Source organism: Streptomyces sp. Mut1 (assembly GCF_030719295.1).
GTDB classification, from domain to species: Bacteria; Actinomycetota; Actinomycetes; order Streptomycetales; family Streptomycetaceae; genus Streptomyces; species Streptomyces castrisilvae.
The window spans coordinates 3,981,257-4,211,942 of sequence record NZ_CP120997.1 but is presented as its reverse complement, the minus strand read 5'-3'; the positions used below and the strand labels follow the sequence as shown (position 1 = coordinate 4,211,942).

Sequence of the window (230,686 nt, the reverse complement as noted above, 5' to 3'; positions counted from 1 at the left end):
GCACGGCGCCGTTCGAGGGAGCGACCCCCGTGCCCTGCACGGCGCCGCCCCGCCCCTCCCCCGTCGCGCGGCGCAGGTCGGCCTCGATGCGGCGTTCCAGGGCGGCCAGGCGCTGGGCCTCGGGGCGGAGGGCGTGGCCGTGGTCCCCGTCGGGCAGATCGGCCAGGGCGGGGCCGCGCCACAGGGCGAGGGCGGTCCGCAGTGTGCGGGCGGCCGTGTCCGGGGCGCCGGCCTCCAGTTCGGCCCCGCCCCGCCCGGCCAGGTGCTCGAACACGTACAGGTCGACGTCGTCCGGGCCCGCGGTGAGGCGGTAGCCGCCCGGGGTGCTGGCCAGCGCCTCCTTGCCGAGCACCCGGCGCAGCCGCCCGACGAGGGCCTGGAGCGCGGCGGGCGCGTCGGCGGGGGGATCGTCCGCCCAGACGTCGTCGACCAGCTCGGCGACGGTGACGGGTCGCCCCGGCCGCAGCGCGAGGGCGGCGAGAAGGGCGCGCAGCCTGCTGCCGCCGAGGGGCAGCAGGCCGCCGTTCTCGTCTCGCGCCTCGGTGGCGCCCAGGATCAGATACCGCACCCCACCATTGTGTCCTGCCCGCTGCCGGGTCAGCAGTGCCCGAACGGGCGCACCGCCCGCGGGTCAGCCCTGCAACGAGCGGCGCGCCGGGACGACGCCCCCGGCGACCGCGCGCTGGCGGGGGGCCGCCGTGCCCGTCCAGCAGGTTCCGCGCCGCGAGACGAGGCGGCGCAGCCACAGTTCGGTGGAGGCGAGGTCGGCGAGCCCGTCCAGGGGGAGCGGCTCGCCCTCGGAGGCCGCGCGCAGGGCCTTGCGTACGACGCGGGCCTCGACCAGGCCCGCGTCGGCCAGCAGGGGGGCGTCGAAGAGGGCGATCAGCTCGGGCAGGGCGGTGCGCAGGCCGGTCCGGGTGACTTCGGTCGAGCCGGCCTGGGAGGGGGCGCCCCAGCCGGGCGGCAGCTCGTGGATGCCCGCACCGGCCAGGACCCGGCGCAGGATCGCCGCGCGGGCGCCCGGCTGGACCCGCAGGGACTCGGGAAGCGCGCGGGCGGCGCGTACGACCTGGTTGTCGAGGAAGGGGGCGTGCAGCCGCTGGCTGCGGATCTCGGCGGCCTGCTCCAGGACGCGGTGGTCGGCGGCGCTGCGGGCGAGGGCGGCTCGGGCACGGGCCTCGCCGGGGCGCTGGACGGACGACGGGCGGATCGCCGCCTCCTGGAGGCGAACCGATACTTCAGCGAGTGCCTCCCCGGTCAGCCACCGGGCGGCGGGCCCCGGCCTGGACCAGGCGAGCGCGGCGAGCGAGGCGTCGGCCGGGGTGTCGAGTCCGGGCGCGAGACGGTTGGCGTCGGGCAGCCGGCCGGCCGCCGCTTCGAGGCCGGTGCGGTAGGACGTACGGGCGAGCCGGCGGGCCGCCCGGTAGACCGTCAGCGGGACGAACAAGGAGTGCGCGGAGGGCCCTTCGGCCTTGGCGAGGGCGGCGACCGGGCGCAGCAGGTGGCGTCGGCGCCGGTCCATCAGCAGGTCGGCGAGGCGGGCCGGGTGGGCGTCGAGCACCTGCCGGGCGCCGGCCCCCACGAAGTGGTCGGCGCTGCCCGCGGAGAGCCGGCGCCGGTGGCGTTCGGCGAGGACGAGGGAGGGGGCCGGTTCGTCGGTGAGCGCGCCGGCGCCCAGTTCGGCGTAGGGCAGGGCCTCTTCACCCGCGGCGACGACGACGTGGTGCAGGCGGGGGTTGGCCGCGATGGCGCGGGCCCGTTCGAGTTCGGCCTCGTGGGCGCGGGTGGTCAGGTCGTTGAAGGTGACGGCGAGGAGCCGTTCGCCCGCCCCGGTGCCGTGGCCGAGGATCGTGCCGGGAAGTCCGGGGAGGCCGGCGGCCAGCAGGGCGAGGGTCGCCGACGCGCTGCCCCCGGAGAGGTCGGCGCCGATGCCGGGCACGGGCGCGCCCCGGGCGGCGCGGCGTTCGGCCGGGCCCATGCCGGGGACCGGGCCCGGGTCGGGCGGCAGGGTCTCCGGGGCGTGGCGCGGGGCCAGCAGCCGGGCACGTACCGCTTCGACCAGGGCGTCGCGCACCCCTTCGACGGCGCTCACCGGGTCGAGTTCGGGGGCGGCCACGGCGAGGGAGGCCACGGCCTCGTACCCGGTGATCTCCCGCGAGCCCTCGCGGAGGATCAGGGCGTGGCCGGGCGGGATGCGCTTCACGCCCGCGTAGGGGGTGCCGTCGCGCAGCGCCTCCGGGGTCTCGGGGCAGGCGAGCAGCGCGGCCAGGTGGCCGATGTCCAGCTGTGCCTCGATGAGGTCGGCGAGGGGGAGCGCGGCGGTGGCGTACGCCGTGCCGCCGGCCCAGGGTGTGTAGAAGACGGGCCGGGCTCCGGCGAGGTCGCCGACGACGGTGATCCGGCGGCCGATCTGGACGACGGCCGTGTAGCTGCCGGTCCAGGCGGTGAGGTGGCGCAGGGCGCCGCCCCGGGCGGCGAGCAGGCCGACGCGGAGTTGCTCGTCGGTGGCGCCGCAGCAGCCGAGCACGGCGAGCCGGACGGTGGGGGCGCCCTCGGTGGTGTCCACCCGGACGGTGCGGATCTCGTCGGGCCGCCAGTCGCCGACCGCCCAGAGCGGATCGGGGTCCCCCCACAGGAGCTGGGAGCCCACGGGATGCATCGTGCGCCCGTCGTCACCGCCGCCCACCGCACCGGCCGTGCCGAAGCTCGCGGCGATACTGCTCCAACCCACCAACCAACGCATCGCCGCCTCCACAGGCTGTGGACAAAAAACGGCGCGGCAAGGAAGCACCCGGAGAACTCCGGTGGCGGTCGGCGCCGTTGCGGACATGCTGCCACGACAACGGCGCGCAGGAGTGGCTACGGACGGCGCACGTCGTGAGCGCATGCGCCCCTGGCAAAGGCCGCAGGGCGGCCGCCGGTTCGACCGGCCCCCGAACGGCCCGCGCGCGTCGCGCGTGCCGTCAACGGAGTTGCGTATTCCGGGCGTTGCGTTCCCCGCACCCGCTCCGCGTGAACGGCCCGGTTCCGGCCACCCCCATCGGGCGGCGCGAGCAGCCGCGGGAATGTCCGCGCGTCCCTCGGCCCAACCTCATCCGACCATCGACATCCGGCCAATTTTCGAACGGAAGGGAACCGACGGGGAGACGGCGGATTGCCTCGCTCATCCGCATTCCTCCATGTTCGTGCGACGCTTTGCCGGGCGGCGCCCCCGATCCCCCGCACGCCCGGCAAACGCCTGTGGAACGCCCCCGCGAGACCCGGAACTCACGGCCCGGGAGGCGGGCTTCGCCTCCCGGACCGGTCCACCGCCCGCGGGGAATGGGGCGGCGATATCCCCCAGCCCCTGTGTCCAGCACAGCGGGCCGATCCACGCAGCACCCATGCAAGCGCCGGCCCGGTGGCCGGGCCAGAGCGCACGTACGGGCGCACGGCCACACACCGGGGTGCACGCGCGAGCACCCCGGAACCGGCCTCGGGAAAGCCGCCGGGGCCACCGGGAACACAGCCCGCCCGTACGCCCCCCGGCGCCCGTCCGCGCTGGTCGGCGGGCGGTTCCGCGCCGGACTCCACGCACGGGGCGGCCGCCGCGGACCCCGCGCACTCCGTCGACGGCCGCGGGGGCCGGGCCGGCGCCCCGCCCCGGAAGCCTCCACGCACCCTCCGCCGCTCCCCCGCACTTCCCCCGCCCTCCCTCCTCGCTTCCTCCGTCTTGCGTTCGCCCCTGCCGTCCCGTAGACCTCTATCGTTCTCATCCGCCACACGACTCCCCGCGAGCGGCCGGGACGGACAACAATCCCGCCATACGGACGTCCGGCCCTTAACGGTAGGGATGCGACGAACTACGCTGGGTTGACTGATGTTCTCAGCAGGGCGGCATATTCCCCGGGGCACGGCCAAATGCGTGTGCGGGCGGAGTGACGGGGTTCGTCCCTGGGGAGAACACGGTACGAATGCCGCGCGCCGTGACGGTGACGCGGCTGCCGTCTGTGTGTCGAGGGGTGGCCCATGTCCAGGGAGCAACGCGGACCGAACGAGAAGCTCGGCACCGTTCTCGCCCTCGCGGGAATCAGTAACGCCGGGCTCGCCCGGCGGGTCAACGACCTCGGGGCGCAGCGCGGTCTGACCCTCCGGTACGACAAGACGTCGGTCGCCCGGTGGGTCTCCAAGGGCATGGTGCCGCAGGGCGCCGCGCCCCATCTCATCGCCGCGGCGATCGGTGCCAAGCTCGGCCGGCCCGTTCCGCTGCACGAGATCGGGCTCGCCGACGCCGATCCGGCGCCGGAGGTCGGGCTGGCCTTCCCGCGCAACGTGGGCGAGGCGGTGCGCTCGGCCACGGAGTTGTACCGGCTGGATCTGGCCGGGCGGCGGGCCGGCAGCGGCGGGATCTGGCAGTCGCTCGCGGGCTCCTTCTCCGTGAGCGCGTACGCCACCCCCGCGTCCCGCTGGCTGATATCCCCCGCCGACGCGTCGGTGGCCCGTACCTCGGCAGCCGTCACGGCCCCGCCGCCCGGCACCCAGGGCGCACAGGGCGCATCGGGGGCGCACAGTGCATCGGCGGCGGCCGGGACCCAGGGGCTTCCCGGCACGGCCCTCGCCCCGCCCGCCCAGGGCGGCGGCGCGCTCCCGGCCCCCGGGCACAGTCTGGTGATCCCGGCCCAGCCCGGTCCCGAGTCGGGGCCCGACGCCTCCTCGCTGCGCGTGGGCCACAGCGATGTGTCCAAGCTGCGCGAGGCGGCCCAGGACGCGCGCCGCTGGGACTCCAAGTACGGCGGCGGGGACTGGCGTTCCTCGATGGTTCCGGAGTGCTTACGCGTCGACGCGGCGCCGCTGCTGCTCGGTTCGTACAGCGACGAGGTCGGCCGGGCGCTGTTCGGCGCGGCGGCCGAGCTGACCCGGCTGGCCGGCTGGATGGCCTTCGACACCGGCCAGCAGGAGGCGGCACAGCGCTACTACATCCAGGCGCTGCGCCTGGCGCGGGCGGCGGCCGATGTGCCGCTCGGCGGTTACGTACTGGCGTCGATGTCGCTCCAGGCGACCTACCGCGGCTTCGCCGACGAGGGCGTCGACCTCGCGCAGGCCGCCGTCGAGCGCAACCGAGGTCTCGCGACGGCCCGCACGATGAGCTTCTTCCGTCTGGTCGAGGCCCGCGCCCACGCGAAGGCGAATGACGCGCCGGCCGCGGGGGCCGCGCTCAAGGCGTCCGAGAGCTGGCTGGAGCGTTCCCGGGACGGCGACGCCGACCCCGCCTGGCTGGGCTTCTACTCGTACGACAGATTCGCGGCCGACGCCGCGGAGTGCCACCTCGACCTGAAGGCGCCCCGCCAGGTGCGGCGCTTCACCGAGCAGGCGCTGTCCCGGCCCACCGAGGAATTCGTCCGCTCGCACGGGCTGCGGCTCGTGGTGTCGGCGGTCGCCGAGCTGGAGTCGGGCAATCTGGACGCGGCCTGCGCGGCGGGCACCCGGGCCGTGGAGGTGGCCGGCCGCATCTCCTCGGCGCGGACCACCGAGTACGTGCGCGACCTGCTGCACCGGCTGGAACCGTACGGTGACGAGCCGCGCGTCGCCGAGCTGCGCGAGCGCGCCCGTCCCCTGCTGGTCGCCCCGGCGTAGGGCCCCTCCGGCGGGTCGGGGGCGGACGGGCCCCGGGCCGCCCGCCCCCGGGAAGAAGCGCCACGCTCGCCCGTACTGGTTTGAGTGCGTTGTCAGTGGGTCAGTGCACTATCGGGGTGGGAGGTGGCGTGATGATGACGCACGCGGCGTACGACTGCGATGTGCTGGTGATCGGCGGCGGGATCGTCGGCCTGTCGGCCGCGTACGCGCTCACGCGGACCGCGCCGGGCACGCGGGTGACCGTGCTGGAGAAGGAGCGTGCTCCGGCGCTCCACCAGACCGGGCGCAACAGCGGAGTGATCCACAGCGGGATCTACTACCCGCCGGGCTCCCTCAAGGCCCGGTACGCGCTCCGCGGCGCCGCGGAGATGGTCGACTTCTGCCGGGACCACGGCATCGCGCACGCCGTGACCGGAAAGCTGATCGTCGCGACGGACCGCGCCGAGCTGCCCCGGCTGCACGCCCTGGTCCAGCGCGGCCGCGAGCACGGGCTGCCGGTGCGCGAGCTGGGGCCCGCGCAGATCGCCGAGTACGAGCCGAGGGTGCGGGGCCTGGCCGCGATCCGGGTGGGCACGACCGGGGTGTGCGACTTCCGGGCGGTCGCCGGGCGCCTCGCCGACGAGGTGCGCGGCGCGGGCGGCCTGATCAGGCTCGGCGCAGAGGTCACCGCGATAGACCGGCGCCCCTGGGGCGTGGCCGTGCGCACGGCCGACGGTCTGGTGGTGCGGGCCCGGGTGCTGGTCAACTGCGCGGGACTGCACTGCGACCGCGTCGCGCGGCTGGCCGGCGACGACCCGGGCATGCGGATCGTGCCGTTCCGGGGGGAGTACTACGAGCTGGCCCGGCCCGAGCTGGTGCGCGGTCTGGTCTATCCGGTGCCCGACCCGGCGTTCCCCTTCCTCGGCGTGCACCTGACCCGCGGCCACGACGGCTCCGTCCACGTCGGACCCAACGCGGTCCCGGCGGCGGCCCGCGAGGGGTACGGCTGGCCGGTCGTCCGCCCCCGGGAGCTGCTGGACACGCTGGCCTGGCCGGGCTCCTGGCGGATCGCCCGAAGACACTGGCGGTACGGGGCGGGCGAGGTGCACCGCTCGCTGTCGAAGGGAGCGTTCACCCAGGCCGTGCGGCGGCTCCTGCCCGGCGTCACGGAGGACGACCTGCGCCCCTCGCCGGCCGGTGTCCGGGCCCAGGCCGTGCTGCGGGACGGCACCCTGGTGGACGACTTCCTGATCCGCGAGGCCCCGCACACCGTGCACGTGCTGAACGCCCCGTCCCCCGCCGCCACCGCGTCCCTGCCCATCGGCCGGGAGGTGGCCCGCCGGGCGCTGCTCCGGGCTCGGGCGGCCGGGTGGAAGCCGCCCACCCTGGAGTCCGTCGAGTGACCCTCCGCCGGAGCCCGCCGGGCGCCTGTGCGTGCGGACGCCGGGCGGCCCGTGCGCGCCGTCGCCGAGTGACCCGTGCGCGGGCGGCCCCGTAGAATCAGGGCATTGTGTCTGAGCCCTTGAACCCCTCCCGCCCGACGCCCGGCGAGGCCGCCGCGCCGGACGGCGCCGTGTCCTCCACCGCCGGGATCCCGGACGATCTGCGTGCCGCGTCGCTGGACCGCGCGCGCCGGCTGCGCCAGGAGCCCCGCTTCCCCGGCGGCCCCGCCGCCGACCCGGCCGGCTCGCACCACGAGCGCCGCATCCGCAGCTTCCAGCCGCGCCGCAGCCGGGTCACGCCCGGCCAGCAGGACGCCCTGGAGCGGCTCTGGCCCAAGTGGGGCCTGGACATCGACGGGCTGCGCGTCCTCGACCTGCCCGCGATGTTCGACGGGCTCCCGGTGGTCCTGGAGATCGGCTTCGGCATGGGTGAGGCCACCGCGCGGATGGCGGCCGACGACCCGGCCACCGGCATCCTCGCCGTCGACGTCCACACGCCCGGCCAGGGCAACCTGCTCGGTCTCGCCGACCGGAACGGGTCGTCCAACATCCGGGTCGCCAACGGGGACGCGATCATCCTGCTCCGCGAAATGCTGGAGCCGGACTCGCTGGACGGGCTGCGGGTGTACTTCCCCGACCCGTGGCCCAAGACCCGCCACCACAAGCGGCGGCTGATCCAGCCGGAGTTCCTGGACCTGGTGGCGGGGCGGCTGAAGCCCGGGGCGATCGTGCACTGCGCGACCGACTGGGAGCCGTATGCCGAGCAGATGCTCGATGTGCTGACCGCGCACCCCCGCTTCGAGAACACCGCGGCCGACGGCGGTTACGCCCCGCGCCCCGCGTTCCGGCCGCTGACCCGGTTCGAGGGGCAGGGCCTGGACAAGGGCCATGTGGTGCACGACCTGCTCTTCGCCCGCCGCTGACCGGCCCGGCTCGCCCCTGGGGGCCGCGCCCCGCGCCATGGCCGTTGTCAGTGCCGCTCGTTAGGGTCATGGGGTGTCCGACGGGTCTGTTCAGCGACAACGGCAGGAGCAGCCGGCCGTCCCGGTGCTCGGGGAGCGGCGGGTCGGCGAGGTCCTGGCCGCCGTTCCGGAGCGGAGCCAGTGGCGATACCGGCCGCGCCGCGTCGGCGTGGTGTGGCGGAGCCGTACGTTCCGCGTGGTCGCCGTCTTCACGCTGCTGGCGCTCTGCGGGGTGGTGATCCTGGCCCTGGTGCGCGACGAGACGGGGACCGAGGGGTTCCTCGTCGGTCTGGGCCTGGCCGTGCTGCCGGTCCCGGTGCTGATGACGGCCTTCCGCTGGCTGGACCGGGTCGACCCGGGGCCGTGGCGCAACCTGCTGTTCGCCTTCGCGTGGGGCGCGTGCGCGGCGGCGCTCGTCGCGATCATCGCCAACTCCTTCGCGACCCGGTGGATCGCCACCGCCGACCCGGGCAATGCGGACACCCTGGGCGCCACGGTCATAGCCCCCGTGGTCGAGGAGAGCGCCAAGGCGGCGGCCGTCCTGCTGCTCTTCCTCTTCCGCGGGCGGCAGTTCACCGGGATCGTCAGCGGCGTCGTCGCCGCCGGTTTCACCGCGACGGGGTTCGCCTTCACCGAGAACATCCTCTATCTGGGCAACGCCTTCGGCGAGGACCAGCAGCTGGGCTCCGGCTTCGCGGCGGTGACCGTGATGACCTTCCTCGTCCGGGCGGTGATGACGCCGTTCGCGCATCCGCTCTTCACCGTGCTGACCGGCATAGGGCTCGGGATCGCCGCGAGCAGCCCGCCGCACCGGCGGTTCAGGCGCGTCGCGGCGCCGCTGCTCGGCCTGCTCCTCGCGATGGGCATGCACTCCCTGTGGAACGGCTCGCCGACCTTCGGCCGGTACGGCTTCTACGTCGTGTACGGGGCCTTCATGGTCCCGGTCTTCGGCCTGGTGACCTGGCTGGCCGTCCGGTCGCGCCGCAACGAGCTGCGCACGCTCGCCGTCGAGCTCCCGGTGTACGCGGAGGCCGGCTGGCTGGCGCCCGCCGAACCTCTCACCCTCGCCTCGATGCGGGCCCGCGCCCTGGCGAGGAACGCGGCGCGGCGACGGTACGAGGTAGCGGTCCGCCCGTACGGCGGCCACCACCCGGCGCACGCCGCCTCGTCCGCACCGGCCGCGGCCAGGGAGCGCGGCAGGGCGGCGGCGCGGACGGTCGCCGAGTACGAGGCGTTCGCGACGTCCCTGGCCTTCCTGCGCCGGCAGGTCCGCCGGGGCACGGCGGACCCGGACTTCGCCGCGCGCGAGCTGGAGCTGCTGCACCACCTGTGGCAGCGCCGGGATGTCGCGGGCCCCGCCCTGGCCTACGCCGCCCAGGTCACGCAGCGCGTGCGCGCCCGCCGCGCCGCCCCGCCGCCGGGCCCTTACCCGTGGTACGGAGCGCGCGGGCCCACCGGCCCGTACGGCCCCGGCCCCTACGCGTACCCGGCGCAGCCGTACGGCCCCGGCGCCCACGGCCAACAGCCGTACGCCTACCAGCCGTACGCGCAGCCGCCGTACACCGCACCACAGCAGACCGGCAGCCCTGACGTCGGGGGGTGAGCGCCAGGACTGCCGGGGTTCGGTGGCCGCGGAGCGGCCGTGCGGGGGCGCGCCGCGGCGCGTGTGAACGCGAGGGGGCGCGCCGGAGCGGAAGGGGTGTCAGACGGTCAGGCCACGGGCGCGGAGCCAGGCCATCGGGTCGATGCCGGTGCCGTCCGGGGTGTGGACCTCCAGGTGGAGGTGCGGGCCGGTGACATTGCCGGTCGCGCCGACGCGTCCGATGGTGTCGCCGGTGGTGACCTTCTGGCCGACGGTGACGCCGATCGAGGACTGGTGGCAGAACCACAGCTCCGTACCGTCGTCCAGCTCCAGCACCGTGCGGTAGCCGTAGGCGCCGGACCAGCCGGCCGACTTGATGGTGCCGGTGTGGATGGCCTTGATCGGGGTACCGGTCGGCGCCGCGAAGTCGAGGCCCGTGTGGTAACCGGAGGACCACATCGAACCGGCTTCGCCGAACGTCGAGGTGATCGTGTACGAGGAGGTCGGGATGGCGTAGCTGGCGGCGAGCTTGGCCAGGCGCAGGGCCTCGGCCTTCTTCTTCGCCTCCTCCTCCGCCTTCTTCTTCTCGGCGGCTGCCTTGGCCTCGGCCTCGTCCTGCTGCTTCTTCGCCTCGGCGGCGGCCTTCTCCGCCGCGGCCTTCTCCTCGGCCGCCTTGGCCTCGGCGTCGGCGGCGCCCTGCTGCTGCTCGGCCTGCTGGAGGATGCGGGCGCGCAGCGCCTCACCGGCGTCCGTGGTGCCCTGCTCGGCCTCGGCGGTGGTGATGCCGGCGGTCGTCAGCGGGGCGGCGGCGGTCGCGGTGGCCGGGGTGTCGGCCTCGGCCTCACCGGAGAACAACGCGCCCACGCCGGGGAGGGACTTGGCGTCGGGGAGATTGTCCGCGATGGAATCGGGAAGAGAGATGGAGACCGGCGGTTTGCTCTGCGCAGTGGCCATGCCACCCGCGCCGACGGCCGCGATGACACCGACGCCGAGGACGGTGGAGCTACGGGCCAGACCATTGCGCTGCTTGGCGACGCGGTGCTTGCCTCGGACGGGGCGGACGGACTCCTCGGTGGGGTTCCATTCCTCCCAGGTCCGGTCGGAACCGGCGTCACCCGCGTCCGCGCGGAAGCCGGTGCCGAAGTCGGGCCCGGTGCCGAAGTCGGGGCCAGTGCCGAAGTCCGGGCCGGTGCCGTCGGCAAAGACGGTGCCGCCGGCAAAGCCGTTGCCCGGATCGGTCGCGTAGCCGCTTCCCTGCTCCGGGACGTACGCGGTGCCGGGGACCGGGGCGAAGCCGGGGCCGTACTCGGGCACGAACCTGGAAGGGGATTCGGGGGCAGGCTTGTTGGACGCCACGCGGGCGCACTCCTTTCCTTCCTTCTCGCCTACCGGGTTAGCTGACGGGTTCGGAGCAGGAAGGTCTCCTACGGGCTCCTCCGCCTCTTACGAAGACAGAGATGCCCGATTCACCCCATGTAGGTGGTTCCCCGGTTCCCTTGCGGAATTCGGCGCTCGCGCACGGTGCCGCCACTGACGGCGGCTGGGACAACCGCGCTGCGTTATCGAACGTTAATAGACAGGCGGGCCCGATTCCAAGCTGTTCCCGCTGATCGTTCACGTCCTTGGCCTGGACTTTACGGGACACAACCGGGTGGAAGCGGGCGAGTTGCTTGCCATCCGGGCATCGTCCAATTTCTGACGGTGTGTCAAATGTTATGCGGAGCGACGCCCTTCAGTCACGGAGGGTGGCATCCCGTTTGATGATCTTGACCGTCCTGCGCCGGTCGGGCTGCCCCTTCGCCGGCCGCAGGACCGCGAGCAGCGCCATGTCGTCGGTCGCCTTGCCCCCCGTATGCAGCCTCACGTCGTCGCTGAGCGCGGAGAGCAGCTCCTCGGGCTCGGGGAAGAGCCGTCCGCGCAGCCGCTCCACCGGGTCGTAGAAGACACCCTCGGCGTCACGGGCCTCGGACAGCCCGTCCGTGTAGAACAGGAGCGTCCCCCCGTCCGGCAGCTCCCACTCGTCCGCCCGGTCCGGCCGCACCACCAGACCCATGCCCAGCGGCAGCGCGGGCTCCGAAGGCGTCAGCGTCTCCACCGCCCCGTCCTGACTCAGCAGCAGCGGTTCGGGGTGGCCTCGGTTCACGATCCGCACCCGTTGCGCACCCGGCGGAATCTCCGCGACCACGGCGGTGACGAACTCCTCGAACGTGTCGAAGCCGCTGTCCCGGGTCGACTCCCGCTCCAGCGCGCGCTCCAGCCGCTGCGCCACCCCCTCCAGCGACTTCTCCTGCTCGGCCGCTTCCCGGAACGCCCCGATGACCACCGCCACCGCGGCCACCGCGTCCAGCCCCTTCCCGCGTACGTCCCCGAGCACCAGCCGCACGCCGTACGGGGTGTCGGTCGCCGAGAACAGGTCACCCCCGACGAACTCGTCCGCCTGCGCCGCCTCGTACCGCGCGGCCACGTGCAGCCCGCCGATCCGCTCGGCCGGCGTCGGCAGCACCGCCCGCATGGCGGTCTCCGCGATGACCCGGGCGGAGGCCAGCCGCTCGTTGCTCCGCTGGACGACCCGGTTGATCACGCACGCCTGGACGAAGACCGTGAAGACGGTGAGCAGTTCGATGAACGGGACCACACCCGGCAGCGCCCCCCTGTACAGCCGCATGGCCACCATGGCGACCATCGCGGCGGCCCCGATCCGGATGGTCGCGCCCAGGCCGAAGAAGGGTGCGGCGAGCAGCGGGGCGGCCGCGAACATCGGGACGGCGGTGAAGGCGGGCGGGGTGAAGAAGTCGAACACCACCCCCACGAGGATCATCGCGGCGGGCAGGGTCCGGACGAGCCGGCGGTTCGGCACGCCGCCGCGCCTCCGCCACCGTCGCTGCCACTTCCCCACCTGCGGTCTCCTGCCCGGCGCCACCACGGCCGCGGACGGTACCGCGCACCACTCCCCAGACTCACCGCATCCCGGCCGCACGGCGACTCCTCGTCGGCCGATGGGGCTAGCGATGGGGCTGAGGGCCCCCGGGAAACGCATCAGGCCCGGCACGCTTCATGCGTGCCGGGCCTGATCCTTCAGTAGCGGGGACAGGATTTGAACCTGCGACCTCTGGGTTATGAGCCCAGCGAGCTACCGAGCTGCTCCACCCCGCGTCGTTGAATGCAACTCTACGGCATGTTCACGGCCTTGATGACCACCGAGCGGCCCCACCCCGGCGGATGCGCGGACCTCCTCGCTCCACATCAACGAGCAATGGGGTGAATGTGGTGATATGACTGGTTTCAGATTCAGCCATTCGGCACGGCTCCGGGAGTGGACGATGGACGACTATCCGCTGCTCAACCTGTTCTGGACGATGCTCTGGTTCTTCCTCTGGATCATGTGGCTCTTCCTGCTCTTCCGGGTCATCATGGACGTCTTCCGCAGCCACGACCTCGGTGGCCTGGCCAAGGCCGGCTGGCTGATCCTGGTGCTGGTCCTGCCCTACCTGGGCGTTCTCATCTACGTGGTCGCCCGCGGCAGGTCCATGAGCAAGCGCGACGCCCGGGAGGCCAAGGAGCGCGAGGCCGCCTTCAAGGCGTACGTGAGAGAGGCGGCCGGCACGGACGGCCGGGACGGTCGGGACGGCACCCGCGGGGGCAGCCACGTCGAGGACCTGTCGAGGCTCTCCGACCTCAAGGACAAGGGCGCGCTCACCGAGGAGGAGTACCAGCGGGCGAAGTCGAGGATCCTGGTCTGACGCCGGGCCGCCGCACGGTGCGCACGGCCGACTCCCACTCGTCACGCCCGGGGCCGTCGGTCCCGGGCGTGAAGTCCGGGTGGTCCGCCAGCCAGACCGCCAGCCGGGCCCGCACCTCCTCGGTGCCGTAGGCCCGGTCGGCGGTCTCGACGAGATGGCGGACACGGGCGCGGGCCCGCATCACGACCGGGTCCTCCCAGGAACACGCGGACAGGGCGGCCTTCTCCCGGACACTTTCCCGGCCTCCCTCCCCGTCCGCCGCTCCCCGGACCCCGCCCGTCGGTGTGCGGTCCGGTTCCCGCCCGAGGTTCTTCAGCCGGGCCTCGTTGGCCCGGTCCGTCGCGACCTGGACGTCGAACCACGGGCGCAGCCGGCGCCCGGCCCAGCGGTGGTAGGCGTCCGCGAACGACGCCGGGTCGTCCGCCGCGGCGCCGGCGTTGCCGGCCACCCACTGGGCCGCCCACAGGGCCAGGGACACCCCCTGTCCCAGCGTCGGATTGGTGTGCGTCGTCGCGTCCCCGACGCCGACCAGGCCGGTGACCACCGGCCCTTCCGCGTCGGCCAACGCGGTCCAGCGGTTGTCGAGGCCGCCCATCGCGAGGACCCCGGACACCGGCTCCGGGCGCAGCGCCAGCCAGGCCGCGACGGCGGGGAACGTCCGGGCCGCCCGGTCGAACACCTCGGGGTCCATGAGCGCGCCGCGTGTGGGGTCGGCGGTGGACACGGTCAGGAGCACGGCGAATATCCCGTTGTCGGAGGGGAAGACCCCGCCGACCGCGAACGCCGCCACCGAACCCGCCTTGACCCGCCCCGGATCCCTCGGCCCGTCCGGCGGCAGCCGGTACCAGCGGCTGAAGTACGCGATGCCGATGCGGTGGTTCTCCACGGCCACGTCCCGGCACCCCGCACCAGCCAGCCAGCCGGGCACCGGGGAGCGCCGCCCGCCGGCGTCCAGCACCAGATCGGCGTCGTACCGCCCGGCCGCCGTCCGGACCCCCGTCACCCGGGGAACGGCACCGCCCCGCTCGACGAGGAGCCCTTCGGCGGGCTCCCCGAGCCGCACGTCGACGCCGGGCTCGCGGTGCGCGGCGTCGTGCAGCGCGGCCTCCAGCACGATGCGCCGCGCCTGCACGGTGACCAGGTCCTCGTCGCCCGGCCGGACGGGCACGGTCTCGGTGAACCACTCCATCTCGTTGCGCTCACGGGCGCCCCGGCGCAGCATCGCCTCGTACACGTCCGGGGCCTGCGCGCGCAGCACGGTGCGCACCGGCGCCAGGAGCCCGTGCGGCTGGACGGCCTGGGGCACGCCCGGCCGCCGCCAGGCGCGGAAGTCCGCGTCGAGATCGGCCCCGGGCCGGTACGCATCACGCTCCAGCACCGTGACCGTGTGCCCCCTGCGCGCCAGGAACAGCGCGGCGGCCAGGCCCGCGATCCCCCCGCCGACCGTCGTGACCCGAGTCAATGCGGCCCCCTCAACGCCGTGTTGACCGTCAACGGTAGCGGAGGGCACCGACAGCGGTCCGGGCCCGCACGGGAACGCACGGCGGCCCCGGACCGGCGATGTGCCGGTCCGGGGCCACGAGGTAGGCCGTGTGGGACTCGAACCCACAACCAACGGATTAAAAGTCCGCTGCTCTGACCAATTGAGCTAACGGCCCTCGGCGAATCACCCACGAGCATAGCCCGCCCCGGCCGCGCAGCCGATCGGGTATCAGCTGCGCGGCCCCGTCATCGGGGTGGGGGCGGGCTCGGTGGGCTCAGAAGAGGTGCTGGTACATCTGCCAGCTGCCGCCGACCTTCACCCGCGCGGCCAGGGCGCCCTTGCCGTCGCCCCGGTAGCTCCACAGCACCCCGGACGCGTCCCGCGCGAGCAGGTCCGCCCTGCCGTCGCCGTTCAGGTCGCCGGAGCCGACCATCGTGTCGTACATGGTCCAGCCGTAACCGACCTGAACGCGGGTGCCGAGCGTGCCGTTGCCGGTGGACGGGTAGCGCCAGACCAGGCCCGAGCGGTCCCGGGCCAGCAGGTCGCCGTTGCCGTCGCCGTCGAGGTCGCCCATGCCGGCCAGGAGATAGCCGTGCCAGCTGTAGCCGATCTTCACCCGGGGCTCGAAGAGGCCGTTGCCCCTGCCGCGGTAGAAGTACAGGTCGCCCTCGGGCGTCCGGCCGAGCAGGTCCGCGTGGCCGTCGCCCGTCATGTCGCCGGGCGAGGTCAGGGCGTCGAACATGTTCCAGCCGGCGCCGATCCTCGTGTACGGCGTGGAGGGCTTGAACGCGGCGCCGCAGGCCGGCTTGTACGCGCGCAGCTCGCCGGCCTTCGTACGGACCAGCACGTCGTTGCAGCGGTCGCCGTCGATGTCCTCGAACGGCACGGCGGCGGTCACGGTGTTGTCGCCCGTCCAGCCGGTGGCCGACACCTTGTCCTCGACCCGCCCGGTCCCGGTGCCCGTGCCCGCACGCCAGTCGGCGGTGCCGGCCGAGGTGAAGGCCAGGAGGTCGCCGAAGCCGTCGTTCCCGACGAAGTCCCGGGCCACGGCCGCCCCACCGGTCAGCTCGACGGTCCCGGAGGTGGTCAGGGCGGCGCCCACGCCGTCGGCGGGCGCGGCGGTGAGGGTCCAGGTGTAGGCGCCGTTGGGGGCGTACGCGCCGGCGGCGGTCCTGCCGTCCCACGAGGCCGTCACCAGACCACGCGCCTCACCGCCGGAGAGGGTGCGCACCGCGGCGCCCGACGCCGTGTTCCTCAGCGTCAGCTGCCAGGAGGCGGCGGGCTTGGACAGCCACCAGGAGCCCTGCCAGTGCGGGGCGGACGCCCGCAGGTCGAGCGAGCCGCCCGGTGCCTCGGCGTCGATGACGGTCAGGGCCGAGGCGGGGATGCCCGTGGGAACGATGCGCACCCGCCGGTCGTCCCCGGTGTACGCGACGTGGCCGCCGAAGCGGTCCACGGTCCAGCCTGAGCGGCGCACGGTGCTCCGGCCCAGGTCCGCCGCGTCCACCAGTGTCCGCTGCGGCAGATCGGCGTACGTCCCGCCGGCCGGCAGGCCGTTGTGCAGGTCGAAGAGGGTGAGTCCGCCGCCCTCCTCGTGAGTGACGAAGTAGCCGTCGGCGAGGAGGGTGTCGTCGTCGGGTGCGGTCACGAAGCGGCCGGTCTGCCGGTCGTAGACGCCCGCGCCCTTGACCCAGCCCCCGTCCCGGCACAGCCAGTGCACCCAGCGGCCCACGGCCTGCAACTCGGTGGGAACGCACTGGTTGGGTGTGGTGAACGAGGCGCCGGCCGCGCCGGTCGTCAGGGTCTTCGACGCGACGGTGGGCGAGCCGGGGAGATTGCTCCACAGCGTGTTGCCCCACAGCGCCGCGACCGTTTGCGACCGGGTCTCCAGCACCTTGCCCGAGTCGGTGCTCCCCTGGAACTCGACGACCTTCTGACCGGCGCCCGACGCCTCGTTCACCACGCCGAACCGGCCGGAGAGGTCGATCAGCTGGGGAGTCATCAGGCCCGTGGTGAGCTGCGGGCCCCATTCCTCGGCGCCGTTGCGGAAGAGCATCGTCTGACCGCGTTCGGTGCCCTCCTCGCGGCCGTGGAGCCCGTCGCCGCTCGCGAACATGGTCACGCAGTACGGATCGTCGCCGCCCCAGCCACAGTCCGCGTCCCGCCCGCTGGTGAGGCCGTCCACGGTCGTACGGACCTCGTCGGGGCGGCCGGTCGTCTTGAGCCACGTGCTCCGGTACGCGCCGATGTACGTGCCCGGCTGGAACAGGCGGGAGTCGTCCGCCGTGGTGAGGATGCCGCTGCCCAGGGCGATGCCCGCGGGCCGGGCGGGCATGTCCTCGATGTCCGCGACGCGCGTGCGCTTCACGGTCCCGTCGGCGGCTTCCGTGAACCGGTAGTAGCCCCAGTCGAGAGGGCCCTCGGCGGTCCGGGTCTCGGCGCCCGCGACCAGGAGGGAGCCGTCCGGTGTCCGGGCCAGGTCGGGGTGGGCGACGGCCAGCAGGTTCCCGGTGGTCCTGCCGTCGTCGGAGATGCGCACCAGGTTGTCGCCGCGGTACTCGTTGTTGCCGGTGTTGACGGGCGCGACCCCGACGAGGGAGTTCCCGAGCATCCTGAAGGTCGAGTCGTGCGCGTAGTTCCGCAGGTCGAACGACCGGGGTTCGGCCGACAGATCCTCGCGGTCGAACAGCTGGGCGGCGTAGGAGCCCACTTGCAGCACGGTGTCCGTGCCCAGAGTGACGTCCGAGGCATGCTTGTCCAGGGCCTGGAGCGTCCCGCTCGCCAGGTCGAGGAGCCACCAGCCCTGGGCCATGGTGGTGCCCTCCCAGGAGATTCCCCGGACCACGACCGAGCGGGCGTCCCCGTCGGAGACCGACAGGTTCCACCCCTCGGGAAGCCCCTCCAGCCGCTGGTCCTCGACCTCGCCGTTCGCGGTCCGCAGCAGGTGGAGGCCGGTCACCGCGCTCTCGGTGCCGGTGCGGGTGACGACGGTCGTGCCGTACGTCCCCACATACGTCTGGCCCTCCGGGATCGCGATGCTCGTGACCGGTCCGCCGCCCGCGCCCTGTCGCAGCGTCACATGCGGGCTCGGGCTCTCCGCGTAGACCGCCACGGTGTCGGAGCCGTGCCCGAATCCGGTGGGCCAGTCGCCACGGGGGCGGACCGCCTCGGGGTCGTACTCCGGCGCCTTCGGAAGCCGGTCGGGCAGCACGGTCTGCTTACCGGACGCGTAGTCGATCCAGCGCAGGCCGTCGTCGCCCTCACTGGCCGTCAGGAAGCCCGTGTCACCGGCGTTCAGCACGCGTGTCTCGCGGGGTACGAAGCGGGCGCCCGGCTTCACGATCACGGTCTCGGCGGCCGTATCGGCGACGGCTGTGCCTGTGGCCATCGCGCTCGCCCCGGCGGTCATCGCCAAGGTGGTCAGAAGAGCGATGCGCGCGGAGGCGCGCCGGTGTCTCCACCCGTTGGAAGAGCGGGTCACGTTGAAGGTCCCTCCCCAGGAACAAGGCGCGGGGAGAGGCCGGCGGAGATCACATCCGGCCTTCGCGGTGCGGCAGTTGCCGCGCGCACCCACCCCCGCGCAGATGCGGTGACCATAACAGCAGTCGCGGACACGCCAACGCCCATTTCGAACTCGTTCAAAAGGGCCGGGCCGTGCAGGTCGGCAGGCCTCTTCCGGCCCATGCGAAAGCGGGCCCGTCCATGGAGGACGGGCCCGCTCTCAACAGACCTTCAGCAGGTCTTCAGCACACGCTCAGCCGTTGCGCTTCCAGCGCGGCTTGTCGTCGCGGCGGCCGAAGGAGCCGGTGCTGGTGCCGGTCGAACGGTGGTCGTCACGGCGGCCGGTCGGGCGGTCGCCGCCGCCGGAGCGGAAGCCGCCCGAGGGGCGGTCGTCACGACGGTCGCGGTTGAACGGACGGTCGCCGCCACCGGAGCGGAAGCCGCCGGAGGGACGGTCGTCACGACGGTCACGGTTGAACGAGGGGCGCTCGTCGCGGCGCTCGAAGGAACGGCCACCACGGTCGTCGCGACGGTCGCCGCCACCCGAGCGGAAGCCGCCCGAGGGACGGTCGTCACGACGGTCACGGTTGAACGAGGGGCGCTCGTCGCGGCGCTCGAAGGAACGGCCACCACGGTCGTCGCGACGGTCGCCGCCACCCGAGCGGAAGCCGCCCGAGGGACGGTCGTCACGACGGTCGTTGCTGCTGCGGAACGAGGGGCGGTCGCTGCTGCCCCGGTAGCCGCTCTGGCCGGCGGGACGGCCGGAGCGCTCGCCGACACGGTCGTCGCGGCGGTCGTTGCCCCGGTAGCCACCGCGGTTGTCGCGGCGCTCGTAGTTGCCCCGCTCGTCGCGGCGTTCCTCGCGCGCGGCCGGCTGCTCCGGAACGGCGGCGGCCGCGAGGGCGGCCTCGGCCTCGGCGGTGACCTCGGCCACGGCGGCCTCGGGGTCGTCGCCCCGCTCGCGCGCCGCGCGGGCGACCAGACGCCCGGCCTCCTCGCGGAGCTCCACGGCACGGCGCTGGACGCGCTCCAGCTGCTTGCTCAGCTCGGCGGCCTCGCGCTCGGCCTGCTTGGCGGCGTTGTTCGCGGAGTCGGCCTGGACCTCGGTGAGCGAGCGGGCGCCGGTGATCTCGGCGACCTCCGGCTCGAAGACGCCCGCGCCCTGGACGATGTGACGCGAGGCGTCGACGCCCGCGTCCTCCATCAGGCGGAAGATCTGGCGGCGCTGGTGCGGCAGGGCCAGCGAGACGACGACCCCGGACTTGCCGGCACGGGCGGTACGGCCCGAGCGGTGCAGGTAGTCCTTGTGGTCACCGGCCGGGTCCACGTTCAGGACCAGGTCGATGCCGTCGACGTGGATACCGCGCGCGGCGACGTCGGTCGCGACGAGCGCGTTGACGTAGCCCTTCTTGAAGTCCTCCAGGACGCGGGTGCGCGCGCCCTGGGTCATGCCGCCGTGCAGCGCGTCCGCTTTGACGCCCGCGTCGACGAGCTGCTCGGCGATGCGGTCGGCGCCCAGCTGGGTGCGGACGAAGATGATGGTGCGGCCCTTGCGGGCGGCGATGGCGGAGGTGACCGGCGCCTTGTCCTTCGGCTTCACGACGAGGACGTGGTGGGACATGGTCGAGACGTTGCCCTGGGCGGAGTCGACCTCGTGGGTGACCGGGTTGCTCAGGTAGCGCTTGACCAGGGTGCCGATCTCGTTCTCCATGGTGGCGGAGAAGAGCATGCGCTGGCCGCCGCCGGGGATCTGGTCGAGCAGCTCGGTGACCTCGGGCAGGAAGCCCAGGTCGGACATCTGGTCGGCCTCGTCGAGGACGGCGACCTGGACGTTCTCCAGGGAGCAGGCGCCCCGGTTGATGATGTCGCGCAGCCGGCCCGGGGTGGCGACGAGGACGTCGACACCGCGCTCCAGCGCGTAGATCTGGTTGCCCATCGACGTACCGCCGCAGACGACCTTCATCTTCAGGCCGAGCACGTCGCCGTACGGCTGGAGCGCGTCCGCGACCTGCATCGCGAGCTCGCGGGTCGGGGTGAGGATGATCGCGCGGGGCTTCTTCTTCTCGGTGTGCCCGCCGGCCAGGGCGGACAGGGTCGGCAGACCGAAGGAGAGGGTCTTGCCGGAGCCGGTACGGCCACGGCCGAGGATGTCCTTGCCGGCCAGGGCGTCCGGGATGGTCGCCGCCTGGATCGGGAAGGGCGCGGTCACACCATTCTGCGCGAGCTTGCGGACGATGCCCTCGGGCAGGCCCAGGTCGGCGAAGGAGATGGTCGGCTCGGCGTCCGCGGCCTCGGACGCGGCGGACTCGACGACGGCCTCCGCGACTGCGGTGACCTCGGTGAGCTCGTCGTTCTCGACGTGCTCGGGCATGACGGTGTGGTCAGAACTGGAAATTGACATGCGAAATGCGAAACCTTCCGGAGTCTCGGCACGCGCCCGTAACTCCGTGATTCGCAATTTCGACCGCCTCAATGCGGTCCAGCCACGGCAAGGGAGAGTACGCGCCACACGGCGCTCTTCTGTGTCGGCGCCGGGCAATGGGATCAAACGATCTACCACCATACGCACTCTCCCCCACATCGCGCAAACCGCCTCCCTGCGGCCGGCCCCTCAAGCGGGTCCCGCCTGCGGTGATGCCTCCGGTGTCCGCAGCATGTCCACCTCGTCCGGCCACCCCATCGCGTCGGTCCGGAACTGCGCGGCCGGGGACGCCGAGGGTGCCGGCTGCTCGGGCTCCGAGGGCTCATCGGGCTTCGAGGGCTCCGGCTCGGGCTCCGGCGGGTCCGGCGGCCCCGGGGTGTCCTCCGGGTCCGGCCCCGGGTCCGGGTCGGAGGGGCCCGGGGGCTCCGGCTGCCCGCCCGTCCCCGGGGCGGCCGACGCCTCCGGCCCGGACGGGCGGCCGGCCCGGTCGCGGTCCCCGTCCGGCCGGGACTCCTCGGACGCGGGGCTCCCGGTCGGTGACGCGGAGGCGCTCGGGGCGCCCGGACCGGCGCTCCGCCGCTGCGACTGCGCCCCGGCGCCGCCCGCGCCGGAGCTGCCGGTGCCCGTCACCGTGGTGCCGTTCGGCTCGACCGCGGCGCCCTTCTCGTCGGCGGACCGCGAGGACACGGGCTCCGCACCGTCGGAGCCGACGCTCATACAGCCGGTGGAGGTGGCGAGCGTCACAGCGGTGACGGCCGCCCAGCGGACGGGGACGGGCAACTGGCGCACGGGGGCACCTCCGGGGGCACGAGGGAGGACGGGCCGGCCGGTCTGGCATTCCTGACATGAACGAGCCGGGTGTGCCGTGCCCAACTCCCGCCGACCCGCCGGGGACACGCCCGCCCGGCCGGTCCGCACACCTCGTTCACAGGTGACGGCCCCCGGAGGCTCACCCGTAGCCCAGCGCGTGCAGCCTCTCGTCGTCGATGCCGAAGTGATGGGCGATCTCGTGGACGACCGTGATCTCGGTCTCGGCCACGACGTCCTCGCGCGTCTCGCACATCCGCAGCGTCGGCCCCCGGTAGATGGTGATCCGGTCCGGGAGCACGCCCGCGTACCACTCACCGCGCTCGGTCAGCGGCGTGCCCTCGTACAGACCGAGCAGTTCCGGATCATCGGATTCCGGTTCGTCCTCGACGAACACCGCGACGTTGTCCATCAGCCGGGTCAGCTCCGGCGGAATCCGGTCCAGCGCCTCGGCGACCAGTTCCTCGAACGCTTCCCTCGTCATCTCCAGCACCCGGCCATTGTCCCGTACGGGCACCGCACACGCCTCGGCCCCGGAAAGCCCCCGGAAAGCCTCCGGAAAGGGCATATCCGCCCCGGGCCCGGGGCACAGGCACCCAATGGCCCGCGCCCGTCACCTCCTCCGCCCGCCGACCCGCCCCACCACCGGCGGGCCCCTCACCTCGCCCCGGCCCTTCGTCCGGGCGCTGGGCCTGGTCGTCGTCGTGCTGTTCGGCGCCTGGCTGGGGCTGCTGGCCGTCGGCAGCGTCCGTACGCCCGTGGGGCCGATGGACACGACGATGACCCTGCGGCCCTCGCTCAGCGGCGGCACCAAGATCAACGTCTCGCCGCTCGGCGCCCTGGAGCTGGACTCGCACCACGCACCGGTCCGGCTCGACGTCGACGTGGACCGGCTCGACCCGGTCCGCTCCGAGGCCCTGGTCCAGCATCCGGAACGACTGTCGGGCCTGGAGGACGAGGTCACCGCGGATGTCGCGTCCGGCACCCGCGAGCTCGCCCTGCGCTCCTGCGTGGCGGTCGTCACCGGGGCCACCGCGCTCGGTCTGGCCGTCTACCGCAGGCCGCGCCGGGCCCTGGCGGCCGGCGGACTCGCCCTCGCGCTGCTGGCCGCGTCCGGCGTCGGCGCGTACGCCACCTGGAACCCCAAATCGGTCCTGGAGCCCAAGTTCTCCGGGCTGCTCTCCAGCGCCCCCTCCGTCGTCGGCGACGCCCGCTCGATCGTCACGGACTTCGACGTCTACCAGCAGGAGCTGGCCCGGCTGGTCACCAACGTCACCAAGCTGTACGACGCCACATCGACGCTCCCCGTCTACAGCCCGAACCCGGCGACCCTGCGCGTCCTGCACGTCTCCGACATCCACCTCAACCCGGCCGCGTGGCACATCATCGGCTCGCTCGTCGAGCAGTACGACATCGACGTGATCATCGACTCGGGCGACACCATGGACCACGGCACCGCCGTCGAGAACGGCTTCCTGGACCCCATCGCCGACCTCGGCGCCCCGTACGTCTGGGTGCGCGGGAACCACGACTCGTCGGTGACGCAGAAGTACCTGGAGAACAAGAAGCGCTTCAAGAACGTGCACGTCCTGGACCAGGGCCGGACCGTCACCGTCGGCGGGCTGCGGGTCGCCGGCGTCGGGGACCCGCAGTTCACCCCGGACCGGGCGGGACCCGAGCAGTCCGAGGACGTCCAGCGCGTGGCGGGCCGCACGCTCGCCGCCGCCCTGCGCGAGCAGCAGCGGTCCGGCACGCCCGCAGACATCGCCGTCGCCCACGAACCGGAGGCGGCGGAGGAGACGGACGGCGAGGTCCCGCTGGCCCTGGCCGGCCATGTGCACCACCGGCAGAACGAGGTCCTGAAGGGCGGCACCCGGCTGATGGTGGAGGGCTCCACGGGTGGCGGCGGGCTGCGGGCCGTACAGAACAAGAAGCCGGAACAGGTGCTCGCGTCGGTGCTCTATCTGGACCGCTCCACGCGCCGGCTCCGGGCCTGGGACGAGATCACCCTGGGCGGTCTCGGGCTGACGACTGCTGAGGTCAGCCGCCATCTGCCGGCGGACGACCACCCCGACGCGTCGCCCTCCCCTATTCGGTTTGGCTGACGCGGAAACGCCGTAGTACAGTCTCCCACGTGCCCAAGGGCGCCGGTCGGGACTTGACCGTTCTGAAACCTCCAGGGGTGAAGGAAGAAGCGGAACCTCCAGGGGGAAGCGGAGTCACATGCTTCTCACGTTCCCTCGGGCCTCGTGGTAACAGACGCGGAAGCAAGCTGTAACAGCAGTTCTGCCCTCATCGTCTAGTGGCCCAGGACGCCGCCCTTTCAAGGCGGTAGCACGGGTTCGAATCCCGTTGGGGGCACGCATCACCCTATGCAGTAGGCACTTTGCATAGTTCTTGGTCCTGTGGAGCAGTTAGGAGTGCTCGCCACCCTGTCAAGGTGGAGGCCGCGGGTTCAAATCCCGTCAGGACCGCTTGCAGCTCACTTCGGTGAACTGCGTGGCTGGGTAGCTCAGTTGGTACGAGCGATCGCCTGAAAAGCGATAGGTCGCCGGTTCGATCCCGGCCCCAGCCACCACCCTGAGAACGTCCCGGACGGCATCCCGTCCGGGACGTTCTCGTTTGTATGCCCCGGAGTCCGTATGCCCCGGAGCCTGTACGCCCGGAGAAGGCCCACCGGAGCCGGCGAGCCCGAGGCGCAGCGGCGCGTACCCGTGGCGCGAACCGGAAGCGAAGGGTCCATTCGTGAGCCTTGCGCGGGGAACCCATCGCGTGCCATGACGGCCCCGGAACATGGGACTACCGTGCCGCCGTGGATCAGCTGACTCCCCAAGACCCTGCCCGGATAGGCCCGTACCGTCCGATCGCCCGGCTGGGTGAGGGAGGGATGGGACTGGTGTACCTGGGCCGCTCGGACGACGGGCGCACGGTCGCCGTCAAGGTCGTCCGGGCGGAGCACGCCCAGCATCCGGAATTCCGCCGGCGGTTCGCCCGCGAGGTGGCCGCCGCCCGGCGGGTGGGCGGCGAGTGGACCGCTGCCGTGCTCGACGCCGACACCGACGCCGCCGTCCCCTGGGTGGCGACGCGGTACGTTCCCGGGCCCGACCTGACCCGTGTGGTGGGACGTGACTTCGGGCCGTTGCCCGAGGACTCCGTGCGGGTCCTGGCCCATCGCCTCGCGCTCGCCCTGGCCGCGGTGCACGGCGCGGGCCTGATCCACCGGGACCTCAAGCCGTCCAATGTCCTGGTGACCGTGGACGGGCCGCGCGTGATCGACTTCGGGATCGCGCGGGCCATGGACACGCTCGCGCCACAGAGCCTACTCACGCGCACCGGCATGCTGATCGGGTCCCCGGGCTTCATGTCGCCCGAGCAAGTGCGCGGACTCGAACTCACCGCTGCCAGCGATGTGTTCTGCCTGGGCGCGGTTCTCGTGTACGCCGCCACGGGGCGGCTGCTGTTCGGTGCCGCGGACACCGGCCTCAACGCCCACCTGTTCCGGGTCGCCGAGGAAGCGGCGGACCTGACCGGGGTCCCCGAGTCGCTGCGGGATCTCGTCGGCGCGTGCCTCGCCAAGGACCCGGCCGAGCGCCCCACCCTCCAGGAGGTCGCCGACCGGACCGCCTCGGGCGCCGACGAGGTCTGGCTGCCGAGCGCGATCCTGGCCCAGCTGGGCCGCCACGCCGCCCAGTTGCTGGACTTCGCGCCCCAGGCCCCCGCCGGTCCCGCTCCGGACGGGCCGCCGTCGAACCCGCCCGTACGGCTCGGCCGGCTCCAGCCGTCCGTCTCCCCGCGGGACCTGTACACACCCACCCCCGCCGCGCACCCCGGCGCCCCGCCCGCCCTCGGTCCGCCCCCGGGCACGGCCGGGCACCCCGCACGCCCGGCGCCCGCCCCGGGCCGGGCGCCGGATCCGCGCCGATGGCGGGGCCTGGCCGCCGCGGTGTTCGCACAGTTCGTCGTGGTCCTCGACGCCGCGAGTCTGCACGCGGCCGCCCCCTCCCTCGCCGGCGACCTCGCTATGCGCACCACGTACTCGCTGTTCACCGCCTACGGCGTGGCCCTGGGCGCGCTGTTGCTGCTCGGGGGACACCTCGTGGACCGGGTGGGCGGCCGGCGGACGCTCATGACGGGGCTGTCCGCGGTGGCGGTGGCCGCCGTTGTCGGCGCGTTCGCCCCGACTGCCGGCGTACTCATCGCGGCCCTTGCCCTTCAGGGCGCCGGTGCCGCGCTGGTGACACCCGCCGTGCTCGCGCTGGTCTCGGCCCGCTTCGTCGAGCCCGGGGAGCGCGGCCGGGCCCTCGGTGTCTACGCCGCGGTCGCGGTCGGCGGCTGGCCCGCGGGGCTGGCCTGGGGCGCGGTGATGACCGAGTCCGTGAGCTGGCGCACCTGCCTGTTCGCCGACGTGCTCCTCGTACTGATCGCCCTCGTCGCCGCCGCCACCCGGGTGCGGGACCATGCGGAGCCCGGCCGGGGCGGGCTCACGACGCCGGGCCTGCTGCTTGGCTCCGTGGGCGCCCTGCTCACGAGCTACGGACTGTACGAGGCGCGCCCGCACGGCTGGACAGCCGCTTCGCTCCTGGGCCCGCTCGGCATCGGCGTCCTCCTGCTCGCGGCCGCGGGCGTTCCGCACGCCGCCCGCGCGTCCGCCCGCGATCGGGACCGGATCGTCGGCCTGGTGGTGCTGTGTCTGGGCGCGGCGGGCCTGTTCGCGCTCTTTCCCGCGCTCGCGCTCGTCCTGGGACCCGTCTCGGGCCTCTCGCAGGCAGCGGCCGGTGTGGCGGTGCTGCCGGCGGGCATCGCCTTCGTCATCGGTGCCACCCGGATCGCCCCGGGCCTGCGACGCGTCGCGCCACGAAAGCTGATCGCGGCGGGCCTGCTGCCGGCCGCCGTCGGGCTGCTGCCCCTGGGCGCCATCGGAAACGGCGGGACGTTCGCCCTGGTGCTGGCCGGCTCGGTGTTGGCGGGACTCGGCCTGGGTACGGCCATGGCGCCGCTGTTCTCCATCGCCGTGGGGGACGCGACGGACCGGGGCCGGGGCGGTGCCGCGGCGGTGGCCACCACCGCTCTCCAGCTGGGCACGGCCCTCGGCGCCGCCTTGTTCGGCGCCGGGGCCCCCGTCTGGGGAGGCACCGGCACCAGTGCCCTGTTCGGCGCCGCCGGGCTCACCTTCGTCGCGGGCCTCTGCGCGGCGGCGCTGATCACGGCCGCTGCCGCGGCGGGCCCGCCGGCCGGCGCACGGACCGGATCCCGCCTCCCCGAGTAACGGGGCACCGGACGACGCCGACTCGTCACGCGGGTGCGCCGCCGGGTCCCCGCTCCGCGCCGGGCCCTGGTACGGAGCGGGGCCTCACCCGGTCATGGCCGCCACGACGCGCGGCAGCAGCACGGCGTTGGGACTGTCGAGCGACACCCTCAATGGCTGCGACCGGCCCTGCTCGTGGACGGATACCAGGCCGTGCGCGACCTCGATATCGGTGAGCGCGCGCCAGTCGGCGTCCATGACCCCGCGCAGCGTGAGCCCGTCACGGTGCACGCGCACCTCGCCGATGGTGAACGACCCGCCCCGCCGGATGAGGGCGAGGTGCTGCGCCAGGAGCCGGGGTTCGACCACGCGCTGGACGAAGTCGACGAGGGCCAGCCACTCCTCGGGCGGCCTGGACTTCTTCCCGCCGTTGTTCCAGCTGATATGTCCCAGGTTCTTCGGGGAGTCTCCGTACGTGCCCACGCCGAAGGCGTAGGTGTTGGTGTAGAGGGACGGAAACAGGAAGCCCTGGTGCTTCATCCGGGAGACCGGATACCGGATCCAGTCGGCCTCGTCCCAGTCGAGCGTGTCCTGCCCGTAGCTGACGCGGTGCCGGTCGGCGACCAGGGAGGACCTGCCGACCCTGCTCTCCACGAAGGGCCGCTCGGCCGGTGCGGGACGCGGAGGCTCCGCCCGCGCGGGCCGCGCAGGCGAAGGTTCCGCCCCCGCGCGCTCCGCACGCGGTCCACGTCCTGCGGCATAGCGCGTCAGCCATGCCGGCACCTCGGCCCGCGGGTAGGCGGCGAGGTCGTTGCGGTAGTGCGCCGGAGCCAGCAGGTGGGCGTCGGCCAGCCGCTCGTCCCCGTAGTCGTACTCGGTGGCGACCTGCGCGCGCCCGTCCGCGCCCTTGGTGACGGTGAGCAGCATGCGCAGCCACGGTCCGGCCGGCATGGCGGCGGCGAGGTGCCGCTGGCGGCGTACGAGGAGCGCGACCTGTTCCGGGACCCGCGCGTCCAGGGGCTGCTCATGGTCCCAGAAGGACGCTCCGGCCCTCTCGGCGGACACCGCGCACGAGAAGACCGCGGTCATGCGTTGCCACTGCGCCGGTCCGAGCAGGGCCAGCTGCTGCGCGGTCTCCTGGGCGAGTGCGGCTACGCGGCCCGCGATCAGCTCCTCGGGCGGGGTGGAGACGACGGTGAAGTCCGCGATGGCGCTCGGCCGCCCCGACAGGGCGTCGAGGCGCTCGAACTCCTCCTTGAAGCTGTTCATGAAGGACTCCTCGACGGGTGCGCGCCGTACGAAGGCCTCCTCGGCGGTGAACAGGGTCCGTGCCTGTTCGGGTGGGATCGCCGTGGTGACCTCCTTGATCCGCCCCGCGTCGCTGATCAGGAACACCGATCGGTCGAGCGGCAGGTCGAGGAAGGCCATGGGGTCGCTGTCATCGATGTCGACGGGCGCGTACACGCTCCACCCGGCGGCGAACCGGTCCGCCTCCAGCCCCTGGGACGGATAGTCCGGACCGCGGGCTTCGATGTGTTCCCGGACCAGGGCGACGGCGCCCGCCGCGTCGATGCTCCCGCCGGCTCCCGTGGCGGGAGCCCGGCCGAGCGGATGGCTTTCGGCTGTCCTGCCGGGGCCCGGGAAGTGGTGGGTGAGGTCGAACCAGAGGCGCATCTCGTCGGCGGTCACGGCGTCGGTGCCGGCGCACACGACGCACCAGATCCCGTCGGGGTCGCGGGCGTAGAGGCTCACTGCCGCGTCCTGGGTCACGGTCACGTAGTCGCACGCGTGCAGGTCGCCGTACGAGGCGACCAGCGCCAGCGGGGGCGTCGTGTCGCGGGCCTCCCGCCCGATCGGTTCGCCCCCGACGCCGACCGCGGTCAACACATGGCGGGGCATCGGCACACTCCCTTCGCCGCCTGCGTGGCGACCGTAGCCCAAGGCGACTTTCACCGTGAGGGGAACGGTGAGATCGCCCGCTCGGTGCCGGGGTCCGTATCTCGTTGGGGGCACACGAAACCTGTGCGACACTTGGTCGAGCGATGCTTGGTCCTGTGGAGCAGTTAGGAGTGCTCGCCACCCTGTCAAGGTGGAGGCCGCGGGTTCAAATCCCGTCAGGACCGCTTGCAGCCCGTACGAGCTGCGTGGCTGGGTAGCTCAGTTGGTACGAGCGATCGCCTGAAAAGCGATAGGTCGCCGGTTCGATCCCGGCCCCAGCCACCATCGTGAGAACGTCCCGGACGGCATGCCGTCCGGGACGTTCTCCTTTTGCCGGTCAGGGTGCAGCTGTCGGGCACGGGTAACTGGCCGTCACCCCTCGGTCGCGCCGCATCCCGCCCGCTCGTATCCGTGGGCCGCGGCTGCCTCCACCGCGCTGAGGAGCGAGCCGCGCAGATTGCGTTCGAGGGCGGCCTCGTGCCAGACAAGTCCGTCGACGCACTTCTCCGCGAACGAGTCCGCCGCGTCCCGCAGATCGCGCAGCGCCGTCACCAGGGCGTCCAGGATGACCGGCTCCATGATGTTGAGCTCGAGTTCCCCCGCCGCCACACCGAGATCCACCGTGGCCGCAGCGCCCCGGATCCGGTAGCTCAGCTGCATGACCAGCTCCGGGATGACCGGATTCACCTTGCCCGGCATGATCGACGACCCGGCCTGGCGTACCGGCAGACCGACCTCGCCCAGGCCTCCGGCCGGACCGGAGGAGAGCAGCCGCAGGTCGGCCGCGATCTTGGCCAGCAGGGTGGCGGCCCGGGCGCAGGCGGCGGCCAGCGCGGAGTACGGGTCCAGATGGGCCATCGAGTCGAAGAAATCTTCGGAGGCTGTGACGCTCATCCCGCAGAAGCGGGCGAGATGGCGTACGGCGGCGTCGGTGAATCCGTCCGGTGCACCCGCTCCGGAGCCGACGGCCGTCGCGCCCAGCGGCACCGCGGCCAGGGCGTCGGCGGTCCGCCGCAGCCCCTCCGCGCTGCGGCGGACCGCGACCGCCTGGGCCCGGTGGGTCTGGCCGACCGTCAGCGGCACCGCGTCCTGGAGACAGGTGCGGCCCAGGCGCTCCAGCCGGTCGTAGGTCTCGGCCTTGGACCGAAGGCTTTGGTCCAGCCGGTCCAGGGCGCGCAGCGTCGGCTCGGCCAGTTCGCGCAGGGCCAGCGCCATCGCCGTCGGATAGGTGTCGTTGGTGGACTGGGAGCGGTTGACGTGGTCGTTGGGGTGCACGGTCAGTTCACTACCGCGCTCCCGCAGCAGCTGGGTGGCACGGGCCGCCAGCACCTCGTTGAGGTTCATGTTGGTCGAGGTGCCGCCGCCGCCCTGGACGAGCGCGGTCGGCAGGTCCTCGTCGTGGCGGCCGTCCGCCACCTCCCGTGCGGCCTCGACGATCGCCGTGCCGCGCTCCGCGTCGAGCACCCCCAGATCCATGTTCGCGCGGGCGGCGGCCGCCTTGGTCCAGCCGTAGGCGCGTACCAGCTCCGGAACATCCCGGAGCCGGCGCCCGGAGCCGGGGAAGTTGGCCAGCGCCAGCTCGGTCTGCGCGCCGTAGAGGCGCGGGCGGGCCGGGTCGGCGGCGGGGGTGCGAGTGGGGCCGGTCATGGCAGTCTCTCTCCGGATCGCTTCTGGGCGGGTACGAGGTTGTGCGGGGCCGGTGCGGGGCACGGCCGTGCGGTGGGTGGGTTCGTCGAAGGCGCGGAAGGCCTCCGCGATCCGCTGGCGCCCGGCTCCGGCCGCGAGCAGCAGCCGGAGCAGCACACGCGTCTTCAGCCCGTCCAGCAGGCCGGCGGACCGCAGCCCCATGGCGATCAGGTCACGTTCGGATCCCGAACCGCCGTAGGTGGTCTGGAACGTGGGACCGTCACCGGTACGGCTGGCGTAGACGACGGGCATCCGCCGCGTTGCCCGGGCAAGCCCCTCGCACCACGCCGGCGGGACGGAGCCACCGCCCGCGGCCTCGATCACCGCCCCGGCGAAGCCCCGCCCGAGCGGCCCGGCCGCGGTGCCCGGGGGTGAGCCTGCCGCGACCGCTCCGTCCAGTGCGTCCAGCAGCGCGCCGTCGTCGCCCAGCGCGGCCCGTAGCAGCGCGACCCGCGGGAACCGGGCGTCCTCCGGCAGGCTCAGCCGCGGGCGGTCCATGGGCCGAGCCGTGATGCGCACCCGGCCCTCGGTGACGGTACCGAGCGGGCCCGAGTGTGCCGACCGGAAGGCCGCCGGACTGCTGCTGTGGGTCTTGCGTACCTGCCAGGCCGCGTGCACTTCGTCATTGAGGACCACCAGGCAGCCCGTGTGGCGGGCAGCCGGGTGTGCGGCGACCAGCAAGGCGGCGCGCAGGTTGGCCGGGCCGTCCGCGCCGGGTTTCTCCGGAGCACGCATCGCGGCGGTCACGACCAGCGGCTCGGCGCGCCGCCACAGCAGGTCGGCCGCGAAGGCAGCCTCCTCAAGCATGTCCGTGCCCATGGTGAGCACCGCCCCGGCCGCCCCCGCGTCGACCAGACGCTCCACCGCACGCAGCGCGCCGACGATGTCCGGCAGGTCGAGCGCGGCGGACGGTACGGCGGCGAGGGGGAGTTCGCACACCCGCACGCCCTCCGGCACCGTGCCGGGGGCGACGAGCAGCAGTCCCGCGTCGCGGTCGGGCACCGCCGCGCCGTCGGGCGCGGCGGTGCACTGGACGGTGCCGCCCAGGCTGCACAGGATGATCTCCGGTGGCCGGGCGGCCTGGGCTCCGGTCAATGCCAGGGCTCCTCTCGGATGGGCGGGCTACGGCACGGGCACGGCTCCCGCGCCCGGAGGGCGGGACACCGGCCCGTGGACGCGGGACGCGGGCTGCGGGGCCGCGGATCAGCCGGCGACGGGCTCGTCGCCGCGCGCCTTGGCGACCTGAGCCATGACGGCGACCTCGTCGAAGACCCGCCACTCGCGGATGATCTTGCCCTTGCGCAGCAGGAACTGGGACGAGCCCAGAATCTCGATCGGTGAGTGGGTGACCGGGCCGTACAGCGGCGCTCCGTCGTAGGTGCCGTTCAGCCGCCAGAGCACACCGATCCGGGTGCCCTGCTCGTCCGCGGTGTTCACCGCGATGTCCCGGACCTCGATCGTGGCGTCGGGGAACGGCGCCAGCATCTGGTTGAGGTCGATCTGGTAGTTCTTCGCGCGGGTGTGCACCCGGGCACGGGTGGTCTCCAGGAACAGGTCCCGCTGGGTGAACTCCGGGACCCGCTCCAGGTGGCGCTTCCCCCAGACCTCGTCCAGGAACTCGCGGATGAAGGACGCCTCCGCCTCGTGGGTCTCCGGTCGCGGCCCGGACTCGCCCAGCCGCACCACGTCAGCGGGGGCGGTGGTGCCGAACAGGCCCTCCGGCTCGTCCGTGAAGGCCAGGGTGCGGGCCACCTCCTCGGGGTCGTAACCGAGCGTGGTCACCACCCGGTACTCGTCCCGTACCACCCACTCCTCGACGACCAGGCCGTCCTTCACCAGGCAGATCGCGATGTTGCGCGACTCGGAGTTCCTGACCGAGGGAGGGCCGTAGGACCAGATGCCCTGCTGTGGCCCGGAGTGGAAGACCCGGTGGTGGCTGATGAAGGCGTTCTCGCCGCGAGACTCGCAGATGACGTCCTCGGCCGTGCCGATTCGGTTCGGGAAGGCGCCCTTCTTCACCAGAGAGCCCCGCAACACCGTCTCCATGCCCCGGATCGGCCCGTAGGCGCCGTGCACGACCATGTCCGGCGCATAGTGCTCGTGCAGCCGGCCCAGCCCGTACTCCTCCCAGATCTGGTCCGTCCAGCGAAGGATGTACTCCTCGGGACTTTCGAAGGGTGCATAGGCGGTGGGGGTGATCTCCATACGCGCTCACGCCTTTCTGTCGCGTTTCATTCGCGGTTGCTGTCGTTACCGCCAGCCTCTTGACTTCGGCGACGACCGACGTCTTGTATACGTATACACGAGTGGCTGGAAGTTACGCCAGCCCTCTCGGGCCAGTCACTTCCGGGCCCGTCAGACGGCCGCCCGTACAGTTGTCAGGAGTCTCGCTGTGGCTGAATTTCCCCACCCCCGCACTCGTTCGCGCGCCTCCAGGAGTCGTCGCTGGACAGCGTCTGCCGCCACCGTCGTGGCGCTGTCCCTCGCGGCGACGGCCTGCGGGGCGGGCGCCAAGGTAGGCGAGTCGAAGGCGTCCGTGCCCTGCGACATCGACCGCCCGAAACAGCAGGTCACCGTCAACATCCTGGCGTACAACAGCAGCGCCACGGACCCCTTCACCAACGCGGTGACGGGGAACTGCAGGGCCGACACACTCAAGATCAACCATCCCGCCACCGATCTGACCGGGCAGAAGCAGCGCGCGGTGCAGTCCATGTCGGGGAAGAGCGCCAGTTACGACCTGGTCGAGCAGTTCGGCACCGTCTTCCCGCTCTACGCCGACCGCGGCTGGACCGTGCCGCTGGACGACCTCATAGCCGCGAACTCCGACCGGTACGACCTGCGGGACATCGACCCCAAGCTGATGGCCACCCACCAGTACAAGGGAAAGCAGTACGGCCTGCCCACGTACTGGAGCGTCAACCACCTCGTGTACCGCAAGGACATCTTCGACAAACTGGGCCTCAAGCCGCCCACGACCTTCGCCGAACTGCGCGCGACGGGCAAGAAGATCGAAGAGTCCGGTCTGGTCAAGTACCCGCTGGCTGTGCCGATGGCTCCGGAGAATGACATCCAGGGACTTTTCGGGCAGGCGATCCGGTCGCTCGGTGGCGAGTACTTCGAGAAGGACAAGCCGGTCCCGACGCTGAACACTCCCGCCGGTGTGAAGGCCGTCAACGAGATCCGCAGCCTGATGCCGCTGATGTCGCCGCAGGCGCTGAGCTTCTCCTCACCCGAGGTCACCACGCAGCTCCAGACCGGGCAGGCCGCCATGGGCATGCTGGTCACGGGCCGTCTCGAACCGCTCACCGACACGTCGAAGTCACCGCACGCCGCGGACTTCGGCTTCGCCACACCGCCGTCGATCGAGAAGGGCGGCAAACCGTTGTCGTTCCTGTCCACCGACGGATTCGCGGTCACGAAGAACTCCAAGGCCGACCCCGAGCTGCTGTTCCAGCTGGCGGCGGTGGCGACCAGCAGGCAGACCGCCGAGTCCGCGCTGCCCCAGGCGCTGCCTTCCCGGTTGGACCTGCTCAAGAACACCGACATCCCGTACGCGGCGAACGCACTGGAGACGCTGCGGAAGGTCGACCCGCAGCCTCTGACCCCGGTGCCGTACATGGCGGACGTCTACAGCGTGATCGGCGCGCCGGTCGGCGACGCCATCTCCGGCAAGAAGCCGGTCAAGGCCGCGCTGGACGAGGCCCAGAGCGCGGCGGTCGAGGCCATCGACGCGGCGGGCTACGCGAAGTAGACCCCCGTCCGCCTCGCCGGCCGCTCCGTCGGCCGGCGAGGCGGCGACCGAGAGAGGAGCCCTCCCTTGCGCCCCCGCACCTTCTTCGCCCTGTCGGCACCCGCCATCCTGCTGATGGCGGCACTGCTGATCGCCCCGCTGACCGCCACGTTGGTCTGGAGTTTCCAGAATGTCCCGGTCGGCAAGCCCGGCACCTTCAACGGGCTGCACAACTACACGCAATTGCTCACCAACCCACGCTTCGGGCGAGCTGCCGCCTTCACCGTCGTCTTCGCCCTCGTGGTGACGACGCTGAAGCTGGTGTTCGGCTATCTGCTCGCGATGCTGCTCAACAAGGTGCGCCGCGGCCGCGCCGTCTTCCTCGGGCTGCTGCTCTCCACCTACGTCGTGCCCACCGTCGTCGGCGCCCTGGACTTCTCCTGGCTCTTCAACGACGTCTTCGGCGGCCCTGCCAACCGGCTGCTGGAGGTGTTCGGCATCCACATCGACTGGCTGGTCAGCGAGTGGCCGGCCCGGACGCTCGTGGCCATGCACATGCTCTGGCACGAGATCCCGTTCGCCGTGCTCATCCTCTTCGCCGGGCTCCAGTCGCTGCCCAAGGAGCCCCTGGAGGCTGCCGAACTGGACGGCGCCAGTTGGTGGCAGAAGCAGCGCTATGTCGTCATTCCCGGGCTCAGCAGGATGATCTCGTTCGTCTGCATGATCGGCATCATGGACGCGCTGAAGATCTTCGACTCCATCCGCATCATCACGCCGGCCGCCTCCCAGCTGGGCACCGAGTCGCTGATGACGTACGTCTACCAGATCGCGCTCAACGACAGCTACCGGCTGGGGATCGGCAGCGCGGTGAACGTGCTGACCATCCTCGTCACCATCGTCCTGCTCTTCCCGTTCCTGCGCTCCTCGTGGCGCGAAGCAAGGGGGATCTCATGACCGTCACCGACACCCCCGCCACACCCGCGGACAGCGGGCCCGAACCGCCCACGGCGGCACCGCCCCGGCCGCGCCGCCGGTCCGGCCACGACGACCCACGCGGCACCAAGATCGGCTTCGCCGCCATGTGTCTCGTCTCGCTGGCGATGATGACCCCCTTCCTGTGGGCCGGACTCACCGCGCTCAAGCCCTTCGTGGACGCCTTTCGCAATCCGCCGGTGTGGACCTTCACACCGCAGCTCGACACCTTCAGGGAACTGTGGCAGTCCACCGTCTTCGCCGAGACGCTGCTCAACACCACGCTGGTGGCGGCATGTTCGGTGGTGGTGAGCCTGCTGGTCGGGGCGCCCGCGGCCTACGCGTTCGCCCGCTACCGCGGCCGCATCGGCCCCGCCCTGCTGGTACTGGCCCTGGTCTTCCGCGCGCTGCCCCGTTTCGCGGTCGTGCTGCCCTTCTACGAGGCGTCCCGCGCCATCGGCGTCTACGACACCAACCTGGCCCTGGTCGTCGCCTTCACCGCGGTGAACATGCCGTTCACCGTGCTGCTGCTCACCGGCTTCTTCCGCGAGCTGCCCGAGGAACTGGACGAGGCGGCCATGGTGGACGGCTGCACCCCGTTGCAGACCTTCCGCCGGGTGATCCTGCCGCTCACCGGACCGGGCCTGGTCACGGCCGGACTGTTCGCCTTCCTGCTGGCCTTCCAGGAGTACCTGGTCGCGCTGACGCTCACGCAGAACGACGCGGTGACCATCCCGGTGTTCGTCGCGGCACAGTCCGGTGCGGACGACATCATGGCCTTCCAGGTGCTGGCGGCGTGCAGCCTCGCCCTGGCCGTGCCGATCATCCTGATCACCATCTTCGCCCGCCGCTACTTCGTGGCGGGTCTGACCGGAGGAGCCCTCAAGGGATGACGCCGAACCCGCCGACAACGACACCCGCCCCCTCCATCCGGGCGAACCGCGTACAGGAACTGATCCACGCCGGCCGGACGGTGGTCAACGCCTGGGTCTCCAGCGGCAGTCCGTACGCCGCCGAAGCACTCTCGCACTGTGCCTACGACGCGGTCACCATCGACCTCCAGCACGGCATGTTCGGCATCGACACCGCGATCGCCCTGCTCCAGGGCGTGAGCGCCGGGCCCGCGGTCCCGATGGTCCGCTGCACCCAGCTGGATCCCGCGGAGATCGGCAAACTGCTCGACGCGGGCGCGTACGGCATCATCTGCCCGAGCATCGACACCCCGCAGCAGTGCGCCGAGCTCGTCGCCGCCTGCCGCTACCCGCCGCTGGGCAGGCGCAGTTACGGTCCCGCCCGCGGGCTGCTCTACGGCGGGCCGGACTACCCGGCCGCCGCCGACCGCACCGTACAGGTCTGGGCGATGGTGGAGTCCGCCACGGCTCTGGAGAACCTGGACGCCATCCTGGCGGTGCCCGGCCTGGACGGGGTCTACGTCGGCCCCAACGACCTGGCCCTGTCCCTGGGGGTCCGGCCCGCGACCGTGCCCATGGCGCCGGTGGTCGAGCAGGCGCTCGCCCGGGTCGCGACCGGCGCCCACGCCGCCGGCGTCGCGGCCGGTGTGTACTGCGGCGACGCCGCGACCGCGCGGCGGATGGCGGACATCGGCTACGACCTCGTCACCCCGGGCAACGACATCGTGCTGCTGCGCGAGGCGGCCGGACGGCGGATCTCGGAGTTCCACGGTTCGGCCTCGCCGGACGGCGGTGGAGGATACTGATGCCGCCCGCGCCCAAACACCGCGCCAGAGCGCAGCGGTCCGACCTAAGAGGAACCATTCCAGTCACCAGCCACGACGTGGCCAGAGAGGCCGGTGTCTCCCAAGCCACCGTCTCGCGTGCGCTGCGTTCCAACTCCAGTATCTCCGCGAGGACCAGGGAAAAGGTCATCGAGGCCGCCCGCAAGCTGGGCTACATCCCCAATGAACTGGGCCGCAGCCTGTCCACCCGGGCCACCGGCCGCATCGCGCTGGTGGCCGACCTGGACAACCCGCTGTGGCCGATGCTCGTCGGTCAGATACACGACGAACTCGCGTCCCGGGGCTTCTCGTTGACGCTCCTGGCCGAACGCGGCGATCCGGTGGGCATGGAGACCAAGCTGCTCAGCGGCTGGGCGGACGGGGTCATCATCACCTCGGCCCACCTGCACGCCCGGCTGCCCAAGGAGCTCGCCCAGCGGAAGGTGCCGGTGGTCCTGGTCAACCGCGCGCTGGAGGACCTCTCCGCCGACGCCGCCGTCGCCGACAACCTCGCGGGCGGACGCGCCTCCGCCCAGCTGCTGCTGGACTCCGGCCACACCCGGCTGGGCGCGCTGTTCGGGCCCACGGACACCAGCACCGGCCAGATGCGTGAGCAGGGCTTCCGGGACGTACTCGCGGAGGCGGGCGTGAGCCTGCCCAAGTCACGCGTGCGCTACGGCCCCTTCGCGTTCACGCACGGCCGTGAGTCGCTGCCCGCCCTGCTCAAGGGCCGCTACCCGCCCACCGCGATCTTCTGCGCGAACGACATCATCGCCATCGGCGCGATGAACTCCGCGCACGAGATGGGGGTACGGGTTCCGGAGGACATCGCGCTGGTCGGCTTCGACGACCTGGACCAGGCGTCCTGGCCCCTGTTCAACCTGACCACTGTCCGGGTCCCGTTCGAGGCGATGCTGCGAAGCGCCGTGTCCATGCTGGTGGAACGGCTGTCCGGCTACGAAGGTCCGGGCCGCGTCCAAGTGCACCCGATCATGACCGTCCGGCGGGGGACGCACCAGGCAGCCGCACGGCCCGGAGAGGACGGCGGCGCGGCATGAGCGGTACGGATGTACCCCGTCCGTCTGCCGTACCGGTGGTGCTGCTGCCCGGCATGCTCTGCTCCGGGCTGCTGTGGCGCGCCCAGACCGAGCGTCTGGAGCGGCTCACCGAGGTACGGACCGTCACGCTGACGGGGGACAGCATCGAGGCCATGGCCGATGACGTGCTCAGCCTTCCCTGCCCGCGCTTCGCGCTGGCCGGCCTCTCGCTCGGCGGCATCGTGGCGATGGCGGTGGCCCGGCGGGCACCGGAGCGGATCACCCGGCTGGCGCTGCTGTCCACCAGCGCGCGTCCGCCCCGCCCCGAACAGCGCGCGGGCTGGGACGCGATGGCGCAGCGTACGAAGGCGGGCGAGTTCGACCGGATCACCCCCGAATCGCTGCTCCCCCACCTGCTGCACCCGGCGCACGCGGGCGACCCGGTGCTGAGGGGGACCGTGCTGGAGATGGCGGACCGGACCGGACCCGATGTCTTCCTCCGGCAGCTGGCCGCCCAGCACTCCCGTACCGACCTGCGGCCCGGACTGCGGGAGGTGCGCTGCCCGACTCTGGTGGTCGCGGGCGAGGACGACCCGCTGGCACCCCTGGCGGCGCACCGGGAGATCGCCGACGCGGTGGCCGGTGCCCGATTGGAGACGCTGCCGGCCACCGGTCACCTCACCCCGCTGGAGCGTCCGGCCGAGGTGACCGAACTGCTGGTGCGCTGGCTGACCGACGAGGCCATGGGCATTCGCGACGCGGGCTGTTGAACGCCGCGGACCCGGCCGGGGCCCGTCACCGGTTCACGCGGTGACGGGCCCCGCGGGCGTCCGTTACGGCTGCGCGTTCCCGACCAGCGCGGCGGGGGCGAGGTAGCCGTTCGTGTCGTACGCCGTACCCCGGGCCGACGCCGCACGGCGAATCTCCGGATCCCATTCCGCGCGCACCCGGCCGTCGCCCTCGGTCATGACGACGAGGAGGCCGGTGCTCTCGCCGATGCTCTCCAGCTTCCGCCACGCGCCCCTGGGTACGGAGAAGGTGTCGAACGGGCCCAGCTCGGAGGTCACCGGGTCCTCCTGGTTCAGCGTGACGCGCCAGCGGCCGTCCTTGACCATGAAGACCTGCGAGGCGTCGTGGCGGTGCGCGCCGACCCCCGCACCCGGCTCGGCGCGCAGCCAGGCGAGGCTGAAACCGTGCGGATTGTGCACCCGCGGGCTCTGGTCACGGTCCTCGGTGATGCCGTAGCCGACCACCAGGGCGAGTTCGGCGCCGCCGCCGGGCAGTTCCGAGTCCAGGAACGGCGTCGCCGACCATTCCAGGTCCTCCGGGGTGGCCAGCCGCTGCCGCATCTGCTCGGGGGAGACCGGACGCAGCTTGCGCACCTCCTCGTCGGGCATCGGCTCGGTGAGCTCGACGCCCGCCGGGCGTTCCCCCGGTACGCCCCGGATCAGGCGGTTGTCTGCCGAGAGGTAGTTGCCGTGCTCCGCCGCCGCCCGCAGGACGGAGGGCGCCCAGATGATGCCGCCGGTCTCGTCCATGCCGAGCGAGGAGAACATCCAGCCGTCGTCCGCGCCGACGTTGGTGAAGCCGCGGAACATCCAGGTGGGCATGGAGATGACGTCACCCGGCCGGATCACGTGCTCGCCCTCGTCGCCGCCGACGCCCCAACGGAACAGCCACTCGCCGCTGAAGCAGCTGAAGACCTCGGCTGTGTAGTGCAGATGGAGTGAGTTGGTGATGCCGTGGGGCATGGCCGCGACACCCAGGTTGAATCCGTGTGCATCGGTCACCGGCACCACCTGCTCAGCGTTCTCGGAGACCCCCGGGCCGATGAGCGCGTAGTTCTCCTTGCCCACGCATTCTGGCAGGCAGGTATCGATGAACGCCGATTTGTCCGCCTTCAGTTCGGCTCGGCGTATGGTGCGGCGCTCGATCTCCTCGGGAGTGACATGAACGTCGTTCGGCATGATGGATCTCCCCTTCCCTGAATCGTATACGTATGCATAACCTAGCTGCCGTTGCCGCACACAAGCAAGGCTGGAGCTTGCGAAAGATGTGCCCTTGACATGGGTACTTCTCTGGATCTCTAATCGCATACGCATGCAGAACGGTGCTTCCAAGGCCGCTGTCAGGCCCGGACACCCATCCAAAACGAATCCGTATGCATAAATGGTGGGAAGGAACGCCACGTTGCCTGTCCTGGGCTGTATCGCCGACGACATCACCGGTGCCACCGACCTCGCCGGCGCCCTGGTGCGCCGGGGCATCGCCACCACTCAGATCTTCGGGGTGCCCGAGGGGCCACCCGACACCGACGCCGACGCCGTGGTCATCGCCCTGAAGACCCGGACGGCCACCAGCGCGGAGGCCCGCGAGCAGTCGCTCCGCAGTTGCCGGTGGCTGCGGAGCCATGGTGTTCAGGGGCTGTACCTCAAGTACTGCAGCACCTTCGACTCCACCTCCGAGGGCAATATCGGCCCGGTGACCGACGCGCTCCTGGCCGAGCTGGCGTCCTCGCTGACCGTGCACTGCCCCGCGTACCCCGCCAACGCGCGGACCGTCTATCTCGGGCACCTGTTCGTCGGGCGGTCACTGCTCTCCGAGTCGGGGATGGCGAACCATCCACTGACGCCCATGCGTGATCCGGACCTGCTCCGGGTGCTGGGCTCACAGACGCCCGCGGCGGTCGGCGCGCTTCCGCTGGACGTCACGACGCACGGGCCCGGGCCGACCGCCGCGCACCTGGCGGACCTGGGACGTGCCGGGACGGCTCATGTCATCGCGGACGCCGTCCGGGACGAGGACATCGAGCACCTGGCCGCGGCCGTGGCCGCCTGCGAACTGCCGCTGGCGGCGGGCGGTGCGCCGTTCGGTGCCGCCTGGGGCGCCGCGCTGATCCGTGCCACGGGTGCCGGCGGCGCCGCCCCTCCGGTACCGCCGGACGGGCCCTCGGCGGTACTGGTGGGCAGCGCCTCGCAGGCGACGCTCCGGCAGGTCGAGTCGTTCGCCCGCCGGTGGCCCCTGCTGCGGCTGCCCGCCGAGGACGTCGCCGCCGGACCCGGCAGTGTGGACGCCGCCCTGGAATGGGCCGCCGCACATCTCGGTGACGGCCCGGTGATGGTGGCGGCCGATACCCGCCCCGAAGCGGTCGCCGCCGCACAGCGGACGCTCGGCCGGGAGCGCGCGGCCTCGGCCGTGGAGGAGGCGATGGGGCGGCTGGCGGTCGGGCTGACCGAGCGCGGCGTACGGCGGCTGGTGGTCGCGGGCGGCGAGACCTCGGGCGCGGTGGCACGCGCGCTGGGTGTCACCCGGGTCCGGATCGGGCCGGAGATCTGCACCGGCGTCCCCTGGACGGTGTCCGAACGGCCGGGCCTCGCGCTGGCGTTCAAGTCGGGGAACTTCGGCGGTGACGACTTCTTCCTGGAGGCGTTCGCCCGCCTGGACGGCGCAGCTCGGGGCGAGCCGCGATGAGCTCGGACACCGAAGCGCCGGCCCGCGCCGCGATCGTCACCCTGGGGCGCGCGCTGTACGACCGCGGGATCACGCACGGGCGCACCGGCAACCTCAGCGTCAGACTCGGTGACCGCCTGCTGCTGACACCGACCAACGCGTGCCTCGGACGGCTCGACCCCGACCGCCTCTCGCTGGTCACGCTGGAGGGCGAGTTGCTCGGCGGCGACCCGCCGACGAAGGAGCTCCCGCTGCACCGCGCCTGCTACCGGCGGCACACGGAGGTCACGGCCGTCGCGCACGTGCACTCCACACATGCGGTCGCTGTGTCGTGTCTGAGCGGTCTCGACCCCGCCGGTCCGCTGCCGCCGCTGACCGCGTACTACGTGATGCGGGTCGGCCGGATGCCGATGATCGGATACTTCCCGCCCGGCGATCCCGGGCTCGCCGACGCGCTGGAAGCCACCGACGCGCGCTGCGCGCTGCTCGCCAACCACGGCTCGATCGCGGCTGCGGCGTCGCTGGAGGCGGCGGTCGACGCGGTGGAGGAGATCGAGGAGACTGCCCGGCTGACGCTGCTGCTGTCCGGCCGGGAGACCAGTGCGCTGACGCCGCGGCAGATGGACCTGCTGCGCCACCGCTGACCACGAACGGTGAGCCGGGCCACGCGGCCATGACACCCGGCGAAACGCCATGCCGCACAGGCCCCGCCGGCCCTGATGGACGAACCGCCACGGCTCTCGCACGTCGCGTGGCCGGGTGGCTCGGCCGGTACGGGCGATTGCGGAAGGGCGACAGGCCGCCGGTTCGGTCCCGGCCCCTCCCCTGCCCTCACGACGCGAAGGGCGCTTCGGACACCTCGTCCGGAGCGCCCTTCGCGTCGTGGTGGACCTGGAGTGGACCGTCCGGCGACCGCGTCGGCGGGTCATGAGGACGGCCATCGGCCCTGGCCCCGGCGGGACCCGCCCCTCATGGATCGCGCGGCCCGCCGTCGGCCGTGGGCGCGATTCGACGCGCACCGGAAGATCTGCACTTCAATAATCCAGAATATTGCGCAATGATTGAAGTGTTGGTGGTGTCACTAGTCAGAGAGGCCGGCCGAATGACGCATGTGGCGAACACCCGGGAATGGCACCGGAAGGACCCACGAGGTGGCGAGCGGGTGCCCGACCAGGGCCAGGTGTCCCCCGCGTACCGCCGCGCGATGGTCCGGGGGGACGGCCCCTGGCCGCAGCCGGCGACCGTACTCGGGTGGTGGGCCCGGCCGGACGGGGTCACGATGTGCCGGCTCCGGATGTCCGGATCGGCTCGTGCCCAGTGGGTCGTGTTCGACCCGGAGCGGATCGAACTGCTGGTGTCGGGCGGCACGTAGTCCCGGCGCCGCCGGCCCACGCGGCGCGGGGCCGGTGGCGCGGCGGGGAACCGCTCGCCCGACCACGGCTTGTACAGTTGCGCAATACGGCAATCTTGGCGGGTGTCGCGACGCGTCCCGGGCGCCTGCCTCCGCCGAGCACCGAGACAACGAGAAGGGGTGGGCGCAATGCTCCGCAACGGACTGGAACCCTGGCATCTGCTGGTCGTCGCCATCGTGATCATCATGCTGTTCGGGTCGAAGAAGCTCCCGGACATGGCGCGTTCGCTCGGCAAGTCCGCCCGCATCCTCAAGAGCGAGGCCAAGGCCATGAAGGGCGACGAAGGCGCCCCTTCGGCCGCACCCGCTCCCGATGACGCGCCGGCCGAGGCCCGGCCCGTCATCCGGACCTCTCCCGGCGACAGCGCCACCGCCCGCCCGGCCTCGGAGCAGAAGGCAGCGGGCTGACCCGTGGCGTGAGCCCCTGCCGGGCTCACGTCATGTCACGTCGGCGTCGCGCGGAGGCCGTCGCCGCGCGGCGTCGGCCTCCGCCTTCTCCAGGCTCACGGCGGGACGCCCCCGCTCCGGAGCGGAACCGGGGCCGGCCTCGTCGCCCGCCGCCACGTACGCCCGCGCCGGAGTCATCGGGACACCGTTGATCTCGACGGTCTTGTACGGGCTGACCTCGGCGCAGGTCCCGGACGTGTCCGCCGTAAGGGCATGGGCTCCCGCGGCCGGCGACGCGGTGCCGGCGGGTTCGGGCGACGCGCCGCTCCCCGGGTAACCGGTGCCGCTGGTCCAGTCGCCGCCGATCACCGGGGTCGGGCCGGTGCCGCCGCGCTCAAGGTGTGAGAAGGGCAGGCCGAGGGCGTCGGCCCCGGTCTGTGCCTCCGATCGCCGGCCGTCGGTCAGCGAGACGCTGTGGAGGTTGCCGTTGAGGTGCCGGCAGAACCACCGGCCACGCCGAAGTCGCCGTCCGCACCCGGGCCGGAGACCGCTCAGCGGCGGGTGTGCCGGGTGAGGACCTTGAGCGCACCCGCGTACAGCGCGAGGATCGCCGCGAGGGCGCCGTAGTACGGAAGCGGAAGAGCCGTCAGGCCGAACGGGTCCCCCACCGGCGTGAGCGGCGCCAGGACGCCGATCAGCGCGAGGAGCGCCGCGGCCGCGCGCAGCGGACGGGGCGCCGGGCTGAGACCGGTACGCAGCAGCAGCATGACAAGGGCCTGGGTGAGCAGGTTCTCCGTGAACCAGCCGGAGTGGAAGGCGCCCTGGTCGCTCGCCGCTCCCGCGGTGAGGGCGAGCGCCCCGAACGTGGCGAGGTCCGCGAGGGCGCCGAGCACCCCGAATCCGGTGACGAAGCGCAGCAGGGCCCGCGGGTCGAGGGCGGCGGGGCGGCCCAGCACGTCGGGGGACGGGCGGTCGTGGGCGAAGGCCAGCTGGGCGGTGTCGAAGCACAGGTTCTGGAGAAGGACCTGTGCGGGCAGCATCGGCAGGAACGGCAGCAGGAGGCCCGCCACGAGCATCGCGATCACGTTGCCGAGGTTGGAGGAGAGCGTGATGCGCAGGTACGTGGAGATGTTGCCGCTGCTGTGGCGCCCGGCGGTGACCGCGTGGCCGATCGCGGTGAGGTCCTTGTCGGCGAGGACCACGTCGGCTGCCTCGCGGGCCACGTCGACGCCGCCCGCCGGGCAGATGCCGACGTCGGCGGCGCGCAGGGCGGGCAGGTCGTTCACGCCGTCGCCGAGATACCCGGTGGTGTGTCCGCCCGAGCGCAGTGCGAGCGCGATCCTGGCCTTGTGCTCGGGGGTGCAGCGGGCGAAGACGGTGGTGGACTCGGCGAGTGCGGCCAGCTGGGCGTCGGTGAGCGAGTCCGTGCGCTCTGCGCCGACCACGTCGCCCGGGGGCAGCCCGAGGTCCTGGCAGACCCGGGCGACCGTGGCCGGGTGGTCGCCGGTGAGGACCTTGACGGCGACTCCGTGCTCCACGAGGCGGGCGAGCGCCGGCCCCGCGCTGGGCACGAGGGTGTCGGTGAACGTCACGAACCCTCGAAAGTCCAGGCCGCGTTCGTCGGCCGGGGTGTAGTCGCGCGTACGGGCGGGCCGCTCGCCGGTCGCGACCGCCAGCAGCCGCACCCCCGCGCGGGCCCGCCGGTCGGCCTCGGTGAGCAGGGCGGCGCGCTCGTCGTCCGCCAGCACACAGCGTTCCAGGACGGTCTGGGCCTCGCCCTTGACCACGAGGGTGTGGCTGCCGAGTGCGCCGGGGGTGCGGACGACCGCGGTCGACAGGCGCCGGCCGGCGTCGAAGGACAGGGCCGCCACCGGGTCGTGCGCCATCGCCTCATCGAGGTCGGCCGCGGCGAGAAGGGCCTCGTCGAGCGCGTCGGGGGTGGGGAGTTCGGCGAGCTGGAGCGTCCACCAGGCATTGAGCGCCGCCCAGCGGAGCACGTCGGGCGTCGGCCGGCCGGTGGCGTCCACCGCGTCGGCCACCCGGGGCCGGTCCTCGGTCAGCGTGCCCGTCTTGTCCAGGCACAGAACGTCGACGGCACCGAGGTCGTGCAGGGCGGGCAGCCGTCGCACGATCACGTCGTGGGCGCGGGCGAGCAGCGCCGCTCCGCGGGCGAGGCAGGTGGTGACGATGACCGGGAGCATCTCCGGGGTCAGCCCGACCGCGACCGCCACAGCGAACGGCAGCGTTTCCAGCCCCCGGCCGCGCAGGGCCGCGTTCGCCATCAGTACCAGCGGCGGGGTGATCAGCATGAAGCGGATCAGCGCCCAGGACACTCCCTTGACCGAGCGGTCGAACGCCGTGGACGGGCGCGGGCCGCTCCAGGCGTGCGCGGCGGCGAACCGGGTGTGCGGGCCGGTGGCGATCACCACCGCGGTGCCGCTGCCGGAGGCGACGCTGCTGCCGTGGAAGCACAAGTGCCGCTCCGAGAAGTCCCCCTCACCGACGGGCTCGGGTATTTCGGCGGCCTCTTTGACCACCGGCGCCGACTCACCGGTCATGGCCGACTGGTCCAGGGTCAGCCCGTACGAGCGCAGTAGCCGGACGTCTGCGGGCACCAGGTCCCCGGGGCCGAGGCGGACGACGTCGCCCGGCACGAGATCGTCCACCGGAACCTCGCGCACCCGGGGCGCGCCGCCGTCGGCGGGGCGCCGCTGCACACTCGCGGTCGACGTGACCAGGCGGCGAAGCCGCGCCATGCTCCGGTCGGCCCGGTCCTCGCCGAGCGCGCGCAGGACGCAGCTGACCACGACCAGGACGAGGATCACCGCGGCCGTGGCCCAGGAGGCGACGGCCGCCGAGACCAGGCCGAGCACCAGCAGCACCACGGTGAACGGATCGCGCAGGCTGTGCCCCAGCCGGAACGCCCAGGAAGCGGCACGGTGGGCGGGCAGTGTGTTCGGCCCGTGTGCCGTGAGCCGGAGCGCCGCCTCCTCGTCGGTCAGACCACGGGGTGTGGCGTCCAGGGCCCGCATCACTTGCAGCGGGGTGAGGTCGCCGCCGAGCAGCCCGAGCGGAGCCTTCGTGGCTCCGGCCGCGCGCGGAGCGACGTGCTCAGGCACCGGCCCGGCGCAGACCGCGCCCGAGTCGGACCGGCCCTGTCGCCTGCGCGGCGTGCTCGGAGAGCTGTCCGACCATCACCTGGACCACGGTCATCACGTACGCGTGCTCGGCGGCGTCGACGAAGTACACCTGGCGGCGGCCCTCCCGACGGGCCCGGACGAGACCGGCGAGCTTCAGCTTCGACAGGTGCTGGCTCACCGCGGGCAGGCTGCCGCCCACGATCTCGGCAAGGTGGGTCACATCGCTCTCGCCCTGTGCCAGGACCCACATGATGTGCAGCCGGGCAGGCGCCGCGAGCAGTCCGAACGCCTCGGCCGCCCGCTCCAGCACCTCCTGCGAAGGTTCCCGCAGCTGGTCGAACCCGTCGGTGCGTGCCGTCACTGTCCACTCCCGTCGCGCAACGGCGACCGATCGGCCACCAGCTGTCCGCAGCTGATTCTAGTTTCCCGGCCGCGGCGCTAGGCCCTGTCGGGGAAGTCCCGGCCGGACCGCGGATCGTCCTGGTCCGCCGAGCGGCGCCGGCGCACGGCCCGTACCGCGAGCACCAGCAGCACCACCGCCGCCACCGCGACGAGCAGCACCGCGTCCGGCACATGCCGGCCGACGCCCTGGGCCCACTGCTCGACGGCGAACGACTGGTCCACGTCCAGCAGTCCCGGGAGCGCGGTCGTCCCGTCGTACGCCAGGAACAGCGCGCCGAGCGCGATGAAGAAGAGGCCGGAGAGCAGGGTCGTGGTGTGCAGCTCGAAGCGCCCGAGCCGCAGGACCCGGCCCCGCAGCCAGGCGCGCCGGCCCAGCTCGAACCGCTCCCAGAGCAGGGCGAGCACGAAGAGGGGCACCGCCATGCCCAGGGCGTAGACGGCGAGCAGCAGTCCCCCGTACGCCGGGCTGCCGCTGACCGCCGCCACCGTCAGCACGCTGCCCAGGATCGGGCCCGCGCAGAACCCGGCGAGGCCGTACACCGCGCCGAGCGCGTAGACCGACAGGGCGGTCGTGGGGCGGATGCGGCCGCTGAGGGCGGCGATCCGGCGCGAGGCGAAGCCCAGGCCGATGATCTGGGCCACGCCGAGCGCGATGATCAGCCAGCCCGCGCCGAGGACGAGGGCGTCGCGGTGCCGGTAGAACAGCCGCCCGGCGTACGAACCCGCGGCCCCCAGCGGGACCAGGGTGGTGGCCAGGCCCGCGTAGAAGATGGCGGTGCGGGCGAGGAGCCGGGACGCGGAGTCGATGGAGTACGCGAAGAACGCGGGGAGCAGCAGGGCGCTGCACGGGCTGAGCAGGGCGAGCAGCCCGCCGAGGAACGCGGCGAAGTAGCCGACATCGGCCGTCACTTGGCGGAGCCCTTCGTTCCGGAAGACCCGGCCGCGGCCGCCGCGCGCTCGATGGCCTCGGTGAAGGTCTCGATGGGCTGGGCACCGGCGATCGGACGGCCGTTGATCAGGAAGGACGGGGTGGAGGTCGCGCCGATCGAGTACCCCTGCTCCTGGTCCTCGCCGACCGCGGCGGCCGCCGCCGGGCCGTCGGTGTCGCGGGCGAAGCGGTCGAGGTCGGTCACTCCCGCCTGGCGTGCGAGCGCCTTCAGGCGGTCCTTGCCGAACCCCTTCTCCTTGACGCCCTCCGCGTAGGCGGCGCGGTGGAACTCCCAGAAGCGGCCCTGCTGCCCGGCCGCCCAGGAGGCCCGCGCGACGGCCTCGGACTCGGCGCCGAAGATCGGGAAGTTGCGCCACTCGATGCGCAGGACGCCCTCGTCGACGTACTTCTTCACGAGGGCCGGTTCGGTGTCGCGGGCGAACTTCGCGCAGTAGCCGCACTTGAAGTCGGCGTACTCGATGAGGACGACGGGCGCGTCGGCCCGGCCCAGGGCCAGCTTGTCGCCGGAGTCGCGGCGGGCGAGCTTCGCCAGTTCGGGGTAGACGCCGTCCTGCGGGTCCGCCGTGACGTCGGCGGCCACGGAGGAGCCGGCGCTCCGGGGCTCGGGGGCGGTGGCGCGGTAGGAGACGTATCCGAGCAGGGCGGCCACGGCGATGACTCCGGCGCCGTAGAGGAGCGGCTTGCGGGACGTGGCGCGGGCCTTGCCCCGCGCCTTCCCCGGGGTCTGCTCCCGGGCCTTCTCGCGGGACTTCTCGCGGGACTTCGGGGACGGCTTGGACGTGGGCGTGGGCATGCGGAACTCCGGGATGGCGGTACGGGAGGAGAGTGGACGGGCGGGGGCGGCCGCCGTCTACACCCGTAGGACGGAGAGCTCCACCGGGCCCGGCGCGGCCTCGTCCGGTCCGCGCGGCGTCATCGGCGCGTACGCCTCGGCCGGCTCGGTTCCAGGGGTGGCGGGCAGGCCCCACTCGGCGAGGCCGGGCGCCTGGTCGTGGGCGGCCCGTGCCCGCGCGGGGGTGGACGGCTCGGTGCCGTCGCGCTTGCCGCCCTTGCCGCAGCCCGGAATCCCCTGCCCGCCGTCCACGGCGGACGCGGCGACGGAGGCGGGCGCGGGGGCCTCGGCCGCCGACGCCCGCACGGCCGGTCCGCAGAACAGCCCGAGCACGACCGCGAGCACCGGCACCAGGCAGCACCACTGCGAACGGGACACGGGGACGGGCCTTCCGGCAGGGAATGGTCGACTGCCCGGAATCGTACGTCCTGTCATCGCGCCGCTTCCCACCGCGCCCATGCGGAAACCCGCCCGTACGGGCACCCCCGCCGGGGGCGTACGGGCGTCGCGCCCGGGAACGTACGTGCACCGCCACCGGGGACGTAGGAGCATCGTGACCAGGAACGTACGAGCATCGTGACCAGGACCGCTCGAAATAGGTTCGCCGTTCCTCGGGCCCGGGTGAGATCCTGGGACCCGTATGTCTACTTCCTTCGCCGATCTCCAGTCCCAGCTCGCGCGGCTCTCGCTCCGCGACGCGCACCGGCTCGGCCGCCGCCTCGAAGGCGCCCGCCGCATCCGCAAGCCCGAGGCCCAGCAGGCCGTGCTGGACGAGATCGCCGCCCAGGCCGGCAAGGCCGCCGGGCGGCTCACTCAGCGGGCCGCGCGGATGCCCGGCATCTCGTACCCGGAACAGCTCCCGGTCAGCCAGAAGAAGGACGAGATCCTGGAGGCGATACGCGACCACCAGGTCGTGATCGTCGCGGGTGAGACCGGCTCCGGCAAGACCACCCAGATCCCCAAGATCTGCATGGAGCTGGGCCGTGGCGTCCGCGGCATGATCGGGCACACCCAGCCGCGCAGGATCGCCGCGCGCACGGTGGCCGAGCGGATCGCCGACGAGCTGGACACGCCGCTGGGCGAGACGGTCGGCTGGAAGGTCCGCTTCACCGACCAGGTGAACCAGGACTCGACCTTCGTCAAGCTGATGACGGACGGCATCCTGCTCGCGGAGATCCAGACGGACCGCGAGCTGCTGGCGTACGACACGATCATCATCGACGAGGCCCACGAGCGGTCGCTGAACATCGACTTCCTGCTCGGCTATCTGGCCCGGCTGCTGCCCAAGCGCCCCGATCTGAAGGTCGTCGTCACCTCCGCGACCATCGACCCGGAGCGCTTCTCGCGCCACTTCGGCGACGCGCCGATCGTCGAGGTCAGCGGGCGTACGTATCCGGTGGAGGTCCGCTACCGGCCGCTGCTGGAGGGGGACGCCGAAGACACGGACGACGCCGACCGGGACCAGATCACCGCGATCTGCGACGCCGTGGACGAGCTCCAGTCCGAGGGGCCCGGCGACGTCCTGGTCTTCCTCTCCGGCGAGCGCGAGATCCGCGACACGGCGGACGCGCTCGGCAAACGCAACCTCAGACATACCGAGGTACTCCCCCTCTACGCGCGCCTGTCGCACGCCGAGCAGCACCGGGTGTTCCAGCGCCACACGGGACGCAGGATCGTTCTGGCGACCAACGTCGCCGAGACCTCGCTGACCGTCCCCGGCATCAAGTACGTGATCGACCCGGGCACCGCCCGTATCTCCCGCTACAGCCACCGCACCAAGGTCCAGCGGCTGCCGATCGAACGGATCTCGCAGGCCAGCGCCAACCAGCGCAAGGGCCGCTGCGGCCGTACGTCGGACGGCATCTGCGTCCGGCTGTACTCCGAGGACGACTTCCTGACCCGCCCGGAGTTCACGGACGCGGAGATCCTGCGGACGAACCTGGCCTCCGTCATCCTCCAGATGACCGCGGCCGGCCTCGGCGACATCGAGAAGTTCCCCTTCATCGACCCGCCGGACCACCGCAACATCCGCGACGGCGTGCAGCTGCTCCAGGAGCTGGGCGCGCTGGAGCAGGAGGAGAAGTCCCCCCGGGAGGGGAAGAAGGGGCAGCGGCTCACCCCGCTGGGGCGCAAGCTCTCGCAGCTTCCGGTGGACCCGCGTCTGGCCCGCATGGTCATCGAGGCGGACCGCAACGGCTGTGTCCGCGAGGTCATGGTCATCGCCGCCGCGCTCTCCATCCAGGACCCGCGCGAGCGGCCCTCCGAGAAGCAGACGCAGGCCGATCAGCAGCACGCCCGGTTCAAGGACGAGACGTCCGACTTCCTGGCGTTCCTGAATCTGTGGCGCTACATCCGTGAGCAGCAGAAGGAGCGCGGCTCCTCCAGCTTCCGCCGGATGTGCAAACAGGAGTACCTGAACTTCCTGCGCATCCGCGAATGGCAGGACATCTACGCGCAGCTGCGCACGGTCGCCAAGCAGATGGGGATCGAGATCAATGAGGACGATGCTCCCGAGCAGTCGGTGCACACCTCGCTGCTCGCCGGTCTGCTGTCGCACATCGGGCTGAAGGACACCGAGAAGAACGAGTACCTGGGCGCGCGCAGCGCCAAGTTCGCGATCTTCCCCGGTTCGGCGCTGTTCAAGAAGCAGCCGCGGTTCGTGATGTCGGCCGAGCTGGTCGAGACGTCCCGGCTGTGGGCGCGGGTCAACGCCCGGGTCGAGCCGGAGTGGATCGAGCCGCTGGCCCAGCACCTGCTGAAGCGCACCTACAGCGAGCCGCACTGGGAGAAGGACCAGGCGGCGGTGATGGCGTACGAGCGGGTCACGCTGTACGGCGTACCGATCGTCGCCCAGCGCAAGATCAATTTCGGCCGTATCGACCAGGAGACCTCGCGGGACCTCTTCATCCGCAACGCCCTGGTCGAGGGCGACTGGCGCACGCACCACCAGTTCTTCCACGACAACCGCAAGCTGCTCGGCGAGGTCGAGGAGCTGGAGCACCGGGCCCGGCGCCGCGACATCCTCGTGGACGACGAAACGCTGTTCGACTTCTACGACCAGCGCGTCCCGGAGCACGTCGTCTCCGGTGCGCACTTCGACTCGTGGTGGAAGCACAAGCGCCGGGACGAGCCGGACGCGCTCGACTTCGAGCGCTCGATGCTCATCAACGAGAAGGCCGGGGCCGTCACCAAGGACGACTACCCGGACTCCTGGCGGCAGGGGAAGCTCAAGTTCCGGGTGACCTACCAGTTCGAGCCGGGCGCGGACGCCGACGGGGTGACCGTCCACATTCCGCTCCAGGTGCTCAACCAGGTCACGTCCGAGGGCTTCGACTGGCAGATCCCGGGCCTGCGCGAGGAGGTCGTCACCGAGCTGATCCGCTCGCTGCCGAAGCCGATCCGCCGGCACTACGTGCCCGCGCCGAACTACGCGGACAAGTTCCTCGACCGGGCCGTACCGCTCCAGGAACCGCTGCCGGTGACGCTCGCCCGTGAGCTCCAGCGGATGGTCGGGGTCCCGGTCACGGCGGACGACTTCGACCTGGGCCGGGTCCCGGACCACCTCAAGATCACCTTCCGGATCGTCGACGAGCGGCGCCGCAAGGTCGCCGAGGACAAGGACCTGGAGGCGCTGCGCGTACAGCTGCGTCCGAAGGCCCGCCAGGCGCTGTCCAAGGCCGCCGCGGCGACGGCCGGGCCGACCGGTGAGTCCATCGAGCGCTCCGGCCTCACGGACTGGACGATCGGCACGCTGGACAAGGTCTTCGAAACGCGGAGGGCCGGCCAGCCGGTCAAGGCGTACCCGGCCCTGGTCGACCAGGGCGCGACCGTCGCCGTACGCCTCTTCGACACCGAGGCCGAGCAGCAGCAGGCGATGTGGCGCGGTACCCGGAAGCTGATCCTGCTGAACATCCCGGTCAATCCGGCCAAGTTCGCGTCGGACAAGCTGACGAACCAGCAGAAGCTGGCCCTGTCCCGCAACCCGCACGGCTCCATCCAGGCGCTCTTCGACGACTGCGCGACGGCGGCCGCCGACCGGCTGATCGCGGCGTACGGCGGCCCCGCCTGGGACCAGGCGTCGTTCCGGAAGCTGTACGACAAGGTGCGCGCGGACCTGGTGGACCTGACCGTCCGCACGATCGGCCAGGTGCAGCAGATCCTGGCGGCCTGGCAGGCGTGCGAGCGCCGGCTGAAGACCACCAACAGCCTGGTGCTGATCAACAACGTCACGGACGTACGCGATCACCTGGCGCGCCTGATGCCGCCCGGCTTCGTCACCGCGACCGGGCTGCGCAGGCTGCCCGACCTGATGCGCTACCTGGTCGCCGAGGACCGCAGGCTCCAGCAGATGCCGGCCAACGCCCAGCGCGACACCACGCGCATGGAGAAGGTCCACGAGATGCAGGACGAGTACGCCTGGCTGCTGGAGCAGCTGCCGAAGGGCAGGCCCGTCCCGCAGGAGGTGCTGGACATCCGCTGGATGATCGAGGAGCTGCGGGTGAGCTACTTCGCGCACGCCCTGGGCACCGCGTTCCCCGTCTCGGACAAGCGGATCGTCAAGGCGATCGACGCGGCGGCGCCGTAGGAACGGCGGGTGCGGGTCCGGGTGACGGCCGGGCAACCAGGAGTGAGTTCGACCGCACCCGCCGGCCTCCTGTACAGTCTGTCTTCGCAGCAGGCCGCAAGGCAGCCGCGAAAACCTGGTCCTGTGGAGCAGTTAGGAGTGCTCGCCACCCTGTCAAGGTGGAGGCCGCGGGTTCAAATCCCGTCAGGACCGCAGTGCCGAAAGCCCGGATCCCCTGGATCCGGGCTTTCGCGCGTCTTGACTCCGGTGTGCGCCGACGAGTAGTCAGAACCCAGGGGCTGTCCCGGGATTCCCGGAGCGGGGCGGCGCGCATCCACCGGGAGGTGGCGCGATGGGGGCATCCACGGGCAAGGGGTACCGCGAGCCGGCGCAGGGCCGCGGCAGGGCGCCCCGGCACGAGATACGCGCGCTGCTGCGCGCGCACCTGGCGGCCGCCTCCGGCTACCGCCACCTCACCCGGCACTGCGCGGTCTGCGCCCGGCTGCTGCGGCTCGCCATGGAGCCCGTGGCGGCTCCACCGGGCGGCCGGGCGGCCGATGAGCCCTCCCGGGCGCCCGAGCCGCCCGCGGAGCGCCGCAGGGCCGCTTTACGGGCCTCGCGAGCCGGGGACGTAAGTCCTCCCACGACGTGACCTTCGGCGCGACCGTCGGCTTCCTCACAGTGGCAGGCTCGTAGTTGGCAACACCCATGCGGTGTGACGGGTGTCACTGAATCAGTTTTGAGAAGGGGTGACTTTACACCCTTCCTACAACTGGCGAATTTAATATGTGCAATTGCACCTCTCGGGAGGACCCCCGCCGAACCCGCCCGAAGCAGCCCCGACGCCCTTCCCGACGCCCGCCCACCGGGCCGCGGAGCGGTGCGGCACGGGGTGCGACACGGGGTGCGCCACAGGCGCGGGAGCACTCCCGCGCAGGCCCGCGCAGGCCCGCGCAGGGGCCGGCCGACACCCGCATACGGACGCGACTCGGGCACGGGCGGGCACCGAATCGGGCAACGGCGGGCACAAAAAAATCGCGCTGGACCCGGCGGAGTCCAGCGCGATCGGATGACATGACCCGTATGGCACAGGTATGGCGCCCGTTGGGGCGGGCGCCCGTCATATGGAGCTATGGGTGAGCAAGTGGGTTGGGGGACCCAAAAGCCCAGGTGCGGCGCGGCGACAGGGGGTTTGTCAGGCCTCGCTGCGCTGCTGCGGAATACCCGCAAGCAGTGCGCGGACCTCTGCCTCGCGGTACCGGCGATGTCCACCGAGCGTGCGGATGGACGTGAGCTTGCCAGCCTTCGCCCAACGGGTAACCGTCTTCGGGTCCACGCGGAACATCGTGGCAACCTCAGCCGGGGTCAGCAGCGGCTCGGCATCAGGGGTGCGAGCGGTCATGAGCGGCCTCCTCGGGAGAACCGAACCATCTCGGTTCTTTCCTCTAAATTCTGCACCTTGACCCGCGTTGCCCGAAATGGCGGACGCGGGCCGAGTCGGTTATAGGACGAACGGCTTGTCCTCGGCACTACAACTACACCATCCGTCCAGCCACGTCGGCCAAACCGATGGAATTGCCCTCCCAGGTGTTCATCAGCGACGGAAAGCCGATGGACCATGCCATAGCGGACAGTCACACCCCCGTGACGATCAGTCACAGAGCGATCAGGGGTCACCAGACCCCCCATAGCGTGCAATGCTGAAGCAATCCGCCCAGACATGGACGGATGGAGTCCTCCCCGGACTCCTTGTCCTATTTTGGCACGAGGAGTAGGGAAGGGCGCAAGGGCCCCGTAAGTGCTATCCGTCACGGTTGAGGCAAAGGCCCGGTTCGGGACGTAGGTCCTGACGCCCCTGGAGAAGCTTCCGCCCCTTCACCCTCACGTGTCACACGCGAAGCAGGTTCATCGCCGATCAGTTGGCGAACTGACGGTCCCTTACGGCTCGCCAGCGCTCCGCGAGACGCGCGTACGCCTCGGCCGCCCTCTCGGCGTCCCCCGCGCGCAGCGCCGCGATGCCCTCGGCCACATCGGCGGCGCTGCGGTCCTCCGCGAGCTGCCGCTCCGGCAGCGCGTGCACGAGCCCGCCGTAGTCCAGCTCGACCAGCGCGCGCGGATGGAACTCCTCCAGCCACCGCCCGACGTCCACCAGGCCCGCGGTCAGCGGCCCCTCGTCCATCGTCTCCCGCAGCGTCCTCAGCGACCTGGCCAGCCGGCGCCGCGCCTGGACCATCGGCGTGCGGTACCGGAACACGGGCGGCTCCCCGTCCCGCCCGGCCGTGACATGCTCGCGCTCCTCGTCCGTGAACAGCACGAACCAGCGCACCGGCACCTGCCACACCGCCGTCCTGATCCACGGCCGGGCGTCCGGATTGCGCCGCGCCCACCGCTCGTGGTCGGCGAGGACCTGGCCCCGCACCACCGGCGGCAGCACCGCGTCGAGCACCGGCCCGGGAAACAGGTCCGCCAGCCCGTCCAGGGCCAGCCACCCGCGCAGCCGGGTCCGCCACGGGCAGACGCACACCACGCCGTCCGCCTCCGCGACGAAGGCGTCCGCGCTCTCGTGGACGGGCACTCCGGCGGGCGGGGTCGCCGCCAAGTCCGCCAGCGAACGGCGCAGTTCGTCCTGGGCCGTGGGGATCCGGTCCCGGGCCGCGTAGCGGGCCCAGTGCGCGCGCTCGGCCTCCGGGAAGGCCGCCAGTGGCTCGTAGACCCGGAGGTAGGACGCGTAAGGGACGAGCACCGAAGACACCACCGACATGCGGTGATCGTGTCACGCCTGTCCCCCGGTAGGGGGTGATCCTGGGCACTGGAACAGATCTACGTCCGCGTAGGACTTACCCTCTTGCCCATCGGGCCGTCCGTGGCGGTCGGCCCGGTGGGCCCTCCCCACCTTCAGGAGGGACCTTCCCGCCGCTTCGTACTTGGGAGTCACCACAGTGACCGATGTGACCGGCGTGCCTGTCGATGTCCTGCACACCCTGTTCCACTCGGACCAGGGCGGACACGAACAAGTCGTCCTCTGCCAGGACCGTGCCAGCGGCCTCAAGGCCGTCATCGCGCTCCACTCCACCGCCCTGGGCCCGGCCCTCGGCGGCACCCGCTTCTACCCGTACGCCTCCGAGGCGGAGGCCGTCGCCGACGCGCTGAACCTCGCGCGCGGAATGTCGTACAAGAACGCCCTGGCCGGCCTCGACCACGGGGGCGGCAAGGCCGTCATCATCGGCGACCCGGAGCAGCTCAAGAGCGAGGAACTGCTCCTTGCCTACGGCCGGTTCGTGGCCTCGCTCGGTGGCCGTTACGTGACGGCCTGCGACGTCGGCACCTATGTCGCCGACATGGACGTGGTGGCCCGCGAGTGCCGCTGGACCACCGGCCGCTCCCCCGAGAACGGCGGCGCGGGCGACTCCTCCGTGCTCACCGCGTTCGGCGTCTTCCAGGGCATGCGCGCCTCCGCCCAGCACCTGTGGGGCGACCCGACGCTGCGTGGCCGAAAAGTGGGGGTCGCCGGAGTCGGCAAGGTCGGCCACCACCTCGTCGAGCACCTGCTCGCGGACGGCGCCGACGTCGTGATCACCGATGTGCGGGACGAGTCCGTGCGCCGGATCACCGAGAAGCACCCCGAGGTCGCCGTCGCGGCGGACACCGAGGCGCTCATCCGCACCGAGGGCCTGGACATCTACGCCCCGTGCGCGCTGGGCGGCGCCCTCAACGACGACAGCGTGCCGGTGCTCACCGCGAAGGTGGTGTGCGGTGCGGCCAACAACCAGCTCGCGCACCCGGGCGTCGAGAAGGACCTCGCGGACCGCGCGATCCTGTACGCGCCCGACTACGTGGTGAACGCGGGCGGTGTCATCCAGGTCGCCGACGAGCTGAACGGGTTCGACTTCGACCGGTGCAAGGCCAAGGCCACGAAGATCTTCGACACCACGCTGGCCATATTCGCACGTGCGAAGGCTGATGGGATTCCGCCGGCCGCCGCCGCCGACCGGATCGCCGAGCAGCGGATGGCCGAGGCCCGCCGCCGCTGATCCGTACGGGCCCCCGGGCCGCCGGCTCCGGCCGGCGGCCCGCTTTCGCGCGCGCCGGCGGCCGGCCGGGGAGACAAGACTCACTCCGGTCGGCGGGTCGCCTGCCGATAAGAGGTTAAAATCGCAGTTGACCAGCGAGGACGGGGCTCCTCGCGGGTCCTCTTCCGGGGCACGTGATGCGGGCGGCGTACCGTATGGCCGCGGAAGCAGGTACCGTTAAAGCTCTACAGGCACGGTCTCTCTGCCGAGAGTCCGTCCTGAAACATGAACGCGTGTCAAGACTCTGGGGCCGTCGAGCCCCGTCACCGAGGGGGTCGAGCCATGGGGCGCGGCCGGGCAAAGGCCAAGCAGACCAAGGTCGCCCGCCAGCTGAAGTACAGCACCGGCGGGACTGACCTGTCGCGTTTGGCCAATGAGCTGGGCGCATCGCCTTCGAGTCAGCCACCGAACGCAGAGCCGTTCGAGGACGACGACGAGGAAGATGACCCGTACGCACAGTACGCGGATCTCTACAACGACGACGAGGACGAGGACGGGGACCAGCAGTCCGGTCCGTCGTCCAAGCGCCGCGGCGCTTGACCTCGCACTGACACATCGACCCGGTCCGGGCCTGTCCCGGACCGGGTTCTGTGCTGCCCCGATCCGGAGCCGACGAGGCGGCCGGTGACCGGGCGGGCCCGAGGGCCCACCCGGTGTTCCGTGCGTCTCCCGGTGGTGCGGAAGCGACGGCCGGTCCCCACTCAGCGTGCGTACGCGCCCACGAGCTCAGCGCCCGTCGTGTGTGCGCCCCGGTCGGTGATCTCGCCGGCGACCCAGGAGTTGACGCCGCGGTCGGCCAGGGTCGTCAGCGCGGCGTCCACCGATTCGGCGGGGACGATCGCGATCATGCCGACGCCCATGTTGAGCGTCTTCTCCAGCTCCAGCTGCTCGACCTGACCGGCCTTGCCGACAAGGTCGAAGACGGCGCCAGGGGCCCAGGTGGAGCGGTCCACCGTGGCGTGCAGGGCGTCTGGGACGACGCGTGCCAGGTTGTTGGCCAGACCACCGCCGGTGACGTGGCTGAAGCCGTGCACCTCGGTCGTACGGGTGAGCGCGAGGCAGTCCAGCGAGTAGATCCGGGTGGGCTCCAGAAGCTCCTCGCCGAGCGTCCGGCCGAACTCCTCGACCTGTCGGTCCAGCGTCCAGCCGGCCCGGTCGAAGACCACGTGGCGGACGAGCGAGTACCCGTTGGAGTGAAGACCGGAGGACGCCATGGCGATCACGACGTCACCCTTGCGGATGCGGTCGGGGCCCAGCAGACGGTCGGCCTCGACCACGCCCGTGCCGGCGCCGGCCACGTCGAAGTCGTCCGCTCCCAGCAGACCCGGGTGCTCGGCGGTCTCCCCGCCGACCAGGGCGCAGCCGGCCAGCACACAGCCCTCGGCGATGCCCTTGACGATGGCCGCGACACGCTCGGGGTGCACCTTGCCGACGCAGATGTAGTCGGTCATGAACAGCGGCTCGGCGCCGCAGACGACGAGGTCGTCCACGACCATGCCGACGAGGTCGTGGCCGATGGTGTCGTACACGCCCATCTGGCGGGCGAGGTCGACCTTGGTGCCGACGCCGTCCGTGGCGGAGGCGAGGAGCGGACGCTCGTAGCGCTTGAGCGCCGAGGCGTCGAAGAGGCCGGCGAAGCCGCCGAGACCGCCGAGTCCTGCGACCTCGGGGCGCTGCGTCTTCTTCACCCACTCCTTCATCAGCTCGACGGCGCGGTCGCCGGCCTCGATGTCGACGCCCGCTGCCGCGTAGGAAGCACCTGTTGTCTCAGACATTGCCTGGGATCTTTCGTGTGGAAATACGGGGCTGGGGGAAGGGCTGCCGGGCGGTCCGGGTCACGGACGGCGCAGCGCGTCGGCCGCGGCCGTCGCCGCAGGGCCTGCCGCCAGCTCGGTCTCCAGCAGCTGCTTGCCGAGCAGCTCCGGGTCGGGAAGCTCCATCGGGTACTCACCGTCGAAGCAGGCGCGGCACAGGTTCGGCTTGTCGATCGTCGTGGCCTCGATCATCGAGTCGATCGAGATGTACGCGAGCGAGTCGGCGCCCATGGAGGTGCCGATCTCCTCGACGGACATGCCGTTGGCGATCAGCTCGGCGCGGGTCGCGAAGTCGATGCCGAAGAAGCAGGGCCACTTCACGGGCGGGGACGAGATCCGGATGTGGATCTCGGCCGCACCGGCCTCGCGGAGCATCCGGACCAGTGCGCGCTGGGTGTTGCCGCGGACGATCGAGTCGTCGACGACCACCAGGCGCTTGCCCTTGATGACTTCCTTGAGGGGGTTCAGCTTGAGGCGGATACCGAGCTGGCGAATCGTCTGGGACGGCTGGATGAAGGTCCGGCCGACGTAGGCGTTCTTCACCAGGCCGGCGCCGAACGGAATCCCGCTGGCCTCCGCGTAGCCGATGGCCGCGGGGGTGCCGGACTCCGGCGTCGCTATGACCAGATCGGCCTCGACGGGGGCCTCGACGGCCAGCCTGCGGCCCATCTCCACACGGGAGAGGTACACGTTGCGGCCGGCGATGTCGGTGTCGGGGCGGGCCAGGTAGACGTACTCGAAGACGCAGCCCTTGGGCTTCGCTTCCGCGAATCGGGAGGTGCGCAGACCGTTCTCGTCCACGGCGATCATCTCGCCCGGCTCGATTTCGCGGACGAAGCTGGCACCGCAGATGTCGAGGGCGGCCGACTCCGAAGCGACCACCCAGCCGCGCTCCAGGCGGCCGAGGACCAGCGGGCGGATGCCCTGCGGGTCACGGGCGGCGTAGAGCGTGTGCTCGTCCATGAAGACGAGGGAGAAGGCGCCCCGCACCTCGGGAAGCACCTTGGCGGCGGCCTCCTCGATGGTGAGCGGCTTGCCGTCCTCGTCGGTCTGGCCCGCGAGCAGGGCGGTCACCAGGTCGGTGTCGTTGGTCGCGGCGACCTGGGTGGCGCGGCCGTCCTTGCGCGGGAGGTCGGCGACCATCTCCGCGAGCTGGGCCGTGTTGACCAGATTGCCGTTGTGACCCAGGGCGATCGAGCCGTGCGCGGTCGCACGGAACGTCGGCTGCGCGTTCTCCCACACCGAGGCACCGGTGGTGGAGTAGCGGGCATGACCGACCGCGATATGGCCCTGGAGCGATCCCAGGGAGGTTTCGTCGAAGACCTGCGAGACCAGTCCCATGTCCTTGAAGACCAGGATCTGGGACCCGTTGCTCACTGCGATGCCCGCGGACTCCTGTCCACGGTGCTGCAGGGCATACAGTCCGAAATAGGTGAGCTTGGCGACCTCTTCGCCCGGAGCCCAGACACCGAAGACGCCGCAAGCGTCCTGGGGGCCTTTCTCTCCGGGGAGCAGGTCGTGGTTGAGTCGTCCATCACCACGAGGCACGCCACCGAGTGTAGGGGAGATCGACCACTGGTCCGAATTGGGGACGCCGCGCCGAACCGGCCCGGAAGTGCCCCCGGAACCCGCTCCCCGGACCGTCGGAGCGGTCACCCGCAGTGATCGCCACCCGGTCCGGGTCTACGCGCGGCAACCGCCGCAGGGCAGGCGACACCCGGATCACCGGCCGGTTGCCGACAGGTTCCGGCCATCCGGCCGAGGGCATCAGCGGGCCCGTTCGTGGCGCTGTGTGAGGCGGCTCGCGGCGGCCGTGCGGGCAGGGCCCGAACGGTCGTTTCGTGGCGAGCCTCACACCGCCGCCGCCCGGTATGCGGCTTCTCGGGGCCGGCGGCCGGTAGCGGCCGGGCCCAGTCGGGCCCGGTCGGGCCCGATCCACCGGACCGGTCTCGGCCGTTCCCCTCAGCCGTTCCCCTCACCCCTTCCCCTCAGCCGTTCCCTTCAGCCGTTCCCCTCGGCCGCCGAGGCGCCGATCCCCTTGTCGCCGCCCTGAGTGGTGAGGGTCAGCGTGCGCTGGTCGATGGCGAAGGTCGTGCTGGTCCCGTCGAGCACCTCGCGTACGGCGTGCTCCAGCCGCATGTCGGGGTCCGGGCACGTCTTCCGGGTGGCGGTGAGCGGGCCGAAGGTGATCGTGGAGCCGGAGACCTCTGCCGTGGTCCGGAAGGTGTTGCAGCCGAGGGTGCCGTGGACCGTGCCGTCCCGGCCGAAGGTGATCCGCGCCCCGCCCTCCGTGCCGCTGGGTACGGACGAGGCGGTGGTGCCGGTGACCAGCGTGGTGACCCGCCAGTCGGTGCCCGCGAGCGGGACCGGGCGGCTCGCGGTGAGGGTGATGGTGTCGCCCTTCGCGGTGGTCAGAGTGACCGCCTTGTCCTTCACGGTGACGGTGAGCCTGCCCTTGAAGGCGTCGGCCAGGAGGGATTCGAAGCGCTGGACGGCCGGTTCGCAGCCCATAGCGGTGGTCATACCCTGCTCGACGGTGAGGGTGTCGCCGTCGAGCCGCACCTGCGCGGTGAACCGGTTGCAGCCGTAACTGCCGCCGGCCCTGCCCTTCGTGTCGATCTCCAGGTGCGCGCCGGCCGGGGCCTTGGTGCGCCGCCCGTCGACCGTCAGCGCGTCGACGTTCCACCGCATACCGGTGAGGGACTCGGCCGGCTGTGCGGAGCCGCTGTCACCTGCGGGGGCGGCCCGTGAGGAGCCCGCGCCGGTCCCGTCGGCCGACTCAGTGCCGCAGGCGGTGAGGGCGAGCAGGGCCAGGAGGCCGACGGCCAGGTGCCGTCGCCGCGTGGAGGGCTGCGTGGAGAGCTGCATGCCGGTGAGACGGCGGGCACGGGCGATCCGGTTCCCCTGCCGGGCCGCCGGAACCGGAACCGGCCCGTCAGCCCATGAGGGGCAGCAGGGCGGACAGGTCGGCCCGCTCGCCGCTGGCCCCGACCTTCGCCGCGTCGACCTCCCGCTCCCACCGCGTACGCCCGGTCGCCAGCCGTATCCAGGTCAGCGGGTCGGTCTCCACGACGTTGGGCGGGGTGCCCCGGGTGTGGCGCGGGCCCTCGACGCACTGCACCACGGCGAACGGCGGGACCCGCACCTCGACCGAGCCGCCGGGCGCCTTCTCCGCCAGCGCGTCGGCGAGCAGCCGGGTGCACGCGGCGAGCGCCTGCCGGTCGTACGGGATGGAGAGCCCGGTCGCCTCGTTGAGGTCGTAGGTGTGGACGACCAGCTCCACGGTGCGGGTGACCAGGAAGTCGCCGAGGCGCATCGCTCCGACCCTGGTCGCCAGCAGCCGGTCCTCGGACGCGGCCGGCACCAGCGCCTCGAAGCGGGCGGCGACCTCCGCGTACAGCGTGTCCAGGTCCGGGGCGTCCACGGCGCGCGCGGCGGTGTCGTCCGCTATGCGCGGGGCGCGCTCCGCCGTGGTGAACGGCCACCGCGCGAGGGAGACCTCGGGCCTGGCCAGGGGCGGGGCGGGGAGCTCCAGGGTCCGGCTGACGTGCGAGAGCGCCATGGTGATGTGGGCGGCCAGCTCGCGCACCGTCCAGTCCCCGAGGCCGCTCGGGGAGGCGAGCTGCCGCGGGGTCAGGGTGCGGACGGCTTCCCGTACGCGCGCGAACTGGGCCAGGACCGCGGTGCGGGTCCTGACCGGGTCGTAGCGACGGGGGCGCTTCTGCGAGGGCGGCATGGTGAGGAGCCTACGGCGCGGCACTGACAGGACAGTCGGAACGAGAAGGGGGCGGGGAGGGAGCTTGGGGCTGGGGCAGGGCCCGCGGGCTCGGAACGCGGGTTGGGCCCGCGGGCCGGGGACGCGGGCTCGGGACGCGGGTTGGGGACGCGGGCCGGGGACGCGGGCTCGGGACGCGGGTTGGGGACGCGGGTTGGGCCCACGGGCCGGCGACGCGGGCTCGGGATGCGGGCCGGCGACGCGCGGCTGCGGGCGGCCCGGTCGCCGGGTGCCCCGCCCGTCAGGCCCGGGTCGCGTAGTCGCCGAGGCCCGTCTCCAGCAGGTCGAAGGCCCGGCCGGCGAGCCTGACGGCGTCCGCCGCGATCGCGTCGGCCGATTCACCGGCCAGCAGGCGCCGGTGGTTCTCGGTGATCAGCGCGTTGTGGGCGCCGAGTACCTGGGAGGCGACGACGAGGGCGATGGCCGGCTCCTCGCCCTCCTCGATCAGGGCGTCGGTGAGTTCGTCGAGGGTGCCGACGAAGAAGGCGTGGGCGCGGGTGAGCAGCACCGGTGTCTGCTGGATGAGCCGGATGAGACCGAGCGCCACCTCGTGGTCGCTCATGCCCACCGAGGGGTCCCGGCGCTCGACGGCCTCCAGGAAGTGCCGGCGCATGGCCGCGACCACGGATTCGCCCGGCGCGCGGTCCCGCACGATCCGGGCGGCGTCGCCGACGTGCTCCTCCATCGGCGCGAAGACCAGGTCTTCCTTGCTGTCGAAGTAGTTGAAGACGGTCATCTTCGACACGTTGGCCGCTTCGGCGATCTCCGCGACCGAGACCTGGTCGAAGCCGCGCTCGCCGAAGAGCTTCGTGGCCTCCGCCAGCAGACGACGTCGCGTCTCGATCTTCTTGCGCTCGCGCAGGCCCATCCCCTCGGTCATGACCTCACTGTACCAGGATGAAAATTAATCCCAGGCGAAAACTTGACTCGGTACATGATTGTCTGGACAGTGGGACTCCACGCAGCGGCGGGGAGCCCGCGCCGCTCAGGAGGGGGAGCCCTGCCATGCCCGAATCGAAGACCGCGACCGTGCCTCCACAGGCGGCCGTCACCGAGCGGCCGGCCACCGACCGCCGCGTCACCGTCGCCGTCGCACTCTGCATCGTCACGATCCTGCTGGCCGTGCTGGACTCGAACATCGTGTCCTCGGCGACCGTGCCGATCGTCCGCGATCTCGACCCCGCCCACGGTGTCGACCGGATCCCGTGGCTGATCGCCGCCTACCAGCTCGCCGCGACCGCCGCGCTGCCGCTGTACGGGAAGCTCTGCGACACCCTCGGCTCGAAAACCGTCTTCATCGGGGCGCTCGCCACCTTCCTCACCGGTTCGGCACTGTGCGGAATGGCCCAGTCCATGGGCGGGCTGATCGCCGCGCGCGCCTTCCAGGGCATCGGCGGCGGCGGGCTGATGAGCGTGACCATGGTCGTCCTGCACGAGCTGGGTTCCGCGGCGCGGGCGAACGACGGCGGGGCCGGGCCCGGTCCGAAGCGCGGCGACTCGAAGGGCAGCCTGGGCGGGATCATCGCCGGCGCGGGCATGGCGCTCGGACCCTGGCTGGGCGGCGCCCTCGCCGACCACGCCGGATGGCGGTGGATCTTCTACGTCAATCTGCCTGTCGGCATCGCCGTCCTGGCCGGCGCGGCCGTCGTGGTGAGGCTCCCCGTACGCACCACCCGCCACCGCATCGACTTCCTCGGCGCCGGCCTGGCCGCCGCCTTCTCGACCGCCCTGCTCCTGGTCACCGAGTGGGGCGGCGGACGTTACGCCTGGACCTCGCCCACCGTCGTGGGCCTGGCCGTGGCCGCCGTCGCCGCGCTGGTCCTGTTCCTGTGGCGCCAGGCCACGGCCGCCGAACCGATCCTGCCCCTTTCCCTCTTCGGCCTCCGGCCGATGCGCTACGGCTTCGCGATCCAGGGCCTGGTCGGTGTCGCGATGATGGGGTCGATCGTCTACGTGATGATCTACCTCCAGGTCGTACGGGGTGTCGCGGCGACCTCGGCCGGGCTCTTCCTGGTCCCGATGGCCATCGGCATGACCGTCGTCGGCCTCGTCTCGGGCCGCCTCGTCGCGACAGGCTGGTCGCAGAAGACCTTCGTCGTCAGCGGCACGGTCTTCGCCTCGGCCGCCCTCGCCGTCCTCACCACGCTCGGCACGGACACCGGGCTGTGGACGGTGCGCGGCGCGATGCTCCTGATGGGGATCGGCTTCGGGCAGCTCATCGGCCAGCTCATCCAGCTGGTCCAGGAGGCCGCCCCGCCGAGTCAGCTGGGCGTGGCGACCACCGGCGTCCGGTTCTTCCAGACCCTCGGCACCGCGCTCGGGGCCTCCGTCTTCGGAGCCGTACTCAGCAGGGCCTACGCGGCCAAGGGCCCCGGCGGGACGACCAGCGACATCGGCGGGCTCACGGGCGCGGCCCGGCGCCAGGCCCTGGACGCCTTCGCCTCATCGGCCGACGTCGTCTTCGCCTGCGCCACCGGAGTGATGGTCCTCGCCCTGATCCTGTCCACCCGGCTCCCGGGCGCCCGTAGGAAGGCCTGACCGCTCCCGTACGGCACGGCCCGGTATTTCCCGTACGCACATCGCAAAGGCCCCCGACCGGTCGGACCGGTCGGGGGCCTCGGCATGGGCGAACTGCCCGCGGGCTACGCCAGCAGCGCGGGGATCGTGTCCTCGTGCGCCGTACGCAGCTCACTCAGCGGGATGGAGAACTCGCCCTGGACCTCGATCTCGTCGCCGTCCACGACACCGATGCGGGTCACGGGCAGACCGCGCGCCCCGCACATGTCGTTGAACCGCAGCTCCTCGCTGCGGGGCACCGAGACGACCGCGCGGCCCGCGGACTCCGAGAACAGCAGCGTGAACGCGTCCAGGCCGTCCGGCACGACCAGCCGGGCGCCGTTCCCGCCACGCAGGCAGGACTCGGTGACCGCCTGGATCAGACCGCCGTCGGACAGGTCGTGCGCCGCGTCGATCATGCCGTCGCGGGAGGCCGAGATCAGGATCTCGGCGAGCAGCTTCTCGCGGCCCAGGTCCACCTTGGGCGGCAGGCCACCGAGGTGCTGGTGGACGACCTCGGACCAGGCCGAACCGCCGAACTCCTCGCCCGTGTCGCCCAGCAGGTAGAGGAGCTGGCCCTCTTCCGCGAAGGCGACCGGCGTGCGCCGCGTGACGTCGTCGATCACACCGAGCACGGCCACGACCGGCGTCGGGTGGATCGCCGTGTCACCGGTCTGGTTGTACAGCGAGACGTTGCCGCCGGTGACCGGGGTGCCCAGCTCCAGGCAGCCGTCCGCGAGACCGCGGGTGGCCTCGGCGAACTGCCACATGACGTCCGGGTCCTCGGGCGAACCGAAGTTCAGGCAGTCCGAGATGGCGAGCGGCTTGGCGCCGGAGGCGGCGACGTTGCGGTACGACTCCGCCAGCGCGAGCTGCGCCCCGGTGTACGGGTCGAGCTTCGCGTACCGGCCGTTGCCGTCGGTCGCCATGGCCACGCCGAGGTTGGACTCCTCGTCGATGCGGACCATGCCGGCGTCCTCGGGCATCGCGAGCACGGTGTTGCCCTGCACGAACCGGTCGTACTGGTCCGTGATCCAGGACTTCGACGCCTGGTTCGGCGAGGACACCAGCTTGAGGACCTGCTCGCGCAGCTCGGCGCCGTTCGCCGGGCGGGCCAGCTTGCCCGCGTCGTCGGCCTGGAGCGCGTCCTGCCAGGAGGGGCGGGCGTACGGGCGGTGGTAGGTCGGGCCCTCGTGGGCGACGGACCGCGGCGGCACGTCCACGATCTGCTCGCCGTGCCAGAAGATCTCCAGCTGCGAGCCCTCGGTCACCTCACCGATGACGGTGGCGATGACGTCCCACTTCTCGCAGATCTCCAGGAAGCGGTCCACGTGCTGCGGCTCGACGATCGCGCACATGCGCTCCTGCGACTCGCTCATGAGGATTTCCTCGGGCGAGAGGGAGGAGTCGCGCAGCGGCACGGTGTCCAGCTCGACGCGCATGCCGCCGGAGCCCGCGGAGGCCAGCTCGGACGTGGCGCAGGAGAGCCCGGCGCCGCCGAGGTCCTGGATGCCCGCGACGAGCTTCTCCTTGAAGATCTCCAGGGTGCACTCGATGAGGAGCTTCTCCTGGAACGGGTCGCCGACCTGGACGGCGGGGCGCTTGGCCGGGCCGGTCGACTCGAAGGTCTCCGAGGCCAGCACCGAGACGCCGCCGATGCCGTCGCCACCGGTCCGGGCGCCGTACAGGATGACCTTGTTGCCGGGGCCGGACGCCTGCGCGAGGTGGATGTCCTCGTGCTTCATCACGCCGATGCAGCCGGCGTTGACGAGCGGGTTGCCCTGGTAGCAGGCGTCGAAGACGACCTCGCCGCCGATGTTCGGCAGGCCCAGGCAGTTGCCGTAGCCGCCGATGCCCGCGACGACGCCCGGCAGGACGCGCTTGGTGTCCGGGTGGTCGGCCGCGCCGAAGCGCAGCGGGTCGACGACCGCGACCGGGCGGGCGCCCATGGCGAGGATGTCGCGGACGATGCCGCCGACGCCGGTCGCCGCGCCCTGGTAGGGCTCGATGTACGAGGGGTGGTTGTGCGACTCGACCTTGAAGGTGACCGCGTACCCCTGGCCGACGTCGACCACACCGGCGTTCTCACCGATGCCGACGAGCATGGCGTCGTTGGCCGGGACCTTCTCGCCGAACTGCTTGAGGTGGACCTTGCTGCTCTTGTACGAGCAGTGCTCCGACCACATCACCGAGTACATGGCGAGCTCGGCGCCGGTGGGACGGCGGCCCAGGATCTCGCGGATGCGGGTGTACTCGTCCTCCTTGAGGCCGAGTTCCTTCCAGGGCTGCTCGGTGTCCGGGGTTTCGGCCGCGTGCTTGACCGTGTCCAGGCTCATGCGTTGACCAGCTTCTTGATGATCGAGGTGAAGAAACCGAGACCGTCGGTGCGACCGGTGCCGATCAGCGGCTCCACGGCGTGCTCCGGGTGCGGCATCAGGCCGACGACGTTGCCCGCGGCGTTGGTGATGCCGGCGATGTCGCGCAGTGAGCCGTTGGGGTTGCGGCCCACGTAGCGGAAGGCGACGCGGCCCTCGGCCTCCAGCTCGTCGAGCGTGTGCTCGTCGGCGGTGTAGCGGCCGTCCATGTTCTTGAGCGGTACGGAGATCTCCTGGCCCGCGGAGTAGTCCGAGGTCCAGGCGGTCTCCGCGTTCTCGACGCGCAGGGTCTGGTCGCGGCAGATGAAGTGCAGGTGGTTGTTGCGCAGCATCGCGCCGGGCAGCAGATGCGCCTCGGTCAGGATCTGGAAGCCGTTGCAGATGCCGAGGACCGGCATGCCCGCCCTCGCCTGCTCGATCACCGTCTCCATGACCGGCGAGAACCGGGAGATGGCTCCGGCGCGCAGGTAGTCGCCGTAGGAGAAACCGCCCGCGAGAATGACCGCGTCGACCTGGTGCAGGTCCTTGTCGCGGTGCCACAGCGATACGGGTTCGGCGCCCGCGACCCGTACGGCCCTAAGGGCGTCCTGGTCGTCGAGCGTGCCCGGAAAGGTGACGACTCCGATACGAGCAGTCACTTCGACTCCTCGGCGTTCTCCACCTTGACGGTGAAGTCCTCGATCACGGTGTTGGCGAGGAAGGTCTCCGCCAGCTCGTGAATACGGGCGAGGGCGGCGTTGTCGACCGGCCCCTCGACCTGCAGCTCGAAACGCTTTCCCTGACGTACGTCCGCGATTCCCTCGAAGCCGAGACGGGGCAGTGCGCGCTGCACCGCCTGTCCCTGCGGGTCGAGGATCTCGGGCTTGAGCATGACGTCGACTACGACGCGTGCCACTGGCACTCCCGGTGTGGTGGTGTGGTGCGGCTGTTTCTCCGGGGGGTTCCCCAGACCCCCGCGGGTCCACTCAGCGTACCTGCCCGGAAATTCTACGCGGGTAGATATCAAACGGGGCAGATCACGCCGAGATATCGACCGATCACCGGCCACGAAAATCCCGCGAAACAAATGATCGCGGGCGGCACACATAGCGGGCGGACACGCGCAGGTAATTGGGCGGGCTTCACAATGCGGCACCAGTCGCTGTACAAATGATTACCAGGGAAAGCAGCATTGTCCCCGCGACACCGACAACAGTCGGGCCGCATCCGCGCTCACAGCCGGAAGGCAGGCATCGACGCATGTCAGACGCGTCGACGCCGTAGGAAAGGACCGATATCCGTGGCGCAGCGCGTAGTGGTCACACTCTCCGACGACATCGACGGGGGAACAGCGGCGGAAACGGTCTCCTTCGCCCTCGACGGGAAGTCGTACGAGATCGACCTCAATCCGTCCAACGCAAAGAAACTGCGCAAAGCCCTGGCCCCGTACATGGCGGCCGGTCGTAAGCAGACAAATGCCAGCAAACGCGGCAAGGTTCCCGTCTCGTACCGGCACACCTCGCTCGCACCCGACCCCGCGGCGGTGCGCGCCTGGGCGCGCTCGCACCGGATGGACGTGCCGACCCGGGGCCGGATTCCCAAGAGCGTCTACGAGGCGTTCCAGGAAGCCAGTTGATCCTGCGCCCGGACCGGCGGGCGGGCCGGCCGACCGCGCCGGACCCGCGCGGCGGACGCGCCCGACGCCCCGTCAGGGTGGCGCCGGGCGACGCCTCGCGGGAGCCGACTTGCGCGACACCCCCGCAGGTCGGCTAGAGTCTGGAGCACGCCGAAGGGCAAGGCCGAAAAGCCGAACCCCAAGCAGCGTGCGGGTGTAGTTCAGTAGCAGAACATCCCCCTTCCAGGGGGAAGGCGCAGTGTGCAATTCCTGTCACCCGCTCTGCATCGCTCTTCACGACCACTCCGGTGGATCGGGTAGAGCGATGCTCGCTCCACCGGTGAAAGCCGAGTGGTTGCAATGCGGACGTAGCTCAGTTGGTAGAGCGCAACCTTGCCAAGGTTGAGGTCGCCAGTTCGAACCTGGTCGTCCGCTCGCATATCGAAGGCCCCGGTCGATTTCGACCGGGGCTTTCGTCATGCCGAGATCCTCTTCGTCTCCTTCTTCGTACCTGAGTCTTCGCCGTACCTGGATCTTCGCCGTACCTGGACTTCGCCGTACCGGCAGTCCTCCTCGCTTCGGGGGTCTTGCTCGTACAGGGAGCCCTGGTCGTATTTCGGCGCTTCCGCTTCTTCGGCGCGTCACCAGGGGCTTTCCCGGCCCGCTTCGCGCCACCCATGACGTTTGTCATGGGTGGTGGTGACAGCGCGCACTGCCGTCGGCCGTCCGGCGGAGGAAACCTTGAGACATGACCAGCGACGACATGTCCCGTGAGTGCGTGATCCAGGCGGATGACGTCCGGCGCAGTTACGCCGGCGGCTTCGAGGCCGTGACCGGCGTCTCCTTCAGCGTGGCGCGCGGCGAGCTGTTCGCCCTGCTCGGCACGAACGGCGCCGGAAAGACCTCCACCGTCGAGCTTCTGGAGGGCCTCGCCCGCCCCGACGCCGGCACGGTCCGGGTGCTGGGCCACGATCCGTACGCCGAGCGCTCCCGGGTCCGCCCACGGATAGGCGTGATGCTCCAGGAGGGCGGCTTCCCGTCCGACCTCTCGGTGGCCGAGACGGTGCGGATGTGGGCGGGCTGCACCAGCGGCGCCCGTCCGACCGGCGAGGCCCTGGAGCTGGTCGGGCTCGGCCACCGGGCCCGCGTCCGCGTCAAACAGCTCTCCGGCGGCGAGCGGCGGCGGCTGGACCTGGCGCTCGCCCTGCTCGGCCGGCCCGAGGTGCTCTTCCTGGACGAGCCGACCACCGGTCTCGACGCCGAGGGCCGGCGCGACACCTGGGAGCTGGTGCGCCGCCTCCAGGAGGACGGCATCACCGTGCTGCTCACCACGCATTACCTGGAGGAGGCCGAGGCCCTCGCCGACCGGCTGGCGATCATGCACCGCGGCCGGATCGTGACCGCGGGCACCACCGCCGAGGTGACGGCCGCCCGCCCCGCCCGCATCCGCTTCGAGCTGCCCCACGGCATACCCGCGGCGCGGCTGCCCCTGGAGCTCCGCGCCGCCGCCGACGGCCCTCGGATCGAGATCCGCACGCACCGGCTCCAGGAGTCCCTGACCGAACTGCTGCGCTGGGCCGCGGAGTCCGACGTTCCGCTGCTGGCGCTCGACGCCCGGTCCGCCTCGCTCGAAGAGGCGTTCCTCGACATCGCGAAATCCGCCGCCCAGACCGAAGAGGTGCCTGTTCCATGACGACCGCGACCACCGCCGCACCGGCCACGGAGCCCAGCACGGGGACCACGGCCCGGACCCGCCTGACGGCTCTCGGGCGGGCCGAGCTGACGCTGCTCGCCCGCAACCGCACGGCGATCTTCGTCGCGCTGTTGATGCCGGCGGCCATGATCATGGCTATGAAGTCGACCTTCGAGCAGGTGGACCTCAAGAGCACCGGGATGACCGTGGCCGGGGCGGCGCTCGTCGGCGGCATCGGGACGGTGCTGCTCCAGGCCGTCTACATGAACCTGGTCGCCGCGTACGTGGCACGGCGGGAGGAGCTGGTCCTGAAGCGGCTGCGCACTGGCGAGGTCACCGACGGGGAGATCCTCGCGGGCACCGCCCTGCCGGCGGGCGCGCTGGCCCTGGCACAGAGCCTGGTGATCGTCTTCGCCGGTACGGCCTTCTTCGGACTCGGCGCGCCCGAGCACCCCGGACTGCTCCTCGCGGGCCTGCTGTTGGGCGTGGTGCTGCTGACAGCTCTGGCCGCGGTCAGCTCCGTGATCACACGCACCGTGCAGACCGCCCAGCTGACGACCCTGCCGCTGTTCCTCGTCTCGATGATGGGCTCCGGCTTCTTCGTCCCACTGGAGATATTCCCCGACCGGCTGGCGACCTTCTGCGAACTCCTGCCGCTGACCGGGGTGATGACCCTGATCCGGGCCGGCTGGCTCGGCGGACCGGGAGGCACGGAGGTGCTCGGGGCGGCGCTGGCGGGGTTGGTCTGGACGGCGGTGGGCGTGTTTGCTGTGCAGCGGTGGTTCCGCTGGGATCCGCGACGCTGACAGGGAGGACGGGCCGTGATGCGCCTTCGGGGCTGGCACCGCAGCTGGCAGGAGCGCGGCAAGATGGAGCGGATAGACCAGTACTCGCGGTTCACCATCTGCGCGATGCCCTGGCTCTTCACCCTGGCCTGGCAGGGGGCTCCCTTCGACCACGACATCCGGCACGAGCCGCTGCCGCTGGCGCTGGGGGTGGCGCTGCTCCTGGTCAGCGTGGCGCAGTGCGTGCTGAGCAACCGCAATCTGTCCGTGGCCTACGAGCACTACCTCGGGACGTCGGTCTTCCCCGGGCGGCGGCTGCTCGCCCCCGTGGTGCTCATGCTCCTGGCCGTCGGGCTGCTGGCGACGCTGACCGGCGTGGACGGGGTGCACGGATCGGGGCTGCTGCTCATGGCGCTGAACGCCCCGATGGCACTCGTGATCACGCGCGTGCTCCTGGTCCCGGTCCGGCGGTTCGTCATCGAGTCGCTCTGCCTCACCCTCCTGACGACCGGGGCGCTCGCCGCTTCCGGACTGCGGGGCGGCACCCTGGCCGGCGTGGTGCCCTGCACCCTGTTCGGCTGCGTGCTGGTCCTGATCTCGGTACGGCCGAGCGCCTGGAGCATGAGCGTGATGTGGCAGGCGGAGCAGGCCCGGGACATACAGGCCAGGCTCGCCGTGGCCGAGGAGCGGCTGCGGTTCGGGCGCGACATGCACGACGTGATGGGCCGCAACCTCGCGGTGATCGCGCTCAAGAGCGAGCTGGCGGTGGAGCTGGCGCAGCGCGGCAGGCCGGAGGCGGTGGATCAGATGGTCGAGGTGCAGCGGATAGCGCGCGCCTCGCAGCAGGAGGTGCGCGATGTGGTGCGCGGTTACCGGGAGGCCAGCCTGATCACGGAACTGGCCGGGGCCCAGGGGGTGCTGAGCGCGGCCGGAATCGAGTGCGTGGTGAGCGACGGCACCGGGGAGCGGCTGCCCGCGCCCGTGCAGGCGGCGCTCGGCTGGGTGGTCCGCGAGGCGGCGACCAACGTGCTGCGGCACGGCGACCCCCGGCGCTGCGTGATCCGGCTGGAGACCACCGCGGACACCGCCGTGCTGCACGTGGAGAACGACGGGGTGACGGCACAGTCGCCGTCGACGGCACAGCCGACGGCGGCTGCGCCCGCCGCTCAGGGCTCCGGGCTGGCCGGCCTCCGCGAGCGGCTGGGCGCGCTCGACGGCTCACTGGAGGCGGGGCCCGCACAGGGCGGGCTGTTCCGGCTGACGGCGACCGTCCCGCTGGGCGACCGGGAGGAGGCCAATGGCACCGACGACTTGGCCGGACGCTCCCGGGGCGGGGGCGGGGAGACCGTGCCCGGGGCGCGGGTTCTCGGGGCGCGGGCTCCCGGGACGACGGCGCCCGGGGCTGGGGATCCCGGGCCGACGGCGCCCGGGGCTGGGCGGCCGGGCTCCGTGGTGAGTCCCGGTGTGATGGTGGGTCCGGGGCCGGGCCTTGTGGAAGGACGACAATGACCGCGGTACGGGTGCTGCTCGCCGACGACGAGCATCTGATCCGGGGCGCGCTCGCCGCCCTCCTCGCGCTGGAGGACGACCTCGTGGTGGTCGCGGAGGCGGCGACGGGCCCGGAGGCGCTCGCCATGGCCCGCGCGCACCGCCCCGATGTGGCGGTGCTGGACCTGGACATGCCGGGGGCGGACGGTGTGAGCGTAGCCACATCGCTGCGGGCCGAGCTGCCGGACTGCCGGACGATGATCGTGACCAGTCACGGCCGTCCCGGGCACCTCAAGCGGGCGCTCGCGGCGGGGGTGCGGGCGTTCGTGCCGAAGACGGTGAGCGCCCGCCAGCTGGCCGGGATCATCCGTACCGTGCACGCCGGAAACCGTTATGTGGACCCGGAGTTGGCGGCGGACGCGATCTCCGCGGGGGACTCCCCGCTGACCGTGCGCGAGACCGAGGTGCTGGAGCTGGCGGCGGACGGGGCGCCCGTCTCGGAGATCGCCGACCGGGCGTCGCTGTCGCAGGGGACCGTGCGCAACTACCTCTCGGCGGCGGCCTCGAAGCTCGGGGCGGAGAACCGCCATGCGGCGGTGCGTCTCGCGCGGGAGCGGGGTTGGGTATAGTAGTCCTCGCGCTTCGGCGCTTGCGGACGTAGCTCAGTTGGTAGAGCGCAACCTTGCCAAGGTTGAGGTCGCCAGTTCGAACCTGGTCGTCCGCTCTGTTCAGCAAGAAGCCCCCGGCCTTTCGGCCGGGGGCTTCTTCGTGTGCGGGGGCTACTTCCAGGGCGTGCCGGTGAGGAGTTCGTACGCCTCGATGTACTTGGCGCGGGTCGCGTCCACGATCTCCTGGGGCAGCGCCGGCGGGGGCTGCTCGCTCCCGCGGTCCCAGCCGGAGGCCGGCGAGGTCAGCCAGTCGCGTACGAACTGCTTGTCGTACGACGGCTGGGCGTGGCCCGGCTCCCAGGAGGCGGCAGGCCAGAAGCGGGAGGAGTCCGGGGTCAGCACCTCGTCGGCGATGATCAGTTCCTCGCCGCCGTCGGCGGTGGGCGCGAAGCCGAACTCGAACTTGGTGTCCGCGAGGATGATCCCGCGCTCGCGTGCGATGTCGCGGGCCCGGCCGTAGACGTCCAGGGTCGTCCGGCGCAGCAGGGCGGCCGTCTCGGTGCCGACCTGGTGGGCCACCTCCTCGTAGCTCACGTTCTCGTCGTGGTCACCGACGGCCGCCTTGGTGGCGGGGGTGAAGATGGCGCCCGGGAGCTCGGAGCCGTCCACGAGGCCGTCGGGGAGGGCGAGGCCGCAGACCGTGCGGGACTCGTTGTACTCGGTGAGGCCGGAGCCCGTCAGGTAGCCGCGGGCCACGCACTCGACCGGGACCATCCGCAGCGACTTGCAGATCATGGTGCGGCCGGCCCAGTCGTCGGGGGCCCCGGCGGGCACCTCGGTCGACAGGACGTGGTTGGGCACGAGGTCGGCGAGCTGGTCGAACCACCACATCGAGAGGCGGGTCAGGACACGGCCCTTGTCCGGGATCTCGGTCGGCAGCACCCAGTCGTAGGCGGACATCCGGTCGCTGGCGACCATGACGAGGTCACCGGCCTCGTTCCGGTACAGGTCGCGCACCTTGCCGGTGTGCAGGTGGGTGAGTCCCGGTACCTGCACGGGCTCGGGCTTTTCTACAAATCCGGACACGCTGCCTCCGCGTAGGTTGTTCCAGGAACCGTTCCGATTGTCCCGTATCCGGGTGCGGACGGCTGCGGAGGGGTGCCGGACCGGACGCCCCGGGAGCGGGTGGGGAGTCCGTGGTTCAGGCGCGCTTGCAGATGCGGTCGAGGAGGTTGGCGGTGGCCCGCTGGATGCGGGGGTCCACATGGCCGGGGCGGTCCAGGGCCGGCGACCAGGCGAAGGTGCCGGAGGCGAAGACGAGTGCGCCGGACGGGGCCCGGTACAGGGACGTCTCCTGGTGGCGCGTCGCCCCCTCGCTGTCCTGGTACGGGGAGTGGGCGAGCAGGATGCGGTTGTCGTGCTCGGGCAGCGTGGTGCGCGGGAAGTAGCGGTCGGCCTCGCCCGCGACCAGGCCGTCGATCTCGTCGCCCTCACCGGCGCCGGTCGCGTCCCACAGCCAGTGCTCCGCGTTCCGCACGACGAGCGGGTGCGGTTCTGGCACCCGGCCCGCGTACTGGATGCCGAGCAGCTGCTGTTCGGGACGGTCGATCTCGCGCCAGAGGGCGGGCTTGCCGGGGCCGCGGCGCTTGCGGCAGGTGAGCAGCCGGTCCGGGACGCCGGACGCCGAAGGCCCGAGGCTGACCTGCCAGTACATGGTGTTGGCGGAGAGGTAGACCAGCGAGGTGCCGTTGTCGCGGGCACGCTCGGCGGTGCGGCGCATGGGCACCGACCAGTACTCGTCGTGGCCGGGGAAGACCAGGCCCCGGTAGCGCGTGGGGTCGACCCGGCCCGCGTGCAGGTCGCGGGTGTCGGCGTAGGCGAGGTCGTAGCCGTAGCGCTCGGCCCAGCGGATGAAGTCGTAGGCGTGTCCGACGTGCAGCGGGAGGCCCGCGCCCGCGTAGGGGCGGTCGAAGGAGACGGTGACCGCCGCGTCCTCCTCCCCCAGCAGCCGGCCCTCCTCGTCCCACGCGTGGTAGAGACTGGCGCCGGTCCGGCCGTCCTCCGGGTAGAGGTTGTACGCCTGCCACGTGATGTCCGGGAGGACCAGCAGCAGGTCGGCCGGGTGGTCGTCGCGGACGGTGAACGGGATGTGCGACCGGTGGCCGTCGAGCGTGGTGAGCACGGCGACGTACGCGCCGATCGACCAGTAGGACGGGATCTGGAGCCGCCAGGACTGCCACCAGTGGTGGCAGGAGACGGTGCGGTCGGCGGTGAGGGGCGGCGGCTGAACGATGCCGGACAGGCGCGGGCTTGTGGTGATCTTGGCCGCGCCGTCGCCGCCGTAGTGGCCGATCCGGTAGACGTCCACGGTGAACTGCTGGGGCGGGTCCACCGTGATGTGGAAGTCGATCGCCTCTCCGGGGGCGGCCGCTCCGGTGGAGGCGAAGCCCTTGATCTGCCGGCGCACGTCGTCGGCGGTACGCGTGCCGCCGTCGGTGGAACCACGGGGCAGCGTGGGGTCCGCGTACCAGGGGACGACCTGGCCGGTGTCGTCGAAGTAGTTCTCACTGCCGCGCAGCCAGGGCAGCGGCCCCTGGCCGAAAGGATCGGTCACGGCATGCGCCAGGGCACCCGATTCCCACCGACGGATCTGTTCCGCCCCCATCACGCTCCCCCTCCCTCAGGCCCCCGGATCAACAGTGATGCGCCGACTGTCAGCGCCGTTCCCCAGCACATCACATAACGCACGCACTCCGTCACCGTTCGTCGCGAATTGACGTGAACGGAACCTGTTGCTCCGGTTATGAACTTGTTCTCGGCCACTTCGGCCGTCCCACCCTGCCGGTGAGACCTCTTTCGGACGTCCGTTGCGAGGTCTCTTTTCGGACGCCCGTTTCAGCCCAGACGCACCGGTTTGTCGGTGCGTACACCGACCGAGGCGAGCCAGGTACGCAGCGGGCCGGCGTCGCCGTCCTCGATCAGGCTGAGGACCGGGCTGCCGAGATCCGCCCGGCGTTCGCCGTCGACCAGCAGCGTGGGTCCGTCGAGCCAGTCGAGACCGGGCGCCGCACCGGCCGTGTCCACGGCGGCGCAGCAGACCATCGCCGCGACGTGATCGGCGAGCAGATCGGTGCCCGTACGGGGCGGCTGAAGCGGGAAGAGGGGCAGCGGATCGGGCCCCCACAGGGCCAGTACGTCGTCGCCGGAGCCGGAAGCGGAACCCGCGGAGCCGCCCGCCTGCGCGGAGCCGGGAGCCGCGTCCGGGACCCGCTCCTGAGCCTCGGCCTCCTCGCGGGCCACCGCCGCGCTGATCCCGGCCGCCAGCTCCTCGCCGCCGTGCTCCCCGGTCTCCAGGTGCTCCACGACGCGCGCCAGCGTCGGCACCCCGCCGAGGGCCGCGGCGGGCGGAACGCCCATGGCGTCCAGCACGCGGTGCAGCCGCGCCGCCTCCGAGCGCCACTTCCGGTCGACCACCTCGTCCGGATACTGCTGCCAGTCCACCGGGGCCCAGTCGGGGCCCGTCTCGGCGGGCCCGCCGTGAAAGAGGCGGGCCGCCAGCAGGGATGCCGCCTCGTCGGCCGCTCCCGGCTCCTCCAGCAGGTCGCAGGCGGGACGCTCGCCGAGCCGGGAGGCGTATCCCTCGGCCAGCCGGTCGCGGCGGGAGAGCTCGGTGAGGGCGGAGACGACGCCCGCGTCCAGCTGCGAGGGCCAGCGGCCCATCCGCCAGGCGGGCAGCGCGACGCGGGTGAGCAGCCGGTCCCAGCCGGCGTAGGCGAGGCCGACCTGCTCCTGGGCGACGATCCGCAGCCCGTAGTCCACCGCCTGGGCGCGCGTCGACGCGGCGGCGGCGACGCCCCTCTCCATCTCCGTCGCGTGCCCGCGGCAGCTGCGCAGCAGTATCCGGGCGATCCGCCCGACGAAGGCGCGCGGCAGCCGCAGCGCCCTGCGCACCGGGCCCCGGGCGGGGACGGAGGCGTCGGCGACCGCCCCGTCGAGGCCCCGCACGAAGCGCCGGGCGGCGGCTATGTCGGGGTGGGCGGAGGAACTGGTGCCCGCCACGACCGGGGCGAGCACCGCGCGCAGCTCGGCGACCCGCATCCACCACAGGAACGGGGAGCCGATGACCAGCACGGGGGCCGCCTGCGCGCGCCGGGCGGAGCCACCGGCCGACGGATGGCTGCGGTCCTCCAGCCAGCTGTCGCAGTCGGGCGTGAGCGCTATGGCCGAGGGCGCGGGCACCCCGAGCCGGTCCGCCAGGTCGTGGACCAGCCGGTAGAGATCGGGGGCGGCCGTCTCGCCGAGCGGGACGGTCGGGCTGACCGCCGGCTTCGCCCGTACGACCGCGGTCGCGACGGCCGCCGCGATCAGCAGGACGACGATCGCGCAGCCGGCCACGGCCCAGCGCGCCGCGGCCCAGCCGCTGCCGTCGGCGAAGCCCTGGGCGCCCGCGGCGAACAGGACCACGGCCAGTGCTGCGGGCAGCACGGCGACCGCTGTCGCCCTGCCGCGGATGCGCAGCAGGGCGCGGGCCCGGACACGCGCTGCCCGCGCACCCAGCTCCTCACCTGTACCGGTACCTGACACGGCCGGACTTCACCCCCTCTGCCCCCACGGCGGCGTTGCTCACTCCCCCACTGTGGCACCCGCCACCGACATCGCAATGCCGGTGGGCCAAGTGCCGGAACGCTTGCGCCGCACCCTAGTTGGGGGTTCGACGGGCGTCATCCGGATGGCTCAGCCGTCACCCGATGGAATGGCTTTGGGCAAAGGTGCCGACGTGAGAGGGGGTCGGAGGGGTAGGGGTTTTCGTTCGGATCAGGCCTGTGTGGGCTGCCCCGTCCGGGCGTCCTCCGCGGCCTTCTTCGCGATGTCCGTACGGAGCTGGGAACCGTCGAGCCGGATCCTGGCCGCCGCCGCGTAGGCACGCTCACGGGCGCCCGCGAGGTCGTCCGCCGTCGCCGTCACGGAGAGCACCCGCCCGCCCGCGCTGACGACCGTGTCGCCGTCGAGCCGGGTCCCGGCGTGCAGTACGTACGCGTGCGGGGCATCCTGCTCCGCGACCGCGTCCAGCCCCTCGATGGGGTCACCCGTGCGCGGGGTGCCCGGGTAGTTGTGCGAGGCGATCACGACGGTGACGGCGGCGTCGTCGCGCCACTTCAGCGGCGGCAGCGCGTCCAGGGTGCCGTTGGCGGCCCCCAGCAGCACTCCGGCCAGCGGCGTCCGCAGACGCGCCAGGACCACCTGGGTCTCCGGGTCGCCGAACCTGGCGTTGAACTCGATGACCCGGACCCCGCGCGAGGTGATCGCGAGGCCCGCGTACAGCAGCCCCGAGAACGGCGTACCGCGCCGGCGCAGCTCGTCCACGGTCGGCTGGAGGACGGACTGCATGACCTCCTCGACCAGCTTCGGGTCCGCCCACGGCAGGGGGCTGTACGCGCCCATGCCGCCGGTGTTCGGGCCCTCGTCGCCGTCGAGGGCGCGCTTGAAGTCCTGGGCGGGCTGGAGCGGCAGCACGGTGGTGCCGTCGGTGATCGCGAAGAGGCTCACCTCGGGGCCGTCGAGGAACTCCTCGATGACCACCCGGTCGCAGGCCAGCGCGTGGGCGCGGGCCGCCTCGACGTCATCGGTGACGACGACGCCCTTACCGGCGGCCAGACCGTCGTCCTTGACCACGTAGGGGGCGCCGAACGCGTCGAGCGCGGTGTCGATCTCGGCGGGCGTGGTGCACACGTAGCTGCGGGCGGTCGGTACGCCCGCCCCGGCCATGACGTCCTTGGCGAACGCCTTGGACCCCTCCAGCTGGGCGGCCGCGCCGGACGGGCCGAAGCACGGGATTCCCGCGGCGCGCACCGCGTCGGCGACCCCGGCGACGAGCGGTGCCTCGGGGCCGACGACCACCAGCCCGGCGCCCAGCTCGGTGGCGAGGCGCGCGACGGCAGCGCCGTCGAGGGCGTCGACCGGGTGCAGTTCGGCCACCTCTGCGATGCCGGCGTTGCCGGGGGCGCAGTACAGAGCGGTGACGTCGGGGTCGAGGGACAGAGAGCGGCACAGGGCGTGTTCGCGGGCGCCGCCGCCGATGACGAGGACCTTCACGGGGTGCAGCCTAGCCGCCGGGGCGCGGCGCCCTTGACGAGCGCCGATCCGTGGACACGGGGGCGGGGCGGTGCACCCCTCGCCGCTTGGCGCCCGGCCGTCCGGCGCCGCGCCTCGGCGCTACTGGTGGGCGCTACTCGTGGGCGCTAATCATTGGCGCTACTCATTGGTGAACTCCTCCACGACGGTGGCGCCCAGCTCGCGGACGATCAGCTCGTGCCCGGAGAGCGCGGAGTCGACGAGGTCCGGGTCGTCGGCCTCAGGGATGTCGTCCTCGGGGGCGACCGGCATGGGCGCCTCGGGGGCGGCGTACGACGCGGGCGGGGGCCCGGCCTGTGACCCTCCGCCGCTCGGCTGCTGCGGGGCAGGGGCGGGGGCCGGTGCGGAGGCGGGCCGTGACTCGTACGCCTGCGGCGCGGGCGCTGCGGGGCGAGGCGGGGCGGGCGGCGGGGTGTACGGACGCTGGCCGCCGGACTGCGCCTGCGAGGGCTGTCCGGCGCCCCCGGACGGGTCGACGATCGCCTCGATCTTCCACTGGGCGTTGAACCGCTCGACCAGCGCCTGCTTCAGGACCTCCTCGCTGCCGCTGCTCGCGAAGTTGTCGCGGGCACCGGCGTTGAGGAAGCCGATCTGCAGGGTGCTGCCGTCGAATCCGGTGACCTGGGCGTTCTGACTGAGAAGGATCCACGTGAAACGTCGGCGGTTCTTGACCGCCTCCAGGATGTCGGGCCACATGTTGCGCACCTGACCGGCGCCCTGCGTCATGCCCGGGGCGGGCTCAGCGGCTGCCGGGCCCGGCACGGGGGCAGCGGGCGCGGCAGGGGCCGCGGGGGTGCTCTGCGGGGCGGCCGCCCGGCCGGGGGTGGAGGCCGTGGGCCAGCCTCCGGGACGGCGCCCCTGCTCGGGGGCGGCGGCCGCGGCGGGCCAGGCACCGGGCCGCTGACCGGCGGCGGGCGCCTCGGCGGGCGGGGCCTGGGGCGGGGCGGCGGGCGGCGGTGTCTGCTGGGCGGGCGGGGCGGCCGGCGGGGGCGCGTCCCCCCGGACCGCGGCACGCGCGACGGCGGGCCCCGACCCGGCGTCCGGCTGCGGGGCGGGGCTGTGCGGGGCCGGCTGCGGGGCGGCCGGGGCGTGGGCGAGGGCCTCGGGCCCGGGGACGTAGCCCATGGCGGGCCCGGGGCCGGTCGTGGCGAAGGAGGCGCCCCGCTCCAGCCGGTCGAGCCGGGCCTGGAGGGAGCGCTCGTCGTCGAAGGCGGCGGGCAGCAGCACCCGGGCGCAGATGAGCTCGACCTGGAGGCGCGGCGAGGTGGCGCCACGCATCTCCGTAAGCCCCTCGTTGACCAGATCGGCCGCGCGGCTCAGCTCGGCGGCCCCGAACACGGACGCCTGGGCCTGCATCCGCTCCACGACATCGGCCGGCGCGTCGATAAGACCCTTCTCACCGGCGTCCGGCACGGCCGCCAGGATCACCAGGTCGCGCAGCCGCTCCAGCAGGTCGGCGACGAACCGGCGCGGGTCGTTTCCGCCCTCGATGACCCGGTCCACGACCTCGAAGGCCGCGGCCCCGTCGCCCGCCGCGAAGGCGTCCACGACCGAGTCGAGCAGCGAGCCGTCCGTATAACCGAGCAGTGACGTCGCCATGGCGTACGTCACACCCTCGTCGCCCGCGCCGGCGAGCAACTGGTCCATGACGGACATCGAGTCACGCACGGAACCGGCACCGGCCCGCACGACGAGCGGCAGGACCCCGTCGTCGACGTGGCTGTTCTCCCTGCCGCACACCTCGGCGAGGTAGTCGCGCAGCGTCCCCGGCGGCACGAGCCGGAACGGATAGTGGTGGGTACGCGACCGGATGGTGCCGATGACCTTCTCGGGCTCGGTGGTCGCGAAGATGAACTTCAGGTGCTCCGGCGGCTCCTCGACCACCTTCAGCAGGGCGTTGAACCCCGCCGAGGTCACCATGTGGGCCTCGTCGATGATGTAGATCTTGTAACGACTCGACGCCGGCCCGAAGAACGCCTTCTCCCGCAGATCACGGGCGTCGTCCACACCACCGTGCGAAGCGGCGTCGATCTCGATCACGTCGATCGACCCCGGCCCGTTGCGCGCCAGGTCCTGGCAGGACTGGCACTCCCCGCAGGGCGTGGGCGTGGGCCCCTGCTCGCAGTTCAGACAGCGGGCCAGGATGCGCGCACTGGTCGTCTTGCCGCAGCCTCGCGGGCCGCTGAACAGGTACGCGTGATTGACCCGGTTGTTCCGCAAGGCCTGCTGGAGCGGGTCAGTGACATGCTCCTGACCGATGACCTCGGCGAATGACTCGGGGCGGTAGCGGCGGTACAGCGCAAGGGACGACACACCTACGAGGTTATCGGGGCGGACTGACAACCGGCCCCGCCCCGGGCCACCACCGGCCCCCGGGCACGCAAGGGCCCCCCACGCACCCGCCAGAGCCAACCTACCCTTGCTGCCTTCCGGCCCTGGGGGAGTTCAGTCAGATAGCGCCACGTGAGGGGCTGACGCCCACCTTAACCGATCCCCACCCCCGCAAGTCCACCTCCCCCACCACCCCCCACACCTCCGGGACCCCCGGACCCCCTCCCCGGGGAACGGGTTCGCGAGCACTCCTCAACGTCTTGTATTGTTTGCCACGGAGGATTCGCCTAGTGGCCTAGGGCGCACGCTTGGAAAGCGTGTTGGGGGCAACCCCTCACGAGTTCGAATCTCGTATCCTCCGCCATTGCTCTCACCGGGCAATACGTCGAAGGCCCCCGCTGCTTGCAGCGGGGGCCTTCGACGTTGGTGGATCCAGCTTTGGCTGGAGTCCCCGGCCACCGCCCGTTGAGGACTGCCCGGCACACGTTGCAGTGCTCTGCAGAACCAGCCCCTCGATGCAGACCGGCTCCTCCTCCTGGAGGCACAGCGCCGGCACGAACCAGTCCGCGTGAATCGCGCCACAATGACCGGCACCCTCGCTGAGGAGGCAGTGGCGATCGCTGCTCGGTACGCACTTCCAGACTTCGAGGTGCCGGTAGCCGCCGCGGATCACCATCTCCTTGCGGTCAACAATGTCCTTCCACGACATGTCGTCGACGCGCACCCAGGGGCGCGGTCAATCAGGGAGGCGGTCCGGTCCTTCGCCACCCGCAGCGGGGTGATGCCGTGCTCCACTGCGTGGACCGAACGCTAGTGCACGCTGCTGGGGCCGAGGCGGTGGTACTGGATCTCGCAGCCGGCCCTGAGACCACCGGGCCCGGTGACGACGGCGTCCGAGACGCTCCGCCGGTTCGCCATGGGAACCTCCGCCTCGGCGTTCAGGCCGTACCGTCCGGCGGTCGCGACGATCCGTTCCTTGGTGGCCTTGTGCTGGGCGCTCTCCGCCGGGGCCGCCTTGTGCGTGATCGGCAGGTGCGAGGCCACGAGAGGCCGTCGGCCCCCGGCTCTGCCTCGGCGGATGAACGTCCACGGGGACTTCCCACCGGTCTCCGACAGGCATTCCCGCCCGTCGTGGTGCGCGAGGCATTCAAGCAGCTGCGCATCGCGATCGGAGACCCTGGCAGTGATCTCCCGCAACAGATCGGGACGCCCGGGGTGCCCGAGATCAGGCAGCGACAGATTGATCTCTATGCCATATCCGGTGTGCCACACCCCATTTGCCATCTCTCAACCACAGAAGCGCCCACGGATACCCAACAGGGCGCTTCCCAAAGGGAGATGGACGACAACAGGTTGGCCTCTTGGCCCATACCGGGGGCCGCGCCGTACGCCAGACCGACTTCGCGGACAGCGGCGGCACGGATGTGGATGTGGTCGTCGGCGTGGCGCACGGCACTCCAGCGGCAGGCCGGGTCGTCGCCCCAGATCCATCCGTCAGATGGCGTTCTCGTCGCGTCCGGGGTCGGGCGCGTCATGAGCCCCGAAGGCGTGGTTCCGCGTTACTGCTGCGCTAATGCGAGCCGCATACGCCAGAGTCCACGCTGACGGCTGCTGCCATGGCACGTAGGCGTTGTCCCTGGTGGCAACCGTCGGAGAGGCGCCCGCCGCACTCACGGGGCCGATCCATAGAACACGGGTCCATCGCTGGCCGCAGTGGAGCCAGCAGAAGCCGTCAGTCCACGTATTGCCGTCGTCAGTGTCTGCCGCAGCGGGCAGACCGCCGCGCGTGAACTCGACGATGCCGGGTATGACCCGAGGCGTCACGGCCAGTTCTATGGGCACAGCCCCGCCCCCGAGATCACTCGCTCGGGACAGTTGCCCTGGTTGCAGCCTGCTTGTCGGAGTCGGCGAAGAGGAGCGTGGGCTCGGCCAGGATGTCCCGGCCGGCCTCGCTCTTGTAGATCTCGTCGACGCTGCCGAATCGTGCCTCGGTGTAGTCGAGGTCGAGCAGGGCTGCTGCCTGGCGGACCGATGCCTCGTCGGGGCCTTCGACCTCGACGAAGGTGGGGAGGTCCGGCCAGGTGTCGAAGTCGAAGGCGACTTCGCCCAGGCGCCACTCCTCGCGGTAGTTCTCCTGGTAGCGGACTTCGCGCAGGCCGACGTTGCGGAGGATCTCGGCCATGGCGTGCAGGTCGGACACCTCGGTCTCGATCTCGGTGGTGCCGTCGATCGTCGTGGAGTCGGTGACCTGCTTCAGCGTGAGCGTGGAACGGGTGGCCTCGTCCCTCAGGCGGACCCAGGCGCCGCCTTCGAGGGCGTCGTTCTCGAAGATCTTCCGGGTGAGGAGGGTGCGCGGAAATGCCTGGACGGCTCCGAGCGCCGTCAGTTTGGCCTGGAGGCCGTCGACGTCGACGGCGAGGAACTTGGCCTCGTACTCGTGCTTCATATGTCCTTCTTCCCGTAGCTCTAGGAGGGGGTGGACGCGCGGGCTGCGAGGAGAAGGCCCATGCGGTGGTTGTGGTCCTGCAGCTGTCCGACGTGCGCCTGCTCGGTGAACTCGTTGGTCCGCAGTGTGAGCAGGACGTCCCAGTCCCCGATGAAGTAATGCCGCAGCTTCTCGGGGGATGTGTAGTGCTCCAGCACGTGGTGGCGTTGCGTGAGGGGCATCATGAACTCCGCGCCGAACAGACCGCCGGGCCGGACCAGGCGCTGCATGCGGTCGACGAACTCGCCGAACGGCCGGTGGTGGTTGGCACTGTAATGCCACGAGCAGCTCGTCCAGACGGCATCACAGGGGGCGGTGACGGGTTCGGAGGCGAGGAAGTCCTCCTCCACGACCTGGACACGGTCGTGAAGCCCTTCCTGCTTCAGCCGCTCGATCATGCCCGTCGCGTGACCGGTTCTGCCACCCGGGAGTTGGACTTCGCCGCCGTGGAGGGCGAGCGGGTCGCGCTCGATGGCGATGACGCGGTAGCCGGCCGCGGCCAGTGGCACGACGAGTCTGCCGTCGCTCGCGCCGATGACCGTCACGGTGGAGTCAGGCTCCGTACGCTCCTTCAGCGCGGCGAGGAACTGGGGGAAGAAGGTGAGGGTGTGCCGCCACATGCTGGGTGTCTGCACGGGGTTGCTCTCCTTGCGGGTGGGTGCTCAGGACGGCTCGGAGTGCCTCGTCAGGGGTGAGTCCGGTGGTGTTCACGCGGTGCATTGGGAACGAGGCGTAGGCGTCGGTGATCTTGTCTGCGGTGATCTCGGCGAGGGTGTCCCAACGCGAGACAGGCTTGTCGCGCCGGGCGAGTCGGCGCTGGCGCTCGTCCTCCGCGCAGACGAGGTAGTGGGTGACGGGACGCGGGATGCCCGGCGGCAGGGACACGGAGAGGTTGGCTCCGAAAGCGCGGTGGTTGGCCAGACAGCGTGCGAAGTAGCTTTCGACGACGACCGGGATGCCGGCGGACAGGTACCGCTGGATCTGATCGGTGGCGGTGAACAGGGCCGAGAGGTAGAAGCACATGCGCGCCTCTGCGTTTCCCAGCCGGTCGACCTCCTGCCGCAGTGCCTGGTAGGTGAGTGGCACGGTCGGGACCAGTACCGCGCCACGAGCAGCCGCGAGCATGGGGGCGAGGGTGGATTTGCCTGTGCCGCGGAGCCCTTCGACGCTCTCGAACGACGCCGAGTCAGACACGTCCGTACACCACGTCCGGCACCGCGAGGGTGAGTTCGTCGGTGGCGGACGGCCGGTGGGCGATGTGATCGGTGAGCTTGTCGTACCAGAAGGCGTGCGAGTCCTTGCCGACAGCCTTGCAGGACATGGTGAGCGCGCCGCGCGGGTCGGCCTCGATCCGCTCGATCTCCACAGGGCCCCCGGAGGGGAGGCACGCGTCTGGTGCACCGAGCTCGGACAGGTCCTCGTCGAGGATCACCTCGATGTCCAGCTCGGCCGAGGCCAGGCGCTCCCGCAGACGGGTGTAGGCCGTGGCGTCGTTGACGAGGAGCTCGGGGTGGTCCGCTGCGTTGCCGACCGGCCGGAGGCAGTGGAGTTTCAGCTGCTCCACCCCGTAGTGCTGCAGTGTGCGGGCGAGCGGCAGGACCTCGTCGATATTGCGTGAGGTGACCGTCATGGTCGCGCCGGCGCGGACGCCGAGCTGCTGGGCGATTTCGAGGGCGCTCAGGGCACTGCGGTAGCTTCCGAACTTGCGGATCGTGTCGTTGGTCGTGCCGATGCCCTCCAGTGACACTCGGAGCAGGTCCAGGTCGGGGGCGATCTCGGTGAGCCGGCGCTCGATGCGGTAGCCGTTGGTGCAGATCTCGACCTGCATGCCCAGGTCCCGCTTGGCGTACCGGACGACCTGGGCGAGGTCTCGGTAGACGAACGGCTCGCCGCCCAGCAGGGTGACAGCCTCGGTGTCGTACTCGTCGCGCATCAGCGTGAGGAGGTTGACCGCCTCGTCCGTGGTGAAGGCGTCGGCGTGCTGGAGCCGTTTGCCGTGGAAGCAGTGCAGGCATTCGAAGTTGCAGCGGTAGAGCAGCTGCAGGTACAGCATCCGGATCCTGCGGATCCCGGTGATTTCGCTGATCACGAGGGTCTCCTTCGAGGCGCTTGCCTGGTGGGAGACCTGATATTGGCGGGACAGGTACGGACCTCGTCACCGCGTATCGGGACGCTCCGAGGACGTCCTGGGACGTTTTCAGCGTGCGGAGAGCGCCTCCAGAATCCCGAGTACACGGCCGGTGTCCGTCAGATCGGGCAGGACCGTACGGGCACCGGCGGCTGCCAGCTCTTCGGTGCTGTGGACGCCGGAGGCGACCGCGATGATCTCGGAACCCGTGACGAGTGCGGCCTCCACGTCCCTCGGAGTGTCTCCGACGAGCACGACGGGCACGCCATCCGGGGCGCCCCGTAGCTGCCGGGCCCGCTCCCGGGCGACAGCGACCAGGTCGGGGCGTTGGAGGGCATCGGCCCCGTAGGCGCCAACCGGCAGGTCGAGGAGGGGATCAAGGCCGAAGGCCGCGACCTTCACGCGGGCGTTGTCCGCGATATTGCCTGTGAGCACCGACGACACCCAACTGCTGCGCACGGAGACCTCCTTCAGGACTTCCCGCACACCGGGCAGGGCTGTTCCCCGCTGGCTGAGGGCGTGGAGACGGGCCTCCCCGGCGTAGGCGAGAGCCTTCTCGACCGCTGGCCAGTCCGGCTCGGCCAGGCCGTTCCGCTCGAACATGTCGCGCATGATCAGCCGGTCCGTACGCCCTTCCGTCCGCGCCGGCCCCGCGGGCGCCCTTCCCGCCAGGGCCGTGAAGGCGGCGGCGTAGATCTCCTTGCTGACCCCTGAGTTCTCGATGAGAGTGTGGTCGATGTCCCACAGGACGATGAGCTCCATGCATCCAGCGTAAATACAGCGGTCATGCCCCCCTCCTTCCGCGGAACGTCCCGAAACGTCCTTGCCGCTCCTGACCGGTCTCGGCTTGTATGGCGTCTGTGAACGAGCGATTGCACTCCGTGCTCGCCCAGCGCGGCATCCCACCCGAATCACTCGCCGAAGTCTGCGAGGTGGACCCCAAGACCGTCGGCCGGTGGCTCGGCGGGCGCGTTCCCCATCCTCGCCACCGCTTCCGTGTCGCCAAGCACTTACGGGTCGAGGAACTCTTCCTCTGGCCCGCACCGGTGCCGAGCACTCAGCAGCAGCTGGCAGGGTCAGGACAGGAACTGGTCGGGACCTACCAGAATCGGGCGAGCGTCCCGCGAGACACGTGGCTGTCGCTGCTCAATGGCGCCCAGGAGCAGATCAGCGTCCTCGTCTTCTCCGGCACCTTCTTCGCCCAGTCCAACCCTCACGTCGCCAAGATGCTCGCCGAACGCGCATCGAGCGGAGTGCGAGTGCGGCTCTGCTTCGGCGACTCGAAGGGCCAGGCCGCAGCAATCCGGGGCCACGAAGAGGGAATCGGCGACACACTCGCCGCCAAGATCCGTGCCTCCCTGACCTACTACCGGCCCCTGTTGTCCGAGGCCGGATGCGAGGTGAGACTGCACGACACCACGCTCTACACCTCCATGTTCCGGTACGACGATGATCTTCTGATCAACCCGCACGTCTGGGGCCAGCCGGCCAGTGCCAACCCCCTCCTCCATCTCCGCAGAGCAGACACGGCGGGCTGGTTCGACAACTACGCTCAGAGTTTCGAAGCTGTCTGGGCCACCGCACGGCCCTGGACACCAGACCAGGAGGGGCCCTCGCCACATGGGCAGGACTGAGTACTACAACGACCCCAAGGCCCCCAAGGCGAACACGCTCATCCCCGCCAACAACCTGCTCGTCGTCGACGACAACGGCGCCATACTCCTCCAGCGCCGCCGGGACACCGGCCAGTGGGCCCTGCCGGGGGGCGCGCAGGACATCGGCGAGACTGCGGCCCAGTGCGCAGTGCGTGAATGCCTTGAAGAGACCGGGATCATCGCCGAGATCACGGGCTTCTTGGGGGTCTACACAAACCCGAACCACATCGTGGCCTACACCGACGGCGAGATCCGCCAGCAGTACGAGAACACCTACATCGGCCGCCCCGTAGGCGGCGAGCCCACCATTAACGACGAGGCCGACGGCGTCCGCTACGTCCAGCCAGACGACCTGGACCGGTACGACATCCACCCCAGCATGCGCCAACAGATCGGCGACTACCTCGCTGGCACCTACCCCTACCTGGGCTGAGCCGCCAGCGCCGCCTCCACCCGCCCTACGGCGGCGAAGATCTCCGGCTCTGCCCGACGGATGAACCGCCCCACCAGGCTGTCTGCACCGTAACGATTCGTGACCTCCTCCAGCCGACCCTCGGCAGACGTGCCGTTCCCGTCAGGCGTCGTCGTCATGTCGCAATACACCAAGGCATCCACGAGCCGGTGGTCGTCGAGCAGTGGAAATTCGGCTTCCAGATCGCCCCGTAGCCCACGCTCCTCCGCCTCCAGCAACGCCAACGAGTGGTTTGCCACCAACCGCACCAGCCGCTCATCCGCAGCGTGGTCGTCACGAAGGAACCGGGCACCATCCAGCGGATGAAAGCCTGTCGCTGCCAGCCGCGGTGCGTAGCCCACATCGTGCAGTACAGCGGCAGAAGCCAGCAGGGCAGCGTCCTCGCCCAGTACCTCCGTCAGTTCGACCGCGCGCCGGGCAACCCCTTGAGAGTGCTCCCATCTACGAGGAAGCGGCTCGCTCAACTCCGCCTCGGCCACGGCGTACGCCCACTTCGCCATCGCACCGTCCATGACTTGATGCGTTCCCAAGTACCGCATGGCACAGTCTCAGCCGTACGAATCAGCGCGGCATGTCTAGCGGCAGCTGAAGACGAGCGGTGCACCGAGGAGTACCTACGCAGGTAGCCCGTACAGATGCTTCCTCCGTCCAGAGAAGGGTCACCTTGACGTGCCGTCAGCTGAACTCCGACGGGCCCGGTCGACCTCGTTTTCAGCAACCGGGCCCCATCCAACCAGGAGGACTCCCGCACCTATTTCCTCGGAGCTGTAGTCCTGCAGCAACGCTGTAGGCCGCCACGCCGACTCGTGTCGTCACACATCATCGATGGCCAACAGCGTCTGACCACCCTCCAAGTGCTCTTCGCAGGCCCCTCGTCGGGCCCAACAGGCTGTACCACTCTCTCGTCGTCGACTTCACGTCTCCACGACGCCTTGTCGGCTGGCGTTGCTCACAACGTGATCATCGCAACTGCCGCCATCCCAGCAGCCGCAGAGCCCCAACGGAAGACCTCCTTGGCAACGCGCATTCGGGTCGGGTCGGTCGCGAGCGGAGCCATCTCGTCGTAGAACTGGCGCGCTCCTGCGGCTGCCCCTCCCACGACAGGCAGCGCGTAAATCCCACCCGAAGGCCCGGCTTTCTCAGCCGGCGCAAGGGCCTCAGAGCCACGGCCGAAGTTGTCCGTCTCCACACCCATCATCTCCAACAATTGAACGACTTGTTGCCAACAGTTCGGAGAGTACACCCAGCCCAGTGGAGGGTGCAACAACTTCCGACCAGTCAATAGTTGGGATAGCCTTGCGGCGTGAAGGACGGTGACGGGCACCTCGAAGCCCACATTGGCGAGCCGTCGCCATTCGTGGACATGGTCGTAGGGCCCGGAGAATCAGATAACGGCCGCTTCGGGGGACTCTTGGAGCGCCTGCGCTGGAAGGCTGGCCTATCCCGCGCCGATGCGGCGACGAAACTCGGCTTCTCTTCCGAGTACCTGCGCCTCATGGAGGTCGGCAAGCGCACCCCTGCCCTCGGACAGATGCGAAATGTACTGAGTGCCTACGGCGCGGTCGGTGCGGTGGAAGAGATCTCGCCCCAGGGCTACCGGCAGGACTTGTTGGTCTTTGACCCGGGCGATGGCGACGACGGTGATCCGACCGTCGTCGAGTTCACGAGTAGGATCCGCGAAGCCCGACGAAGCGCACTCGGCGGTCTTCCGGACGACGACTCACAGCAGACGGCCTACGAACGCCCGGCCGCAAGCCGGGCTGCCGAACTCGGCATGGTGGTCTCCCTCCTGACCCGAGCCGATGACGCCACTTTGCGCAAGGTTCGCAAGTTTTTGGAGACTGGAAGCCGTCAAGCAGACCCACCTCCATAGGCGTGCTAACTGCCCTGCGGAGGGATTTGCAGTCCCAGGAACCATCATCGTCAGGAAGGTCTAGCCCGAGATCTGGTCTCAGTTCTGGTCTCGTTCACCCCTGCCCAACGCCGTCCAGAACCGGGGAGGCGATGGTCTCCGCTCCAGGTCAGAACGCCCCCGTTCTGCGGCGGACCCCCAAGCGAACATTTGGAAAGCGTGTTGGGGGCAACCCCTCACGAGTTCGAATCTCGTATCCTCCGCCATTGCTCTCACCGGGCAATACGTCGAAGGCCCCCGCTGCTTGCAGCGGGGGCCTTCGACGTTGGTGGATCCAGCTTTGGCTGGAGTCCCCGGCTACCGCCCGTTGAGGACTGCCCGGCACACGTTGCAGTACATGGCCGCGTTCTGCCCGTACCGCCGCATCATCTGGGACTGCTGCACGCGTAGGTGACAGCGGGTTCTATGCAGCCAGGGCTGCGGGTGGGGTCATGATGGCTTCGTACTCGATGGGGGTCAATCGGGCCAGGCGTTTCTGACGCCGGCGTCGGTGGTAGGTGCGCTCGATCCAGGTGACGATGGCGATCCGCAGTTCCTGGCGGGTGGCCCAGGTGCGGCGGTCGAGGACGTTCTTCTGCAGCAGCGCGAAGAAGCTTTCCATGGCCGCGTTGTCGCCGGCGGCACCGACTCTGCCCATCGATCCGATCATGCTGTGACGTGCGAGAACGGCAACGAACCTCCGGGAACGAAATTGCGACCCTCGGTCGGAATGCACGATGCATCCAGCGACCTGGCCGCGGCGGGCGACGGCGGATTCCAGGGCTTTGACGGCAAGGCTGGACTTCATCCGGGCGTCGATGGAGTAGCCCACGATGCGGCTGGAGTACACGTCCTTGACCGCGCACAGGTAGAGCTTGCCCTCGCCGGTGGCGTGCTCGGTGATGTCCGTCAGCCACAGCCGGTTCGGCCCGGCAGCAGTGAAGTCCCGCCGGACCCGGTCGTCGTGGACCGGCGGGCCGGCCTTGGTGTTCTTGCCTCGGCCTCGGCGTTTGCCGAACGCGCTCCACCAGCGGTTGTCGCGGCAGATCCGCCAGGCGGTCCGCTCGGCCATGGCCTCACCGGCCGCCCGGGCCTCGTCGGCCAGGAAACGGTGTCCGAACTCCGGGTCGTCGCGATGCGCGTCGAACAGGGCGTCGGCCCGGTATGCCTCGGCCCTCTCGGTGTCGGTGACCGGTGAAGCCAGCCACCGGTAGTAGGGCTGGCGGGCCAGATTGAGCACCCGGCACGTCACCGCCACCGGCACCCGGTCAGGGGCAGCGGCGGCGGCCAGCTCGCGGACGAGCGGGTACATCATTTTGACGGCAGGTTCGCCTGCGACAGATACGCCGCAGCCCTGCGCAGTACCTCGTTCTCCTGCTCCAGGAGCCGGATGCGCTTACGGGCCTCGCGCAGCTCGGCCGACTCACCCGACACCGGCGCGGGCTTGGCGCCGCCCTCGTCGGTGTCGGCGCGGCGCAGCCACTTCGACAACGTGATCGGGTGGACGCCGAAGTCGGCGGCGATCTGTTCCAGCGTGACGCCGGGCTCGCGGTTGCGTGCGACCCGCACGACGTCCTCGCGGAACTCTTTCGGATACGGCTTGGGCACTGCAACATCCTTCCAGGCCGCCTCTCAGCAAGCCAGGTCAGGTGTCACCTATCCGTGCAGCAGTCCCCAATCGGGCAGGGTGCCACAGCATGTGGCTGTCGCTACTCGTGGGAACCGAGATCGGGACTGCATAGCCGCCCCATCGCTGTACGGTGCGCCCCCAGCCGCCTCCAGCTAGGTAATCACCGAGGATTCACAGCTAGGCCACTACCGCACGCCCGGGTACATGTACCTTCAGCGCCGGGTCCGTTCCCGCCGGCGCAGCCAGGCAGGGTCCCTAACAGGAGTTGTCGTTTGCTCTTCGCGGACCAGGTCCGCGTCTGAAACCTGCATCATGCGATCGAACAACCAGACCAGCCGCATGAAGCGAAGCGAAGCAAACACCATGGTGTACTCGAACAAAAAGCGGCAGGAAAGAGGATCCGTCTCTCTGTCAAGCGCCAGGGAGATCAACAACAACAGACAGCAGAGCGCAGTGCTCTGGATCAAACTGCGCCAGCTGCGCCTGAGCTCCTCGTGGTGTTGTGCGCGCACCGCCCGCAGCCGTTCACCGTTGGCGGCGGTGTAGAGCGAGACTGCGATAGCACTCAGACCGCCGATGGCTGACACCACGCCAGCGGCCGTAGCGTACAGATCGGTGCGCTGCCCCGAGTCAATCCACGAGAGCCAATCCGACGACCCCGTACTTCGTATGACGAAGATGTGAACTCCGACGGCCAGAGCTGCGAGGAGGTAGTCGATCCAGAGGTAGGCGGCCCAGCGATCTTCGATGCTCGTACGCACACTCACGTGCCCCCCAGTTCATCGCCCAGGTCACGAGTCCCCTGCATCGACCGCCAGCCGCAGGGCGTCCTCGTGCTCGATGGCTGCTGCCAGGATCGCATCTACCGCTGACACGATCCGGATCGAGTTGCCCTCACCATCAGTGGCTGGCACGCGCTTCTTAGCAGTGATGCTGTGTTCGACCAGTTCAACGAGGCGAGTGTGCTCCGGCCCGCCCGGATCTGAGTAGACCAGCCGCGCGCGCGCCCGCTCGGCTCCAGTGACCACGTCCGAGATTTCCTCAAGATCAGCGAGGAGGTGCTCGCGGTGCTCCCGAAGTTCCTTCTTCTTCGGAACGGAAATAATCATCGTCACGCTGATCTCCCCGTACGCCTCGCCCGCCACACGAAGTGTGCGCGCAAGTCCGCCCCGGCGCTCCTGCAAGGCGCCCATCTTGTTGGCCATGATCTTGACTTCGACGCGACTGGCGCCAGAAGCGGTCTTCAACCGCTCCATCTCTGCATGCGCGACGACCGGCCGAACCTGCAGCTGGAAGCCAGGGAACAGCTGGATCCCGTTCAGCCAGGTTTCCAGGGCCTTGTGACTAGGAGCAGATACGCCGCCCTGCATGATCCCAATGACGTTCCCGAAAGGAAGGAAGCAGATCACCGAAGTGTCCACGTATCCCTCCTGCGCGGACTGTTCCAGTTCTCGCAGATCACCCGTGTCCCAGTTCACCACCGACAGCCACTCACCCGCATCCTTCACTCGGTGCAGCAGCAAGTGGTCCTGCATGTCGTAAGTGGCGACAGTCCCTACCATGTGCGAGTCGCCCTCGAAGGATCGAGACGCAACATCTGCCCGAGCAACGTCGGAAAGCGCGCCGTCCCAATCCATCCGGTTCGCGGCTCGTTTGGCCACTCCGTCTTGGACCACAACAACTTCATAGAAGCCGACTGTGCGCTCCTTCATATGACCCAACGTGGCCAAGGCGACCCCCTCGCATCTCCAGCGCGCAGCTGCCCTATCGTCAGCCCGCCCGCCCATCAGCACGTCCGATCTGATCGTAGACCTCGGCCCATGTCGCATCGATACCCGTCACGAAACCCGCCGCCACAGGGGCCCGGCATTTGGCGGCGCCAAGCAGGGGAAAACGAACCCGCAAGAGATGCAGTCATGCCCGCCGTCAACCAGCCCGACTGCTGCCGCGCATCGTGCATCCTGCTCATCGAGCGACGCGTTGACCGCTACAGACGTGAGCCACCCCTTGGGGAGCAGCACGATCCGCCAACCTTGGTTGCCCTGCGCGACAGTGCTCACGGCACCAGTCCATCCACAGCACCTGGCTGCCGGCACTGCTCGACTTTGGACGATTCTGAGACCGTTCCCTACATGACCTTAAGCGCGGCCATCTGCCGCTCGCAGCACCGTTTGGACCAGGCGCGATTCCAGAGCTGCTGCCCCGCGCTGGGCTCCTGTGGCTCTGGTGTTCTTGGCCCGTTTGTCGGCTGCCTGGTACCGACGCTTCAGTCTTGCGCGCTCTTCCTCAAGGGACGCAAATGCCTTCTCCTTGGTCGCTGACGTTTCACGAAGGCGCTGCACCAACGCGGTCTTCCGCTCGGCCCACTCATGCAGTCGGCAACCCTCACACACCCATGAGTTGGCCCGTACGCGGAGCAGATACGTATTGCACCGCGTACAAGGGGTGGAACTGAACTCCAGCCTAACTGCGTAGATGCGGCCGCGCGGCTGGGCGGTGCTGCCCCCAGCAGTCAGAGCGACGTGGTTGTTGGTCGCGGTCAGGCGGGAGGAGGCGCTCTGGCCCGATCCCGGAGGCCGCTTCCGCGGTTTGGCCAGCGGGTGAGGTCTACGTGACTTCGCCATGCCCTCATGATGCCCTTCAAGAAACGACAGGCGCCATGGAATCCGCCCAGAGCGGCCAAGCATCATGGGGGGGGAGGAACATCCAGATCCACCAACGGCCCCTACACAGGCGGCCCGGCAGGGCCCGGGACCTCTGACCAGGGGGCCCGCCTGGGAGAAGTTGGTCTCAGTTCTGGTCTCATTCGCCCCCGTCCGGGCCCGTCCACACGGGGTCACATTAGATGTTCCGCCCCAGGTCAGGACAGGCACGCACCCCGTCGGACCCCCAGGCGAACATTTGGAAAGCGTGTTGGGGGCAACCCCTCACGAGTTCGAATCTCGTATCCTCCGCCATTGCTCTCACCGGGCCCTTCGGCGTTGGTGGTCGCAGTTCCCGGGCTCCCGGGGCCGTCGTCCCGGCGCGGGCTTCCCCGTGAACGGCTTCCGGCCCAGGAGCGGCGGGGCGGCCGGGCGGCGGGTGCACCGAGGGGCTTCGTGGCGAGGTGGTTGTTTGTGCCAGGATCTCGGGATGCTACGACTCACCGATTTCATTATCGACTGTCCGGACACGATGAAGCTCGCGGCCTTCTACTCCGAGGTGACGGGCCGCCCGGTCAAGGAAGACAGCTCGGAGGACTGGGCCGGCATCCGGTTCGGCGAGGTCGAGCTGGCGTTCATCCGGGTGGACGACTATCGCGCTCCGCAGTGGCCTGACAGCGAGCACCCCAAGCAGTTCCACCTCGACTTCGAAGTGGACGACATCGAGTCCGAGCAGCGCCGCGTCGTGGGCCTCGGCGCGACTCTGCGGCAGGACTTCATCGGACCCGAGGGCTACGGCTGGCAGGTCTACACGGACCCGGTCGGCCATCCCTTCTGCCTGTGCCGCAACAAGGGGGTCGTCTGGGGCGATCAGGGTCCGGTCTGGCCCGGGCGCGGCTAGGGCCTGTCCGGCGGCCCCGGGTCCGAGGAGGGGCGCGCCTCTGGCGGTGGCTGGTGCCCGACCGGACGGCTGCGCGGCTCTTCCGCGCCGGTGGCGTCCGGGACGGCTCGGCGCGTCCGTGATCCGGTCGGCCGGGCCGGGCTCAGGCCACTGCCGTCAGTCGGGGGGCGGTGGCGTGGGACGGAGGCGTGAGGGTGTGGGCGCAGTCGCGTAGGAGCAGGGGGATCGCGAGGTGGGCGGGGCTCGGTTCGACGGCCAGGTTGTGGTCGAGGAGGGTGTCGAAGAGGCACTCCACGGCCGAGGGGGCGAGGCCGGTGGCGGCGCAGGCCTGGCCGATGTCGTGGACGGCGGCCGGGTGCAGGGCGAGGGCTCGGGTGAACTCCAGCGCCTCATGGGGCAGGTGGGCGTAGGAGAGGGCCAGGACGGACATCAGGTCGCGGTCGGCCGTGCGCAGGAACGCGGTCCGGCCCCCGCTCGTGCACAGGCGGGCCGTCACGTCCGGCACGGTCCACGAGGGGCGGTCGCGCAGGCGGGTCGCCGCGATGCGCAGGGCCAGCGGGTGGTGCCCGCACAGGGCGATCGTCCGGGTCAGGGACGAACCGGTGGCGGCTTCGCCCGCGATGCGGCGGAACAGGGTCTCCGCCTCCGCCGGGGCCGGCGCGCCCAGGGGCAGCGAGAGGGCGCCGTCCGTCGCGGTCAGCTTGCGGCGGGTGGTGACCAGGGCGAGGGTGTCGCCGGCGCCGGGCAGCAGGGGGGCCACTTGGGCCGCGTCGGCCACGTTGTCGATGACGAGCAGGGCCCTGCGGCCCGCGAGGCGGGAGCGCCAGATGGCGCTGCGCTCGGCCAGACCTGCCGGGAGGGCATCGGGCGCGGCGCCGTCGGCGCGCAGCAGCACGCCCAGCGCCTCCTCCGGAGTGAGCGGTGCGCGCACGGGGCTGAAGCCGTGCAGATCGACGTAGAACTGCCCGTCCGGGTGGTCCGTGGTGCGGCGGTGCGCGAAGTGCACGGCGAGTGCCGTCTTGCCGATGCCGCCCATGCCGTCGATCACGACGGTGCGGGGAGAACCGCCGCCCGGCTCGTCGACGGCCCGGTCGAGCCGCGCCAGCTCGGTGGCGCGGCCGGTGAAGTCGGGCAGGTCGCGTGGCAGGTAGTTGTCCTGGACGAGGCGGACGGTGGTGGGCCGGGCCGGCGCGGGCGTCCGGCGCTGCACCTGGGGGGCGTCCGCGAGGATCTCGGTCTGCAGGCGGCGCAGCCGGGGGCCGGGTTCCAGGCCCAGTTCGTCCGCGAGCAGCCGGCGGCCCTCGTCGTAGACGGCGAGCGCGTCGGCCTGCCGGCCGCCCCGGTACAGCGCGAGCATCAGGCTGCCGCGCAGGGCGTCGCGCAAGGGGTGCCTGGCGGTCAGCGCGAAGAGTTCGGCGACCAGCGAGCCGGTCTCGCCGGCAGCGAGCCGCAGCTCCATCAACTCCTCGACGGCCGTGAGCCGTTGCTCGTCCAGCCCGGCCGCGGCCGCGGTCACCGCCGGGCAGTCGATGTCGGCGAAGGCGTCACCCCGCCACAGGTCGACCGCCGCTTGCAGCAGCCGCATCGCCTCGGTGTCGCGGCCCTCCCGCCGGGCGGCGCGGGCGGCACGGACCCACTCGGTGAAGCGGTGCGCGTCCACCGCGTCGGCGGGTACGTCCAGGCGGTAGCCGACGTCCACCGTGATGAGCCCGGCGCCTTCGGAACAGGTCAGGGCGGCGCGCAGATCACGGATCGCGTTGTGCACCTGATGGCGGGCGGAAGCGGGCGGATCAGGCCACATCTCGTCCACCAGGGCGTCCATGGACACCGCGTGCCCGGCGTTCAGCAGGAGAAGAGCCAGAAGCCGGCGGCGACGCATTCCGCGGAGCCGGACCGGCACCCCGGACTCACGCACTTCCACCGGTCCCAGAACCAGGAAATCCATCTCCCGCACCCCTGACGTTCCGCATCGTGCAGCGTGATTGCGACGCTGGTGACGCTAGGCGCGCGGGCCCCCCGTATTCAACGCGAGTACTCCCCAAGGCACATGGCATACCTCGGAAGACACATGCCGGAACGTCGAGTTCCAGCCTTAGGTTCCCCACATGACACAGGCCCTTACGCCTCGCCTCTCCCCCACGTCCCCCTCCGTCTTCAGCGTGTTCGACGTCCCGTGGTCCTCCCTCCTCTCGACGGCCCGCACCGTGCGGATGTGTCTGCGGGAGGCGCGCCCGCTGGTACAGGTGATGTTCGTCCTGCGGTTCGTCACGGGCGCGCTGCTGACGGCGTCCGCCGCGCACCAGCGTCCCGACGCCCCGCACCTGCTGATCGGCGCGGCTGCCTGGTGGGCGGTGACGGTGAGTGTCTACGTCTTCAACGGGGTGAGCGACCTGTGCGAGGACCGGGCCAACAGGTCCCGGAGGCCGCTGGCCAGCGGCCGGCTGAGCGAGGGGGCGGCGCGGCGGGCCGTGGTGGTGACCGCGCTGGCCGGGCTGCTGCTCGGCTGGGCGGCGGGGTGGAAGGTGGCCGAGGCCGCCGCCGTCTTCCTCGCCCTGGGGTACGCCTACTCCGCGCCGTGGATCGCCGCCAAGTGCCGTTCCTGGTCGGCCTCCACGGTCACCTGCGCCGCCGCGGGGACCACCTATCTCGCCGGCGTCGCGTCCTCCGGCAGCGCGCTCAGTGTCGAGGCCGCCGTCTTCGCCCTGGTGCTCTCGCTCGGTGTGGGGCTGATCGCGGCCGTCGCCAAGGACCTGGGCAGCACCCGGGGGGACGCACTCGCGGGCCGGCGCACCCTTGCCGTCGTCCGCGGCGAGCACAGCGCCCGGCGGTTCTGCGCCGTCTCCGGCGGTGCGCTGACCCTGGCCCTCACGGCCGGCGCCCTGTGGGTGCACGAGGTGCCGCTCGACGCGGCAGCCGCCGTCTTCGCCGTGGGCGCCCTGTGCGTGGCGGGACGCTGCCTGCCGCCCCGGATGAAGAACGGCCGGATCGCGGACAACAGGCTCCGGGCCCCGTACCGGAGTTGGATGGCCACTCAGTACGCCGTCCATCTGTCCGCTCTGGGTGCGCTCGTCCTGGCCTGAGACCGTCGATTCCTTTACCGGACTCGCCTTCTGCCAGGGGTCTCTTTAGTATGATCCCCGCCGGACGGGTGATTGTGGGGAGTCGTACCGTCCAGGTCTTGATGGCTCCCCGTACCGAGGGGACGCACCGTGGAACTCTCCGCCGACCCGGCCATCGAGCGGTCCCGTCTGATCGACTCCTCCGTCGCCCGCTACGCCGAGGTCCTGCGGACGTCCGCCAACCCGCTGGTTCTGCGTCCGGACCTGTGGGCCTCCTGCGAGAGGCAGGGCCGGCAGATCCTCGGTGAGTGCATCGCCACCCTGCACGGCACGTCCGTACAGGTCGCGGCGGAGGCCGAACTCACCTCCATGGCCCTCGGTGTGCAGCGCTCCTTCGAGAAGGTCTCGCCGATCGACTCGGTGCACGCGGCCCGCGTGCTGTTCGACGTGGCGGTCGAGACGATGACCGAGGCCGCCGCCCAACTCCCCGCCGAGGTCGCGCTCTCCCGGTTCCTGACCGCCGTACGGATGCTGCACAGGAGCATCTTCGCGCGGGTCAGCGCCGCCGCCATCGGCTACGAGTCGGTGACCCTGCGCGATGTCGGCCAGGCCAGCACGGCCCGCCGCCACCAGCTCGCCCGCGATCTGCACGACCACATCGGCAGCAGCATCAGTCTGGCGCTGCGCTGCCTCGACCTGTACACCATGGAACAGGCGAAGGGCGTCGACTCCACCCGTGACCGGCTCCAGGACGCCCGGCAGGCACTGCGTGACGTGTTCAGTTTCACCCGCACGATGGTCAGCGGACTGCGCGTCAACGAGCTGCACGACGGCCTGAAGGAGGAGATCGACGCCTACAGCGCCGCGGCCTCCGACCGGCCGGCCGAAGTCTTCTCCCGTATCGACGGCGACGAGTCCTGGCTGCCCGAACAGACCCGCCAGGAGCTGTTCCTCGTAGTGCGCGAAGCTCTGCGCAACGCCTTCGCACACGCCGGGGCCGGCCGTATCGACATCCTCGTCAGCGTCTTCCCGGACGCCGCGCACGCCACCATCACCGACGACGGGGTCGGGCTGCCGCACCCGCGCGACGGTGACGGTACCGGTCTGACCGCCATGCGGCAGCGGGTGACCGCCCTCGACGGGACGCTGGAGCTGATCAGCGAGCCCGGCCGGGGGACGCGCGTCCAGCTCCGCATCCCGCTGGACAGTGCCGGGACGGCCTGCGGATGAGCACGGGAGCGGGCGCCTCCGGCGACATCCGGGTGCTCGCCGTGGACGACCACCGGCTGCTGCGCGAAGCACTGTGCGAACTCCTGGAGATGTACGAGGGGCTGACGGTGGTCGCGCAGGCCGATGACGGGCCGAGCGGTGTACGGATGGCCGGGCTGCACCGGCCGGACCTCGTGCTGCTCGACGTGGAGATGCCGGGGCCCGGCCCGCTCGCCAACCTGCGGGGGGTGCGCCAGGCGGCGCCCGAGGCACAGGTCATCATTCTGACGATGCACGACAACCGCCACCTCATCGACTCGCTGTTGGCCGCGGGGGCCGTGGGCTACCTCCACAAGGAGGCCGACCGGGAGGTCCTGGTCTCCGCGATCCGCAGCGCGATGGCGGGCGGCACGACGATGTTCCTGCCGCGCAAGCCGAGCGGCTCGGGCCCCGAGCGGGGGCCGGCGCCCGCCGACACGCTGACCCTCCGCGAGCAGGAGCTGATGGAGCTGGTCGCCGAGGGACTGAGCAACCGGCAGATCGGCAGCCGCCTGGGGATCACCGAGGGTACGGTCAAGCGCCATCTGCGGAACATCTTCGACAAGCTCGGCGCCAGCTCCCGGCTCGACGCGGTCAACCGGGCCCACCCGCCCCGCCGTTACTGAGCCGCGGCGGCCCGTGCGGCCTTCTCCCGGCGATCGGCGATCAGCAGCGCGACGGCCGGGGCGAGGGTGAGCGCGTACACGGCGAGCAGCAGGCCGAAGGAGTCGGCGAACGCGGCCGGTACGAGCCCGTGATGGGACTGCGCGGCCCGGTCCAGGACGACCGTGACCACGGCGAGGGCGAAGGTGCCGCCGATCCGCTGGACCAGGTTGAGCTGCGCGGAGGCGTCCGGGATGGAGCGCGGCTCGACCGACTCGAAGGCGCGGGTCATGGCCGGCACGATGGTCAGACCCGTGCCCAGGCCCCGGACCGCGATCGCCGCGCACAGCAGCGCGTACGAGGTGCTGGAGGACAGGGCGGTCAGCGGAACGGTGGCCAGCATGGTGAGGACGATCCCGATCACGACGGTGGTGCCGCCGCCGATCTTCTTCATGATCGGACGGCAGGCCAGACCCGCGACGACGACTCCGGTGCCGCCGGCCGACATCAGCAGACCCGTGGTGACGGCGCTCTCGCCGCGTGCCGACTCGAAGTACAGCGGGATCAGCATCATCGGGGAGAAGAGGACGAAGCCGAGGCAGAAGATGTTGATCGCGGCCGTACGGTACACGCGGTGCGCGAACAGGCGCAGATCCAGGAGCGGTGTCTCGGAACGCAGTTGGTGACGTACGAAGACGATGCCGCTCCCCACGGCCACCACCAGCGGGACGAGGGAGGCGGGGTGGGCGGACAGGCCCGTCCGGGAGAAGGCGTGCACGGCGAGTACGACACCGACCGTGCAGGCGGCGGCGGTCAGCAGACCCAGTACGTCGAGCGGGCGGCGGCCACCGTCCTGGGCGGACGGCACGTCCTTGCGGACACGGCGGACCGCCACCACCAACAGCACCGCGCACAGCGGGATGTTGACGGCGTAGACCGCCCACCAGCCCCAGGCGTTGACCAGGAGACCGCCTACGGTGGGGCCGAGCAGCGGGCTGATCAGCATGACACTGCCGTTCAGCGCCTGCACCTGGCCCAGGCGTTCACGCGGCATGCCGCTGGTGAGCAGCATGGTGGCGACCGGGACGAGCACACCGGCGGCGGCACCGGACAGGGCGCGCGCGGCGATCAGTTCGGGGAGGGTCGTGCTGAGGGCGCAGGCCGCGGAGCCGACCGCGAACACGGCGACGGAGGAGATGAAGGTGCGGCGGGTGCCGAAGCGGGAGGCCAGCCAGCCCGCGGCCGGCATCAGGGCGACCAGGGCCAGCAGGTAGGCGGTGACGACCCATTGGACCTGGGTGATGGCGCCGAAGCGGGCCGAGGTGTCGGCCAGTGAGACGTTGACGATGGTGGTGTCGAGCTGGGCCACGAAGGCTCCGCCCACGGCCACGGCGATGGTGAGGATCGCGGTGCGGGTGGCCGCCGCGGCCGCGGCGTCACGGCCTGCCGCCGGACCTCCGTCCGCGGCGGGGTCCGTAGCGGGGGCTGTAGCGGGGTCCGTGTCGGCCTCGGGGGCCGCCTCGGCCTCATGGGCCGGCTCCTGTGGACGGGTGTCCGTCGCCGGGGAACGGTCCTCCGGGGGTGTCGGGTCCACCGCGGGCGCGGGCTCCGCCACGGGGGTCGGGTCCGCCGCCGGCGCCGGGGGCTCGGTTCTCTGGTCCAGGGACATACGGGTCGTCCTTCGGGTGCGTGGTGGATCGGACTGGGGGTCGGTCGGGGACGGGCTTTCGTGATCGGGCGGGTTCGCCGTGGGCGGGCGGGTCCGCCGTGAGCGGGCGGGTCCGCCGCGATCGGGCGGGACGGGCTGTCGCGAGCGGGCGCTCGCGGTGGCCTGGGCGAGCTGCGTCTCGGGGAGGGGGGAAGGGGCGGGGGCGGCCTCGTTGGGGACCGGCGCGGTCTGCCGGGGGGGGGCGGCTGCCTGGGGCGGGTCGCCTGCCCGGGGCCGGTTCGGCTACCCGGAGCGGGTCGCTGTCGCCTGTCGGGCCGGGTCGCCTACCCGAGGCGGGTTCGCCCACCCGGGGCCGGGTCGCCTACCCGAGGCGGGTTCGCCCGCCCAGGGCCGGGTCGCCTGCCCAAGGCCGGTTCGCCCGCCGGGGCCGTTCGCCCGCCCGAGGCCGGGTCGCTGGCGCCCGCCGGGCCCGGGGCGGCTGTCCGGGGTGCCGGTTCAAGCGGAGACCAAGGACTCGGTGATGTCGTCCAGGAGGGTCCCGGCCTTCTCCCGGGCACCCGGGCGGTCGCGGCAGGCCAGGGTCAGTTCGGTGCTGTCGCCCACGCGGCAGGCGCTCAGAAACATCTCGGCGTACGGGACCAGCATCGGCAGCGTGGAGAAGGAGATGGCGCGGAAAGCGGGCGCCGAGAACGCCTGCGGGTCGACCGCGCCGTGGTCGGAGATGATCGCCGTACAGGGGAAGTTCGTGCCGTCGAACGCGCGGGCCTCGCTCAGGTTGTTGGCGAACGGGTTGTCGCGCAGGAAGTCACGGTCGAGGACGGCGACCTCGGTCTTGGCGATCAGGGCGCGGACCAGCGTGGAGTGCACGCGCTTCCAGCTGTCGTCGCGGCGCAGGTCCAGGACGAGCTGGGAGGTCAGGTTGGCGGTGGAACGCTTCGTGGTGTCGTGGCGGCGCAGGTCCACCGGGACGATCAGGCGGCCGGTGTCCGTGGTGAGGTGGCGGGAGAGCGCGGCCGCGGCGCGTGCGGTGACCCCGGACGGGGCGGCGGGCACCAGGCGGCGCAGCCACAGGGGCCGCTCGCCCGCGGGTCCCTCGCCGATGATCGCGGGCAGTCCGGTGAGCCGGGTGGCCTCGGGGGCCGGGCGGACGTCGCCCGCCGCCGCGCGGAAGTGCGCGTCGTCCACCGTGTCCGGACAGCCGGCCGGGTCCTCGTCGCGCAGGACCCGGAAGAGGTCCGCGATCCACTGCCGCAGACCGCGCCCGTCGGTGACGATGTGGCTGGCCCGGACGACCAGCCGGGTGGTCCCCGTCTCACGGATCAGGCCCAGTTCGCAGACGGGTCCGGTGACCACCGACAGGTCGCGGTGGAAGAACGGGTGGTCGAGGCCGGTGCCCGCGGGCAGTTCCACGACCTCGGGGGCGGTGCCGTCGGCGCGCCACAGCGCGCCCCGGCGGCGTACCGCGAGGCCGGGGCTCACCTCGGTCGCCACGCGCGCGGCCCGCCGTAGCGCGACCGGGTCGAGCGTGCCCTCGCCCTCGATCACCATCTGAATGAGCTGCGGGATGCCGGTCGCGGCGGCGTTGAGGTAGCCCCGCTCGATCGGGGAGATGCGGCGGGTGTACGGCCGCGCGGCGGTGAGGGTCATTCCTCCTCCAAGTGGTGGAAGCGCACCGGAGCCGGTGCGTCGCAGGCGAGGGCGAGGTGCAGGGGCGGTTCCCCCTCGGCCCGCAGGACGACGGAACGCACCTCGTAGGTACCGGTGTTCGTGGGCCGCCAGCCCGGCTGCCACCCGGGCAGCCGGGTTCCGGCGAAGGTCTCCTTCGTCAGGTGCGAGGCCTTGATGAGCGCCTCGCACTCGGCGAAGTCCCTGATCGTGGCGGGCTGCTCACGTCCGAGCAGGTCACCGAGCCAGCGCAGGGCGTACGGCCGGTCGCGTTCGTCCTGGAGGTCCACGCCGATCACGCGGCCGGCGGGCGCGAAGGCCACCGCGCTGTACGCGCCGACGTGGGCCACCGAGACGGACAGCCCCAGGGCGGGCACCGACCAGCGCTTGAGGCCGTCCCGTGCCAGGTCGCCGGCGGTGATCCGACGCCCGTACGTACGGTGGAGCGCCCCGACGATCAGGGAGCGGCCCGAGGCGGACAGCCGGTGCCCCATCCGGTCGCGGGGCAGCCGGCAGTGCCGGGAGACCAGGACGTTCACCGTCTCCCCCACCTCCGCCGGCCCGTCGGGTGCCAGCGTGTACCCGGTCAGGCCCGGGTCGATGAGCAGTCCCATCAGGGCGCCCATCACGCCTCCGGGTCGAGGACGGCCGCCGCGTAGCTGCCGCCGTACGCGAAGCTCGACAGCAGCACCGGCCCCGCGGTGCCGTCGCCGGTGAGGGCGGCGACCAGGCCGAGGGCGCCCGCGCTGCCGTAGGTCTCGCCGAGCAGGGCCTTGGAGGCCAGGACCGGCCGGCCGTCCAGACCGGTGTGGCGCAGGGCCGCCCGCTGTGCCAGGTCGACCAGCGGGTGGCCGGACGCGGCCGAGACGACCGTGCCGATCCCCTCCGGGCCGAGCTCCGCTTCGGCGAGCGCGGAGCGCAGGGAGCGTCCCCAGGCCACGCCGTCCCTGGCGATGCGGCCGATGCCGGCCGGTTCGCCACTGGCGCCGAAGCCGCGGACCCGCGCCAGGACGTCGGCGCCCCGGTCCCGGGCCGCCTCCCGGCTCTCCAGCAGGATCGCGGCGGCGCCCTCGCTGAGGACGGTGCCGGTGCGCCCGCCGGGCACGACGTGCGCGGACCGGGCGTAGCCGGGCAGCGCCGCCTGGGTGGCGAGGGCCTGCTCGGGGAACTCGTCGGCGACCACCACCATGATCCGCTCGGCGGCGCCGCGGGCGATGACCCTGGCGGCGAGCTGGAGCGCGAGCACGGAGCTGGTGCCGCCGTTGGCGATGGTCGCGGTGTAGCCGCGGAAGCGGTGCAGCATCGCGACATGGCCGGCGGCGGCGTTGACGACGGTGTTGGCGAACAGGGAGGGGTTGGCCCCGGTGATGCCCGAGCGCACCACGCCCTCGTGGAACCGCAGGACCGAGGTCACCGGCCCGTACCCGGTGGCGAAGACCACTCCGGTCGACTCCGCCACGGCCCGCGACGGTTTGCCGTGGCGGGCGTACAGGTCGCCCACGGCGGACGCGGCGAGCAGGCTCAGCGGGTCCATGCGCCGGGCCCGGCTGGGGTTCGTACCGCGCGAGGCGGCCTTGATGTCGACCCGGCCGACCGGGACCCTGCCGACGCCCGGGACCTCCTCGAAGGTCTCGAAGCAGGGCCGCCCCTCGGCGAAGGCCGCGGCGATCGCCTCGGTGCCGCCCGCCGTTCCGGCCAGGCCCGCGGCGCCGGTGACGACGACCTCGTGGACCGCCTCGCGGCGCGGCGGCCTGGAGCCGGTGCGGCCGGGCCGGTTGATGACGACGGAGGCGTTGTTGCCGCCGAACGCGAAGGAGTTCGACAGCACCACCTCCGGGCGCGCGTCGCGGCCGGTGTCCGGGATGACGTCCAGGCCGTACGGCGAGGGGACGCCCCGGGTGTTGATGGTGGGCGGCAGCGTGCCCCGGTCGATGGCCAGGGTGCTCACCACGGCCTCGACCGCGCCGGCCGCGCCGAGGGTGTGGCCCAGGATCGACTTGGTGGAGCTGGCCGCCGGTATCTCCAGGCCGAACAGGAGCTTCAGCGCCTTGGGTTCGGAGGCGTCGTTGGCGGGGGTACCGGTGCCGTGCAGGTTGAGGTAGTCCACATCGGCGGGGGTGAGGCCCGCCGTGTCGAGCGCCTGCGCCATGGCGGAGCAGGCGCCCTTGCCGCTGGGGTCGGGCGCGGTCTGGTGGTGGCCGTCGCAGGAGAGGCCGTATCCGCCCAGCTCCGCGAGGACACGGGCGCCGCGCGCCTCGGCCCGCTCCACCGACTCCAGGACCATGAATCCGGCGCCCTCGCCGAGGGTGAGTCCGGTGGAGGCGGACAGCGGTGAGCACGGCTCGGAGTCCAGCGCGCCGAGCGCGCTGAAGCCGTACGCGGACAGCTCCGCCAGCGGGTCGACGCCGCCGCAGACGACGAAGTCGACATCGCCCTTCCACAGCAGCTCGGCCGCGTAGCCGAGGGCGACGGCGCTGGCCGCGCAGGCGTTGGAGAGGACCACGCGCGGGCCGCGCAGGTCGAACTCCGCCGCGATGTAGTCGCCCACGCAGGGCAGTTGTGAGGCGACCGCCTGCCCGACGTCCAGCCTGCCCTCCAGGACGAGGGTGCGGTGGGTGGCCTCCAGCGTCGGCATGGCGCCGAGGCTGGAGCCCACCACGACGGCCACCCGGTCGCGGTCCACGGTCGTGAGGTCGAGGCCGCTGCCGTGCAGGGCCTCGCGGATCGCGGTGGCCGCGAGCGCGTAGCAGCGGTCCAGGTCGGCGGGCTGCTCGGCGGTGGACATGCCCGCCCAGTCGGTGAGCAGCTCGGAGGTGTCGAAGAGGGTGTTGGTGCGGATGCCGGTGGTTCCGGCCGCGATCGACGACCAGCTCTTCTCCACGTCGTCACCGGCCCCGGTGATCAGGCCCAGGCCCGTCAGGGCGATGTTCGCAGGTGTCATGACCCGGCCCTTCAGGCGATCTTGACGGTGAGGGAGCGGGCGATGACCCGGGGCAGGGTCGCGGTGCGCACCGGGCGCTCGTCGCCCGTGCGGTCAGCGGCCGTCAGCTCCAGTCCCGGCACCCAGAAGGGGGTGTCGAGCAGGGCCAGGACCAGCTCCTCCTCGGGGTTGGCGGAGGGCGCCTGGTACAGGACGGTGCCGATCTCCCGGCCGGCCGCGGTGACCGGCGTACCGGCTGCGAAGCGGCTGCCGACGGGGGCGACAAGCGCGGTGAGGCGGCTCTCGGACCCGGTCGGGGCGGTCAGCTCGCCGGAGCCGTGGAACTCGCCGGTCCGGCTCCAGTCGATCATCCAGGCCAGGTCGGCCTCGTCGACGCCCAGCTCGCCGAACCCGGCGCCGTACACGCCCATCCCGGCCTCGGCCTGCACCCGGGAGAGGCCTTCCTCGCCTATCTCGGCGCCGCCCTTGTCGGCGACGCCCGCGAGCACCGCCTCGTGCGCGGCCTGCGGGGCGTCGGACAGCAGCAGGTAGCCGTACTCCCCGGTGGTGCCGACGCGGGCCAGGTGGGCGGTGGCGCCGGGGGCGTCGAGGGTGGCCTCGGTGACGGCGTGCAGGGTCAGGCCGGAGATGTCGAAGTCCACGAAGCCGGCCGCGACCGACCAGGCGACGGGGCCCTCGAAGGCGACGGCGCCCCAGCCGTCGGGGGAGATCTCGACGGTGACACCGGCGGAGGCGTCGAACTGGCCGAGGTAGGCGCCGAGTTCCTCCGCCGTGACGGCGGTGCGCGGCAGCAGCCACGACTCCTCGCCGATCTCGAAGTGCAGCAGGATCGCGAACGGCTTGCCGTCGGCGTTCAGCGCCAGCACCTCACGGACCGAGTCGGGCTCCACGTAGTCGGCGGACTTGGCGAGGAATCCGTCCAGGAAGGTCAGCCGGTCGTCACCGGTCAGCCTGACCAGCGGGTCGGTGACGCGGTAGGCGCCGACGGCGGTGCGCAGGGTGGCGTAGTCCTCGGTGGCGGTGCGGGCGGCCGGGGCGATGGTGGTGGCGGTCATGATCTGTCTTGCCTTTCGGGTCGATGGCTCAGAAGGAAGGGGGTGTGTCGTGTACGGAGAGCAGCCAGGCGCTCTCCCGGGCGGCGGACACTCCGCCGACGAGCAGGCCCGACGGGGTGGCGCGCAGCACCAGTTCGTCGTGCGAACCGGTGGCGGGGGCGCAGTGCAGCCACCGCCCGTCGGAGAGCCGGACGGCTGCCCGGCGGGCCCACACCTGGCGGAAGTCGCCGGAGTTCAGCTCCCAGCGCTCGCCGTCCGAGTCGAGGACGACGGGCGTCCTGAGCGGTGTCTGCGGGGTGAGCCACACCACGGTCTCGCGGTCCGTCCCGGTCGCCCGGGTGTCGACGCGGAGCCCGTCGCCGTCGGCGGCGATCTCCCAGCCGAGGCCGGAATCCGGGGCGTGGAGGCCGAGCGGGTGCTTCTCCTCCCAGGCGCCGGCGGCCGGCACCCCCCAGCCGAGCCCGGCGGCCCGGTCGTGGCGGCTGTTCTCGTGGGTCACCCACAGGCCCGCGGACCAGTGGGGGTTGTAGCCGTGGGAGCGGGTGCGGGGGTAGGGGCTGCGCAGCACCTTGGTGGTGCCCTCCCGCCAGACGGTGACGCCGCCGGCGGCGGCCCGCACCTCCAGGCGACGCGCGGTGTCCGCGCCGCTCGGGCGGATGGTGGTGCGCATCCGGGCCACGCCGTCCGCGCCGGGTTCGAGACCGCGCTCCAGGAGCGTGCTGTGGACCAGCCGCAGGGGCCCGTCCACCGCCAGCGAGACGCGTACGTCCCGCCCCCGCCAGGTCAGCTCCGCGCCTTCCTCGACGGCCCGGGAGGCGGCGACGATCTCGGACGCGTCGCGCACCCCCTGGCCGAGACCGACCGGGTGGGCCTGTCCGTCCGCGCCGGTGAAGACGCCCTGGCGCAGGCCGACGGTCTGGAAGATCCGGCCGGTCGCGGAGCCGGTGCGGGTGAACTCCTGGAGCAGACCGGAGCCGTCCAGGGTGAAGGTGCCGGTGACCGTGGCGTCGCCGTCCCGCTCGGTGACCCGTACCCCGCCCTCGACGGGCTCCAGGGTGAGGTCGCGGGGCTCGCCCTCGCGCCAGCCGGCCGGGCGGTCGGCCCGGCAGCTGGGCCAGGTCGAGACGAGTACCGGGCCGCGGTGCCCGGCCACGAGGACGCTCAGCGTGCCGTCCTCGCCGTCCACCTCACAGGTGAGCCCGGATTCGGTGAACCGGTACGGCGCCACCCCGCGCGGGGCCCTCACCTCGTACGGGGGCCGGGTGATGCGCAGCTCCCGTGCCGGGCCGCCGGGCTCGGTGAGGCGGGCCTCGCGGACGGCGCCCCGGTCCACGTCCACGGACGCGTCGATCCGGAACTCACCGAGCGCCAGGCTGTAGTCGACGGTGCGGACCCCGTCCACCATCCGCACGTCCGAGCGCAGCTCGTCGTCACGGGACTCCGTGACGGAGGCGAAGCTGGTCAGGCCGCCGAGTGCCGCCGTGGCCCGCTCGCCCAGGTCGGCGAAGACGCTGCGCACGACGAGCGGGATGTAGTTGTGCAGCTCCACATTGCCGTCCTCGCCGGGAACGGCCCGGCCCACCGAGACGCAGCCGACGCGCCGGTAGAGCCGGAAGGCCACGGTGTTGGCCGGGTTGACGGTCAGCCGCAGCACCAGGCAGCCGGTGCGCATCATCCACTCGACGGCCTCGGTGAACAGCCTTCCGGTGACCAGGCCGCCCCGGTGCGCGGGGTGGACGAAGAACATGTCCGCGATGAGTTCGCCCGCGCGGGCCGAGCGCCGGCCGGTGTTGTGGAAGAGGCCGAACGTACCCACGAGCCGCTCGTCGTCCTCGGCCACGAGGAACGTCGCCGTCTCCCGCTCGGCCAGCTCGTGGGCGAGTTCGGCGCCGCTGACGCCCCCGGCGACCGGGTTGGGGTTGTCGCGGTGACGGTTGTAGAGCTCCGCGATGGCGTGCGCGTCGCCCTCCTGGTACGGGCGGATCGTGAGGGCCATGACCACACCTCCTTCTGTCGTCCTGTGGTTCGGTTTCGTTGCTGAGGTTTCGTTGCTGAGGTTTCGTTGCTGAGGTTTCGTTGCTGAGGTTTCGTTGCTGAGGTTTCGTTGCCGGGGTTTCGTTGCCGGGGTTTCGCTGCCGGGGGAGCGGGCGTTCAGCCCTTGCGGCCGGTGGTGACGACGAGCGTCCCGGCGGCGGCGAGTTCGGAGCCGACGGTCGCCCGCACCTTCACCTGGCGCAGCCCGCCGAGGCGCTGCCCCAGCCGCGCCTCCAGCGTCAGCTGGTCGCCCGGGACGACGAGCCGGGAGAACTTCATGTTGCTGATGGAGCCGAGGTAACCGACGCTTCGCGAGGCGTCGTCCGCTCCGGTGCCCGCGGCGTTCTCCAGGATCTCCGCGACGTAGACGACGGCGACCAGCTGGGCCATCGACTCGACGATCATCACGCCCGGCATGATCGAGTGGTCCGGGTAGTGCCCGGCGAAGAACGGCTCGTTGACGGAGACGCTCTTGACGCCGCGCCCCGAGACGCCCGGGACGACGTCGTAGGCCCGGTCGATCATCAGCATCGGCCAGCGGTGCGGCAGCATCTGCTTGATGTCGTCCGACGAGTAGCTCAGGGCCTTGCGCGCGGGCGCGGGCGCCGGCGCTTCGAGGAGTGTGGTGGTCGCGGTGCTCACGCGGCGGTCTCCCGGTCCTCGATGAAGTCGACCAGGGAGTTGATGGAGCCGAAGGCCTCGAAGTCGTCGTCGCTGATCAGCACGTCGAACTCGTTGTTGACCATGACGACGATCTCCAGCGTGTCCAGCGAGTCCATCTCCAGGCCCCGGCCGAACAGCGGCTGGTTGTCCGAGACGACGGCCGGCTCGACTTCGAGGCCGAGCCGGTCGATGATCATCGACTTGACCTTCATGTTCTTGTCGAGACGGGTCTCGGCCTGGGTGCGGATGTCCTCGAAGGTGGCGGTGGACATAGTGGGTCTCTCCTGTGGATCGGTTGGTATTACGGTCAGTTGGGGATCATTCCGCCGTCGACGGTCAGCACCTTCCCGGTGATGTACGAAGCGGCGGGCGAGGCCATGAAGACGGCGGCCTGGGCGACCTCGGCCGGGGTGCCGGTGCGGCCGAGCGGGATCACCTGGAGGGCCTCCTTCAGCTGGGCCGGGGGGACCTTCTTGACCATGTCGGTGGCGATGAACCCCGGGGCGACGACGTTGACGCGGATGCCGCGCGGCGCCACCTCGTACGAGAGGGTCTTGGCCAGGGAGATCACTCCGCCCTTGCTGGCGGCGTAGTTGGCCTGGCCGGCCCGGCCCGCGATGCCGCTGGTCGAGGCGATCAGGACGAGGGAGCCACCGCTCGCGTACATCTGCTTGGTGGCCTCGCGGGCGGTGAGGAAGGAACCGGTCAGGTTGGTGCCGATGACCTCCTGCCACTTGGCGCTGCTCATGGCCGCGAGATGGCCGTCCGCGGTCACGCCGGAGTTGAGGACGGCGACCTGGATCGGCCCCCACTCGGTGCGGATCCGCTTGAACATCGCGATGACCTGGGCCTCGTCACCGACATCGGCCTGGACGAGGAGGGCCTTGCGGCCCAGGGCGCGGATCTGCTCGGCGACCGTCTCCGCCTTGGCCGCGCTGGCGCGGTAGTTCAGGACAACGTCGCAGCCGTGCTCGGCGAGCGCCAGCGCGGTGGCCGCGCCGATGCCGCGCGAGGCGCCGGTGACCAGGGCCCGGGTGCCCTCGGGGAACAGGAAGCTCATGCCGTGCCTCCCGCCATGGCCGCGGTGACCCGGTGCTGTCCGGGATCGAAGCCGGCCGCCTCGCTGCCGATGCCGTCCCGCGTGGCCGCGGCGAGGATCGTCCGGGCGACGGCGAGGTCGAGGATGCCGAGGCCGAAGGGCGAGAAGACGATGGTCCCCTCGGTCGCCGGCTCCTCGCTCTGGCCGAGCGCCGTGGCGATCTCGGCGTTCACGAAGCGGCGGTGCCCCACCTCCTGCTCGGCGCGGTGCAGCGAGGTCCGTTCGCGCATCACGTGCTCGATGTCGTCGACCACGTTGTAGGCGTTCAGGACGGATTCGGTGCTCAGGTCGCGCAGCGACAGGTGCAGGATCACCTGGTGCCCGGGACGGTCGGGGTGGGCGGCGAGGTCGAGCCAGTAGGTGGAGTCGGTGGTGGCGACGGAGACCGTGGCGGCACGCAGCGCGTCGTCCACGTCACCGGCGAGGAAGCTGATCTCCGGGCGTTCGTCCGCCAGTTGGGCGGCGAAGGTGGCCGCGCGGCCGGGCACCGCGTCCTGGACGGTGACCGTGCGCAGTTCGGGGTGGACCAGCACCAGGAAGTCCAGGACGCGCCGGTTGATGGTGCCGCAGCCGATCAGCCCGGCCGTGCGCACCGGGCGGGCGCCGTGCAGCGTGCGGCTCGCGAGGGCGGCCGACGCCGCGGTCCGGGAGGCCGATATCTGGCTGGCCTCCAGGACGGCGGTCGGGTAGCCGGTGCTCAGGTCGTTGAGGATCTGCACCGACGAGGCACGCTGCAGGCCCCGCTCGACGTTGGCCGGGAACGAGGAGATCCACTTCAGGCCCATGACGGGCTCGGGGCCGCCCAGGTAGGCGGGGAGCGAGATGATGCGGGAGCCGTCGTCGCCGGGCGGGCGCAGGAACCCGGAGTACGGCACCTCCGAGCGGCCCTGGCCGTGCAGCACGTACGCGGTGCGTACGGCGTCGAGCACGGCGGGGTCGAGGCCGTTGAGCGCGGCGGCAACGTCCTCACGACCGAGGATTTTCATGTCTGGTCAATTCCTCTGCGTGGAAGATGGGTTGAGAAGACGGACTGGGGGACGCGTGACGCGTCGCGGGCGGGGCGGTCAGCCGAACCGGGACTCGACCCAGGAGTCGCTGTAGATCGTGTCGAGGTAGCGGTCGCCCCCGTCGGGCAGGATCGCGACGCAGGTGGCACCCGGTGTGATCCAGGAGGAGGCGTCCATCAGCGCGGATATGACGGCACCGGACGAACCGCCGGCGAGGATCGACTCCTTCGCCAGCAGGGTGCGGCAGCCGCGCACGCAGTCCAGGTCGGTCACCTTCACCACCCGGTCCGCGAGACCGGGGCGCAGCAGCGCCGGGACGACCGCCGCGCCGTGCCCGGGGATGGTGCGGCGGTGCCGGCGCTCCCAGGACTCGGGCGGGCCGAAGATCACGCTGCCCACCGCGTCCACCGCCACCACCTGGGTGGGCAGGTCCTCGGCGGCGATGTACTCGGCGCAGCCGCGCAGCGTGCCGGTGGTGCCGGCGGCCAGGAAGAGGTGGTCGGGGGCCTGTGACAGCGCTTCGTGGATCTCGCGCATGGTGTGCTGGTGGGCAAGGGCGTTGTACTCGTTGCCGTACTGGTTGGGCCAGTAGGCGTCGGGCACGGTGTTCAGGAGTTCCCGCACCCGCCTGATCCGGGACGGCAGGTACTCGCCGGTCTCCGGGTCGCGGTCCACGATCTCGACCGTCGCCCCGTACGCCCGCATGATCGCGGTGTTCTGGGCGGTGGTGCGCGGGTCGGCGACGCAGATCAGGTCGAGCCGGTAGAAGTTGCAGAGCTGCGCCAGGGCGATGCCCAGGTTGCCGGACGAGGACTCCACGACGGTGGAGATGCCCGGCATCAGCACCCCGGTGGACAGGGCGTGTTCGATCATGGAGCGGGCGGCGCGGTCCTTGATGGAGCCGCCCGGGTTGAACCGCTCGCACTTGCCGTAGACCTGGAAGAGCGCGGGCGGGAAGAGACGGTCGAGGGCGACCAGCGGGGTGGCGCCGATCGTCGCGATGATGTCCGGATCGCGAGGACGGGCCGCGGTGGCGGCGCGGGCCGTCGCGTCGGAGGGGGCCACGGTCATTCCGGTACCTTTCTGCTGATCTGGAGCCGGAGTTCGCTGACGTAGCGCTCGCCCTCGGCCCCCGTGAGCCAGGAGTCCCGGGGATGCGGCAGCGGCTCGCTGAGGATCACGGTGGCGTCCTCGTCGAGGCGCCGGGTGCGGCGGACGAGGTTGGCGAAGGAGAGCACGAGGGTGGGGCTGGTGAAGTCGACCAGGGACGGCTTGGTCTCCTGGGGGAACTTCACGAAGGCCTGGTCGGGCAGCCCGCCCGCGCGCAGCCAGCGCCGTACGGCCAGGTAGTCGCCCGCCCGGTCGGGCTTGGCGGCGAGCAGGATCTCCCCGGCCGGCACCCGCCAGGTCTCCCGGAACAGGACGAGCCCGTCGAGGCTGACGCGCGGGGCGTGCGGCTGGTCGAGCCCGATCTTGAAGGCGTCCGCGGCGATGATCGACACCGGGACGGCGAGCAGTTCGGCCATGCTCCACTCGCGCCCGTCGGGCGTGGTGGCGGTGACCGCGCCGTCCCGCTCGGCCAGGGTGGTCGCGGCGGCCGGGTCGATCCGGGACCGGTCGTCGAACGGCGCCCGGGTGAACCCGATGAGCCGGTCGCCCTCGCCGATGGGCGCGGGCACCATCCGGCCGCTGTTGCGCTTCCAGTCGACCGGGAGCAGCGGCACCAGACGGGGCGCGCCGATCGCCGTGTTCACCTTGTCGCGCAGGGAGCCGGCGTCACTGGTCCAGTCGAGGAACGGCAGGTCGCAGGTGGCGAGGCAGGCGTGCAGTTCGCCGAGGACGACGGTCAGGTCCCCGTCCGGCTCCCGGACCACCTGGAGGTCGGGGCTGTGCAGGGCGAGATGGGGCGAGCGGACGGGTCCGGTGGCGAAGACGGCGCGCGCCCGCCGCTCGATGTCGTCCACCCGCAGCGCGACCGGCTCCGTGCCGGCCGGATCGAGGTCGAGGACCTCACGCCACTTGCGGGCGAGTTCCGTCGTCGCGGTGTGCACCGGCCGGGCGGCGTCGCCGCCCCAGAACAGGCCGAGCACCTGTGGCCACACGTCGGCGAGGGTGACGGGGGAGCGCCGCTGCGCGGCGGCCCGGACGAACCCGGCCAGCTCCGCCTCGACCAGCTCCACCAGGCGGTTGCCGAACCAGTCCGCCGCGTCGGCCACCAGGGCCAGCGGCCGGGCGATCCCGTCCAGGAAGCCGGTGCCGACCTCGACCCGGCAGTCGCGCACCGCGTCCTGGTAGCAGAGGGTGCGTCCGGCGTACGCCTTGCCCTCGTCGCGGGACGCGTCGAGTCCGGTCGTCCGCACGAAGTAGGCGTCCAACTCGTCCAGGCGGGCGGCGAGTTCGTCGGAGCCGGTGGCGGCGTCGATGGCCTCGCGGTGCCGGTCGAGTCCGGTGAGGACGGTCTCGAAGCGGACGAACAGCTCGGGGTCGGCGACGGCGGCGACCCGCCGGCGCAGGATCCGCTCGGCGCGCACGTCGACCGGGATGTTGGCGTCCCAGGTCAGCACGCGCTGCTTGAGCAGCCGGGTCAGGATCTTCTCGACGCGGGGGCGTGCCCCCTCGGCGTCCCAGCCGTCCTCGCGGACCAGGGCCTCGGTGATCGCCGCTCCGTTGCGCTCCCCATCCGCGTGGCGGAGGACCTGCCGGTCCTCCGGGCGCAGCCGCGTCACGCGTCCGCCCGGCAGCAGCAGCCGGTCGCCGTCGAGGTGGACGTCGGGGCGCGGCAGCGGCGGGAACCACCAGCGGGCGCCGGGCTGGGCGACCATCCAGTCCGCGACCGCGGCCAGTGCCCAGCGTTCGAAGTACGTACGGCTGCGCGCGACCAGCCGCTCGCCGTGGTCCACCGCGAGGCCCCCGGGCGCGCGCCCGACGGACATCCAGGCGGCCGGACCGAAGAATCCGATGGTCTCGGCCTTGGCGCAGTAGCGCAGCCAGTACATGGCCAGGGTGCGCTCCCGCTGCTTGCGCTTGGACTCCTTGCCCGTGCCGGCGGCGAGCGCGTCGAGAACGCGGTAGACGGTGCGGTTCTGCCAGGCGATGGCCGTGCGGACCTTCTCGTCACCGGCGAGGACGGCCAGGCGACGCGTTTCGGCCGCGCTGTCGGCGAGGTAGGCGGCGGTGAAGGCGTCCGCGTCCCCCCGGTCGGCCGCGGCGGCGGCCGCCGGCCCGCCGAGCAGGTCGAGCCCCGAGGCGGGGAAGCCCGCGCTGCGCAGCAGTCCGACGCCCCACATGTACCACTCGCTGTCGCCGAGGCGCCGGGTGGGCCGGAAGTCGGCCCAGTCGTGCTCGCGCAGCGCTTCACGGGTGCTGGTCACGCGGCCCGCCTCCCGGGGTCCGCGTCGAGGTCCGCGCCGGCAGCGCTTCCGGTGCCGGCCTCCGCGCCTCGCAGCGCCGCGGCGAGCCGGGCGACGCCCTCGGGGATGCGCTTGCGCGGGACGTTGCTGAAGCAGAGCCGCAGCCTGTCGCCGCACTCCCCGTCGAGCCCGAAGTGGCTGCCGGGGACGAAGGAGACGCCCCGCTCGGCCGCGGCGTGCGCGAAGCGGCCGGTGTCGGCGCCGCCCTCGTGCCGCAGCCACAGGTAGAAGCCGCCTTCCGGCCGCTGCCACCGCCAGGGGCCCTCGGTCCCCAGCTCCGCCTCCAGCGCGTCGGCCATCAGACCGCACCGCTCCCGGTAGCGCTCGCGGTAGGCGTCGATCAGGCTGTCCCAGCCACCGCGGGCGTGGAACGCGGCGAGCGCGGCCTGGGCGAACGCCGACGGCGACAGCGCCATCACCTCGGTCGTACGGCGCAGCCGCTCAGCGACCGGCTCGGGCGCGGCGATCCAGCCGCAGCGCAGCCCGGGGGCGAAGACCTTGGAGAAGGTGCCGAGGTAGACGACGTTCTCCGGGTCGATGCCCTGGAGGGCGGGGACCGTGGTGCCGTCGAAGCCGAGCAGCCCGTAGGGGTTGTCCTCGACGATCAGCAGGCCCAGTTCCCTTGCCGCGTCCGCCAGTTGGTGGCGGCGCTCGACGGACAGGGTGGCGCCCGTGGGGTTCTGGAAGGTCGGGTTGCAGTACAGCATCCGTACCTGCTGCCCGTCGGCCCGCAGCCGGGCCACGGTCTCCCGCAGCCCCTGCGGGTCGAGCCCTTCGGCGTCCTCGGGAGCCCCGTGCAGCCGCAGTCCCGCCGTACGGAAGGCGGTGGCCGCGCCCGGGTAGGCGGGGGTCTGGCACAGTACGGTCTCCCCCGGTGAGGCGAGGCCGAGGCCCAGGGCCAGCAGCCCCATCTGCGATCCGGCGGTGGGCACCAGGTTCGCGGCGCCGGTGCTGCCGCCCTCGCGGGCCATCAGGTCGGTGATGGCGGGGACGAGGGCCTTGGCCACGTGCGGGGTGCTGTACTGGAGCGCGATCCGGCCGCCGATCCGGGTCAGCCGGGCGAACTGCTCGGAGAGTTCCTTCAGGGGCAGCAGGTCGAGGTCCGGCAGGCCGCCGGCGAACGAGATCAGGTCACCGCCCCGTTCGAAGAGCTGCGGCATCTCGGGCGAGGGTCTTACATCGGTCCACATGGCGGTCAGCTCCCCGACAACGCGTTCGCGCCGCTCGCCAGCTGCTCGTGCACGAGCCCGAGCAGGCCGGCCGACGAGGTGAGCGAGAGGTCGGCAAGCGCGTCGGGGTCCAGCTCGATGTCGAATCTGTCCTCGACCGCCATCACCAGGGCGACGGTGTGGAGCGAGTCCACACCGAGGTCCACGAGCGGCACTTCGGAGCTGGTGACCTGCACGGCGCATATCTCTTCTACGAGCTGGTCAAACTGCGACTGGTCCATGGGAGCTCCCTGTGAGTGCGGCGGGGACGGTGGTGGCAGCCGTGGGAGCGGCTGCGGAGGGCGCGGTGCCGGCCCCGGCGTGGAGCAGCAGGGCGACGGCGGCGCGGTCGGGCTTGCCGTTGGCGGTCAGCGGCATGGTGTCGAGCGGGACGATTCCGTCGGGGCGACGGGCCGGGTCCAGCCGGCGGACGAGAGCCGCGCGGACCTCGTGCGGGGCGAGATCCGTCTGCACGGCGAGCAGCAGCGGGGCGTCCTCGTCCGCGGGGCGCGGGGCGACGGCGGCGTACACGCCGGGGATGCGCTCGGCGGCGAGTTCGATCTCCGACAGGCCCATGCGCACACCGCGCCGTTTGATCACGTCGTCGTCGCGGCCGACGAAGTACAGCAGGCCGTCGGCGTCGAGCCGGCCCTGATCGCCGGTGCGCAGCTCCAGGGAGCCGTCGTCACGGCGCACGTACCGGCTCTGCCGCTCCAGCGGCACGCCCCAGTACCCGGCCATCACGGTCTCGCCCCGGACGACGATCTCGCCGACCTCGCCCGGCGGCAGGGTGTCCCCGTCCGGGCCGGCTATCCGTACCCGGACTCCGGGGATGGCGCGGCCCACCGAGTCGGGGTGCCGTTCGTAGAGCGCCGGGTCCAGGACCGAGATGCGCTTGCACTCGGTCATCCCGTACATCGAGGCGAACACGGAGCCCGGGAAGGCGTCGAGCAGTTCGCGCATCACGGCGGGGCTGGGCCGGGCACCGGTGTTGGTGAACAGCCGGACCCCGGTGGCCCGGCGCAGCTTCTTCTGCAAGAGGCCGAGGATCTGCGCGAGCGAGGGCACCAGCGGGATGACGGTGACGCCGTGGCGTTCGATCGCCCGGATCAGCCCGACGTCGCCGCCCCGGCTGGTGAGCACCAGGGCCGAGCCGGCCAGCGTGCACAGCAGGGCCTGGTAGAGGCCGTAGTCGAAGGAGAGCGGCAGCCGGCACAGCACCACGTCGTCGGCGCGGTAGCCGAGCCCCGCGTTGACGGCGCGGACCGCGGCGAGGATCTGCCGGTGCGGGCAGACGACGCCCTTGGGGCGGCCGGTGGTGCCGGAGGTGTAGATCAGCAGGGCGACGTCGTCCTCGGCGACCTCGGCGGCGGTGTGGTCGGCGGGCGTGTGCGCGATCTCCCGCGCGGCCCGCTCCACCTCCACGGTCTTCCGGGCGGAGTCACCCGCGCCCGGCGGGCAGACGGCGAGAGCGGCCGTGCAGTCCCGCACGATGTGGTCGATCTGGCTGTCCGTGAGGTCGGGGTGCACCGGTACGAACACCGCTCCGATGCGGAGCGCGGCCCACAGGAGGGCGAGGAAGGTGCGGTCGCCGCCACCGGCGTAGACGACGCGCTCACCCGGGCCCACTCCCTGACCGCGCAGCCAGCCGGCGGCCCGGTCGGTCTCGGTGCCCAGCTCGGCGTAGGTCAGTGGTCCTGTGGCGTCGACGAGGGCGAGGTTCCCGGGGCGCTCGGCGCGGGCGCGGGCGAACAGCTCAGACACCGGCATGGACGAGGTCCTCCTTCCAGGCGAGGGCGGCACCGATCCGGGTGCGCGCCTTGTCGAGGTCGCGGGGGGTGGTGACGCAGATGACGGCCAGCGCGGGAAGCCGGCGCTTGAAGATGCCCGCGAGGGTGCGGGCGGGCGGCAGACAGACCGTCACCTCGGGTGCGATCCGGCCGAGCGACTCCATGCACAGGTCCCAGCGCACCGGCTTGACCACCTGCTCGACCAGGCGGCGGCGGATGTCGTCCGGTTCGCGGACGACCGAACCGTCGGCGTTCGACAGGAGGGCCCCGGTCGGCCGCCGGAACGGGGTCCGCTCGGCCGCCTCGGCGACGGCCCGGCGTGCGGACTCCATGTACGGGGTGTGGAAGGCGCCGGCGACCTGGAGCGGTTTGACCGTGGCGGAGCGCGGCGGGGCGGCGACGAGCCGCTCCAGGTCCTCCGTGGCCCCGGCCGCGACGATCTGTCCCGGGCCGTTGAACGTGGCCGCGTGCAGGCCGAGTTCACCGATGCGTTCGAGTACGTCGGCCTCCTCGCCGCCGACCACGGCCGCCATCGAGGTGGGGACCTCGGCACAGGCCGCTGCCATCGCCCGGCCGCGCACCGCGGCCAGCCGCACGGCGTCGGCGGGGGTGAGCGCTCCGGCGTACACCGCGGCGGCCAGCTCCCCGACCGAGTGCCCGGCGGCCACCAGCGGGCCGTCCGGCTCGGCCATGCTGAGCGCCTCATGGGCGAGCAGCCCGGCGGCGACCAGCAGCGGCTGGGTGTTCTCGGTACGGGCGATCTCCGCGGCCGGCGCCTTGCCGCCGAGGTGCACGAGGTCCACATCGGCGGCCTCGGACCAGGCGCGCAGCCGCTCGGCGTACACCGGGTCGCGCAGCCAGCCGGCCAGCATGCCCGGGGTCTGGGAGCCCTGCCCCGGCACAACGAATGCGTACATGAGTTCGAATCTCCTTTCGTAGAGCTGTCGTTGACCGGTGCGGGGCCCGGTGTCGTGCCGTGCGGGGCGGCGCCGGCGCGGGTCTCAGTTGCGGCCGGTGCTCTTGCGGAAGCGGCGTACGGCCATGAAGGAGAAGGCCGCGAACCAGGCGACGGTGTTGACGACCGCCATCGCGAGGCTGGAGTGCTCACCGCTGAACGAGTAGCCCTCGGTCAGGCTGTAGCGGGCGAGCGTGGAGACGCCGAACATCGGCGAGTAGCGGGAGATCTCCAGCATGGTGCCGGAGAGCGGGATGAAGAGGTTGCCGAGGAAGGCGAGCGCGGTCATGGTCAGGCCCGGCATGTGCATCACGGTGTCGGGCTTGAGAGCGAGCCCCAGCGTGATGCCGAGGGCGGCGAAGACGGCCGCGCCGAGCCAGGCCACCAGCAGGGACGTCACCCACACCGTGGACGTGGCCTCCACCCCGGTGAACACACCGAGCACCCCCACGACGGCCACCGGCACCGCCGCCATGATCACGGAGGACAGCACCTTGACGAAGAGGTAGCCGGGAGGCGCCAGCGGGCTGAGCGCCATGGTGCGCATCCAGCCGGACGCCTTCTCCACGGAGATGGTGGCCGCCGAGCTGACCGCCGCGGTCGCCGCTCCGTACACGGCGATGCCGGTCATCATCCAGGCGGCGAAGTTGCCGTGCGGGAGGGTGGCGTTGTCGGGTTCGGTACGGAACAGCGCCAGATAGAGGACGGCCGGCAGCAGCAGCGTGAAGATCGTGGTCTGCCGGTTGAAGCGGCGGCGCAGTTCGTAGCCGATGAAGACGGGGTTGACGCCGCTGAACGGCGAGGTCCGCACCTCGTGGGTGGCCGAGGCGGAGCTCATCGGGTGCCCCCTTCGGTACGGCTGTGGTGGGTGAGGGTCATGAAGGCCTCTTCGAGGCTGCGCGGGGTGACCTCGATGTCGGTGGCGGATGTCTGCTCGATCAGCAGGCGCAGCAGCGCGTCGGAGTCGGTGGTGTCGAAGTGGTACCGCCCGCCGCGCGGCTCGCACGAGCGGACCAGCGGGGACTGGGCGAGGGCGGCCGCGCTCTGCTCGGCGATCCGCGCCGACACGGTGCGCCCGCTGAGAGCGGACCGCACGTCGGACACCTGGCCGTCGACGACGACACGGCCGCTGTCGATCATCACCACCCGGTCGGCGAACCGGTCCGCCTCCTCCATGTAGTGGGTGGCGAACATGACCGTCATGCCGCGCTCCGCGTCCTCACGGACCGTGGCCCAGAAGTCCCGGCGGGCGACGACGTCCATGCCGGCCGTCGGCTCGTCGAGCACCAGCAGCTCGGGCCCGGAGAGCAGGGCGAGGGCGAACCGCAGCCGCTGCTGCTCGCCGCCGGAGCACTCCGCGACGCGGCGGCGGCGCAGCTGGTCGAGTCCGGCCCGGGACAGCACCGCGTCGATGTCGGCGCGGGGGTGCAGCGAGCCCAGCATCCGTACGGTGGCCTCGACGCTCAGGTCGGGCAGCAGCCCGCCCGTCTGGAGGACCGCGGCGACCTGCCCGGAACGCACCGCCTGCCGGGGTTCGCGTCCGAACAGCCGCACCGAGCCCTCGTCGGGCCGCGTCAGCCCGAGAAGCATGTCGATGGTGGTCGTCTTGCCTGCGCCGTTCGGTCCGAGGAAGGCCACGATCTCACCCCGCCGGATGCGCAAGTCGATGCCGTCGACGGCGGTGAACCGCTCTCCCTTGGAATCGGTGAACCGCTTCACGACAGAGCTGAGCCTTACGGCATCCGAGGACGTCACCTCCTCGGGCACCGGGCGCGGTCGGGTTTGGATCATCTTCGAGTCCTCACGATCTGGGCGGGGGCGGCCTGGCAGAGGCCACTCTTCCCGGACCGCCTATCCGCCCCTGCCCGCCGTTCTATCCGGCCGCTATCGGAACGCGGAGGCGCCGGATAGCCGCTCGGACCGCCGGCCACGGGGGGCATCCGGCACCCGGACGTACCGGGCATCCGGGGCGCCACCCGGCGCCGGAGCGCGCGCGTCGCGGTTCAGACCGTACGGCCGGCCGCCGGGCGGGCCACCCGGCTGCGCACCGCCCACACCACCGCGCCGAGGGCGAAGCCGTAGACGGCCACCAGGCCGTGGCCGTTGTCCTGGGCCAGCCACATCGCGAGGCCGAGCGCCGGGACTCCGGCCGCCAGGGCGACTTCCTTGGGCAGGCGGGTGCGGGTGAGGAGGGCGAGGGCGAGGGTGGCGCCCAGGAAGTAGGTGGCGCCGGAGCTGCCCGCGAAGTTGCGGGGGTCGGCACTGGGGCCGTCGCCGAAGCCGAGCAGGGCGTCCAGGCGGCCGGGCAGCAGGATGCCGGCGAGGAAGAAGGTGAGGGTGAGCGGGCCGCCCCAGTACCACTGGGCGAGCGCGGCGACGGCGGCCAGGGTGAGGAGGTTCCACAGACCGCCGAAGAGGCCGCCGTTCTGCATGAACACTGAGGTGAACTCGCGCCACCAGCCGGACTCGGCCGGGTCGGCGTCCAGAGCGTCCATGGCACCGGACCAGAGCAGCTGGAGCAGGACACCGCCGACGGCGATCGCGGTCAGGCCGATCGCCGCCCAGGGCAACGGCCGCGTACGCAGGGTGTCGCGGCCGGCCACGCCGAGTCCGCAGTTGACCATCATGACCATCAGCGCCCACCGCCACCTGGCAGGACCGCATCGCGGCCCAGGCCACCGCCCTGCGCCTGAGCATCAAGCAGCACCCCGGCGGTGCCCAGCTCCTCGCCGAGAGCCCCGGCACGCTCAGCACCGGCGCCCTCTCCCTGATGGAACGCCTGCTGCGCACCCTCCTCGACGCCGGCCTGCCCGCCGGCCACTGCGCCATCGCCGCCGACACCCTGCTCAGCCACATCACCGGTTTCGTGCTCCAGGAGCAGAACCAGCCCGCCGCGCCACCGCCCGTCACCGCCCGTCACCGCCGAGCGCTACGCCGAACTGTGCGAGCGGTTCCCCCTGCTCATGAACCCGTCCATGCCGCGCCCGAGCCAGGACGAGAAGTTCACGCGGAGCGTCCGTCTGCTCAGCACCGGCTTCGCGACCCCCGGCTGACGGACGCGGCGAGCCGCGTCGTCTAGACTTGACGAGTTCTGCAATTCGTCAGTTGCCGAGTTGACCAACTGGGCGGGATGAAGACGAGGTGGGCGTGAGCGCGGTGGCAGTGCCTCTGTACCAGGCGAAGGCGGAGTTCTTCCGGATGCTCGGGCATCCGGTCCGAATCCGGGTGCTGGAGCTGCTTCAGGACGGGCCCATGCCGGTGCGTGACCTGCTCGCCGCGATCGGGATCGAGCCCTCGAACCTCTCCCAGCAGCTCGCGGTTCTGCGCCGCTCCGGGATCGTGTCCTCCACCCGGGAGAGTTCCACCGTCGTGTACCAGCTGGCGGGCGGGGACGTGGCCGAGCTGATGCGGGCCGCCCGGAAGGTTCTGACCGTGATGCTGGCGGGGCAGCAGGACTTGTTGGCCCATCTGCACGGTTCCGACATCGAAACGTCCGCGCCGTGATGCGGGGGCGCCGGAAGAACGACGACGAAGGGCTCGGCGTGAGCGACGACGGTCAGGATTCGGCCGCCTCCCAGGACCGGGGGCGGGAGACCGAGGCGTGGAAGGAGAAGGGCGTCGTCCTGCGGGCGTCCATCTACATCTTCGGCACGCATCTCTTCGCGGGATTCGTCTGGGTGCTGTTCTACGTGGGCGGGCACGCCGACAAGTAGCCGACGGGCGCGCGGGCGGGAGAGGGGCCCCCGCCGCCGTTCACCGGGGTGACTGCCCGTGCCGCTCGGGCGCGGTGCCGGGTTCGGCGGCCCGGAGGTCGGCCAGCAGTTCGGCCTGGCCCGACAGCACGCCGGACAGGATGGTCCGCGCCACCCGCAGCAACTCCGCCACCTGCGGATTGGTCAGCCGGTAGTAGACGGCGGAGCCCTCGCGGCGGGGGACGACCAGGTTGGCCCGGCGCAGAACGGCGAGCTGCTGGGAGAGATGGGCCGCTTCGACGCCGATCTCGGACAGCATCTCGGAGACGGCGTGCTCGCGCAGGCTGAGGAGTTCCAGTACGCGGATGCGTACGGGGTGGCCGAGGGTTTTGAAGAACTCCGCTTTCAGCTGGTACAGCGGGGCGCTCACCGGCCGGCCCCCGCTCCGCGCCGGTCCGCCGGCCGGCCCGGTCGCCGGACGGTCGTGGGCGTGCGGGTACCGCGCATCACATCCCCCTCAGAACTCTTCACCATGGGAACATCATCGCGCCCCCGTGCGGAGGCCGTGCCCCCGGGAATCGCCACGTCCGGTCAGGCCTTCCTGACCACGCTCGACTTCAGCTGCATGGGGCCGAACCCCTCGACCCTGCAGTCGATGTCGTGCCCGTCCACACCGTCCACCAGCCGGATGTTGCGCACCTTGGTGCCGGCCTTGATACCGCTCGGACTGCCCTTGACCTTCAGGGTTCTGGTCACCGTGACCGTGTCGCCGTCGGCGAGTACGTTACCCACCGCGTCCCGGATCACCCCGTCGTCCCCGGCACCGCCCGCGGGTTCGGCGGACGTGGCGGCCGACCACTCGTGGCCGCACTCGGGGCAGACCAGGAGCGCGCCCATCTCGTAGGTGTACACGCCGGAGCACTCCGGGCACGGCGGCAGAGTCTCGTTCACGTCGCTGATGTCGGCCATGGTGATTCCTTGCTCGATGGTTCGTGTGCGGTTCATTCGTCTGTCGCGGCTGCTGTCCCGGCCCGGTGCGCGGACCGCTCACAGCGGGAGGGTGATCCAGATGCTCTTCCCCTTGCCGTCCGCGTCGCCCCGGGTGACGGCGGTGCCGCCGAGGCCGAGGGTGAGTTCCAGGACGGTGCCCAGCCCCCCGCCGCTCGTATGCGTGATCGTCGAGAAGAGCGGGGGCTGATACGGGTGCCGGTCGTGCACGGCGAACGCGAACGTGTCGGGGCCGGCCGCGTAGATCACGGTCACGTTCGGCGAGAGCACGGCGGCGTGCCGGACGCTGTTGGTGACCAGCTCGGACAGGATCAGCAGCGCCGGACCGATCGTGGGGTGAAGCCTGCTGACGCCCCACTCGGCCAGGACCTGTTCGGTGGTCTCACGCGCGATCCGTACCGCCGAGCCCAGCGTGGGCAGGGTCAGTACGTGCCGCAGCGGAAGAGCCTCTCGTCGCGTGCCGCTCACCGGGCGGCCCCGGTGCCGAGCGGCCGCGGTACCCCGGTGCCGGGCAGCCCGGTCGTACGGCGGGGAACGAGGGTGGGCATCAGGGAACCTCTTCGTTGACGGGGGCGGCGGGGAGGAGCCCGGCCCGGTGGAGGTGGGCGCGGGCGCCGGCGATCGCCTCCGGGGTGGTGGCGTACTCGCGGCCCTCCCGGCGCAGCAGGTCCAGCGCGCCGACCGACGCGAGGGCGCGCCGCTGGCCGGGGCGGATGCCGGAGGTCAGTACGGCGATGCCCCGCCGGTTCAGCTTCTCCACGGCGTCCTTGAGGACCAGGGCCCCGGTGGCGTCCATCGTCGTGATCCGGGACATCCGAAGGATCACCACGCGGACGTCGGCGACCTCGGACAGCTCCAGGAGGAAGCGGTGGGCGCCGGCGAAGAACACCGGCCCGTCGATGCGGTAGGCGACGATGTGCTCGGCCAGCAGCGCGTGCTCCTCCTCGCTGTGCTCGCCCGGCAGGTCGGCCGTGAAGTCGACCTGGTCCATGCGCGCGTGGCGGGCGACCGCCCGCAGCGCCAGGGCGCCGGCGACGACCAGGCCGATGACGACCGCGTAGACGAGGTCGAGGGCGAGCGTGGCCACGGCGGTCAGCACCAGCACGATCGCGTCCGAGCGGGTCGCCCGGACCATCGCCCGCAGCGCGCCGACCTCGACCATGCGGATCGCGGTGGCCAGCAGTACCCCGGCGAGCGCGGCCAGCGGGATCTTCGAGACGAGCGGGGCGGCGGCGAACACGATCGCCGCGAGGACGGCGGCGTGGGTCAGGGAGGCCAGGCGGGAGCCCGCGCCGCTGCGCACGTTGACGGCGGTACGGGCGATGGCCGCGGTGGCGGGCACACCGCCGAACAGCGGGGCGGCCAGGTTGGCGATGCCCTGCCCGAACAGCTCCTTGTCCGGGTCGTGCTTCTGGCCCACCGTCATGCCGTCCGCGACCGTGGCCGAAAGCAGCGACTCCAGGGCCGCGAGCGCGGCGACCGCCACGGCCGGGGCGAGCAGCGAGCTCAGCGCGGACAGGTCGAGGAAGCCGAGCGACGGCGCGGGCAGCCCGGACGGCAGGTCGCCGATCGGGGGCGCCGCGTCCAGGTGGAAGAGCTGGGCGGCCAGCGTCGCGGCGACGACGCCGACGATCGAGAACGGGACGGTGGGCCGCCACCGGGTCCCGAGCAGCATCACGGCCGCCACGGACAGGGCCAGGGCCGCGGCGGTCCAGTTCGGGGTCCGTACGAACTCCGCCACGGCCCGCCAGGTCACCGCCAGGACCGCCTCGCCCTCGGGTTTGGCGACCCCGAGGGCGTTCGGGACCTGTTGCAGGCCGATCACGCACGCGATGCCGAGGGTGAAGCCCTCCACCACCGGCGCCGGGATGTACCGCATGTACCGGCCGGCCTTCAGCAGGGCCAGCGCGATGAGCAGCACACCGGCCATCAGCCCGACCGTCAGCACCCCGCCCGGCCCGTACCGCGCGACGATCGGCACCAGCACCACCGTCATCGCGCCGGTCGGCCCGGACACCTGGAGGTTGGAGCCGCCGAAGAGCGCCGCGAGCGCACCGGCCACGACGGCGGTCGCCAGTCCGGCCTCGGCGCCCAGGCCGGAGGAGACCCCGAAGCCGAGCGCGAGCGGCAGCGCCACGATCGCCACGGTGAGGCCGGCGAGCAGGTCGCGGCGCGGGTTGCGGGCCATGACGGCGAAGTCCGCGCGGGCGGGCAGCAGGGACCGCGCCCGGCCCCAGGACCGGGCAAGCAGCACGTTCACCGGACCGAGACCTCGGCTTCCCGCGGTTCGGGGAACAGGCGGGCGGACCACTCGTTCCGCCGCGCCGCCGGTACGTCACGGACCGGCGTCCGGTCCCCCCGCGACCGCCCCGCGACCCGTATCCGCACGGGGCGCCCAAGCATCCGGAAGAACTCGGCCTCGGCCTGACACAGCACAACCGGCACGGTCACGGACCCCCTTCGCCACCCCGTCGGACACGGGCTTCACTCGACGCCGCGCCCGCGGGTCCCGCACGACCGCGGCACAGCCGTGCCAGCAGCATGTAATGAATTGCTGAATTTCGCAATTCGCAGATTTGTTGCACCGCCGTGGCGTCCCGCCCCGCGCCCCGCCCCGCGCCCCGGTTCACGCCGGACCGCGGCCGGGATGAAACATTTCCCGGCCGCCGCCGCATCTAGAAGGGTGTGGTGAAAGGGGGTGGCGGATGAGGCAGTCCGAGGAGGGTGTCTTCCGCGAGTTCGCGGAGGCACGCATGGGGCCGCTGTTTCGTTCGGCGTGTCTGCTGACCGGCGGGGACACACACTTCGCCGAGGACCTGGTGCAGGACACGCTCGGGCGGATGTACGCGGTGTGGGGGCGCGTGACACGGCTCGGCAATCCGGCGGCGTACGCGCAGACCGTGCTCGTACGGTGCTACCTCGGGCACAGGCGGCGCAGGTCCGCGGGGGAACGGCCGAGTGACACGCTGCCGGACCGGGCGGACCGTGACCCGGGGGACTCGGCGCTGCGCATGACTCTTCTCGACGCGCTGCGGGGGCTGCCGCCCAAGGACCGGGCCGTGATCGTGCTCCGTTACTGGGAGGACCGGTCGGTGACCGAGACCGCGGACGCGCTGCACGTCAGCTCGGCGGCCGTACGCACGCGCAGCACCCGGGCGCTCGCCCGGCTCCGTGAGCAACTCGGCAGCAGCATCGGTGAACTGACGGCGCGCTGAGCACGCCCTCGCACCTTTCGTCGCTCTTCACTCTTTTCTCACTCTTCAAACAGGACGGTGGTGGTGGTCGGCATGTCCGAAAACAGGGCTCAGCAGGACCGGGACGCCTTCGAGGACGGGCTCGTCGAGGCGATGAAGCAGGCCGGGGAGGGGTTCTCCCCGGCGGGCCGGCCCCTCGTGGACGGCGGGGTCGTGCGCGGGCGGCGCCGGCGCGTGATGCGGCGCGGCGCGATGGTGAGCGGAAGCGTCGCGGCGCTGGCCCTGATCGGGCTCGGCGGGTCGTACGTCACCGGGGGGATCGGCGCCTCGAAGGACGACGGCAACAAGGTGGCCGTCGGCACGCGGACGAAGGCGTCCGGGGGGTCCTCCGCCAAGAACAAGGTGTTCGGGGCCCTTCAGGGGCTGCTGCCCGAGGCGAAGCTCACCGAGCAGGGGGACGGCGGCTCCGTCCCGCCCGAGGAGCGCGCGGGCGCCTCCGTCGTGTACGACGACGGGCACGGGAAGGCCGCCGTTTCGGTGAACCTCGAACGGCAGTACCCCGGCCAGGAGCCGCAGGAGGGCGACATGGTCTGCCCCGACAAGAACCTGACGCAGTTCGAGTCCTGCTCCGCCACCTCGCTGGACGACGGCTCGCGCCTCGTGCTGTTCAAGGGCTGGGAGTACCCGGACCGCCGCGAGGAGACCAAGTGGTGGTACGCGGACCTGCTGACGCCCGAGGGCTACCGGATCTCGGTGTACGAGTGGAACGCGCCCGCGGAGAAGGGCGAGCCGGTCAGCCGGTCCACCCCGCCGCTGTCCCTGGACCGGCTGAAGACCCTGGTGCGGTCCGATGCGTGGCTGCCGGTCCTCCGGGCCCTGCCCGAGCCCGATGAGCCGCCTCAGGCACAGCCCCCGCAGGGCATGAGCGGCGACAAGATCCTGAGCAAGCTGACCGCGCAGCTCCCCGGGCGCCTGTCGGTGAAGGCCTCCGGGAAGCAGGAGACGGAGTACGCGTACCTCGTGGTCGACGACGGCCGGGGCAGGAGCTTCGTGCAGATCAACGTCCAGCCGGGGATGGAGGCGAGCGACGTCTCCGGCGCCGACGTGAAGGTCCTGGCCGACGGTACGAGGGTCTCCACCCGGCAGGGGCCGGGCGAGAAGGGCGGCGCCGGCGTGGTGGTGTCGGAGGTCGACACGGTCCGCCCCGACGGTCTGCGCGTGGTGATCTCCGCCTTCAACTCGGCGAGCCAGAGCGAGGCCGCCACCCGCGAGGCCCCCGCCCTGACCCTCGCCGAGCTGGAGAAGATCGCCACGAGCGAGGTGTGGCTGAGCAGCTGAGCGGGTGGGCCGCGCCCCGGCGTACGGGGCACGGCCGCTTCCCGGTGTACGGAGCAGGCTCTGCGGCCTGCTCCGTACACCGCGTTACGCCTCCGGTGTCCCGTCGGCGGCGATACGGCGGAAGCCGAGGTACGGCGCCAGAGCCTCCGGCAGGACCAGGGAGCCGTCCTCCTGCTGGCACTGCTCCAGGAGGGCGGCCAGGGTGCGGCCGATGGGGAGGCCGGAGCCGTTGAGGGTGGCGACGAGCTTCGGCTTGCCGTCCTCGCCCCGGGTGCGGATGTTGGCGCGGCGGGCCTGGAAGGTGCCGAAGTCGGAGACCGAGGAGATCTCGCGGTAGGTGTTCTGGCTCGGGATCCAGACCTCGATGTCGTACGTGAGGCGGGCGGAGAAGCCCGTGTCGCCGGCCGCGAGGGTGACGACGCGGTAGGCGAGGCCGAGTTCCCTCAGGCAGGCCTCGGCGTGCCCGACCATGTTCTCCAGTTCGGCGCCGGCTCGCTCCGGGTCGACGATCCGCACCATCTCGACCTTGGAGAACTGGTGCTGCCGGATCAGCCCCCGGGTGTCCCGGCCGTACGAGCCGGCCTCGGACCGGAAGCACGGAGTGTGCGCGGTGAGGGCCAGGGGCAGTTCGGCGGGCGGGATGATCTCGTCGGCGTAGAGGTTGGTCAGCGGGACCTCGGCCGTGGGGATCAGGAACAGCTCACGGTCGGCCACCCCCGTCCTGAACAGGTCCTCCTCGAACTTCGGGAGCTGTCCGGTGCCGGTCATGGTCCTGCGGGTGACCAGGTACGGGACGGCGTGCTCGACGTACCCGTGGCGGCGGGTGTGCAGGTCGAGGAAGAGGGTCGCCAGGGCGCGTTCCAGGGCCGCGCCCGCGCCGCGCGTGACCGCGAAGCGGGGGCCGGACAGCTTGGTCGCCCGAGCGAAGTCGAGGATGCCGGTGGCCTCGCCGATGTCGACGTGGTCCTTCGGCTCGAAGGAGAACACGGGCGGCGTGCCCACGCGCCTGACCTCGACCGCGTCCTCGTCGGTGGAGCCGTCCGGGGCCGCGTCGGACGGGAGGTTCGGGATGCTGAGGAGGAGGTCGCGCAACTGCTCCACCACCTGCTCCTGCCCGGCCTCGATCGCCCGGATCTCGTCCTTCAGCTCGCGGGCCCGCTCCTTCAGCTTGGTGATGTCACCGCCCTGCCTGGCCGTCTGCTGGACCTCGCTCGCCACCCGCTTCGACTCCGCCCGCAGCTCGTCGGCCGAGCGGATGTTCTGGTTCCGCCGGGACTGGAGGTCCTCCAGCGCGGCCAGGTCCAGCGAGTAACCGCGACGAGCGAGCCGACGAACCGCTTCGGCACCCATGTCAATCAGGGCGCGGGCATCATGCATCAGGGAGATCCTTCTGTTCCGGCGAGTGGGGTCGGTGGGTTGCGGAACCGACGGTAGCAATCGCCGTACCACGCGCGGTCCCGAATATCGGCGGGACGGGAACGCCCGACGCGTGCGGGGCGCATTCGGAGTTCACGATTCCTTCACTTGCCGTCCATGCGGGCGATACGGTTCTCCCGTGTGCGGCGAGTTGCGCTGTGTCACGGATCAACTTTGCTGCCGTTGCCAGGGCGGGGACCCGACGCGGCCGCGCGTCTGGGGGGACAGCATGCGAGAGATGACCAAGGGCGCCAACGTCGGGCTGGCGGACCTGAGCGACGACGCCGGTTCGGTCGTCGTCGGCCTGAGCTGGAGCAGCACCGCCGGGGACGGCGACGCGGACGTGTCCGTGCTCCTGCTGGACGGCAACGGCAAGGTGCGCGGCGACGCCGATTTCTTCTACTACAACAATCCGGCCGCCGCCGACGGCAGCGTGCAGTTGCTCGGCAAGACGCCGACCGACAGCGGCAGCGAGGACCGCATAGGCCTCGACCTGACCGCCGTCCCCGAGGACGTCGAACGCCTGGTCGTCGCCGCGAGCCGGTACGGCGGCTCCCGCTTCGGCGAGCTGGACGACCTGCGGATGACCGTCGCCGACCGTTCGGGCGAGGCGCTGCTCGGCTTCTCGATCACCGACGCCTCGGTGGAGAGCGCCTTCATCTTCGGCGAGCTGTACCGGCGCGGTACGGAGTGGAAGTACCGGGCCATCGGCCAGGGGTACGAGACCGGCCTCGCGGGGCTCGCCACCGACTTCGGCATCGATGTGGACGACGAGGGCGAGGCGGAGGGCGCCACGAACGGCGAGGAAGCCGCCGGCGCCACGGACACGGACCTCCCCGCCGCGGAGCGGCCCGAGGCACCCGTACCGCCGTCGGCCCCCGCCGTACCCGCGCAGCAGACGCGGGAAGCGCAGGAAACGCGGCCGGCCGCGCCTGCCGCGCCCAAGCGGGCGCGTGGGCCCCGCACCGCGAAGAAGAAGGTGACGCTGCCGGCCGTCGCCACGAAGTCGCTCGCCGAGAACGACGCCTGGCGGGCCGCGCGGCTGTTCCCCGCCTCGAACCTCAAGAGCGACAAGGAGCGGGAGGTACGGGCGACCTCCGTGCTGTTGTCGGTGATGGCGCAGGTGCCGGAGTTCGGCCGCCGGCTGACCGCCGCGTTCGGGGCGCCCGCCGGGCGCATGCAGACCTTCACCGAGGTCTCGCTCCCGCACGGCGAGACCCCCAAACGCCCCGACGGGGTGATCCGGGTGGAGCGGGCGGGGAAGCTGTGGACGGCCCTCGTGGAGACGAAGACCAACGGGAACGCCCTGAGGACGGAGCAGGTCCAGAACTACATGGACATCGCCGCGCGCCGGGGCTACGAGGCCGTGATCACGCTGTCCAACGACGTGGCCCTGGAGGGCAGCCCGCTGGTCGAGGTCAAGACCGACGGGCGGCGCAAGCACAAGGTCGCGCTGCGGCACCTGTCCTGGGCCGAGGTCGCGCACCAGGCGCAGATGCTGATCCGGCACGAGGGCGTCGGCAACGCCGCACACGCCTGGCTCCTCCAGGAGCTCCTGCACTACCTCCAGCACGAGAACTCCGGCTGCCACGGCTTCCAGAACATGGGCCCGTCCTGGGTGCCCGTGCGCAACGGCATCGACGAGGAGACCCTCAGCCAGGGCGACCCGCGTGCGGTGGAGGTCGTGGAGAGCTGGGAGCGGCTCATCCGGCAGGTCTGTCTGCGCCTCGGCGGTGAGCTGGGCCAGAAGGCGCTGCCGGTCCAGCGCACCCAGCGCGGCTCCACGGCCCTCTCGCGGCGGGCGGCGCTCGCCGACCGGCTGTGCGAGGAGGGGCGCCTCGCCGCCGAGCTGCGCGTCGACGGCTCGCCCGGCACGATCACGATCGTCGCCGACCTGCGGACCGGGAAGCTGCGCACCTCGGTGGAGATCCCGGTGCCCGAGGGGGCCTACCCGCTGACGTCGGCCAAGCGTCTGATGCGGCAGCTGGCGGAGGCGCCCGCCGATCTGCACGTCGAGACGCTGGTCGAGGGCCAGAGCGGGCCGCGCGGCACGCTGGAGCGCCTCCGTCCGGAACCGGGCGACGTGCTCCCCCGGGACGGCAGCCGGATCACGGGATTCCGGCTCTCCCTGTTCAAGGGCATGGGCGCCACGCGCGGCAACGCCGAGTCCGGTTTCATCCGCAGTGTCGACAACGCCGTGGACCGCTTTCACTCGCATGTGATCGCCCACCTCGCGCAGGCCGACCGCCGCACCACCCGCCGGGCACCGGCCACCGAGCCGGCCCCGGACCCGGCCACGGAGGCGGCGACGGACCGGACACCCGTGCGGACCTGAACGCCCGTCGCCGGCCGAGGGTGACCGGCACAGCGGCAAACGGCTGCAAACCGGTCCGTCGGCGGTGGTTGTGCTGGCCGTCGCCTCCCGTGCTCGCCATGATTCGGCCCATGACCAACAGCGACGCAGGCCGAGACATCACCCTCCGGATCGCCCAGGAGCCGGCGGCGGACAAGCTTCTCGCACGCAGTCCGCTCGCCGCCCTGGTGGGCATGCTGCTGGATCAGCAAGTGCCGATGGAGTGGGCGTTCGCCGGGCCGTACGCCCTCGCGCAGCGCATGGGAAAGGACGATCTGGACGCGCACGAGATCGCCACGTACGCCCCGGAGGCGTTCACCGAACTGTTCACCACCAAACCCGCGCTGCACCGCTACCCCGGCTCGATGGCCAAGCGGGTGCAACAGCTGTGCCAGTTCCTGGTGGCGCAGTACGACGGTGACGCGGCGGCGGTGTGGCGCGACGCCGCGACCGGGGCGGAGCTGCGCAGGCGCCTCAACGCGCTGCCCGGGTTCGGCACGCAGAAGGCGCAGATCTTCCTCGCCCTGCTGGGCAAGCAGTTCGGTGTCCGGCCGCCGGGCTGGCGGGAGGCGGCGGGGCCGTACGGGGAGGAGGGCTCGCACCGGTCGGTCGCCGACATCACCGGACCGGAGTCGCTCGCCGAGGTCCGCGCGTACAAGCAGGAGGCCAAACAGGCCGCCAAGGCCGCGAAGGCGGCGGCGAAGATCCGGTGAGCGACGGCCCGCCCCTCCCCGCAATTCCGGAATGCGGTCCTATATGCCGTTGTTGTGTGGCGTCGCTGCCCGCAGTGCGGTGGCGCCCATGGCTGCGGGCGGTGGCCCTTGCCCGGTAGGCTTTCCGTGTGATCTTCAAGCGCATCGGAAATGGGCAGCCTTATCCCGCCCACGGCCGGGAAAGCACCCGGCAGTGGGCGGACGTCGCGCCGCGCCCGGTCCGCCTGGACCAGCTCGTGACCACCAAGGGCCAGCTGGACCTCGAAACCCTCCTCGCCGAGGACTCCACGTTCTACGGCGACCTGTTCGCGCACGTCGTGAAGTGGCAGGGCGACCTCTATCTGGAGGACGGGCTGCACCGCGCGGTCCGTGCCGCGCTCCAGCAGCGCCAGGTGCTGCACGCCCGCGTGCTCGAACTCGGTTAGCACACGCGCCCGGCCCGTACGGGGTTCGTTCGGGTGTTTTCCCACCCGGACGGGTGCGATCGATTGATCATTTAGTAGGCATCATCACCGGGTCGCACTACGCTGCGCCCATGAGCATGCTCACTCCCCCAGGCATGGGCGGAAAGTACCGCATCACGGGTGACAAGTACCCCCGTATGCGGCGCCCCCGCCGCCGCAGCAGACTGGTCCTCGCCGCCATCGCCTCCGTGGTCGCCCTCGGGCTGGCCGGATGGGGCACGCTGCAGCTCATCGATGTCTTCACGGGCGGCGACAAGACGGCCAGCGCCGCCGATCGCACGCAGTGCCCGTCGCCGAAGCCCTCGGCGCCCGCCAAGGTGCTGCCGCGGCCCGCGAAGATCACGGTCAACGTCTACAACGCGACCCCGCGCAGCGGTCTCGCCAAGGCGGCCGCCGATGAGCTGAAGAAGCGCGGTTTCAAGATCGGCGAGGTGGGGAACGCCACCGCCGCCTACGACAAGAAGGTCCCGGGGCCAGGACTCCTGCTGGGCGCCCCGGCCGCCGTCGACGGATCGTTCCCGGTGCTCGGGACCCAGTTGCCGGGGGCCCTGACCAAGACCGACACCCGGAAGAACGGGGAGGTCGACCTGATCATCGGGACGCAGTTCAAGGCGTTCAGCAAGCCGCAGGCCGCCGCCTCCGCGCTGACCGCCCTGACGAAGCCGGCCCCGGCGCCGTCCTCCTGCTGAGGACACCGCCGGGGCGCGGCCCGGGTGGATCAAATGGGACCTGCGGGACCTAGTCGGCGGTGCCGTACATGCGGTCGCCCGCGTCGCCGAGGCCCGGCACGATGTAGCCGTTCTCGTTGAGCCGCTCGTCGACCGAGGCGGTGACCACGGTCACCGGGGTCCCGGCGAGCTCGCGCTCCATCACCTCGACGCCCTCGGGGGCCGCGAGGAGCACGACCGCGGTGACGTCGTCCGCACCGCGCTTGATCAGCTCCCGGATGGCCGCGACGAGCGTGCCGCCCGTGGCCAGCATCGGGTCCAGGACGTACACCTGGCGGCCGGAGAGGTCGTCCGGCATCCGGCTCGCGTAGGTGGACGCCTGGAGCGTCTCCTCGTCGCGGATCATGCCGAGGAAGCCCACCTCGGCGGTCGGCAGCAGCCGGACCATGCCGTCGAGCATGCCGAGACCGGCCCGCAGGATCGGCACGACCAGGGGGCGGGGGTGCGACAGCTTCACGCCGGTGGTGGGTGTCACCGGGGTCTCGATGTCGACCTGTTCAGTGCGCACATCGCGGGTGGCCTCGTACGCGAGCAGGGTCACCAGCTCGTCGGCGAGGCGCCGGAAGGTCGGGGAGTCGGTGCGCTTGTCGCGCAGGGTGGTGAGTTTGTGCGCGACCAGCGGGTGGTCGACGACGTGGATCCGCATGACTCCACAGTAGCCGCGGCTCCCGTACCCGTGCGCTGGCATCATCCGCACGTTCGGAGGGAAGGTGGTGGCGTACGGACCCAGCGACGTAGCCAGCCTTGGGGGTGACGAGCCGATGGCCGACGGGACGCAGAGCGCCGAGGAGCCGGGCAGGGCCTCCGGGGACACGCCGGACGCGCCGGACGAGCCGGAGACCGACGCACAGCGCCGCCGGCGACGCGCCCAGTTCCTCCGCGAGCTCCATGAGGCGAAGGCGCTGCGCGACCGGGTCCAGCCACGCCGTGTCAAAGCCGCCCGAATGCGCCAGGCGATGCGGATGCGCACGTTCCGCTGGTAGCCCTCCGGCCTGCGGAAAACCCCCTGGTGACGGTGGCCGGGAGAACTGATGGCCGACTCAACGGCCGAACTGCTCTCGCGAGGCCATGGTTTCTGCCACGATTCCGATGGGCGGGACACAGGGGCAGCCGGACCACCGACTGCCCTCCCGCCGGACCGGCCCTTGGCCCCGAGACCAGTGGGAGAGTCACGGTGTACTTCGCCGCACTGCTCGCGCGCACCGAAGACGGGTGGGAAGCGAGCGACACGGAGCTCGACGATGTGGAGACCTTGTCCGACCTGACGGATCTGGCCCGTGAGGCCTCGGTCGACGAGGACACGGTGCTCGTATTCATCGAGCAGGAGGACGCCTGGTTCGGCGTCGTCCGGGTCGATGGTGAGGAGGACCCCCGGATCTACATCTCGGACGCCTCCGCCGCCTCACGCTCCTCGTACGGGGAGATCCTGCTCACCGATGAGCTGCTCGGCCGCGAACCAGGGGCCGAGGACACGATCGCCGCCCTTGAGGAGCTCGTCGGCCTCGACGGTACGGAGGACGGCGAGCCGCACACTGCCGACAACAACAACGATGACGACGAGGACGGGCCGGGCGCCGGTGTCGTCCCGGCCGGTCCGGTCGGTGACACCGGAGTGCTGTCCGACCTCGGGCTCCCCGAGGCCGAGCTGCTGATGCTGCGGACGGACGCCCTGGCGGAGATCGCGGACGCGCTGGGAGCGGCCGAGGTCCTGGAGACCGTCCGTTAGGGTCCGCGGGTGACCGAAGCACCCCACCCGTACGACCCGAACCACCCGCACGATCCGGTGCGGGACCCGTGGCGGGCGGCCATGCGCCGCGCCCTGGCCGAGGCGGACCACGCGGCGGCGACCGGTGACGTACCGGTCGGCGCCGTCGTCCTCGGCCCGGACGGGGCGCCGCTCTCCACGGGCCACAACGAACGCGAGGCGACCGGCGACCCGACCGCGCACGCCGAGGTCCTGGCGCTGCGCCGGGCCGCCGCCGCGCTCGGTGAATGGCGGCTGTCCGGCTGCACCCTGGTCGTCACCCTGGAGCCCTGCACGATGTGCGCGGGCGCCCTGGTGCAGGCCCGGGTGGGACGGGTGGTCTACGGGGCGCGGGACGAGAAGGCGGGCGCCGCCGGCTCGCTCTGGGACCTCGTGCGCGACCGGCGCCTCAACCACCGGCCCGAGGTGATCCCCGGCGTCCTGGAAGCCGACTGCGCGGCCCTGCTGACGGCCTTCTTCCGCGACCGCTGACCTGCCCCGGGCCGTCCGCGAAGTGCTGTCCGGTATCGGATTTCGGCGGACGGCCGACATGGTCTAAGCTCTCTCTCGGTAGCGTGTCCGAGCGGCCGAAGGAGCTCGCCTCGAAAGCGAGTGTGGGGAAACTCACCGTGGGTTCAAATCCCACCGCTACCGCCAGCAGAGAAACCGCCTCCGAACCGTGCGAACGGGTCGGGGGCGGTTTTGCGTGTGTCCGGGCGCCGGATGCCGGGCGCCCGGAGCCGGTTGGTCAAGGGGACCGGCGCTGGGGGATCATGCCCGGGGCGGCGCACGGGCCGGCCGTCGCCGCGCGGTCCGTACGAGACAGACGGCTCGGCGCGGGTGAACGCTTGCGGAGCCACGACAAGAAAGCACTGGCCGTGATGCAGATCGTGCGAGGCAAGAAGCTGGAAAAGGCCTCCGACGGGGAATTCCAGCAGCTGGTCGAGGCAAGCTCCCGGGTCGTCGTGGACGTCGGGACGGGCGACGCACGGGCGTCCTACCGCATCGCCAAGGAGAATCCCTCCTGGCTGGTCGTGGGAGTGGACCCGGCGTGGCAGCGGATGACACAGACGAGCATTCGCAGCCGGCGGAAGCCCGCCAAGGGCGGCGTACCGAATCTGCTGCTGGTGAATTCCTCGGTCGAGAACGCCCCGGACGAGCTGCTGGGGGCCGCCGATGAATTGCTGGTCCTGATGCCCTGGGGGAAATTGCTCCACGGCCTGGTGCGCGGGGACGAGGACATCTGGAGCGGGCTGCGGTCGGTGGCCAAGCCGAATGCGCCGCTCACCGCGACGGTCGGCACCAGCATCTGGCGCGAACCGGTGCCCCGCGACATCCAGGGCCTTCCGGAACTGACCCGCCCGTACGTGGACGAGGTGCTGTCCGCGAAAGCCCTCGCGTGCGGGTGGAAGGTCACCGATTTCCAGCTCACCAGGGCCGAGGAGGCGGCGGCGGTCTCGTCGTCGTGGGCCCGCAGGCTGGACGCGGCCAGCACCGAGGTCATCGCCACGCTGACGGCCGTCGCGGCCGGGGCGGACGCGGAGGGGCCCGCCGAAGCCGGGCAGTGAACCGCCGGGGCGGGCGTCAGCCGGTCGGGAACTGCTTGCAGTACTCGTACATGGCCATGGCGCCGGCCGTCGCGACGTTGTAGCTGTGCGGGAAGCCCCAGACCGGGATTTCCACGCACTCGTCCACGCACGCGAGTTCGTCCTCCTTGAGGCCGGTGCGCTCGTTCCCGAGGACGATGACCGACTTACGGGGGAAGCTGATCTCGTGCAGGCTCTTGGAATGCGTGGCCTGTTCGAGCGCGATGATCGTGTAACCGTCCTCGCGCATCTTCTTCAGTACCGGAGGAAGGCTCCTGCGCATTTCGATCTCGACGTGCTCGGCACCGTCCCGGGCGATCTTCGGGTCGAGTTTCGCGTTGCCGCACGCGATGATCTTCTCCACTCCGCAGCATCCCGCCGTGCGCACCACACTCGACAGATTGACGCGGCTGCGGAATGCCGAGCAAGCGATGACGAGCTCACGCTTACGGAGCAAGGAAGAGCCCGGCTTATGGCGGAGATGTTCGAACATGCCGATGAGTCTACGCGGGCGCCGCATACCGTTAACTCCGCTAACTCCGCGAGAGGGCGCGCAGGTTACCATGACCAATCGGAAGAACGGGACAGCACACCTAGCCGTGAGTAGGCCATGAAGATCCACGCCAGGGGCCACGAGAACGTCCGCGCGACCCACGCCAAGACCCTGGAGATCACCGGCGAGCAGGACATCACGCCCCGGGCGACCTGTGTCATCGGTGTCGGCGCCGCCCTCGACGGCCGGGAGCTGGCCCTGCTGCGCGGGCCGGTCGCCGTCCGGCTCGCGGCCGGGCCGCACGTGGCGACCGGCACCGCCGTGGTCAACCCGCACCACGCGGTGACCGACCGGCTGGTCCTCAGGCGCAGCGACCACGGCTCGCCGGACACCTTCGCGGTCCGCAGCACGCTGGTGGCGAGCGCGCTCGGCCCGGAGTTCGTCGCCGCGCTGGCCGACCCGGCGAACGAGGTGACCCTGACGCTCACCGAGGCGGGGCCGCGTCAGCCGCTCGTGCTCGTGAACCGCCGGGACCAGCCGGAGCCGCAGGGGCGGACCGGGCTGCTGTGGCGGGCGGCGGCGGCCTCGGTGGACCTGGACGCCGCGCGCGTGCCGGACGACGCGCGGACGGCCCTGGCCGAGGGCGGGGTCGTCGCGGCGGTCACCTCGGGCCCGCTGGAGGGCCGCTCCCAGGCGGCCGGTGCGTGGCTGGCCGAGGCGGCCGGGCTGGGGGCCCGGTTCGAGGTGCTGGGCGATGCGACCGGGACCGTACCGGCGCTGCTGGCGGCGGGGCTGCCGGTCGCTCCCGCGGTCGGGCTCGGCCGGGTCGACCGGCGGGCGCTCGCCGGGGCACCCTGCGCGGACCTGCTGCGTTCGGCGGCGGTCCCCGTGGTGTTCCGGACGACGGGCGCGGACCTCGGGGTGCTCGGCGAGGTGCTGGCCGGGTCCTTCGGTGAGCGGCGGATCGCCGTTCCGGACGGCCGGCCCGACCTCGGGCACGGGGTGACGTGGCTGCCGCTCCCCGAGGCCGTCGAGTCGTTCGGGAGCGACGACGAGGGCGTGTTCGTCCTGGCACCGCCGGAGCGGGCCGCGTGGAACGTCGATCTGCGGCCCCTGCTCCCGCTCCTGGTCGAACAGGGGGTCACCGCCCGGACGTTGAGCACGGTGCTCCGCCCGTTCGGGATCAGCAGGCGGGACCTCTACGACGCGCTGGGCGACAAGGCCAGGAAACAGGCCGAGAAGTAGGCCGGTAAGGAAGGGAGAGGGGAAGCGGCATCGGGGGGACGAAGCCGCTTCCCCGGGAGACAGGTCCTGCCGGTCCTTGCCGCGGTCGGGGGAGGCCACGGCATGGGTCCCACGGAAGGGCCCTGTTCCCCGGCCCCCCGGCATCCGTCGGACCCGCGGGGCTCACCTCCATTGTCGCGCGCCGCGGGCCCCACGTGAGCGGACCAAGGGCCCCGATCAATGGGTCATTGGTCCTCGAGCCGCGGTCCCGTACGCACCCCGGTCCTCGGCAAGCGATCGCAAACAGCCAGCGGATACGGGCATGCGTACGGATAGACTCGCCCGACCGCACAGGGGAGCGAAGGGGAGTCAGGGGCTGATGGTGCAAGCGAGGAAGATAGCCCTCTACGTGCTTGTCGTGTTCGTGCTCTACACGATCATCACGTCCCCGGAGCGGGCCGCGGATCTGGTCCAAGTAGGGTTCGAGGGCGTTTCGGACGCCGCCAAGGGCGTCGGCGACTTCATGTCCGAGCTGGTCAATTAGGAGTACCGCGTGATCCGCCATCTGGTCCTGTTCAAGCTGAACGACGGCGTCGAGCGGGACGATCCCCGGGTCGTGGCGGGTGCCCAGGCGTTCCGGGACCTGGCGGGCAAGGTCCCCGAGCTGGAGTTCTGGGAGTGCGCCTGGAACATCACGGACCGGCCGATCGCGTACGACTTCGCCATCAACTCCGCCGTCGCCGACGAGGCCGCGCTGAAGCGCTACGTCGAGCATCCGGACCATCAGGCGGCCGCCGGCCAGTGGCGCGAGTTCGCCACCTGGGTGATCGCCGACTACCCGTTCTGACGGCTTCGGCCCTGCGAGCCCCTCACCGTGCCGGTGAGGGGCTTTTCTTTGTGATGAGGCCATGGCGAGACGTTTTAAACCAAGGCCGGGTCAACACGGCGCTATGGGGTGCTTGCACATAGTGGTCATGTCTTGTGATGCTATGACCGCTTTTGACGGATGAATTGACCGAAGTTGACCGCGAAGGGGTGGCGTCACCGTGCCGGCCAGTACAGCGCCTCAAGTGCCTCCCCAGACCCATCAACCGGCCCAGGCCACCCCTCCGGCGGCGCCGGCCCACCAGGCGGCGCCGACGGTGCCGCCGGCCGGGTCGGCCCAGGCACCGGGCGCGGTGCGGACGATCGAGATCGAGACCGAGACCCCGGACGAGACGGTCACGCCCGCCAGGTCGCGGGGCGCGGACACCCGGGCGCTCACCCAGGTGCTCTTCGGCCGGCTCAAGGGCCTCGAACCGGGCACCCCGGAGCACGACCGGGTGCGGACCGCACTGATCGAGGCAAACCTCCCCCTCGTGCGGTACGCCGCCGCGCGCTTCCGCAGCCGCAACGAGCCGATGGAGGACGTCGTCCAGGTCGGCACCATCGGCCTGATCAACGCGATCGACCGCTTCGACCCCGAACGCGGCGTCCAGTTCCCGACATTCGCCATGCCCACCGTGGTCGGCGAGATCAAACGGTACTTCCGGGACAACGTGCGCACCGTCCACGTACCCCGCCGGCTCCACGAGCTGTGGGTCCAGGTCACCGGCGCCACCGAGGACCTGACGACGGCTCACGGGCGCTCCCCCACCACCGCGGAGATCGCCGAGCGGCTGAAGATCTCCGAGGAGGAGGTGCTGGCCTGCATCGAGGCCGGCCGCTCGTACCACGCCACCTCGCTGGAGGCGGCCCAGGAGGGCGACGGGCTGCCCGGACTCCTGGACCGCCTCGGCTACGAGGACCCGGCCCTTGCGGGCGTCGAGCACCGGGACCTGGTCCGGCATCTGCTCGTACAACTGCCCGAGCGCGAGCAGCGCATCCTGCTGCTGCGGTACTACAGCAACCTGACTCAGTCGCAGATCAGTGCCGAACTGGGTGTCTCCCAGATGCACGTGTCAAGGCTCCTGGCCCGAAGTTTCGCTCGACTTCGGTCAGCAAACAGGATCGAAGCGTAGCTCGAACGGGTAGACCGTCCTCGGGGCGTTTCCCGTCAGCCAAAAGCCTCACACCCCTTGTTAACTGCACAGACTCCCCCTTGACTTGTCGACAAGTCACTACAGCGTGTTGCCGACATGTGACATTCTGCGGGAAGCGCGTTTGCCGCAGCCCCGCCTCCGGTATTCAGGTGGAGGCTGCGTTCCTCCGATGGTCGTGGCCACCGCGACCGTCCGCGACCTCAAGGGGGTGGCATGTCCGAAGAACAGGGCAGCTCGAAGGTGCTCACGCTCACCAAGAGCGCTCCCGCACCCGTTGCGCTCACCAGCTCGCCGGAAGCCATCGACACCCGCACGCTGTCCCGCTCCCTGTTCCTGCGGCTCGCCGCACTGGGGCCCGCTCCGGGCCCCGGGGGAACCGACACTCCGGAGCGCGCCTATGTGCGGGACACACTGATCGAGCTCAACCTGCCGCTGGTGCGTTACGCCGCGGCGCGGTTCCGGAGCCGCAACGAACCGATGGAGGACATCGTCCAGGTCGGCACGATCGGCCTGATCAAGGCGATCGACCGATTCGACTGCGAACGGGGCGTCGAATTCCCGACGTTCGCGATGCCCACCGTCGTCGGCGAGATCAAGCGGTTCTTCCGCGACACCTCGTGGTCGGTGCGCGTGCCGCGCCGGCTCCAGGAGCTGCGGCTCGCCCTGACCCGGGCCAGCGACGAGCTCGCCCAGAAGCTCGACCGCTCCCCGACCGTCCCGGAGCTGGCCAAGGCGCTCGGCGTCTCCGAGGAGGAGGTCGTCGACGGCCTCGCCGTGGGCAACGCCTACACCGCCTCCTCGCTCGACTCGCCCTCCCCCGAGGACGACGGCGGCGAGGGCTCGCTGGCCGACCGGCTGGGCTACGAGGACGCGGCGCTGGAAGGCGTCGAGTACCGCGAGTCGCTCAAGCCGCTGCTGGCCAAACTCCCGCCGCGTGAACGGCAGATCATCATGCTGCGGTTCTTCGCCAACATGACCCAGTCGCAGATCGGCGAGGAGGTCGGCATCTCCCAGATGCACGTCTCGCGCCTGCTGACCCGCACCCTCGCCCAGCTCAGGGAAGGGCTCATCGCCGACTGAACCGGACGACGAACCGGAACCGGACCGCAGGGGTTCATAACTGACGGTGCGTCAGGCACACTGGCGCGATGCGACGTCAGACACGCGTCACCGCCGGCCGCCGAGGCGCCTTGCTCACAGCCTCGGCGGCCGTGCTGTTCCTGGGCGGCGCGCTGGCGGGCTGCGGCGGGGCGGGTGGCGGCGACGACGGCTATACGGCGCTCGGCGCGGCCGCCACGGGGCCGGGTCGAGGGCCTTCGGGGGCCGTCGCGCCCTCGGACGGCGTCACGCTGATCCCGCTGGACGGGGCCCGGAGCGGTACGAAGGGGGACGGCGGCGCGAGTCCGTCGCCGGGGGCGAGCAGGGGCGGGGGCACGGACAGGGCGCACCCCGGTGGCCCGGGGTCCGCCTCCGGGTCCGCCGCCGGCCGTACGACCAGCTCACCCGGACCGTCCGGCTCACCCGCCGCACCGGCCACGGGAACCACAGCACCCCCGCACGGCACCCCCGGCACCACTGACCCCGCGAGCCCGTCCCGACCCACGGACCCCACCAGCCCCACCGCGCCCACCGGCCCCGCCGTGCTCCATGTGGGCGCGCCCGTGCGGGCGGCGGCGGACGACCGCTGGTGCGAGAAGGTGACCGTGGAGTTCCGTAACAGCGGAGGGGTGCCCGTGCGGTCGGGGACCGTCACCTTCGCCACGCATGTCATCGGCGGGCTGGGGGTCGACTGGGCGACCCTGGAATCGACAGCGCCGCTGCCCGCGCCGATCGACGCGGGAGCGGCGCGGAAGAAGACGTACACCGTCTGTGTGGACGCCTGGCGGGTGCCCCTGGGTATGCGTGTCGAGACCCGGGACGTCACCGCCGCCTGGAAGTGACGAGGGACGAGGAGCTGGGGACCGGTCAGCCGAATGCGAGCCAGGCGACCGCGCCGAGCACGATGACCACCGCGACGATCCCGACGATCAGGCCGGTCCTCGGCCCGGAAGAGGAGGCGGAGACGGCCGCGGGCTGCTGCCGGCGCTGCGGCTCGCCCTCGTCGACGAAGGCGCGGAACATCTGGGTGCTGCCGGCCGGGTCGTGGGAGCCCTCGGGACCCTGCGGTGCGTGGGGATTGTGTGCCATGTCGCAGGACACTAGCGAACTCGGCCGAACGGCCCAACCCCCGGGCTCCGCCTCCCGATCCACCACCCCTGTGGCGCGCGACACACCCGACGCCCCACTACCGCAGACCCTGCGGGTTTGACCAGCACCCTACGCAGCCTTTTGCGTTCCTTTACTCCAGCAAGCCCCTTTTCGTTTGCCTGCAGCAACCAACGGCTTCTATGGTTGCCCTAAGCAACAAGATGACCGGTGAGACGTCTGGGGGTTCCGTGGCCGAACGGAGTCAGTACGAAGAACTGGCCCGTCAGCTGAGCGCCATCGGAGCCGTCAAGCGAGGTCTCGCCCGCATCCTTCCCGCCGAGTGCCCCGGTGGGTCCGCCGCCGTGCTGACCTTGCTGAGGCGGCACGGGGAGATGCGGATCAGCCGGCTGGCCGAGCTCCTGTCGGTCGACATGTCGGTGACCAGCCGGCACGTCGCCCATGTGACGGAACGCGGCTGGATCGAACGGTTCCCCGACCCGGCGGACAAACGCTCCCGCATCCTGCGGCTGACCCCCGCCGGGGACGGAATGCTCGACGAGCTCTACCGACGGTCGACCGAGATGTTCGCCAGTCACCTTCAGGACTGGTCCGACGACGAGGTCGGACAGCTCATCACGTTGCTGGCCCGCCTGCGCGACAGCTTCTCCTGCCGCGGCGCCGGAGGATGCGCCCCGGGGAAGCACAGCGGTGACTGCCGCTCGCGTCAGGCCGACAGCCAGGACGACTCGTACACCCGTACACCCGTGTAACAGAAGCAAGGACAAGGACTTAAATGGCTACGACCACACCAAGTGGTGTGCGGGGCGGCCACGCCAAGCACGGAGGGCACGACGCCTCCGACGGCACGCCGATGACACACCGGCAGATCATGGAAGCACTCGCCGGGCTGCTGCTCGGGATGTTCGTCGCGATCCTGTCGTCCACCGTCGTCTCCAACGCCCTGCCGGAAATCATCTCCGACCTGGGCGGCGGCCAGAGCGCCTACACCTGGGTCGTCACGGCCTCGCTGCTGGCGATGACGGCGACCACCCCGCTGTGGGGCAAGCTCTCCGACCTGTTCAGCAAGAAGCTGCTGGTCCAGATAGCACTCCTCATCTACGTCGCGGGCTCGGTCGTCGCCGGTCTGTCGACCAGCAGCGGCATGCTGATCGTCTGCCGTGTGGTGCAGGGCATCGGCGTCGGCGGGCTCTCCGCGCTCGCCCAGATCGTGATGGCCGCGATGATCGCCCCGCGCGAGCGCGGCCGTTACAGCGGCTACATCGGCGCGGTCTTCGCCGTCGCCACCGTCGGCGGCCCGCTGCTCGGCGGTGTCATCACCGACACCAGCTGGATGGGCTGGCGCTGGTGCTTCTACGTGGGTGTGCCGTTCGCGGTCATCGCCCTCATCGTGCTCCAGAAGACCCTGAAGCTCCCGGTCGTCAAGCGCGAGGTCAAGGTCGACTGGACCGGCGCGTTCTTCATCAGCGCCGCCGTCTCGCTGCTGCTCCTGTGGGTGACGTTCGCGGGCGACAAGTACGACTGGATGTCCTGGCAGACCGGCGTGATGCTCGCGGGCTCCGTGTTGCTCACCCTGGTCTTCGTCTTCACCGAGTCCCGTGCCAGCGAGCCGATCATCCCGCTGCGGCTCTTCCGCAACCGGACCATCACGCTCGCCTCGCTCGCCTCGCTGTTCGTCGGCATCGCGATGTTCGCCGGCACCGTCTTCTTCAGCCAGTACTTCCAGCTGGCGCGCGGCAAGTCGCCGACGATGTCCGGTGTGATGACGATCCCGATGATCGGCGGTCTGTTCCTCTCCTCGACCGTCTCCGGCCAGATCATCACCAAGACCGGCCGCTGGAAGGCCTGGCTGGTCAGCGGTGGCTTCCTGGTCACCGCCGGCCTGGGCATGCTCGGCACGATCCGCTACGACACGACGTACTGGCACATCGCCGTCTACATGTTCGTCATGGGTCTCGGCATCGGCATGATGATGCAGAACCTGGTGCTCGCCACGCAGAACCAGGTGGACCCGTCCGACCTCGGTTCGGCCAGCTCCGTCGTCACGTTCTTCCGTTCCCTCGGTGGTGCGATCGGTGTCTCGGCGCTGGGCGCCGTCATGGCCAACCGCGTCACCCACTACGTCAAGACCGGCCTGGCGGACCTCGGTCCCGAGGGTGCGGCCCTGGGCCACGGCGGCACCGGCGGCGGGGGAATCCCCGACCTGGACAAGCTGCCCCCGGCCTTCCGTACGGTCGTGGAGGCCGCCTACGGGCACGGCGTCGGTGACGTCTTCCTGTACGCCGCTCCGGCCGCGCTGGTCTCCTTCCTGATCACGATCTTCATCAAGGAGGTCGCGCTCAGGACGAGGGCCGGCAACGACACCCCCGACAAGGCCGAGGCGCTCGCCGGAGTCCCCGCGGGTACGGCCGAGGCCGTCGCCGAGGGAGCCGCCGGAGTCACCGCGGTGGACACGGCCGAGGGCACGGTCGCGGACGCCCCGGTGGACTTCGCCAAGAGCGGCACCGCCATCCACGGTGTGGTGCGCGGCGCCGAAGGCGCTCCCGTCGGCCGGGCCGCCGTCACGCTGATCTCGCTCGGCGGCCGTCAGCTGGGCATCGCCGCCGCACAGGACGACGGCCGATACACCCTGGACGCCCCGGGCGCCGGTTCGTACGTGCTGATCGCGTCCGCCGACGGCTTCCAGCCGCAGGCCTCCACCGTGGTCGTCGGCGAGGAGCCGCTGGCGTACGACATCCTGCTCTCCGGTACGAGCGGCCTCGCCGGCATCGTGCGGGCCGCCGAGAGCGGCACACCGGTCGCGGACGCCATGGTCATCGTGACCGATGTGCGCGGCGACGTGCTGGCCACCGGCAAGTCCGGTGAGACGGGCGACTTCACCTTCGGTGAGCTGGTCCCCGGTGCGGTGACCGTCGCGGTCAACGCGGCCGGATTCCGCCCGCTGGCCCTGCCGGTCGAGATCGGCGGCCAGGGGATCACCCGGGTCGACGCCGCGCTGCGGGCCGGTGCGCTGGTCCAGGGCATCGTGCGGGCCGGTGCGAGCCGCCGCCCGCTGCCGGACGCCCGGGTCACGCTGGTCGACGCGGCCGGCAACGTGATCGCCAACTCGACGACCGGGGAGGACGGGGCGTACGCCTTCGCCGACCTGGACGCGGGCGAGTACTCGGTCATCGCGACCGGCTACCCGCCGGTGGCCGGCGCCCTGACCGTGGCCGGTCACGGGGTCGACGGCCACGACATCGAGCTCGCCCACCCCGGTGAGTAGGACGGGCGAGTAACCCGAGCGGTCCGGGGCATACCCCACGGACCCACAAGACCCCTGGCGGGGGCGGCGTTTCGAGCGGAGGCGCCGCACCGGCCGGTGGAAATGGGCCCCGGTGGCGGGGACGGCAGGCAGGGGACGGCCTGCCGCCCCCGCCCCGGGGCCCGACTCATTGAGTGGCCCGGCCCGGGGACCGGGCGGGCCACTGAGCAAGGAGAGAGAGAACGGGATGGGACTTCGCGCACAGGTACGGACGCGGGACGGCTGGGCCGTCCAGCACGCGGTCGTGACGGTCACCGACATGACCGGCACGCAGGTGCTGCGCGCCGCCGCCGACGAGGCCGGGGCGGTACGCGCCGAGACCCCGCTGTCCGCGGGCGCGTACACGGTGATCGTGACGGCGGTCGGGTACGCCCCCGCCGCCTCCACGGCCCTCGTCACGGCGAGCGGCCGGGTCGAGGCCGGGACGGTCGTGCTGAACCGCCAGGGCGGCGTGGAGCTGCCGCCGCCGGGCACCTGGTCGCTGGACCCGGCGCACTCCTCGGTCGGGGCGGTCGCGCAGCACCTGGGGATCTCCAGCGTGCACGGCCGGTTCACCGAATTCTCCGGGCGCGTCGAGATCGCACAGGACGTCCAGAACTCCCGCGTGGACGCCGTGATCAGCGCGGCGAGCATCGACACCGACAACGGCATGCGGGACAAGCACCTGCGCTCGCCCGACTTCCTGGACGCCGACCGGTTCCCCGAGATCACCTACCGCTCCAGCGGGCTGACCCCGGCCGGGCCCGACCGCTGGACCGTGCACGGCAAGCTGACCCTGCGCGGCGTCGAGCGGCCCATCGACCTCGACCTGAGCTACCTCGGCACCGGCCCCGACCCGTGGGGCGGGGTGCGCGCCGCCTTCAGCGCGACGGCCGAGCTGCACCGCGAGGACTTCGCCATGAACTACAACCAGGTGGTCCAGGCCGGCATCTCGGCGATCGGCACCACACTCCGCATCGAGCTGGACGTCCAGGCCGTACAGGGCGATTCCCTGCCCGCCGTCTGACGCTCCCCGGTCGTAAGGTCGGTTCCATGGCACCCAACATCGCGACCAACACCGCCGTGGAACTCGACGACCTGCTGGCGTTCGTGCGGCCCCGGCACCGGGCGATCCTGCTGACCACCCGGGCCGACGGCCGCCCCCAGGGCTCCCCGCTCACCTGCGGCGTGGACGACGCCGGCCGGATCGTCGTCTCCACGTACCCCGAGCGCGCCAAGACCCGCAACGCCAAGCGCGACGAGCGGGTCAGCGTCATCGTGCTGTCCGACGAGTGGAACGGACCCTGGGTCCAGATCGACGGATCCGCCGAGGTCATCGACGCGCCGGACTCGGTCGAGCCGCTCGTGGAGTACTTCCGGAACATCTCCGGCGAGCACCCCGACTGGGACGAGTACCGGGCGGCGATGCTGAAGCAGGGCAAGTCGATCATCCGGATCACCCCGGAGCGCTGGGGCCCGGTCGCCACGGGCGGCTTCCCCGCCCACCTCGCCCCGTGATCTCCCCCGCCCTGCTGGGCCGGGCCCGGCTCCTCGCCGGGCCCGAGGTGAGCGAGACCGCCGCGCGGGGCCTGGCAAGGGCCACGGCCCGGCCCGTCGAACGCGGTACCCCCGGCGACGGCCCCTACGTCTACGTGGGGGCCTCGCTGCCCGACGCGCCGCGCGGGGCGGACCTGGTCTGGTTCCACAGCGTGAACGCCGGCACGGACGCCCTGCTGGACGGCGGGCCGTGGCCGCGCACCGCGCTGCTCACCCGGACGGTGGGCCGGATGGGCGAGCGCATCGCGCAGTACGTCCTCGGCTGGATCCTCGCCGAGTGCCAGTCGGTCCCGGAGTACACCGCCCTGCACGCCCGCGCCGAGTGGCGCCGTATCCCCGGTGAGCTCGTCGCCGGACAGACCGCCGTCGTGCACGGCATCGGCCGGATCGGCTCCGCCGTCGCCGCGCGGCTGCGGGCCTGCGGCATCCGGACGGTGGGCGTGGCCCGCACCCCGCGCGAACCGCCGCCCGGCTTCGACGCGCTCGCCGCGCCGGACGAACCGGTGGCCGCCCGCTGGGTGGTCGCCGCGCTCCCGCTGACCGCGGAGACGGCCGGGTACTTCGGGGCGGACCGGTTCACCGCGATGGGCGGGGCGACGTTCCTCAACGTGGGGCGGGGCGCGACCGTCGAACTGGGGGCGCTGGAGGGGGCGCTGCGCTCGGGGGCGGTGGGGCGGGCGGTGCTGGACGTGCTGCCCGACGAGCCGGCCGCGCCCGGTGATCCGTGCTGGCGGCTGCCGCGTACGGTGATCACCTCGCACTCGTCGGGCATCACGGCCGACGACGACATCGTCACCGACTTCACGGCGTGCCTGCGGGAGTTGAGGGCCGGGCGCGTGCCGCCGCTCACCGTGGACACGGCACGGGGCTACTGAGCCCGTTCCGCGTGGGACCGCTCCCCTTCGGCCCGTTCGCGCATCACGTCGATGCCCGCGATCAGCAGGTCCAGCGCGAAGGTGAAGTCCCGGTCGCGCATCTCCTCGATGGCCACGCCGCCGCGCGCGGCCATGAGGTCCCGCGAGTCCTCCACGAACTCGTCCAGCTCGGGCTGTTCCCCGACCGCGGACATCGCCTGCCGGAAGTACTGGTCCTGGGTGAGTCCCGCCTCCGCGCTGCGCTGCGCGAACTGGCCCTCGACCGTGCCGAATCCGTACACGAACTGGAAGACCGCGGCGAGCGCGCCGCTGCGGCCCTCCAGGGGCAGGCCGGTCGAGCGGATCACGTCCTGGATGGTGTGGGTCACCAGCAGCGAATGCGGCCCGAGGTTCAGGAACTTGCCCGCGAGCGGCGAGACCCAGGCGTGCCGGACCAGCAGCGTGCGGTAGGCGGTGGCCACCGCGCGCAGCCGGTCCTGCCAGGGGTCGTCCGCGGGCGGTGGCCCGATCTCGCTGTAGACCGCGTCGAGGGCCAGTTCCAGCAGGTCGTCCTTGGTGTCGACGTACCAGTAGAGGGACATCGCGGTCACGTTCAGCTCGGCGGCCAGCCGGCGCATGGAGAACTTCGCGAGGCCCTCGGCGTCCAGCAGCCGGACCGAGGCGGCGGTGATCCTCTCCCGGTCGAGGCCGGCCGGCTGGGCCGTCCTGCGGGAGCGGGAGGGCGGCCGGGTGTTCAGCCACACGCTGGTCCTGGCAGGGTTCTTCACTCGGTCGGCCGCGGACACCATGGCGCACTCCCTCGTCTCACCGGCGGGACGGACGGACCGGCCCCGTACCGCGTACCCCGAAACGGAGGCACGCGGTCCGGTGGTCCCGACTGATGCTATGCCGCCGTCGCGGCCGGGTCGGCCCGGTCCGATTCTCCCCGCTCGGCCCGGCGCAGCAGGAGAGCGGCCAGCAGACCGCCGGCCAGGACGGCCACCGCTCCGCCGAGCATGCTGGTCTCCAGGCCCGAGGAGAACGCGTCCGTGATCCGCGCCCGCTCCTCCTCGCCGGCCGCGGCGGCCAGGGCGGCGGGCAGTGAGGCGGCACCGACGGCGGACGGGACGAGCGCGGCGAACCGGGAGTTGAGGACCGCGCCGAGTACGGCGACCCCGAGGCCGTTGCCGCATTCGGCGAGCGTGCCGTTGACGCCCGCGCCGACCCCGGCCTTCTCGGGTGGGATCGCGCTCATGATCGCGTTGGCCATGGCGGGCATGGCGAGCGCGATCCCGGCGCCCATCACGAGCAGGCCGAGCAGCATGCCGCCGTAGCCGTCGCCGCCGAGCAGGGCGATCGAGGCCAGCCCCACGGCGAGCAGGCCCATGCCGGACGCGATGGTGAGCGGGGTGCCGAGCCTGGGGACCAGGCGGGCGCCGAGTCCGGTGAGGTTGAGGGCGACGACGCTCAGGGCGAGCGGGGCCGTGCGCAGCCCGGCCTCCAGCGGGCCGTAGCCGAGGACGAACTGCAACTGCTGGGTGAGCAGGAAGAGCGAGCCGCCCATCCCGAAGGCGACCAGGACCGCGCCCGCGACCGCCCCGACGAACTTCTGGTTGCGGAAGAAGTGCATGTCCAGCATCGGGTACGGGATGTGCAGCTCCCACAGCACGAAGCCGGTGAGGACAGCGACCCCGGTGAACGCGGTCAGCAGCACCCGGCCCGAGGTCCAGCCGTGCCCGGGGCCCGAGATGATCGCGTACACGACGGCGGCCATGCCGATGGTGGACAGCAGCGCGCCCAGCAGGTCGGGGCGCTCACCGCTCGCGTTCTTCGACTCGGGGACCAGCCGGGCCACGGCGACCAGGCCGATGACGGCGACCGGGATGTTGATCAGGAAGATCGCGCCCCACCAGAAGTGGTCGAGCATGACACCGCCGATCAGCGGGCCGACGGCGAAGCCGAGCGAACTCACGGTCGACCAGATGCCGATGGCCTTCACCCGCTCGCCGTCGTCGAAGATCTGGACGACGACGGCCAGCGTGGTGGTCATCAGCAGTGCCCCGCCGACGCCCATGCCGGCCCGTGCGGCGATCAGCTGGGCGGACGACCCGGCGAGCCCGGCCACCAGGGAGCCGATGCCGAACAGGGCGAGCCCCGCGATCAGCATCTTCTTGCGCCCGTAGCGGTCGGCGGAGCTTCCGGCCGTGAGCAGCAGCCCGGACTGGACGAGCGAGTAGGCGTTGATCATCCACTGCACATCGGCGGTGGAGGCGTTCAACTCCCTGGTCAGGGAGGGGATCGCCACGTTGAGGACGGTGTTGTCGAGCAGCACGACCAGCTGGGCGAGGCAGATGACGCCGAGGATCAGCCAGCGCTGCGGATGGCTCGGCCGGGCGAGCGGGTTGTTCTGCGCGGCGTCGGTCGCCGTCATGCGTACTCCCTGCGGTCGGTCGGGTGCCCCCACACCTTCTTATACGGTGTACAGGGAACGAGTTGTACACCGTATAAGGACCGGATGGGGCGTACAACCGACTTTTCGCGGGTACGGTGCCGGTCGCCGATCCGGCAACGGTCCGTCCCCTGGAGTGGGGGTTGAGGAACACCGGTGTCAGATCGTGCTTCTTCCTGGACGACACGAAGGGCTCAACAAGCCCGGCCTCCCACGCGCGGGTCGACTGGTGTGAGAACTCCGAGCCGGTCCTCGATCGCCTGGGCCGCGCACAGGCACAGGTCCTCCCGGAACGCGCGCCCGACGATCTGCACTCCGCAGGGGAGCCCTTCGGCCATCCCGGTCGGTACGGCCACACCGGGGACACCCACGAAGCTGGTCACGGTGCACAGACGCATTCCCGACCCGACGCGGTCCCTGCCCGGCCTGTCACGCGACTCCAGCCCCGGCTCGACCGGCGGCTCGGTGAAGACCGGGCCGAGCAACAGCGGGTATTCGTCGAGGAATTCGGCCCATGAGCGGCGGATGTTCATCCAGGTGCCCATCAACTTCATGAACTCGTCCGCGCCTGCGGGCGGGGTCTGCTCCATCATCATCTCGATATAGCGGTCCCCACCGCTGCCGAGCAGCTTGCGCACCACCGGCCAGGTCGGGGCGAACTCGGTCACGGTGATCCGGCCATAGGCCTCAAGGGCCTCGTCCATCCGCGGCACGTCCCGCACCTCGCGCACGTCGTATCCGGCGTCGCGGAGTGCGTCGGCCGCGGTCGCGACGGCTCCGCGAATCGTGGGATGGACGCCGTGCCCGCCGGGGTCCGCCACGACCGCGACCTTCACACGCCCGGGGAGCGGTTCGCCGTACGCGGGCACCGGCACGGCGCGCGGGTCACGCGGATCGGTCCCGGCCAGCACTTCGTAAGCAAGCCGGAGGTCGCCCACGCTCCGGGCCAGCGGGCCGTCGGTGACCAGTATCTGGGACGCCGGGCCGGGGTCCTCCGGGCCGAGAACGCGGTGGTCGGCGGGGAACCGGCCCGTGGACGGCTTCAGCCCGGCCACACCGCAGAACTGGGCCGGGATGCGCACCGACCCGCCGGAGTCGTTGCCGAGCCCGAGCGCCGCCATACCCGTGGCCACGGCCACCGCGTCGCCCCCGCTGGAGCCGCCCGGGGTCCGGCCGCGGTCCCACGGGTTGACCGTGTCGCCGAACAGCTCGCTGCGCGTGTGCATCCCCGCCAGGATCAGGGTGGGGATGTTGCTGTGCCCGATGGGGATGGCCCCCGCCGCGCGCAGCCGTGCCACCGGGGGCGCGTCGGCCGACGCCACCAGATCACGGAAGCGCGCCGTGCCGAACGTGGTCGGCACGCCTTCGATCGCGGTGCTCTCCTTCACCGTGAAAGGCACGCCCGCGAGTGGCCCCAGCCTTTCACCGGCGGCCCGCCGACGGTCCGTCCGTGCCGCGGCCTCACGTGCGCGCTCCGCCAGTAGCTGTGTGACCGCGTTCACCCGCGGGTTGACCTCGGCGATCCGGTCCAGGTGGCTGTCGACCAGTTCGACAGCCGAGACTTCTGCGCTGCGCACAGCCTCCGCCTGCGCGGCGGCCGGCATCTTCCACAGGGCGTCCTGCATGGCTCTTCCTCCCCATCTCATACCGATGCGTTTGCATCGGAACCAAACCGTACGCTGGAACCGATACGAGCGCATCGCATAAAGTGCCGCGTACGCGGAGCGCTGTGAAACAAGGAGGGGACGGGCATGCCCAGACAGGTGGATCATGCGGGCCGACGCCGACTCATCGCCGAGGCCGTCTGCCACCTCGCCGACGAACGCGGGCTGGAGGGTGTGACCCTTCGCGACGTCGCGGCCCGCGCGCAGGTGTCGATGGGCGCCGTTCAGCGGTGCTTCCGCACCAAGGAAGAGATGCTCGTGTTCGCGCTCGGGCACATCAGTGGGCGGATCACGGACCGCGTACAAGCCCGCCTCCTCAGGAGCCCGGCCCAGTCGGCCGGCACCGCCCTGGGGCACGCGGCCACGGAGATCTCACTGCTCCGGGAAGAGCACCGCGCCGAGGCCAGGGTCTGGCTCGCGTTCGTTGCGCAGGCGACTGTCAGCAAGGTGCTCGCAAGAAAGCTGAGGGCGAACTACGCAGTCCTGGAAGAAGCGTTCACCCGCCTCATCTCGGAAGCCGGCGAGGACGCCGCTCCCGCCGTGCCCCTCGATCCGCAACGCGAGGCCCGCGCCCTCCTCGCCCTCGCGGACGGCCTCACCGCGCACGTCCTCATCGGCCACCTCACCTCGCAAGAGGCACACGAAGTCCTCCATTCACACCTGGCCGGCCTCTGGGAGCAACCGGTCCGGCCCCCTCGCACCACCTGAACCTCCCGAACCGCTCAACCACACCCTGACTCGCCATCCACCATCAGGGCCGCCGACCGCGGGCCGCCGACCTCACACGCCCTCCCTCAAGTGGACGTCACGGCGGGCGATCAGCGCCTTCCCGACGGCAGTCGCACGACGGGCACACTTGCCGCAGGCAATAGGGCATTATCTGTGGGAAGACTTCGGACCGCTTCCGCTCCTGACGCAGCGCCGGCTGCCCACCAGGGGCAACGAGGGTCAGCGCACCATCTGACATGGATGTCCCCCAAACTCCGAGTTGGAGCGATATGTCACTGCGTCGTCGTACGGTGGAAGTCCTGGTGGCCGTCGGCCTGTTGGGGACGGCGCTCGCGCCTCCCGCGACAGCCGCGGGACACGGGCACGGTCCCGGGCAGTCGGTGCCGCTGCGCGTCGCCACGTACAACATCCATGCCGGCGCCGGCATGGACAACGTCTTCGATCTCGACCGCCAGGTAGCCGCGCTCCGCTCGCTCGACGCGGACGTCATCGGGCTCCAGGAGGTCGACGTCCACTGGGACGCCCGCAGCGAGTGGCGCGATCTCGCGAGCGAACTGGCCCGGCGGCTGCGGATGCACGTGTCCTTCGCCCCGATCTACGACTTCGACCCGGTGGCCGAGGGCGAGCCGAGGCGCGAGTTCGGGGTGGCGGTGCTGTCCCGGTACCGGATAGTGAGCGCCGAGAACCATGACATCACCCGGCTCTCCACCCAGGACCCGGACCCGGTCCCGGCGCCCGGACCCGGCTTCGGCGAGGTGGTCCTGCGGGTGCGCGGCCTGCCGGTCCATGTGTACGCGACGCACCTCGACTTCCGGGGCGACCCGTCCGTCCGCGTCGCCCAGGTCGCGGACACCCGGCGGATCATGGCGGAGGACCGGAAGTCGGAGCGCGGCCCGGTCCGGCAGATCCTGCTCGGCGACTTCAACGCGGCGCCCACCGCCCCGGAGCTGGCCCCGCTGTGGGAGAACCTGACCGACATCGAGCCCGGCGCGCCCACCTTCCCGGCGCAGGACCCGGTGCAGCGGATCGACTACGTGGCCGTCTCGAAGGACACCATCCGGGTACGCGACGCGGCGGTGACCGAGACGCTCGCCTCGGACCACCGCCCTGTCGTCGCCGACCTGGAGCTGCGGCGCTGAGTTCGGGGACGGTCAGCTGCCCGTCGCCGGCCGGGTCAGGTCGTAGAACGTGGCGCTGCCCACCGTCACCTCCTTGAAGTTCTTCTCGACCCAGGAGGAGATCTCCGAGGCGGTGCCGCTGCCGCCCATGCCGCCGCCGCCCTGGCCGCCGCCTTCTCCGCTGGAGACGAAGTAGTGGATGCGGCCGTCCTCGACGTACTTCTCGAACTGCGCGAGCGTCGGGGACGGGTCGCTGCCGTTGAAGCCGCCGATCGCCATCACGGGCTTCTCGGTGGCGAGTTGGTAGCTCGCGGCGTTCTGCGAGCCGATGGCGGCGGCCGCCCAGGTGTAGTCGTCGGCGTTCGCCTCCAGGAGCTTCCTGGCCTCGGAGCCGACGGACGCGCCGTTGAGCAGGCCGCCCATGCCGCCGCCTCCGCCGCCGGGGGCGCCGCCGCGTTCGCCGGCGGACCGGTTGTTCTGGCTGTTCTGGCTGTTCTGTGAGGGTGCTTGGCCCTGGCCCGTGCCCTGGTTCTGGCCCGTGCCCTGGCCCGGCGGGGTGCCGGTGGGGGGCCGGCCCATGCCGTTGCCCTGCTGGTTCGTACCCTGCTGGCCGCCCTGGCCCGGGGGCTGTCCCATGCCGTCACCGCCGCCGTCACCGCCGCCGCCCGGTCCGCCGCCGCGACCGCCACCGCCGGGGCCGCCCATGCCGCTGGCGGACGGGCCCGCCGTGACGATGGAGCCCTGGTGGCCCGTGTTGAGCGTGCTGATGGTGTACGCGGTCGGGGCGGCCAGCGACGCGGCGAAGCCGAGCACCACCGCGGCCAGAGCGAGCCGGCGGCCGAGCCGGGCCGCGAGCAGCAGGCCCACCGCCGCCACGAGCCCGGCGACGAGCACCGTGGTCCGCAGCCACGGCTGGTAGTCGGGCGTCCGCCCCAGCAGGACGTACGCCCAGTACGCCGTCACCCCGACCGCGGCGGCGAGCGTGGCGCCCGCCCACCAGCGGGCCCGCTCCTCCCACAGGACCGTGACGCCCATGCCGATCAGCGCCGCGGTGTAGGGGGCCAGGGCCACCGTGTAGTACTGGTGGAAGATGCCGGCCATGAAGCTGAACACGGCCGCCGTCATCAGCAGCGAACCGCCCCAGGCGAGGAAGGCCGCGCGGGCGGTGTCCGTACGCTTCCCCCGCCAGGTCAGCCAGACACCCGCGACGAGCAGGATCAGGGCGGCGGGCAGCAGCCAGGAGATCTGGGACCCGATCTCGGAGTTGAACATCCGCCCGAGGCCGGTCTCGCCCCACTGACCGCCGCCACCGCCGCCTCCCCCGCCGCCGACGCTGCCGGTCTCGTCGCCGTTGATCCGGCCGAGCCCGTTGTAGCCGAAGGTCAGCTCAAGGAAGGAGTTGTTCTGCGAACCGCCGATGTACGGGCGGGAGGAGGCGGGCCACTGTTCGACGATCGCGACCCACCAGCCGCCCGCGACGACCATGGCGAGCGCGGAGAGCCCCAGCTGCCCGAACCGCTTGCGTACGGAGACCGGCGCGAACACCGCGTACAGCACCGCCAGCGGCGGCAGGATCAGGAACGCCTGGAGGGTCTTGGACAGGAACGCGAGCCCGACCGCGACGCCCGCCCACACCAGCCACTTGGTGCGGCCGTGCTCCATCGCGCGCAGCACGCAGTAGACGGTGACGGTCATCAGCAGCGCGAGCAGCGCGTCCGGGTTGTTGAAGCGGAACATCAGCGCGGCGACGGGCGTGAACGCGAACACCGCCATGGTGATCAGCCCGGCGGCGGCGCTGAACCGGCGGCGCACGGCCGCGTACAGCACCCCGGCCGTCGCCGCGGCCATCAGCACCTGCGGGGCCAGGATCGCCCACGAGCCGAGGCCGAAGACCCGCACGGACAGGGCCATCGGCCACAGGGTGGCCGGGGGCTTGTCGACGGTGATGGCGTTGGCCGAGTCCAGTGAGCCGAAGAAGAACGCCTTCCAGCTCTGGCTGCCGGCCTGCACGGCCGCGGAGTAGAAGGAGTTGGCGTAGCCGGAGGCGCCGAGGTTCCAGAAGTACGTCAGCGTGATGACGAGGAGCAGGGCGAGGAAGGCCGGGCGCACCCAGGGCGCGTCCTCGGGCCGCCCGCGCCAGGCGCGGCGCGGCAGCGAGGTGCCGGCCCGTGCGTGGCCCGGGGGCGTGTCCGGCCGGGCCGGGGCGTAGGCGGGGTCGAACGTGGTCATCGGGCGTTCCTCAGGTGGTGGGTGGTGGTGTCGGCGGAGACCGCGGCCGGTACCGCTCCCCCGTGCGCTTCCCGGGCCGCTTCCCGGGCCCGGTCCGGGAAGACCCAGGCGCGGAAGAGCAGGAAACGGAGCACGGTCGCCGCGAGGTTGGCCGCGATCAGTACGGCGAGTTCGGTGGTGTGCGAGGGCGATCCGGACGCCGCGCCCAGGGCCGCGAGCGAACCGCTGGTCAGGGCGAGGCCGATGGCGAAGACCACGAGGCCCTGCGCCTGGTGGCGTACGGCGCCGCCCCGGCCCCGTACGCCGAAGGTGAGCCTCCGGTTCGCCGCGGTGTTGGCGACGGCGGAGACGAGGAGCGCGGCCCCGTTGGCGAGCTGGGGCCCGGCGCCGAGCCGGAAGAGGGAGTACAGCGCCAGGTAGAACAGCGTGGACAGGGCGCCCACGACACAGAACCCGACGAGCTGCCGGGCCAGCCCGCCCGGCACCCCGCCGATCCCCCGGTCCCGCGGATCGTCCCCGAAGGGCCGCGCCAGCCGGTCCAGCGGCAGCGCGCCGACGGCGAGCGCCCGCCCGACCCGCCACACGCCCTTCAGGTCATCGGTGGCGGTGCGCACGATGTGAACGGTGGAGTCGGGGTCGTCCACCCAGTCGACCGGCACCTCGTGGATGCGCAGCCCGGCCCGCTCGGCCAGCACCAGCATCTCGGTGTCGAAGAACCACCCGGTGTCCTCCACCATCGGCAGCAGCCGCTGCGCGACCTCGCGGCGGATCGCCTTGAACCCGCACTGCGCGTCACTGAACCGGGCGGCCAGCGACGAGCGCAGGATGATGTTGTACGCCCGCGAGATGAACTCCCGCTTCGTCCCCCGCACCACCCGCGAACTGCGCGCCAGCCGCGAGCCGATGGCGAGGTCCGAGTGCCCCGAGATGAGCGGCGCCACCAGCGGGAGCAGCGCGTTGAGGTCGGTGGACAGGTCCACGTCCATGTAGGCGAGAACCGGCGCGTCCGAGTGCGTCCAGACGGTACGCAACGCCCGCCCGCGCCCCTTCTCCTCCAACCGGAACGACCGCACCCCCGGCAACGACCGCGCCAGCCGCTGCGCCACCTCGGGCGTACGGTCGGTGCTCGCGTTGTCCGCGACGGTGATCCGGAAGGCGTACGGGAAGGTGCGCGCCAGATGCTCGTGCAACCGCAGGACACACGGTTCGAGGTCCTTCTCCTCGTTGTAGACGGGTACCACCACATCCAGCACGGGGTCACCCGCCGCACCGCCCGCACCGGCCAGGAGGTGGTCCCGGGCCGGCAAGGTGCTCCAAGGAGTCTCTGTTCGCATGCCACCGACACTCGCCAACCGCGCTGTCACGGGTGTGTGGTGAGGCTGTGGGACGTCTGTGAGTGGGCACGGGCGCCCCGGCAGCTCGGCGCGGCCGTTCACACGATGTGGTGGGTGTGCGTAACCAATGGGGCGTTGTGTCGTTGAGCTGGGACCGGGGGTGGGTGTCGGGGTGGGGGAGCGGCGTGGGGCCGTCCGAAGCAGGGTCCCTTGCCGGGCCATCGCGTCCACTGCCGGGCCGGTCGGGCCGGGGCCGTTTCGTCGTGTCGCTGTGGGCTCGGTCACCGATCGGCCCGGCTGCGAGCGGTAGCGGGAACTCCGCACCCGGGCCGGGTCGCCGCAGGAGAAGGGGAATGCTGTATGAGTTCCGAAGAGAGCCCCGACCTGCCCGGTTCACCGCGTCCCCCGGGGCGGTTCGTGCCCGCGCGCGGGGTGTACACGGAGGCGGCGCGCCTGCGAAGGCTGGGCTGGCTCCGTTCCAGGACCCGGTCGGCGCTGGAATCCCTTCAGCACACACGGCTGGACGCCGGCAGGCTGACCGGGAACATCGAGGGATTCGTCGGCGCCGTCGAGATCCCGGTCGGGGTGGCCGGGCCCCTGCTGTTTCGCGGGACGCACGTCCAGGGCGAGGTCTACGCGCCGCTGGCGACCACGGAAGGCGCTCTGGTCTCGTCGGTGACGCGCGGGGCGCTGGCCGTCACGATGGCGGGTGGCGTCAGTACGCACGCCGTCTCGCAGGCGATGACGCGTGCCCCCGTATTGGCGTTCGCCCGCCTGGCGGACGCCTGCCGTTTCGCCTCGGCGGTGCCCCGGTACCTCGGTGAACTCCGTACGGCCGTCCGGGAGGTTTCCGGCCATGCCGTGCTCGACTCGATCGAACCCGTGGTCCTGGGCAGGACCGTTCACCTGAGGTTCAGGTACACCACCGGGGACGCGGCGGGGCAGAACATGACGACCGCCTGTACGTGGCACGCGTGTCAGTGGCTTCTGCGGCAGCCGCGGCTGTTCGCGGACGGGGCGCTCGAATCCTTCATCATCGAAGGCAACTCGTCGGGCGACAAGAAGGCGTCGGCCCTGGCCATGGCGGAGGGCCGCGGGACCAGGGTGGCCGCCGACTGCGTGCTGCCGGCCGGAGTGGTCGAGCGGGTCCTCAGGACCACCCCCGACGAGCTGGTACGGGGGTACCAGCACATCGCGGCCGGGGCGGTCCACAGCGCGATGCTGGGGTCCAACGCGAACTCCGCCAACATCGTGGCGGCTATCTTCGCCGCGACCGGCCAGGACATCGCCTGCGTCCACGAGTCGGGCGCGGGGCACTTCCTCCTCGAACGCACACCGGACGGCGTCCACGCGAGCATGACCCTGCCCGGTCTGGCACTCGGCACGGTCGGTGGCGGCACCCATCTGCCCACGCAGCACGAGCTGTTGGAACTCATGGGCTGCACCGGCCCGGGCAGCGCCGTCCGGCTGGCGGAGATCATCGCGGGCTTCGCCCTGGCCCTGGACCTGTCGACCGTGTCGGCCGCCGTGTCGGGAGACTTCGCCGCCGCCCACGAACGCCTCGGCCGCAACAGGCTGCCCCAGCAGAGCGGCACCGGCCGGTTCGTCGCGCCGCCGGCCGGCGTCGAGTGCCGGATCGACGGCCCGAGGGCGGGAGGGGCGGCAGGGCAGTTGCCCGCTCCACCGGACGTTCGGACGCGGGAGTGAGCTGCGGGGGCAGCCATCCGTATCCCCCGGGCCCTCGGCCGCCGTCCCACGGCCCTTGCACCCCGGCCCCGGCCCCTCGGCCACCGTCCGACGGCATGATCCAGGGACGTCGGCGGCGGCGCGTCGTCAGCGGCCGGCGAGAAGGCCGTCCACCAAGGCGCGGAGACCGTCGCGGTAGGTGTCCTCGGCGGTCAGCGGTGCCCAGCGGTCCGCGGCCTGTGCCAAGCGGGGCAGTTCGGCCGGGTCGAGGTCGGCGAAGACCTGTTCCCGATAGGTCGCACGGTCGTCGTCCGCGCGGCGGCGGGCCGCCGTCGTCCTGACCACGATCTCTCCGGCGGTGTAGTACCAGATCGAACGGTAGCCGTGCACGGCCCCGTCCAGGGAGAGGCCGCATTCCACCAGGCCGTCGACGATCTGCTCGACGAACCACAGCGCGGATGTGGACATCAGGTCGTCGGCGGTCAGCACCTCCACGATCCAGGGACAGGCGGCGAGCGCCTCGTGGATCGCGGTGGCGGCGACGACGATCCGCTCGCGGGGGTGGGCCGGCAGTTCGGGCCGGCGGAGGGTCCGGGCGGCGTAGTCGTCCAGCAGGAGGACGAGCAGTTCCTCCTTGTCGCGGACGTGGTGGTAGAGCGCCATCGGCGTACTGCCGACCTCTGTGGCCAGCCGCCGCATGGTCAGCCGGCCCACGCCTCCCTCGGTCACGATCCGGCGGGCCGTCTCGACGATCTCCTCACGGGAGATACGGGGAGGCCGGCCCAGGGTTTTGCGTGGTGCGGACGGTTGCGGCATGCACCCCATCATCCCCCAGGTGTCGACAGCGGCCATCCCCGGCGCTAACTTTTCTTACATGTATAGAAACTCTCGGGAGAGGCCGGCCATCGTGCTGGCCGCAGCAGCCGTCGCCCAGTTCGTCGTCGCCCTGGACATGTCCGTGGTCAACGTCGCCTTGCCCGCGATCCGCACGTCCCTGGGATTCGCGCCGCTCGACCTGTCGTGGGTCGTGCACGTCTACGCGCTCACGTTCGGCGGCTTCCTGCTGCTGGGGGGCCGCGCTTGCGACCTGTACGGCCGGCGCCGGATGTTCGTGCTGGGACTGACCGCCTTCGGGCTGTGCTCCCTGGCGGGCGGGCTGGCCCAGACGCCCTGGCAGCTGATCGCCGCACGCGCCGGGCAGGGCCTGGGCGCCGCCGCGGCCGCGCCGGCCGCGCTGGCCATGCTCACCACCACCTTCGCCGAAGGCCCCCGGCGGGTCCGCGCGCTCGGAGTGTGGAGCGCGGTAACCGCCGCGGGCGGCGCACTGGGCGTGCTGGCAGGCGGCTTGCTGACCGAGTACGCGGGCTGGCGCTGGGTCATGCTGATCAACCTGCCCATCGTCATGGCGGCTCTCGCGCTCATCCCCGCAGGGGTGCCCGCCGGGGCGGCACCCGCCCGGCGCGAAAGGCTGGACTCGCTGGGCGCCGTCCTGGCGACCGGCGGAGTCGGGCTGCTGGTGCTCGGTGTCGTCCGCACCGACACCCTTGGCTGGGGCTCCCCGGTCACATGGACGACCCTCGCCGCCGCGGCCGTGCTGCTGGCCGCCTTCGTCCTCGTGGAGTCCAGGTCCGGCGCACCGCTGCTGCGCCTCGGCCTGCTGCGCAGCCGCTGGGTCGCCGGGGCGAACGTGCTGGTGTTCCTGGCCGCGGCCGGACAGTTCACGGCGTTCTACTTCGTGTCCCTGTACATGCAGCAGGTCCTGGGCATGGGTGCCGCGGCGACCGGCATCGCGTTCCTGCCCTTCTCCCTGGGCCTCGTCGCGGGGACCGTCGTCGCGACCCGCGTCACCGTGGCACGCACCCCCCGTGTGTCCCTGGTGCCCGGCGCCCTGCTGGCCGCCGCGGGCCTGGCCTGGTTCGCCCTCATCAGCCCCGACGGCAGCTTCCTCACCGACGTGCTCGGCCCCTCCCTCGTCACCAGCGTCGGCGCCGGACTGGTCCTGGCCCCGGTCGCCGCCGCGGCGACCACCGGCGTCGCCGCGCGTGAGGCCGGCATGGCCTCCGGTCTCATGAACAGCTCGCGCCAACTGGGCGGCTCCATCGGTCTGGCCGCCCTGGCCACCCTCGCCGCGCACCACACCGGCGCGGCCACCGAACCCGCCGCCCTCAACGACGGCTACGCCCTGGGCCTGGCCGTCGCCGCCGCCTTCTTCCTGCTCGCGGCGGTCGTGGCGATCGGTGTGCTGCCGCGCCGCCGGGCCGTCGTACCTCTCCCGCAGTCCACCGCACCCGCAGAGAACCAGCTGGAAGGAACACCGTCATGACGTCCACCCCCATCGACCTCTTCGCCTCCGCACTGCACTTCGGCCCCGACGGCGATGTCCGGGCCGCCGCACGGCAGATGACGGGCGACGGCTCCGGCACCTGGCAGATCGCCGCGTTCCACGTGGAGACCGACGCCGACGTCCACGCCGACCACTGGGAGACGCACCCGGAGGCCGAGGAGGCCGTCTGCTGCCTGACAGGCGGTGTCCGCCTCCACTTCCGTCCCGACGCGCCCGGAGGCCCCGAGGAGGTGGTGCGGTTGCGGGAAGGCACCGCCGTGATCGTCCCCCGCGGCCGCTGGCACCGCCTGGAACTGGAGGCCCCCAGCGACCTGATGTCGATCACCCTTCGCGACGGCACCCGCCTCGAAAGGAGAACCGACAGCCACTGAGCGGGCGGTGGCCCGGCGGATGTGCTGCCCGGCTACCCCGCGTGCCCGGCCCCCGCCACCCGGCGGGGGCCGTCCGCATCCTCCCGCTCCGCCGGCAGACGCACCGCGAACACCGTCTCCCCCGGGACCGAACGGACCTCCGTGCCGCCCCCGTGCGCCGCCACCACCGCCTGGACGATGGCCAGGCCGAGGCCCGTCGAGCCGGCGCTGCGGGAGCGGGAGGCGTCGCCCCGGGCGAAGCGTTCGAAGACGTGGGGAAGGAGGTCGGGCGGGATGCCGGGGCCGTTGTCCTGGACCTCCAGGGTGACCCACGGGTTGCCGGGGGCCGCCAGGACGCGGGTGGTGACCGTGGTGCCGGGTGGGGTGTGGGTGCGGGCGTTGGCCAGGAGGTTGACCAGGACCTGTTGGATACGGGTGGGGTCGGCGTGGAGGGTGGCCGGGGTGTCGGGGAGGTCCAGCCGCCAGTGGTGTGCGGCGCGGTCCGCGGCTCGGGCGTCGCTCACCGCGTCCACGACGAGCGGCGAGAGATCGGTGCTCTCGCACGAGAGCGGGCGGCCCGCGTCCAGGCGGGCCAGCAGGAGCAGGTCCTCGACCATGCCCGTCATGCGCTGCGCCTCGGACTCGATACGGCCCAGCGCGTGCCGGGTGTCGGGCCCCGTCTCCTCGCGGCCGCGCCGGGTGAGTTCGGCATAGCCGCGTATCGAGGCGAGCGGGGTGCGCAGCTCGTGGCTGGCGTCCGCGACGAACTGGCGCACCCGCGTCTCGCTGCGCTGCCGCGCGTCCAGCGCGGAGCCGACGTGGCCCAGCATCCGGTTGAGGGCCGCGCCGACCTGGCCGACCTCCGTGCGCGGGTCCGCCTCGGCCTCCGGGACCCGCTCGAACAGGGCCACCTCGCCGCTGTGCAGGGGGAGTTCGGAGACCCGGGTCGCCGTGGCGGCCACCCGGCGCAGGGGGCGGAGAGCCACCCCGACCATCGCCGCGCCCGCGATCCCCGCCGCGACGAGCCCCGCGCCGGTCACGCAGACCTCGACCAGGATCAGGGTGCCCAGCGCGCGGCTCACCTCCGTGGTGGGGATGCCGACCAGGACGGACCCGCCGTCGCCCGCGGGCACCGCCCGTACCCGGTAGCCGCCCAGACCGGGCAGCTCGACGTCGTGCGCGCTGTTGTCCGCGGTGACACCGGCCGCCGTGAGGGCCTTTTGCTGCGCCCCGGTCAGCGGCCGCGTGTTCTCGGCGGCGTCGGGGCCGCCGTCCTTCACCACCGCGGAGTCGGCGATGGCGCCGTCCTCCACCAGCGCGCCGAACGTCCGGAGGGGCTGGCCGCCCATGCCGATGAAGGCGAGCGGGTCGCGGTCCGAAGCGCCGTCCGGGCTCTTGGGGCCTCCCGGGCCCGGCGCGCCCGGCACGCGTTCCGCGCGGACCGCGATGTCCCGCAGCTGGTCGTCCAGCTTCCCGTACATGTAGCTGTGGAAGGCGATGGCGGTCACCGAGCCGATCACGGCGGCGACCACCGCGATCAGGGTCACCGCCGAGACCACGAGGCGGGTGCGCAGCGTCCAGGGCCGGCCCGCGCGGCTACTCACCGGGCTTGATCAGGTATCCCGCCCCGCGCCGGGTGTGGATCATGGGCGTGCGGCCCGCGTCGATCTTCTTGCGCAGGTAGGAGATGTACAGCTCGACCACGTTGGCCTGGCCGCCGAAGTCGTAGTTCCAGACCCGGTCCAGGATCTGTGCCTTGCTCAGCACCCGGCGCGGATTGCGCATCAGGAACCGCAGCAGCTCGAACTCGGTCGCCGTCAGGTGGATGTTCTTCCCGCCCCGGCTCACCTCGTGGCTGTCCTCGTCCAGCATCAGATCGCCCACGACGAGCTGGGACTCGCTGCGCACCGCCGCCGTGCCCGAACGCCGGATCAGGCCGCGCAGCCGGGCCACGACCTCCTCCAGGCTGAACGGCTTGGTGACGTAGTCGTCGCCGCCCGCCGTGAGCCCGGCGATCCGGTCCTCCACGGAGTCCCGCGCGGTCAGGAACAGCACCGGCACGTCGGACAGCTCCCGGCGCAGCCTGCCGAGGACGGCGAGGCCGTCCATGTCGGGCAGCATCACGTCGAGGATCACCGCGTCGGGCCGGAAGTCCCTGGCCGTCCGCACGGCGTCGGCGCCGTCCCCGGCGCTGCGCACCTCCCAGCCCTCGTAACGAAGCGCCATGGACAGCAGCTCCGCGAGCGGGGCCTCGTCGTCCACGACCAGGACCCGGACGGGGGTGCGGTCCGGCCTGAGCAGTTCGGTACGCCCCTGGGGCGAGGTCGTCGTCATGACGGCAAGCCTGCGAGCCGGCTCTGAGAGAGTCCTTGTCCGTTTCTGTGAATTTCCTGAGAAAGCCACGAGCGGAGGTCGGGGCTCCTGACTCGCTCACCTAGTCCTGCCGGTTGACGCGAGCGGTGCGTTACCTGTCGGTCTGCCTCGGGTGGCCAGTCCTGGCCACCTTCAACCAGCAGACCCTCTTCTCTTCGTCGTACAGATACCAGACGCGGCCACCGCCGGTGACCTCGATCTGCCATTGAGGCAGCTCACGCCCGTTGTAGACCGCGGTAGCCAGGTCGAACTTCAACTGGTGATGTCGTTCCGTCGAGGGCGAAGGAGCCGGGTTGGTCCGCATCTCCTCCCATGCCGCCCTCGTGTTGCCGGGCGCCTGCTTACCGAGTTCCCGCCACCCGTCGACCGCCTCTTTGGTGGCGTACTTGATCTCGAACTCGTCGCGGCCGGGTGGCGGCGCGACCGAGTCACCCCTCTTCGGTGGCACGTGGGCGATACCTCACTCGGCTTCGGCAGCCGGAGCTTCCACAGGTCCCAAGTCGTCCTCCACGGGTTCGAGCAACTTCGAGCGAAGCGCCGGGTCGGAGTGGATCTCCGCCGTGGACTTCCAGGAGGCGATGAGGGGGGCCAGAGGATCGACGGTTCCGAGGTCCGAGGCGGCGCGCGCGGTCTCCATGAATTCGATCAGGAACTCCCGCACGGCCGCATCGGGCAGAAAGCGGACCCAGGGGAAAGCCTCGGGAAAGACCCTGGTCAGCATGGACACCGCCTTGGGGTCGCTCTTCATCAGCGCCATGAACATGCGCGTCGTCGAGTCCACCACTTCTGCGGCCGCGGCAGCGCGTGCCGCAGTCGTGAGGTACAGGTCTTCGTCGTCCCTGCGATGCAGGGTGATGCCCTTCCTGTGGGTCTCCTGCATCCGGGCGACCGTGTCCTTCGGCTTCTGGATCAGCTCCGAGAAGTTCGCTTCAGCCGACATGAGGGTCATAACTTGGAAGGTACTTCAAAAGTAGGTCACTGTCCACCGCCCCGCCGGCCCCGCTCAGATCTCGAACAGCGCCTTCGCGTTGTCGTGGCAGACCGCCCGCAGCCAGTCGTCACCGAGTCCCAGCCGCTCCAGGGCGTGCAGCTGGTGGGCGTACGGGTACGGGATGTTCGGGAAGTCCGTGCCCAGCAGGACGCGGTCGCCGAGCGCCGCGAGCCGCCCGTGCGCCGCCCTCGGGAACGGGGAGAACTCCTCCGTGAAGTCCGTGAACGCCATCGTCGTGTCCAGCCGGACCTCCGGGTACGTCTCCGCGAGCGTCAGGAACTCGGCGTACTCCGGCATCCCCATGTGCGCCACGATCAGGGGGAGGCGGGGATGGCGGGCGAGGACGCGGGCCATGGGGTCCGGGCCGGTGTGCTTGCCGGGGGCGGGGCCGGAGCCGCAGTGCGTCACGACCGGGACGCCGGCCTCCGCGAGCAGGCCCCAGACCGGATCGAGCAGGGGGTCGTTCGGGTCGTACGCGCCGACCTGGAGGTGCGCCTTGAAGACCCGCGCCCCCGCCTCCACGGCCTCCCGTACGTACCGCTCCGCCTCCGGCTCGGGGAAGAAGGTCGCGGTGTGCAGGCAGTCGGGGGTCCGGGCGGCGAAATCGGCCGCCCAGGCGTTGAGCCAGGCAGCCATCGACGGCTTGTGCGGGTAGAGCATCGAGGTGAAACGGAGCACGCCGAACGAGCGGAGCAGCGCGAGCCGTTCGTCCTCCTCGTGCCGGTAGGTGATCGGCCACTCCAGGCCGGTCAGCGGGCCCGCCGAGTCGAAGTACGCCCAGACCTTGCGCAGCACCCGCTCCGGCATGAAGTGCGTGTGGACGTCGATGATCCCGGGCAGCCCGAGCCGCTGCCAGAAGCGCACCACGTCGTCGTGATCGTCACCCATACGGCCGAGCCTCTCAGAACAGCCCGTCCTGCGCCGCCCCGCCCCCCAGCGCGACGGCCGGCACGCTCACCCCGGCGTCCGCGCCGGCCGCCGCCAGCGTCCAGCCGGTCATCAGCCGGGTGTCGAGGACGACGACGCCGTCCGCGCCCGTGTCCAGGTGGAGGTCGGGTCCGGCCGCCGCGACCAGCAGGCCCGCGACCGTGCCGCCGTCCGCCAGGCCGGTCACCGCCCTGCCCGGCGCGGACACCGCCCCGAGCCCGAAGATCCCCGCGTGGTCGACCGCCTCGAACGGCAGCCGCTCCAGCGCCTCCGGCCAGCCGCCGCCCTCCAGGGCCGCCGCCTTCCCGTACAGCTCCGCCACCTCGGCGGCCCGTACCGCCTCGTCCGGCAGCTCCGCCCGCACCGCCCGCTTGCGGGCGTACGGGATGCGGTCCGGCACCCCGAGCGCCGCCCGCAGCAGCTCCTCGACCCGGCGCGCCGCCATCAGCGGGCCGCGCCCCAGCCAGCTGAAGACCACCGCCCCCTGCTCCCGCAGCCGGGCCGCGCCGCGCCCCTCGGCGGTGATCCCGACCTTCACCATCCCGGTCCCGAACCAGGCCAGGTACACGCGGTACGTGCGCGGGTCGTCCGGGATCGTGTCGGCGGCCACCGAATGCGCCCGGTCGAGCCGCCCGCACTCGGGGCAGCGCCCGCCCGTGCTGTGTGCCGGGACCACGGCCCCCAGCGGGCAGGCGTGGCCCCGGGCCCCGGCGCAGCGCCGCTCACCGGCCGCCCGGAGGCCGAACTCCGTCCCGTACGCCAGGGCGCTCGCCCGCGTCCGTGTCCCCTTGCGCCAGCCGAGCGCGGGGCCGCCGGACGCCTCGGGCCACCTGAGGCCGGTGCACTGCCAGTCCATGCGCGCACCTTACGGGCGGGCACTGACAAGGGGCGCCGACTACTATCCCGGGCATGGACCTGACGGTGCAGGACGTGGACCGGTTCGAGGCGGCCAGGCCCCGCCTGGAGGCCATCGCCTACCGCCTCCTGGGCTCGGCGAGCGAGGCCGAGGACGCCGTGCAGGACACCTTCCTGCGCTGGCAGGCCGCCGACACCGGGCGGATCGAGGTCCCCGAGGCCTGGCTGACGAAGGTCCTCACCAACCTCTGCCTCAACCAGCTCACCTCGGCCCGCGCCCGGCGCGAGACGTACGTCGGGCAGTGGCTGCCCGAACCGCTGCTCGCCGGGGACGCCATGCTCGGCCCCGCAGACACGGCCGAGCAGCGCGAGTCGGTCTCGTACGCCGTGCTCACGCTCATGGAGCGGCTGGCCCCGCGCGAGCGGGCGGTGTACGTGCTGCGCGAGGCGTTCGGCTATCCGCACCGGGAGATCGCCGAGATCCTGGACCTCACGGAGTCGGCCGTCCAGCAGGTCCACCACCGGGCGAAGAAGCACATCGCGGACGGCAGGACGCGCACCGAGGTGGACGAGTCCGCCGCTCGCCGGGTCATCGAGGAGTTTCTGCTCGCCGCCGCGGGCGGCCGTACCGAACCGCTCGTGAAGCTGCTGACCTCGGACGCCTTCTCGGTCGGGGACGGCGGCGGGAAGGTGCCGGCCCGCACCAAGCCGTTCGAGGGCGCGAAGGCCGTCGCGACGTTCATGCGGGGGCTGCTCAAGCCGGGCAAGGCCAAGACCGCCGTCACCGGGGGCTCCGTCGGCCTGTACGTCACGAGCGCCAACGGCTCCACCGCGGTCGTCGCGGCCGTCGGCGAGCGGGTCATCGGCGTCATGTGCCTGGAGGTCACCCCCGAGGGCATCCACTCGTTCCGCAACCAGGCCAACCCGGACAAGCTCGAACGGGCGACCCGGCAGTGGGCGGCCATGGAACACGGGAAGCCGCTGCTCACAGCCTTCTGAGCGGCATGTGACGCAGGTCACATCACTTCTGTGTCAGGGAATCGCGGGCTGTCCGGTTCAAGGGGCGAAACCGCGCGAGACAGGAGCAGGCACATGCAGCACCGCATCATCGTCCTCGGAGCCGGCTACGCCGGAGCCATCGCCGCAGGCCGCGTCGCCAAGCGGCTGCACCGCGACGACGCCACCGTCACCCTCGTCAACGCGGAGCCCGACTTCGTCGAGCGCGTCCGCATGCACCAGCTCGCGGCGGGCCAGGAACTCACCCCGCGCCCCTTCGGCAAGATGTTCGCCGGGACCGGCGTGGAACTGAGGGTCGGCAGGGTCACCGCTGTGGACGTCGGCCTGAGGACCGTCACCGTCCAGGGCCCCGACGGCCCCGGCGAGCTGGCCTACGACACCCTCGTCTACGCCCTCGGCAGCGCCTGGAACCCCCAGGGCGTCCCCGGCACCGCCGAGCACGCCCACGAGATCGCGAGCCGCCCCGGCGCGCTCCGGCTCCGCGACCGGCTGGCCGCCCTCCCGCCCGGCGGGTCCGTGGTCGTCGTCGGCGGCGGACTGACCGGTCTGGAGGCGGCCACCGAGTTCGCCGAGGCCCGCCCGGACCTGGACATCGCGCTCGCCGCACGCGGCGCGCTCGGCGACTGGCTGTCCCCGGCCGGCCGCCGGCACGTGCGCAAGGTGTGCGACCGGCTCGGCATCACCGTCCACGAGCACACCGCCGTCACCGAGGTCGGGGCCGGCCACGTCACCACGGCCGACGGCACCTCGTTCCCCGCCTCGGTCACCGTGTGGACGGCGGGCTTCGCGGTCCACCCGCTCGCGGCGGCCACCCCCCTGGAGACCGACGGCACCGGCCGGATCGTGGTCGACACGACCATGCGCTCGGTCTCCCACCCCGACGTGTACGCCATCGGCGACGCGGCCCTGGTCGCGGGCCCCGGCGACAAGCCGCTGCGGATGTCCTGCGCCTCGGGCATCCCGACCGCCTGGCAGGCCGCCGACTCCCTCGCCGCCCGGCTGACCGGCCGCAAGCTCCCGCACACCCCGCTGCGCTACTTCAACCAGTGCGTCTCACTGGGCCGCAAGGACGGCCTGATCCAGTACGTCACCGCCGACGACCGCTCGGTGCGCGGGGTCCTGACGGGCCGGATCGCCGCCGTCTACAAGGAGCTGGTCTGCAAGGGCGCGGCCTGGGGCGTGGCCAACCCGACGACCGGCATGCCCGCCCGGCGCCACCCGGCCACCGCCCCGCGGACCGCGCCGGCCCCGGCCGCGGCGGAGGGTCGGTGACCGGAGGGAGTCACAGCAGCCGCTCCGGCAGCGGCCCCGCGCTCGGCGTGCCGGGGTGGGGGCCGGCCGGGGTGAGGAACTCGACGTCGCCCGTGGGGTCGGCCGTCACCTCGCCGATCACGGTGGCGTGCCGGCCCCGGGGGTGGGCGCGGAGGGCGGCGAGCACCGGGTCCGTGCGTTCCGGGGGGACGAACAGGCACAGGCAGCCCGCGCAGGCCGCGTCCAGGGGGGCGAGGCCCCGGGTGGCGAGGGCCACCCGGGCCTCGTAGCGGACCGGCAGCGCGGCCTCGTCCACGCGCAGGGTCAGGCCCCGGGCGGCGGCGGTCCGGCGCAGTACCTCCGCGAGGCCCCCGTTGGCCACGGGCCGGGCGTGGTGGAGGTCCGCGCGGACCGTGCGCAGGAGGCCGGCGAGGGGGGCGCAGTCGCTGGGGACGTGGTGCTCGTAGCCGAGGCCGTCGCGCAGGGAGACCAGGTGGGCCGCGTGGTTGCCGAGAGGGGCGGTCACCACGACGCGGTCGCCGGGGCGGACCCGGTCCGGGCCGAGTTCGGGCCCCTCCCGCTCGCCGAAGGCGGTCGCGGTGACGTAGACCCGGTCGGCCTCGCCCGCGCGGACGACCTGGGTGTCGACGGCGGCGACGGTGACCCGGGCCTCGGCCGCGGCGTCCCGGACCGACGCGGTCAGCCGGTGCACCAGGTCGAGCGGAAGCCCCGCCTCCAGGACGATGCCGAGGGCGAGGTGGCGGGGGTCGGCCCCGGTGGCGGCCAGATCGTTGACGGCGCCGCAGACCGCGACCCGGCCGATGTCACCGTTGCCGAAGAAGGGCGGGTCCACGACGTAGGTGCCCACCCGGACCACGAGGGCGGGCTCGCCGGGGACGAGGGCGTCCGCGATCAGTTCGCGTACGTCCGGGCCGAAGCCGACCTGTGTGCTGTACCTGTCCTGTGTGTACGTCACGATTGCCACCCCCCGATGCGCGCGTCATGACCGTGCCCATCATGCTGCGGGGACGCGGTGGCGCCTACCCGTTATGTGGCCTAGGGGGCTTCAGTAGGGGCGGTTGTACGACCTGAGCAGCAGGACCGCCGCCACGGCCGCCAGGGCGGGGAGGGCGCCGAAGCCGGCCAGGATGCCGACGCGGGCCGTGAGGGACTGCTCGGCGGCGTCTCCCGTACCGGAGGAGACATAGCCGCAGAGCTGGAGGACCAGGCCGTAGAGGAACGGGCCGATGGCCACGCCCAGGCCCTCGGCGGTCGTGAACACCCCGGAGAGCACGCCCCCTTGGCGACGGCCGGTCCGGGTCGTGTCGCGGGCGACGCAGTCCGGGAGCATCGCGTACAGGAAGAGGAGCTGGCCGGCGTGGCCCGTGCCGGCCAGGGCCATCGTGACCAGGACCGCGCCCTCGGGCAGGAACGGGGAGGCGAGGAAGAGCAGGCAGCCGGCGATGAACAGGGCGGAGGCCAGGGCGTATCCGCGCGGGCCGCGCAGCCGGGACCACAGCGGCATCGTCAGCAGGTTCGGCGCGACGAACGCGGCCACCAGCGCGCCGACGCCCGAGGAGTCGCGCAGGACGTGGTCGGCGAAGTACGGGGCGCCCGCGAGCAGGACGCCCGTCGCCACGGACTGGAGGACCACGCAGCGCAGCAGTGCCACGAAGGGCGGGTTGGCGCGGGCCGCCGCGAACTGTTCGCGCAGGGTGGGCTCGGCGGCGGGTACGCGGGGCGTGCCGGTCGCAGTGCCGGCGGTGGCGGTCGCCGGCGTACCGGTGGCGCCGCGCGCCGTGCGGCCGGCCGTGGCACCCCTGGTCGTATGCGTCGCGCCCCTCGTCGAACGGGTGCCCGCGAAGGTCCACAGCGCGCCCAGCGCGACGACCGCCGCGCCGAACGCGCCGGCCCAGCGGTGTCCGGTGAGTCCCCCGCCGCCCGCGTCGACCAGGGCGGGGGCGGCCGCGCCGGTCACCAGGGCCGCGATCCCGATGACCGCGACCCGGCCCGCGACCAGGCGCATCCGGTCCTCCTCGCGGTCGGCGAGTTCGGCGGGCATGGCGACGTACGGCACCTGGAAGAACGCGAAGGCGGTCGCGGTGAGCAGGTATCCGGCGCCGGTGAACCAGGCACCGGCCGAGCCGGGCAGCGGGCCCGCGAAGGTCAGGGCGAACCCCAGGGCCATGACGAGGCCGCCCAGGAGTACGTACGGGCGGCGGGAGCCCCAGCGGGTGCGCGTGCGGTCGCTGGCGCGGCCGACGAACGGGTTGAGGACGACGTCCCACGCCTTGGGCAGGAACACGACCGCCCCGGCCAGCGCGGCACCGACCCCGAGCGTGTCGGTGAGGTACGGGAGCAGGAGAAGGCCGGGGAGCGTGGTGAACGTCCCCGAGACCAGCGAGCCGGAGGCGTAACCGAACCGCACCCGGCGGGAAGGACCGCCGGCACCCGCGGAGCCCGGCTGACCGGGCGCGGCTTCGCGCGCGCGGCCGGGCGGGGCGGAACGGTCGTCGCCGGTGTCGGTGAGGGCCATCGCGGTGCCTTCCTGGGAAAGCCCCGCCGAGAGCGCGGGGGATGTCCCCCGGCGGGGCTGTCGCGGCACAGCGTCGCCCACCCTCCATGGACATCGCTTAAGCCTCAGGCGTATCTGGACGCACTTTCATGCCATGCACTTTGTGGCCAACGGAGATGGGTGGCTGGGGCTTGTCACAGCGCTTCACCATGTGCTGAGAGAAGGAGAGGGACATGACAGTCGACAACGGCACGACCTCGGCTCCCGCCATCCACGGACTTGCGAGCGGCGCGGGGAGCACGGGGGTCGCCCAGCACCTGATCCACCGCCCCGCCGCACGGTCCTACTACGGCCTGGACGCGCCGAGTCCGGGCGAGGAGTTCTTCACTCTCGTCGGCGAGACGCCCGTGGCCCATCCACTTCTCAACGACGGCCCCGGCCGCTTCCACGACCTCCAGATCGCCACCGGGAGCGTCCGGGACGTCGGCGAACTCGTCGGCCACCGCTACTTCGGCGTGCCCGGGGACCGCCCCGGCCTCTTCTACCGCTTCGCCCTCGACCTCACGGATCTCTCCGCCTGGCGCACGGACCCGGGCGGGCGGGGTGTGGTCATGGAGACGCGGATCAGGGCCAGGCCGGCGAACGTGGTCGCCGAGGTGCCGCGCGGGCTGGACTTCCATCTGGACGTGGTGATCGACGGCCGTCCGTGCGCCGTCGGTTCGGCCGGGATGGTCTTCCTGATGCCGAAGCTGTACCGCAAGCACGTGGCGCACGCCCGGCAGGCGATGCGGGCCGTGCCCGAGCTGAACGACGCACCGGACGGGCCGCCGCGCCCGGCGGACCCCGCCGAGGTGGGCCGGCGTGCCGGCCGGAACGTGGTGGTCAGCGAGCCCGTCGACGCCTCGCGCGGCCGGATCAGCAGCTGGGTGCTGTCCGAGCGGGTCAGCCCGGTGTTCGACACCACGGACGAGCGGCAGCGGGGACAGTTCTCCGGGCTGCATCTGCTGGAGGCGCTGCGCCAGGGCTCGTTGCTCGCGGCGGGCCGCGCGCACGGGCTCGACGCGGAGCGCAGCACGCTGGAGGGCTGCCAGGTGCACTTCCGGGGGCAGGCGGAGCGGGCGCTGCCGCTGCGCTGTGTCGCGGTGGCCGGTCCGCTGGGGCGGGACGCCGACGGGCGTCCCTCGGTGCCGGTCACGCTGACGCTGACGCAGCAGCGGTGGGCGGTCGCGGAGGCCCGCACCTGCGTGGTCCAGGACTACTGACGCCATGGACGCGGTGCGTTTCGGCATCCTGGGCCCTCTGGAGGTCAGCGGCGGCGCGCCGCAGGCCGCCAAACTGCGGGGTGTCCTGGGTACGTTGCTGGTCCGGGCGAACGAGGTCGTGTCGGTGGACACCCTCATCGACGAGCTGTGGCCCGACTCCCCGCCGCGCACCGCCCCGACGACGCTCCAGGTGTACGTGTCCCACCTGCGCAAGGCGCTGCGCACCGCCGACCCGCACCACGGCCGGGACACGCTGGTCACCCGCCGCCCGGGATACCTGGTGCGGGTCACCCCGGACGAACTCGACGCCACCGCCTTCCTCGACCTGTCCGGGCGCGGCCACCGGGCCCTGCACGACGGGGACTTCGCCGCCGCCGCCGGTCTCCAGCGCCGGGCGCTCGCCCTGTGGCGGGGGCCGCTGCTCGGGGACATCCCGCACGGGCCGCTGCTGGAGGGCGCGGCCGTACGCCTGGACGAGGCGCGGACCACGGCCCTGGACGAGCGGGTGCGGGCCGAGCTGCACCTCGGGATGCACCGGGAACTCGTACCGGAACTGCGTGAGCTGGCGGCGGAGTACCCGCTGCGGGAGGAGTTCCACGCGCATCTGATGGTGGCGCTGTACCGGTGCGGGCGGCAGGCCGAGGCGCTGCGGGTGTTCGCGCGGCTGCGGCAGACCCTGGTGGAGGAGCTGGGCATCGAGCCCGGTCCGGGGACCCGCAGGCTCCAGCGGCTCATCCTGGAGGGCGACCCCGCTCTCGCGCGGCCCGAACCGGACGCCGGTCCCGGTGGCCCGGGGGGCGGCGTCCGGGGCGGGGACACCGCGCTGCCCGCCGCCGACGCCTCGTTCGTCGGGCGCGCGGACGAACTCGCTTTGGTGGACAGGCTGTTGCGCGGCACGTCGGACACGGGCGGCGATGTCGTCGCCGTGACCGGCATGCCGGGCGTCGGGAAGACGGCACTGGCGTTCCTGGCCGCGCACCGGGCCGCCGACGCCTTCCCCGGCGGACTGCGCCTCTGGGACCTGAGCGGCGGCGGGCGCCCGCCGTCCCCCGCCCCCGCGCGGGGCCGCCGGGCGCTGCTCGTGGTGGACGGGGTGACCTCCGAGGCCGAGGTACGGCCGCTGCTGCCGCTGGGCCACACCGTGCTGCTCACCGCACGCCGGGTGCCGGCCGGGCTGCCGGGGCTGCGCACCGTGCTCCTGGGGCCGTGGCGTCCGGAGGAGTCCCGGCAGCTGGTGCGGCTGTTCGGCGGGCACGGCGAGGGCGGCCGGATCACCGCCGACGAGGCCGGGGCCGTCGCCGAGCTGTGCGGGCGGCTCCCGCTCGCCGTGCGGGCCGCCGCCGCCCAGCTCGCGGCCCGGCCGCACTGGACCCCCGCCACCCTGACCGCCCGGCTGCGCGCGGAGGACGGCCGGCTCGACGCGCTGCGCGCCGGGGACATCGACGTACGGGCCCGGCTGCTCACGGCGTACGAGGGGTGCGCACAGGGGCGGCGCCGGGAGTTCCGGCTGCTGTCCCTGCTGCCGCCGGGCCCGTTCGACGCCGCGCGGGCCGCCGCCGCCCTGGACCTGACCGAGGCGCGGGCGCTCGCCGCGCTCGAAGGGCTGGCCGACGACCGGCTGGTGGAGGCGGACCGGGACGGGTGGCGGCTGCCGGAGCTGCTGCGGCTGCTCGCCGCCGAACGGCTGGCCGGCGAGGAGGACCCGGCGAGCGTCCGGGCCGCGGTGCGGCGGGTGTGCCTGGCGTACGCGCGGGACGCGGCGGAGCCCCGGCGCGCCACCGCACCGGACGCGCCCGGCCTCGTCCGGCTGGCCCGCGCCGCGCACGAGGCCGGGCTGTGGGAGCTGACCGTACGGCTGACGGACGGCCTCGCCGGGTGCGCGCCGCCCGACTCCGGGGCCGAGGAGGAGTGCTACGCGCTGGCCCTGGACGCCGCGCGGCGGTGCGCCGACCGCCCGGCCGAGGCCCGGATGCTGCGGCTGCTCGCCGAACTCGCCTCCCGCTACCGGCGCTCCACGCGCGCCCGGGACCTGTTCGCGCGGGCGCTGGAGCTGGCCCGGGAGTGCGGGGACGAGGAGGAGGCGGGGCGGGCGCTGGTGGGGCTGGCCGAACTCCTCCTGGACGGCGGGTCGGCCGGTGAGGCGGCGGGGCTGCTGGAACCTGCCCTGGCCGTCCTGTCCGCGCCCGGCCATCCCCGGGGGCGTTACGAGGCGGCGCGGGCCCGGGCCCTGGTGGCGCTGGCCCAGGAAGGGCCGGAGGCGGCCCGGGTCTGGTTCGAGGAGTGCCTGACACTGGCGGGCGCGCTGGACGATCCCGGGCTGCGGATGTACGCACGGCGCTCGCTGCGGGCGCTGGACATCCCCGCCGATGAACCGGGGGCGGGTTTCGGGGCCGTGGAGATACGGCCCGGCCTCTGGCGCATCCATCGGGACGGCCCGTACGCCGGGGCGTCCCCCACCTGGGGGGGACCATGTCGGTAGCGCTCGGCCCGGATACGGATCTCGTCGGCAGGGAGGTGCAGGCCGCCGCGCTGCGGGAGCGGCTGCTGAACCCCTCGGTGCGGCTGGTGACGCTGACCGGGCGGGCCGGTGTGGGCAAGACCCGGCTGGCCCGGGAGGTGGTGCGGGGGCTCGGCGACGCGTTCGGCCGGGTGGTGACGCTCGACGCGGCGGCGCCGGGCGGCACCGGGACCGACGCGCTGACGGCGCTCGCGCGGGCGCGCACCGAGGGCCCCGGCCGGGCCCCGGGCTCCCGGGTCCTGCTGCTGCTCGACGGCTGCGACCACGAGGCCCGGGAGGCCGCCGCCGGGGCGGTCGTGGCACTCGCCGACGACCCGGGCGTGGTGGTGCTGGCCACCGCGGTGGAGCCGCTCGGCGTCTACGGGGAGCAGTTGCTGCCACTCGGGCCGCTGCCCGTGCCCGGGGACGGCGACGGCGAGGACCTGCACCGGGTGGCTTCGGTGGCGCTCTTCGTACGCCGGGCCCGGGACACCGACCCGTCCTTCGCGCTGACCCTGGAGAACAGCGGGGCCGTCGCCGACATCTGCACCCTGCTCGGCGGCCTGCCCCTCGCCCTCGAACTCGCCGCGCTGCGCCTGCGGTTGCTGCCGCCGCGTCTGCTCGCGGCCCGGCTGCGCGGCCGTACGACGGTCCTCGCGGGCGGCCCGGTGAACGCGCCCGCCCGGCACCGCTCGCTCGCCGCGCTCGCCGAGTGGAGCTGCCGCGGCCTGGACCCGGCGGCCGGCGCGCTGCTGGGGCGGCTCTCCGCGTACGAGCCGGGCTTCGGTCTGGCCGCCGCCGGGATCGCCGACGAGGAGGGCCTGGAACCGCTGATGGACCGGGGGCTGCTGACCGTCGTCGCCGAGGAGCGGGGCGAGCTGCGGCTCGCGGTGCCGGAGCCCGTGCGGTCCCATGCGCGGACCCGGGCGGCGGAGGCGGACGGTGCGGGCGCGGCGGCGGACGCGCACGCGGAGCGCTACCGCCGGCTGGTGGCCGCCGCGCTGCCGGGGCTCGCCGGGACCGGCCAGGACCGGCTGCTGCGGGAGGCGGCGGCGGAGAGCCCGAACGTCCTGGCGGCGCTCCGGCGGCTGCACGAGCGCGGTGACGGGGAGGCGGCCGCCGCGCTGGTGCTGGGCTGCCATCTGCCGTGGCTGGCGCAGGGGCGGCTGCGTGAGGGCCTGGAGTGGTGCGACGAGGTGGCCGATTGCCGGCAGCTTCCGGAGGCGCTGCGGGCCCGGCTCGCCGACCTGTCCGGGGTGTTCGCGCTGGCGCTGGGGGATCCGCAGGAGTCCGTACGCCGCCACCGCCGGGCCCTCGCGCTCGGCAAGGGCGTGGGCGACCGGCGGCGGAACGCACTCGCCTCCCTGCGGCTCGGCACCGCCCTGCTGAGGTCCGGCGACACCTCGGCGGCGCGGAGCGTGCTGGTCACCGCGCACAGCGCGCTGTCCGGGATGGGCGCCACCGGAGCCGGAGCCGAGGCGGCGTTCGAGCTGGCCGCCGCCCTGCGCGCCGAGGGAGACCGGCGCAAGGCACAGGAGATGCTGGAGAAGGCCGAGGAGGCCTTCCGCCGCGCGGGCGACGGGCGCGGGCTAGCCGGGGCGCTGCGGGCGCTGGCCGCGATGGCGCTGGAGGGCGACGAACCCGAGCGGGCGGAGACCGCGCTGCGCGAGGCCCTGCGGCTGTACGAGGCCATCGACGAACGCAGCGAACTGCCCGCCGCGCTGGAGGAGTTCGCCCTGCTGCTGCTCCGCACCCAGCCCGCGCAGCGGCCCCGGGCGGTGCGGCTGCTCGCGGCGGCGGACGTGCTGCGGCAGCGGACCGGGGCCGAGGTCCCGCAGGAGTGGCGCTCGAAGGCCGAGCAGGCCCGTACGGAGCTGGGTGCCCGGCTGGACTGGCCGGACTTCGCGACCGCGTGGGCGGAGGGCGTGCGGATGGCGGCGCCGACCGCGGTGGCCGAGGCGCTGTCGGCGCCCGCCCCCTCCCACCGCACGGTGGCCGGGGCGGCGGCCGAGGCCCAGTCGCTCACCCCGCGCCAGGCACAGGTGGCGCTCCTGGTCGCGGAGGGCCTGACCAACCGGCACATCGCGGCCCGGCTCGACATCTCGGAGTGGACCGTCGTCAACCACGTCCGCCAGGTCATGCGGCGGCTCGGGTGCACCTCACGGGTGCAGGTGGCCGGGGCGGTGGGGCGATGGGCCTGACCCGGGGCACCGGCACGGCGGAGCGCCGCGTCCAGGAGCTGACCGCGCCCGCCGATGTCGTCCACCGGTTCCGGGCGGCCGGGTGGTGGCGCGAGGCGACCTTCCTGGACGACCTGCGCCGCACGGCGGCCGGTGCGCCCGAGCGGCCCGCGATCGTCGCGGAACGGGTGCTGCGCCCCAAGGGCCGCCGCCGGGTCACCGTGACGTACGGACAACTCGCCCTGTACGTCGAACGGTTCGCGGGAGCCCTGGCCTCGCTCGGGGTCGCGCCGGGCGACCCGGTCGCCTACCAGCTGCCGAACTGGTGGGAGACGGCCGCCCTCACCCTGGCCTGCTGGCGGGCCGGGGCGCTCGCCGTGCCCGTACTGCCGACCGTACGGGCCCACGGCCTCCAGCGGATCCTGGACGGCACCCGGGCCCGGGTGTGCGTGGTCCCGGACAGCTGGGAGGGGTTCGCGCACGCCGAGGCCCTGGCCTCTCTCGCCCCCGGGCTGCCGTGGCTGCGCCACCGCGTGGTGCTGGGGGACGCGGCGGCGACCGGGGCCGTCGACTTCGAGGCGTACTTCACCCGCACCCCGCACGAGCGCACCGGGGCGGGCCGGCGCGCCGGGCCGCTGCCGGGGCGCGCCGACCGGCCCGCGCTGCTGATCAGCGTCATGGGACTGCGCGACGCCTATACCTCCGTGCTGCACTCCCCCGACACGCTGTACGCCAACGTCTCCTCCCAGCGCCATCCCGAGGGGCCGGGGCGGCGGCCCGGCGAGGTCTTCCTCAGCACCCTGCCCCTGACCTCGCTCGCCTCGCTGATCTACACGCTGTGCTGGCCGCTCGCGGTCGGCGGCACGGGCGTCTGGCAGGACGTGTGGGACCCCGGCCGGTGCCTGGACCTGATGGCGGACGCGCGGGTCGACCAGGTGTACGCGGAACCGGCCTACTTCGCGGAGCTGCTCACCACCCAGCGGCATCGGCCCCGGGACCTGGGCCGGCTGCGGCTGGTGCTCTCCGGCGGGCGCACCAGCACCCCGGAGCCGCTCGCGGCCGAGCTGCGGGAGGTGTTCGGGGTGCCGGTGCTCTCCGCCTGGGGGGCGCCGGAGCTGGGCATGGGCGCCCTCTCGGACGCGACCGGGACCGCCCGGCTGCTGCGGGGTCTGGAGGTGCTGGCCGAGGACGGTACGGACCCCGGGCCGCTGCGGGTCCGCGGTCCTTCCGTGGCGCTGGCGACCTGGCGGCACGGGGTCGCGGCGCCCGTGGCGACCTGGGAGGACGGGGACGGCTGGCTGGACACCGGCGACCTCGCCACGACGGACGCGGCCGGCGGCATCCGGGTCCTGGCCAGGGCGGGGACCCGGACGGGGGCGATCTTCATGGTGCCGGTCGCCGAGGTGGAGGCGGGCCTGCTGGCCCATCCCCGGGTGGACGAGGCGGCGGTGGTCGCCTACACCGATCCGGAGCACGGGGAGCTGCCGTGCGCGGTGGTGGTGCCGGCCGCGTGGGACCGGCCGCCGGGCCCGGCCGAGCTGCGCGAACACCTCACCGCGCTGGGCATCGCCGAGGCGTTCCTGCCGACGCGCCTGGAGATCGTGGGCGCGCTGCCCCGCGACGAGCACGGCAGGCTGCGCCGGGCCGCCCTGCGCTCCTGGCTGCTGCGCGCCCAGCCGGGCAGCCCGAGGCAGGCACCCGCGTAGGGCGTGCCCATGCGCGGGGCGTTCGGGGGCGTGCCCGTGCGCGGGGCGTGCCCGGGGCAACGTACCCGCTGCGCCCGCGCTCACGGCTCACTCGCAGCCGGCCACCCGGCGGGCGAACGCGACGAGTTCGGCGCGCCAGCGCGGGGTGACGGGGGCTGCGGCCACCGCCGCGTCGGCGCGGCCGAGAAGCCCGGCGATGGTCTCCTCGGCCGTCTCCCGGGCCCGCGCGTCGAAGAAGATGTCCCGCAGGAACTGGGCGTCGCCGTCGAACCCCGGCCCGCCGCGCAGGAATCCGCGGAGCCGCCAGGCCGCGTGCAGGGCGCGCGCGTACTCCTCGTACGGCTCGCGCAGATCGTCCCGGCCCGCGAGCGCCGCGCCGATGAGCAGGGCGTGGCGCAGTCCGTACCAGCCGGCCGCGCATCCGTCGCCGCAGCCGTCGAGACACTGCCCCGGCCAGGCGTCGTCCAGGTATTCGGTCGCGGCGGCGGCCTCGGCGTGCGCGCCGATGGTGCGTTCGGTGCGCAGGCTGTCCCACAGCTCCCAGGCCGGGCGCGGGAGGCGGGCCGCGATGCGGTCCCCGTAGGCGGCGGCGAGGTCGCCCGCGAGGACGGCGGTGCCCTCGCCGAAGCGGCGGGACTCGCCGCGCCAGCCGTTGCGTTCGTGCTCGGCGGCGTGGCTGATGTGCAGGGTGGGGATGCCCCGGCGCAGCGTCGCGTTCTTGCGGACGTCGTCCCGGATCATCAGGCAGGTGTCGAGGAATTCGAGCGCGGCGCAGGCGGCCACCACGTCCTCGCCCGCCGGGTCGCCGCCGGCCGCGAGGTAACCGGTCAGGCAGATGACCGGGTGGGCCCGCTCGGCTCCGGCCTGGACCAGTTCGGCCACGCCCGCCACCAGCACCGCGCTGCGCGGATCGGCCGTACGGCGGCTGCGGGACTCGTCCGCGAGGAGGCGGGCGAGGCGTTCCTCGACCCGGTCGAGCATGGCGTCACGCAGCTGCCCCGGGGTCGCCGCACTCCCCGGCGGGCCATGCGTGGGTGTGGTGGTCATGGTGCCCTCCCTGGTGGGCTACGGCCTCATGACCGACCTTCCAGGGACCGGCCCCGGTGAACCACTCCGGCTCGCGGGCAGGGGTGCCGCCCGGCGAATGTGGGGTGGGGGCACACCAGTTGCCTGCCATGGCCGGGTGGACCGCGGCGCCGGATTGCTATGACCCTGCCATGCCCTCAGATGAACTCCGCCACCCCCAGGTGGAAGTCGACGGGGAGTGCCTGCCGGCCCGGGATCTCCAGCTTGCGGTAGACGCGGGTGAGGTGCTGCTCCACGGTGCTGACGGTGATGTAGAGCTTCTGCGCGATCTCCCGGTTGGTGTGGCCGTGCACGGCCAGCAGCGCGACCCGCTTCTCCGATTCGCTGAGACTCGCCACCAGGTCGGCGTTGGGTGCCTCGGCCGCCGACGCCGCCTCGGGGTCCTCGCCGGTGTGGCCGGGGAGGATCTTCACGCACAGGGCCTGGGCCCCGCACTCCTTCGCCACGTGCCAGGCCCGGCGGTTGACCATGGCGGCGCGGGCCGGCTCGCCCAGCACCCGCAGGACCTGGCCGAAGTCGCTCATGGCCCGCGCCAGTTCGTAGTTGTCACCGGAGCGGTGCAGGTCGTCCACGGCCTTCGTGAGCATCGCCTGCCGCTCCTTCGGCTCGCGCAGGGAGGCCCGCAGCCGCAGTGACATCCCCCGAACCCAGGGGTCGTTGGCGTCGCGGGTGGTCATCTGGTCGGCGAGGAAGCGGTCGGCCTGGTGGGTCTCGCCGAGCCGGAGCAGCGCCTCCGCCGCGTCGGTCCGCCACGGCAGGACCCTCGGCCGGTCCAGGCCCCAGCGCTTCATGTGCCGGCCGATGTCCAGGAAGTCGCCGAGCGCCGCGTGGAATCGGCTCGTGGCGAGCGCGTAGTGACCCCGGGCGCGCAGGTAGGCGAGGCCGTGGACGCTGCCGGTCAGCCGCTCGGGGACGGGCCGGCTCAGCACGGCGGCCGCCTCCTCGGGCTGCCCCATCGCGGTGCGGGCCCGCACCAGCGTCGCCGTGAGCGCGCACAGCTGCACCCCGCCGCCCCGGCCCGGCACCGCGCGCAGGGCCTCCTCGGCCGTGTCGGCGGCGCCGGTCAGATCACCGAGGCGCAGCCGGGCCTCGGCCAGCAGCCCGGCGAAGACCGCCTGCCAGCCGGTCGCGCCGCGTTCGGCCGCCTGCGCGGCGAACTTCTCGCACCAGGGCAGCGCCCGCTCGGCACCGTCCAGATACAGCAGGGTGCGCAGGGCCTGCACGGCCGGTTCGACCATGCCCTCGGCCAGGGTGGCGCCGCGCAGGAAGAGTTCGGCCGCCTGGGCGGCGGCCCCCTCCTCGGCCTCGGCGGGCAGTGCCCACAGGGCCGCCGGGTGGACGGCCCCCCGCACGGCCCGGCCCGCCGGGTGCGGCTGGGGGGCGCCGGCGCCGCGCCGCCCGGCCGCGCCCCACTGGGGGAACGCCGAGAGACCGTCGAGCGGGTCGTCGCCCGGGATGTCCCCGTGCCTGCGCTCGGCGCCCGGATGGCGGCCCTCGCCCGCCGCGAGGCGTTCCAGCACCTCGGTCGACTCGTCGACCCGGCCCTGCGCGGCCAGGGTCCGGGCCAGCGGGCCCAGCGCGCGCGGTTCCAGCCGGCCTGCGGCCAGCGCGGCCAGGGGTTCGGCGAGGTGGCGTTCGGCGGTGGCCGGGTCGGTGCGGCCGGTGACGACGCCGAGCCGGACGCTCACCTCGGTGCGCCGGGCCTCGTCCGCGCACGCGTCGCGGGCGAGGGTCAGCAGGGCGGTGGCCTCGTCCAGGGCCGCGTTCGCCGCGTGCTGGTCGGCGGCGGCGCGCAGGACGGGCAGCGCCCAGTCCTCGGCGGTGTGCCGGGCGGCGAGGAGCTGGGCGGCGACGACGGTGTCGGGGGCGCCGGCGGCGCGGGCCAGCAGGGCGGCCTCCCGGTGCAGGGCGCGGCGGGCTTCGGGCTCCATCCGTTCGAGGACGGCGGCACGTGCGGCCGGGTGGCAGAAGCCGCGCCCCCGGCCGGCGACGACCAGTCCGGCGTCCTCCAGGGCGGCGAGCGCGCGGGCGGCGGCGGGTTCGGTGGTGCCGGCGAGGCGGGCGGCGTGCGGGGCGCTCGCCAGCGGGTCGAGCACGGCGATGGCCTCGGTCAGCGCGGTGGTGGCGGGGCCGCAGCGGTGCAGGCAGGCCAGGACGGCCTGGGTGTACGCCTCGCCGGGGTGGGCGCCGGGGTCCTGGAGCAGGGCGCGCAGCAGCAGCGGGTTGCCGCCGCCGGCCCGGTGCAGCCGGGCGGTCTCGGCCTCGGTGCGGTCGGGCAGCATCGCACGGACCGCGTCGGGCGTGAAGCGTTCGAGGCGCAGGCGCGAGAAGTGGGGCAGCCGCAGCAGTTCGGTGCGCAGCAGCGGGTCGTCGCCGTGCTCGTGGACGGACTCGGTGAGCGCGAGGAGCACTTTGGCCTCGCGGGTGCCGCGTGCGAGCTGGAGCAGGTAGCGGCCGGTGAGCGCGTCGACGTGGTGCAGGTCGTCCACGCAGACCACCACGGGCGCGGTGGCGCTCAGCTCGCGTACGGCGTGGGCGAACTGCCGCATGGCTCCGATCCGGCCCGCGTCGGCGGACGAGGACGGGAGGGGTGGCAGCGTGCCGGGCGGGGCGTCGGCGGTCAGCTGGCGCAGCACGCCCAGCGGATGGCGCCTCTCCTCGGCGGTGGCCATTCCCCTCAGTACGAGGGAGCCGCGTTTCTCGGCATTTACCGCCACGGTCTCCAGGAATTCACTCTTCCCGCAGCCGACCGCTCCTTCGATAAGGAGCAGTCCGGAATTCCCTTCCCCGCATCCTTCGATCAGCTTTTCCAGTAGCGATACTTCTTCGGCGCGACGGAACAAAACCATGAGATCCCCCATGCCCATGTTCCGGCGCCCGGTAAAGAAATGGGAATACAACCGGATACAGGACCGATCGAGCAGTGCTTGAGAAGCAATCGAGACTCAGTCTAGGGTCCGTTCCGCCGCTCCCGCGGTGTCCGGAACCTGCCAGTCAGCAATTGCCGTCGGCGGCCGGAAAGATACGGCGGGGCGCCACCTCTGTCCGGCCCCATTGGCGCCGCTCCCGGGGATAGCCGACCGAGACCTCCTCGAAGCGCACGCCGTCGTACCACGTCGTGCGCGGGATGTGGAGGTGGCCGTAGACGACCGCGGCGGCCCGGAAGCGGGTGTGCCAGTCGGCCGTGAGCTCGGTGCCGCACCACTGGGCGAACTCGGGGTGCCGCAATATCCGGGTGGGCGTGCGGACCAGCGGGAAGTGGTTGACCAGTACGGTGCGCAGCTCCGGATCGCAGGCGGCCAGGCGCGCTTCGGTGGCCGCGACCCGGGCCCGGCACCAGGCCTCGCGGGAGGGGTACGGGTCGGGGTGCAGCATGAACTCGTCGGTGCACACCACGCCGGCCTCGTAAGCCTGTTCCAGTGCCTGTTCCTTGGTCGCGGCGGTGGGCGTGCGGAAGCTGTAGTCGTACAGCAGGAAGAGCGGGGCCACGACCAACGGGCCGCCGGGTCCCGACCAGACCGGGTAGGGGTCTTCCGGTGTGTGCACTCCGTACGAGCGACAGATTTCGACCAATCGGCGATACCGAGCGTCTCCACGCAACGACACAGGATCATCGCGAAGAGTCCACAGATCGTGGTTTCCCGGTGCCCAGATCACCGTGGTATAGCGCCGGGTGAGCAAATCGAGCACCCACCGCAGATCATCCGGGGACTCGCCCACGTCGCCGGCGACGATCAGCCAGTCGGCGGGGCTGTCGGGATACAGCTCCTCGACGATCCGGCGGTTCTCCGGGAATGCGACATGGAGGTCGCTGATGCCCATGAGGTTTCCGTGCGCCATTCACCCAGGCTGGGCGGCGACCGCCCCGGCGAACACCCCGTGTACACCCCTCAGTTGACGGAGCGTTGCCAGGGGGCCCGACGGATAGCAGGGCCATGGCAAGGATCGGGCCGGCCGGTGGCAGCAGGGCGCCAGGCGGGGCGGGGGCCGGGGCTCCGATGGCAGCGGGCTGGCAGGAAGCGGCGATCCGGCGAACCTGTCGGGCCGGCCGGGGGCCCGGAAGCTGGCCGCCGCGGGGCGGCGGCGGGAGCGTGGGAAGTGTCCACCCGACGCCCCGACCTGAAGGATCTGCCGTGCTCACGAAGCTCCTGCCGTCGACCGTCGCCACCGCCGAGGCCACCGCCGACCCGGCCGACGTGTTCCTCTTCCCGGAGGAGGAGTCCCTGATCAGCAACGCCGTCCCCAAGCGCCGGCAGGAGTTCGGCACGGTGCGGTGGTGCGCCCGGCAGGCCATGGGGGCGCTCGGGGTGGCGCCGGCCGCCGTGCTGCCGGGCCGGCGCGGGGTCCCGCAGTGGGCCCCCTCGGTCGTGGGGTCCATGACGCACTGCGCGGGCTACCGGGGCGTGGCGCTCGCCCATGAGCGGGACTTCGTGTCGGTCGGCATCGACGCGGAGCCCAACGCTCCGCTGCGGCCCGGGGTGCTGGAGTCGATCGCGCTGCCCCAGGAGCTGCACCGGGTCCGCGAGCTGGAGTGGGCGGTGCCGGGCGTCGCCTGGGACCGGCTGCTGTTCTCCATCAAGGAGGCCGTGTACAAGGCCTGGTTCCCGCTCACCGGCCAGGAACTGACCTTCACCGACGCGCTGGTGGGCCTGGACGCGGCCCAGGAGACCTTCCACGCCCGGCTGCTGCCGGGCCGGGACGAGCTCTCCCCGGCGGGGCCCACCACCTTCAGCGGGCGCTGGTCCGCCCGGGACGGGGTGCTGGTGAGCGCCATCGCCGTGCCCGCCCACAGGCCGGCCGAGGCCGCACACAGCGATGCTCCCCGCATGTGCGCCGCGGGGAGCATTCGCTGAGCCTGGATCGGTCCCACTGAGCCTCGATCGGTCACGGGCAGCCCTGATGATCAGTTGTCGGGGCCCCAGCGGTCGTCATTCGGCCGGTCCCCACCGGTCGCTCCGAGGTCCGCGGACGCCGTGCTCACCGCGCCGGCCGCGGCGTGGGCCGACGTCCCCTGCGAAAGCCCCAGCATGAACTGCCCCCCGATAACGGCCAGAAGTATACCCATCAGCAAAGTCAAGCGAACCAAAGATTCTTTACCATAACTTGCCATTGCGACTCCCCTAGGTCGACGAATGAGACTTACCTCTGCCTACGCGTCCACCCGAAACCTCCGCCTTTGGAGGGGCCGGGCGACGGGAAAAGAATCTCGGACATCGATCATTCGCGCCAAGAGCGTCACGTTGGCGTAAAGTTACGTGGCAGCAATTACACCGACCAGTGGGGGCTGGCGTGTTCCAAGGGGAGTACGCGGATTCGGGCTTTGCCGAACTGGATGACGTGAGCGCTGCGGCATACGGCATCGCCGTCGAGTGCGGCCGCTTCGACCGGGAACGGATTGCCAAGGACCTGTCCCTCACGCACGACGAGGTCGCCCGGGTCGAGAGCGTGCTGGTCGGTGTCCGGCTGCTCCAGTCGGTGCCGGGTCACTCGCACCAGCTGACCCCCGTCACGCCCGACGCCGCCGCCGCCTCCCTGGTGGGCCCCGCCGAACGGCAGATCCGCGACCTCCAGCAGGCCGTCACCGAGGTCCGGGCGCAGCTGATGTCGCTGACCCCCCTGTATTTCGAGGGCCGCCGGGTGCGCAACCACCTGGAAGCCATCGACATCATCAGCGACCCCGCCCGCATCCAGGCCCTCCTGGACCACCTCGGGCAGACCTGCAAGCACGAGCTGATCACCGTCCAGCCCGGCGGCGCGCGCCCGGCGGACATGCTCGACGACGCCAGGGCCAGCGCCCTGTCCATCCTGTCGCGCGGGGTGCGCATCCGGACCATCTACCAGCACACCGCGCGCAACGACCTGCCCACCCGCTCCTACGTCCGCGACGTCACGTTGCAGGGCGCGGAGGTCCGGACCGCCGACGAGGTGATCGACCGGCTGATCATCTACGACAGGGAGGTGGCCTTCCTGCCGGCGCGGTCGGCCCGCGAGGGCAGCTTCCCGGGTGCGGCCGTCGTCCGCGAGCCCACACTCGTGGCGTTCCTGTGCTCCGTCTTCGAGTACCTGTGGGAGGGCGCGACCCCGTACGTCGTGGAGTCGCAGCGCCCTCCGTCCTCGACCGACGAGCTGAAGTGGTCGATCATCCGGCTGATGACCAAGGGCTACAAGGACGAGATGGTCGCCCGCAGGCTCGGCATGTCCGTACGCACCTGCCGGCGCCATATCGCCGAGATCACCGAGCAGTTGGAGGCCACCAGCCGGTTCCAGGCGGGCTACAACGCCGCCCGTCAGGAGATGCTCGCCCGCGACACGGCCAGGCAGCCCTACTGACCGAGGCACCGCCGCACCGCGCCTCACCCGCCGGTGCCTCCGCCCTCCTCCTCGTCCAGCGCCTCCGTGATCGCGTCCACGCAGTCCTGGTCGAGCATCGTCGTGACATGGGCGTCCTGGAGCTTGCCGAACCCCGCGTCGTACACCGCCGCGCTGACGACGTAGCCGTCCTCCAGCGGGAAGGTGCGGAAGCCCCACTCCTCCCCGGTGCCCGCCGTGCCATCGGGTCGCTGCACGCGGACCGGCCGGCCGTCCGGGCCGAAGCCGAACTCGGTGAAGCGGAACTGCATCCCCTGCCCGATCGCCTTGCTGTACGCCTCCTTCAGCGTCCACAGCCGCACCAGGGCGCCGTTGCGCTCCTTCTCCGGCATCCCGGACAGCAGCACCGCCTCGTACGGCGTACAGATGTGCCGGACGAGCCCGCCGCCGTACATGTCGCGGTCGGCCCGCTCGGCGTCCACGCCGATCAGCCCGCAGGTGGTCAGCCCGACGAGCAGCAGGTCCTCGGTGTGGCTGAGGCTGATGTCGATCTGGTCGCAGCCGCGCAGATACGGGCGGCCGGTCGGCCCGTACGCCAGCTCCAGGTCGGCCGGTTCACTGGCGAGCACCGCCCCCGCGGCGTGCTTGAGCAGCATCCGCGAGGCGACGTACCGGTTGCGCACGTCGGAGTGGGTGAGGTCGAGGTAGCGCGTCCAGTCGCGGCCCAGAAGCTCGCGCAGACCGTCGCCCGAGGGCACCGCGGGCTCCAGGTCCTTCAGCCACGCGTAGGCCAGGGCGCTGCCGTGGGTGGTCAGGTCGTCCCTGACTCTGTTCCACGAGTCGCCTCCGGGTACCACGGCGACGGGTTCACCGAGCGGTGAACCGAGCGTGAGGCTGCCCGGGGCGGTCATCCGTACTCCTTAACGAGGGTGTGAATGTCCCGGAGGCTCTGTGCCTCCAGCAGACGGTGCACCGGAACGTGGTGGCCGGACTCCTCCAGGAGGGCCACCAGCCGGAGCAGGTTCAGGGAATCCCAGCCGGGCACGTCCGCGAGGGCCAGATCCGCTCCCGCGCCGCCCTCCACGTCCAGTCCCAGGTCATCGCCCACGAGCCGCAGGAACGCGTCGAGGCCCACCAGGTCTACGGTGCTCATCGGGGTGCCTTTCCGGACTCGGTGACACATATGTGGCCGGGGATCCCCGGCAGCACCAGCAGGTCGTGGAGGTAGGCCGAAGTCCCGTCCCCGTGCTCCCCCGGCTCGGGCAGTTCACGGGCGACGAACCCACAGGACGGATAGAGGTCCCGGGCCCGGTGATTGCGGGCAGTGGGCACGTGGCGGGCGCCCACGGCGGTCAGTCCGTGGCGCCTGGCTCTGCTCAACAGTACGGCGAGGAAAGCGTGTTCGACGCCCCGGCCGAGCACCCGGCAGCTGATCCACAGGTTGTCCAGGTGCCACTGCCCGGCGGCCTCGGTGATCAGGGCCGCGCCGACCAGGCCGTTGTCCCCGAACCGGTCCGAGCAGCGGGCCACCAGCACCTGCCGCCCGGCGTCGGCCGCCACCTCGGCCACGGCCGCCTCGGTGAGGCCGCCCCCGGCGAGGTTGAACTGATTGGTCCGCAGGGTCAGCTGCGCGATCCGGGCCGCCTCGTGCGGCTGCGGCGGGCCGGTCTCCAGCCGGACGTCCAGGGCGCGCAGGAATTCCTCGTGCGAGCCGGAGCCCTCCCGGAGCTTCCGGCGCTCCCCGAGGGCCCGGTACTGGCCGTTCCTGGCCCGGTCCTCCTCGGTCAGGCTCGGCACGTCGAACCAGCCGTCGGCCAGCAGCCGTGCCACATGTGTCGCGGGCTCCCCGTCGAGCGGCACCACGGCGACCTCGGGCAGGCCGTGGCGCACCTGCGCCCGCTCGGCCGGTGAGTCGTCGGCGAAGACCAGGGCGTCGGTGCCCAGATCGAGCCGGCGGGCGATGTCGGCGAGGTTGCCGTCCTTGGGGTCCCAGTTGGCGTTGACCGCCACGAAGTCCCCTTCACGCAGCACCAGATCGGGATGGTCCGCGAGCACCCGCGCCACCTCCGCGGGGTCGTTCTTGCTGCTCACGGCGAGGAGCACGCCCTGCGACGCCAGCTGGCGTACGCAGGTCTGGAAGGCGCCGAACGCCTCCCCGCGCAGCGTGCCCGCGGCGGCGATGCCGTCGGGCCCCTCCTCGGCGAGTACCCCGTCCCACAGGGTGTGGTCGAGGTCGAGCACCAGGCATTTGCGGGTGGCGCCGCGCAGGGCGCGCGCCAGGTGGGCGACCTCCCTGGCGTATCCGGCGAGCAGGGGCGCGCCGAGCCGCACCTTGGCGTACCGGGCGAGTGCGGGGTCGGTGACCGGTCCGCCCTCGGCGACCAGCGGATCGAGGTCGATGACCACGGGCGCGGGCGAGCGCTCGGTGAGCCGCAGCAGGCGGGCGTTGAACTCCCGCCAGACCGCGCCGAGCCGGGCCCGGGAGCGGTGGTCGATGAGCTGTCTGCTGTACGTCCACGGCAGCGGCAGGGTGTTGAGGACCAGGGTGCCCGGCGCGGCGTCGGCGAGCGCGGCGCACCGGGCCAGGACGTCGGCGGCGGCCGCCTCCACGTCCTCGGGGCGCCACACCCCGGGGACCTGCTCGAAGACGGTCTCGGCGTCCAGCAGGCACAGGGTGAGGTCGGGTGCGGCCGTGTGCAGCTCCCCGGCCGGGTCGGTCAGGTCGCGCAGATAGGTCCCGTGCTCGCCGAGGACCGCGCGCAGGAGCAGCCCGTGGCGGGCCAGTTCGCCCCGCAGCGGGTCGAGCACCTGGCCGACCGTGGACTGGCCGGTGACGGCGACGGTGACGACCGGGGTCGCCGGGTGGTGGCTCAGCACGGCACCGGGGTCGAGGCCGGCGAGCAGTCGTCCCACCGCAGCGGTGTCGGCCCGTGCGCCGCCCGGCCCCTCCTGGGCGAGCACCCCGGCGACCTGGTCGTACGCCTTCTCCAGCAGCCCCCGTTTTCGCAGATCACGCAGCTGGTCCAGTCCCGTGGTCATCCCCACCTCACACCTTCTCCAGGGCGAACCCGGCTCTGATCCACCGGCTGGATTCCACGCACAGGCCGACTGCCCGATCGCCTTCCCCGAGTTCGGGTACTAGTCGGTCGAGCTGGAGAAATGGCAGAGCATTGCCGGTGTTGCCCGTGTCGGCGACGCAGGAGATGTTCCGGGCCGGGCCCTGGGGCAGCCGGTCCACGATGCGGGCGGTCATCCGCTCGGAGAGCTGCGGCGGCAGCAGGAAGCCGATGTCGTCCAGGCTCCAGCCGAGGCCGCCGAGCAGCTCCCAGAGGATCTCGGAGGCGATCGGCGGGACGTGCTCCTCGATCGCCTTGTAGTCCTCGGCGAGCATCGGCCGGTCCGAATCGCGGTCGGTGGTGCCGTACCAGTCCAGGAGCTGGCCGGGGCTCCGGCCGCGTCCGGTCCAGGAGTTCAGCACCGACCGGACGGCGATCCGCTCGCCCTCCGGTTCGGCGGTGAGGACGGCGGCGCCGGCTCCGTCACCGAACAGGACGTAGTTGACCAGCTCACCGGTGGGGATCTTCGCCGCGTCCTGCCGGGGCGAAAGGAAGCGGTGGGTGACGTCGCCGCCGATGACGAGCCCGGCGTGCCGGCCGCCCAGGATCAGGCCGCGTCCCAGGTCGAGTGCCTGGACCGCGCCGGAGCAGCCGGCCTGGATCTGGTAGACGGGCAGGTGGTCGAGGCCGAGCCGGTCGGCGACCTCGGTCGCGGTGGTCGGCAGGAGCGTGTCGGGGGTGGCGGTCGCGAGCACCAGGAACTCGATGTCGGCGAGGCCGAGCCCGGACGCCCGCACGGCCTGGGCGGCGGCCTCGGCGCACAGGTCGGCCAGCGAGCCCCGCACCTCGCCGGTGGCGGGGTCCCAGCCGAAGTAGCGGGTCCGGGTGCCGACGAAGAGGTCGATCCACTCCTTGCTGACGCCCAGCATCGTGGCGAGGGTGGTGTTGTCCACCGGCTTGCCGGGCAGGGCGGTGCCGGTCGCGGCGATATGGACGTTCGTCATGCCGACCTCGCCATGATCACGCCGTCGAGGAACTCGGCCAGGGAACCGACCGAGCGCAGGGCGGGCAGCATCTGCTGGACCGACACCTCGCCGACCCTCGGGAGCCGGGCCTCCACCCGGTTCTTGAGCTGCATGATCATCACCGAGTCGAAGCCCAGGTCCTCATGGAAGCGGGCCTCGCGCACCACCCGCTCCATGGGGTAGCCGCCGACCTCGGTGACGGCCTCGACCACGGCGTCGAGCACCGGGTCGTCGTCGCCCGTTTCACGTGAAACAACGGCGGGGCCGGGTACCGCCTCTGGCCGCCTCTCGACTTCGGGCACGACGGCCGCCGGGGGCCGGTCCCAGTAGCGCTGGGCGGACGAGAAGACGTACGGGGCGAGCGGCTCGGGAAGTTGGTGCTCCGGGGCGTACAACTCGTCCCAGGACGGGTCGAGTCCGCAGCGGTACAGAGCGGCCACCGTCTCCGCCAGCTCCTGGCCGGTGCCCTGGGGGCCCGGTGCGGGGTGCAGGAGTTCGGCACCGCCCAGGCTGCCCGCGCGGGCGGCGATCCGGGTGAGCTGGGGCTGCGGGCCGATCTCGATCAGATGGGTCGGGGCGATGTCGCGTACCAGCGCCCCGAGCGCGGCGTCGAACAGCACGGGCTCCTCGGCCTGGCCGGCCCAGTAACCGGCGTCCATGGGCTCGTCGCGCAGCACCCGCCCGTACCGGGTCGAGGCCACCGGCAGCACGGCGGGCGCGCAGGGCACGGGGGCGGCGCGCAGTCCGGCGGCGACCGGGGCCATCAGGGGCGAGTGGAAGGCGTACGGGGAGGCCAGCTCCTTGGTCCGCACCCCGAGTCCGGCGAGCCCCTCGGCGACCCGGGCCAGCGCGTCGGTGGGACCCGAGAGCACGGTGTCGGCGGGCCCGTTGAGCGCACCGGCCACCACCTCCGGCTCCGCCGCCAGGACCGCGGCCAGCACGTCCGTACCGGCGGCGGCGGTGAGCATGGCGCCGCCCGGGGGCAGCGCGGCCGTCAGCCGGGCGCGCAGGGCCACGAGCCGGGCGGCGTCGTCGAGTCCGAGCACTCCGGCCGTGACGGCGGCGGCGTACTCGCCCAGGCTGTGGCCGAGCACGGCGGCCGGGGCGACGCCCAGGCCGGTCAGGGTGCGGGCGAGCGCGTAGCCGACGGCGAACAGCGCGGGCTGGACCAGCCCGGCCCGGCCGCTCCACTCCTCGCCGCCGAGGATCGCGTCCCGCACCGAGGCGCCGATGTGCGCGGCCAGTGCCTCGTCGGCCTCGTCCAGGTGGCGGCGGTAGGCCGGGGACTCGCGGTACAGGCCCGCGGTCATCGCGGGGAACTCGCTGCCCTGGCCGGTGAAGAGGAACGCCACCACCGGCCGGCCCCACGGGCGGTCACCCGCGGGGCTCACCCCGCCCGGCGCGGGATTCCGCAGCTCCACGGCCCGGCGCAGCGCGTCCACCAGCTCCCCGGTGTCGCGGGCCGTGACGGCGAAGCGGTGGGGCAGGCCGGTCTTGACGCGGTTGCTGCTCCGGCAGAGGGCGGCCGCGGCGCCCCGGGGCCGGGCGGCGAGCGCGTCGGCCTGGGCGGCGAGATTGCGGCGCAGGGCCTCGGAGGTGTCGGCGCTGACGGTGAACACACCGGCCGCGCCCGCGCGGGCCCGTGCGGGGACGGCGCGGGGGGCTCTGGGGGCACTCGCGAGGACGGCGTGGGCGTTCGTACCGCCCATGCCGAAGCTGCTGACCCCGGCGAGGATCTCGCCGCGCGGCAGCCGGGTGGCCGACTTGATGAGCCGCAGGCCGCGCTCGCCGAGGCGCAGCCGGGAGTTCTCGCGCTCCGCGAAGAGGCTGGCGGGGACGATGCGGTGGTGCAGGGAGAGGGCGGTCTTGATGAACCCGGCGATGCCCGCGGCGCCCTCGGCGTGGCCGAGGTTGCCCTTGACCGAGCCGATCGCGCAGGGCGTCTCGCGCGGGACGCCGTGCACCGAGCCGAGGGCCGCGCACTCGATGGCGTCGCCGAGCACGGTCCCGGTCCCGTGGGCCTCCACGAACGCGACCTCGGCGGGGCTGGCACCGGCCCGCCGGTAGGCGGCGTTCAGGACGCGCTCCTGGGACCAGCGGTTGGGGGCGATCATGCCGTTGCTGCGGCCGTCCTGGTTGACGGCGCTGCCGCGCAGCACCGCGTAGATCCGCGAGCCGTCGGCGAGCGCGTCCTCCAGCCGGCGCAGCACGACCAGGCCGACGCCGTCGCTGCGGCCGATGCCGTCCGCGTCGGCGCTGAACGGCTTGCAGCGCCCGTCGGATGCGGCCAGGCCGAGCTGCCCGTAGACCAGGCCGAGCGAGGGCGACAGCACGACGTTGACGCCGCCGGCCAGGGCGGTGTCGCACTCCCCGGCGAGCAGGGAGTTGGCGGCGAGGTGGACGGCGACGAGCGAGGAGGAGCAGGCCGTGTCGACGGCGAGGCTCGGCCCGGTGAGGTCGAAGTGGTACGAGATCCGGTTGGCGGTCATCCCGGCGCTGCTGCCCGCGCCGAGCAGCGGCGTGACACGGGCGAGGTCGCTCATGGTGAGACGCCCCCACTCGCCGCCCATCACACCGACGAACACGCCCGTGCCGGTGCCGGCGAGTTGGCCGGGGGCGAGGCCCGCGTCCTCCAGGGCCCGCCAGGCGCACGGCAGCAGCAGCCGCTGGTGCGGGTCCATGGCGGCGGCCTCGCGCGGGGTGACGGAGAAGAAGTCGCTGTCGAAGACATCGGCGTCGTCGATGAAACCGCCGCTGTCGCCGACCGCGGGGTGGTCCCGCGTCTCCCAGCGCTGCGCGGGGACGGGGCCGATGCCGGCCCGGCCGCCCGTCAGCAGGTCCCAGTACGCCTGTACGCCCGCCGCCCCGGGGAACGTGCAGTCGATGCCGACGACGGCGATGTCCCCCATCAGCGGGGGTCCCGCACGGGGACCGCGTCCGCCGGGGCGTCCGGCAGCACGGCGGTCAGATGGCGCACGAGGCTCGTGACGGTCGGGAAGTCCCACAGCAGGGTCGGCTCGACGTCGAGCCCGAACTCCTCCTCCAGGTCGCCGCAGAGACTGAGGGCCGCCACCGAGTCCATGCCGTACTCGGCGAGCGGCACGGTGGGGTCGATGGTCTCGGGCGCCCGCCGCAGGTAGAGCGAGAGGCGGGCCGACAGCCACTCGTACACGCCGTCCGCCTTCGCGGTGTCGGCGGCCACGGCGTGCCGGCCGGTGGGGATGGTCATGGCGGACTCCTTCGGTCAACCCGGAATCGGGGTCGAGTAGAGGTCGTAGCTGGTCCGGGTGGAGAAGCGGAGCTGGACCTCGTGCCGGATGCGCGTCTCGCACTCCGGGGGGAGGTCGGAGACGCGGGTGCCGAGCCGGCGGCAGATGCGGTGCAGCGCGGCCGCGGCCCAGGACGGGTCGGCGAGGAACGGGTCGGGGCCGTACCGCGCCTGGTCCCAGACGCCGAGCACGGCGGCGGCGGCCAGCAGCAGCGTGTAGCGGTCCATGAGGGCGAACTTCGCGGGCTGCGCGCTGGTGGCCGGCCCCGCCGCCTCCAGCCTGAGCACCCGGCCCCGCACGTCCCGGAACTCCTCGACCAGCAGGCCCGCCAGGGTGCGCAGGGCGTGCTCCACGGGGCCGTGGCCCTCGATGCGCGCGGCGACGGCGAGGAGCGACGCGCTCAGCGAGTCCCGGCCGCAGGCCAGGGCGAGCCGGTCGGCGCGCAGCGGCGGCAGGTCCCCGCCCAGCCGGAAGAGCCCGGCGGGCGCCTCGTCCTCGATGAACCAGGAGCGGCGGGCGAGCCGGGGCATCTGCGGGATGACGGTGGCCTGGCAGGCGACGGTCCCGGCGTGGCCGAGGCTGAGCACGGGGACGTCCCTGACGTGCTTCTGGAAGATGCCGAGGGTGCCTTCGCGGGTGTAGAAGTCGGAGCCCAGGACGATCGACAGGTCGTACATGGTCTCGCTGAGCACGCGCGGCATCAGGTACTTGAGCGCCGCCGAGCTGACACTCGTCTCGGCGGGCAGCAGGTGCAGGGCGCGGGCGGCGACCACCGCGAGCGCGTCGTACAGCAGCAGGCTGACGAAGGCGTTGGTGAGGGCGGCTCCGGTGCGGCTGTTGTCGGTGCCCCGGCCCTGCCAGCCGCCGGACTGCTCACGGTCGATGCGGACGGCGGTGCGCAGGGAGGTGTCGAGGGCGGCGACGGCGGTCCCGGCGATCACGGTCCGGCTGATCTGGAAGGAGCGCAGCGCGGTCTCGATGCCGCTGCCCTCGGACCCGAGCAGGGCGGAGGCGGGCACCGGACAGTCGTCGAACTCGACCCCGGCGAAGCGGCAGCCGCGCAGCCCGACGGGCGTCCTGCGGGCGGTGACGGCGGCGCGGGTGTCCGACAGCTGTCCGGGCTCCAGGAGCAGCACGGAGTGGCTGCGGCTGCCCGGGGCCGGGTCGGTGCGGCAGAACAGGACGAGGGCCCCGGCCCGTTGCAGGTTGTTGACCAGCGGTTTGCCGCCGCTGATGAGGTAGCCGCCGGGGCTCCGGCGGGCGGTGACCTGGCTGCGGACGAAGTCGTTGCTGTGCGCGGTCTCGTGCTGGGCGATGGCCGCCCGGCCGCCCGCGCGCAGCAGCCCGGCCAGCCAGGTCCGCTGCCGTTCGCTGCCCGTCGTCCAGACGTCGGACGCGGCCATGAAGGTGGTCATGCCGTGCCCGATCGCCAGGCCCACGTCCCGCCGCATGACCGGGCGCATGACCCGGACCAGGGTGTCCATCGCGTCGAGCCGGCCGCCCAGCGAGCGCGGCACGTACTCGTCCACGATGCCGAACCGGTCGAGCAGCGCCTCCCCCTCGGAGAAGGGCACGGCGGCCCGGTCGGCCTCCAGGAGCGCGCCGTAGCCGGCCGGGTTGGCCGGGTCGGAGGGGTCGCCGAGCAGGTCCTCCAGTTCGGCGACCCGCGCCCGTACGGCACTCTCCCGGCTGCGCGCGGCCCCTTCGGAGGCGCGCGGAGGCTCGGTGGGCAGGGTCGTCACCACCGCCTTCCCCCGTCGGCTCCCTCCGGCCGCAGCAGATCGCCCCCGAACAGCGCGTCCTCGGCACGGGCCAGCGCCCACACGTCGGGGGTCAGCACCTCGTACTCGCCGCGCACCACACCGTCGAGGAAGAGGGTGCGCATCAGGGTGCGCTGCACCTTGCCGCTGCTGGTGCGGCGGACGGCGCCCGGACGGACGAGCAGGATGTTGCCGGCCGGGATCTCGAATTCCTGGCCGATCAGAGCCTGGATCTTCTGGGCGACGGTGCGCAGTTCGGCGCTGCTGCCGACGCCGCGCACCTCCTGCACCAGGACCAGGTGCTCGCGGCCGGCGTCCACGGAGAACGCGGCTCCGGCGCCGAAGGTCAGGGCGGGGCTGACGGTCCGGGCGGCCCACTCGATGTCCTGCGGGTAGACGTTGCGGCCGTTGATGATGATGACTTCCTTGAGCCGCCCGGTGACGAACAGCTCCCCGTCGACCAGCATCCCGAGGTCCCCGGTGCGCAGGAAGTTGCTCTCCTCGTCGTTGAGGCTGGCGCGGAAGGTGCGCACGGTCTCGGTGGGGCGCCGCCAGTAGCCGCGGGCGACGCTGTAGCCGCGCATCCAGATCTCGCCGACCGCGCCGGGCGGCAGCTCGTGGTGGGTGAGCGGGTCCACGATCCGTACGTCCATGTCCACGGGGACGCCGCAGCCGACGAGTGTGCGGTGGCCGTCCTCGCCGCCGGCGCCGACGGCCCGGTCCTGTTCGAGGGCCGTCTTGTCGAACTCCTTGCGCACGTACCGGGTGCCGGGTTCGCCGCCGGAGACGACGAGCGTGGCCTCCGCGAGGCCGTAGCAGGGGCGCAGGGCCTCGGGCCGGAATCCGGCGGGCGCGAACCGTTCGGCGAAGGCGTCCAGGCTCTCGGCGCGGACCGGCTCGGCGCCGTTGAGTGCGAGCCGCCAGCGGGACAGGTCCAGGGCGGCGATCTGCTCGTCCTTGACGCGGTGGACGCACAGGTCGTAGCAGAAGTTGGGGCCGCCGCCGACGGTGACGCCGTACTGGTCGATGGCCTGGAGCCAGCGCAGCGGGCGCTTGACGAAGGAGAGCGGGGTGACCTGGACGCTGTGGCTGCCGAGGTAGACCGGGTGCAGCAGGTGGGCGACAAGACCCATGTCGTGGAAGTAGGGCAGCCAGCTGCCGAAGACGTCCTCGCGGGTGGTGTGCAGCAGCTCGCGCAGGCTGGCCTGGTTGGCGAGGAGGTTGCGGTGCGAGACCGTCACTCCGCGCGGTTCGGAGACCGAGCCGGAGGTGTACTGGAGGAAGACCAGGTCGTCCGGGCGGGCGGCGACCGGCCGCCAGGCCTCCGGGTCGCCTATCTCGGCGACGTCGGTGACCAGGCACTCGGCGGTGGAGCGGGTGTTGCGGGCGAGCCACAGCGCGACCTCGGGCGCGGCGGAGGTCTCGGTGAGGACGACGGCTGCCCCGGTGTCCTTGAGGACGGCGGTGGTGCGGTTGAGCCGCTTGTCGCGGCCGGCCTCGCCCGGCAGCGGGACGGGGACCGCGACGGCTCCCGCGTACAGGCAGCCCGCGAAGGCCTTGAGGAACTCCACGGTCGAGGAGTAGGCGAGCAGTACGGGCTGTTCGGCCACGCCGTAGCTCTGGAGGCAGGCCGCGATGCGTCTCGCCTCCCGGTCGAGCTCTCCGTAGGTGAGGTGCTCGGCCACCGGACCGTCCGCGGTGTCCCGGAGGAAGACGTGGACGTCCTCGTCGGCGAGTTCGGCCGTCCGGGCGCGGAGCAGTTCGGTGAAGGTGGCGAAGCGTGACTCTGACATCCGCGGCATCCCCTCGCGTCTGCGGGCCCGTGGATGGTGCGGCCCTCGTTACCCGCCGATCCTCCGCAAACGCGCTTAAGGTTCGCTTGCGCGCCCCGTGCGCGCCCCCCAACTCAGGGGGTGGCAGGGGTGCTCCGAGGGAGGGGGTACGGGTGACCCTCGGCCCATGGACACTCACACCGAACCCGCCGGGGCGACGCGGACGGCGATCGTCTTCCCCGGGATGCAGCCCACGGCCTTCTCCGAGGTCTCCCGGTTCATGCTGGTCAACCCGTACGCGCGCGAGCTGTACGCGATCGCCGACGACGCCCTCGGCTACCGGCTCGCCGACCGCTATCAGGAGACCGAGGGCGACTACTCCCTCTACGGGCAGATCGCCTTCGTGGTGAACTGCCTGGCCCTGGCGCGCTGGGCCGGTGAGCGGCTGGAGATCGACCCGGTCTGTGTGACGGGCCCGAGCTTCGGCGCCCGCGCCGCCGCCGTCCACTCCGGGGTCCTCGACTTCGGTGACGCCGTGACGATGACCGCCCGGCTCGCGGAGACGATGGAGGACTACTTCGCCCGGGAGCACCCCGCCCTGGTCACCCAGTCGATCGCCCGGGTGGACGAGGAGGGCGTGGCCGGGCTGCGCGAGGAGCTGGAGGAGCGCGGCGAGTGGAGCGACATCGCCTGTGTGGTGGACCACGACTTCACGATGCTGACCGTCCATGAGTCGGTCCTGGACTGGCTCCAGCGCCGTATCCGCTCGCTCGGCGGGATGGCGATGTACACGATGAAGCCGCCGATGCACTCGTACCTCTTCGACGGGCTGCGCGACCGGGTGGACGAGGAGATCTTCGCGGGGCTGACCTGGTCGGACCCGCGGCTCCCGGTGATCGCCGACCAGGACGGCCGTACGGTCACCACGGGCGCGGGCGTGCGCGCGATGCTGCTCGACGGCTTCGTGCGTACGGTGCGGTGGCCGGATGTGGTGGCCTCGCTGAAGGCGGCGGGGGTGGGCCGGCTCTGCGTGGCCGGCGCGGACGGGCTGTTCACCCGGGTCGCGTGCACCACGCGGAACTTCGAGGTGGTGCCGGTGACGCCGAGGTCGGCGATGCGGCCGGTGCGGCGCCGGCTGCCGGTGGCGGCCTGACGTCGCTGAACGACCGAGTGGCCGGCGCCCGTGCGGGCGCCGGCCACTGCTGTGTGTGCTGTGTTACCTGCCGTCCACCGTGAAGGCGTAGAACGTGCCCTCGGTGCTGCTGCCGGTGGTGCCGGCCCCGTCGGCGAACCGGGCGTAGCCGTTGCCCCAGTAGACGGTGCCGTCGACGACCGCCGGGCCGGCGTTGGAGGAGTACGGGGCGACGAACTCCCACAGGTAGGCGCCGGTGGCCGCGTCCAGGGCGTACATGTGGCCGCTGGTGGAGCCGCCGAAGACGACCCCGTTGGCGGCGGTCAGGGCGCCCCAGGCGAGCCCGTCGGTCCGGTCCTCGACCTGCCAGATGATGCTGCCGGTCTGCGGGTCGAGCGCGGCGAAGGAGCTGCGCGTCGTAGTGGTCCCGTCGGCGAGCTGGTACTCCAGCCTGTTGAAGTTGGCCTCGGCGATGTAGATCCGCTTGTCGTCGTTGGCCGTGCCCCACTCGATGCCGCCGACGTGTCCGCCGGGTCCGGCGGCCGCGCTCCAGATGACGTCGCCGTTGGTGGCGTCCATCAGCCAGTACTCGCCGCTCTTCTCGCCCGCGCCGATGACCTTGCGGGGGCGGCCGTTCGCGCCCTTGATGGTGAACAGGTGGGCGCCGTCACCGAAGTCGTAGTCGTCGCCCGGGTTCGGCGGGCAGTTGTTGGGCGGGAGTCCGGGCAGGCAGCCGGCGTTCCAGGCGTCGAACCGCTTGGTGCCGGTGTGCCACTTGATGCGACCCGTCGTCATATCCATGGCGAGGACGGTGTCGACGTAGTTGTCGTCCTGGTAGCACTCGGAGGCGGTGCCGCCGGCCGTCTGGCAGTCGGACACGGACTGCGGAACGGTGTAGTTGTTGCCGGTGGTGAAGTACACCGTGTTGGTCGACGGGTCCAGGGCCGGGGTGCCCCACACGGCGACGCCGCTGTAGCCGCCGGTCGTGCCGCCGTTGTCCGGCGTCGTGAACTGCCGCCACAGCACCTTGCCGGTGGTCGCGGAGACCGCGTTCACGCTGCCGCGGAAGGTGCAGCAGGGATACGTGGGGTCGTAGGCGCCCTCGGACTCACGGGAGGAGACGCCCTGGTAGATCACCCCGTTGTGCACGACCGGCGACTGGGTCAGCACGGCCTGGTACTGGGTGTCGATCTCCCGGGTCCAGACCTTGTTGCCGGTCTTCGCGTCGACCGCCATCAGGACGGCCTTCGTCCAGTCGGCTATGTAGACCTTGCCGCCCACGACCGTGGGGCTGGACCGGGAGACCGAGTCCGGGTTCCCGGTGTACTCGGACACCTTGTGCGTCCAGATCTTCTTGCCGGTCTTCGCGTTCACCTTGTGCAGGTAGCCGCCCCAGTCGGGGAAGTACACCGCACCGCCGACGACCGCGGGGGTCGCCGAGACGTCGCCGTGGGTGGCGAACGTCCACTTGGCCTTCAGGCGGCTCGCGTTGTTCTTGGTGATCGCCTTTTCCTGCGAGGCGGAACGGCTGTTGGCGAGGTCGTGCCCGCCCGTCGGCCACTCGGCCGCCGTCGCGCACGCGCCGGAAGGCGCCATTCCGAGGGTGGCCGCCATCGCGAGGGCGGCGAACAGAGTGAACCTGCGGGCCGCCTTCCGCGGCGACCAGGGTCTTGTGTACATGACTGACTGTCCTCCTGAGGACGGTGGTGAGGGTGGTGCCGGCATTGCTGGTGGTGCCAGTGATGCTTGTGGGGTCTGTGGGGCCCGCGTCGGCCTTCGGGCCGACGAGGCCGACGAGGCCGACGAGGCTGCCGGGCTCACGCGGCGCGTACGGGGGCCGGCACGGGCACACGCGCCGGCTCCGGCGCCTTCGTGCCGTGCCGCTCCGCCGCCAGCGCGGTGAGCACCAGCCGGTCGGTCTTCTTGTTGGTGTTGAGGGGGAACTCGTCCAGCCGGTGGTAGTGCCGAGGGATCAGCTGCGGCGGCAGCACGGGCGCCAGGTCCCGGTGGAACTCCCTCGGTGAGCGCTCGTCGCCGAGGTAGAAGGCGACCAGTTCGGTGCTGTTCGCCACCGGTACGCCGACCACGACCGCCCCCGAGACCGGGGAGGCGGCGCGCAACGCGTGCTCCACCTCGGCCAGTTCGACGCGGTAGCCCTGCACCTGGACCTGCGAGTCCATCCGGCCCAGGTAGACCAGCTGACCGCCGGCCAGCCTGCGCACCCGGTCCCCGGTGCGGTACCAGCGCACGCCGTCCCGCTCCAGGTACTTGCCCCGGCCGTCCTCCGGATCGAGGTAGCCGGCCGACAGCTGCGGCCCGGACAGCCACAGCTCGCCCTCGTCCGCCGCGTCCTCGCCGTGCTCGTCGAGCAGCAGCTCGGCATGGCCCTCGTGGAGCAGGCCCAGCGGGACGACCCCGTTGACGCCGAGCCGGGTCGACTCCTCGGGCGACCAGCGGTGGCGGTGCGTGGTGATCGTCATCTCGGTCGGGCCGTAGACGTTGATCACCGCCGAGTCCGGCGCGGCCCGCTGCCAGGCGTCGGTGTCCTCGAACTGGAGCGCCTCGCCGCCGAAGTACGTCCAGCGCAGCGACGGCATCGTGCCGGGCAGCAGCCGGCCGGTGCGCCGGGACAGCGCGATCACGCTCGGCGCCGAGAACCACACGGTGACGCCGTGCTCGGCGACGAATCCGGGCAGGTCGCGGTAGGCGTGCGGGGGGACCGAGACCAGCGGGGCCCCGGCCGCCCAGGCGCACCACAGGTCCGAGACCGCGGAGTCCCAGTTGAGGCCCGCCGCCTGGGAGAAGACGTCGTCGGCGGTGAAGTCGTACCAGGCGTCCATCAGCGCGAAGTAGTGCGCCATGTTCCCGTGGGTGAGCCGGACCCCCTTGGGGCGGCCGGTGGAGCCCGAGGTGAACAGGATGTACGCCACGTCCTCGGGCCCAGCGTCCCTGGGCTCGGGCAGCGCGGTCTCCGGCCCCGCGACCAGTGCCCGCAGTCCGGCGCCCTCGGCGAGCACCCGGGCCCCGGCCTCTCCGAGGTGGGGAGCCAGCACCGGCAGGCCGCCCAGCTCGGCCCCCGTACCCCCGGCGAGCAGCGCCGCGCCCTCCTCGTCCACGACCAGCGCGGAGACCTCGGCCGCGCCGAGCATCGCCACGACCTTCCCGGCCGGGAAGTCGGCCGGGACGGGGACCGCCGGCAGCCCCGCGTACAGGCTGGCCAGGATGGCGACGTACGCGATCGTGCTGCGGCCGGTCAGGATGCCGACGGCCTTCGGCGGTCCGCCGGGGGCGGCCAGGAGCGCGCCCGCCCAGGCCAGGGCCGTCTCATGGGCCGTCGTGTAGTCGACGGTGTCCCCGCCGACGCGTACGGCCACCCCGCCCGGGGATTTCTCCAGGCCCCGCAGGAAACGTGCGTGCAGCGCCTGTGACGCCATTGATTCCATTTCCCCTCCTCATTTCCCGGCACATTTCGGGGACACATTGACAGCCGTCGCCGGACGCCCTCATCATTCCCTTATGCCAGAACTCACGAATCACACCTGGGACGAGGCCTTCGAGGCCGTCATCCGTCCGTTCCTGCCCTATCTCTCGCCGGGCGAGAAACTGTCCGACGATTCCCGGCTCAAGGACCTCGGGCTGGACTCGATGGGCACGATCGAGCTGCTCGCAGCGCTGGAGAGCGCCTATTCGGTGCGCTTCCTGGACGACGCGCTCAAGCTGGAGAATTTCGCCAGCCCGGATGTCCTCTGGAATACACTGATAACCAAAACCGAAACCGCCGCGTGAGAAAGCGGACCCACCGCCCGGCCCGACAAGGATTCAATATCCGAGTCGGGCCGCTCCCGTTCACGGAGTGGTCATACGCGTCATAAAAGCCGCTGGAAGCTTGCCTCGATGCGGTCGAGAACGGACCGCACGTGCGGCAGCGCGACCGGGTTCTCGGCGGCCAGCGACATTTCCTGCTGCTCGGCGTTCTCGCCGTAGAGCATGCTGGTGGCGCACTTGAAGCGCAGCGCCCCCGGCTCGTCGCCCAGCAGATGTCCGGCGAGGACCGCGGCCCCCAGGTCGAGCATCCGGCGGGACAGCGACGCCGAGTCGGTGACGTCGTGCTTGTCCAGCTCCTCGCGGACCGGCTCGAAGTCCGGGTAGACGTAGAACGCCCCGGTGGGCGGCCGGCAGCGGGCGCCGGCCCCGACGACGATGCGGTGGACCTCGCGGGCGACGGCCCCATGCAGCCGGGCGCTGACCCGCAGCCGCTCCCGGATCTCCTCCGGCTCCCCGAAGGCGTACTCGGCGACCTCCTGCATCGGTCCCGGCAGCGTCGACCAGATCTCGCTGGCCACGGAGGCGACCCCGCTGCGGATCCACTCCCCCCACGGGCCCGCGGGGAAGCGGGCCGCGCCGATGCGCCAGCCGCCCAGGGCCAGGGACTTACTGAGCCCGGTGCAGACGACGGTGCGGTCGGGGGCCACCTCGGCGGGGCTGAGGTAGGGGGTGTCCGGGTCGTGCACGACGTCCCGGTAGATCTCGTCCGAGACGATGAGCAGGTCCTCCTCCTCGGCGATCGCGCACAGCTCGCGGATCATCGCCGGAGGGGCGAGGGTGCCGGTCGGATTGTCCGGCAGGGTGAGGACCATGACGCGCGGGTCGTGGCCGAGGGTCCGGGCGGCCCGGATGTGTTCGCGCAGCAGGGCGGGGTCCGGGACGCCGCCGCACTCCTCGGGGATCGGCACGGCGATCGGGTGCTTGCCGGCGAGCCGGGCCTGCGGGGCATAGGTGTTCCACGCCGGGCGCGGCAGCAGCAGATCTCCGGGGACGGTGAGGCCGACGGCCATGAGCAGCGGCTTGCTGCCCGGGGCGACCACGATCTGGTCCGGTCCGGTGGGCAGGCGGCGCCGGTCGAAGTACCCGGCGACAGCGGCCCGTACGCCCGGCGAACCGGCCACCGGGCCATAGGCGTTGCGCCGTGCGCCCGCCGCGAGGCGTTCGACGAGCGGGGCGAAGGCGGGCAGCCGGGACTCGCCGAAGCCGAGATGGACGATCGGCTCGCCGGCCGCCTGCCGTTCGGCGACCAGCTGGTTCAGCGCCAGGTTCGGGGACATCCGCATGCCGCTCATGACTGGCTCCCCACCGCGGCGGCAGCCGCCCGGTTGCCGAAGAGTTCGGGTTCGCGCGCCGCGGCGGGGCCCGCGAGGGCGCGGGCGATGTCGGCGGGCACCGAGTGGTCGAGGCGCAGCTCGTCCAGCCAGGCGGCGTCGGCGTCGTAGTGGGCGAGGAAGGGGCGCCCGACGAGCTTCGGGTCGCGGGCCTGCGCCATGCGCAGCTGGAAGAACAGGCCCTCGGCCTTCTCGATGACCCCGTCCACGGCCACCTTGCCGGGGGTCGCGGACATCACCGGGCCGCGCACCGTGCGGGCGAGGCCGGGCAGGGTGGCGTAGGCGTCCCGGTAGATCTCCTGTGCCCGTGCGAGGGGCACCCGGAAGTAGTCGTACGGGCCGGTGTCGCGCTCCACGAACATGTAGTACGGGACGGCCCCGGCGGCGAGTTCGGCCCGCCACATCCGGCTCCACACGTCCGGGTCGTCGTTGACCTTGGCGATCAGCGGGGCCTGGCAGTAGACCAGCGCCCCGGTGTCCCGGATGCGGGCGAGGGCCCGCCGCGCGAGGTCGGTCTCCAGTTCGCGCGGGTGGCTGAAGTGGGCCATGACGGCGAGGTTGCGGCCGGAGGCGACGACCTTCTCGAACAGCCGCAGGACGTCGTCGGCGTCGGGGTCGGTGACGTAGCGCTGCGGCCAGTAGGCCACGGACTTCGTACCGATCCTGATGGTCCGCACGCTCTCCAGCGAGAGCAGCGGCTCCAGGTGGCTGCGCAGCCGCTCGGTGGACATCACCATCGGGTCGCCGCCCGTGACGAGCACGTCGCAGGCGTCGGGGTGGGCCTCCAGGTAGGAGATGAGGCCGCGCGGGTCGGGGGCGGCGAAGCGCAGTTCGGTGTCGCCGACGAACTGGGCCCAGCGGAAGCAGTACGTGCAGTACGAGTGGCAGGTCTGGCCCTGGCTCGGGAAGTACAGGACCGTCTCGCGGTACTTGTGCTGGAGGCCGGGGATCTCGGCGCCGTCCCGGGTGGGGACGTTCAGCTCCTTCTGACCGGAGGGGTGCGGGTTGAGCCGGCCGCGGATCTGCTGGACGAGGGCGCGCAGGGCGACCTTGCCGGAGGGGTCGGCGGCGTGCGTGGCGAGATCCCGCTCGTTCTGTTCGGTCAGCATTCCCTTCTGCGGGAAGACCAGTTGGAACATGGGGTCGTCCGGGATGCGGTCCCAGTCGATGAGCTGCGACAGGACGTACTCGTTGACCCGGAAGGGCAGCACCATCGACACGAGCCGGACGGTCTCCCGTATGTCGGCGGGCAGTCCGTGGCGGTCGGCGATCTCATCGAGCTGCCGTGGACCGAAGGCGCGGAACCGTGCCGCCTCGGCAGGATCGGTTGCCAGCAGGGACATGCGGATATTCCTCCAGCCTGATGCCCGGCAGTTCGAGCGTCTGCTCGAACACGATGCGATGCTAGGGACGGGAATCGGCCACCGGACCCCAGAACCGACCCCAGCCGGACCCTTAGGACGCGGCGCCACCCCTGGCCCTGTTCCCCGTGGTTACGGGCATGGGGGAGCCGCCCAGGAGCGACGGGGGAGACGCTCCTGGACGGCTGCTTTCGGCCCCCTGAGGGGGTGCGCGCCGGGCGGTGTTACGCGAGCCCGGTGCCGGTCTCCTGCGCGCCGGCCTTCGAGGTCTGCGCGGGCGCCGCCTCGTCCGCCGCCGGCTCGGTGGCCTTGGCGTTGTCCTGCTGGACGGAGCGGAGCCCGACGAGCGCCACCACGGCCGCCCCGGCCATGACGACCGCGCCGGCGATGGACGCCGCGTGCACCTCGGTGGTGAAGGCGGCGCGGGCCGCGTCGACCAGGTGCCCGCCCGCCTCGCCGGGCAGCCGGCCCGCCGCGGCCAGGGCCCCGCCGATCGTCTCGCGCGCCTGGTCCAGGGCGTCCGCCGGCACCCCGGCGGGGTCGTCCAGCGCGCTGCTGTTGCGGTAGGCGGTGGCGCCGATGGAGCCGAGGACGGCGACCCCGAGGGCGCCGCCCAGCTCCTGGCAGGTCTGGAGCAGGGCCGACGCGGTCCCGGCGCGCTCCGGCGGCACCTGGCCGACGACGAGTTCGGTGACCAGGGTGAGGACCGGGGTCAGGCCGACGGCGAGCGCGATGATGCCGATCAGGATGAGCACCAGGCCGTCCTTCTCGGGGACCTGGGTGAGCATCAGCAGCGCGACCGTGGCCAGTCCGAAGCCGCTCGCGATGATGACGGCCGGCCTGATCGTCCGGACCAGGACCGTGGCGACCGGCACGACGGCGCCGACCGCGACAGTGCCGGGGATCGTCCACAGCGCGGACTTCAGGGCGCTCATCCCGAGGACGGACTGCATGTACTGGGTGGAGAAGAGCGAGTACCCGACGAGGGTGAAGCAGGCCAGCATGTTGACGGTCACCGAGGCGCCGAAGGCCCTGTTCCGGAACAGCGAGATGTCGATCATCGGATCGGTGCTGGTGCGCTGCCGCCGCAGGAACACGGGGATGATGGCGAGCCCGACCACAATGGCGATGACGTAGGGGACGGTGAACCCGTCCACCGCGATCTTCTTGAACCCGTAGACGACCGGCAGGATGACGGCCAGCGACAGCGCGGCGCTCACCAGGTCGAACTTCCCTGCCGCCGCGTCCTTGAACTCGGGCAGCAGGAACGGCGCCGCCACCAGCAGGAGCACCATCACCGGCACATTGATGAGGAAGACCGACCCCCACCAGAAGCCGGCCAGCAGCGCGCCGCTGACCACCGGTCCGAGCGCTGCGCCGGCCGCCATACCGGTCGACCAGACCGCCAGCGCGGTACGCCGCTGCGTCTGGTCGTGGAACAGGTTCCGGATGAGGGCCAGCGTGGACGGCATCAGCGTCGCACCGCCGATGCCCTGGAACGCCCGCGCGCTGATCACCATCTCGGGGCTGTTGGCGTACGCGGCGAGCAGCGACCCGATGCCGAACACCGCGGCACCGATCAGCAGCAGCCGCCGGCGCCCGATGCGGTCACCGAGGGCGCCCATGGTGAGCAGCACCCCGGCGAGTACGAAGCCGTAGATGTCGATCATCCACAGCTGCTGGCTGCTGGACGGCCGCAGGTCCTCGCTGATGGCGGGGATCGCGAAGTAGAGGACGGTCAGGTCCATGGAGACGAGCAGCACGGGCAGGAGCAGAACGCCGAGGGCGATCCATTCCTTCCGGCCCGCTCTGGCCTCCGGTCCGGTAGTGCCGATCTCGCTCTGGGAGCTGGTCATGGAGACGGTCCAATGCTGGGGGGACGGGACGTATGTCTCAGTGAACGGAAGTACTCGCGCGTAAGGACCCTCCGCGCACGGGAACAGGGGTGAGAACAGGGAGTCCGATAGGGGTGCGCCCCGGGTCCGGAACAGGGGTACGGACAGGGGTGAGTCCAGGGGGAGGGGCGGGGTCCGGGTGGCGGGAGGGGCGGCCGCCACCCGGCCGCCACCCGGCCGACGCCGGGCCGGCCGGCCACGGGGACAGGGCACCGCCCCGGGGCGGCTCCACGCCGCCACGGGACAATACGGCTCATGGACTACGGAATACGGGAACCAGCGCGGCTCGGACAGATCCGGCTGCCGGACGGTCGGCGCCTCGGCTGGGCGGAATGGGGGCCGCTCGACGGCACCCCCGTGCTGCTGTGCCCGGGGGCGGCCACCAGCAGGGGGCTCGCCTTCGGCGGCGGCGTCGTCGACGCGGCAGGTGTCCGGCTCGTCAGCGTGGACCGGCCCGGCCTGGGCTCCTCCGACCCGGCCCCCGGCCGGACCCTGACCGACTGGGCCGCCGACATCCGCCACCTCATCCAGGAGCGGTCCCTGCGCGCGCCGTCCGCGGTGGGGTTCTCGCAGGGGGCGCCATTCGCCCTCGCTCTGGCGGCAAACGGCCTGGTGAACGCGGTGGCCGTGGTGTCCGGATGCGACGAACTCGCCCATCCCCGCTTCGCTCACTCGTTGGACCCTCAGGTGAGGGGCATGGTGGACGCCGTCGCGGCCGACCCCGGTGCCGCCGAGGAGTCCTTCGCCGGCTTCGGCGGCGCCGACGCGCTGTGGGACCTGATCATCACGACGAGCTGTGAGGCAGATCGTGCGGTCTACACCGACCCGGTCTTCCAGCACGCCTTCCGGCGCGCCATGGACGAGGCCTTCAGCCAGGGCCCGGCCGGCTACGCCCGCGACACCGTCCTGGCGATGAGCCCCTGGCCATTCGACCCCACCACCATCGCCGTCCCGGTCGACCTCTGGTACGGACAGCAGGACACCAGCCCGGTCCACTCCCCGGACCTGGGTGAATCACTCACCCGGATGATCCCGACGGCGACCCGGCACCTGCTCCCGACAGCCGCGGGGTCGTTGCTCTGGACACACGCCGAGGACGTCCTGCGGACTTTGCCGGCTCGCGTCCGGTGACGGGCGGACAACCGGCCGCACGGGTAGTCCGACGGGGCTCCGCACAGGCGTCGCGCCAACGGGTCGACCGCCCGGCTCCACCTGCCTCATGAACCAGCTGTCGCCGTGGTCCCCCCTGACACCCGGGCCCCAGCGGCTACGCGACGCGGCCCGCCTCCCGAACCGTCGGGAGGCGGGCCGCCGGCGTTTCGCCCGGGGGTGAGGAAGTACGGCCTCGGCCTAGCCCTCCCCCGCCACCCGCGCCGCCAGTGCCCGCCGGTCCGTCTTGCCGTTCGGGGTGAGCGGCAGGGACGGTGTCAGGGTGACCTTGCGCGGGACCATGTAGTCCGGCAGCGTCTCCTTGCAGAAGGCGCTCAGGGCCACCGGCCGGGCGTCGAAGCCCCGGCCCGGGACCACGTACGCGTACAGCTCCGGGTCCTCGCCGGGGCGCGGGCGTACCACCACGGCGGCTGCCTCCACGTCCGGGAATTCGAGGAGCCGGCGCTCGATCTCGCCCAGTTCGACGCGGTTGCCGCGCATCTTGACCTGGAGGTCGGAGCGGCCGACGAAGTACAGCTCGCCGCTCTCGCCCCGGTGGGCGAGGTCGCTGGACTTGTAGACGAGCTGGCCGGACCGGGGGTTGAGGGGGTCGGGGACGAGTACCGCGCGGGTGGCCTCGGGGTCGTCCCAGTAGCCGGTGAAGAGGGAGGGGCCGCGCAGGTGGATCTCGCCCACCTCGCCCGGCTCGTCGATGGGACGGCCCTCCTCGTCCAGGAGCAGCATCTCGGCGCCCGGGTAGGCGAAGCCGATGGAGAGTCTGTCGATGTTCTCGGGGAGCGGGTTCGGCACGTCGGTGAGGGAGAACGCCATCGCCTCGGTCGGGCCGAAGCAGTTCACCACCCGGACCTGGGCCAACAGTGTTTGCAGTTGACGCAGTTCGGGAAGCGGGAACGCCTCGCCGGAGAACAGCACTCCGCGTATCTGTCCGGAGAGGGCCGCGAGGCCCGCCGGCTCGTGGCGCAGGACCGGGCGCCAGATGGACGGCACTCCGTCGACCTGCGTGGCACCCGTGTCCGTGAGGAAGCGAAGGAACCGGCGCGGCCAGTGCATGAGTTCGCGCGGTACGGGAATGAGCTGCGCGCCCGAGCCGAGGGCGAGGCCGATGTCGAGCAGGGCGAAGTCGAACTGGAGCGGGGATGTCGTCGCGAGCCGGTCCTGCGGCGTGACGATGGACTGCTTCAGCATGCCCCGGTAGAAGGACAGCACCCCTCGGTGGCTCATGACGACGCCCTTGGGGCGGCCCGTGGTGCCCGAGGTGAAGATCATGTACGCGGCGTCGGTGGTGACCGCCTCGCGGCGGTGCCGGGTGCGCGGGCGCGGGGCGCGCTCCACGCTCACCCCGTCCGGGCCGAAGCGGCCCGTGCCGACGTCCGAGGGGATGTCCTCGCGGGCGCCCTTCACCGTCTGGAGGTGCAGGGCCGGTTCCGCCGTGTCGATGATCAGGCGCAGCCGGGGGTCGGGGACCTCGGGACTGACCGGGATGAAGGTGAGCCCGAGCATCGAGCAGGCGAGCAGCGCGGCCACGGCGGAGGCCGAGTTGTCGGTCTCCAGGATCACGCGGTCGCCGATGTCGAGGCCGAGGGAGTCCAGGGTGACCGCGTAGTCGTGGGCCCTGCGCTCCAGTTGGCGGTAGCTGAGCACCCGGGAGCCGCCGTCCTCGGTGGCCTCCCAGGCGGCCGGGCTGTCCGGTGCGGTGCGGGCCGCGGCCAGCATGAACTCGTGGATGCGCTCGGCCGGTGCGCCGACCGCCGCCGGGTGCTCCGTGCTCAGGCTCATCGGCCCGCCTCCTCTGCTCGTGCGGGTGCGTGTCGTCGGCCGGTCGCCGCGCGGCGGACCGCTCGGCCCGACTCCCGCGCCCGTGCTCGTCCGCCGGGTTCGTTTCGTCGTTCGGTCGCCATGTGCGGGCTCGTCCGGCCCGGTACGTGTCGTTCAACGGTCACGAGGAGATCCGCTCCTTCAGGTCCTTCAGCCAGCCGTCGATGACGGGGGCCGTCGTGTCGACGTGCTGCTCCACGATGGTGAAATGCGTGCCGGGCACGGTCGCCACGGTGTCGGCGCCCTCCCAGTCGGCCTGCCAGTCGCCGGCCTTCCCGACACCGGCCTCCTGGCCCGCCTCGAAGAGATCCCCGGCCCTGACGAACAGCACCGGCGCCTCGATGTCGGCCTGCGTGAACTGCGGCAGCAGTTCCACGTACCGGCCCATCGCGGAGAGTTCGGCGCTGCTGAACGAGCCGAGCGTGGCGGCCTTGTCGGGGACGGCGGACGCCATCTGATCGAAGATCGCGTCGTTCGCCGCGCCCATGTAGTACGTGTCCAGGAGGACGAGCCCGGCCGGCCGCACCCCGTGCACCTGCTCCAGGCGGGCCACGGTGGCGTGGGCGAGCAGACCGCCCGAGGAGAAGCCGAGCAGTACGAACGGCTCTCCGTCCGCCGTACGCAGCACGGCCTCGGCGAGGACGTCCACGGCCGCGTCGAACGACTCGGGCAGCCACTCGCCGCGCCCGAATCCGGGGGTCGGGATTCCGGAGACCGGCACCGACAGCCGGGCCGCGAGCCGCGCGTGCTGGTGCACGCCGCCGGCGACGGTCGGGGTGCTGAGGCAGATCAGCCGGGGCGCGGGGCCCTCACCGTCCGGCTTGGCGCGTGCCCCGTACGAGACGGCCTCGGGCAGTACGTCCAGGTCGGCGGCCGTGGTGAACGAGGGCCGCAGCGCGGCCACCGAGCGGAGCATCGCCAGGCCGGGCTTGATGTTGCCCGCCAGGATCGCGTCCAGGAACAGCCCGTACAGGCTGTCGTCCTGGGCGGTCGCCGCGTCCGGGGCGAGGGCGGCGCCGGGCCCCGCGTCGCCTCCTTCGGCGGCCAGGCGGCCGGCGAGCAGGCGGGCCAGGTCGAGCGGGTTCCTGCTGTCGAAGACGACCATGGCGGGGAGGGCGAGCCCGGAGGCCGCGTTGAGGCGGTTGCGGAGTTCGACGGCGGTCAGCGAGTCGAATCCGGCCTCCAGGAAGCCGGCTTCGGCGTCCACGGCGGTGGCGTCGGCGTGCCCGAGCACCTCGGCGGCATGGTTCAGCACCTCGTCCAGGACCACCTTGAGCCGGGCCGCCTCGTCGAGTCCGCGCACCTTCTGGGCGAGCCCGCCGGCCTCCCGGGCGACGGCCGCCGCTCCGGCCCGCCGGCGCCCGGCGGGGGCGAGGGCCCGCAGCAGCGCGGGCACCTCGTCGGTGCGGGCCCGCAGCGCGGCCAGGTCGACGCGGAGCGGCACGAGCGCCGGCGCGTCGGCGGCGACCGCCGCGTCGAAGAGCCACAGGCCCTCCTCCTCGGTGAGCGCCGGGGTCCCGGTGCGCCGCATCCGCTGGAGGTCGGCCTCGCCGAGCCACTGGCTGAGCCCGGTCTCGGTGGCCCAGAGCCCGAACGCCATGGAGGTGGCGGCGAGCCCCTGGGAGCGGCGGTGGGCGGCGAGTGCGTCGAGGAAGACGTTGGCCGCCGCGTAGTTGCCCTGGCCGGCGGCCATGACGAGGCCGCCCGCCGATGAGAACAGCGCGAACACGGTCAGGTCGAGGTGGGCGGTCAGCTCGTGCAGGTGCCAGGCGGAGTCCGCCTTGGCCCGCAGCACGTGGTCCGTCTGCTCGGGGGTGAGCGCCCCGACGAGCCCGTTGTGGGCGACGCCGGCCGCGTGGACGATGCCGCGCAGCGGGTGTTCCGGGTCGATGCCGGCGAGCAGCGCGGCCACGGCCGCCCGGTCGGAGACGTCGCACGCGGCGATCTCCACCTGGGCGCCGAGCGCGGCCAGTTCGTCGCGGAGCCCGGCCGCGTTGGGCGCCGCGAGTCCGCGCCGCCCGGCGAGCAGCAGGTGCCGTACGCCGTGCTCGGTCACCAGGTGCCGGGCGACGATCGCACCGAGACCCCCGGTGCCGCCGGTGATCAGGACGGTCCCTTCGGTGTCCCACGGGGTTTCGCCGCCGGGCGCCGAGGACCGGGCGAGCCGGGGCGCGAGCACCTTGCCCCGGCGCACGGCGAGTTCGGGTTCGTCCGTGGCGAGGGCGGCGGCGAGCGCCCGGGGTGCGGGCTCTCCCTCCTCCAGGTCCAGCAGGACGAACCGGCCGGGGTTCTCCGCCTGCGCGGCCCGTACCAGCCCCCACACGGGGGCCTGCCGTACGTCGACCGGGTCGCCGTCCGCGACGGCCGCGGCCGCCCGGGTCACCAGCACCAGCCGCGACCGGGCGAACCTCGGCTCGGCCAGCCACCGCTGCACGGCGGCCAGCGCCCCGTCCACGGCGGTACGCGTGCCTGCCGGCACCTCGTGCTCGCCGCCGGCGCCTTCCCCGTCCGCGAGGACGGGAAACAGCACCAGGTCGGGTACGGCGTCACCGAGCGCGTCGAGCCCCGCGACCACCGGCACCCCGGCGATCTCCAGTCCTGGCCCGGCGACCGCCCAGTCGCCGCGCGGCCCGCTGCCGCCGCCGGCCGGCTGCCACTCGACGGCGAGCAGCGCCTCCCGGAACCCGCCGCCGCCCAGCTGCCGCGCCGCCACCGGCCGCAGTTGCAGCGCCTCCACCGAGGCGACGGGCGCCCCGGCCGGGTCGCTCAGGTCCAGGCGTACCGCGTTGCGCACGCCCTCGACCGGCGCGAGCCGGACCCGTACGGCGGTCGCGGACGCGGCGTGCAGGGTGACACCGGTCCAGGAGAAGGGGAGCAGCGCCTGTCCCTCGTCCTCCTGTGCGCCGAGCCCGCCGAAGCCGAGCGCGTGCATGGAGGCGTCGAGGAGGGCCGGGTGCAGGCCGAAGCGTCCGGCGTCCGGGTGCGCCTGCTCGGGCAGGGCGATCTCCGCGTACAGCGCGTCGCCGTGCCGCCAGGCCGCCGTCAGCCCCTGGAACACCGGGCCGTAGCCGAACCCGCGTTCCTGGAGGCCGTCGTAGAGTCCGTCGGCGTCGAGCGCCTCGGCTCCGGCGGGCGGCCACTCGGTGAGCGCGTCGCCCGCCTCGCCGCCGGTCGGGGCGAGGACGCCGTCGGCGTGCCGGGTCCACGGCTCGTCGGGGTTGCTCTCGGGCCGCGAGTACACGCGTACCGTGCGCCGGGCCCGCGCGTCGGGTTCGCCGACGACGACCTGGAGCGAGACCCCGCCGCGTTCCGGAAGCACCAGCGGCGCGTACAGCGTCAGCTCCTCCAGCAGCCCGCTGCCGACGTGGTCGGCGGCCTGGAGGGCGAGCTCCACGAAGCCGGTGCCGGGGAGCAGGACGGAGCCGTGCACGGCGTGGTCGGCCACCCAGGGCTGGGCGTCCAGGGAGACCCGCGCGGTGAAGGTCACGGCCTCGGAGTCGGGGGACGCCACGACGGCCGCGAGCAGCGGGTGGTCGAAGGCGTCCTGACCGACGGCGACGGCATCGGTGGCCGGCTTGGCCGCGTCCACCCAGTAGCGGGTGCGCTGGAAGGGGTACGTGGGCAGCTCGGTCCTGCGGGCGCCGGTACCGGCGTAGAACGCCTCCCAGTCGACCCGGACACCGTCCGCGTACAGCCGGCCGAGCGCCGTGACCAGGGCCTCGGGCTCGGGGCGGTTGCGGCGCACGGACGGTACGAGGACCGCCTCGCCGCCGTCGCCCTCGCCCTGGTCGAGGACCTGCTGGGCGAGTCCGGTCAGGACGCCGTCCGGCCCGATCTCCAGGAACCGGGTCACGCCCTGGCGCTCCAGCGCCTCCACGGCGTCCACGAACCGCACGGCCTCGCGGACCTGGCCGGCCCAGTACTCCGGGGACTGCCAGTCGGTGGCCGGCTCCCCGGTGACGGTGGAGACGGCCGCGATGCGCGGTTCGGAGTAGGACAGCCCGGCCGCGATCGTCCGGAACGCGTCGAGCATCGGTTCCATGAGGGTGGAGTGGAAGGCGTGCGAGACGGGAAGGCGGGTGGTCTTGCGGCCGATGGCCGCGAAGTGCTCGCCCACGGCGAGGGTTTCGGATTCCACTCCTGAGACGACGACGGACTGCGGGCCGTTGACGGCCGCGAGGGATACGCCGTGGGTGAGGAGGGGGAGGACTTCGTCCTCGGTGGCCTGTACGGCGACCATCGCGCCCCCGGCCGGCAGCTCCTGCATCAGGCGGCCCCGGGCAACGACCAGGCGGGCCGCGTCCGCGAGGGACAGCACCCCCGCCACATGCGCGGCGGCCAGCTCACCGATCGAGTGACCGACCACGACATCCGGGGTGACCCCCCACGCCTCGACCAGCCGGAACAGCGCCACCTCGAACGCGAACAGCGCGGGCTGGGTGAAGGACGTCTGGTTCAGCGCGTCCGCGTCCTCCCCCCAGACGACGTCGCGCAGCGCCGTACCGAGGTGCGCGTCCACCTCACCGCACACCGCGTCAAACGCCTCAGCGAAGGCCGGGTACGCCTCGTACAGCTCCCGGCCCATGCCGAGGCGCTGGGCTCCCTGGCCGGTGAAGAGGAACGCCGACTTTCCGCTCCGGCGTGCCTGTCCGCTCGCCACGGCGGGGGCGTTGCGTCCCTGGGCCAGGGCGGTGAGGCCGCGCAGCAGTTCCTCGGTGTCCGCGCCCACGACGACCGCCCGGTGGGCGAACGCGGTGCGGGTGGCGGCCAGCGAGAGGCCGAGGTCGGCCGGTGCGGGCGCGGAAGCGTCCATGACCCGGTCCATCAGCCGCTCGGCCTGCGCGGCCAGGGCCTGCGGGCTCTTGCCGGACAGCACCAGGGGTACGACGGGCAGTGCGCGGCCGTCGGCCGATTCGCCGGCCGTTTCCGGCGCTTCCTCCACGATGACGTGCGCGTTCGTGCCGCTGATGCCGAACGAGGAGACCCCGGCCCGGCGCGGGCGGCCCAGCGGCTGCCATTCACGGGCCTCCGTGAGCAGGGCGACGTTCCCGGCGTCCCAGTCGACCTGGTCCGACGGCGCGTCCACGTGCAGGGTCTTCGGCAGGACGCCGTGGCGCATCGCCAGGACCATCTTCATGACCCCGGCGATGCCCGAGGCCGCCTGGGTGTGGCCCATGTTGGACTTGATGGAGCCGAGCCACAGGGGCAGCTCCTCGGGGTGCTCCCGGCCGTAGGTGGCGAGGAGTGCCTGCGCCTCGATCGGGTCGCCGAGTGTGGTGCCGGTGCCGTGCGCCTCGACCGCGTCGACCTCCGCCGCCGACAGGCCCGCGTTGGCCAGGGCCTGGCGGATCACGCGCTGCTGCGAAGGGCCGTTGGGGGCGGTCATCCCGTTGCTGGCGCCGTCCTGGTTGAGGGCGGAGCCGCGGAGGACGGCGACGACGGGGTGGCCGTTGCGGCGGGCCTCGGACAGCCGCTCCAGGAGCAGGACGCCCGCGCCCTCGCCCCAGGCGACGCCGTCGGCCGACGCGGCGAAGGACTTGGACCGGCCGTCGGGGGCGAGCCCGCGCTGCCGGCTGAACTCGATGAACATGCCCGGGGTGCCCATGACGGCGACCCCGCCCGCCAGCGCCAGCGAGCATTCGCCGGAGCGCACGGCCTGGGCGGCCATGTGGAGTGCGACCAGCGAGGACGAGCACGCCGTGTCGACGGTGACGGCCGGACCCTCCAGGCCCAGGGTGTAGGCGGTGCGGCCGGAGACGAGGCTGCCGCCGCTGCTGGCCGCGGCCTCCACACCGAGCGCGTAGTCGTGGTACATCACTCCGGCGAAGACCCCGGTCGACGAGCCCTTGAGCGTCGTCGGGTCGATCCCGGCGCGCTCGATGGCCTCCCAGGAGACCTCAAGGAGGAGCCGCTGCTGCGGGTCGGTCATCAGCGCCTCGTTGGGGCTGATCCCGAAGAAGACCGGGTCGAAGTCGGGTGCGTCGTACAGGAAGCCGCCTTCGCGGGCGTACGTGCGGCCGGGCGTGCCGGGCTCGGGGTCGTACACCTCCGCGTCCCAGCCCCGGTCCGCCGGGAAGTCGCCGATGGCGTCCACCCCGTCCGCGACCAGGCGCCACAGTTCCTCCGGCGTCGTCACGCCGCCCGGGTAGCGGCAGCCCATCCCGACGATGACCACGGGGTCGTCGTCCGCGTCCGCGCCGCCGCTCGCGGGCAGAGCGCGGGTGGCCACGGGCAGGGCGCGGTCCGAGCCGGCCACCTCGTCGCCCATGTAGGCGGCGACGGCGTGCGCGGTCGGGTAGTCGAAGATCAGCGTGGCGGGCAGCCGGAGGCCGGTCACCGCACCGAGCCGGTTGCGCAGTTCGACGGCCGCGAGCGAGTCGAAGCCCAGTTCGCTGAAGGCCCGCTCCGGCTCGATCGCGTCGGCGGACGCGTGCCCGAGCACGCCGGCCACGTGGGTCCGTACGAGTTCGAGGAGGGCTGCGGCCCGTGCGGTCGCGTCGAGTCCGGCCAGGCGGGCGAGGAGCCCGTCACCCCCGTCCGTGGATTGCGCGGTCCTGCGTACGGGTACGCGGACCAGGCCCCGCAGGAGGGAGGGGAGTTCGGTGGCGCGGGTGCGCAGGACGCTGGTGTCGATCCGGAGCGGGACGGTGGCCGCCAGGCCCGACGCGAGCGCCGCGTCGAACAGGGCCAGGCCCTCCGTTTCGCTGAGCGCGGGCAGCCCCTGGGCCGCCATGCGCTCCTCGGCCAGGCCGAGCATGTCGACGCTGGTCATCCCGGTGTCGACGCCCCAGAGGCCGAAGGCCATCGAGGAGGCGGGCAGACCCTCGGCATGACGTTTGGCGGCGAGCGCGTCGAGGAAGACGTTGGCCGCCGCGTAGTTGCCCTGCCCGGCCGCCAGAACCAGACCACCCGCGGACGAGAACATCACGAACGCCGAGAGATCCAAGTCGCGGGTCAGCTCGTGCAGGTGCCAGGCCGCGTCCACCTTCGGCCGCAGAACCGCGTCCACCCGCTCGGGCGTCAGCGCACCGACCACGCCGTTGTCCACGACTCCGGCGACGTGAACGACACCGGAGAGGGGGCGCGCCGGGTCCACGGACTCGATCACCGCGCGCACGGCTTCCCGATCCGCCACATCACACGCGGCGACCCCGACCGAAGCACCCAGCCCGGACAGCTCAGCCACCAGATCGGAGACACCCGGCGTCTCGGCACCGCGACGTCCCACCAGCAGCAGACTGCGCACACCGTGCTCGGTCACCAGATGCCGGGCCACGCGGGCACCCAGACCACCGGTACCTCCGGTGATCAGTACGGTCCCCCCGGCGTTCCACACCGGGGTCGCCGTCTCGTCGCCCGAGGCGGCGGCCAGGATCAGGCGCGGTACCCGCACCTCGCCCTCGCGAACCGCCAACTCGGGCTCGCCCAGCGCCACCAGGCGGTCGAGCGGCACCGAGCCGTCCGTGTCGACCAGCACGAACCGGCCCGGGTTCTCCGCCTGCGCCGCCCGGACCAGACCCCACACCGGGGCCTGCCGCACGTCGACCGACTCGCCGTCCGCCACGGCCACCGCGCCACGCGTGACGACCGCCAGCACCATGCCCTCGGGCCGGTCCGCCGACAGCCACTCCTGTACGGCACCCAGCACTCGGGCCACCAGGCCGTGCACGGCACCCGGCACGTCGCCCGCTTCCCCGTCCTCCGCCGCGCACTCGAAGACGGTGTGGTCCGCGGCTGCGGCGTTGGTGAGGGGCAGCGGGTTCCAGGCGATACGGAAGAGCGAGTCGTTGCCGCTCGTGGCGAGCTGCTCGGTGGAGACGGGCCGGCCGACGACCGCGCCCACGGTGGCCACGGGGGCCCCGGTGGCGTCCGCGACCTGCAAGGACAGGGACTCGGGGGTGGGCTGCGTGATCCGTACCCGTACGGCGGACGCACCCGCCGCGTGCAGGGCCACCTCGCGCCAGACGAAGGGCAGGACGGTCTCGTCGCCGCCGGTTCCGTTGACCAGGGCCGCGTGCATGGCGGCGTCCAGGAGCGCGGGGTGGAGTCCGAAGTTCTCGGCCTCCGCATGCGCCTGCTCCGGCAGGGCGACCTCCGCGTACAGCACGTCGTCCACGCGCCAGGCGGCCTTGAGGCCCTGGAACGTCGGCCCGTACCCGAATCCGCGCTCGCGCAACCCCTCGTAGGCACCGTCCAGGGACAGTTCCTCCGCCCCGGCGGGCGGCCAGGCCGAGAGGTCGAACGCGGCGGGCTCCGTACCGGGGGCGAGTACGCCGTCGGCGTGCAGGGTCCACGGCAGGTCCGGGCGGTCCTCGGCGCGCGAGTAGACGCTCACCGAGCGCCGGGCGGAGGCGTCGGCGGCACCGACGACCATCTGCACGGTCACGGCCCCGCGCCCGGGGAGGATGAGCGGCGCCTGAAGGGCCAGCTCCTCCAGCACCGCGCAGCCGACCTGGTCACCGGCCCGGATCGCCAGCTCGACGAAGCCGGTGCCCGGCAGCAGAACGCTCCCGAGGACGTCATGGTCCACGATCCAGCCGTGCGTCCCGGCGGACAGCCGACCCGTGAACGTCACCACATCGGTGTCCGGGGACGGGACCACCGCGCCGAGCAGCGGATGCCCGGCGTCGGCCAGGCCGGCCGTCGCCATGCTGCTCCCCCCGCCGCCGATCCAGGAGTTGGCGAGGTACTCGTCCATGCCGACCCAGTAGCGGGTGCGCTGGAAGGCGTACGTGGGCAGCTCGACCCTGCGGGCGCCCGAACCGGCGTAGAACGCCTCCCAGTCGACCCGGACCCCGCCCACGTACAACCGACCCAGGCCCGCGAGCAGGGACTCCGCCTCGTCGCGCTTCTTGCGCACCAGCGGTGTGAAGGCGCTCGTGTCGTCGGTGGCGGAACCGGCGCCGAGTGCGGTGAGGACGGCGTCCGGACCGATCTCGATGAACGTACGGGCCCCGAGAGCTTCGGCGGCGGCTACGGCGTCGGCAAAGCGGACGGCTTCCCTGACCTGGCCCACCCAGTACTCCGGGGACTGCCAGTCGGTGGACTGCTCTCCCGTCACGGTGGAGACGACCTGGATGCGCGGCGCGGAGTAGGACAGCCCGGCCGCGATCGTCCGGAACGCGTCCAGCATCGGTTCCATGAGGGTGGAGTGGAAGGCGTGCGAGACGGGAAGGCGGGTGGTCTTGCGGCCGATGGCCGCGAAGTGCTCGCCCACGGCGAGGGCTTCGGATTCCACCCCTGAGACGACGACGGACTGCGGGCCGTTGACGGCCGCGATGCCTACCCCGTCGGTGAGGAGGGAGAGGACTTCGTCCTCGGTGGCCTGTACGGCGACCATCGCGCCACCGGCCGGCAGCTCCTGCATCAGGCGGCCCCGGGCAACGACCAGGCGGGCCGCGTCCGCGAGGGACAGCACCCCCGCCGCGTGCGCGGCGGCCAGCTCACCGATCGAGTGACCGACCACGACATCCGGGGTGACGCCCCACGCCTCGACCAGCCGGAACAGAGCGACCTCGAAGGCGAACAGCGCGGGCTGGGTGAACGCGGTGTTGTTCAGTTCCGCCGCGTCTTCCCCCCACACCACCTCACGCAACGACGAACCGAGGTGCGCGTCCACCTCGCCGCACACCGCGTCGAACGCCTCAGCGAACACGGGGAACGCCTCATACAGCTCCCGGCCCATCCCGAGGCGCTGCGCACCCTGCCCCGTGAACAGGAACGCCGTCCTGCCGGTCGAGCGCGTGGCGCCCGTGACCAGTCCCGGGTGTTCCTCTCCCGCAGCCAGCGCGGCGAGCGCGGCCGTGCGGTCGCCGAGGACGACGGCCCGGTGCTCGAAGGCGGGCTTCGACGTCACCAGGGAGTGGCCTATGTCCTGGGGGCGGTGGTCGTCCGCCACGGTCAGCAGCTGTTCGGCCTGTCCGGCCAGTGCCTCCGGGCTCTTGGCGGACACCACCCAGGGGGCGGTGGGGAGTTCGGCCCCGGACTCCGTCTCCACGGCCTCGGGGGCCTCTTCCACGATCACATGGGCGTTCGTGCCGCTGATACCGAAGGAGGAGATGCCCGCGCGCCTCGGCCGGCCGGCCGTCTGCCAGTCACGGGCCTCGGTGAGCAGTTCCACCTCGCCCGCCGACCAGTCGATCTGGTCCGAGCGCTCCTCCGCGTGCAGGGTCGGCGGCAGCACCCCGTGGCGCATCGCCATCACCATCTTGATGATGCCCGCGACACCGGCAGCCGCCTGCGTGTGGCCCATGTTGGACTTGATGGACCCCAGCCACAGGGGGTCGCCCCCCTCGCGCCCCTGGCCGTACGTGGCGAGGAGTGCCTGCGCCTCGATCGGGTCGCCGAGGGTGGTGCCGGTGCCGTGCGCCTCGACCGCGTCGACCTCCGCCGCCGACAGGCCCGCGTTGGCCAGGGCCTGACGGATCACGCGCTGCTGCGAAGGGCCGTTGGGGGCGGTGAGGCCGTTGCTGGCGCCGTCCTGGTTGAGGGCCGAGCCACGCACCACCGCGAGGACCGGGTGGCCGTTGCGACGGGCGTCGGACAGCCGCTCCAGGAGGAGCATGCCGGCGCCCTCGCCCCAGCCCGTGCCGTTGGCGCCGATACCGAAGGACTTGCAGCGGCCGTCCGGGGCGAGGCCCCGCTGCCGGCTGAACTCCACGAAGACCTCGGGCGTCGCCATGACCGCGACGCCGCCCGCCAGGGCCAGGGAGCATTCGCCGGAGCGCAGTGCCTGGGCCGCCATGTGCAGGGAGACCAGCGAGGACGAGCACGCCGTGTCGACCGTGACGGCAGGGCCCTCCAGGCCGAAGACGTACGACACCCGGCCGGAGGCGATGGCGCCCGTGCTGTTGTTCGCCGCGTAGTCGTGGTACATCATCCCGGCGTAGCAGCCGGTCATGCTGCCGCGCAGGGTCTCCGGGTCGATCCCGGCCCGCTCGAACGCCTCCCAGGCCGTCTCCAGGAGCAGGAACTGCTGCGGGTCCATCGTGGCGGCCTCGTTGGGGCTGATCCCGAAGAACGCCGGGTCGAACTCGCCCGCCTCGTGCAGGAACCCGCCCTCGTTGGCGTAGCTGGTGTGCGGGCGCTCGTTGGCCGGGTCGTACACCCGGTCCAGGTCCCAGCCACGGTTGGCCGGGAAGTCCGAGACCGCGTCCACTCCGTCCGCGACGAGCCGCCACAGCTGCTCGGGGCTGCGTACCCCGCCCGGGTAGCGGCATGCCATGGAGACGATGACGATCGGGTCGTCGTCTTCCCCGGACCCGCCGACCGCACGCCCTGCGGGGCTCACCTCGGTGATGGAGCCGTCGAGTTCGCCCAGCAGGTGGCGGGCCAGGGCGCGCGGGCTCGGGTAGTCGAAGGCCAGGGTCGCGGGCAGCCGGACCTCGGCGGCGGCGCTGACCGCGTTGCGGAACTCCACGGCCGTCAGCGAGTCGAAGCCCAGCTCGCTGAAGGCGCGGGTCTCGTCCACGGCGTCCGCGTCCGGGTAGCCGAGCGCCGTCGCGACCTGGGTGCGGACCAGGTCGAGCAGGACGCGTTCCTGCTCCTCCCGGTCGAGCCCGGCCAGCCGGCCGCGCAGCGCCCCGGCCGCCTCGGGCGCGGAGACGGCGGCGCGCCGGGGCCGTACACGCACCAGCTTGCGGAAGAGGGGCGGCAGCGCGTCGCCCGCCTCCGCGAGGATGCGCACGTCCAGCCGGATCGGCAGGACGACGGGCGCCTCGACGCTCAGAGCCCGGTCGAAGAGCTCCACACCGTACGCGGAGGTGAGGGCGCCGATGCCGGTGCGGCTCATGCGCTGGAGGTCGGCGTCGGTCAGGGTGCCGGACATTCCGCTCGCCCACAGGCCCCAGGCGAGGGAGCGGGCGGGCAGGCCGTGGGCGGTGCGGTGGGTGGCGAGCGCGTCGAGCAGGGCGTTCGCCGCGCCGTAGTTGGCCTGGCCCGGAACGCCCAGCACGCCTGTGGCGGAGGAGAACAGGACGAAGGCCGACAGGTTCAGGTCCCGGGTCAGCTCGTGCAGGTGCAGCGCGGCGTCGGCCTTGGCCCGCAGGACGGTGTCCAGGCTCTCCGGGGTCAGCGAGCCGATGAGCGTGTCGTCCAGGACTCCGGCGAGGTGGACGACACCGGTCAACGGCACTCCGGCGACGACGGCGGCCAGGGCGTCCCGGTCCGCGACATCGCAGGCCGCGACCGTGACCTCCGCACCCAGCTCACGCAGCTCGGCGCACAGCTCCGCCGCGCCGGGGGCGTCCGCACCGCGCCGGGAGACCAGCAGCAGGCTCCGTACGCCGTGGGCGTGCGCGAGCTGCCGGGCCACCAGGCTGCCGAGCGCTCCGGTCGCGCCCGTGACCAGGACCGTGCCGTCACCGAAGTCGGGGCGGACGCGCGTCTCGGGGTCGTCGGTGAGGCGGACGAGACGGGCGCCGTACACGGCCGTGCCGCGTACGAGGGTCTGGGACTCGCCCGCGGCCAGCGCGGCGGCGGCCTGTGCGTCGTCGGCGAGATCGTCCAGGTCGGTGAGGAACAGCCGCCCGGGGTGCTCGGCCTGCGCGGAGCGCACCAGGCCCCAGACGGCGGCCCCGGCCAGGTCGGTGACGTCCTCGCGGGGTTCGCCGGTACGGGCGGACGCGCCGCTGGTGGCGACGAGCAGGCGGGAGGTCGCGTACCGGTCGTCGGTGAGCCAGTGCTGAAGTGCGGCAAGGATCTCGGTGGTGGCGGCGCGGACGGCTGCCGGGTCCGTGCCGGTGTGCCGGGACCTCAGGACGACGCTCTCGGGTACGGGCCCGTCGGCGCGCAGCTCGGACCAGTCGACAGGGTCCGACTCCGCCCCGCCCGCCGGGATTTCGGCCCACTCCAGGCCGAACAGGGACTCGTGGGCGACCGTGCGGGCGGCGGCCAGCTGCTCGGCGGACACCTCGCGCAGGACGAGAGCGTCGACGGACAGCACGGGGCGGCCCGTCTCGTCGGCGACGGACAGCGCGACGGCACCGGCGCCGTCCGGGGCGATCCGGACCCGCAGCCGCCCGGCGCCGGAGGCGTGCAGCCGTACCCCGGTCCACACGAACGGCAGGACCGGGCCGGTGGCCTCGGCGAAGAGGTCGGTGAACACCGAGCCGTGCAGCGACGCGTCCAGCAGCGCCGGGTGCAGCCCGAACGCGGCGGCCTCGGCGCGCGCCCGCTCGGGCAGCGCGACCTCGGCGTAGATCTCCGTCCCGGACCGCCACGCGGCCGTCAGCCCCCGGAAGGCGGGCCCGTACGCGAGACCGGCCTCCGCCAGGGACGCGTACACCCCGTCCGTGTCGACGGGAGCGGCGCCGGCCGGCGGCCAGGCGGCGAGGTCGAAGGGGGCCGGGTCGGCGGTGGTGGCCGCCAGAACCCCGGCCGCGTGGAGCGTCCACGGCTGGTCGGGCTGGTCGTCGCGGCGGGAGTGGACGCTGACCGGGCGCCGCCCGGAGGCGTCCGCCGCGCCCACCTCGACCTGAAGGGCGACGGCACCGCGCGCCGGCAGCACCAACGGCGCCTGGAGCATCAGCTCTTCGAGCGATTCGCAGCCGACCTGGTCCCCGGCCCGTACGGCGAGTTCGACAAAGCCCGTACCGGGGAAGACCACGGACTCCCCGACGACGTGGTCCGCGAGCCACGGCTGCGCCGACACGGAGACCCTGCCGGTCAGGACGACACCACCGGAATCGGCCAGTGAGACGACCGCGCCGAGCAGCGGGTGCCCGGCAGCGGCGAGACCGGCGGCGGAGACGTCCCCCGTCGACCCGGTGCCCTCGACCCAGTAGCGGGTGCGCTGGAAGGCGTACGTGGGCAGCTCGACCTTCCGCGCCCCGCTGCCGGCGAAGAACGCCTCCCAGTCGGGGGTGACGCCTGCGGTGTACAGCCGCCCCAGGCCGGCGACCAGTGCCTCGGACTCGGCCCGGTCCTTGCGTACGAGGGGGATGAAGGTGGTCGTGTCGTCGGTGGCGGAACCGGCGCCGAGTGCGGTGAGGACGGCGTCCGGACCGATCTCGATGAACGTACGCGCCCCGAGGGTTTCGGCGGCCGTTACCGCGTCCGCGAACCGGACGGGCTCGCGGACCTGGCCCACCCAGTACTCCGGGGTCTGCCAGGCGGAGGACGAAGCACCCGTCACAGTGGAGACAACCGGAACGCGCGGCTCGGCATACGACAGTCCGGCCGCGATCGTCCGGAACTCGTCCAGCATCGGCTCCATGAGCGCCGAGTGGAACGCGTGCGAAACGGGAAGACGGCTCGTCTTACGGCCCAGGGCGGCGAAGTGCTCGCCCACGGCGAGGGCTTCGGATTCCACTCCTGAGACGACGACAGCCTGCGGACCGTTGACGGCCGCCAGGGATACCCCGTCCGTGAGACGTGTAAGTACCTCGTCCTCGGTCGCTTGAACAGCGACCATCGCACCGCCGGCGGGAAGCGCCTGCATCAACCGACCACGCGCCACCACCAACCGGGCAGCGTCCGCAAGCGACAACACACCCGCCACATGCGCGGCGGCCAACTCACCGATCGAGTGCCCGACCACCACATCAGGCGCGATCCCCCACGCCTCCACCAGCCGGAACAACGCCACCTCGAACGCGAACAGCGCGGGCTGGGTGAAGGACGTCTGGTTCAACGCATCCGCGTCTTCCCCCCACATCACCTCACGCAACGACGATTCAAGCTGCGCGTCTACCTCACCGCACACCGCGTCAAACGCCCCCGCGAACACCGGAAACGCCTCATACAAACCACGGCCCATCCCCAGCCGCTGCGCACCCTGACCCGTGAACAGGAACGCCGACTTGCCCTTCGTCGCGATGCCCTGGAGCACCGCCGGGTGGGTCTCGCCCGCCGCCAGAGCCGCGAGGGCGGTCAGGGCCTCGTCGCGGGTCCCCGCGAGGACGACCGCGCGGTGTTCGAGGGCGGCGCGGGAGGTCGCCAGGGAGTACGTGAGGTCGGCCGCGCTCGGCTCGGGCGCCGCCGCGATGTGGGCGTGGACGCGGTCGGCCTGCGCGGCAAGGGCTGCTGTGTCGCGGGCGGAGAGCGGCCAGGGCAGGAGGGTGGGCAGGAGGGTGGGCAGGGGCGCGGCGGCGGTCGCGGTCCCGGGCGCCTCGTCCGCCTCCGAGCCCTCGGGCGTCCCCGCGGTCTCCGCCGGGGCCTCCTCCAGGATCACGTGGGCGTTGGTTCCGCTCACGCCGAAGGCCGAGACGCCGGCGCGGCGCGGGCGGTCCTCGGCGCGTTCCCAGGTGCGGGTCTCGGTCAGCAGCCGGACCCGGCCGGCGGACCAGTCGACGTGGCTGGACGGCTCGTCCACGTGGAGGGTCTTGGGCAGCATGCCGTGGCGGAGCGCCTCGACCATCTTGATGATGCTGCCGACCCCCGCGGCGGCCTGGGCGTGGCCCATGTTGGACTTGATGGAGCCCAGCCACAGCGGCCGGTCCTCCTCGCGTCCCTGGCCGTAGGTGGCGAGCAGGGCCTGCGCCTCGATCGGGTCGCCCAGGGTCGTGCCGGTGCCGTGGCCCTCGACCACGTCGACGTGGGTGGCGGAGAGCTGGGCGTTGGCCAGGGCCTGGCGGATGACGCGCTGCTGGGCGCGGCCGTTGGGGGCGGTGAGGCCGTTGCTGGCACCGTCCTGGTTGACCGCGCTGCCGCGTACGACGGCGAGGACGGGGTGGCCGTTGCGGCGGGCGTCCGCGAGGCGTTCGAGGACGAGCATGCCGGCGCCCTCGGACCAGCCGGTGCCGTCGGCCGCCTCGGCGAACGCCTTGCAGCGGCCGTCGGGGGCGAGGCCGCGCTGCCGGCTGAACGCGATGAACGGGGACGGGGTGGACATCACCATGACGCCGCCCGCCAGAGCCAGCGAGCATTCGCGTTGCCGCAGTGCCTGGGCGGCCAGGTGGAGGGAGACGAGCGAGGAGGAGCACGCGGTGTCGATGGTGACGGCGGGGCCTTCGAGGCCGAGGGTGTAGGAGATGCGGCCGGAGATCACGGCGGCGGCGTTGCCGGTCGTCATGTACGCCTCGGCGACCTCCCCGGCCGCCCCGACGATGTACTCGTAGTCCTGGATGCCGGAGCCGGCGAACACGCCGACCGGCTTGCCGCGCAGCGACGCCGGGTCGACCCCGGCGCGCTCGATCGCCTCCCAGGACACCTCCAGGAGGAGCCGCTGCTGCGGGTCCATCGTCAGGGCCTCGTTGGGGCTGATCCCGAAGAAGCCGGCGTCGAAGTCGGCGACGTCCCGGACGAAGCCGCCCTCGTTGACGTAACTGCTGCCGGACGCGGTGTCGGCCTCGTCGCCGCGCAGGCCGTCCAGGTCCCAGCCACGGTCGGTGGGGAAGGTCGAGACGGCGTCCCGGCCCTCGGCGACGAGCCGCCACAGGTCCTCGGGGGTGGTGACGCCCCCCGGGTAGCGGCAGCTCATCGCCACGACGGCGATGGGCTCGTGGTCCTGGTTCTCGGCTTCCTGGAGCCTGCGCCGCGTCTGGTGCAGATCCGCCGTGACCCGCTTGAGGTAGTCGAGAAGCCGTGCGTCGTCATTGGACATGTTGGGTCCCACCGAGTCCTTGTTCATGCCGGTTCATGCCGTGAGGTCGAGTCGGGTCGCGGGTACGGGGCGGGGCCCGGTGCCGTACACAGCACTGGCCGCGCGGTAGGTCAGGTGAGGCCGAGTTCGTTGTCGATGAAGGCGAAGACGTCGTCGGCGGAGGCGGTTTCGAGCTGGTCGCCGACCTTCGGGCCGCCGTCGCCGTTCTGCGCGTCGAGCGTGTCGGTCAGCCGGGCCAGCAGGCTCTGGAGGCGGGCGGTGATCCGGGTGGCCTCGATGTCCTCGGCGGCGAGCACCGCCGCGGCCTCCTCCAGCCGGTCGAGCTGGGCCAGGACGGGGAGTTCACCGAGGCTGTCGTCCTGGCAGAGCTCGGACCACAGGTGACCGGCGAGCGCCCCCGGGCTGGGGTGGTCGTAGATCATGCTGGTGGGCAGGGGGCGCCCGGTCGCGGCGACGAGCTTCGTCCGCAGGTCGACGGCGGCGACGGAGTCGAAGCCGAGGTCGGTGAAGCCCCGGTCGGGCGCGACCTCGGACGGTTCGTCGTAGCCGAGCAGGGCCGCCACATGCGTACGGACCAGGTCGAGGAGCACGCTCCGCTGCTCCGGCTCGGACAGTCCGGACAGCCGGTCCGCGAGGCCCGGGTCGCCCGCCCCGCCACCGTCCGGGGCGCCGTCCGCACCGAGCGCCGCCCGGGCGTCGGGCAGGGCGTCCAGGAGCGGGCGCGGCCGGGCGAGTACGTACGTGGGGGCGAACCGCTCCCAGTCGAACTCGGCGACGACCGCGTGCGAGGCGCCGCCCGCCAGGATGCGGCGCAGGGCCCCGACGGCGAGGGCTGGGGCCATCGCGGGGGCGCCCATCCGGCGCATGACGGCGGCGAGTTCGGCGTCGACCATGCCGCCGTCCCAGGAGCCCCACGCCACGGAGGTGGCGGCGAGACCACGGGCGCGCCGGCTGTGGGCGAGGCCGTCGAGGTAGGCGTTGGCGCTGCCGTACGCGGACTGGCCCGCGCTGCCCCACACGGCGGCGCCGGAGGAGAACAGCACGAACGCGTCGAGCGGGGTGTCGGCGAGGAGTTCGTCCAGGTGGCGGGCGCCGAGCACCTTGGCGTCGGCGACCTCGGCCAGGTCCGCGAGGGTCAGTTCGCCGAGCGGGGCGATGCGCTGCGGGAGCCCCGCCGCGTGGAACACGGCGGTCAGGCCCGGCAGCCCCGCGAGCAGGGTGCGGACGGCCTCGCGGTCGGCCATGTCGCAGGCGGCGGCGGTGACGCGCGCGCCCATGCCCTCGATCTCCTGGGCCAGGGCGGCGACGCCCGGGGCGTCGGGCCCGCGCCGGCCGACGAGGACCACGTGCTCGGCGCCGTCGGCGGCGAGCATCCGGGCGACGTGGGCGCCGAGTCCCCCGGTGCCTCCGGTGACCAGGACGGTGCCCCGGGCCCGCCACGACGCGGCCGGGTCCGGCTGCGCGGGGCGGACGAGGCGGCGGGCGTAGGCGCCTTCGGGGCGCACGGCGACCTGGTCCTCGCCGGAGGCCGGGGAGAGGCTGTC

The 230,686-nt window shown here is 72.4% G+C and carries 179 protein-coding genes, 13 tRNA genes, 1 other RNA gene and 1 riboswitch (2 of these 194 cut by a window edge); of the genes, 85 read left to right on the top strand and 108 right to left on the bottom strand.

The genetic code is table 11. The annotated features are described in order from the left end of the window. A protein-coding gene (locus P8A18_RS18080; RefSeq protein ID WP_306055873.1) for an AfsR/SARP family transcriptional regulator crosses the window boundary here: on the bottom strand, positions 1-568 show its 5' end (the start). 3,290 nt of this gene lie to the left of the window's left edge; the window shows 568 of its 3,858 coding nt (coding positions 1-568); it begins with the start codon at positions 566-568; its stop codon lies beyond the left edge, outside the window. Between the two features lie 63 nt (positions 569-631). Beyond that, positions 632-2,743 carry an asparagine synthase-related protein gene (locus P8A18_RS18075; protein ID WP_306055872.1) on the bottom strand — a complete coding sequence of 704 codons (2,112 nt, stop codon included), beginning with the start codon at positions 2,741-2,743 and terminating at the stop codon, positions 632-634. Positions 2,744-4,008: 1,265 nt separating this feature from the next. Between P8A18_RS18075 and P8A18_RS18070 the strand changes: the two genes are divergently transcribed. The 4 genes from P8A18_RS18070 to P8A18_RS18055 all read left to right on the top strand — a co-directional run bounded on the left by P8A18_RS18070 (position 4,009) and on the right by P8A18_RS18055 (position 9,599). Continuing rightward, positions 4,009-5,613: an NsdA family TPR-like regulatory protein gene (locus P8A18_RS18070; RefSeq protein WP_306055870.1), complete on the top strand. Its 1,605-nt coding sequence runs from the start codon at positions 4,009-4,011 to the stop codon at positions 5,611-5,613. Between the two features lie 131 nt (positions 5,614-5,744). Then, complete coding sequence (gene lhgD / locus P8A18_RS18065; RefSeq protein ID WP_306055869.1) at positions 5,745-6,995, top strand: L-2-hydroxyglutarate dehydrogenase; 1,251 nt, start codon at positions 5,745-5,747, stop codon at positions 6,993-6,995. A 107-nt stretch (positions 6,996-7,102) separates the two neighbouring features. Then, positions 7,103-7,957, top strand: coding sequence for a tRNA (guanosine(46)-N7)-methyltransferase TrmB (trmB, locus tag P8A18_RS18060; protein ID WP_306055868.1), 855 nt, complete (start codon positions 7,103-7,105; stop codon positions 7,955-7,957). Positions 7,958-8,030: 73 nt separating this feature from the next. Beyond that, positions 8,031-9,599 (top strand): PrsW family intramembrane metalloprotease, encoded by a 1,569-nt coding sequence (locus P8A18_RS18055; protein ID WP_306055867.1) that lies wholly within the window; start codon positions 8,031-8,033, stop codon positions 9,597-9,599. Between the two features lie 99 nt (positions 9,600-9,698). Here P8A18_RS18055 and P8A18_RS18050 read toward each other — a convergent pair whose 3' ends face one another. From P8A18_RS18050 to P8A18_RS18040, 3 genes are all read right to left on the bottom strand, one after another. Then, positions 9,699-10,934 (bottom strand): M23 family metallopeptidase, encoded by a 1,236-nt coding sequence (locus P8A18_RS18050; protein WP_306055865.1) that lies wholly within the window; start codon positions 10,932-10,934, stop codon positions 9,699-9,701. A gap of 11 nt (positions 10,935-10,945) precedes the next feature. Then, positions 10,946-11,099: riboswitch (cyclic di-AMP (ydaO/yuaA leader) on the bottom strand. 211 nt (positions 11,100-11,310) lie between these two features. Further along, positions 11,311-12,474: a PP2C family protein-serine/threonine phosphatase gene (locus tag P8A18_RS18045; RefSeq protein ID WP_306055864.1), complete on the bottom strand. Its 1,164-nt coding sequence runs from the start codon at positions 12,472-12,474 to the stop codon at positions 11,311-11,313. A 183-nt stretch (positions 12,475-12,657) separates the two neighbouring features. Then, positions 12,658-12,731, bottom strand: a tRNA-Met gene (locus P8A18_RS18040). A gap of 167 nt (positions 12,732-12,898) precedes the next feature. Between P8A18_RS18040 and P8A18_RS18035 the strand changes: the two genes are divergently transcribed. Beyond that, complete coding sequence (locus P8A18_RS18035; RefSeq protein ID WP_306060977.1) at positions 12,899-13,318, top strand: SHOCT domain-containing protein; 420 nt, start codon at positions 12,899-12,901, stop codon at positions 13,316-13,318. On the opposite strand, the gene P8A18_RS18030 is transcribed toward P8A18_RS18035, so the two are convergent. From P8A18_RS18030 to P8A18_RS18005, 6 genes are all read right to left on the bottom strand, one after another. Then, the gene (locus tag P8A18_RS18030; RefSeq protein WP_306055863.1) at positions 13,272-14,780 is read right to left on the bottom strand and encodes an NAD(P)/FAD-dependent oxidoreductase; all 1,509 of its coding nucleotides are present in this window, start codon (positions 14,778-14,780) and stop codon (positions 13,272-13,274) included. The two genes, P8A18_RS18035 and P8A18_RS18030, sit on opposite strands and share 47 nt — an antisense overlap. Before the next feature lie 122 nt (positions 14,781-14,902). Further along, positions 14,903-14,976: transfer RNA gene (locus tag P8A18_RS18025), tRNA-Lys, on the bottom strand. Between the two features lie 99 nt (positions 14,977-15,075). Next, positions 15,076-18,189 carry an FG-GAP-like repeat-containing protein gene (locus tag P8A18_RS18020; protein ID WP_306055862.1) on the bottom strand — a complete coding sequence of 1,038 codons (3,114 nt, stop codon included), beginning with the start codon at positions 18,187-18,189 and terminating at the stop codon, positions 15,076-15,078. A 366-nt stretch (positions 18,190-18,555) separates the two neighbouring features. After that, positions 18,556-20,673, bottom strand: a complete 2,118-nt coding sequence (locus P8A18_RS18015; RefSeq protein WP_306055861.1) for a DEAD/DEAH box helicase — start codon at positions 20,671-20,673, stop codon at positions 18,556-18,558. 240 nt (positions 20,674-20,913) lie between these two features. Continuing rightward, the gene (locus P8A18_RS18010; RefSeq protein WP_306055860.1) at positions 20,914-21,513 is read right to left on the bottom strand and encodes a hypothetical protein; all 600 of its coding nucleotides are present in this window, start codon (positions 21,511-21,513) and stop codon (positions 20,914-20,916) included. 160 nt (positions 21,514-21,673) lie between these two features. Then, positions 21,674-22,024 carry a metallopeptidase family protein gene (locus P8A18_RS18005; RefSeq protein ID WP_018101725.1) on the bottom strand — a complete coding sequence of 117 codons (351 nt, stop codon included), beginning with the start codon at positions 22,022-22,024 and terminating at the stop codon, positions 21,674-21,676. 106 nt (positions 22,025-22,130) lie between these two features. On the opposite strand from P8A18_RS18005, the gene P8A18_RS18000 reads away from it, so the two are divergent. The 5 genes from P8A18_RS18000 (at position 22,131) to P8A18_RS34315 (ending at position 26,797) form a co-directional block, all read left to right on the top strand. Next, on the top strand, positions 22,131-23,636 hold the full coding sequence (locus P8A18_RS18000; protein ID WP_306055859.1) for a metallophosphoesterase family protein: 1,506 nt from the start codon (positions 22,131-22,133) through the stop codon (positions 23,634-23,636). Positions 23,637-23,819: 183 nt separating this feature from the next. Beyond that, positions 23,820-23,892: transfer RNA gene (locus P8A18_RS17995), tRNA-Glu, on the top strand. 38 nt (positions 23,893-23,930) lie between these two features. Further along, positions 23,931-24,005, top strand: a tRNA-Asp gene (locus tag P8A18_RS17990). A gap of 27 nt (positions 24,006-24,032) precedes the next feature. Next, positions 24,033-24,109 (top strand) — tRNA-Phe (locus P8A18_RS17985). A gap of 309 nt (positions 24,110-24,418) precedes the next feature. Continuing rightward, positions 24,419-26,797 (top strand): bifunctional serine/threonine protein kinase/MFS transporter, encoded by a 2,379-nt coding sequence (locus P8A18_RS34315; protein ID WP_445978194.1) that lies wholly within the window; start codon positions 24,419-24,421, stop codon positions 26,795-26,797. Positions 26,798-26,881: 84 nt separating this feature from the next. Here the strand turns inward: P8A18_RS34315 and P8A18_RS17970 are convergent, their stop codons facing one another. After that, on the bottom strand, positions 26,882-28,675 hold the full coding sequence (locus P8A18_RS17970) for a hypothetical protein (RefSeq protein ID WP_306055857.1): 1,794 nt from the start codon (positions 28,673-28,675) through the stop codon (positions 26,882-26,884). Positions 28,676-28,824: 149 nt separating this feature from the next. Between P8A18_RS17970 and P8A18_RS17965 the strand changes: the two genes are divergently transcribed. Continuing rightward, a tRNA-Asp gene (locus tag P8A18_RS17965) sits at positions 28,825-28,899 on the top strand. 23 nt (positions 28,900-28,922) lie between these two features. Continuing rightward, positions 28,923-28,999: transfer RNA gene (locus P8A18_RS17960), tRNA-Phe, on the top strand. Between the two features lie 87 nt (positions 29,000-29,086). Here P8A18_RS17960 and P8A18_RS17955 read toward each other — a convergent pair. Continuing rightward, positions 29,087-31,495 (bottom strand): lyase family protein, encoded by a 2,409-nt coding sequence (locus tag P8A18_RS17955; protein WP_306055856.1) that lies wholly within the window; start codon positions 31,493-31,495, stop codon positions 29,087-29,089. 108 nt (positions 31,496-31,603) lie between these two features. Beyond that, entirely contained in the window at positions 31,604-32,605 is a 1,002-nt protein-coding gene (locus P8A18_RS17950) for a nuclear transport factor 2 family protein (protein ID WP_306055855.1), read from the bottom strand. Between the two features lie 265 nt (positions 32,606-32,870). Between P8A18_RS17950 and P8A18_RS17945 the strand changes: the two genes are divergently transcribed. The 6 genes from P8A18_RS17945 to P8A18_RS17920 all read left to right on the top strand — a co-directional run bounded on the left by P8A18_RS17945 (position 32,871) and on the right by P8A18_RS17920 (position 38,647). Then, entirely contained in the window at positions 32,871-34,154 is a 1,284-nt protein-coding gene (locus P8A18_RS17945; protein ID WP_306055854.1) for an ABC transporter substrate-binding protein, read from the top strand. Between the two features lie 66 nt (positions 34,155-34,220). Beyond that, complete coding sequence (locus P8A18_RS17940) at positions 34,221-35,087, top strand: carbohydrate ABC transporter permease (RefSeq protein ID WP_306055852.1); 867 nt, start codon at positions 34,221-34,223, stop codon at positions 35,085-35,087. Then, entirely contained in the window at positions 35,084-35,998 is a 915-nt protein-coding gene (locus P8A18_RS17935; protein WP_306055851.1) for a carbohydrate ABC transporter permease, read from the top strand. Before P8A18_RS17940 ends, P8A18_RS17935 begins: the two co-directional genes overlap by 4 nt. Next, positions 35,995-36,822 carry an HpcH/HpaI aldolase family protein gene (locus P8A18_RS17930; RefSeq protein ID WP_306055850.1) on the top strand — a complete coding sequence of 276 codons (828 nt, stop codon included), beginning with the start codon at positions 35,995-35,997 and terminating at the stop codon, positions 36,820-36,822. The genes P8A18_RS17935 and P8A18_RS17930 overlap by 4 nt, the downstream gene beginning before the upstream one ends. A 77-nt stretch (positions 36,823-36,899) precedes the next feature. Continuing rightward, positions 36,900-37,898 (top strand): LacI family DNA-binding transcriptional regulator, encoded by a 999-nt coding sequence (locus tag P8A18_RS17925; protein ID WP_306055849.1) that lies wholly within the window; start codon positions 36,900-36,902, stop codon positions 37,896-37,898. Beyond that, entirely contained in the window at positions 37,895-38,647 is a 753-nt protein-coding gene (locus P8A18_RS17920; protein WP_306055848.1) for an alpha/beta fold hydrolase, read from the top strand. Before P8A18_RS17925 ends, P8A18_RS17920 begins: the two co-directional genes overlap by 4 nt. 63 nt (positions 38,648-38,710) lie before the next feature. Here the strand turns inward: P8A18_RS17920 and P8A18_RS17915 are convergent, their stop codons facing one another. Next, entirely contained in the window at positions 38,711-39,844 is a 1,134-nt protein-coding gene (locus tag P8A18_RS17915; protein ID WP_306055847.1) for a cupin domain-containing protein, read from the bottom strand. A 223-nt stretch (positions 39,845-40,067) separates the two neighbouring features. Between P8A18_RS17915 and otnK the strand changes: the two genes are divergently transcribed. The 4 genes from otnK to tatA all read left to right on the top strand — a co-directional run bounded on the left by otnK (position 40,068) and on the right by tatA (position 43,146). Next, on the top strand, positions 40,068-41,348 hold the full coding sequence (gene otnK, locus P8A18_RS17910) for a 3-oxo-tetronate kinase (RefSeq protein ID WP_306055846.1): 1,281 nt from the start codon (positions 40,068-40,070) through the stop codon (positions 41,346-41,348). Then, positions 41,345-41,971 carry a 3-oxo-tetronate 4-phosphate decarboxylase gene (otnC, locus tag P8A18_RS17905; RefSeq protein WP_306055845.1) on the top strand — a complete coding sequence of 209 codons (627 nt, stop codon included), beginning with the start codon at positions 41,345-41,347 and terminating at the stop codon, positions 41,969-41,971. Before otnK ends, otnC begins: the two co-directional genes overlap by 4 nt. Positions 41,972-42,489: 518 nt before the next feature. Further along, positions 42,490-42,699: a TrbJ/VirB5 family protein gene (locus P8A18_RS17900; protein ID WP_306055844.1), complete on the top strand. Its 210-nt coding sequence runs from the start codon at positions 42,490-42,492 to the stop codon at positions 42,697-42,699. Between the two features lie 168 nt (positions 42,700-42,867). Further along, entirely contained in the window at positions 42,868-43,146 is a 279-nt protein-coding gene (gene tatA, locus P8A18_RS17895) for a Sec-independent protein translocase subunit TatA (protein ID WP_306055843.1), read from the top strand. Between the two features lie 30 nt (positions 43,147-43,176). Here the strand turns inward: tatA and P8A18_RS17890 are convergent, their stop codons facing one another. The 6 genes from P8A18_RS17890 to P8A18_RS17865 all read right to left on the bottom strand — a co-directional run bounded on the left by P8A18_RS17890 (position 43,177) and on the right by P8A18_RS17865 (position 48,826). Next, the gene (locus tag P8A18_RS17890) at positions 43,177-43,494 is read right to left on the bottom strand and encodes a hypothetical protein (protein WP_306055841.1); all 318 of its coding nucleotides are present in this window, start codon (positions 43,492-43,494) and stop codon (positions 43,177-43,179) included. Between the two features lie 182 nt (positions 43,495-43,676). After that, positions 43,677-46,244, bottom strand: coding sequence for a magnesium-translocating P-type ATPase (gene mgtA, locus P8A18_RS17885; RefSeq protein WP_371933685.1), 2,568 nt, complete (start codon positions 46,242-46,244; stop codon positions 43,677-43,679). Continuing rightward, positions 46,237-46,626, bottom strand: a complete 390-nt coding sequence (locus tag P8A18_RS17880) for an ArsR/SmtB family transcription factor (protein ID WP_306055839.1) — start codon at positions 46,624-46,626, stop codon at positions 46,237-46,239. The genes mgtA and P8A18_RS17880 overlap by 8 nt, the downstream gene beginning before the upstream one ends. Positions 46,627-46,703: 77 nt before the next feature. Next, positions 46,704-47,576 carry a cytochrome c biogenesis CcdA family protein gene (locus P8A18_RS17875; RefSeq protein ID WP_306055838.1) on the bottom strand — a complete coding sequence of 291 codons (873 nt, stop codon included), beginning with the start codon at positions 47,574-47,576 and terminating at the stop codon, positions 46,704-46,706. Beyond that, positions 47,573-48,409, bottom strand: a complete 837-nt coding sequence (locus P8A18_RS17870; RefSeq protein WP_306055837.1) for a DsbA family protein — start codon at positions 48,407-48,409, stop codon at positions 47,573-47,575. The genes P8A18_RS17875 and P8A18_RS17870 overlap by 4 nt, the downstream gene beginning before the upstream one ends. Positions 48,410-48,466: 57 nt before the next feature. Then, positions 48,467-48,826: a hypothetical protein gene (locus tag P8A18_RS17865; protein WP_306055835.1), complete on the bottom strand. Its 360-nt coding sequence runs from the start codon at positions 48,824-48,826 to the stop codon at positions 48,467-48,469. Between the two features lie 262 nt (positions 48,827-49,088). Here P8A18_RS17865 and hrpA point away from each other — a divergent pair, with 262 nt between their 5' ends. The 3 genes from hrpA to P8A18_RS17850 all read left to right on the top strand — a co-directional run bounded on the left by hrpA (position 49,089) and on the right by P8A18_RS17850 (position 53,664). After that, complete coding sequence (gene hrpA, locus P8A18_RS17860; RefSeq protein ID WP_306055834.1) at positions 49,089-53,033, top strand: ATP-dependent RNA helicase HrpA; 3,945 nt, start codon at positions 49,089-49,091, stop codon at positions 53,031-53,033. Between the two features lie 117 nt (positions 53,034-53,150). Further along, a tRNA-Asp gene (locus P8A18_RS17855) sits at positions 53,151-53,225 on the top strand. A 139-nt stretch (positions 53,226-53,364) separates the two neighbouring features. Next, positions 53,365-53,664, top strand: coding sequence for a DUF6274 family protein (locus P8A18_RS17850; RefSeq protein WP_306055832.1), 300 nt, complete (start codon positions 53,365-53,367; stop codon positions 53,662-53,664). Positions 53,665-54,207: 543 nt separating this feature from the next. On the opposite strand, the gene bldC is transcribed toward P8A18_RS17850, so the two are convergent. Next, positions 54,208-54,414 (bottom strand): developmental transcriptional regulator BldC, encoded by a 207-nt coding sequence (gene bldC, locus P8A18_RS17845; protein ID WP_003949541.1) that lies wholly within the window; start codon positions 54,412-54,414, stop codon positions 54,208-54,210. A gap of 513 nt (positions 54,415-54,927) precedes the next feature. Next, complete coding sequence (locus tag P8A18_RS17840; protein WP_306055831.1) at positions 54,928-55,773, bottom strand: DUF8083 family protein; 846 nt, start codon at positions 55,771-55,773, stop codon at positions 54,928-54,930. Positions 55,774-55,951: 178 nt separating this feature from the next. Between P8A18_RS17840 and P8A18_RS17835 the strand changes: the two genes are divergently transcribed. Next, positions 55,952-57,043: a Leu/Phe/Val dehydrogenase gene (locus tag P8A18_RS17835; RefSeq protein ID WP_306055829.1), complete on the top strand. Its 1,092-nt coding sequence runs from the start codon at positions 55,952-55,954 to the stop codon at positions 57,041-57,043. A 321-nt stretch (positions 57,044-57,364) separates the two neighbouring features. Continuing rightward, complete coding sequence (locus P8A18_RS17830) at positions 57,365-57,622, top strand: DUF3073 domain-containing protein (RefSeq protein ID WP_018554122.1); 258 nt, start codon at positions 57,365-57,367, stop codon at positions 57,620-57,622. Positions 57,623-57,783: 161 nt separating this feature from the next. Here the strand turns inward: P8A18_RS17830 and purM are convergent, their stop codons facing one another. The 5 genes from purM to P8A18_RS17805 all read right to left on the bottom strand — a co-directional run bounded on the left by purM (position 57,784) and on the right by P8A18_RS17805 (position 63,551). Then, a complete protein-coding gene (gene purM, locus P8A18_RS17825; RefSeq protein ID WP_306055828.1) occupies positions 57,784-58,857 on the bottom strand; it encodes a phosphoribosylformylglycinamidine cyclo-ligase in 1,074 nt (357 codons plus the stop codon). Between the two features lie 60 nt (positions 58,858-58,917). After that, positions 58,918-60,444 carry an amidophosphoribosyltransferase gene (gene purF, locus P8A18_RS17820; protein ID WP_306055826.1) on the bottom strand — a complete coding sequence of 509 codons (1,527 nt, stop codon included), beginning with the start codon at positions 60,442-60,444 and terminating at the stop codon, positions 58,918-58,920. Positions 60,445-60,897: 453 nt separating this feature from the next. After that, complete coding sequence (locus P8A18_RS17815; RefSeq protein WP_306055825.1) at positions 60,898-61,764, bottom strand: META domain-containing protein; 867 nt, start codon at positions 61,762-61,764, stop codon at positions 60,898-60,900. A 67-nt stretch (positions 61,765-61,831) separates the two neighbouring features. Then, positions 61,832-62,632, bottom strand: coding sequence for a maleylpyruvate isomerase family mycothiol-dependent enzyme (locus P8A18_RS17810; RefSeq protein WP_306055824.1), 801 nt, complete (start codon positions 62,630-62,632; stop codon positions 61,832-61,834). A gap of 280 nt (positions 62,633-62,912) precedes the next feature. After that, entirely contained in the window at positions 62,913-63,551 is a 639-nt protein-coding gene (locus tag P8A18_RS17805; RefSeq protein WP_306055823.1) for a TetR/AcrR family transcriptional regulator, read from the bottom strand. 125 nt (positions 63,552-63,676) lie between these two features. Here P8A18_RS17805 and P8A18_RS17800 point away from each other — a divergent pair, with 125 nt between their 5' ends. Continuing rightward, positions 63,677-65,209, top strand: a complete 1,533-nt coding sequence (locus tag P8A18_RS17800; RefSeq protein ID WP_306055822.1) for an MFS transporter — start codon at positions 63,677-63,679, stop codon at positions 65,207-65,209. Between the two features lie 104 nt (positions 65,210-65,313). Here P8A18_RS17800 and purL read toward each other — a convergent pair whose 3' ends face one another. The 3 genes from purL to purS are packed head-to-tail and all read right to left on the bottom strand — an operon-like array spanning position 65,314 to position 68,497. Further along, positions 65,314-67,563 carry a phosphoribosylformylglycinamidine synthase subunit PurL gene (gene purL, locus P8A18_RS17795; protein ID WP_306055821.1) on the bottom strand — a complete coding sequence of 750 codons (2,250 nt, stop codon included), beginning with the start codon at positions 67,561-67,563 and terminating at the stop codon, positions 65,314-65,316. Then, a complete protein-coding gene (gene purQ / locus P8A18_RS17790; protein ID WP_306055820.1) occupies positions 67,560-68,240 on the bottom strand; it encodes a phosphoribosylformylglycinamidine synthase subunit PurQ in 681 nt (226 codons plus the stop codon). Before purQ ends, purL begins: the two co-directional genes overlap by 4 nt. Then, positions 68,237-68,497 (bottom strand): phosphoribosylformylglycinamidine synthase subunit PurS, encoded by a 261-nt coding sequence (gene purS / locus P8A18_RS17785; RefSeq protein ID WP_306055819.1) that lies wholly within the window; start codon positions 68,495-68,497, stop codon positions 68,237-68,239. The genes purQ and purS overlap by 4 nt, the downstream gene beginning before the upstream one ends. Before the next feature lie 384 nt (positions 68,498-68,881). On the opposite strand from purS, the gene P8A18_RS17780 reads away from it, so the two are divergent. From P8A18_RS17780 to P8A18_RS17745, 8 genes are all read left to right on the top strand, one after another. Then, positions 68,882-69,217 (top strand): histone-like nucleoid-structuring protein Lsr2, encoded by a 336-nt coding sequence (locus P8A18_RS17780; protein ID WP_306055818.1) that lies wholly within the window; start codon positions 68,882-68,884, stop codon positions 69,215-69,217. Between the two features lie 189 nt (positions 69,218-69,406). Then, a tRNA-Gly gene (locus P8A18_RS17775) sits at positions 69,407-69,478 on the top strand. An 80-nt stretch (positions 69,479-69,558) separates the two neighbouring features. Beyond that, a tRNA-Gly gene (locus tag P8A18_RS17770) sits at positions 69,559-69,631 on the top strand. A 313-nt stretch (positions 69,632-69,944) separates the two neighbouring features. Further along, on the top strand, positions 69,945-70,889 hold the full coding sequence (locus P8A18_RS17765) for an ABC transporter ATP-binding protein (RefSeq protein ID WP_306055817.1): 945 nt from the start codon (positions 69,945-69,947) through the stop codon (positions 70,887-70,889). Next, positions 70,886-71,695, top strand: a complete 810-nt coding sequence (locus P8A18_RS17760; RefSeq protein WP_306055815.1) for an ABC transporter permease — start codon at positions 70,886-70,888, stop codon at positions 71,693-71,695. Before P8A18_RS17765 ends, P8A18_RS17760 begins: the two co-directional genes overlap by 4 nt. Before the next feature lie 18 nt (positions 71,696-71,713). After that, the gene (locus P8A18_RS17755; protein WP_306060971.1) at positions 71,714-73,183 is read left to right on the top strand and encodes a sensor histidine kinase; all 1,470 of its coding nucleotides are present in this window, start codon (positions 71,714-71,716) and stop codon (positions 73,181-73,183) included. Beyond that, positions 73,180-73,791 carry a response regulator transcription factor gene (locus P8A18_RS17750; protein WP_306055814.1) on the top strand — a complete coding sequence of 204 codons (612 nt, stop codon included), beginning with the start codon at positions 73,180-73,182 and terminating at the stop codon, positions 73,789-73,791. Before P8A18_RS17755 ends, P8A18_RS17750 begins: the two co-directional genes overlap by 4 nt. Before the next feature lie 22 nt (positions 73,792-73,813). Further along, positions 73,814-73,886: transfer RNA gene (locus P8A18_RS17745), tRNA-Gly, on the top strand. Between the two features lie 55 nt (positions 73,887-73,941). Here P8A18_RS17745 and P8A18_RS17740 read toward each other — a convergent pair. From P8A18_RS17740 to ffs, 6 genes are all read right to left on the bottom strand, one after another. Beyond that, positions 73,942-74,856 carry a phosphoribosylaminoimidazolesuccinocarboxamide synthase gene (locus tag P8A18_RS17740; protein ID WP_306055813.1) on the bottom strand — a complete coding sequence of 305 codons (915 nt, stop codon included), beginning with the start codon at positions 74,854-74,856 and terminating at the stop codon, positions 73,942-73,944. 115 nt (positions 74,857-74,971) lie between these two features. Then, positions 74,972-76,435: a N,N-dimethylformamidase beta subunit family domain-containing protein gene (locus P8A18_RS17735; protein WP_306060969.1), complete on the bottom strand. Its 1,464-nt coding sequence runs from the start codon at positions 76,433-76,435 to the stop codon at positions 74,972-74,974. Positions 76,436-76,665: 230 nt separating this feature from the next. Next, positions 76,666-78,354 (bottom strand): M48 family metalloprotease, encoded by a 1,689-nt coding sequence (locus P8A18_RS17730; protein ID WP_306055812.1) that lies wholly within the window; start codon positions 78,352-78,354, stop codon positions 76,666-76,668. Positions 78,355-78,585: 231 nt separating this feature from the next. Continuing rightward, on the bottom strand, positions 78,586-79,863 hold the full coding sequence (purD, locus tag P8A18_RS17725; RefSeq protein ID WP_306055811.1) for a phosphoribosylamine--glycine ligase: 1,278 nt from the start codon (positions 79,861-79,863) through the stop codon (positions 78,586-78,588). Positions 79,864-80,022: 159 nt separating this feature from the next. Then, positions 80,023-82,215: a DNA polymerase III subunit gamma and tau gene (locus P8A18_RS17720; RefSeq protein ID WP_306055810.1), complete on the bottom strand. Its 2,193-nt coding sequence runs from the start codon at positions 82,213-82,215 to the stop codon at positions 80,023-80,025. 67 nt (positions 82,216-82,282) lie between these two features. After that, an RNA gene (ffs, locus tag P8A18_RS17715) (signal recognition particle sRNA small type) lies at positions 82,283-82,377 on the bottom strand. A gap of 132 nt (positions 82,378-82,509) precedes the next feature. Here ffs and P8A18_RS17710 point away from each other — a divergent pair. Next, positions 82,510-82,597, top strand: a tRNA-Ser gene (locus P8A18_RS17710). A gap of 446 nt (positions 82,598-83,043) precedes the next feature. Here the strand turns inward: P8A18_RS17710 and P8A18_RS17705 are convergent. The 6 genes from P8A18_RS17705 to P8A18_RS17680 all read right to left on the bottom strand — a co-directional run bounded on the left by P8A18_RS17705 (position 83,044) and on the right by P8A18_RS17680 (position 87,608). Further along, a complete protein-coding gene (locus P8A18_RS17705; RefSeq protein ID WP_306055808.1) occupies positions 83,044-83,277 on the bottom strand; it encodes a hypothetical protein in 234 nt (77 codons plus the stop codon). An 814-nt stretch (positions 83,278-84,091) separates the two neighbouring features. Beyond that, complete coding sequence (locus tag P8A18_RS17700; protein ID WP_306055807.1) at positions 84,092-84,679, bottom strand: class IV adenylate cyclase; 588 nt, start codon at positions 84,677-84,679, stop codon at positions 84,092-84,094. Between the two features lie 20 nt (positions 84,680-84,699). Beyond that, a complete protein-coding gene (locus P8A18_RS17695) occupies positions 84,700-85,353 on the bottom strand; it encodes an SAM-dependent methyltransferase (RefSeq protein ID WP_306055806.1) in 654 nt (217 codons plus the stop codon). Beyond that, a complete protein-coding gene (locus P8A18_RS17690) occupies positions 85,271-85,912 on the bottom strand; it encodes a P-loop nucleotide/nucleoside kinase family protein (protein ID WP_306055805.1) in 642 nt (213 codons plus the stop codon). The genes P8A18_RS17695 and P8A18_RS17690 overlap by 83 nt, the downstream gene beginning before the upstream one ends. Next, positions 85,905-86,807 (bottom strand): radical SAM protein, encoded by a 903-nt coding sequence (locus P8A18_RS17685; protein WP_306055804.1) that lies wholly within the window; start codon positions 86,805-86,807, stop codon positions 85,905-85,907. Before P8A18_RS17685 ends, P8A18_RS17690 begins: the two co-directional genes overlap by 8 nt. A gap of 108 nt (positions 86,808-86,915) precedes the next feature. Next, positions 86,916-87,608: an HAD family hydrolase gene (locus tag P8A18_RS17680; protein ID WP_306055802.1), complete on the bottom strand. Its 693-nt coding sequence runs from the start codon at positions 87,606-87,608 to the stop codon at positions 86,916-86,918. 98 nt (positions 87,609-87,706) lie between these two features. Here P8A18_RS17680 and P8A18_RS17675 point away from each other — a divergent pair, with 98 nt between their 5' ends. Next, positions 87,707-88,480 (top strand): XRE family transcriptional regulator, encoded by a 774-nt coding sequence (locus tag P8A18_RS17675; protein ID WP_306055801.1) that lies wholly within the window; start codon positions 87,707-87,709, stop codon positions 88,478-88,480. After that, a complete protein-coding gene (locus P8A18_RS17670) occupies positions 88,467-88,934 on the top strand; it encodes an NUDIX hydrolase (protein ID WP_306055799.1) in 468 nt (155 codons plus the stop codon). The genes P8A18_RS17675 and P8A18_RS17670 overlap by 14 nt, the downstream gene beginning before the upstream one ends. Here the strand turns inward: P8A18_RS17670 and P8A18_RS17665 are convergent. After that, the gene (locus P8A18_RS17665; protein WP_306055798.1) at positions 88,922-89,485 is read right to left on the bottom strand and encodes an HD domain-containing protein; all 564 of its coding nucleotides are present in this window, start codon (positions 89,483-89,485) and stop codon (positions 88,922-88,924) included. The two genes, P8A18_RS17670 and P8A18_RS17665, sit on opposite strands and share 13 nt — an antisense overlap. 791 nt (positions 89,486-90,276) lie before the next feature. Between P8A18_RS17665 and P8A18_RS17660 the strand changes: the two genes are divergently transcribed. Then, a complete protein-coding gene (locus tag P8A18_RS17660) occupies positions 90,277-90,846 on the top strand; it encodes a helix-turn-helix domain-containing protein (protein ID WP_306055797.1) in 570 nt (189 codons plus the stop codon). A gap of 442 nt (positions 90,847-91,288) precedes the next feature. Here the strand turns inward: P8A18_RS17660 and P8A18_RS17655 are convergent. The 3 genes from P8A18_RS17655 to P8A18_RS17645 all read right to left on the bottom strand — a co-directional run bounded on the left by P8A18_RS17655 (position 91,289) and on the right by P8A18_RS17645 (position 94,206). Beyond that, positions 91,289-92,472 (bottom strand): IS3 family transposase gene (locus P8A18_RS17655; RefSeq protein WP_306053333.1). Its coding sequence is split into 2 segments (ribosomal slippage): positions 91,289-92,182 and positions 92,185-92,472, totalling 1,182 coding nucleotides; the frame shifts between segments, so codons are not numbered across the junction. 234 nt (positions 92,473-92,706) lie between these two features. Continuing rightward, complete coding sequence (locus P8A18_RS17650) at positions 92,707-93,255, bottom strand: hypothetical protein (protein WP_306055795.1); 549 nt, start codon at positions 93,253-93,255, stop codon at positions 92,707-92,709. Between the two features lie 30 nt (positions 93,256-93,285). Beyond that, a complete protein-coding gene (locus P8A18_RS17645; RefSeq protein WP_032747500.1) occupies positions 93,286-94,206 on the bottom strand; it encodes a hypothetical protein in 921 nt (306 codons plus the stop codon). 1,420 nt (positions 94,207-95,626) lie between these two features. Between P8A18_RS17645 and P8A18_RS17640 the strand changes: the two genes are divergently transcribed. Next, positions 95,627-96,037 (top strand): VOC family protein, encoded by a 411-nt coding sequence (locus P8A18_RS17640; RefSeq protein ID WP_306055794.1) that lies wholly within the window; start codon positions 95,627-95,629, stop codon positions 96,035-96,037. 142 nt (positions 96,038-96,179) lie between these two features. On the opposite strand, the gene P8A18_RS17635 is transcribed toward P8A18_RS17640, so the two are convergent. After that, on the bottom strand, positions 96,180-97,982 hold the full coding sequence (locus P8A18_RS17635; protein WP_306055792.1) for an AfsR/SARP family transcriptional regulator: 1,803 nt from the start codon (positions 97,980-97,982) through the stop codon (positions 96,180-96,182). Positions 97,983-98,142: 160 nt separating this feature from the next. Here P8A18_RS17635 and P8A18_RS17630 point away from each other — a divergent pair, with 160 nt between their 5' ends. From P8A18_RS17630 to P8A18_RS17620, 3 genes are all read left to right on the top strand, one after another. Beyond that, positions 98,143-99,117 carry a UbiA family prenyltransferase gene (locus P8A18_RS17630; RefSeq protein ID WP_306055791.1) on the top strand — a complete coding sequence of 325 codons (975 nt, stop codon included), beginning with the start codon at positions 98,143-98,145 and terminating at the stop codon, positions 99,115-99,117. A 129-nt stretch (positions 99,118-99,246) separates the two neighbouring features. Next, positions 99,247-100,326 carry a sensor histidine kinase gene (locus P8A18_RS17625; protein ID WP_306055790.1) on the top strand — a complete coding sequence of 360 codons (1,080 nt, stop codon included), beginning with the start codon at positions 99,247-99,249 and terminating at the stop codon, positions 100,324-100,326. Next, positions 100,323-100,970, top strand: coding sequence for a response regulator (locus P8A18_RS17620; RefSeq protein WP_306055789.1), 648 nt, complete (start codon positions 100,323-100,325; stop codon positions 100,968-100,970). The genes P8A18_RS17625 and P8A18_RS17620 overlap by 4 nt, the downstream gene beginning before the upstream one ends. Here P8A18_RS17620 and P8A18_RS17615 read toward each other — a convergent pair. The 19 genes from P8A18_RS17615 to P8A18_RS17525 form a co-directional block, all read right to left on the bottom strand. Further along, positions 100,964-102,616 (bottom strand): DHA2 family efflux MFS transporter permease subunit, encoded by a 1,653-nt coding sequence (locus P8A18_RS17615; RefSeq protein WP_306055787.1) that lies wholly within the window; start codon positions 102,614-102,616, stop codon positions 100,964-100,966. The two genes, P8A18_RS17620 and P8A18_RS17615, sit on opposite strands and share 7 nt — an antisense overlap. A 495-nt stretch (positions 102,617-103,111) precedes the next feature. Beyond that, positions 103,112-104,263 (bottom strand): hypothetical protein, encoded by a 1,152-nt coding sequence (locus P8A18_RS17610; protein ID WP_306055786.1) that lies wholly within the window; start codon positions 104,261-104,263, stop codon positions 103,112-103,114. Further along, a complete protein-coding gene (locus tag P8A18_RS17605) occupies positions 104,260-104,907 on the bottom strand; it encodes a hypothetical protein (protein ID WP_306055785.1) in 648 nt (215 codons plus the stop codon). Before P8A18_RS17605 ends, P8A18_RS17610 begins: the two co-directional genes overlap by 4 nt. Further along, positions 104,907-107,222 (bottom strand): beta-ketoacyl synthase N-terminal-like domain-containing protein, encoded by a 2,316-nt coding sequence (locus P8A18_RS17600; RefSeq protein ID WP_306055784.1) that lies wholly within the window; start codon positions 107,220-107,222, stop codon positions 104,907-104,909. The genes P8A18_RS17605 and P8A18_RS17600 overlap by 1 nt, the downstream gene beginning before the upstream one ends. An 11-nt stretch (positions 107,223-107,233) precedes the next feature. Further along, the gene (locus P8A18_RS17595) at positions 107,234-108,277 is read right to left on the bottom strand and encodes an aminomethyl transferase family protein (protein WP_306055783.1); all 1,044 of its coding nucleotides are present in this window, start codon (positions 108,275-108,277) and stop codon (positions 107,234-107,236) included. Positions 108,278-108,305: 28 nt separating this feature from the next. Then, positions 108,306-110,273 carry a GNAT family N-acetyltransferase gene (locus P8A18_RS17590; protein ID WP_306055782.1) on the bottom strand — a complete coding sequence of 656 codons (1,968 nt, stop codon included), beginning with the start codon at positions 110,271-110,273 and terminating at the stop codon, positions 108,306-108,308. A gap of 155 nt (positions 110,274-110,428) precedes the next feature. Beyond that, positions 110,429-110,953 (bottom strand): 3-hydroxyacyl-ACP dehydratase FabZ, encoded by a 525-nt coding sequence (gene fabZ / locus P8A18_RS17585; protein ID WP_306055781.1) that lies wholly within the window; start codon positions 110,951-110,953, stop codon positions 110,429-110,431. Then, positions 110,950-111,246, bottom strand: a complete 297-nt coding sequence (locus P8A18_RS17580; protein WP_306055780.1) for an acyl carrier protein — start codon at positions 111,244-111,246, stop codon at positions 110,950-110,952. Before P8A18_RS17580 ends, fabZ begins: the two co-directional genes overlap by 4 nt. 35 nt (positions 111,247-111,281) lie before the next feature. Beyond that, entirely contained in the window at positions 111,282-112,034 is a 753-nt protein-coding gene (gene fabG, locus P8A18_RS17575; protein WP_306055779.1) for a 3-oxoacyl-ACP reductase FabG, read from the bottom strand. Next, positions 112,031-113,059 (bottom strand): 2,3-diaminopropionate biosynthesis protein SbnB, encoded by a 1,029-nt coding sequence (gene sbnB, locus P8A18_RS17570; RefSeq protein ID WP_306055777.1) that lies wholly within the window; start codon positions 113,057-113,059, stop codon positions 112,031-112,033. The genes fabG and sbnB overlap by 4 nt, the downstream gene beginning before the upstream one ends. Positions 113,060-113,137: 78 nt before the next feature. Continuing rightward, positions 113,138-114,151: a 2,3-diaminopropionate biosynthesis protein SbnA gene (gene sbnA, locus P8A18_RS17565; RefSeq protein ID WP_306055776.1), complete on the bottom strand. Its 1,014-nt coding sequence runs from the start codon at positions 114,149-114,151 to the stop codon at positions 113,138-113,140. After that, a complete protein-coding gene (locus tag P8A18_RS17560) occupies positions 114,148-116,451 on the bottom strand; it encodes a lantibiotic dehydratase (protein ID WP_306055774.1) in 2,304 nt (767 codons plus the stop codon). The genes sbnA and P8A18_RS17560 overlap by 4 nt, the downstream gene beginning before the upstream one ends. Continuing rightward, complete coding sequence (locus P8A18_RS17555; RefSeq protein WP_306055773.1) at positions 116,448-117,680, bottom strand: aminotransferase-like domain-containing protein; 1,233 nt, start codon at positions 117,678-117,680, stop codon at positions 116,448-116,450. Before P8A18_RS17555 ends, P8A18_RS17560 begins: the two co-directional genes overlap by 4 nt. Positions 117,681-117,685: 5 nt before the next feature. Continuing rightward, the gene (locus P8A18_RS17550; protein ID WP_018554081.1) at positions 117,686-117,940 is read right to left on the bottom strand and encodes a phosphopantetheine-binding protein; all 255 of its coding nucleotides are present in this window, start codon (positions 117,938-117,940) and stop codon (positions 117,686-117,688) included. Continuing rightward, positions 117,921-119,468: a class I adenylate-forming enzyme family protein gene (locus P8A18_RS17545; RefSeq protein ID WP_306055772.1), complete on the bottom strand. Its 1,548-nt coding sequence runs from the start codon at positions 119,466-119,468 to the stop codon at positions 117,921-117,923. The genes P8A18_RS17550 and P8A18_RS17545 overlap by 20 nt, the downstream gene beginning before the upstream one ends. Continuing rightward, on the bottom strand, positions 119,455-120,405 hold the full coding sequence (locus tag P8A18_RS17540) for an ACP S-malonyltransferase (RefSeq protein ID WP_306055770.1): 951 nt from the start codon (positions 120,403-120,405) through the stop codon (positions 119,455-119,457). Before P8A18_RS17540 ends, P8A18_RS17545 begins: the two co-directional genes overlap by 14 nt. 84 nt (positions 120,406-120,489) lie before the next feature. Beyond that, positions 120,490-121,281 (bottom strand): ABC transporter permease, encoded by a 792-nt coding sequence (locus P8A18_RS17535; RefSeq protein ID WP_306055769.1) that lies wholly within the window; start codon positions 121,279-121,281, stop codon positions 120,490-120,492. Continuing rightward, positions 121,278-122,234 carry an ABC transporter ATP-binding protein gene (locus P8A18_RS17530; protein WP_306055768.1) on the bottom strand — a complete coding sequence of 319 codons (957 nt, stop codon included), beginning with the start codon at positions 122,232-122,234 and terminating at the stop codon, positions 121,278-121,280. Before P8A18_RS17530 ends, P8A18_RS17535 begins: the two co-directional genes overlap by 4 nt. Before the next feature lie 212 nt (positions 122,235-122,446). Then, the gene (locus P8A18_RS17525) at positions 122,447-123,076 is read right to left on the bottom strand and encodes a hypothetical protein (protein WP_306055767.1); all 630 of its coding nucleotides are present in this window, start codon (positions 123,074-123,076) and stop codon (positions 122,447-122,449) included. A gap of 29 nt (positions 123,077-123,105) precedes the next feature. Here P8A18_RS17525 and P8A18_RS34310 point away from each other — a divergent pair, with 29 nt between their 5' ends. The 3 genes from P8A18_RS34310 to P8A18_RS17510 all read left to right on the top strand — a co-directional run bounded on the left by P8A18_RS34310 (position 123,106) and on the right by P8A18_RS17510 (position 124,156). After that, positions 123,106-123,522 carry a TetR/AcrR family transcriptional regulator C-terminal domain-containing protein gene (locus P8A18_RS34310; RefSeq protein ID WP_371933780.1) on the top strand — a complete coding sequence of 139 codons (417 nt, stop codon included), beginning with the start codon at positions 123,106-123,108 and terminating at the stop codon, positions 123,520-123,522. A 77-nt stretch (positions 123,523-123,599) separates the two neighbouring features. Next, positions 123,600-123,947, top strand: a complete 348-nt coding sequence (locus P8A18_RS17515) for an ArsR/SmtB family transcription factor (RefSeq protein WP_306055764.1) — start codon at positions 123,600-123,602, stop codon at positions 123,945-123,947. A gap of 38 nt (positions 123,948-123,985) precedes the next feature. Further along, the gene (locus P8A18_RS17510) at positions 123,986-124,156 is read left to right on the top strand and encodes a DUF6126 family protein (protein ID WP_306055763.1); all 171 of its coding nucleotides are present in this window, start codon (positions 123,986-123,988) and stop codon (positions 124,154-124,156) included. Positions 124,157-124,196: 40 nt separating this feature from the next. Here P8A18_RS17510 and P8A18_RS17505 read toward each other — a convergent pair whose 3' ends face one another. From P8A18_RS17505 to P8A18_RS17490, 4 genes are all read right to left on the bottom strand, one after another. Continuing rightward, a complete protein-coding gene (locus tag P8A18_RS17505) occupies positions 124,197-124,565 on the bottom strand; it encodes an ArsR/SmtB family transcription factor (RefSeq protein ID WP_306055761.1) in 369 nt (122 codons plus the stop codon). Positions 124,566-124,726: 161 nt separating this feature from the next. Further along, complete coding sequence (locus P8A18_RS17500) at positions 124,727-125,104, bottom strand: zinc ribbon domain-containing protein YjdM (protein ID WP_306055760.1); 378 nt, start codon at positions 125,102-125,104, stop codon at positions 124,727-124,729. A gap of 78 nt (positions 125,105-125,182) precedes the next feature. Then, entirely contained in the window at positions 125,183-125,611 is a 429-nt protein-coding gene (locus tag P8A18_RS17495; RefSeq protein ID WP_306055759.1) for an ATP-binding protein, read from the bottom strand. A gap of 79 nt (positions 125,612-125,690) precedes the next feature. Further along, entirely contained in the window at positions 125,691-127,331 is a 1,641-nt protein-coding gene (locus P8A18_RS17490) for a SulP family inorganic anion transporter (RefSeq protein ID WP_371933779.1), read from the bottom strand. A gap of 517 nt (positions 127,332-127,848) precedes the next feature. On the opposite strand from P8A18_RS17490, the gene P8A18_RS17485 reads away from it, so the two are divergent. Continuing rightward, a complete protein-coding gene (locus P8A18_RS17485) occupies positions 127,849-128,358 on the top strand; it encodes a SigE family RNA polymerase sigma factor (protein ID WP_306055756.1) in 510 nt (169 codons plus the stop codon). Between the two features lie 72 nt (positions 128,359-128,430). Continuing rightward, positions 128,431-129,675 carry a hypothetical protein gene (locus P8A18_RS17480; protein ID WP_306055755.1) on the top strand — a complete coding sequence of 415 codons (1,245 nt, stop codon included), beginning with the start codon at positions 128,431-128,433 and terminating at the stop codon, positions 129,673-129,675. Between the two features lie 84 nt (positions 129,676-129,759). Here P8A18_RS17480 and serS read toward each other — a convergent pair whose 3' ends face one another. Beyond that, the gene (gene serS, locus P8A18_RS17475) at positions 129,760-131,052 is read right to left on the bottom strand and encodes a serine--tRNA ligase (RefSeq protein WP_306055754.1); all 1,293 of its coding nucleotides are present in this window, start codon (positions 131,050-131,052) and stop codon (positions 129,760-129,762) included. Between the two features lie 268 nt (positions 131,053-131,320). Between serS and P8A18_RS17470 the strand changes: the two genes are divergently transcribed. From P8A18_RS17470 to P8A18_RS17455, 4 genes are all read left to right on the top strand, one after another. Continuing rightward, positions 131,321-133,426, top strand: a complete 2,106-nt coding sequence (locus P8A18_RS17470) for a TerD family protein (RefSeq protein WP_306055752.1) — start codon at positions 131,321-131,323, stop codon at positions 133,424-133,426. Positions 133,427-133,536: 110 nt separating this feature from the next. Continuing rightward, positions 133,537-134,157, top strand: a complete 621-nt coding sequence (locus tag P8A18_RS17465; protein ID WP_018554065.1) for an HhH-GPD-type base excision DNA repair protein — start codon at positions 133,537-133,539, stop codon at positions 134,155-134,157. Positions 134,158-134,285: 128 nt separating this feature from the next. Then, positions 134,286-134,582 (top strand): type II toxin-antitoxin system VapB family antitoxin, encoded by a 297-nt coding sequence (locus P8A18_RS17460; protein ID WP_018554064.1) that lies wholly within the window; start codon positions 134,286-134,288, stop codon positions 134,580-134,582. A gap of 134 nt (positions 134,583-134,716) precedes the next feature. Then, positions 134,717-135,310 carry a LytR C-terminal domain-containing protein gene (locus tag P8A18_RS17455; RefSeq protein ID WP_306060967.1) on the top strand — a complete coding sequence of 198 codons (594 nt, stop codon included), beginning with the start codon at positions 134,717-134,719 and terminating at the stop codon, positions 135,308-135,310. A 49-nt stretch (positions 135,311-135,359) separates the two neighbouring features. On the opposite strand, the gene upp is transcribed toward P8A18_RS17455, so the two are convergent. After that, positions 135,360-135,995, bottom strand: coding sequence for a uracil phosphoribosyltransferase (gene upp / locus P8A18_RS17450; protein WP_018554062.1), 636 nt, complete (start codon positions 135,993-135,995; stop codon positions 135,360-135,362). Positions 135,996-136,110: 115 nt separating this feature from the next. On the opposite strand from upp, the gene P8A18_RS17445 reads away from it, so the two are divergent. The 5 genes from P8A18_RS17445 (at position 136,111) to P8A18_RS17425 (ending at position 138,661) form a co-directional block, all read left to right on the top strand. Further along, the gene (locus tag P8A18_RS17445) at positions 136,111-136,332 is read left to right on the top strand and encodes a hypothetical protein (RefSeq protein ID WP_026250076.1); all 222 of its coding nucleotides are present in this window, start codon (positions 136,111-136,113) and stop codon (positions 136,330-136,332) included. Positions 136,333-136,523: 191 nt separating this feature from the next. Next, complete coding sequence (locus tag P8A18_RS17440) at positions 136,524-137,075, top strand: tRNA adenosine deaminase-associated protein (protein ID WP_306055751.1); 552 nt, start codon at positions 136,524-136,526, stop codon at positions 137,073-137,075. A 9-nt stretch (positions 137,076-137,084) separates the two neighbouring features. Further along, positions 137,085-137,585: a tRNA adenosine(34) deaminase TadA gene (gene tadA / locus P8A18_RS17435; RefSeq protein WP_306055749.1), complete on the top strand. Its 501-nt coding sequence runs from the start codon at positions 137,085-137,087 to the stop codon at positions 137,583-137,585. 77 nt (positions 137,586-137,662) lie between these two features. Beyond that, a tRNA-Ser gene (locus P8A18_RS17430) sits at positions 137,663-137,750 on the top strand. 224 nt (positions 137,751-137,974) lie between these two features. Then, complete coding sequence (locus P8A18_RS17425) at positions 137,975-138,661, top strand: class I SAM-dependent methyltransferase (RefSeq protein ID WP_306055748.1); 687 nt, start codon at positions 137,975-137,977, stop codon at positions 138,659-138,661. A gap of 16 nt (positions 138,662-138,677) precedes the next feature. Here P8A18_RS17425 and P8A18_RS17420 read toward each other — a convergent pair whose 3' ends face one another. Beyond that, positions 138,678-139,172: a TrmH family RNA methyltransferase gene (locus P8A18_RS17420; RefSeq protein ID WP_306055746.1), complete on the bottom strand. Its 495-nt coding sequence runs from the start codon at positions 139,170-139,172 to the stop codon at positions 138,678-138,680. Between the two features lie 117 nt (positions 139,173-139,289). Between P8A18_RS17420 and P8A18_RS17415 the strand changes: the two genes are divergently transcribed. The 6 genes from P8A18_RS17415 (at position 139,290) to P8A18_RS17390 (ending at position 144,357) form a co-directional block, all read left to right on the top strand. Further along, the gene (locus tag P8A18_RS17415) at positions 139,290-140,417 is read left to right on the top strand and encodes a DUF371 domain-containing protein (protein ID WP_306055745.1); all 1,128 of its coding nucleotides are present in this window, start codon (positions 139,290-139,292) and stop codon (positions 140,415-140,417) included. 358 nt (positions 140,418-140,775) lie between these two features. Then, positions 140,776-140,940, top strand: a complete 165-nt coding sequence (locus P8A18_RS17410) for a hypothetical protein (RefSeq protein ID WP_018554055.1) — start codon at positions 140,776-140,778, stop codon at positions 140,938-140,940. 9 nt (positions 140,941-140,949) lie between these two features. Continuing rightward, a complete protein-coding gene (locus tag P8A18_RS17405) occupies positions 140,950-141,243 on the top strand; it encodes a Dabb family protein (RefSeq protein WP_306055743.1) in 294 nt (97 codons plus the stop codon). 199 nt (positions 141,244-141,442) lie between these two features. Continuing rightward, a complete protein-coding gene (locus tag P8A18_RS17400) occupies positions 141,443-142,396 on the top strand; it encodes an RNA polymerase sigma factor SigF (protein WP_371933684.1) in 954 nt (317 codons plus the stop codon). Positions 142,397-142,630: 234 nt separating this feature from the next. Next, positions 142,631-143,497 carry an RNA polymerase sigma factor SigF gene (locus P8A18_RS17395; RefSeq protein ID WP_306055741.1) on the top strand — a complete coding sequence of 289 codons (867 nt, stop codon included), beginning with the start codon at positions 142,631-142,633 and terminating at the stop codon, positions 143,495-143,497. Positions 143,498-143,565: 68 nt separating this feature from the next. Then, a complete protein-coding gene (locus P8A18_RS17390; RefSeq protein WP_306055739.1) occupies positions 143,566-144,357 on the top strand; it encodes a hypothetical protein in 792 nt (263 codons plus the stop codon). Between the two features lie 25 nt (positions 144,358-144,382). Here the strand turns inward: P8A18_RS17390 and P8A18_RS17385 are convergent, their stop codons facing one another. Further along, the gene (locus P8A18_RS17385; protein WP_306055738.1) at positions 144,383-144,604 is read right to left on the bottom strand and encodes a hypothetical protein; all 222 of its coding nucleotides are present in this window, start codon (positions 144,602-144,604) and stop codon (positions 144,383-144,385) included. Between the two features lie 248 nt (positions 144,605-144,852). Between P8A18_RS17385 and P8A18_RS17380 the strand changes: the two genes are divergently transcribed. From P8A18_RS17380 to P8A18_RS17360, 5 genes are all read left to right on the top strand, one after another. Next, the gene (locus P8A18_RS17380; RefSeq protein WP_306055736.1) at positions 144,853-145,374 is read left to right on the top strand and encodes a MarR family winged helix-turn-helix transcriptional regulator; all 522 of its coding nucleotides are present in this window, start codon (positions 144,853-144,855) and stop codon (positions 145,372-145,374) included. Between the two features lie 101 nt (positions 145,375-145,475). Then, positions 145,476-147,887 carry an MFS transporter gene (locus P8A18_RS17375; RefSeq protein WP_511101560.1) on the top strand — a complete coding sequence of 804 codons (2,412 nt, stop codon included), beginning with the start codon at positions 145,476-145,478 and terminating at the stop codon, positions 147,885-147,887. 226 nt (positions 147,888-148,113) lie between these two features. Continuing rightward, positions 148,114-148,932: a YceI family protein gene (locus P8A18_RS17370; protein ID WP_306055733.1), complete on the top strand. Its 819-nt coding sequence runs from the start codon at positions 148,114-148,116 to the stop codon at positions 148,930-148,932. A gap of 26 nt (positions 148,933-148,958) precedes the next feature. Continuing rightward, positions 148,959-149,423: a PPOX class F420-dependent oxidoreductase gene (locus P8A18_RS17365; protein ID WP_018554046.1), complete on the top strand. Its 465-nt coding sequence runs from the start codon at positions 148,959-148,961 to the stop codon at positions 149,421-149,423. Next, a complete protein-coding gene (locus P8A18_RS17360) occupies positions 149,420-150,337 on the top strand; it encodes an NAD(P)-dependent oxidoreductase (RefSeq protein WP_306055732.1) in 918 nt (305 codons plus the stop codon). The genes P8A18_RS17365 and P8A18_RS17360 overlap by 4 nt, the downstream gene beginning before the upstream one ends. On the opposite strand, the gene P8A18_RS17355 is transcribed toward P8A18_RS17360, so the two are convergent. From P8A18_RS17355 to P8A18_RS17345, 3 genes are all read right to left on the bottom strand, one after another. Beyond that, entirely contained in the window at positions 150,331-151,125 is a 795-nt protein-coding gene (locus P8A18_RS17355; RefSeq protein WP_306055731.1) for a TetR/AcrR family transcriptional regulator, read from the bottom strand. The two genes, P8A18_RS17360 and P8A18_RS17355, sit on opposite strands and share 7 nt — an antisense overlap. 95 nt (positions 151,126-151,220) lie before the next feature. Next, positions 151,221-152,747 (bottom strand): MFS transporter, encoded by a 1,527-nt coding sequence (locus P8A18_RS17350; RefSeq protein WP_306055729.1) that lies wholly within the window; start codon positions 152,745-152,747, stop codon positions 151,221-151,223. Positions 152,748-152,959: 212 nt separating this feature from the next. Further along, the gene (locus tag P8A18_RS17345; protein WP_306055728.1) at positions 152,960-154,390 is read right to left on the bottom strand and encodes an amidase; all 1,431 of its coding nucleotides are present in this window, start codon (positions 154,388-154,390) and stop codon (positions 152,960-152,962) included. Positions 154,391-154,516: 126 nt separating this feature from the next. Between P8A18_RS17345 and P8A18_RS17340 the strand changes: the two genes are divergently transcribed. Together P8A18_RS17340 and P8A18_RS17335 are read left to right on the top strand one after the other, a co-directional pair. Beyond that, entirely contained in the window at positions 154,517-155,137 is a 621-nt protein-coding gene (locus tag P8A18_RS17340) for a TetR/AcrR family transcriptional regulator (RefSeq protein ID WP_306055726.1), read from the top strand. A 290-nt stretch (positions 155,138-155,427) separates the two neighbouring features. Then, complete coding sequence (locus tag P8A18_RS17335; protein WP_306055725.1) at positions 155,428-156,297, top strand: endonuclease/exonuclease/phosphatase family protein; 870 nt, start codon at positions 155,428-155,430, stop codon at positions 156,295-156,297. 12 nt (positions 156,298-156,309) lie between these two features. On the opposite strand, the gene P8A18_RS17330 is transcribed toward P8A18_RS17335, so the two are convergent. Next, positions 156,310-158,505, bottom strand: coding sequence for a mannosyltransferase YkcB-related protein (locus P8A18_RS17330; protein WP_306055723.1), 2,196 nt, complete (start codon positions 158,503-158,505; stop codon positions 156,310-156,312). Then, entirely contained in the window at positions 158,502-159,839 is a 1,338-nt protein-coding gene (locus tag P8A18_RS17325) for a bifunctional glycosyltransferase family 2/GtrA family protein (protein WP_306055722.1), read from the bottom strand. The genes P8A18_RS17330 and P8A18_RS17325 overlap by 4 nt, the downstream gene beginning before the upstream one ends. Positions 159,840-160,199: 360 nt before the next feature. Between P8A18_RS17325 and P8A18_RS17320 the strand changes: the two genes are divergently transcribed. Further along, positions 160,200-161,546: a hydroxymethylglutaryl-CoA reductase gene (locus P8A18_RS17320; protein WP_306055721.1), complete on the top strand. Its 1,347-nt coding sequence runs from the start codon at positions 160,200-160,202 to the stop codon at positions 161,544-161,546. 126 nt (positions 161,547-161,672) lie between these two features. Here the strand turns inward: P8A18_RS17320 and P8A18_RS17315 are convergent, their stop codons facing one another. Next, complete coding sequence (locus P8A18_RS17315) at positions 161,673-162,341, bottom strand: TetR/AcrR family transcriptional regulator (protein ID WP_306055719.1); 669 nt, start codon at positions 162,339-162,341, stop codon at positions 161,673-161,675. 58 nt (positions 162,342-162,399) lie between these two features. On the opposite strand from P8A18_RS17315, the gene P8A18_RS17310 reads away from it, so the two are divergent. Both P8A18_RS17310 and P8A18_RS17305 read left to right on the top strand, forming a co-directional pair. After that, on the top strand, positions 162,400-163,848 hold the full coding sequence (locus P8A18_RS17310) for an MFS transporter (RefSeq protein WP_306055718.1): 1,449 nt from the start codon (positions 162,400-162,402) through the stop codon (positions 163,846-163,848). Next, positions 163,845-164,240, top strand: a complete 396-nt coding sequence (locus tag P8A18_RS17305; protein ID WP_306055716.1) for a cupin domain-containing protein — start codon at positions 163,845-163,847, stop codon at positions 164,238-164,240. Before P8A18_RS17310 ends, P8A18_RS17305 begins: the two co-directional genes overlap by 4 nt. Before the next feature lie 32 nt (positions 164,241-164,272). Here P8A18_RS17305 and P8A18_RS17300 read toward each other — a convergent pair whose 3' ends face one another. The 6 genes from P8A18_RS17300 to P8A18_RS17275 all read right to left on the bottom strand — a co-directional run bounded on the left by P8A18_RS17300 (position 164,273) and on the right by P8A18_RS17275 (position 169,366). Next, complete coding sequence (locus tag P8A18_RS17300) at positions 164,273-165,823, bottom strand: sensor histidine kinase (protein WP_306055715.1); 1,551 nt, start codon at positions 165,821-165,823, stop codon at positions 164,273-164,275. Continuing rightward, positions 165,816-166,553: a response regulator transcription factor gene (locus P8A18_RS17295; RefSeq protein WP_168712556.1), complete on the bottom strand. Its 738-nt coding sequence runs from the start codon at positions 166,551-166,553 to the stop codon at positions 165,816-165,818. Before P8A18_RS17295 ends, P8A18_RS17300 begins: the two co-directional genes overlap by 8 nt. A gap of 130 nt (positions 166,554-166,683) precedes the next feature. Further along, a complete protein-coding gene (locus tag P8A18_RS17290; RefSeq protein WP_306055714.1) occupies positions 166,684-167,040 on the bottom strand; it encodes a hypothetical protein in 357 nt (118 codons plus the stop codon). Between the two features lie 12 nt (positions 167,041-167,052). Next, positions 167,053-167,541: a hypothetical protein gene (locus tag P8A18_RS17285; RefSeq protein WP_306055712.1), complete on the bottom strand. Its 489-nt coding sequence runs from the start codon at positions 167,539-167,541 to the stop codon at positions 167,053-167,055. 54 nt (positions 167,542-167,595) lie between these two features. Then, positions 167,596-168,471: an amidohydrolase family protein gene (locus P8A18_RS17280; protein WP_306055711.1), complete on the bottom strand. Its 876-nt coding sequence runs from the start codon at positions 168,469-168,471 to the stop codon at positions 167,596-167,598. 13 nt (positions 168,472-168,484) lie between these two features. Next, complete coding sequence (locus tag P8A18_RS17275; protein WP_306055710.1) at positions 168,485-169,366, bottom strand: DUF2797 domain-containing protein; 882 nt, start codon at positions 169,364-169,366, stop codon at positions 168,485-168,487. 53 nt (positions 169,367-169,419) lie between these two features. On the opposite strand from P8A18_RS17275, the gene sigJ reads away from it, so the two are divergent. Both sigJ and P8A18_RS17265 read left to right on the top strand, forming a co-directional pair. Continuing rightward, the gene (sigJ, locus tag P8A18_RS17270) at positions 169,420-170,364 is read left to right on the top strand and encodes an RNA polymerase sigma factor SigJ (RefSeq protein ID WP_306055708.1); all 945 of its coding nucleotides are present in this window, start codon (positions 169,420-169,422) and stop codon (positions 170,362-170,364) included. A gap of 93 nt (positions 170,365-170,457) precedes the next feature. Further along, positions 170,458-171,654, top strand: coding sequence for an NAD(P)/FAD-dependent oxidoreductase (locus P8A18_RS17265; RefSeq protein WP_306055707.1), 1,197 nt, complete (start codon positions 170,458-170,460; stop codon positions 171,652-171,654). A 10-nt stretch (positions 171,655-171,664) separates the two neighbouring features. Here the strand turns inward: P8A18_RS17265 and P8A18_RS17260 are convergent, their stop codons facing one another. Both P8A18_RS17260 and P8A18_RS17255 read right to left on the bottom strand, forming a co-directional pair. Beyond that, a complete protein-coding gene (locus P8A18_RS17260; RefSeq protein ID WP_306055705.1) occupies positions 171,665-172,609 on the bottom strand; it encodes an AIR synthase-related protein in 945 nt (314 codons plus the stop codon). A gap of 90 nt (positions 172,610-172,699) precedes the next feature. After that, complete coding sequence (locus P8A18_RS17255; RefSeq protein WP_306055704.1) at positions 172,700-174,169, bottom strand: MFS transporter; 1,470 nt, start codon at positions 174,167-174,169, stop codon at positions 172,700-172,702. Positions 174,170-174,381: 212 nt separating this feature from the next. On the opposite strand from P8A18_RS17255, the gene P8A18_RS17250 reads away from it, so the two are divergent. The 4 genes from P8A18_RS17250 to P8A18_RS17235 are packed head-to-tail and all read left to right on the top strand — an operon-like array spanning position 174,382 to position 181,793. After that, a complete protein-coding gene (locus tag P8A18_RS17250) occupies positions 174,382-175,410 on the top strand; it encodes an AfsA-related hotdog domain-containing protein (RefSeq protein WP_306055703.1) in 1,029 nt (342 codons plus the stop codon). Between the two features lie 4 nt (positions 175,411-175,414). Continuing rightward, positions 175,415-177,889 (top strand): AfsR/SARP family transcriptional regulator, encoded by a 2,475-nt coding sequence (locus P8A18_RS17245; protein ID WP_306055702.1) that lies wholly within the window; start codon positions 175,415-175,417, stop codon positions 177,887-177,889. After that, positions 177,880-180,108 carry an ATP-binding protein gene (locus P8A18_RS17240; protein WP_306055700.1) on the top strand — a complete coding sequence of 743 codons (2,229 nt, stop codon included), beginning with the start codon at positions 177,880-177,882 and terminating at the stop codon, positions 180,106-180,108. The genes P8A18_RS17245 and P8A18_RS17240 overlap by 10 nt, the downstream gene beginning before the upstream one ends. After that, positions 180,099-181,793, top strand: coding sequence for an AMP-binding protein (locus tag P8A18_RS17235; protein WP_306055699.1), 1,695 nt, complete (start codon positions 180,099-180,101; stop codon positions 181,791-181,793). Before P8A18_RS17240 ends, P8A18_RS17235 begins: the two co-directional genes overlap by 10 nt. Positions 181,794-181,880: 87 nt before the next feature. Here the strand turns inward: P8A18_RS17235 and P8A18_RS17230 are convergent, their stop codons facing one another. The 3 genes from P8A18_RS17230 to P8A18_RS17220 form a co-directional block, all read right to left on the bottom strand. Next, positions 181,881-182,840: a polyprenyl synthetase family protein gene (locus P8A18_RS17230; RefSeq protein WP_306055698.1), complete on the bottom strand. Its 960-nt coding sequence runs from the start codon at positions 182,838-182,840 to the stop codon at positions 181,881-181,883. Positions 182,841-183,016: 176 nt separating this feature from the next. Further along, positions 183,017-185,728, bottom strand: a complete 2,712-nt coding sequence (locus P8A18_RS17225; protein WP_306055697.1) for a helix-turn-helix transcriptional regulator — start codon at positions 185,726-185,728, stop codon at positions 183,017-183,019. A gap of 145 nt (positions 185,729-185,873) precedes the next feature. Continuing rightward, entirely contained in the window at positions 185,874-186,701 is an 828-nt protein-coding gene (locus P8A18_RS17220; RefSeq protein WP_306055695.1) for a metallophosphoesterase family protein, read from the bottom strand. A gap of 311 nt (positions 186,702-187,012) precedes the next feature. Here P8A18_RS17220 and P8A18_RS17215 point away from each other — a divergent pair, with 311 nt between their 5' ends. Next, the gene (locus P8A18_RS17215) at positions 187,013-187,732 is read left to right on the top strand and encodes a 4'-phosphopantetheinyl transferase family protein (protein ID WP_306055693.1); all 720 of its coding nucleotides are present in this window, start codon (positions 187,013-187,015) and stop codon (positions 187,730-187,732) included. A gap of 484 nt (positions 187,733-188,216) precedes the next feature. After that, positions 188,217-189,209: a LuxR C-terminal-related transcriptional regulator gene (locus P8A18_RS17210; RefSeq protein ID WP_306055692.1), complete on the top strand. Its 993-nt coding sequence runs from the start codon at positions 188,217-188,219 to the stop codon at positions 189,207-189,209. A 23-nt stretch (positions 189,210-189,232) separates the two neighbouring features. Here P8A18_RS17210 and P8A18_RS17205 read toward each other — a convergent pair whose 3' ends face one another. Genes P8A18_RS17205 through P8A18_RS17170 form a run of 8 tightly spaced genes read right to left on the bottom strand, consistent with a single transcriptional unit; the run spans position 189,233 to position 200,100 of the window. Then, positions 189,233-190,099, bottom strand: coding sequence for a 4'-phosphopantetheinyl transferase family protein (locus tag P8A18_RS17205; protein ID WP_306055691.1), 867 nt, complete (start codon positions 190,097-190,099; stop codon positions 189,233-189,235). Beyond that, positions 190,096-190,341, bottom strand: coding sequence for a phosphopantetheine-binding protein (locus P8A18_RS17200; RefSeq protein WP_306055690.1), 246 nt, complete (start codon positions 190,339-190,341; stop codon positions 190,096-190,098). The genes P8A18_RS17205 and P8A18_RS17200 overlap by 4 nt, the downstream gene beginning before the upstream one ends. Continuing rightward, a complete protein-coding gene (locus P8A18_RS17195; RefSeq protein WP_306055688.1) occupies positions 190,338-192,227 on the bottom strand; it encodes an HAD-IIIC family phosphatase in 1,890 nt (629 codons plus the stop codon). Before P8A18_RS17195 ends, P8A18_RS17200 begins: the two co-directional genes overlap by 4 nt. 7 nt (positions 192,228-192,234) lie before the next feature. Further along, positions 192,235-193,248: a 3-oxoacyl-ACP synthase III family protein gene (locus tag P8A18_RS17190; RefSeq protein ID WP_306055687.1), complete on the bottom strand. Its 1,014-nt coding sequence runs from the start codon at positions 193,246-193,248 to the stop codon at positions 192,235-192,237. Beyond that, entirely contained in the window at positions 193,245-196,178 is a 2,934-nt protein-coding gene (locus P8A18_RS17185) for a type I polyketide synthase (RefSeq protein WP_306055686.1), read from the bottom strand. The genes P8A18_RS17190 and P8A18_RS17185 overlap by 4 nt, the downstream gene beginning before the upstream one ends. After that, the gene (locus tag P8A18_RS17180) at positions 196,178-196,498 is read right to left on the bottom strand and encodes an acyl carrier protein (protein WP_306055684.1); all 321 of its coding nucleotides are present in this window, start codon (positions 196,496-196,498) and stop codon (positions 196,178-196,180) included. The genes P8A18_RS17185 and P8A18_RS17180 overlap by 1 nt, the downstream gene beginning before the upstream one ends. Positions 196,499-196,513: 15 nt before the next feature. Then, the gene (locus P8A18_RS17175) at positions 196,514-198,280 is read right to left on the bottom strand and encodes an acyl-CoA dehydrogenase family protein (protein WP_306055683.1); all 1,767 of its coding nucleotides are present in this window, start codon (positions 198,278-198,280) and stop codon (positions 196,514-196,516) included. Beyond that, positions 198,277-200,100, bottom strand: a complete 1,824-nt coding sequence (locus P8A18_RS17170) for a fatty acyl-AMP ligase (RefSeq protein ID WP_371933683.1) — start codon at positions 200,098-200,100, stop codon at positions 198,277-198,279. Before P8A18_RS17170 ends, P8A18_RS17175 begins: the two co-directional genes overlap by 4 nt. Before the next feature lie 157 nt (positions 200,101-200,257). Here P8A18_RS17170 and P8A18_RS17165 point away from each other — a divergent pair, with 157 nt between their 5' ends. Further along, positions 200,258-201,223 (top strand): ACP S-malonyltransferase, encoded by a 966-nt coding sequence (locus P8A18_RS17165; RefSeq protein ID WP_306055681.1) that lies wholly within the window; start codon positions 200,258-200,260, stop codon positions 201,221-201,223. 63 nt (positions 201,224-201,286) lie between these two features. Here P8A18_RS17165 and P8A18_RS17160 read toward each other — a convergent pair whose 3' ends face one another. Then, positions 201,287-202,882 carry an outer membrane protein assembly factor BamB family protein gene (locus tag P8A18_RS17160; RefSeq protein ID WP_306055680.1) on the bottom strand — a complete coding sequence of 532 codons (1,596 nt, stop codon included), beginning with the start codon at positions 202,880-202,882 and terminating at the stop codon, positions 201,287-201,289. Positions 202,883-203,019: 137 nt separating this feature from the next. After that, positions 203,020-204,636 (bottom strand): AMP-binding protein, encoded by a 1,617-nt coding sequence (locus tag P8A18_RS17155; RefSeq protein WP_306060965.1) that lies wholly within the window; start codon positions 204,634-204,636, stop codon positions 203,020-203,022. 82 nt (positions 204,637-204,718) lie between these two features. Here P8A18_RS17155 and P8A18_RS17150 point away from each other — a divergent pair, with 82 nt between their 5' ends. Beyond that, positions 204,719-204,988, top strand: a complete 270-nt coding sequence (locus tag P8A18_RS17150) for a phosphopantetheine-binding protein (RefSeq protein WP_306055679.1) — start codon at positions 204,719-204,721, stop codon at positions 204,986-204,988. Between the two features lie 80 nt (positions 204,989-205,068). Here P8A18_RS17150 and P8A18_RS17145 read toward each other — a convergent pair whose 3' ends face one another. From P8A18_RS17145 to P8A18_RS17135, 3 genes are all read right to left on the bottom strand, one after another. Then, positions 205,069-206,319 carry a pyridoxal phosphate-dependent aminotransferase gene (locus tag P8A18_RS17145; protein ID WP_306055677.1) on the bottom strand — a complete coding sequence of 417 codons (1,251 nt, stop codon included), beginning with the start codon at positions 206,317-206,319 and terminating at the stop codon, positions 205,069-205,071. Further along, entirely contained in the window at positions 206,316-207,701 is a 1,386-nt protein-coding gene (locus P8A18_RS17140; RefSeq protein ID WP_306055676.1) for a KamA family radical SAM protein, read from the bottom strand. Before P8A18_RS17140 ends, P8A18_RS17145 begins: the two co-directional genes overlap by 4 nt. A gap of 242 nt (positions 207,702-207,943) precedes the next feature. Then, on the bottom strand, positions 207,944-209,575 hold the full coding sequence (locus tag P8A18_RS17135) for an MFS transporter (protein WP_306055675.1): 1,632 nt from the start codon (positions 209,573-209,575) through the stop codon (positions 207,944-207,946). A 294-nt stretch (positions 209,576-209,869) separates the two neighbouring features. On the opposite strand from P8A18_RS17135, the gene P8A18_RS17130 reads away from it, so the two are divergent. Continuing rightward, a complete protein-coding gene (locus tag P8A18_RS17130; protein WP_306055674.1) occupies positions 209,870-210,745 on the top strand; it encodes an alpha/beta fold hydrolase in 876 nt (291 codons plus the stop codon). Between the two features lie 219 nt (positions 210,746-210,964). Here P8A18_RS17130 and P8A18_RS17125 read toward each other — a convergent pair whose 3' ends face one another. The 3 genes from P8A18_RS17125 to P8A18_RS17115 form a co-directional block, all read right to left on the bottom strand. Next, the gene (locus P8A18_RS17125) at positions 210,965-212,560 is read right to left on the bottom strand and encodes an AMP-binding protein (protein WP_306055673.1); all 1,596 of its coding nucleotides are present in this window, start codon (positions 212,558-212,560) and stop codon (positions 210,965-210,967) included. Between the two features lie 160 nt (positions 212,561-212,720). Continuing rightward, a complete protein-coding gene (locus tag P8A18_RS17120; RefSeq protein ID WP_445978205.1) occupies positions 212,721-229,154 on the bottom strand; it encodes an SDR family NAD(P)-dependent oxidoreductase in 16,434 nt (5,477 codons plus the stop codon). Between the two features lie 98 nt (positions 229,155-229,252). Further along, on the bottom strand, positions 229,253-230,686 hold the end of the coding sequence (locus tag P8A18_RS17115; RefSeq protein ID WP_306055671.1) for a type I polyketide synthase. Its footprint extends 3,489 nt past the window's final position; 1,434 of the gene's 4,923 nt are visible here — the last part of the coding sequence; its start codon lies beyond the right edge, outside the window; its stop codon occupies positions 229,253-229,255.

Excerpts from the sequence above, each read along its gene's own strand:
- P8A18_RS18075 (WP_306055872.1), bottom strand. The coding sequence starts at position 2,743 with ATGCGTTGGTTGGTGGGTTGGAGCAGTATCGCCGCGAGCTTCGGCACG.
- P8A18_RS18070 (WP_306055870.1), top strand. The coding sequence starts at position 4,009 with ATGTCCAGGGAGCAACGCGGACCGAACGAGAAGCTCGGCACCGTTCTC.
- lhgD (WP_306055869.1), top strand. The coding sequence starts at position 5,745 with ATGATGACGCACGCGGCGTACGACTGCGATGTGCTGGTGATCGGCGGC.
- P8A18_RS18035 (WP_306060977.1), top strand. The coding sequence starts at position 12,899 with ATGGACGACTATCCGCTGCTCAACCTGTTCTGGACGATGCTCTGGTTC.
- P8A18_RS18020 (WP_306055862.1), bottom strand. The coding sequence starts at position 18,189 with ATGGCCACAGGCACAGCCGTCGCCGATACGGCCGCCGAGACCGTGATC.
- P8A18_RS18015 (WP_306055861.1), bottom strand. The coding sequence starts at position 20,673 with ATGCCCGAGCACGTCGAGAACGACGAGCTCACCGAGGTCACCGCAGTC.
- P8A18_RS18000 (WP_306055859.1), top strand. The coding sequence starts at position 22,131 with ATGGCCCGCGCCCGTCACCTCCTCCGCCCGCCGACCCGCCCCACCACC.
- P8A18_RS34315 (WP_445978194.1), top strand. The coding sequence starts at position 24,419 with ATGGGACTGGTGTACCTGGGCCGCTCGGACGACGGGCGCACGGTCGCC.
- P8A18_RS17970 (WP_306055857.1), bottom strand. The coding sequence starts at position 28,675 with ATGCCCCGCCATGTGTTGACCGCGGTCGGCGTCGGGGGCGAACCGATC.
- P8A18_RS17950 (WP_306055855.1), bottom strand. The coding sequence starts at position 32,605 with ATGGAGATCACCCCCACCGCCTATGCACCCTTCGAAAGTCCCGAGGAG.
- P8A18_RS17935 (WP_306055851.1), top strand. The coding sequence starts at position 35,084 with ATGACCGTCACCGACACCCCCGCCACACCCGCGGACAGCGGGCCCGAA.
- P8A18_RS17930 (WP_306055850.1), top strand. The coding sequence starts at position 35,995 with ATGACGCCGAACCCGCCGACAACGACACCCGCCCCCTCCATCCGGGCG.
- P8A18_RS17920 (WP_306055848.1), top strand. The coding sequence starts at position 37,895 with ATGAGCGGTACGGATGTACCCCGTCCGTCTGCCGTACCGGTGGTGCTG.
- P8A18_RS17915 (WP_306055847.1), bottom strand. The coding sequence starts at position 39,844 with ATGCCGAACGACGTTCATGTCACTCCCGAGGAGATCGAGCGCCGCACC.
- otnC (WP_306055845.1), top strand. The coding sequence starts at position 41,345 with ATGAGCTCGGACACCGAAGCGCCGGCCCGCGCCGCGATCGTCACCCTG.
- tatA (WP_306055843.1), top strand. The coding sequence starts at position 42,868 with ATGCTCCGCAACGGACTGGAACCCTGGCATCTGCTGGTCGTCGCCATC.
- P8A18_RS17870 (WP_306055837.1), bottom strand. The coding sequence starts at position 48,409 with ATGCCCACGCCCACGTCCAAGCCGTCCCCGAAGTCCCGCGAGAAGTCC.
- hrpA (WP_306055834.1), top strand. The coding sequence starts at position 49,089 with ATGTCTACTTCCTTCGCCGATCTCCAGTCCCAGCTCGCGCGGCTCTCG.
- P8A18_RS17850 (WP_306055832.1), top strand. The coding sequence starts at position 53,365 with ATGGGGGCATCCACGGGCAAGGGGTACCGCGAGCCGGCGCAGGGCCGC.
- bldC (WP_003949541.1), bottom strand. The coding sequence starts at position 54,414 with ATGACCGCTCGCACCCCTGATGCCGAGCCGCTGCTGACCCCGGCTGAG.
- P8A18_RS17840 (WP_306055831.1), bottom strand. The coding sequence starts at position 55,773 with ATGTCGGTGGTGTCTTCGGTGCTCGTCCCTTACGCGTCCTACCTCCGG.
- P8A18_RS17830 (WP_018554122.1), top strand. The coding sequence starts at position 57,365 with ATGGGGCGCGGCCGGGCAAAGGCCAAGCAGACCAAGGTCGCCCGCCAG.
- purM (WP_306055828.1), bottom strand. The coding sequence starts at position 58,857 with ATGTCTGAGACAACAGGTGCTTCCTACGCGGCAGCGGGCGTCGACATC.
- P8A18_RS17815 (WP_306055825.1), bottom strand. The coding sequence starts at position 61,764 with ATGCAGCTCTCCACGCAGCCCTCCACGCGGCGACGGCACCTGGCCGTC.
- P8A18_RS17810 (WP_306055824.1), bottom strand. The coding sequence starts at position 62,632 with ATGCCGCCCTCGCAGAAGCGCCCCCGTCGCTACGACCCGGTCAGGACC.
- P8A18_RS17805 (WP_306055823.1), bottom strand. The coding sequence starts at position 63,551 with ATGACCGAGGGGATGGGCCTGCGCGAGCGCAAGAAGATCGAGACGCGA.
- P8A18_RS17800 (WP_306055822.1), top strand. The coding sequence starts at position 63,677 with ATGCCCGAATCGAAGACCGCGACCGTGCCTCCACAGGCGGCCGTCACC.
- purL (WP_306055821.1), bottom strand. The coding sequence starts at position 67,563 with ATGAGCCTGGACACGGTCAAGCACGCGGCCGAAACCCCGGACACCGAG.
- P8A18_RS17765 (WP_306055817.1), top strand. The coding sequence starts at position 69,945 with ATGACCAGCGACGACATGTCCCGTGAGTGCGTGATCCAGGCGGATGAC.
- P8A18_RS17760 (WP_306055815.1), top strand. The coding sequence starts at position 70,886 with ATGACGACCGCGACCACCGCCGCACCGGCCACGGAGCCCAGCACGGGG.
- P8A18_RS17755 (WP_306060971.1), top strand. The coding sequence starts at position 71,714 with ATGCGCCTTCGGGGCTGGCACCGCAGCTGGCAGGAGCGCGGCAAGATG.
- P8A18_RS17750 (WP_306055814.1), top strand. The coding sequence starts at position 73,180 with ATGACCGCGGTACGGGTGCTGCTCGCCGACGACGAGCATCTGATCCGG.
- P8A18_RS17735 (WP_306060969.1), bottom strand. The coding sequence starts at position 76,435 with ATGGGGGCGGAACAGATCCGTCGGTGGGAATCGGGTGCCCTGGCGCAT.
- P8A18_RS17700 (WP_306055807.1), bottom strand. The coding sequence starts at position 84,679 with ATGAAGCACGAGTACGAGGCCAAGTTCCTCGCCGTCGACGTCGACGGC.
- P8A18_RS17680 (WP_306055802.1), bottom strand. The coding sequence starts at position 87,608 with ATGGAGCTCATCGTCCTGTGGGACATCGACCACACTCTCATCGAGAAC.
- P8A18_RS17670 (WP_306055799.1), top strand. The coding sequence starts at position 88,467 with ATGGGCAGGACTGAGTACTACAACGACCCCAAGGCCCCCAAGGCGAAC.
- P8A18_RS17665 (WP_306055798.1), bottom strand. The coding sequence starts at position 89,485 with ATGGACGGTGCGATGGCGAAGTGGGCGTACGCCGTGGCCGAGGCGGAG.
- P8A18_RS17645 (WP_032747500.1), bottom strand. The coding sequence starts at position 94,206 with ATGAAGGAGCGCACAGTCGGCTTCTATGAAGTTGTTGTGGTCCAAGAC.
- P8A18_RS17640 (WP_306055794.1), top strand. The coding sequence starts at position 95,627 with ATGCTACGACTCACCGATTTCATTATCGACTGTCCGGACACGATGAAG.
- P8A18_RS17635 (WP_306055792.1), bottom strand. The coding sequence starts at position 97,982 with ATGGATTTCCTGGTTCTGGGACCGGTGGAAGTGCGTGAGTCCGGGGTG.
- P8A18_RS17630 (WP_306055791.1), top strand. The coding sequence starts at position 98,143 with ATGACACAGGCCCTTACGCCTCGCCTCTCCCCCACGTCCCCCTCCGTC.
- P8A18_RS17620 (WP_306055789.1), top strand. The coding sequence starts at position 100,323 with ATGAGCACGGGAGCGGGCGCCTCCGGCGACATCCGGGTGCTCGCCGTG.
- P8A18_RS17615 (WP_306055787.1), bottom strand. The coding sequence starts at position 102,616 with ATGTCCCTGGACCAGAGAACCGAGCCCCCGGCGCCGGCGGCGGACCCG.
- P8A18_RS17610 (WP_306055786.1), bottom strand. The coding sequence starts at position 104,263 with ATGACCCTCACCGCCGCGCGGCCGTACACCCGCCGCATCTCCCCGATC.
- P8A18_RS17605 (WP_306055785.1), bottom strand. The coding sequence starts at position 104,907 with ATGGGCGCCCTGATGGGACTGCTCATCGACCCGGGCCTGACCGGGTAC.
- P8A18_RS17600 (WP_306055784.1), bottom strand. The coding sequence starts at position 107,222 with ATGACACCTGCGAACATCGCCCTGACGGGCCTGGGCCTGATCACCGGG.
- P8A18_RS17595 (WP_306055783.1), bottom strand. The coding sequence starts at position 108,277 with ATGACCGCCACCACCATCGCCCCGGCCGCCCGCACCGCCACCGAGGAC.
- P8A18_RS17590 (WP_306055782.1), bottom strand. The coding sequence starts at position 110,273 with ATGGCCCTCACGATCCGCCCGTACCAGGAGGGCGACGCGCACGCCATC.
- P8A18_RS17580 (WP_306055780.1), bottom strand. The coding sequence starts at position 111,246 with ATGTCCACCGCCACCTTCGAGGACATCCGCACCCAGGCCGAGACCCGT.
- fabG (WP_306055779.1), bottom strand. The coding sequence starts at position 112,034 with ATGAGCTTCCTGTTCCCCGAGGGCACCCGGGCCCTGGTCACCGGCGCC.
- sbnB (WP_306055777.1), bottom strand. The coding sequence starts at position 113,059 with ATGAAAATCCTCGGTCGTGAGGACGTTGCCGCCGCGCTCAACGGCCTC.
- sbnA (WP_306055776.1), bottom strand. The coding sequence starts at position 114,151 with ATGACCGTGGCCCCCTCCGACGCGACGGCCCGCGCCGCCACCGCGGCC.
- P8A18_RS17555 (WP_306055773.1), bottom strand. The coding sequence starts at position 117,680 with ATGTGGACCGATGTAAGACCCTCGCCCGAGATGCCGCAGCTCTTCGAA.
- P8A18_RS17550 (WP_018554081.1), bottom strand. The coding sequence starts at position 117,940 with ATGGACCAGTCGCAGTTTGACCAGCTCGTAGAAGAGATATGCGCCGTG.
- P8A18_RS17545 (WP_306055772.1), bottom strand. The coding sequence starts at position 119,468 with ATGCCGGTGTCTGAGCTGTTCGCCCGCGCCCGCGCCGAGCGCCCCGGG.
- P8A18_RS17540 (WP_306055770.1), bottom strand. The coding sequence starts at position 120,405 with ATGTACGCATTCGTTGTGCCGGGGCAGGGCTCCCAGACCCCGGGCATG.
- P8A18_RS17535 (WP_306055769.1), bottom strand. The coding sequence starts at position 121,281 with ATGAGCTCCGCCTCGGCCACCCACGAGGTGCGGACCTCGCCGTTCAGC.
- P8A18_RS17530 (WP_306055768.1), bottom strand. The coding sequence starts at position 122,234 with ATGATCCAAACCCGACCGCGCCCGGTGCCCGAGGAGGTGACGTCCTCG.
- P8A18_RS17525 (WP_306055767.1), bottom strand. The coding sequence starts at position 123,076 with ATGGTCATGATGGTCAACTGCGGACTCGGCGTGGCCGGCCGCGACACC.
- P8A18_RS17500 (WP_306055760.1), bottom strand. The coding sequence starts at position 125,104 with ATGGCCGACATCAGCGACGTGAACGAGACTCTGCCGCCGTGCCCGGAG.
- P8A18_RS17490 (WP_371933779.1), bottom strand. The coding sequence starts at position 127,331 with ATGGCCCGCAACCCGCGCCGCGACCTGCTCGCCGGCCTCACCGTGGCG.
- P8A18_RS17485 (WP_306055756.1), top strand. The coding sequence starts at position 127,849 with ATGAGGCAGTCCGAGGAGGGTGTCTTCCGCGAGTTCGCGGAGGCACGC.
- P8A18_RS17480 (WP_306055755.1), top strand. The coding sequence starts at position 128,431 with ATGTCCGAAAACAGGGCTCAGCAGGACCGGGACGCCTTCGAGGACGGG.
- serS (WP_306055754.1), bottom strand. The coding sequence starts at position 131,052 with ATGCATGATGCCCGCGCCCTGATTGACATGGGTGCCGAAGCGGTTCGT.
- P8A18_RS17470 (WP_306055752.1), top strand. The coding sequence starts at position 131,321 with ATGCGAGAGATGACCAAGGGCGCCAACGTCGGGCTGGCGGACCTGAGC.
- P8A18_RS17465 (WP_018554065.1), top strand. The coding sequence starts at position 133,537 with ATGACCAACAGCGACGCAGGCCGAGACATCACCCTCCGGATCGCCCAG.
- P8A18_RS17455 (WP_306060967.1), top strand. The coding sequence starts at position 134,717 with ATGGGCGGAAAGTACCGCATCACGGGTGACAAGTACCCCCGTATGCGG.
- upp (WP_018554062.1), bottom strand. The coding sequence starts at position 135,995 with ATGCGGATCCACGTCGTCGACCACCCGCTGGTCGCGCACAAACTCACC.
- P8A18_RS17445 (WP_026250076.1), top strand. The coding sequence starts at position 136,111 with ATGGCCGACGGGACGCAGAGCGCCGAGGAGCCGGGCAGGGCCTCCGGG.
- P8A18_RS17425 (WP_306055748.1), top strand. The coding sequence starts at position 137,975 with ATGCAGATCGTGCGAGGCAAGAAGCTGGAAAAGGCCTCCGACGGGGAA.
- P8A18_RS17420 (WP_306055746.1), bottom strand. The coding sequence starts at position 139,172 with ATGTTCGAACATCTCCGCCATAAGCCGGGCTCTTCCTTGCTCCGTAAG.
- P8A18_RS17415 (WP_306055745.1), top strand. The coding sequence starts at position 139,290 with ATGAAGATCCACGCCAGGGGCCACGAGAACGTCCGCGCGACCCACGCC.
- P8A18_RS17410 (WP_018554055.1), top strand. The coding sequence starts at position 140,776 with ATGGTGCAAGCGAGGAAGATAGCCCTCTACGTGCTTGTCGTGTTCGTG.
- P8A18_RS17395 (WP_306055741.1), top strand. The coding sequence starts at position 142,631 with ATGTCCGAAGAACAGGGCAGCTCGAAGGTGCTCACGCTCACCAAGAGC.
- P8A18_RS17390 (WP_306055739.1), top strand. The coding sequence starts at position 143,566 with ATGCGACGTCAGACACGCGTCACCGCCGGCCGCCGAGGCGCCTTGCTC.
- P8A18_RS17385 (WP_306055738.1), bottom strand. The coding sequence starts at position 144,604 with ATGGCACACAATCCCCACGCACCGCAGGGTCCCGAGGGCTCCCACGAC.
- P8A18_RS17375 (WP_511101560.1), top strand. The coding sequence starts at position 145,476 with ATGACACACCGGCAGATCATGGAAGCACTCGCCGGGCTGCTGCTCGGG.
- P8A18_RS17370 (WP_306055733.1), top strand. The coding sequence starts at position 148,114 with ATGGGACTTCGCGCACAGGTACGGACGCGGGACGGCTGGGCCGTCCAG.
- P8A18_RS17365 (WP_018554046.1), top strand. The coding sequence starts at position 148,959 with ATGGCACCCAACATCGCGACCAACACCGCCGTGGAACTCGACGACCTG.
- P8A18_RS17355 (WP_306055731.1), bottom strand. The coding sequence starts at position 151,125 with ATGGTGTCCGCGGCCGACCGAGTGAAGAACCCTGCCAGGACCAGCGTG.
- P8A18_RS17350 (WP_306055729.1), bottom strand. The coding sequence starts at position 152,747 with ATGACGGCGACCGACGCCGCGCAGAACAACCCGCTCGCCCGGCCGAGC.
- P8A18_RS17345 (WP_306055728.1), bottom strand. The coding sequence starts at position 154,390 with ATGCAGGACGCCCTGTGGAAGATGCCGGCCGCCGCGCAGGCGGAGGCT.
- P8A18_RS17340 (WP_306055726.1), top strand. The coding sequence starts at position 154,517 with ATGCCCAGACAGGTGGATCATGCGGGCCGACGCCGACTCATCGCCGAG.
- P8A18_RS17335 (WP_306055725.1), top strand. The coding sequence starts at position 155,428 with ATGTCACTGCGTCGTCGTACGGTGGAAGTCCTGGTGGCCGTCGGCCTG.
- P8A18_RS17330 (WP_306055723.1), bottom strand. The coding sequence starts at position 158,505 with ATGACCACGTTCGACCCCGCCTACGCCCCGGCCCGGCCGGACACGCCC.
- P8A18_RS17325 (WP_306055722.1), bottom strand. The coding sequence starts at position 159,839 with ATGCGAACAGAGACTCCTTGGAGCACCTTGCCGGCCCGGGACCACCTC.
- P8A18_RS17320 (WP_306055721.1), top strand. The coding sequence starts at position 160,200 with ATGAGTTCCGAAGAGAGCCCCGACCTGCCCGGTTCACCGCGTCCCCCG.
- P8A18_RS17315 (WP_306055719.1), bottom strand. The coding sequence starts at position 162,341 with ATGCCGCAACCGTCCGCACCACGCAAAACCCTGGGCCGGCCTCCCCGT.
- P8A18_RS17310 (WP_306055718.1), top strand. The coding sequence starts at position 162,400 with ATGTATAGAAACTCTCGGGAGAGGCCGGCCATCGTGCTGGCCGCAGCA.
- P8A18_RS17305 (WP_306055716.1), top strand. The coding sequence starts at position 163,845 with ATGACGTCCACCCCCATCGACCTCTTCGCCTCCGCACTGCACTTCGGC.
- P8A18_RS17295 (WP_168712556.1), bottom strand. The coding sequence starts at position 166,553 with ATGACGACGACCTCGCCCCAGGGGCGTACCGAACTGCTCAGGCCGGAC.
- P8A18_RS17285 (WP_306055712.1), bottom strand. The coding sequence starts at position 167,541 with ATGACCCTCATGTCGGCTGAAGCGAACTTCTCGGAGCTGATCCAGAAG.
- P8A18_RS17280 (WP_306055711.1), bottom strand. The coding sequence starts at position 168,471 with ATGGGTGACGATCACGACGACGTGGTGCGCTTCTGGCAGCGGCTCGGG.
- P8A18_RS17275 (WP_306055710.1), bottom strand. The coding sequence starts at position 169,366 with ATGGACTGGCAGTGCACCGGCCTCAGGTGGCCCGAGGCGTCCGGCGGC.
- sigJ (WP_306055708.1), top strand. The coding sequence starts at position 169,420 with ATGGACCTGACGGTGCAGGACGTGGACCGGTTCGAGGCGGCCAGGCCC.
- P8A18_RS17265 (WP_306055707.1), top strand. The coding sequence starts at position 170,458 with ATGCAGCACCGCATCATCGTCCTCGGAGCCGGCTACGCCGGAGCCATC.
- P8A18_RS17255 (WP_306055704.1), bottom strand. The coding sequence starts at position 174,169 with ATGGCCCTCACCGACACCGGCGACGACCGTTCCGCCCCGCCCGGCCGC.
- P8A18_RS17250 (WP_306055703.1), top strand. The coding sequence starts at position 174,382 with ATGACAGTCGACAACGGCACGACCTCGGCTCCCGCCATCCACGGACTT.
- P8A18_RS17245 (WP_306055702.1), top strand. The coding sequence starts at position 175,415 with ATGGACGCGGTGCGTTTCGGCATCCTGGGCCCTCTGGAGGTCAGCGGC.
- P8A18_RS17240 (WP_306055700.1), top strand. The coding sequence starts at position 177,880 with ATGTCGGTAGCGCTCGGCCCGGATACGGATCTCGTCGGCAGGGAGGTG.
- P8A18_RS17235 (WP_306055699.1), top strand. The coding sequence starts at position 180,099 with ATGGGCCTGACCCGGGGCACCGGCACGGCGGAGCGCCGCGTCCAGGAG.
- P8A18_RS17230 (WP_306055698.1), bottom strand. The coding sequence starts at position 182,840 with ATGACCACCACACCCACGCATGGCCCGCCGGGGAGTGCGGCGACCCCG.
- P8A18_RS17225 (WP_306055697.1), bottom strand. The coding sequence starts at position 185,728 with ATGGTTTTGTTCCGTCGCGCCGAAGAAGTATCGCTACTGGAAAAGCTG.
- P8A18_RS17220 (WP_306055695.1), bottom strand. The coding sequence starts at position 186,701 with ATGGGCATCAGCGACCTCCATGTCGCATTCCCGGAGAACCGCCGGATC.
- P8A18_RS17205 (WP_306055691.1), bottom strand. The coding sequence starts at position 190,099 with ATGACCGCCCCGGGCAGCCTCACGCTCGGTTCACCGCTCGGTGAACCC.
- P8A18_RS17200 (WP_306055690.1), bottom strand. The coding sequence starts at position 190,341 with ATGAGCACCGTAGACCTGGTGGGCCTCGACGCGTTCCTGCGGCTCGTG.
- P8A18_RS17195 (WP_306055688.1), bottom strand. The coding sequence starts at position 192,227 with ATGACCACGGGACTGGACCAGCTGCGTGATCTGCGAAAACGGGGGCTG.
- P8A18_RS17190 (WP_306055687.1), bottom strand. The coding sequence starts at position 193,248 with ATGACGAACGTCCATATCGCCGCGACCGGCACCGCCCTGCCCGGCAAG.
- P8A18_RS17185 (WP_306055686.1), bottom strand. The coding sequence starts at position 196,178 with ATGGGGGACATCGCCGTCGTCGGCATCGACTGCACGTTCCCCGGGGCG.
- P8A18_RS17180 (WP_306055684.1), bottom strand. The coding sequence starts at position 196,498 with ATGACCATCCCCACCGGCCGGCACGCCGTGGCCGCCGACACCGCGAAG.
- P8A18_RS17170 (WP_371933683.1), bottom strand. The coding sequence starts at position 200,100 with ATGCCGCGGATGTCAGAGTCACGCTTCGCCACCTTCACCGAACTGCTC.
- P8A18_RS17165 (WP_306055681.1), top strand. The coding sequence starts at position 200,258 with ATGGACACTCACACCGAACCCGCCGGGGCGACGCGGACGGCGATCGTC.
- P8A18_RS17160 (WP_306055680.1), bottom strand. The coding sequence starts at position 202,882 with ATGTACACAAGACCCTGGTCGCCGCGGAAGGCGGCCCGCAGGTTCACT.
- P8A18_RS17155 (WP_306060965.1), bottom strand. The coding sequence starts at position 204,636 with ATGGCGTCACAGGCGCTGCACGCACGTTTCCTGCGGGGCCTGGAGAAA.
- P8A18_RS17150 (WP_306055679.1), top strand. The coding sequence starts at position 204,719 with ATGCCAGAACTCACGAATCACACCTGGGACGAGGCCTTCGAGGCCGTC.
- P8A18_RS17145 (WP_306055677.1), bottom strand. The coding sequence starts at position 206,319 with ATGAGCGGCATGCGGATGTCCCCGAACCTGGCGCTGAACCAGCTGGTC.
- P8A18_RS17140 (WP_306055676.1), bottom strand. The coding sequence starts at position 207,701 with ATGTCCCTGCTGGCAACCGATCCTGCCGAGGCGGCACGGTTCCGCGCC.
- P8A18_RS17135 (WP_306055675.1), bottom strand. The coding sequence starts at position 209,575 with ATGACCAGCTCCCAGAGCGAGATCGGCACTACCGGACCGGAGGCCAGA.
- P8A18_RS17130 (WP_306055674.1), top strand. The coding sequence starts at position 209,870 with ATGGACTACGGAATACGGGAACCAGCGCGGCTCGGACAGATCCGGCTG.
- P8A18_RS17125 (WP_306055673.1), bottom strand. The coding sequence starts at position 212,560 with ATGAGCCTGAGCACGGAGCACCCGGCGGCGGTCGGCGCACCGGCCGAG.